The organism is Pseudomonas sp. 3B-A001-10F, assembly GCF_056313565.1.
This window is the reverse complement of record NZ_JBQYFW010000011.1, coordinates 1-183,877: the sequence shown is the minus strand read 5'-3', so window position 1 is coordinate 183,877 and position 183,877 is coordinate 1. Positions and strand designations below refer to the sequence as shown.

At 59.0% G+C, this 183,877-nt stretch carries 156 protein-coding genes, 1 tRNA gene and 3 pseudogenes; 79 read left to right on the top strand and 81 right to left on the bottom strand.

The features are described from left to right. The 4 genes and pseudogenes from AC0ZWN_RS13365 to AC0ZWN_RS13350 all read left to right on the top strand — a co-directional run. Positions 1-255: pseudogene (locus tag AC0ZWN_RS13365) on the top strand (hypothetical protein); the annotation flags it as partial. Between the two features lie 12 nt (positions 256-267). Next, complete coding sequence (locus AC0ZWN_RS13360) at positions 268-1,461, top strand: acetyl-CoA C-acyltransferase (RefSeq protein ID WP_476335353.1); 1,194 nt, start codon at positions 268-270, stop codon at positions 1,459-1,461. 143 nt (positions 1,462-1,604) lie between these two features. Then, the gene (locus AC0ZWN_RS13355; protein WP_476335352.1) at positions 1,605-2,732 is read left to right on the top strand and encodes an acyl-CoA dehydrogenase; all 1,128 of its coding nucleotides are present in this window, start codon (positions 1,605-1,607) and stop codon (positions 2,730-2,732) included. A gap of 16 nt (positions 2,733-2,748) precedes the next feature. Continuing rightward, positions 2,749-3,522 (top strand): enoyl-CoA hydratase, encoded by a 774-nt coding sequence (locus AC0ZWN_RS13350; protein ID WP_093432724.1) that lies wholly within the window; start codon positions 2,749-2,751, stop codon positions 3,520-3,522. A gap of 211 nt (positions 3,523-3,733) precedes the next feature. On the opposite strand, the gene AC0ZWN_RS13345 is transcribed toward AC0ZWN_RS13350, so the two are convergent. From AC0ZWN_RS13345 to arnB, 14 genes are all read right to left on the bottom strand, one after another. Next, positions 3,734-4,885, bottom strand: a complete 1,152-nt coding sequence (locus AC0ZWN_RS13345) for an acyl-CoA dehydrogenase family protein (RefSeq protein ID WP_476335351.1) — start codon at positions 4,883-4,885, stop codon at positions 3,734-3,736. Between the two features lie 3 nt (positions 4,886-4,888). Beyond that, on the bottom strand, positions 4,889-5,995 hold the full coding sequence (locus AC0ZWN_RS13340; protein WP_476335350.1) for an enoyl-CoA hydratase/isomerase family protein: 1,107 nt from the start codon (positions 5,993-5,995) through the stop codon (positions 4,889-4,891). A 180-nt stretch (positions 5,996-6,175) separates the two neighbouring features. Then, entirely contained in the window at positions 6,176-6,862 is a 687-nt protein-coding gene (locus AC0ZWN_RS13335) for an HPP family protein (protein ID WP_476335348.1), read from the bottom strand. Between the two features lie 157 nt (positions 6,863-7,019). Further along, positions 7,020-8,198, bottom strand: a complete 1,179-nt coding sequence (locus tag AC0ZWN_RS13330) for an MFS transporter (RefSeq protein ID WP_476335347.1) — start codon at positions 8,196-8,198, stop codon at positions 7,020-7,022. Positions 8,199-8,309: 111 nt separating this feature from the next. Further along, positions 8,310-8,828, bottom strand: a complete 519-nt coding sequence (locus AC0ZWN_RS13325) for a GNAT family N-acetyltransferase (protein WP_476335346.1) — start codon at positions 8,826-8,828, stop codon at positions 8,310-8,312. A 36-nt stretch (positions 8,829-8,864) separates the two neighbouring features. Then, a complete protein-coding gene (locus AC0ZWN_RS13320; RefSeq protein ID WP_476335344.1) occupies positions 8,865-10,484 on the bottom strand; it encodes an ArnT family glycosyltransferase in 1,620 nt (539 codons plus the stop codon). Then, complete coding sequence (locus AC0ZWN_RS13315) at positions 10,457-11,836, bottom strand: UDP-glucose dehydrogenase family protein (protein ID WP_077572796.1); 1,380 nt, start codon at positions 11,834-11,836, stop codon at positions 10,457-10,459. Before AC0ZWN_RS13315 ends, AC0ZWN_RS13320 begins: the two co-directional genes overlap by 28 nt. Further along, positions 11,833-12,237, bottom strand: coding sequence for a 4-amino-4-deoxy-L-arabinose-phosphoundecaprenol flippase subunit ArnF (gene arnF, locus AC0ZWN_RS13310; protein ID WP_016986767.1), 405 nt, complete (start codon positions 12,235-12,237; stop codon positions 11,833-11,835). The genes AC0ZWN_RS13315 and arnF overlap by 4 nt, the downstream gene beginning before the upstream one ends. Then, on the bottom strand, positions 12,234-12,578 hold the full coding sequence (gene arnE / locus AC0ZWN_RS13305; RefSeq protein ID WP_476335343.1) for a 4-amino-4-deoxy-L-arabinose-phosphoundecaprenol flippase subunit ArnE: 345 nt from the start codon (positions 12,576-12,578) through the stop codon (positions 12,234-12,236). Before arnE ends, arnF begins: the two co-directional genes overlap by 4 nt. Next, the gene (arnT, locus tag AC0ZWN_RS13300; protein WP_476335342.1) at positions 12,575-14,227 is read right to left on the bottom strand and encodes a lipid IV(A) 4-amino-4-deoxy-L-arabinosyltransferase; all 1,653 of its coding nucleotides are present in this window, start codon (positions 14,225-14,227) and stop codon (positions 12,575-12,577) included. Before arnT ends, arnE begins: the two co-directional genes overlap by 4 nt. Further along, the gene (gene arnD, locus AC0ZWN_RS13295) at positions 14,224-15,108 is read right to left on the bottom strand and encodes a 4-deoxy-4-formamido-L-arabinose-phosphoundecaprenol deformylase (protein ID WP_476335340.1); all 885 of its coding nucleotides are present in this window, start codon (positions 15,106-15,108) and stop codon (positions 14,224-14,226) included. Before arnD ends, arnT begins: the two co-directional genes overlap by 4 nt. Then, positions 15,108-17,099, bottom strand: a complete 1,992-nt coding sequence (arnA, locus tag AC0ZWN_RS13290; protein ID WP_476335339.1) for a bifunctional UDP-4-amino-4-deoxy-L-arabinose formyltransferase/UDP-glucuronic acid oxidase ArnA — start codon at positions 17,097-17,099, stop codon at positions 15,108-15,110. Before arnA ends, arnD begins: the two co-directional genes overlap by 1 nt. Continuing rightward, positions 17,096-18,112, bottom strand: coding sequence for an undecaprenyl-phosphate 4-deoxy-4-formamido-L-arabinose transferase (arnC, locus tag AC0ZWN_RS13285; RefSeq protein WP_476335337.1), 1,017 nt, complete (start codon positions 18,110-18,112; stop codon positions 17,096-17,098). The genes arnA and arnC overlap by 4 nt, the downstream gene beginning before the upstream one ends. Further along, positions 18,109-19,257, bottom strand: a complete 1,149-nt coding sequence (gene arnB / locus AC0ZWN_RS13280) for a UDP-4-amino-4-deoxy-L-arabinose aminotransferase (protein WP_476335336.1) — start codon at positions 19,255-19,257, stop codon at positions 18,109-18,111. The genes arnC and arnB overlap by 4 nt, the downstream gene beginning before the upstream one ends. 447 nt (positions 19,258-19,704) lie before the next feature. Between arnB and AC0ZWN_RS13275 the strand changes: the two genes are divergently transcribed. Continuing rightward, complete coding sequence (locus tag AC0ZWN_RS13275; RefSeq protein ID WP_224793216.1) at positions 19,705-20,550, top strand: site-specific integrase; 846 nt, start codon at positions 19,705-19,707, stop codon at positions 20,548-20,550. Between the two features lie 5 nt (positions 20,551-20,555). Here AC0ZWN_RS13275 and AC0ZWN_RS13270 read toward each other — a convergent pair whose 3' ends face one another. The 5 genes from AC0ZWN_RS13270 to AC0ZWN_RS13250 all read right to left on the bottom strand — a co-directional run bounded on the left by AC0ZWN_RS13270 (position 20,556) and on the right by AC0ZWN_RS13250 (position 26,871). Further along, positions 20,556-21,110, bottom strand: a complete 555-nt coding sequence (locus AC0ZWN_RS13270) for a PqiC family protein (protein WP_095048916.1) — start codon at positions 21,108-21,110, stop codon at positions 20,556-20,558. Between the two features lie 17 nt (positions 21,111-21,127). Next, positions 21,128-22,783, bottom strand: a complete 1,656-nt coding sequence (locus AC0ZWN_RS13265) for a PqiB family protein (RefSeq protein ID WP_476335334.1) — start codon at positions 22,781-22,783, stop codon at positions 21,128-21,130. Positions 22,784-22,968: 185 nt separating this feature from the next. Next, positions 22,969-24,270 carry an NAD(P)/FAD-dependent oxidoreductase gene (locus AC0ZWN_RS13260; RefSeq protein WP_476335333.1) on the bottom strand — a complete coding sequence of 434 codons (1,302 nt, stop codon included), beginning with the start codon at positions 24,268-24,270 and terminating at the stop codon, positions 22,969-22,971. Beyond that, positions 24,267-25,355: a polyamine ABC transporter substrate-binding protein gene (locus AC0ZWN_RS13255; protein WP_460128711.1), complete on the bottom strand. Its 1,089-nt coding sequence runs from the start codon at positions 25,353-25,355 to the stop codon at positions 24,267-24,269. The genes AC0ZWN_RS13260 and AC0ZWN_RS13255 overlap by 4 nt, the downstream gene beginning before the upstream one ends. A gap of 157 nt (positions 25,356-25,512) precedes the next feature. Beyond that, positions 25,513-26,871, bottom strand: coding sequence for a glutamine synthetase family protein (locus tag AC0ZWN_RS13250; RefSeq protein WP_016984752.1), 1,359 nt, complete (start codon positions 26,869-26,871; stop codon positions 25,513-25,515). Between the two features lie 162 nt (positions 26,872-27,033). Here AC0ZWN_RS13250 and AC0ZWN_RS13245 point away from each other — a divergent pair, with 162 nt between their 5' ends. From AC0ZWN_RS13245 to AC0ZWN_RS13230, 4 genes are all read left to right on the top strand, one after another. Next, positions 27,034-27,933 carry a helix-turn-helix domain-containing protein gene (locus AC0ZWN_RS13245; protein ID WP_320414466.1) on the top strand — a complete coding sequence of 300 codons (900 nt, stop codon included), beginning with the start codon at positions 27,034-27,036 and terminating at the stop codon, positions 27,931-27,933. Positions 27,934-28,023: 90 nt separating this feature from the next. After that, positions 28,024-28,533 (top strand): sigma-70 family RNA polymerase sigma factor, encoded by a 510-nt coding sequence (locus AC0ZWN_RS13240; protein ID WP_476335332.1) that lies wholly within the window; start codon positions 28,024-28,026, stop codon positions 28,531-28,533. Next, positions 28,533-29,480 (top strand): FecR domain-containing protein, encoded by a 948-nt coding sequence (locus AC0ZWN_RS13235; RefSeq protein ID WP_476335331.1) that lies wholly within the window; start codon positions 28,533-28,535, stop codon positions 29,478-29,480. The genes AC0ZWN_RS13240 and AC0ZWN_RS13235 overlap by 1 nt, the downstream gene beginning before the upstream one ends. A gap of 67 nt (positions 29,481-29,547) precedes the next feature. After that, the gene (locus AC0ZWN_RS13230) at positions 29,548-31,947 is read left to right on the top strand and encodes a TonB-dependent siderophore receptor (RefSeq protein ID WP_476335329.1); all 2,400 of its coding nucleotides are present in this window, start codon (positions 29,548-29,550) and stop codon (positions 31,945-31,947) included. 47 nt (positions 31,948-31,994) lie between these two features. Here AC0ZWN_RS13230 and AC0ZWN_RS13225 read toward each other — a convergent pair whose 3' ends face one another. The 6 genes from AC0ZWN_RS13225 to AC0ZWN_RS13200 form a co-directional block, all read right to left on the bottom strand. Next, the gene (locus AC0ZWN_RS13225; protein ID WP_476335328.1) at positions 31,995-32,987 is read right to left on the bottom strand and encodes a LacI family DNA-binding transcriptional regulator; all 993 of its coding nucleotides are present in this window, start codon (positions 32,985-32,987) and stop codon (positions 31,995-31,997) included. Between the two features lie 75 nt (positions 32,988-33,062). Continuing rightward, positions 33,063-34,565, bottom strand: a complete 1,503-nt coding sequence (locus AC0ZWN_RS13220; protein ID WP_476335327.1) for a glycoside hydrolase family 32 protein — start codon at positions 34,563-34,565, stop codon at positions 33,063-33,065. Next, positions 34,562-35,707 (bottom strand): ABC transporter ATP-binding protein, encoded by a 1,146-nt coding sequence (locus AC0ZWN_RS13215; RefSeq protein ID WP_476335326.1) that lies wholly within the window; start codon positions 35,705-35,707, stop codon positions 34,562-34,564. The genes AC0ZWN_RS13220 and AC0ZWN_RS13215 overlap by 4 nt, the downstream gene beginning before the upstream one ends. A 27-nt stretch (positions 35,708-35,734) precedes the next feature. Then, entirely contained in the window at positions 35,735-36,577 is an 843-nt protein-coding gene (locus AC0ZWN_RS13210; RefSeq protein WP_007910217.1) for a carbohydrate ABC transporter permease, read from the bottom strand. Further along, positions 36,574-37,536: a carbohydrate ABC transporter permease gene (locus AC0ZWN_RS13205; RefSeq protein ID WP_093432644.1), complete on the bottom strand. Its 963-nt coding sequence runs from the start codon at positions 37,534-37,536 to the stop codon at positions 36,574-36,576. Before AC0ZWN_RS13205 ends, AC0ZWN_RS13210 begins: the two co-directional genes overlap by 4 nt. A gap of 21 nt (positions 37,537-37,557) precedes the next feature. After that, the gene (locus AC0ZWN_RS13200) at positions 37,558-38,832 is read right to left on the bottom strand and encodes an ABC transporter substrate-binding protein (protein ID WP_460128722.1); all 1,275 of its coding nucleotides are present in this window, start codon (positions 38,830-38,832) and stop codon (positions 37,558-37,560) included. Positions 38,833-39,000: 168 nt separating this feature from the next. Between AC0ZWN_RS13200 and AC0ZWN_RS13195 the strand changes: the two genes are divergently transcribed. The 8 genes from AC0ZWN_RS13195 to AC0ZWN_RS13160 all read left to right on the top strand — a co-directional run bounded on the left by AC0ZWN_RS13195 (position 39,001) and on the right by AC0ZWN_RS13160 (position 48,343). After that, complete coding sequence (locus AC0ZWN_RS13195) at positions 39,001-40,566, top strand: carbohydrate porin (RefSeq protein WP_460099654.1); 1,566 nt, start codon at positions 39,001-39,003, stop codon at positions 40,564-40,566. Positions 40,567-40,659: 93 nt separating this feature from the next. After that, on the top strand, positions 40,660-41,409 hold the full coding sequence (locus tag AC0ZWN_RS13190; protein ID WP_186623206.1) for a hydroxypyruvate isomerase family protein: 750 nt from the start codon (positions 40,660-40,662) through the stop codon (positions 41,407-41,409). 128 nt (positions 41,410-41,537) lie between these two features. Beyond that, entirely contained in the window at positions 41,538-41,942 is a 405-nt protein-coding gene (locus AC0ZWN_RS13185) for an acyl-CoA thioesterase (RefSeq protein ID WP_476335370.1), read from the top strand. A gap of 836 nt (positions 41,943-42,778) precedes the next feature. Next, positions 42,779-43,552, top strand: a complete 774-nt coding sequence (locus tag AC0ZWN_RS13180) for an SDR family oxidoreductase (RefSeq protein WP_476335325.1) — start codon at positions 42,779-42,781, stop codon at positions 43,550-43,552. 74 nt (positions 43,553-43,626) lie between these two features. Continuing rightward, positions 43,627-44,829: a low temperature requirement protein A gene (locus AC0ZWN_RS13175; protein WP_476335323.1), complete on the top strand. Its 1,203-nt coding sequence runs from the start codon at positions 43,627-43,629 to the stop codon at positions 44,827-44,829. A gap of 6 nt (positions 44,830-44,835) precedes the next feature. Beyond that, positions 44,836-45,744, top strand: a complete 909-nt coding sequence (locus AC0ZWN_RS13170; protein ID WP_257355115.1) for a LysR family transcriptional regulator — start codon at positions 44,836-44,838, stop codon at positions 45,742-45,744. 183 nt (positions 45,745-45,927) lie between these two features. Continuing rightward, complete coding sequence (locus AC0ZWN_RS13165; RefSeq protein ID WP_476335322.1) at positions 45,928-46,236, top strand: MarR family winged helix-turn-helix transcriptional regulator; 309 nt, start codon at positions 45,928-45,930, stop codon at positions 46,234-46,236. Between the two features lie 1,048 nt (positions 46,237-47,284). Next, the gene (locus AC0ZWN_RS13160; RefSeq protein ID WP_476335321.1) at positions 47,285-48,343 is read left to right on the top strand and encodes an ArsO family NAD(P)H-dependent flavin-containing monooxygenase; all 1,059 of its coding nucleotides are present in this window, start codon (positions 47,285-47,287) and stop codon (positions 48,341-48,343) included. A 55-nt stretch (positions 48,344-48,398) separates the two neighbouring features. On the opposite strand, the gene AC0ZWN_RS13155 is transcribed toward AC0ZWN_RS13160, so the two are convergent. Beyond that, on the bottom strand, positions 48,399-49,175 hold the full coding sequence (locus tag AC0ZWN_RS13155; protein ID WP_476335368.1) for an SDR family NAD(P)-dependent oxidoreductase: 777 nt from the start codon (positions 49,173-49,175) through the stop codon (positions 48,399-48,401). A 43-nt stretch (positions 49,176-49,218) separates the two neighbouring features. Continuing rightward, on the bottom strand, positions 49,219-50,157 hold the full coding sequence (locus AC0ZWN_RS13150) for a LysR family transcriptional regulator (RefSeq protein WP_258709897.1): 939 nt from the start codon (positions 50,155-50,157) through the stop codon (positions 49,219-49,221). Between the two features lie 121 nt (positions 50,158-50,278). On the opposite strand from AC0ZWN_RS13150, the gene AC0ZWN_RS13145 reads away from it, so the two are divergent. The 4 genes and pseudogenes from AC0ZWN_RS13145 (at position 50,279) to AC0ZWN_RS13130 (ending at position 54,822) form a co-directional block, all read left to right on the top strand. After that, positions 50,279-51,205, top strand: a complete 927-nt coding sequence (locus AC0ZWN_RS13145; RefSeq protein WP_476335320.1) for an alpha/beta hydrolase — start codon at positions 50,279-50,281, stop codon at positions 51,203-51,205. 226 nt (positions 51,206-51,431) lie between these two features. After that, positions 51,432-51,689 (top strand): annotated as a pseudogene (locus tag AC0ZWN_RS13140) (alpha/beta hydrolase); the annotation flags it as partial. A gap of 220 nt (positions 51,690-51,909) precedes the next feature. Next, on the top strand, positions 51,910-53,364 hold the full coding sequence (locus AC0ZWN_RS13135; protein WP_476335319.1) for a TrkH family potassium uptake protein: 1,455 nt from the start codon (positions 51,910-51,912) through the stop codon (positions 53,362-53,364). A gap of 135 nt (positions 53,365-53,499) precedes the next feature. Next, complete coding sequence (locus AC0ZWN_RS13130; protein ID WP_186622309.1) at positions 53,500-54,822, top strand: chloride channel protein; 1,323 nt, start codon at positions 53,500-53,502, stop codon at positions 54,820-54,822. Positions 54,823-55,070: 248 nt separating this feature from the next. Here AC0ZWN_RS13130 and AC0ZWN_RS13125 read toward each other — a convergent pair whose 3' ends face one another. Together AC0ZWN_RS13125 and AC0ZWN_RS13120 are read right to left on the bottom strand one after the other, a co-directional pair. After that, entirely contained in the window at positions 55,071-55,715 is a 645-nt protein-coding gene (locus AC0ZWN_RS13125; RefSeq protein WP_476335318.1) for a dTMP kinase, read from the bottom strand. A 57-nt stretch (positions 55,716-55,772) separates the two neighbouring features. Beyond that, complete coding sequence (locus tag AC0ZWN_RS13120; protein ID WP_093431655.1) at positions 55,773-56,954, bottom strand: XylR family transcriptional regulator; 1,182 nt, start codon at positions 56,952-56,954, stop codon at positions 55,773-55,775. A 175-nt stretch (positions 56,955-57,129) separates the two neighbouring features. On the opposite strand from AC0ZWN_RS13120, the gene xylA reads away from it, so the two are divergent. From xylA to AC0ZWN_RS13100, 4 genes are all read left to right on the top strand, one after another. Further along, entirely contained in the window at positions 57,130-58,446 is a 1,317-nt protein-coding gene (gene xylA / locus AC0ZWN_RS13115) for a xylose isomerase (protein ID WP_460090921.1), read from the top strand. Positions 58,447-58,594: 148 nt separating this feature from the next. After that, positions 58,595-59,596 carry a D-xylose ABC transporter substrate-binding protein gene (gene xylF, locus AC0ZWN_RS13110; protein WP_016986083.1) on the top strand — a complete coding sequence of 334 codons (1,002 nt, stop codon included), beginning with the start codon at positions 58,595-58,597 and terminating at the stop codon, positions 59,594-59,596. Between the two features lie 164 nt (positions 59,597-59,760). Further along, entirely contained in the window at positions 59,761-61,317 is a 1,557-nt protein-coding gene (xylG, locus tag AC0ZWN_RS13105; RefSeq protein ID WP_476335317.1) for a D-xylose ABC transporter ATP-binding protein, read from the top strand. Then, positions 61,318-62,454, top strand: a complete 1,137-nt coding sequence (locus tag AC0ZWN_RS13100; protein WP_194935063.1) for a sugar ABC transporter permease — start codon at positions 61,318-61,320, stop codon at positions 62,452-62,454. 10 nt (positions 62,455-62,464) lie between these two features. Here AC0ZWN_RS13100 and AC0ZWN_RS13095 read toward each other — a convergent pair whose 3' ends face one another. Next, positions 62,465-63,388, bottom strand: a complete 924-nt coding sequence (locus tag AC0ZWN_RS13095; protein WP_476335316.1) for a LysR family transcriptional regulator — start codon at positions 63,386-63,388, stop codon at positions 62,465-62,467. Positions 63,389-63,482: 94 nt separating this feature from the next. Beyond that, on the bottom strand, positions 63,483-64,682 hold the full coding sequence (locus AC0ZWN_RS13090) for an MFS transporter (protein ID WP_476335315.1): 1,200 nt from the start codon (positions 64,680-64,682) through the stop codon (positions 63,483-63,485). Between the two features lie 310 nt (positions 64,683-64,992). Here AC0ZWN_RS13090 and AC0ZWN_RS13085 point away from each other — a divergent pair, with 310 nt between their 5' ends. The 5 genes from AC0ZWN_RS13085 to AC0ZWN_RS13065 all read left to right on the top strand — a co-directional run bounded on the left by AC0ZWN_RS13085 (position 64,993) and on the right by AC0ZWN_RS13065 (position 71,458). Then, complete coding sequence (locus AC0ZWN_RS13085; RefSeq protein ID WP_476335366.1) at positions 64,993-66,258, top strand: c-type cytochrome; 1,266 nt, start codon at positions 64,993-64,995, stop codon at positions 66,256-66,258. Beyond that, positions 66,255-66,728 carry a (2Fe-2S)-binding protein gene (locus tag AC0ZWN_RS13080; RefSeq protein WP_476335314.1) on the top strand — a complete coding sequence of 158 codons (474 nt, stop codon included), beginning with the start codon at positions 66,255-66,257 and terminating at the stop codon, positions 66,726-66,728. Before AC0ZWN_RS13085 ends, AC0ZWN_RS13080 begins: the two co-directional genes overlap by 4 nt. Beyond that, a complete protein-coding gene (locus AC0ZWN_RS13075) occupies positions 66,725-68,959 on the top strand; it encodes a xanthine dehydrogenase family protein molybdopterin-binding subunit (protein ID WP_476335313.1) in 2,235 nt (744 codons plus the stop codon). Before AC0ZWN_RS13080 ends, AC0ZWN_RS13075 begins: the two co-directional genes overlap by 4 nt. Before the next feature lie 170 nt (positions 68,960-69,129). Then, complete coding sequence (locus AC0ZWN_RS13070; protein WP_476335312.1) at positions 69,130-70,242, top strand: alkene reductase; 1,113 nt, start codon at positions 69,130-69,132, stop codon at positions 70,240-70,242. Between the two features lie 256 nt (positions 70,243-70,498). Next, complete coding sequence (locus tag AC0ZWN_RS13065) at positions 70,499-71,458, top strand: EamA family transporter (RefSeq protein WP_476335311.1); 960 nt, start codon at positions 70,499-70,501, stop codon at positions 71,456-71,458. Positions 71,459-71,478: 20 nt separating this feature from the next. On the opposite strand, the gene AC0ZWN_RS13060 is transcribed toward AC0ZWN_RS13065, so the two are convergent. Then, entirely contained in the window at positions 71,479-72,393 is a 915-nt protein-coding gene (locus AC0ZWN_RS13060) for a phospholipase C/P1 nuclease family protein (RefSeq protein ID WP_476335310.1), read from the bottom strand. Between the two features lie 295 nt (positions 72,394-72,688). On the opposite strand from AC0ZWN_RS13060, the gene AC0ZWN_RS13055 reads away from it, so the two are divergent. Further along, the gene (locus tag AC0ZWN_RS13055; protein WP_476335309.1) at positions 72,689-73,987 is read left to right on the top strand and encodes an MFS transporter; all 1,299 of its coding nucleotides are present in this window, start codon (positions 72,689-72,691) and stop codon (positions 73,985-73,987) included. Positions 73,988-74,029: 42 nt separating this feature from the next. Here the strand turns inward: AC0ZWN_RS13055 and AC0ZWN_RS13050 are convergent, their stop codons facing one another. Then, positions 74,030-75,145 (bottom strand): aromatic ring-hydroxylating dioxygenase subunit alpha, encoded by a 1,116-nt coding sequence (locus AC0ZWN_RS13050; RefSeq protein WP_476335308.1) that lies wholly within the window; start codon positions 75,143-75,145, stop codon positions 74,030-74,032. 171 nt (positions 75,146-75,316) lie between these two features. Here AC0ZWN_RS13050 and AC0ZWN_RS13045 point away from each other — a divergent pair, with 171 nt between their 5' ends. Beyond that, entirely contained in the window at positions 75,317-76,444 is a 1,128-nt protein-coding gene (locus AC0ZWN_RS13045; protein WP_476335306.1) for a pyridoxal-phosphate-dependent aminotransferase family protein, read from the top strand. A gap of 40 nt (positions 76,445-76,484) precedes the next feature. Here AC0ZWN_RS13045 and ppk2 read toward each other — a convergent pair whose 3' ends face one another. Continuing rightward, a complete protein-coding gene (gene ppk2 / locus AC0ZWN_RS13040) occupies positions 76,485-77,402 on the bottom strand; it encodes a polyphosphate kinase 2 (RefSeq protein WP_414926008.1) in 918 nt (305 codons plus the stop codon). 240 nt (positions 77,403-77,642) lie between these two features. On the opposite strand from ppk2, the gene AC0ZWN_RS13035 reads away from it, so the two are divergent. Next, entirely contained in the window at positions 77,643-78,740 is a 1,098-nt protein-coding gene (locus AC0ZWN_RS13035) for a carboxynorspermidine decarboxylase (protein ID WP_095048979.1), read from the top strand. A gap of 29 nt (positions 78,741-78,769) precedes the next feature. Continuing rightward, complete coding sequence (locus AC0ZWN_RS13030) at positions 78,770-80,014, top strand: saccharopine dehydrogenase family protein (protein WP_476335304.1); 1,245 nt, start codon at positions 78,770-78,772, stop codon at positions 80,012-80,014. Between the two features lie 81 nt (positions 80,015-80,095). On the opposite strand, the gene AC0ZWN_RS13025 is transcribed toward AC0ZWN_RS13030, so the two are convergent. The 6 genes from AC0ZWN_RS13025 to pstS form a co-directional block, all read right to left on the bottom strand. After that, positions 80,096-80,668: a hypothetical protein gene (locus tag AC0ZWN_RS13025; protein ID WP_476335365.1), complete on the bottom strand. Its 573-nt coding sequence runs from the start codon at positions 80,666-80,668 to the stop codon at positions 80,096-80,098. Positions 80,669-80,727: 59 nt separating this feature from the next. After that, a complete protein-coding gene (locus AC0ZWN_RS13020) occupies positions 80,728-81,426 on the bottom strand; it encodes a hypothetical protein (RefSeq protein ID WP_095048981.1) in 699 nt (232 codons plus the stop codon). Positions 81,427-81,526: 100 nt separating this feature from the next. Continuing rightward, positions 81,527-82,288, bottom strand: a complete 762-nt coding sequence (pstB, locus tag AC0ZWN_RS13015) for a phosphate ABC transporter ATP-binding protein PstB (protein ID WP_217827632.1) — start codon at positions 82,286-82,288, stop codon at positions 81,527-81,529. A gap of 75 nt (positions 82,289-82,363) precedes the next feature. Beyond that, complete coding sequence (pstA, locus tag AC0ZWN_RS13010; RefSeq protein WP_476335302.1) at positions 82,364-83,257, bottom strand: phosphate ABC transporter permease PstA; 894 nt, start codon at positions 83,255-83,257, stop codon at positions 82,364-82,366. Beyond that, complete coding sequence (gene pstC, locus AC0ZWN_RS13005; protein ID WP_186622269.1) at positions 83,257-84,222, bottom strand: phosphate ABC transporter permease subunit PstC; 966 nt, start codon at positions 84,220-84,222, stop codon at positions 83,257-83,259. Before pstC ends, pstA begins: the two co-directional genes overlap by 1 nt. 71 nt (positions 84,223-84,293) lie before the next feature. Beyond that, the gene (gene pstS / locus AC0ZWN_RS13000) at positions 84,294-85,325 is read right to left on the bottom strand and encodes a phosphate ABC transporter substrate-binding protein PstS (protein ID WP_093431591.1); all 1,032 of its coding nucleotides are present in this window, start codon (positions 85,323-85,325) and stop codon (positions 84,294-84,296) included. 531 nt (positions 85,326-85,856) lie between these two features. Here pstS and AC0ZWN_RS12995 point away from each other — a divergent pair. Both AC0ZWN_RS12995 and AC0ZWN_RS12990 read left to right on the top strand, forming a co-directional pair. Continuing rightward, complete coding sequence (locus AC0ZWN_RS12995) at positions 85,857-87,296, top strand: ATPase domain-containing protein (protein ID WP_476335301.1); 1,440 nt, start codon at positions 85,857-85,859, stop codon at positions 87,294-87,296. A 23-nt stretch (positions 87,297-87,319) separates the two neighbouring features. Beyond that, positions 87,320-87,682, top strand: a complete 363-nt coding sequence (locus tag AC0ZWN_RS12990; RefSeq protein WP_095048986.1) for a response regulator — start codon at positions 87,320-87,322, stop codon at positions 87,680-87,682. On the opposite strand, the gene AC0ZWN_RS12985 is transcribed toward AC0ZWN_RS12990, so the two are convergent. Continuing rightward, complete coding sequence (locus AC0ZWN_RS12985) at positions 87,677-88,540, bottom strand: fimbrial protein (RefSeq protein ID WP_476335363.1); 864 nt, start codon at positions 88,538-88,540, stop codon at positions 87,677-87,679. The two genes, AC0ZWN_RS12990 and AC0ZWN_RS12985, sit on opposite strands and share 6 nt — an antisense overlap. A 419-nt stretch (positions 88,541-88,959) precedes the next feature. Between AC0ZWN_RS12985 and AC0ZWN_RS12980 the strand changes: the two genes are divergently transcribed. After that, positions 88,960-89,499 carry a hypothetical protein gene (locus AC0ZWN_RS12980; RefSeq protein ID WP_093431579.1) on the top strand — a complete coding sequence of 180 codons (540 nt, stop codon included), beginning with the start codon at positions 88,960-88,962 and terminating at the stop codon, positions 89,497-89,499. Between the two features lie 75 nt (positions 89,500-89,574). On the opposite strand, the gene AC0ZWN_RS12975 is transcribed toward AC0ZWN_RS12980, so the two are convergent. The 6 genes from AC0ZWN_RS12975 to AC0ZWN_RS12950 all read right to left on the bottom strand — a co-directional run bounded on the left by AC0ZWN_RS12975 (position 89,575) and on the right by AC0ZWN_RS12950 (position 98,320). After that, positions 89,575-91,203 (bottom strand): methyl-accepting chemotaxis protein, encoded by a 1,629-nt coding sequence (locus tag AC0ZWN_RS12975; protein ID WP_258708223.1) that lies wholly within the window; start codon positions 91,201-91,203, stop codon positions 89,575-89,577. A 115-nt stretch (positions 91,204-91,318) separates the two neighbouring features. After that, positions 91,319-91,780: a hypothetical protein gene (locus AC0ZWN_RS12970; protein WP_093431574.1), complete on the bottom strand. Its 462-nt coding sequence runs from the start codon at positions 91,778-91,780 to the stop codon at positions 91,319-91,321. A gap of 309 nt (positions 91,781-92,089) precedes the next feature. Continuing rightward, positions 92,090-92,473 carry a hypothetical protein gene (locus tag AC0ZWN_RS12965; RefSeq protein ID WP_093431571.1) on the bottom strand — a complete coding sequence of 128 codons (384 nt, stop codon included), beginning with the start codon at positions 92,471-92,473 and terminating at the stop codon, positions 92,090-92,092. Positions 92,474-92,577: 104 nt separating this feature from the next. Next, on the bottom strand, positions 92,578-96,210 hold the full coding sequence (locus AC0ZWN_RS12960) for a transporter substrate-binding domain-containing protein (RefSeq protein WP_476335300.1): 3,633 nt from the start codon (positions 96,208-96,210) through the stop codon (positions 92,578-92,580). A 7-nt stretch (positions 96,211-96,217) separates the two neighbouring features. Continuing rightward, positions 96,218-96,925: a response regulator transcription factor gene (locus AC0ZWN_RS12955; protein WP_093431564.1), complete on the bottom strand. Its 708-nt coding sequence runs from the start codon at positions 96,923-96,925 to the stop codon at positions 96,218-96,220. Between the two features lie 174 nt (positions 96,926-97,099). Next, complete coding sequence (locus tag AC0ZWN_RS12950; protein WP_116256129.1) at positions 97,100-98,320, bottom strand: EAL domain-containing response regulator; 1,221 nt, start codon at positions 98,318-98,320, stop codon at positions 97,100-97,102. Positions 98,321-98,644: 324 nt separating this feature from the next. On the opposite strand from AC0ZWN_RS12950, the gene AC0ZWN_RS12945 reads away from it, so the two are divergent. The 3 genes from AC0ZWN_RS12945 (at position 98,645) to AC0ZWN_RS12935 (ending at position 102,731) form a co-directional block, all read left to right on the top strand. Further along, positions 98,645-99,247, top strand: a complete 603-nt coding sequence (locus AC0ZWN_RS12945) for a fimbrial protein (RefSeq protein ID WP_016986831.1) — start codon at positions 98,645-98,647, stop codon at positions 99,245-99,247. Between the two features lie 68 nt (positions 99,248-99,315). Further along, positions 99,316-100,065, top strand: a complete 750-nt coding sequence (locus tag AC0ZWN_RS12940; RefSeq protein ID WP_476335361.1) for a fimbrial biogenesis chaperone — start codon at positions 99,316-99,318, stop codon at positions 100,063-100,065. Between the two features lie 197 nt (positions 100,066-100,262). Further along, on the top strand, positions 100,263-102,731 hold the full coding sequence (locus tag AC0ZWN_RS12935; protein ID WP_476335359.1) for a fimbria/pilus outer membrane usher protein: 2,469 nt from the start codon (positions 100,263-100,265) through the stop codon (positions 102,729-102,731). A 73-nt stretch (positions 102,732-102,804) separates the two neighbouring features. On the opposite strand, the gene AC0ZWN_RS12930 is transcribed toward AC0ZWN_RS12935, so the two are convergent. Together AC0ZWN_RS12930 and AC0ZWN_RS12925 are read right to left on the bottom strand one after the other, a co-directional pair. After that, complete coding sequence (locus AC0ZWN_RS12930; RefSeq protein WP_427120155.1) at positions 102,805-103,314, bottom strand: nucleoside deaminase; 510 nt, start codon at positions 103,312-103,314, stop codon at positions 102,805-102,807. A gap of 31 nt (positions 103,315-103,345) precedes the next feature. After that, complete coding sequence (locus tag AC0ZWN_RS12925; protein WP_476335298.1) at positions 103,346-104,677, bottom strand: nucleobase:cation symporter-2 family protein; 1,332 nt, start codon at positions 104,675-104,677, stop codon at positions 103,346-103,348. Positions 104,678-104,891: 214 nt separating this feature from the next. Here AC0ZWN_RS12925 and AC0ZWN_RS12920 point away from each other — a divergent pair, with 214 nt between their 5' ends. After that, positions 104,892-105,806 carry a LysR family transcriptional regulator gene (locus AC0ZWN_RS12920; RefSeq protein ID WP_093431546.1) on the top strand — a complete coding sequence of 305 codons (915 nt, stop codon included), beginning with the start codon at positions 104,892-104,894 and terminating at the stop codon, positions 105,804-105,806. A 52-nt stretch (positions 105,807-105,858) separates the two neighbouring features. Here AC0ZWN_RS12920 and AC0ZWN_RS12915 read toward each other — a convergent pair whose 3' ends face one another. From AC0ZWN_RS12915 to AC0ZWN_RS12900, 4 genes are all read right to left on the bottom strand, one after another. Beyond that, complete coding sequence (locus tag AC0ZWN_RS12915; RefSeq protein WP_476335297.1) at positions 105,859-108,948, bottom strand: efflux RND transporter permease subunit; 3,090 nt, start codon at positions 108,946-108,948, stop codon at positions 105,859-105,861. Continuing rightward, on the bottom strand, positions 108,945-110,054 hold the full coding sequence (locus tag AC0ZWN_RS12910; protein ID WP_476335296.1) for an efflux RND transporter periplasmic adaptor subunit: 1,110 nt from the start codon (positions 110,052-110,054) through the stop codon (positions 108,945-108,947). Before AC0ZWN_RS12910 ends, AC0ZWN_RS12915 begins: the two co-directional genes overlap by 4 nt. Positions 110,055-110,381: 327 nt before the next feature. Further along, the gene (locus tag AC0ZWN_RS12905; RefSeq protein ID WP_095125998.1) at positions 110,382-111,008 is read right to left on the bottom strand and encodes a TetR/AcrR family transcriptional regulator; all 627 of its coding nucleotides are present in this window, start codon (positions 111,006-111,008) and stop codon (positions 110,382-110,384) included. Between the two features lie 58 nt (positions 111,009-111,066). Beyond that, the gene (locus tag AC0ZWN_RS12900; protein WP_258708233.1) at positions 111,067-112,233 is read right to left on the bottom strand and encodes an MFS transporter; all 1,167 of its coding nucleotides are present in this window, start codon (positions 112,231-112,233) and stop codon (positions 111,067-111,069) included. Between the two features lie 94 nt (positions 112,234-112,327). Here AC0ZWN_RS12900 and AC0ZWN_RS12895 point away from each other — a divergent pair, with 94 nt between their 5' ends. Next, a complete protein-coding gene (locus AC0ZWN_RS12895) occupies positions 112,328-113,233 on the top strand; it encodes a LysR family transcriptional regulator (protein ID WP_476335295.1) in 906 nt (301 codons plus the stop codon). 61 nt (positions 113,234-113,294) lie between these two features. Here the strand turns inward: AC0ZWN_RS12895 and AC0ZWN_RS12890 are convergent, their stop codons facing one another. From AC0ZWN_RS12890 to AC0ZWN_RS12880, 3 genes and pseudogenes are all read right to left on the bottom strand, one after another. Continuing rightward, a complete protein-coding gene (locus tag AC0ZWN_RS12890) occupies positions 113,295-113,624 on the bottom strand; it encodes a hypothetical protein (protein ID WP_099759171.1) in 330 nt (109 codons plus the stop codon). A gap of 44 nt (positions 113,625-113,668) precedes the next feature. Further along, a pseudogene (locus tag AC0ZWN_RS12885) lies at positions 113,669-113,913 on the bottom strand (hypothetical protein). A 142-nt stretch (positions 113,914-114,055) separates the two neighbouring features. Further along, positions 114,056-115,486: an aldehyde dehydrogenase family protein gene (locus AC0ZWN_RS12880; protein WP_116256120.1), complete on the bottom strand. Its 1,431-nt coding sequence runs from the start codon at positions 115,484-115,486 to the stop codon at positions 114,056-114,058. Positions 115,487-115,609: 123 nt separating this feature from the next. On the opposite strand from AC0ZWN_RS12880, the gene AC0ZWN_RS12875 reads away from it, so the two are divergent. Continuing rightward, complete coding sequence (locus AC0ZWN_RS12875) at positions 115,610-116,512, top strand: LysR family transcriptional regulator (RefSeq protein WP_175559576.1); 903 nt, start codon at positions 115,610-115,612, stop codon at positions 116,510-116,512. A 93-nt stretch (positions 116,513-116,605) separates the two neighbouring features. On the opposite strand, the gene AC0ZWN_RS12870 is transcribed toward AC0ZWN_RS12875, so the two are convergent. Both AC0ZWN_RS12870 and AC0ZWN_RS12865 read right to left on the bottom strand, forming a co-directional pair. Further along, positions 116,606-117,199, bottom strand: coding sequence for an NADPH-dependent FMN reductase (locus AC0ZWN_RS12870; protein ID WP_093431523.1), 594 nt, complete (start codon positions 117,197-117,199; stop codon positions 116,606-116,608). Then, the gene (locus AC0ZWN_RS12865) at positions 117,196-118,053 is read right to left on the bottom strand and encodes a sterol desaturase family protein (protein ID WP_476335293.1); all 858 of its coding nucleotides are present in this window, start codon (positions 118,051-118,053) and stop codon (positions 117,196-117,198) included. Before AC0ZWN_RS12865 ends, AC0ZWN_RS12870 begins: the two co-directional genes overlap by 4 nt. A 67-nt stretch (positions 118,054-118,120) precedes the next feature. Here AC0ZWN_RS12865 and AC0ZWN_RS12860 point away from each other — a divergent pair, with 67 nt between their 5' ends. After that, positions 118,121-119,083 (top strand): AraC family transcriptional regulator ligand-binding domain-containing protein, encoded by a 963-nt coding sequence (locus tag AC0ZWN_RS12860; protein WP_320336756.1) that lies wholly within the window; start codon positions 118,121-118,123, stop codon positions 119,081-119,083. Positions 119,084-119,249: 166 nt separating this feature from the next. Here the strand turns inward: AC0ZWN_RS12860 and AC0ZWN_RS12855 are convergent, their stop codons facing one another. Next, on the bottom strand, positions 119,250-120,260 hold the full coding sequence (locus tag AC0ZWN_RS12855; protein WP_476335358.1) for a zinc-dependent alcohol dehydrogenase family protein: 1,011 nt from the start codon (positions 120,258-120,260) through the stop codon (positions 119,250-119,252). Between the two features lie 170 nt (positions 120,261-120,430). Here AC0ZWN_RS12855 and AC0ZWN_RS12850 point away from each other — a divergent pair, with 170 nt between their 5' ends. After that, positions 120,431-121,345 (top strand): LysR family transcriptional regulator, encoded by a 915-nt coding sequence (locus tag AC0ZWN_RS12850; RefSeq protein ID WP_476335291.1) that lies wholly within the window; start codon positions 120,431-120,433, stop codon positions 121,343-121,345. Positions 121,346-121,515: 170 nt separating this feature from the next. Beyond that, complete coding sequence (locus AC0ZWN_RS12845) at positions 121,516-121,977, top strand: hypothetical protein (RefSeq protein ID WP_476335289.1); 462 nt, start codon at positions 121,516-121,518, stop codon at positions 121,975-121,977. 16 nt (positions 121,978-121,993) lie between these two features. On the opposite strand, the gene AC0ZWN_RS12840 is transcribed toward AC0ZWN_RS12845, so the two are convergent. Next, positions 121,994-123,238: an MFS transporter gene (locus AC0ZWN_RS12840; RefSeq protein WP_476335288.1), complete on the bottom strand. Its 1,245-nt coding sequence runs from the start codon at positions 123,236-123,238 to the stop codon at positions 121,994-121,996. 230 nt (positions 123,239-123,468) lie between these two features. Here AC0ZWN_RS12840 and AC0ZWN_RS12835 point away from each other — a divergent pair, with 230 nt between their 5' ends. The 5 genes from AC0ZWN_RS12835 (at position 123,469) to AC0ZWN_RS12815 (ending at position 129,573) form a co-directional block, all read left to right on the top strand. Beyond that, complete coding sequence (locus AC0ZWN_RS12835; RefSeq protein ID WP_476335287.1) at positions 123,469-124,401, top strand: AraC family transcriptional regulator; 933 nt, start codon at positions 123,469-123,471, stop codon at positions 124,399-124,401. A 77-nt stretch (positions 124,402-124,478) separates the two neighbouring features. Next, positions 124,479-124,934 (top strand): (2Fe-2S)-binding protein, encoded by a 456-nt coding sequence (locus AC0ZWN_RS12830; protein ID WP_007955170.1) that lies wholly within the window; start codon positions 124,479-124,481, stop codon positions 124,932-124,934. Further along, positions 124,934-127,186: a xanthine dehydrogenase family protein molybdopterin-binding subunit gene (locus tag AC0ZWN_RS12825; protein ID WP_476335286.1), complete on the top strand. Its 2,253-nt coding sequence runs from the start codon at positions 124,934-124,936 to the stop codon at positions 127,184-127,186. Before AC0ZWN_RS12830 ends, AC0ZWN_RS12825 begins: the two co-directional genes overlap by 1 nt. Positions 127,187-127,203: 17 nt before the next feature. After that, positions 127,204-128,556 carry a c-type cytochrome gene (locus AC0ZWN_RS12820; RefSeq protein ID WP_476335284.1) on the top strand — a complete coding sequence of 451 codons (1,353 nt, stop codon included), beginning with the start codon at positions 127,204-127,206 and terminating at the stop codon, positions 128,554-128,556. 12 nt (positions 128,557-128,568) lie between these two features. Then, positions 128,569-129,573, top strand: a complete 1,005-nt coding sequence (locus AC0ZWN_RS12815; protein ID WP_476335282.1) for an XdhC family protein — start codon at positions 128,569-128,571, stop codon at positions 129,571-129,573. A gap of 9 nt (positions 129,574-129,582) precedes the next feature. Here the strand turns inward: AC0ZWN_RS12815 and AC0ZWN_RS12810 are convergent, their stop codons facing one another. Further along, positions 129,583-130,170: a TetR/AcrR family transcriptional regulator gene (locus tag AC0ZWN_RS12810; RefSeq protein WP_476335281.1), complete on the bottom strand. Its 588-nt coding sequence runs from the start codon at positions 130,168-130,170 to the stop codon at positions 129,583-129,585. 223 nt (positions 130,171-130,393) lie between these two features. Between AC0ZWN_RS12810 and AC0ZWN_RS12805 the strand changes: the two genes are divergently transcribed. From AC0ZWN_RS12805 to AC0ZWN_RS12760, 10 genes are all read left to right on the top strand, one after another. Then, complete coding sequence (locus AC0ZWN_RS12805; protein WP_476335280.1) at positions 130,394-131,182, top strand: SDR family NAD(P)-dependent oxidoreductase; 789 nt, start codon at positions 130,394-130,396, stop codon at positions 131,180-131,182. A 107-nt stretch (positions 131,183-131,289) separates the two neighbouring features. Next, complete coding sequence (locus tag AC0ZWN_RS12800) at positions 131,290-132,288, top strand: NADP-dependent oxidoreductase (RefSeq protein WP_476335356.1); 999 nt, start codon at positions 131,290-131,292, stop codon at positions 132,286-132,288. Positions 132,289-132,406: 118 nt separating this feature from the next. Next, positions 132,407-133,219 carry a DUF1206 domain-containing protein gene (locus AC0ZWN_RS12795; RefSeq protein ID WP_476335279.1) on the top strand — a complete coding sequence of 271 codons (813 nt, stop codon included), beginning with the start codon at positions 132,407-132,409 and terminating at the stop codon, positions 133,217-133,219. 116 nt (positions 133,220-133,335) lie between these two features. Then, positions 133,336-134,238, top strand: coding sequence for a bestrophin family protein (locus tag AC0ZWN_RS12790; protein WP_476335278.1), 903 nt, complete (start codon positions 133,336-133,338; stop codon positions 134,236-134,238). Between the two features lie 313 nt (positions 134,239-134,551). Next, the gene (gene folE, locus AC0ZWN_RS12785; protein ID WP_476335276.1) at positions 134,552-135,109 is read left to right on the top strand and encodes a GTP cyclohydrolase I FolE; all 558 of its coding nucleotides are present in this window, start codon (positions 134,552-134,554) and stop codon (positions 135,107-135,109) included. An 81-nt stretch (positions 135,110-135,190) separates the two neighbouring features. After that, entirely contained in the window at positions 135,191-135,733 is a 543-nt protein-coding gene (locus tag AC0ZWN_RS12780; RefSeq protein ID WP_476335275.1) for a DUF3833 domain-containing protein, read from the top strand. Then, the gene (locus AC0ZWN_RS12775; protein ID WP_476335274.1) at positions 135,730-136,440 is read left to right on the top strand and encodes an SDR family NAD(P)-dependent oxidoreductase; all 711 of its coding nucleotides are present in this window, start codon (positions 135,730-135,732) and stop codon (positions 136,438-136,440) included. The genes AC0ZWN_RS12780 and AC0ZWN_RS12775 overlap by 4 nt, the downstream gene beginning before the upstream one ends. Positions 136,441-136,454: 14 nt before the next feature. Then, positions 136,455-136,760, top strand: coding sequence for a DUF6482 family protein (locus AC0ZWN_RS12770; RefSeq protein ID WP_034154117.1), 306 nt, complete (start codon positions 136,455-136,457; stop codon positions 136,758-136,760). Positions 136,761-137,085: 325 nt separating this feature from the next. Next, complete coding sequence (locus AC0ZWN_RS12765) at positions 137,086-139,491, top strand: glucose/quinate/shikimate family membrane-bound PQQ-dependent dehydrogenase (RefSeq protein WP_476335273.1); 2,406 nt, start codon at positions 137,086-137,088, stop codon at positions 139,489-139,491. A gap of 85 nt (positions 139,492-139,576) precedes the next feature. Next, entirely contained in the window at positions 139,577-140,875 is a 1,299-nt protein-coding gene (locus AC0ZWN_RS12760) for a carbohydrate porin (protein ID WP_476335272.1), read from the top strand. Between the two features lie 63 nt (positions 140,876-140,938). Here AC0ZWN_RS12760 and AC0ZWN_RS12755 read toward each other — a convergent pair whose 3' ends face one another. Together AC0ZWN_RS12755 and AC0ZWN_RS12750 are read right to left on the bottom strand one after the other, a co-directional pair. Then, a complete protein-coding gene (locus tag AC0ZWN_RS12755) occupies positions 140,939-141,202 on the bottom strand; it encodes a hypothetical protein (RefSeq protein WP_476335271.1) in 264 nt (87 codons plus the stop codon). Positions 141,203-141,368: 166 nt separating this feature from the next. Then, on the bottom strand, positions 141,369-142,016 hold the full coding sequence (locus AC0ZWN_RS12750; protein WP_476335270.1) for a hydrolase: 648 nt from the start codon (positions 142,014-142,016) through the stop codon (positions 141,369-141,371). 178 nt (positions 142,017-142,194) lie between these two features. On the opposite strand from AC0ZWN_RS12750, the gene AC0ZWN_RS12745 reads away from it, so the two are divergent. From AC0ZWN_RS12745 to AC0ZWN_RS12735, 3 genes are all read left to right on the top strand, one after another. Further along, on the top strand, positions 142,195-143,118 hold the full coding sequence (locus AC0ZWN_RS12745) for a LysR family transcriptional regulator (protein WP_476335269.1): 924 nt from the start codon (positions 142,195-142,197) through the stop codon (positions 143,116-143,118). A 38-nt stretch (positions 143,119-143,156) separates the two neighbouring features. Further along, positions 143,157-143,618, top strand: a complete 462-nt coding sequence (alaE, locus tag AC0ZWN_RS12740) for an L-alanine exporter AlaE (RefSeq protein WP_460090960.1) — start codon at positions 143,157-143,159, stop codon at positions 143,616-143,618. A gap of 192 nt (positions 143,619-143,810) precedes the next feature. After that, positions 143,811-144,752: a hypothetical protein gene (locus AC0ZWN_RS12735; RefSeq protein ID WP_476335268.1), complete on the top strand. Its 942-nt coding sequence runs from the start codon at positions 143,811-143,813 to the stop codon at positions 144,750-144,752. A gap of 191 nt (positions 144,753-144,943) precedes the next feature. Here AC0ZWN_RS12735 and AC0ZWN_RS12730 read toward each other — a convergent pair whose 3' ends face one another. From AC0ZWN_RS12730 to AC0ZWN_RS12705, 6 genes are all read right to left on the bottom strand, one after another. Continuing rightward, positions 144,944-146,332 (bottom strand): hypothetical protein, encoded by a 1,389-nt coding sequence (locus tag AC0ZWN_RS12730; protein ID WP_476335266.1) that lies wholly within the window; start codon positions 146,330-146,332, stop codon positions 144,944-144,946. Positions 146,333-146,654: 322 nt separating this feature from the next. After that, entirely contained in the window at positions 146,655-148,001 is a 1,347-nt protein-coding gene (locus AC0ZWN_RS12725) for a glutamine synthetase family protein (protein WP_476335265.1), read from the bottom strand. Positions 148,002-148,022: 21 nt separating this feature from the next. Further along, a complete protein-coding gene (locus AC0ZWN_RS12720) occupies positions 148,023-148,580 on the bottom strand; it encodes a helix-turn-helix domain-containing protein (protein ID WP_093431445.1) in 558 nt (185 codons plus the stop codon). A gap of 13 nt (positions 148,581-148,593) precedes the next feature. Beyond that, complete coding sequence (locus AC0ZWN_RS12715; protein WP_476335264.1) at positions 148,594-149,883, bottom strand: NAD(P)/FAD-dependent oxidoreductase; 1,290 nt, start codon at positions 149,881-149,883, stop codon at positions 148,594-148,596. A gap of 56 nt (positions 149,884-149,939) precedes the next feature. After that, positions 149,940-151,268, bottom strand: coding sequence for an ATP-binding protein (locus AC0ZWN_RS12710; protein WP_476335263.1), 1,329 nt, complete (start codon positions 151,266-151,268; stop codon positions 149,940-149,942). Beyond that, positions 151,265-152,014, bottom strand: a complete 750-nt coding sequence (locus tag AC0ZWN_RS12705; RefSeq protein WP_093431436.1) for a response regulator — start codon at positions 152,012-152,014, stop codon at positions 151,265-151,267. Before AC0ZWN_RS12705 ends, AC0ZWN_RS12710 begins: the two co-directional genes overlap by 4 nt. A 119-nt stretch (positions 152,015-152,133) precedes the next feature. Here AC0ZWN_RS12705 and AC0ZWN_RS12700 point away from each other — a divergent pair, with 119 nt between their 5' ends. The 3 genes from AC0ZWN_RS12700 (at position 152,134) to proP (ending at position 154,860) form a co-directional block, all read left to right on the top strand. Then, the gene (locus AC0ZWN_RS12700) at positions 152,134-152,451 is read left to right on the top strand and encodes a hypothetical protein (RefSeq protein WP_093431433.1); all 318 of its coding nucleotides are present in this window, start codon (positions 152,134-152,136) and stop codon (positions 152,449-152,451) included. Further along, the gene (locus tag AC0ZWN_RS12695; protein ID WP_476335262.1) at positions 152,451-153,110 is read left to right on the top strand and encodes a DUF3313 domain-containing protein; all 660 of its coding nucleotides are present in this window, start codon (positions 152,451-152,453) and stop codon (positions 153,108-153,110) included. The genes AC0ZWN_RS12700 and AC0ZWN_RS12695 overlap by 1 nt, the downstream gene beginning before the upstream one ends. Positions 153,111-153,357: 247 nt before the next feature. Then, complete coding sequence (gene proP / locus AC0ZWN_RS12690) at positions 153,358-154,860, top strand: glycine betaine/L-proline transporter ProP (RefSeq protein ID WP_093431427.1); 1,503 nt, start codon at positions 153,358-153,360, stop codon at positions 154,858-154,860. Between the two features lie 31 nt (positions 154,861-154,891). Here the strand turns inward: proP and AC0ZWN_RS12685 are convergent, their stop codons facing one another. Continuing rightward, positions 154,892-155,779: a LysR family transcriptional regulator gene (locus AC0ZWN_RS12685; RefSeq protein ID WP_099759200.1), complete on the bottom strand. Its 888-nt coding sequence runs from the start codon at positions 155,777-155,779 to the stop codon at positions 154,892-154,894. A gap of 99 nt (positions 155,780-155,878) precedes the next feature. Here AC0ZWN_RS12685 and AC0ZWN_RS12680 point away from each other — a divergent pair, with 99 nt between their 5' ends. Together AC0ZWN_RS12680 and AC0ZWN_RS12675 are read left to right on the top strand one after the other, a co-directional pair. After that, complete coding sequence (locus AC0ZWN_RS12680; protein WP_116256095.1) at positions 155,879-156,541, top strand: NADPH-dependent F420 reductase; 663 nt, start codon at positions 155,879-155,881, stop codon at positions 156,539-156,541. Positions 156,542-156,609: 68 nt separating this feature from the next. Continuing rightward, positions 156,610-157,203: a DUF502 domain-containing protein gene (locus AC0ZWN_RS12675; RefSeq protein WP_476335261.1), complete on the top strand. Its 594-nt coding sequence runs from the start codon at positions 156,610-156,612 to the stop codon at positions 157,201-157,203. Here the strand turns inward: AC0ZWN_RS12675 and AC0ZWN_RS12670 are convergent, their stop codons facing one another. The 4 genes from AC0ZWN_RS12670 to AC0ZWN_RS12655 all read right to left on the bottom strand — a co-directional run bounded on the left by AC0ZWN_RS12670 (position 157,204) and on the right by AC0ZWN_RS12655 (position 160,481). After that, positions 157,204-157,788, bottom strand: coding sequence for a hypothetical protein (locus tag AC0ZWN_RS12670; protein ID WP_460090969.1), 585 nt, complete (start codon positions 157,786-157,788; stop codon positions 157,204-157,206). 1 nt (position 157,789) lies between these two features. Further along, positions 157,790-158,578, bottom strand: a complete 789-nt coding sequence (locus AC0ZWN_RS12665; protein WP_320336733.1) for a DUF2092 domain-containing protein — start codon at positions 158,576-158,578, stop codon at positions 157,790-157,792. A gap of 108 nt (positions 158,579-158,686) precedes the next feature. Then, a complete protein-coding gene (locus AC0ZWN_RS12660; RefSeq protein ID WP_476335260.1) occupies positions 158,687-159,802 on the bottom strand; it encodes an AI-2E family transporter in 1,116 nt (371 codons plus the stop codon). 73 nt (positions 159,803-159,875) lie between these two features. Continuing rightward, the gene (locus AC0ZWN_RS12655) at positions 159,876-160,481 is read right to left on the bottom strand and encodes a TetR/AcrR family transcriptional regulator (protein WP_257355168.1); all 606 of its coding nucleotides are present in this window, start codon (positions 160,479-160,481) and stop codon (positions 159,876-159,878) included. A gap of 157 nt (positions 160,482-160,638) precedes the next feature. Between AC0ZWN_RS12655 and AC0ZWN_RS12650 the strand changes: the two genes are divergently transcribed. From AC0ZWN_RS12650 to AC0ZWN_RS12625, 6 genes are all read left to right on the top strand, one after another. Next, entirely contained in the window at positions 160,639-162,021 is a 1,383-nt protein-coding gene (locus AC0ZWN_RS12650; RefSeq protein WP_476335259.1) for an aspartate aminotransferase family protein, read from the top strand. Between the two features lie 305 nt (positions 162,022-162,326). Further along, complete coding sequence (locus AC0ZWN_RS12645) at positions 162,327-164,030, top strand: amidase (RefSeq protein ID WP_476335258.1); 1,704 nt, start codon at positions 162,327-162,329, stop codon at positions 164,028-164,030. Between the two features lie 294 nt (positions 164,031-164,324). Next, complete coding sequence (locus AC0ZWN_RS12640) at positions 164,325-165,620, top strand: OprD family porin (RefSeq protein WP_476335257.1); 1,296 nt, start codon at positions 164,325-164,327, stop codon at positions 165,618-165,620. 548 nt (positions 165,621-166,168) lie between these two features. Continuing rightward, complete coding sequence (locus AC0ZWN_RS12635; RefSeq protein ID WP_476335255.1) at positions 166,169-166,528, top strand: DUF6124 family protein; 360 nt, start codon at positions 166,169-166,171, stop codon at positions 166,526-166,528. A gap of 388 nt (positions 166,529-166,916) precedes the next feature. Further along, positions 166,917-169,229: a hypothetical protein gene (locus AC0ZWN_RS12630; RefSeq protein ID WP_476335254.1), complete on the top strand. Its 2,313-nt coding sequence runs from the start codon at positions 166,917-166,919 to the stop codon at positions 169,227-169,229. A gap of 351 nt (positions 169,230-169,580) precedes the next feature. Continuing rightward, a complete protein-coding gene (locus tag AC0ZWN_RS12625; protein WP_476335252.1) occupies positions 169,581-169,940 on the top strand; it encodes a DUF6124 family protein in 360 nt (119 codons plus the stop codon). A 157-nt stretch (positions 169,941-170,097) separates the two neighbouring features. Here AC0ZWN_RS12625 and AC0ZWN_RS12620 read toward each other — a convergent pair. From AC0ZWN_RS12620 to fdnG, 7 genes are all read right to left on the bottom strand, one after another. Beyond that, positions 170,098-170,193, bottom strand: a tRNA-Sec gene (locus AC0ZWN_RS12620). Between the two features lie 6 nt (positions 170,194-170,199). Then, complete coding sequence (selB, locus tag AC0ZWN_RS12615) at positions 170,200-172,116, bottom strand: selenocysteine-specific translation elongation factor (RefSeq protein WP_476335355.1); 1,917 nt, start codon at positions 172,114-172,116, stop codon at positions 170,200-170,202. After that, the gene (gene selA / locus AC0ZWN_RS12610; protein ID WP_476335354.1) at positions 172,113-173,516 is read right to left on the bottom strand and encodes an L-seryl-tRNA(Sec) selenium transferase; all 1,404 of its coding nucleotides are present in this window, start codon (positions 173,514-173,516) and stop codon (positions 172,113-172,115) included. The genes selB and selA overlap by 4 nt, the downstream gene beginning before the upstream one ends. A 45-nt stretch (positions 173,517-173,561) precedes the next feature. Then, positions 173,562-174,488, bottom strand: coding sequence for a formate dehydrogenase accessory protein FdhE (gene fdhE / locus AC0ZWN_RS12605; RefSeq protein WP_476335251.1), 927 nt, complete (start codon positions 174,486-174,488; stop codon positions 173,562-173,564). Between the two features lie 3 nt (positions 174,489-174,491). Beyond that, positions 174,492-175,157, bottom strand: a complete 666-nt coding sequence (locus AC0ZWN_RS12600; protein WP_476335249.1) for a formate dehydrogenase subunit gamma — start codon at positions 175,155-175,157, stop codon at positions 174,492-174,494. Beyond that, positions 175,154-176,089: a formate dehydrogenase subunit beta gene (gene fdxH / locus AC0ZWN_RS12595; RefSeq protein WP_093431371.1), complete on the bottom strand. Its 936-nt coding sequence runs from the start codon at positions 176,087-176,089 to the stop codon at positions 175,154-175,156. The genes AC0ZWN_RS12600 and fdxH overlap by 4 nt, the downstream gene beginning before the upstream one ends. After that, the gene (fdnG, locus tag AC0ZWN_RS12590) at positions 176,090-179,155 is read right to left on the bottom strand and encodes a formate dehydrogenase-N subunit alpha (RefSeq protein ID WP_139213394.1); all 3,066 of its coding nucleotides are present in this window, start codon (positions 179,153-179,155) and stop codon (positions 176,090-176,092) included. 309 nt (positions 179,156-179,464) lie between these two features. Here fdnG and AC0ZWN_RS12585 point away from each other — a divergent pair, with 309 nt between their 5' ends. From AC0ZWN_RS12585 to AC0ZWN_RS12570, 4 genes are all read left to right on the top strand, one after another. Then, positions 179,465-180,619 carry a MalY/PatB family protein gene (locus AC0ZWN_RS12585; RefSeq protein WP_476335247.1) on the top strand — a complete coding sequence of 385 codons (1,155 nt, stop codon included), beginning with the start codon at positions 179,465-179,467 and terminating at the stop codon, positions 180,617-180,619. Positions 180,620-180,830: 211 nt separating this feature from the next. Then, the gene (locus tag AC0ZWN_RS12580) at positions 180,831-181,688 is read left to right on the top strand and encodes a glucose 1-dehydrogenase (RefSeq protein WP_427120738.1); all 858 of its coding nucleotides are present in this window, start codon (positions 180,831-180,833) and stop codon (positions 181,686-181,688) included. Positions 181,689-181,778: 90 nt separating this feature from the next. After that, positions 181,779-183,122: a cation:proton antiporter domain-containing protein gene (locus AC0ZWN_RS12575; RefSeq protein WP_116255482.1), complete on the top strand. Its 1,344-nt coding sequence runs from the start codon at positions 181,779-181,781 to the stop codon at positions 183,120-183,122. A gap of 188 nt (positions 183,123-183,310) precedes the next feature. Beyond that, positions 183,311-183,607, top strand: coding sequence for a hypothetical protein (locus AC0ZWN_RS12570; RefSeq protein ID WP_141125586.1), 297 nt, complete (start codon positions 183,311-183,313; stop codon positions 183,605-183,607). The last annotated feature ends 270 nt before the right edge of the window (positions 183,608-183,877 follow it).

The window sequence follows — 183,877 nt, the reverse complement described above, 5'->3', positions numbered from 1 at the left end:
GTGATCAATAAGTACGGCATCACCAACCTCACCGGTTCGCCCACCGCTTATCGCTTGCTGATCGCCGGTGGCGACGAATTCGCCAAGTCGATCAAGGGCAAGTTGCGCATCGTCAGCAGCGCCGGCGTACCGTTCCCGCCGCGTCTGGGCAAGCCTGCCGAGTACGCCGCGCTGGTTCGGCACATCATCGAAAACAGCATGCTCAACGGCGAGGTGATCCGTCTCGACGGTGCCTTGCGCATGGCCGCCAAGTAAGGAGGATTTGTCATGACTATTTCCCACGATCCGATTGTCATCGTCAGCGCCGTGCGCACGCCGATGGGCGGCTTTCAGGGCGAACTGAAAAGCCTCACCGCGCCGCAACTCGGTGCTGCTGCGATCAAGGCTGCGGTTGAACGTGCCGGTGTTGCCAGCGACGCGGTCGATGAAGTGCTGTTCGGTTGCGTACTGCCTGCGGGCCTCGGTCAGGCGCCTGCACGTCAAGCGGCGTTGGGCGCCGGGCTGGATAAATCGACCCGCTGCACCACGGTCAACAAGATGTGCGGCTCGGGCATGGAAACCACCATTCTCGCTCACGACATGCTGTTGGCTGGCAGTGCCGATGTGGTGATCGCCGGTGGCATGGAAAGCATGTCCAACTCGCCGTATCTGCTGGATCGTGCCCGCGCCGGTTATCGCATGGGCCATGGCCGCGTGCTCGACTCGATGTTCCTCGACGGCCTCGAAGACGCCTACGACAAGGGCCGCTTGATGGGCACCTTCGCCGAAGACTGCGCCGAGACCAACCACTTCAGCCGTGAAGCGCAGGACGCATTTGCCATCGCCTCGACCACCCGCGCGCAGCAGGCGATCAAGGACGGCAGCTTCAAAGACGAAATCGTTCCGCTGACCGTGACCGTCGGCAAAGAACAGGTGCTGATCAGCAATGACGAACAGCCGCCAAAAGCCAAACTGGACAAGATTGCCTCGCTGAAACCGGCGTTCCGCGAAGGCGGCACGGTGACGGCGGCGAACTCCAGTTCGATCTCTGACGGCGCGGCGGCATTGGTGCTGATGCGGCAGTCGCAGGCGCAGAAGCTCGGGCTGAAACCGTTGGCGGTGATCCATGGCCACGCTGCGTTCGCCGACACCCCGGGCCTGTTCCCGGTGGCGCCGATTGGCGCGATCAAGAAGTTGATCAAGAAAACCGGTTGGTCGCTGGGTGATGTCGATCTGTTCGAGGTCAACGAAGCGTTTGCCGTGGTTGGCATGGCGGCGATGACACAACTGGAAATCCCCCATGACAAGTTGAATGTGCATGGTGGCGCCTGTGCGCTGGGTCATCCGATCGGTGCTTCGGGTGCGCGGATTCTGGTGACGTTGCTCTCGGCGCTACGCCAGAGAAAGCAGAAACGCGGCATCGCGGCGATCTGCATCGGCGGCGGCGAAGCCACGGCCATGGCTGTGGAATGCGTGTATTGATCGCTAAAATAGCCCATGTGGGAGCGAGCTTGCTCGCGAAGGCGTCCTGTCAGCCAGCATTGGAGTTGAATGACACACCGCATTCGCGAGCAAGCTCGCTCCCACAGGGGTTCTGTGTGGTAACCCGGATTTAAGGATTCACCATGATTCCCAACGAAGACCAAACCCAGATCCGCGACATGGCCCGGCAGTTTGCCGAGGAACGCTTGAAGCCGTTCGCCGCCGAGTGGGATCGCGAGCACCGTTTCCCCAAGGAAGCCATCGGCCAGATGGCTGAGCTGGGCTTCTTCGGCATGCTCGTGCCGGAGCAGTGGGGCGGCTGCGACACTGGTTATCTGGCCTACGCCATGGCCCTGGAAGAAATCGCCGCCGGCGACGGCGCCTGCTCGACGATCATGAGCGTGCACAACTCGGTCGGCTGCGTGCCGATCCTCAAGTTCGGCAACGACGATCAGCGTGAACGCTTTCTCAAACCGCTGGCCAGCGGCTCCATGCTCGGCGCTTTTGCATTGACCGAACCGCAGGCCGGTTCCGATGCCAGCAGCCTGAAAACCCGCGCACGGCTGGAAGGCGATCACTACGTGCTGAACGGCTGCAAACAGTTCATCACCTCCGGGCAAAACGCCGGGATCGTGATTGTGTTTGCGGTGACCGATCCGAGTGCCGGCAAACGCGGTATCAGCGCGTTTATCGTGCCGACCGATTCACCGGGCTATAAAGTCGCTCGCGTCGAAGACAAGCTCGGCCAACACGCCTCCGACACCTGCCAGATCCTCTTTGAAGATGTGCAAGTGCCGGTGGCCAACCGCCTGGGTGAAGAGGGCGAGGGCTACAAGATTGCTCTGGCCAACCTTGAAGGCGGTCGCGTCGGCATCGCTTCGCAGTCGGTGGGCATGGCTCGCGCGGCGTTTGAAGCGGCGCGTGATTACGCCCGTGAACGCGACACCTTCGGCAAGCCGATCATCGAACATCAGGCTGTAGCTTTCCGCCTCGCCGACATGGCCACGCAAATCGCCGTCGCCCGGCAGATGGTGCATTACGCTGCAGCCCTGCGTGACAGTGGGCAACCGGCACTGGTCGAGGCGTCGATGGCCAAACTGTTCGCCTCGGAGATGGCCGAAAAGGTCTGCTCAATGGCGTTGCAAACACTCGGCGGTTACGGTTACCTCAACGACTTCCCGCTGGAGCGCATCTACCGCGACGTGCGCGTGTGCCAGATCTACGAAGGCACCAGCGATATTCAGCGCATGGTCATTTCGCGCAATCTTTAAGAAGGAATTTTGATTCATGACGTACGAAACCATTCTGCTGGAAACCCATGGCCGCGTTGGCCTGATCACCCTCAACCGTCCGCAGGCGCTGAATGCGCTGAACGCGCAACTGGTCAGCGAAGTGAACCAGGCCCTGGATGCGCTGGAAGCGGATGCGAACATTGGCTGCATCGTTCTCACCGGTTCGAAAAAGGCCTTTGCCGCCGGTGCCGACATCAAGGAAATGGCCGAGCTGACCTACCCGCAGATCTACATGGACGATCTGTTCAGCGACAGCGATCGTGTGGCCAACCGGCGCAAGCCGATCATTGCCGCCGTCAACGGTTTTGCCCTTGGCGGTGGTTGTGAACTGGCGTTGATGTGCGACTTCATTCTGGCCGGCGACAACGCCAGATTCGGTCAACCGGAAATCAACCTCGGCGTACTGCCGGGCATGGGCGGCACCCAGCGCCTGACCCGCGCCGTCGGCAAGGCGAAAGCCATGGAAATGTGCCTGAGCGGACGCATGATCGATGCGGTGGAGGCCGAGCGTTGCGGCATCGTTGCGCGGATTGTGCCGAGTGATGAGTTGTTGGATGAAGCGTTGAAGGTTGCTGCGGTGATTGCCAGCAAGTCGTTGCCGATTGCGATGATGGTCAAGGAAAGTGTCAACCGAGCCTTTGAGGTCAATCTGACTGAGGGCGTGCGCTTTGAGCGCCGGGTGTTCCATGCCGCGTTCGCGACGCAGGATCAGAAGGAAGGGATGGCGGCGTTTATTGCCAAGCGTGAGGCTGAGTTCAAGGGCAAGTAATGCGTCTAAAGCGAAAAGCCCCTCACCCTAACCCTCTCCCGGAGGGAGAGGGAACTGATTGGGGGATATTTCAGATTTACGCCGACCTGGAAGTGCTTTATTGAATCCATAATCGACTCGGTCTTTCAGGTCGATGTATGACGCCAGACACCTCGGTCGGCTCCCTCTCCCTCCGGGAGAGGGCTGGGGTGAGGGAAAGGGGCCAACACCGTTACAACTGATAGTTCTTCAACTCCCGCGCAATCACCATCCGCTGAATCTCGCTCGACCCTTCATAGATCTGGGTAATCCGCGCATCGCGGTAATACTTCTCGACCGGATAATCCTCCAGATACCCATACCCGCCATGAATCTGAATCGCTGACGAACAGACCTTCTCGGCCATTTCCGAGGCGAACAGTTTGGCCTGTGACGCCTGCGACAAACACGGTTTGCCCGCCGTGCGCAGTCGCGCCGCATGCAGGATCATCAGGCGCGCCGCGTTGATTTGCATGTGCATGTCGGCCAACAGGTTGGCGATGCTCTGGTGCTCGTTGATCGGTTTGCCGAACTGGATGCGATCGCGCGAATACACCAGCGCCGCTTCAAACGCGGCACGGGCGATGCCCAATGCTTGCGCAGCGATGCCGATGCGACCGCCTTCAAGGTTGGACAGGGCAATCGCCAGACCTTTACCGCGCTCGCCCAGCAGATTGGCCTCGGGAATACTGCAGTTGTTCAGTGTCACGGCACAGGTGTCGGAGGCGCGAATGCCCATCTTGTGCTCGGTGCGATCAACGATGAATCCTGGCGTATCGGTCGGTACCAGAAACGCCGAAATCCCTTTCTTGCCCAGATCCGGGTCGGTCACCGCAAACACGATCGCCAGTTTCGCCCGTTTGCCGTTGCTGACAAATTGCTTGGCGCCGTTGATCACCCACTGGCCGTCACGCAATTCGGCTCGGGTGCGCAGGTTGTGCGCTTCGGAACCGGCCTGCGGTTCGGTCAGGCAGAAGCAGCCGATGGTTTGCCCGCTGGCCAGATCCGCCAGCCAGGTCTGTTTCTGCGCTTCGCTGCCGTAATTGAGCACCGGCCCGCAGCCCACTGAGTTGTGGATGCTCATGAACGCGCCGGTCGCGCCGTCACCGGCGGAAATCTCTTCCACGGCCAGTGCATAAGCGACGTAATCGACGTAGGTGCCGCCCCATTCCTCAGGCACTACCATGCCAAGCAAACCGAGCTCACCCATTTTCGCGACGAGCGCGTCGTCGATCCACCCAGCCTTTTCCCACGCCTGCGCATGGGGCGCGATTTCGCCACGGGCGAAGTCCCGGGCCATGTCGCGGATCATCACTTGTTCTTCAGTCAGTTCGAGATCGTGCATGGCTCAGCTTCCGCTCTCAGCAAACCCGTGGAAGAAACTCGTGACATGCTCTGCGTCGAGCGCAGCGAGGGTCGGCGGGTTCCAGCGAGGTGTCTTGTCTTTATCGATCAGCAGGGCGCGGACGCCTTCGATCAGGTCGCCGCGGGCGAACCACTGGCGATCCAGATGCAGTTCCAGCGCGAAGCACTGTTCCAGGCTCAAGTGGCGGCCGCGACGCAGCATCTCCAGGGTCACCGCCATGGCCAACGGCGAGCGGGTTTCCAGCAGGTCAGCCGTGGTGGTCGCCCATTCGTGGCTGTTGGCAACCGTCACTGCGCGTAACTGCTCGACCATGCTCGGTACGTCCGGCAGGGCGAAGAAATGGTCGATGGCCGGGCGCAAAGCCTCAAGTGGCGCATCGGGCAAGGTTTGCACCGCGTGTTTGGCGAGCAGGTTTTGCAGGGCCTTGAGCGGTGTGTCCTGCCATTCCATCTGATCGAGTCTTTCGTCGAGCAGCGCCAGTTTGCTGTTGTCCAGATACCAGTCGGCCAAGCCGCAATACAGCGCGTCGGCGGCACGGATCTGCACGCCGCTGACCCCCAGATAAATCCCCAGCTCACCGGGAATGCGCGGCAGGAAATAACTGCCACCGACATCGGGGAAATAACCGATGGCCACTTCTGGCATGGCCAGACGGCTCTTCTCGGTGACCACGCGCAGATCGGCGCCTTGCACCAGGCCCATGCCGCCGCCGAGAACGAAACCGTCCATCAGCGCCAATATCGGTTTGCGGTAGTGATGAATCGTCAGGTCGAGGGCGTATTCCTCGACGAAGAAATCTTCGTGCAGCGTGTCGCCGTTTTTGAAACTGTCGTACAGGGACCGAATGTCGCCACCGGCACAGAAGGCTTTTTCACCGGCGCCGCGCAGGACCACGGCGTGAACATCGGCGTCAGTCGCCCAGGCGTCGAGCTGCTGTTGCAGCAAGCGCACCATGTCGAGGGTAATGGCATTGAGACCGGCGGGGCGGTTGAGGGTCAGGTGACCGATATGATTGCGAACCTCGGCCAGCACTTCGTTTTGCGTGGCATCCATGGACGGGGTCCGCGGGGATGAAGCCTGAGCTGTCATCAGTAACTCCCTGCTTTTATTGTCTTTATTCGAGAAGCTCGCGCGCGAGCGTTAGCTGATCGTAACAGTGCAAATTTGCCCTGTACAACCGGGATATTCGCAGGGGGAGTTTGCGTTTTTACATCACCCGAATCGCCGCGTTCGTGTGTAGGAGCAGCCTGCGGCAGCGCCTACCCGGGGTCAGCGGAATGTTTCGGTAATGCTGCGCCGTTTGGCGTGCAGTTCGCTGGCGTGGATCAGTTGTTCGAGGTCTTCGGGGGTGACGTCGATAAACGCTTCCATCTCGGCCAAGGCAAGTTTCAGGTCTTCGGCGGTGATCGCCTGACTGTCGACCGGCCCAAGCACCGCCGCCGGTTCTCCCGGGCGTTTCGGGTAACGGATCCGTGTCAGGTTGTTATAGGCAAGCGCGCTGAGCAGCATGCACACCGCGCCGAGCATCACCGGTTCCATGGCTTTCCAGTCCATGGCGATGGTCGCCGGATCGGCCAGCACCAGCGTCAGGGCCAACGCGCCAGCGGGCGGATGCAGGCAACGCAGCCAGCACATCAGGATCAGCGCCACACCCGCCGCCAGACAGGCGCTGCCTAGTGTTCGGCCAAGCACATGCGCCACCAGCAACGCGACCACGCCGGCACATAAATAGCCACCGAGAATCGACCACGGCTGGGCGAGAGCGCCGGAGGACACGGCGAACAGCAACACCGCCGATGCGCCCAGCGGGCCGATCAGGTGATAGGCGACCTCATGGCCGAACACCTGCGCGCACAACCACACACTGAACAACGTGCCCAACGCCATGCCGATGGCGGCGCGGCTCCATTCGGTGGGACGGGTGTTGATGGCGGCGGGCAACCAGTGAGCGAGCATGTGAATCCGATCCTTGCAGCAAATTCGAGGCAAAAAAAAGGACTTGTCCGGCATATCCGGAAAGCCCTCGAAGTGTTCCAACATTGGGGGAGGAACGCGCACAGTGTGCCGGGCAAACTCGATGCTGACAAATTCATATTAATGCAGATTTAGTGCATTAATTTTGAATTGAAGCGGCGCGACGGCCACTAACGAAACACAAATAACCGCCCACAGCCGCCAGTGCGCTCAAGGCATAGAACATGCTCGGTGCCGGCGTGTGCATCAGCAGAAACCCGCACATGACCGGACTGAACGCACCACCAAGCGCGGCCAGGTTCTGCGCGCCGTAATAGCTACCGCGCAATTCTTCCGGGGCGAGGGTGTCGACAAAGAGAAAGTCGGCCGGGTAAATGATCATCTCGCCCAAGGTGAAGATGAACATCGCCACGCACCAGCCGACCAGGCTGTCAGCCAGACTGAAGCCGATCAGCCCGACGATGAACAACGCGGTGCCGCCGGCAATCCAGTGGCGCAGGTGCTCGCGGGTGAGTAATCGGCCGATCTGGTACTGCAACACAATCACTGTGATCGCGTTGCAGGCAAGGAGGGCGGCCATGGTATCCAGCGTCTGTTGCTGGGTGTGGGTGACCAGCAGATATTGCGACAGGTACAGGGTGAAACGCCCGTGCACCAGCGTGCTGAGCAGACAGCCCAAGGTAAACAGGATCATCGTGCGGTCGTTCTTCAGGATGATCAGGGTTTTCAGAAAGCTGGGTGGCGCAGCGATTGCCGAGACCGGGTTCACTTCACGCGTGGCACCGAGCAGCAGAAAGATGCTCCCGATGGCAATTGCGCCCGCGACGATAAACGGCGCTGACGGCTGAACGCCGGCAATCACCACGCCGATCATCGGGCCGACGGCGTAACCGATGTTGGTCAGCGTGTAGTTCAGGGAAAACGCCTTGACTCGCTGGCCCACTGGCAGGTTTACACTGAGGATGGCTTTGGAGCAGATCAGGAACAGCGCCGACGCGGTTTCGCTGATGATCAGCACCAGGGTGACCAGGTACAGATTCTGCGCGAAGGTCAGCAGGATCAGACCGATACCGCTGGAAAGCATGGTCAGGATCAGCAACTGGCGCTTGTCCAGCCGATCAATGATGTAGCCGCCGTAGAGCGACAACAACGTGGCGCTGAACACCGCGATCCCCAGCAGCAGGCCGACGTCTTGCGGGTTGAGGTCGAGCTTGTTGCTGAGGAACAGCGTCAGTAGCGGGCTGATCAGCGCGCGGCTGATGACGACGGTCAGCGAACTGATCATCAACCGGCGGATGAGGCGCGAGTAGGTAGCCACGAAGGGTCAATGTCCTTATTTCAAATGCCTGGCGGGCGTACGTTATCCTCACCGGGCAATCATCACCGGTCAAGCCGCTATAACACCATCCCACAAGGACCTTCATTGCTTTCAAATCAGGTGCAGGCGCATCGCGCAGCGGCGCTCTGCGGGAAAGCCGAATAGAACTTCGGCTTGCAGCGCATCGCGCAAATGGCGGTCGCTGTGTGCATGCGCCAACTCGACAAATCCCATCCGTTGATAAAACGGTGCATTCCACGGCAGATCGCGGAAGGTGGTCAGCGTCACTGAGTTCAACTGCATCACGCGCGCTTGTTCAATGACTGCCGCAACCAGTGCGCGACCCATGCCTTGTCCTTGAAAAGCCTGACTGACGGATAGCTCCTCAATGTGCATGTGCTGATCAATGTCTACAGCACGAACAAATCCAGTCAGTTGCCCATCGCTATTTTCAGCAACCCACACGTACGCCTGTTCGATGGCCTGCAGATGTTGGCCAGCATCGGGTACCTCGGCATTTGCCAGCCACGCCAACGGCGGTTCAAGACGAAACAATTGCGCGGCCGAACGCTCGATCGCGGGGAGTGCAACCGCGTCAGCAGGGCTGGCGCGGCGTACGTCGAAGGTCATGTTGAGGCGCATCCTGCCGATCAAGAGGCCGACAGGTTACGGTTTCAGCCACAGCAATACATAGTCGTTTTTATCGAAACGCCCGCTCAACACCGGCTGCGCGCTTTCCAGCGGCGTGCCCTTGAGGGAGGGCAGATCATTGCGATCCATCATCAACCACGCCGGACCTTTGAGCGCCTCCAGTTGCTGGATCGAGTCACTGAACTGCGGTTGCAGATCCTGCTCGATGTTGACCATGAACTTGATCGCCTTCGCATCCTTGCCCATGCCGTGCAGCACCAGCCGCGCCGGGGTTTGCTGAACCTGGGCGAACACCGCTTGGCTGAATGACTGGGTGTCGTACAAACGGCGCTCCACCGGTTCGAATACCGCCGCGTACACCGTCCACAACGCCAACACCGCAGACAACGCCAATACCTCGACACGCCAACGCGGGAGCAACAATCGCGACAACGCCAAGAGTTGCAGCACGGCCAGCGCGATCAACACCCCAGATACGTCACTCAATTGCTCGGCAAAGCGCCGTCGAGCGACCAGTAACACCACCAGCAACAATCCGGGTGTAACCAGCCACAAGCCCAGCATCAAGCCGCGAAACCAACGAAACACACGACCATGCGCCACCTGAAATGGATACGCCGCGATGATCGCCGCCATCGGCAACATCGGCAGCAGATACCGGGCCTTTTTCGCCTGCGGAATCGACAAACCGACCATCACAATCAGTCCCGCCGCCGCGCAGTACTGCACCAGACGCAGCGCCGGGCCACGTTGCTGCGGCTTGCTCAGCCAGGTCGCCGCCAGTACCAGCAATGCCAGCGGATAGGCCAGCGCATAGTTGCCGAGCGAACTGGTGAAGTAATACAGCGAACCGCTGACGCCTTCGCTGCCGTCCATGCGCCCCATGAACTGCATGCGAATCACGTCCTGAAAGAAGACCGCACCACCGCTGAGTTTCGCCAGCCATAACAACAACCCGACACACGTGGCCAGCAACAGCGAAGCCAACACACCGAACACCAGCAACCGCGACCACTCACGGTTGAGCAGGTAATAACTGCAGAGCATGCCAGTCGGCACCACCAGACCAATCGGCCCGCGAATGCCGAAGCCGAGCAGCAGCAACGCGAAGATCAGCGGCCAGTGACGCCTGCCGGCAAAATGCTCATGGGCATAACCCAGATAGAACACCGCGAAGGCCACCGCCGCGAGCATCAAGTCCTGCGACACCGCGCGCACTTCAGTGACGAAACCGCTGGTGAGCATCAGCAACGCAATACTGATCAACGCCCAACGCCGCGAGTACGGCGCCAGCAGTCGATACATCAGCGTCACGATCAGCGCACCGGCGACGGCACTTGGCGCCCACGCAGTAAACGCATTCACCGCGCCGAACGGCAGCGACAGCAGCCAGATGAACAGCGTCGAAACCGCTGAATAATCCGCATACGGCTGACCATAGGTGGTCGGAAACACCGTCGGCCCATGGCGCAGCATTTCCTGCGCGAACAACACGAACCGCGAATCGAAACCGATCGGCGCCTGCCCGTAGACCCCGGCGATGAACACTAAAAACGCCAGCAGCCCTGCGATCAGGGACTGCCGGCGAATCTCAGGCGATAAGCTGATCAAGCGACGTCGGACGCGTGTGGCCATTGTTGCAGCGGGATCGGCAATTTGCGCGATTCACCACGGCCCATCGGGAAGTACTGGAAACCATTGCGCGCCAGTCGCTCGGCGTCGTACAGGTTGCGGCCGTCGAAAATCACCGGGGTGTTGAGGCGCTGTTTGATCAGATCGAAATCCGGCGCCTTGAACTGCTGCCATTCTGTGCAGATGATCAGTGCGTCGGCGCCGGGCAGTACCGATTCCGGCGTGCCCATCAGCATCAGCTTCGACTCGTCCGGGTAAAGGTTCTGGGTTTCCTGCATGGCTTCCGGGTCGAAGGCGCGCACGCTGGCACCGGCGGCCCACAGCTCCTCCAGCAGGACACGGCTTGGCGCATCGCGCATGTCATCGGTGTTGGGTTTGAACGCCAGGCCCCACAGGGCGAAAGTCTTGCCGCGCAGGTCACCCTTGTAGAACGCGTTGATGCGCTCGAACAACTTGTGTTTCTGCCGCTGGTTGATCGCCTCGACCGCTTGCAGCAAATCGCTGGAGCAGTGCGCTTCTTCGGCGCTGTGAATCAATGCGCGCATGTCTTTGGGGAAGCACGAGCCGCCATAACCGCATCCCGGGTAGATGAAGTGGTAACCGATGCGCGTGTCGGCACCGATGCCCTGGCGTACCGATTCGATGTCGGCGCCCAGGTGCTCGGCGAGTTCGGCGATCTGGTTGATGAAACTGATCTTGGTCGCCAGCATGCAGTTGGCGGCGTACTTGGTCAGCTCGGCGCTGCGCAGGTCCATGAACATGATGCGGTCGTGGTTGCGGTTGAATGGCGAGTACAGATCGCGCATCACATCGCGCACTTCATCGCCTTCGCAGCCGATGACGATACGGTCCGGACGGCGGCAGTCAGCAACGGCCGAGCCTTCCTTGAGGAATTCCGGGTTGGAGACGATATCGAATTGCAGCAGGCGGCCCACCTTGATCAAGGCTTTTTCGATGTGCGTGCGCAGGGTGTCGCCCGTGCCCACCGGCACCGTGGATTTCTCGACGATGATCAACGGCTGCTCACGATGCCGGGCAATCGCATCGCCGACCGACAGCACGTAACGCAGATCCGCCGAGCCGTCCTCTCGCGACGGCGTACCCACGGCAATAAACGCCACCCGAGCGTGCTGCACAGCGAGCTTTTCATCGGTGGTGAATTGCAGGCGTTTCGAATCCAGACCTTCACGAACGAGGCTGGCCAGCCCCGGTTCGAAAATGCTCACGTGACCCTGGCGCAACAGGTCGACCTTCTTCTGGTCGACGTCCATGCACACGACATCATGGCCGACCTCGGCCAACACAGCCGCTTGCACCAGACCGACGTAACCGCTGCCAAATACTGTGATTTTCATGGAGCACTCCTGAATTCGGGCGCACGAGCCGGACGAGTGTTGATGGTGATGACCCCGAGCATGACCAGCGCCACGCCCAGTGATTTAGTGAAACTGAAGGATTCGTTAAACAGCGGCAGACTGGCCGCCAACAGATACACCAGCGCATAGCTGATGCTCAGCAGCGAGTAAGCCCGGCCCAGCGGCAGATCGCGCAGGGCGGCGAGCCAGCAAAGCATCGACAGGGCGTAGGCAAAAACCGCCGCAATGACCACGGCCAGCGCCCGCCAATCGAGGCTGTCGATGTGCAGCCATTGTTCCGGCACGGGCAGGCGGGTCATGCTCCAGCGCATGCCCAGTTGCGCAGCGCTGACGAGGAACACGCTGCCCAGCGCGAAGGTGATGCCGCGACGTTGATTCATGACTGTTGCCCCAGCAAAACCACGCCACCGATCACCAATGCCACGCCAAACCAATGCTGGCGGTCGATGGATTCACGGAAGACGAAGCGTGCGATCAGGGTGATCAGCACGAAGTTGAGGCTGAGCATCGGGTAGGCGATGCCGACTTCCAGACGTTGCAACACCAGCAGCCAGACCAACAGGCCCGAGCCGAGGGCGAGCAGGGCCAGCCACAACCACGGCGAGCGCAGTTTGTCGGCCCATGTCGACTCGACACCGCGCCAACTCTCCACCGCGTATTTCTGCGCAATCTGCCCGAGACAGGTCAGCAGGCACGCGGCCAACAGCAGCAACAGGCTCATGACGCCTCCTTGGGCAGGATCATGATCACCAGGTTGCCCTGTTCGTAACGGACGCCGTCCTTTGGCAATCTGTCGATTTCGTCCAGTTCGTCCTGCCCCTTGACGCGCATCACCACGCCGACCGAACCGCTGCGGCGCGCCTCACGCATCCACTGTTGTACGTGTTCGGGATCAACCCGCTGTTGAATGCCGTCAGGATAGGCAAGACCATATTTCAATTCGCCTATCGTGTTGTACAACGCCACTTGTGGGGTTTTCAGGCGCCAGGCCAGCGCCGAAGCAGCGCCGAGGTCGTTGCTCAGCAGATGCGTGGTTTGCGAAAGTTCGGTGACGTGATGCTTGATGAACTGATCCGGCATCTTGTTGGCGACCACCGATTTGGGCAGCGCCGCCGGCAACACCGCGATCAGCAACAGGCTGCCCAGCGCCGGAGCCGCCCAGCATTGCAGCGGCAGAAAGGCTTGCAGCAGGTTGGCGATGATCCAGCCGATCAGGGCAATGAACACCAGCACCAGGCTGTGCAGTTCGTGGTCGTAGACCGGTTTGGTCAGTTGCAGATAGACCAGCGCGATCAACGTGACGATGCCCAGCAACAGATTCAGCACACCGTTGATGCTCAGCGCCCGACCTTGCTCCAGACGCAAACGATCGGCCAGCGCATTGCCCAGCAGCAACGCCATCGGCAGCAGGCACGGCAGGATGTAGGTCGGCAATTTGCCGTTGCTCAGGCTGAAAAACAGCAGCGGCATCAGCAGCCACAGCAGCAAAAACACGACTTTGGGCTGAGCGCGGCTTTGCCAGGCTTGCTTGAACGCGGTCGGCAACAACCCGATCCACGGTAGACTGAACGCGACCAGCAGCGGCAAGTAAAACCACCACGGCGCATCGTGTTGTGCGTCATCGCCGGCAAAGCGACGAATGTGTTCGTGCCAGAAGAAAAACCGCCAGTAGTCCGGTTCCTGCGCATGCACTGAAAGCACCCACGGCAGGCTGACGAGGATCGCCACGGCAATCGCCACCGGGCCGAACATCAGCAGTTCACGCCAGCGTTTTTGCCAGAGCATCCACGGCAGGGCGATCAGCACCGGCAGCAACCAGGCGAGAAAGCCTTTGGTCATGAAACCCATGCCACACGCCAGCCCCAGCACAGCCCAGGCCGCTATGCGCTTGCCGTTGGTGTGGCTGTCGACGGCAAACCACAGCGCCACCAGACTCAGGTTGACCCAAAAGCTGAACTGCGGATCGAGGTTGGCGTAACCAGCCTGACCGGCGACGATAGTGAAACTCATGTAGAGCAGGGCGCAGACGAAGCTTTTGCGCGGCTCGTTCCACAAACGCCGGGCGAGCAGATAGCACAACAGCACGCTCAACCCGGTGCTTAGCGCCGACGCAAAGCGCACGCCGAACAGGTTCTGCCCGAACAACGCCTGACCCAGCGCGATCATCCAGTAACCGGCAATCGGCTTCTCGAAATAACGCAGGCTCATGAAGTGCGGCGACACCCAGTTGCCACTGAGCAGCATGTCCTGGCTGATCTGTGCGTAACGGGTCTCATCAGGAATCCACAAACCGTGCGTGCCTAGCGGCAGCAGATAGGCCAGCAAGCAAATACCCAACAACAGCAGTGGCAGCGTCCAGCGTTTAATCATGCGCCTTGCACTCCCAGCCAGCCTTCACGGCCGTCGAGGGCGCCGCGTTGCACGCGACCCACGGGCAAGGTGTTGAAGAACTCGGGCAGCAAGTCGCCCAGTGGTTTGAAGTCGATTTGGCGCTGACGCGCATCGGCGAGTAATTGACGAAAACCCTCAGCCATCAGAATCCCTTCTACTTCGGCGTGAATGGTGTAGACGTTGAGTTGTTGCGGGCGAAAGTGATCAAGGATGAAACCGTTGAAATCCCGTGCCGCGACGATGGGGCCGACGACTTCGTCGAAGGTCGGCAGGTCCACCGGAATCTGCGGCGTGCCCGGCGTACCGTCGGCCAGCAAAGGGCGAAACAGGTGTTGCCCACGGCAATCGCTGTTGTAGCGAAAGCCGAAGGCTTGCTTGGCCTCGATCACGCGCTCGTCGGCACGCCAACCGGCGGCGGCCGAGCACTGGATTTTCTCGCCGAGAATGTCGCTCAAGGTGTCGACGCCCTGACGAATCTGCTCGATCAGTTGCGCGTTGCTCCAGCGCCCGGCGTTGGCCTGCCAGCTATGGTGATCCCAGGCATGCAAACCCACTTCATGACCGGCATCACGGGCCTGACGCATCAGGTGCCCGAGATCGCGGCCAATCGGCTTGCCCGGCCACGCGGTGCCGGCGAGCAGAATGTCCCAGCCGTACAGGCCGGCGGCATTGGAACGGAGCATTTTCCAGAGGAACTGCGGGCGGATCAGGCGCCACAGATGCCGGCCCATGTTGTCCGGGCCGACACTGAAGAAGAACGTTGCCTTGATCTGCGCCTCGTCGAGCATTTCCAGCAAGCGCGGCACACCTTCACGGGTGCCGCGAAAGGTGTCGACGTCGATGCGTAGACCGGCCTGCATCAATGCTTGTCCGCGATTTCGAGCATGGCTTCGCGCAAGAAGAAATCGAGCGTATTGCCGATGGTCTCGCGCATTTCCACGGTCGGCGTCCAGTCGAGCAGACGCTTGGCATTGGCGATGCTGGGTTTACGGTGTTCGACGTCCTGGTAACCGGCACCGTAGAACGCCTTGCTCTCGACATCGCGGAAACCGGCGAACGGCGGGAAGTTGTCGCGCAGCGGATGCGCTTCGAACTGACGCAGCAGCTCTTCACCCAACTGACGAATGCTGGCTTCGTTATCCGGGTTGCCGATATTGATGATCTGGCCGTTGCAGACGTCGTTGTCGTTATCGATGATCCGTGCAAGTGCCTCGACGCCGTCAGCGATGTCGGTGAAGCAGCGTTTTTGCTCGCCACCGTCGAACAGGCGAATCGGCGTGCCTTCGACCAGGTTGAGGATCAACTGGGTGATGGCGCGGGAGCTGCCGATGCGTGCCGAGTCCAGGCGATCGAGACGCGGGCCCATCCAGTTGAACGGGCGGAACAGGGTGAAATTCAGACCCTTGGCGCCGTAAGCCCAGATCACCCGGTCCAGCAGTTGCTTGGACACGGAGTAGATCCAGCGCTGCTTGTTGATCGGGCCGACCACCAGGTTGGAAGTGTCTTCATCGAAGTGTTTGTCCTGGCACATGCCATAGACTTCCGAGGTCGACGGGAAGATCACGCGCTTGTTGTACTTGACGCAGTAGCGCACCAGTTTCAGGTTTTCTTCGAAGTCGAGTTCGAACACACGCAGCGGGTTGCGGGTGTATTCGATCGGCGTGGCGATGGCCACCAGCGGCAGGACCACGTCGCACTTCTTGATGTGGTACTCGATCCACTCGGAGTGAATGCTGATGTCGCCTTCGACGTAGTGGAAGTGCGGATGGCTGCGCAGACGGTCGATCGCGTCGGAACCGATGTCCAGACCATAGACTTCGTAGCGGTCATCACGCAGCAGGCGCTCAGACAAGTGATTGCCGATAAAACCGTTGACGCCGAGGATCAGCACGCGAGTACGGCGTGGCGCACGGCCGGACTCGGCACCGCGCAACAGCGAACCGTCGACCAGACCCAGTTCACTGGCCAGTTGCGGGCCGCTGAGGAACAGACCGTTGTCGTTGCGCTGACCGGAGAGGATCACCAGCGAATCTTCGCCGCAGGCAATGCGCAGCGGATTGACGCTGATTACTCGGCCCGGTGCCTGGCCGTCGTTGCCCTTGGCAACTTCAGCGCTCCAGACGATCAGTTTGTGCTCGCCCACAGCGCAGAACGCGCCCGGGTAAGGTTGGGTCACGGCACGCACGAGATTGAACAGTTGCTCGGCCGGTTTCGCCCAGACCAGTTTGCCGTCCGCGGCGGTGCGACGACCGAACACCGTGGCTTTCGATTCGTCTTGTGGGGTTTCGCTGATCTTGCCTTGCAGCATGGCTGGCAAGGTGTCGCGCAGCAGATCCGTCGCGGCGATGCGCAATTTGCCGTGCAGGCTCAACGCGGTGTCGCTGCGTTCAATGGCGATACGCTGTTGGGCAACAATGGCGCCGGCATCGGCACGTTTGACCATACGGTGCAGGGTGACACCGGTTTCGGTCTCGCCGTTGACCAGCACCCAGTTGGCCGGGGCGCGGCCACGGTAGCTTGGCAGCAGCGAACCGTGCAGGTTGAACGCACCTTTTTTGGCCACGGCCAGCAACGACTCGCTCAGCAGGTTGCGGTAGTAGAACGAGAAAATGTACTCAGGGGCGAGCTTGGCAATCCGCTCGATCCACAACGGGTGGTTGACGTCTTCCGGCGCGTGCACCGGGATGCCTTTGTTGGCGCACAGTTGCGCAACCGATCCGTAGAACGCGTTCTCTTTCGGGTCATCGGCGTGAGTGAACACCGCCGCGATGTCATAGCCGCTGTCGAGCAGGGTTTGAATGCCGGCGCAGCCGATATCGTGATAAGCGAAGACAACCGTTTTTGCGCTCATGAGAGAACCTGATCATTGGAGGAGGAGAGACCGTCGACGGTGATGGCGCGCGGCGGCATGGCGGGTTGGCCGCGCAAGACTTTTTCAACGAAGAAACGCGGGCGGGCGCGCACGTCGCTGTACATGCGCCCGAGGTATTCGCCGAGCAGGCCCATGCCGATGAACTGGCCACCGGTGAACACGAACAGCACAGCGAACAGCACGAACATGCCGTCACCGGCCCAGCCGGAGCCGAACACCAGGCGCAGCACGATCAGTGCGGCGGCAAACAACACGCCGAGGCCAGCCATGGTGAAACCGACGATGCTCAGCAGGCGCAAAGGCGTGGTGGTCATGCAGGTGATCAGGTCGAACATCAGGTTGATCAGGCGCATTGGGCTGTACTTCGAATCGCCGTGCTCACGCTCGGCGTGGGCCACGACGATTTCGGTGGTGTGGCGGGCGAAGCTGTTGGCCAGAATCGGGATGAAGGTGCTGCGTTCACGGCAGGCGAGCATTGCGTCGATGATCGTCCGGCGGTAAGCGCGCAGCATGCAGCCGTAGTCGCTCATGGCGACGCCGGTGGAGCGTTGCACGGCGAGGTTGATCAGCTTCGACGGATAGCGGCGCAGGGCCGAATCCTGGCGGTTGCCGCGCACGGTGCCGACGACGTCGTAACCCTTTTCCGCTTCGGCAACCAGCCGGGGGATTTCTTCCGGCGGGTTCTGCAGGTCGGCGTCGAGGGTGATCACGACATCGCCTTTGCATTGTTCGAAACCGGCCATGATTGCCGCATGCTGGCCGTAGTTACGGTTGAGGATGACCGCCACGAACGGGCTGTCTTCACGGGTCGCGGCTTCTTCCAGAAGGTTGGCGGACTCGTCACGGCTGCCGTCGTCGACGAGGACGATTTCAAAGTCGTGACGCAGCATCTTGCAGGCGGCTTCAGTACGGCGCAGCAGTTCCGGCAGGCTGTCCTGTTCGTTGTAGACCGGGATGACGATCGACACACAGCGGATCGGATAGGTTTTCACGGGCGTTTGTCCATAAGGGTGGCGATGGCGCCGACCACGCGATCAAGGTCCTGATCGCTCATGTCGGGGAACAACGGAATCGAGCACAGCCGCGCCGAGTTCCATTCGGTGTTGGGCAGGTACAGATCGGGGGCACGCTGGCGATACCAGGTGTGCAGGTGGGTGGCGATGAAATGGATACCGGTGCCGATGCCCTGGTCCTGCAAGCCTTGCATGAAGGTTTCGCGGTCCATGCCGCAGCGCTCGCTGTCGATGCGCAGGATGAACAGGTGCCAGGCGTGGGTTTGTGCGTAGGCGGGCACGGCCAGCGGTTGCACCGGCAGGCCTTCGAGTTTTTGCCGGTAGGCGGCGGCCAATTCAGCGCGACGGGCGTTGATCGCGTCCAGACGCTCCAGTTGCACCAGGGCAATCGCGGCATTGATGTCGGCGAGGTTGTATTTGAACCCCGGTTCCATCACCTGGGCCTGCGGCTTGCGGCCACCCGTCAGGCGATCGTAGGCGTCAACGCCCAGACCATGGAACTTGAGCATGCGTACGCGGCTGGCCAGCGCTTCGTTGTCGGTGACGAACATCGCGCCTTCGGCACAGGTCATGTTCTTGATCGCGTGGAAGGAGAAAATCGCCGTGCCTTGCGAGCCGACGTGGCGGCCCTTGTAACGGGTGCCGGCAGCGTGGGCGGCGTCTTCGATGACCGCGATGCCGTGCTTGTCGGCCAGCGCATACAGCGGATCGAGATCGAACGCGGCGCCGGCGTAATGCACCGGGATGATCGCTTTGGTGCGTGGGGTGATGGCAGCTTCGATGCGCGCGGCATCGGTCATCAAGGTGTCGCGATCAACGTCGACGAACACCGGCGTGGCGCCGAGCAGGGAAATCATGTTGGCGGTCGAGACCCAGGTCTGCGACGGGGTGATGACCTCGTCACCCGGGCCAATGCCCAAGGCCAGCAAAGTGATGTGCATGCCGCCGGTGGCCGAGGAAAGTGCCACGGCGTGTTTGCAACCGACATAGTTGGCGAAGTGTTCTTCCAGTGCCTGGTTTTTAGGGCCGGTGGTAATCCACCCCGACCGCAATACTTGTTCAACGGCGGCTATTTCTTCATCGCCGATACTCGGACGGGAAAACGGCAGAAACGCTTGACTCATAAGAACCTCGAGGCGATAGCCATCCTTCAGCCGATTGTCTGAAAAACACGGAATTTCAAAGGGTTGAGATACCGGTCGGGGAATACCTGATTGACTTTCCAGTCCGCGGCCGGCAGGGTTGCAGGCCTTTCGGGGCAACCTGTTGTAACTAAGGTTATGCGCGTTTTTGTGAAAGGAACATGAAAAAACGGTCGGCGATTCGTCTATCTGTAAGCCATACAGCCACCGTTCAGACTTCTTCCGTTTATCGGCTGTTTTAGTAGAAAAGTCTTACGGAAGAGTCGCTCTTTATATAAGTTTCTTTGCACTTTTAAGTTGTTTTGTTGAACTGTTTTCTATTCAAGGCCGTTTCGTTTGATTGACTTGTCGAGTACTGAATCCACCCCGTCCAACACTAATCCGCTGACGCTTTATCTGGCCCGCCTGGCGCCGTCAAGCCAACTGACCATGCGTTATGTCTTGCAGGACGCCGCTGACCGTCTCGGTTTTGAAGACGTGGACATCGAGGAAATCCCCTGGCACGGGCTGCAACCGGAAGACGTCGTGGCGCTGGTCGCCGCGTTGCGCGCCGACGGTTATGCGCCGAATACCTCGTCGCTGTACGTGAATGCCGTGCGCGGGGTGATGAATGAAGCCTGGCGCATGAGCCTGATCAGCCAGGATCATCTGCTGAAAATGCGTTCGGTCAAAGGCATCGCCGGCACGCGGTTATCTCAGGGGCGCAACTTGAAGCGTACCTTGATCCACGAATTGATGGAGGTGTGCGCCGCCGATCCACGCCCGCAAGGCCTGCGCGATGCGGCGGTGATTGCGTTGTTGTACGGCACCGGCATGCGTAAATCAGAGTCGGTGGACCTGGACTTGAATCAGGTCGACTTCACTGAGCGCAGCCTGACCGTCACCGGCAAAGGCAATAAGCAACTGATCAAGTACGCACCGGCCTGGGCGTTCGCCAAACTCGATGCATGGCTGGAGCTGCGACGTTCAGAGCTGAAGGAGGGCGAGAGTGACGATGCCTTTCTGTTCAACCGCATCCGTCGCGGCAGCCATATCACTCGCGAGCGCATCACCAAACACGCGATCTATTACATCGCCCGCCAGCGTGGCACGCAGGTCGGGGTGAAGATCATGCCGCACGATTTCCGCCGTTCGTTTATTACGCGGGTGATCGAGGAGCATGATTTGTCGATTGCGCAGAAACTGGCGCACCACAGCAACATCCAGACCACCGCCAACTACGATGTGCGTGATGACAACGAGCGGCGGCGTGCGGTGGATCGCTTCGATCTGTAGGTCCGTCAGGACGGGGAAGGGCAGGTGCGCGCGTTGCCGGTTGCCGCCCGACTGATCTGCTCGGCCAGCCGTTTGACGTTGTGCTGCTGGGCCCCCACCAGATCATCGATGGTCGGGCCGGACGGTGTTTGCAGGGTCGAACGGCAGGTCAGCGAGCCATTGTCAGTGGCGCCGACGGGACGCAAGCGCCATTTGGCGTCGATCAGGCCGTACTGACCGGGGATCGAGTCGAAGCGTTGCACTTCGATGCGCACCGAAACGTTGCCTTGCCCACCGGTATTGCTCAACTGATCGGCCAACGCACCGCGCAACTCATCCGCCAGTGTCGCGCCCCACCAATCAGTTTCCAGAATCGCCAGGCCGCTGTTGCCCTGGCGGATAACGATTTGCGCACGGTCGACCTGCGGCGGCACGCTCAGCGCTTCAATCGGAATCTGCGCGCCGGTCCGTGTGTTGGCGATCTGCACCGGCGTCAGGGTGTGAAAGCTGATCGGGTCGCTGCGACAGGCGCTCAGCAGCATGAACGCAGCGAGCACGGTGATCTTTAGCGGTAAAGCCATTGTGTTAGCTCCTGTGCTCAATTGCGTGGCGGTCCTTTCAGATCGATAGGTGCTGCGTTATCGGGGCGACCACGAATCAGCGACTCCGGATGACGACCGAGGTAATCCGACAGCTCACGCAGCGAACGCGACATGCGCCCGAGTTCGTCGAGGGTTTCCGTGAGTTTCTCGCGTTGTGGCGAATCTTCGGCCAAGGTCGAACTGGCGGACTGCAAGGTCTTGCTGACGTCGGCGAGGGTGCTTTGCACACCGGGCAGGGTCTTGGCGTTGAACTGAGTCAGACCTTTGCGCAGTTCGATCAGATTGCTGTCGAGGTTGTTGGCGATGCGATCCACTGGCAACTTGTTGAGCTTGTCGACCACGGCTTCGAGTTTTTCCTGCAACTGTTCGAGGCTGCCCGGAACGGTCGGTAGAACGACCGGACGAGCGCTCGGGTCGAACGCGACTTTCTCCGCTTTCGGAAAGAAGTCCAGTGCCACGTACAACTGGCCCGTCAGCAGGTTGCCACTGCGCGCCTGGGCACGCAGGCCATTATCGACGAAGGTGCCCAGCAGGCGGATGCCAGCGGCTTCGTCGTTGGGGTCGTGCTTGAATTCGGTGAGCATCTTTTTGTAGGCCTGACCGAGACGCTGCGGGTAAATGACGATGCCGACGTTAAGCGGGAAGGTGCGTTTTTTCGCATCGAAATCCAGGTTGATGCCCACGACCCGGCCGATTTCCATACCGAGGAACTCGACCGGCGCATCGACCTTGAGTCCGCGCAGTGACTGTTCGAAACGCAGCACCATGTATTGCGCCTTGCCGTTCGGCGGGGCGAGGGCACTCTGCTGGTCGGCGAACAGTTCGAAATCCTTGTCGTCAGCGGCGGCCACATCGTTGGGACTGTAATCCGGAGCACGGAATGCAATACCGCCCACCAGCATCGTCGACAGCGATTCGGTCTTCACGGCAAAGCCGTTGGCACCGACATTGATGTCGATGCCGCTGGCATTCCAGAAACGGGTGTTTTCAGTGACGAACGCGTCGTTCGGCGCGTGAATGAACACCTCGATATCCACCCCTTTGCCTTCGGGGTTGAGGGCGTAGGTGACGACCTGGCCGACCGGAATCTTGCGGTAATAAACCGGAGAACCGATGTCCAGTGAACCGAGGTCCGGCGCATGCAGCATGAAGCGCTTGCCGGGTTCGCCGTAGGTGATCGGCGGCGGATTTTCCAGGCCTTTGAAGTGTTTGGCGCGGTTGTCGGCCTGACCGATGTCGGCACCGATGTAGTCACCGGAAAGCAGGGTGTCGATACCCGAAACGCCACCGGCGCCAATGCGCGGGCGCACCACCCAGAACTGTGAGTCTTCGCGCGTGAAGGTTTCCGCCTGTTTGGACAGTTTAATGGTGGCGTCGACGCTTTTCTGGTCGCCACTCAACTCGACGTCCGTCACCTGACCGATGACCACGTTGCGGTATTTGACCTCGGTCTTGTTCGCCGTCAGGCCGCTGCCGGTCTTGAAGTTGACGATGATCGTCGGCCCTTCCTGCATCACGTTGTGCACCACCAGCGAGATACCCACGAGCACCGCCACAATCGGCACGATCCAGACGAGTGAAATGCTGAAACGGCGGGTTTTGACTGGGGCTTGGCCTGGTGCTCGCGGCTCGTCGGTGGCTGACGACTTCATCCATGTCCTCCTCGATTGATTGGGCACTGAGCGTCAGGAACGCCAAAGCACCTCATCAATATAGAAGTGCTTGGCGATAGAGCAAATGTGAATAGCTCACCTGCCGCGACCTGATCGTTCCCACGCAGAGCGTGGGAACGATCAAAGCCGGGAACGATTAGAGCGTGTCAGCGCGGTTTGTGCTGTCAGCCGAGCATTTCCCGCAGGCGATACCAGAACATCCCCAGTGCCAGCAGCGGCGAGCGCAGGGCCGGGCCGCCGGGGAAGGTCATGTGCGGCACGCCGCTGAACACGTCCATGCCTTGGCTGTGACCGGCATGAATCGCCTCGCCGAGCAGTTTCGCGCACCAGTGCGTGACGTTCAGGCCATGGCCGGAATAACCCTGCGCGTAGAACACGTTCGGGTGCTGCTTGAGCCGGCCGACCTGCGGAAAGCGGTTGGCGGTGATGCCAATCTTGCCGCCCCACTGGTAATCGATGCGCACGTCGGCCAGTTGCGGGAAGACCTTGAGCATCTTCGGGCGCATGTAAGCGGCGATGTCCGCCGGATCGCGCCCGGAATAGTGGCAGGCACCGCCGAACAGCAGGCGCCGGTCCGCCGAGAGCCGGTAGTAATCGAGGCCGACTTTCTGGTCGCACACCGCCAGATTATGCGGGATCAACTGCGCGCCGCGTTCCTCGGACAACGGTTCAGTGGCGATGATGTAACTGCCGGCGGGCAGGACTTTGCCACTGAGTTGTTGTTCGAGGTCGTCCAGATGCGCGTTGCAGCCGAGCACCAGACTGCCGGCGCGCACTGAGCCCTTGGCGCAACGCACCTGAACGGTCGGACCGTGGATGATTTCCAGCACTTCACTCTGCTCGAAAATTCGCACGCCGAGTGACGCCGCCAGTCGTGCCTCGCCTTGCACCAGATCCAACGGGTGAAGGTGCCCGGACCCCATGTCGACCAGTCCGCCGGCATAGATGTCGGAATTCACCACTTGCTGGCGGATCTGCTCCGGGCCGATCAGACGGGTTTCGTGGGCGTAACCGAGTTCGGCGAGGGCGACCAACTCATCCTTGAAGGCCGCGAACTGCGCCGGGGTATTGGCCAGATCACAGAAGCCCCAGCGCAGATCACACTCGATGCCGTTGTCGCCGATGCGCTGACGCACCAGTTCCACCGAATCGATGCCGGCGCGCTGCAAATAACGCACGCCTTCCTGGCCGACATATTTGGCGAAGCCTGCAACTTCATGACCGATCCCGCGAATCAACTGACCGCCGTTGCGCCCGCTGGCGCCCCAGCCGACACGCCGGGCTTCGATCAACACCACCGACAATCCGCGCTGAGCCAGCTCGATGGCGGTGTTGACCCCGGTGAACCCGCCGCCGATCACGCAGACATCGGCGGTCAGGTCATCGTCCAAAAGCGGATAAGGTGTGCTCGCCCGGGCCGAAGCGGCGTAATAAGAGCGGGCGTGTTCCTGGGTGTACTGATTCATTTGTTCGACTTCACTTTGCTCCAGGAGCGGGTCATCAGACGCATGATCGCCTGGGGCGGGGTGGTAGAAATGTAGAGTTTATCGAGCACGGCTTGAGGTGGGTAAACCTCTGGGTTGTTGACCAGTTCCGGATCCATGAACTGCTTGGCGGCCGGGTTCGGGTTGGCGTAACCCACCGAAGCGCTGACTTTGGCGATCACTTGTGGATCGAGCAGGTAATTGATGAAGGCGTGGGCTTCTTTGGTGTTGCTCGCATCGGCGGGGATGGCCAACAGATCAAACCAGAGGTTGGCGCCTTCCTTCGGAATGGCGTAAGCGATGTTCACGCCGTTCTTGGCTTCCTTGGCCCGGTTGGCGGCCTGGAACACGTCGCCGGAGTAACCGAAGGCCACACAGATGTCACCGTTGGCCAGATCCGACACGTATTTCGAGGAATGGAAATAGGTGATGTACGGACGGATGCTGAGCAGTTTCGCTTCAGCCTTTTTATAGTCTTCCGGGTTTTCGCTGCGCGGGTCCAGGCCCATGTAATTGAGCATCGCCGGGAAGACTTCGTCGGCGGAGTCCATCATCGACACGCCGCACTGGGTGAGTTTCTTCAGGTTCTCGGGTTCGAACAGCACGGCCCAGGAATCGATGTGGTCGATGCCCAGCACTTGCTTGACCTTGTCGACGTTGTAGCCGATGCCATTGGTGCCCCACAGGTACGGCACCGAATGCTGGTTGCCCGGGTCGTTTTTCTCCAACAGCTCGAGCAGTTTCGGGTCGAGGTTTTTCCAGTTCGGCAGTTGCGAACGGTCGAGTTTGAGGAACGCGCCAGCCTTCACCTGACGCGCGAGGAAATGGTTGGACGGCACTACTACGTCATAGCCGGTGCGACCGGCGAGCAGTTTGCCTTCGAGGGTTTCGTTGGAGTCGAAAACGTCGTAGATCACCTTGATCCCGGATTTGCTCTGGAAGTCGGCGAGGGTGGTTTCGCCGATGTAGTCGGTCCAGTTGTAGATGCTGACCGTCGGCTGGGCGTGAGCTACAGCGCTAAACAGCACGCTCAGGGCAACCGGGAGTACGGATTTCAACAGACGCATTTCGACACCTCTTTTTCGAATGATCGTTCCCACGCTCTGCGTGGGAATGCCTCAACGGACGCTCCGCGTTCGGCTTTGGATGGGACGCGGAGCGTCCCGGGCTGCATTCCCACGCAGAGCGTGGGAACGATCGACACAGGGGATCTTTTGGCTTTGCTCAGACGCTCAGCATCAGGAACTCACGCTCCCACGAACTGATCACGCGTTTGAAGTTTTCATGCTCGGCACGCTTCACCGCGACGTAGCCACGGACAAACTTGTCGCCCAGGTACTGCGCAACGGCCTCGCACTCTTCCATTTGCGTCAGCGCTTCCTCGATGGTGATCGGCAGGCGCAGGTTGCGGCGCTCGTAAGCACGGCCATGGACCGCAGCGCTCGGTTCGATGCCTTCAACCATGCCGATGTAACCACAGAGCAGGCTCGCGGCGATTGCCAGGTACGGGTTGGCATCGGCGCCCGGCAGACGGTTTTCCACACGCATGGCTTCCGGGCTGGACGTTGGCACACGCAGGCCGACGGTGCGGTTTTCTTCGCCCCATTCGACGTTGACCGGCGCCGAGGTGTCCGGCAGGAAGCGGCGGAACGAGTTGACGTTTGGGGCGAACATCGGCAGCACTTTCGGGATGTACTTCTGCAAACCACCGATGTAATGCAGGAACAGTTCGCTCATCTGCCCGTCAGCGTTAGCAAAGATCGGTTTGCCCGTGGCGATGTCCACCACGCTCTGGTGAATGTGCATGGCGCTGCCCGGCTCGTCGCCGATCGGCTTGGCCATGAAGGTCGCCGCAACGTTGTGCTTGAGCGCGGCCTCACGCATGGTGCGCTTGAACACAGTGATCTGGTCCGCCAGATCGAGGGCGTCGCCGTGACGGAAGTTGATTTCCATCTGCGCCGGGCCGTCTTCGTGGATCAGCGTGTCGAGGTCCAGGCCTTGCAGTTCGCACCAGTCGTAGACGTCTTCGAATAACGGATCGAATTCGTTGGCGGCGTCGATGGAGAACGACTGACGACCGCTCTCAGCACGGCCCGAGCGGCCGAGTGGTGCCTTCAGCGGCAAGTCCGGGTCTTCGCAGCGTTGGGTCAGGTAGAACTCCATTTCCGGCGCCACAATCGGCTTCCAGCCTTTGTCGGTGTAAAGCTGCAAGACTTTCTTCAACACGTTGCGCGGCGACAGTTCGATCGGGTTGCCAAACTTGTCGAAGGTGTCGTGGATGACGATGGCGGTCGGCTCGATCGCCCACGGAATCACGTAGACCGCGTCAGCCACGGGCTTGCAGACCATGTCGATATCGGCAGGATCGAGCAGGTCGTAGTAGATGTCGTCGTCGACAAAATCCCCGGTTACCGTTTGCAGCAGGACACTTTCCGGCAGGCGCATGCCTCGCTCATGCAGGAACTTGTTGGTCGGTGCGATCTTGCCGCGGGCAATGCCGGTCAGGTCGCTGACCACACATTCGACTTCGGTAATCTTGTGATCTTTCAGCCACGTGAACAGCTGATCGAAAGGGGCATTCATAAAGACCTCGTTATTGGTTTTATAGACGCCGGGGAGGGCGGGTTTCATCTTCCGCCCCTTCCCCTGTGGCGCGTTGACGACTATCTTGGGCGAGCCTTGCAGTTCCATCTATCCACTTTAAGCAGCACCAAAGCGCACCAAAAGAGTGCGCAAGGTCACCCCATGACAACGTGCAATTCGCTCCAGGTTCAAGCGTTCAACACCGCCGATGTGGCCGAACAAGTCCGCGCCACACCGGGCTGGGTCCAGCATTACCAACAGATGTCGCCGGGCCATTTCGCCGGGCAGATCCGCTATCTGGATCTGCAGGGCGTCGAGGTCTACGAAGAGCAGATGAACACCCGCGTCGAGCAGAACTTCAGCGCGCCGTCGGGTGCTTTGGCGTTCTGTTTCGATCGCAGCGACAACGCGCTGTATCTGCTCAATGAAGAGAGCCGCAACATCTGGATCACCCCGGAGAATTACCAGGAAATCGCCGTGGTGTTCGGTCCGGAGTTTGTCCGTCAGCACGGTCTGAATGTGGCGAAACTCGAAGGGTTGTTCATGACCCAACTCAACTGCGGGCAGAACGCCTTGTTCAGTCGCTGGTTAAGCTCAACTCTCACGAAGTTGTCACAAGCTGTTGATCTGCTTGATAAAGATGCGCTGACAAAGCAACTGCTCGAAGACTGTCTGTTCATTCTCGACAACGCTCATACCAGTCTCGATCGCGGCGGACTACAGCGGCGCACCGAAGAACGGATGATCATGAAACGGGTTGGCGAGTGGGCGGCCGATTCGCCGGAAGACACGGTCAATCTGCTGGAGCTTTCGCAAGTGGCCGGGGTGCCGTTGCGCCAATTGCAGCAGGCGTTCAAGGCCTACACCGGGATGACCCCGAGTCACTGGCTGCGCCTGCGCCGGTTGAACAGCGCACACCGTGAATTGCTCAAGCGCCGGCCAACGGAGACCACCGTGGCCGAGGTGGCGATGCACTGGTCGTTCTGGCATTTGGGAAGGTTTTCCAGCAGTTACCGGGCATTGTTCAAGGAGTTGCCGAGCGAGACCTTGAAGCGCTCATGAATGCCGTCGCGGTTAAAAAGGCTTTGTCTCGACGCTGAAGTTAAATAGAATCACTCTCATTTGAAACTGACTTCGCGCAGGACTCTTGAGATGACTGAAGCAGCGACGCCATCGCCGCAGCACCTGCACGAACTGTATCGCGACCATCGAGGCTGGCTGGAAACCTGGCTGCGGCGGCGCATGGGCAACGCGTGGGATGCGGCGGACCTGAGCCAGGATACCTTCTTGCGCGTGCTGTGCAGCGCTCAGCCGATTGCAGATATGCGCGAGCCGCGCGCGTATCTGCTGACCGTGGGCAAACGCCTGCTGAGCAATTTCTACACCCGCCGCAGCCTGGAAAAGGCCTATCTCGAAGCCCTCGCGCAGTTGCCCGAAGAATGCGTGCCGTCGCCCGAGCAACGTTGGCTGCTGCTGGAAACCCTGCAAGCGCTGGATGAACTGCTCGATGGTTTGCCCCGAGCTGTGCGCCGGGCGTTTCTGTGGAGTCAGTTCGAAGGTGTGGGTTATCGCGAAATTGCCGAGCGCCTACAGGTCTCCGAACGCAGCATAAAACGTTATATGGCACAGGCTTACGAGCATTGCTTGATGTTGGATCTATGATGCGTGTCGCGCCCAGCAACGAAGCGCGCGAAGTCGCCCGTGCCGCCGCACAGTGGTTGGCATTGCTCGAATCCGGCGAGGCCAGTGAAGCCGATCACGTGCGACTGAAGCACTGGCGCGACAGCGATAACCGCCATGAAAACGCCTGGCAGAAGCTTCAATCGTTGCGTCAGCGCTTTTCCAGTCTGCCAGCAGAATTGGCCATGGCCACACTCGATCGCCCGGATCTGGCGCGGCGGGCAGCTCTGAAAAGGGCGCTGGGTCTGGCGGCGCTGGTGCCGACGGCGTGGTTGATCGGTCGCCAGTTGCCGCTCGACGTCTGGCGCGCGGATTTGCAAACTTCCACCGGCGAACACACGCGAACACGGCTGGCCGACGGCAGCACCTTGCAACTGAACACCGCCAGTGCGGTGAACGTCGATCTGGCCAGCCGTCAGTTGACGTTGGTGCGCGGCGAAATGGCGCTCAACGTTCCGGGTAGCACGGCGTTGACGGTCAACGCGCCGTACGGTCGGATCGTTGTCAGCCGCAGCGAAATCTGCGTGCGCCTCAACCAGCGTGACTGCAACGTGTCGGTGGTCAGCGGCTCGGCGCAATTGCAGCCGTTGCGCGGGCCGGCACTTTGGTTGAGCGCCGGGCAACAGGTCAATCTGCACGCTTCCGGCGCCGGGCCGGTCGCGCTGTTCGACGCAAAAATGCCGGGCTGGCGTGACGGTGTGTTGATGGCGCAAAACCAGCCGTTGGGGGACTTTCTTCGCGAGTTGAGCCGTTATCGCTCAGGGCTTCTGCGCTGGGAGCCGGCACTTGAACGTCTGCGTGTCACCGGCAGTTTCCGCCTCGACGACACCGAAAAAGTGCTGACGCTGTTGGCGGCGAGCCTGCCGTTGGAGGTGCATTCGCGCACGCGTTTCTGGGTAACGCTGGCGCCGCGAAAAAATTTCGTCTGAAGCCTGTCCCTTTTTTTCGCCTCACCGGTCATTGCAGGTAAGTGAACAAAATCGAGAGCTTCTTCCAATGCCCGCAGTATTCCCAAGTCGTTTGCGTCCGTTGTTGCAGTTGAGCCTCCTGCTGAGCCTGAGTGCCAGCCCTGTGTTGATCCAGACCAGTTGGGCCGAAGACGCCCGGCGCAGTTATCAGGTACCGGCTGGCAGCCTGAGTGCCGCGCTGACGCGGTTTGCCGGGTTGGCCGGGGTCAATCTGTCGGTGGATCCGGCGCTGGTCAGCGGGCGCAACAGTAATGGTTTGTCCGGCGAATTTGGCGTGGAGGAGGGGTTCACCCGGTTGTTGCTCGGTTCTGGTTTGCAACTGCAACCGCTGGGTGAGTACGCTTACACCCTGGTGCCCGCAGCGGAGGCCGGCAGCCTGCAACTGGCGCCGACTTCGATCCTCGGTGCGAGCGATTCGACAGGCGCTGATGTCTTTGCAGGCGGCCAAGTCGCGCGGCGCGGTTCGCAGGGTTTGCTGGGGTCGAAAGATTTCATGGAAACCCCGTTCAGCATGACCACCTACACCAGCGAGACGGTGAAAAACCAACAGGCGCGCACGCTGGGCGATCTGATCGCCAGCGACCCGTCGGTGCGCGCGACCAACCCGGCCGGTGGTCGTTACGAGCAATTCACCATCCGTGGTTTCAGCCTGTTCAACAGCGACGTGGCGTACAACGGGCTCTATGGCGTGCTGCCGACGTACACCATTGACATGGAAATGGCCGATCGCGTCGACATTCTCAAAGGCCCGAGTCAGCTCATCAACGGCATCTCGCCACGGGGTAGCGTGGGCGGGGGCATCAACGTGGTGCCCAAACGTGCCACAGACAAACCGATCACCTCTCTTACGGCCAACTATGCGTCGAACAATCAGGTTGGCGGCGCGGTGGATGTCGGCCGGCGGTTCGGTGAGGACAATCAGTTCGGCTTGCGTTTCAACGGCGTCAAGCAGTCCGGTGATACCGAGTGGGATCATCAAAGTGTGGACCGCGATATGGCCGTGCTCGGCCTGGACTTTCGCGGTGAGCGGCTAAGGCTTTCGACCGACATCGGCCACACCGAGCGCGATACCGATGCACCGCAAGAGCGCGTGCAAGTCGCTGCCAATGCCAAGGTGCCCAACGCCAAGGATGTGCGCGATAACTACGCGCAACCGTGGACTCAGGCGAAAACCGAGGACACCTTCGGCACGCTCAACGCTGAGTTCGACGTCAATGATTCGGTGATGCTGTACGGCGGCGTCGGCGCGCGCAAAAGTAATCATGACTTCTTGCGCCACGCCGTTTCCGTCACCAACGATGCCGGTGATTTCAGCGTTCAACCGCGTGATTTCACCCGCGACGAGAATGTCCGTACCGCAACGGCCGGCGTGCGCAACTGGTTCCATACCGGGCCGGTGAGCCATGAGGTCAATCTGGCCGCCAGCTACTTCTACATGGATTTCGAGAACGGCGGCGCGCGTTACGCGGCCGGGCGCAGCAACCTGTATGACCCGGTGCAAACCGCGAAACCCGGCACGCCGACGCGCTACGACGCCAAGGTCTACACGGAAAACCGCTTCAGCGGCGTGGCGTTATCCGACACCCTGGGCTTTTTCGACGATCGATTGCTGCTGACCCTCGGTGCGCGCTGGCAACGGGTGAAAGTCGATGACTGGAGCGATGACGTCAAAGGCGACACGGCGTATGACGAAGAAAAGGTCTCGCCCTCGGGCGGGATTCTGTTCAAGGCTACGGACAAATTGTCGCTGTACGCCAACTACACGGAAGGCTTGAGTCAGGGCAAGGTCGCGCCGTCGACGTCAGTCAACGAAGACGAAATCTTCCCGCCGTTTATCAGCCGTCAGGTCGAGATCGGAGCGAAGTACGACGCCGGTTCGTATGCGTTAACGGCAGCAGTATTCAGGATCAAGCAACCCGCCTATGAAACCAACGCTACGACCCGGGTCTTCGGCCCGAACGGCAAACGACAGAACAACGGCGTGGAGCTGAGCATGTTTGGCGAACCGCTCAAAGGCCTTCGGTTGCTCGGCGGCGTGATGTACATCGACAGCGAGCTGACCCACACCACCAACGGCACGTTCGACGGCAATCGCGCGCCGGCCACGCCGAAATACAACGTCAATCTCGGCGCCGAGTGGGACGTGCCGACGGTGCAGGGCTTGACGTTGACCGGGCGGGGCATTTATTCCAGTTCGCAGTATCTGGATCAGTCGAACAACAAGGAAATCGACTCCTGGGAGCGCTTTGACGTGGGTACGCGGTACGCCTTCAAGGTTGATGAGAAAACCATCACCCTGCGCGCCAACGTCGAGAACGTGCTGGATAAACGCTACTGGAGTTCAGCAGGCGCTTCGGATGACAGTGAACCGGGGCTGACGTTGTCGACACCGAGAACTTATCTGCTTTCAGCGACGGTGGATTTCTGATTCCACTCGGAAAATCAAAAGCGTGCTCTCAGCGAGCTGACCCACTCTTATAGTGATGTCCTGACCACCAATGGACAGTCAACTCGCTGGGTTCCCGAAAGCTCCAGGGTCTCGATCAGATGCCGTGCAGCCTGGCGCCCAATTTCGTAGTACGGCAGTTGCACGGTGGTCAGCGGCGGGATGAACAACTCGGCAATGCCGATCATGTTGTCGTAGCCGAGCACGGCGACATCGTCGGGAATTTTCAGGCCACGCCCCAACAACAACTGATAGGCACAAAAGGCAATGCGGTCGTTGCCACAGATCAAAATATCAAATTGGGGACGACCATCAATGACATGCCGGTCGAGGATAGCGGCTGTTTCACCATAGGCATCATGATCGGAAAGGTCATATTGCAGGAGCGTGTCCGGCGCCAGTCCGAATGCCTGACAGGCACGCTGCAGGCCTTTCTGCCGCAGCCCCCATGCCAGACTCTGTTTCGGCAGATTGATACACAGCGGACGCTTGTAGCCGAGGCTCAACGCGTGGTGTACGGCGCGATACTGGCCCATTTCGTCGTCGGGTACATAGCTGACGAGGCTGCTGTCATCTGCCAGACAATTGGCGAGCACCAGAGGCTTGCTCTTCAAGCGCTCGGGAATGCTGACCTGGCGAAACCCCATGGCGCTGAAGATCAAGCCGTCCGGACGGTGCGACAGCATCAGGTCGATGTTCTGGTCGGTGGGCGGGTTGCTTAGCAGGTTGAGGATAAAGACATTCCAGCCGGCCTCCTGCGCGGTCTGCTCAATGGACAGCAGCAGCTCGACCGCAAAGGGTGTGGTCGCAGTGTCCAGCGCGAACACACCGATGGTTCGTGACTGCAGGTTGTCACCGCGCATCTTGCGCGCTGACAGGCTGGGTACGAATTGCAGTTCATCAATGGCACGACGCACCCGTAGAAGGGTTTCGGGGCTCAGTTTTTCCGGACTATTGAGCGCTCGAGACACCGTCATCAGGGACACGCCGGCCAGTTGTGCAACGTCTTTCACTGAAGTCATGCGAAGTGCGGCCGGTCAGGTTGACGCAGAATCATGACACAGGGCCCGGGCTTCTCGCGACCCGAATGACGCCGCTCATGACCATCCCGAACCCAGAGGCCATGCCTTGGCAATCGAGACGCGCCCGCCACCCCCGCTTGCCACCAGCTTCACGCCCAGACTGTCGGAACGCGGATAGAGGCGACTGCTGAGGCTGAAGCGGCCGTTTTCGTCGAATACCTCGATGGATGAGCGATCAAGAAACACGCGCAGTTCCAAGCGCTCTTGCGTCGGGTCTATCGCCACGCTGCGCTGGCCTGTGACTTGCGCACCCGAGCGGCTGCGATCAAGCACCAGACGCTGCAGTGATGCATCGTAATAGAGCAGGGTTTCTTCACGGCCATCGTCGCTGCACCGCAAGGCGACTCCCAAGTGGCCGTCAGTGCAGCCGAGCAGATCGAGATGCACATGGATTTCGAGCATGTCGCCGTTTACCTCCGGCACCCAGCGGGCTCCCGATGCTTCCCACCAAGGCGTACCCGGCAATGGCGCCATTCGCAGCGCGCTGAGCTCGCGTGCCGGATACACGCGAAGGCGATCGGCGCGCAGTTCAAGTTCGCGGGGCAATCCGAGCATGCCGCACCAGTGATGGGCCTGGCTCGGCATCGGGCTTTCCCACATGTCCAGCCATGCCCATACGAGGCGCCGACCATCGGCGGCCAACAGCGTTTGCGCTGCATAGAAATCGTGGCCGTTATCCAGCTCGATAAAAGGCCCGCCGGTGAAGTGCCACTGGTTGTCGAGCTGGCCCACTCGATAACCGGTCTGGTATTTGTTGAGCCGATCGTAACCGTCGGCTTGCATGCCTTGCGGAGAGTACAGCAGCACATCGCGTCCATTCAGGCGAAACAGGTCCGGGCATTCCCACATATAGCCATCGCCCTCGCTGCCGGCGGACACATAGTCGAGGAATTCCCAGACGTGCAGATCCGTGGAGCGGTACAGCGGCAGTAGCGGTGTGTCGCCCAGACGTGCGCCGGCAATCAGGTACCAATAGCCATCTTCCTGCCAGACCTTGGGGTCGCGGAAATGCATGATGGCGTCTTGCGGCGCGCTGTTGATCACTGCGCCGTGTTTGACGAAGCGGATGCCGTCGTTGCTGGTTGCCAGGCACTGAACCTGTCGAATCAAGCGCTCGTCACCCACTTCGCCCAGCCAGGTGTGCCCGGTGTAGATCAGGGCTAGGGTATCGCCACAGACCACCGCGCTACCGGAGAAACAGCCGTCGCGGTCGCACTCATCGCCGGGTGCCAGCGCAATGGGCAGGTGCTGCCAATGAACCAGATCGGCACTCTTGGCGTGGCCCCAATACATCGGCCCCCATTTCGCGTCGAAGGGATGATGCTGATAGAACACGTGGTACTCGCCACGGAAGTACACAACCCCGTTCGGGTCGTTCATCCAGCCTGCCGGCGGGGCAATATGGTAACCGGGTCGATAATCCTCAATGACGCGGGACTGGTTGTCAGCCAGTGCGCGCTGCGCAAGGTCAAGGGGCGAAGACATGAGATCGCTCGGGGTATTCAAAGACAAGGTCATAGGGCGTGTGCTCGGATTGAGCGTAGAGAGAGGTCATCAGCCATGGATTCAATGACTTTCGGGTGGCGCTTCAATGCCAAGCCGTCGGCGTCGAACAGGTGGATCTTGTCGATGTCCGGCTGCAGTTCGACCCGATCGCCTGTTTGCCAACCGGCGTTGACTTCACAACGACAGATCAATGGCTCGTCCTGCCCGGTATCCAGGTGCACATAGGTTTCACTGCCCAGGTATTCGACCCCGGTCACGACGACGCCAGCGCTTCCCGGCGCAGCTTTGAGTGATAGGTGTTCCGGGCGAACGCCCAGGCTCAGCGAGGCATCTGCCGCTAGGTTCGAGCTGTCGAAGGGCAGGGTGGTCATCCCCAAAACCGGAGTATCAACCAGGCTGGTTTCGCCCGGCGCATGCAAGCGTGCCGGCAGGAAATTCATTCTCGGCGAACCGAGAAAACCGGCGACAAAGCGGCTGGCCGGGCGCTCATAGAGTTCGCGCGGTGAGCCGACCTGCTCGACGTGACCGCCATTGAGCACAACAATTTTGTCGGCCAGGGTCATCGCTTCGACCTGATCGTGGGTGACGTAGATCATGGTTGAGCGCAGTCGGGCATGCAGCCGGGCGATTTCGTTGCGCATCTGCACCCGCAAGGACGCATCCAGGTTGGACAGCGGCTCATCGAACAACAGAATGTCCGGCTCCCGTGCCATGGCCCGGCCCATGGCCACACGCTGACGTTGCCCTCCAGACAGTTCTTTTGGTTTGCGTTGCAGCAGTTTGTCCAATTGCAGGATTTGCGCAGTTTTCAGTACCCGCTCGCGCAAGCTGCTCTTTTCAGTTTTGGCCAGTTTGAGACCAAAACTGATGTTGTCGTAGACGCTCATGTGTGGGTACAGCGCATAGGACTGAAACACCATGCCGACGCCACGTTCGCGCGGTTCGAGGTCGTTGACCCGGCTCCCGTCGATCAGCAGGTCGCCGGCGCAGATCGAATCCAGTCCGGCGCTCAGCCGCAGCAGCGTCGACTTTCCGCAGCCCGAAGGACCGACGAACACCACGAATTCACCCGCAGCGATCTCCAGGTTGATGTCGCGAAGAATCCGCGCGCCGCCCAATTGTTTGTTGACGTTGTCCAGTTTCAATTTCATCACGATGCGGTTCCTTGTCTTTATTGGGCATCAACCCTTTAACGCGCCGGCAGTGAGACCGGAAACGATTCGGCGCTGGAAGATCAGCACCAGAATCACCAATGGGACGGTGACCAACACCGAGGCGGCCATCAACAAGCCCCAAGGCAACTCATGGGGGCTGCCGCCGGAAATCAAGGCAATGGCCACCGGCACCGTGCGTTGGCTGTCGGTGAGGGTGAACGTCAGGGCAAACAGAAACTCGTTCCACGCGGCGATGAAGGCCAACAAGCCAGTGGTGACCAGGGCGGGCCAGAGCAGCGGCAACAGCACGCGGGTCAGCGTCACCCACGGGGACGCACCATCCATGATTGCCGCTTCCTCCAGTTCATGGGGGAGTTGGCCCATAAAGGTGGTCAGCACCCAGACGGTGAAGGGCAGGGTGAAAATCGTGTAACTCAGGATCAACGCCCACGACGTGTTGTACAGGCCCAAGGCGCGGATCACTTCGAACAGTCCCGACAGCACCGCGACCTGGGGAAACATCGACACGCCAAGCACCATCATCAACACCGTGCCACGCCCACGGAATTTCACCCGGCCCAAGGCATAAGCAGCGGTCAGGCTGAGGAACAGCGCCAGGGTGACCACGCACAGCGCAACCACCAGCGAATTACCGATTGCTCGCAGGAATGAGGCCTGGTGGAGGACCGCCGCGTAATTGGAGAAGTCAGGATTTTCGATCCAGTAGCTCACCTCGAACAAGGCGCTGGAGGGCTTCAGCGAGGTCACGATGGCGTAGTAGAACGGGAAAACCGCATACAGCAGCAACACCCCGATCAGGCACCAGAATCCGAGGCGCAACAGCGCTTTTTTCAGCAGGCGCGGGCTCATGCGCGGACCTCCAGTTGACGGCGTCCGAGGTAGAGGTAAAGCATGGCGATCACTGCGACCACGAGAAACAACAGCGTCGACGCCGCGCTGCCGTAACCGACGTCCTGAAACTCCACCAGGTGCTGGCGGGCATACACCGACATGCTCATGGTGCTCGACGAGTTCGAGGTCAGCACATAGATGACGTCGAATACCCGCAGCGAATCAAGAATGCGGAAGATCGCCGCCACCAGCAGTGCAGGCATCAACAGTGGCAGGGTGACGCGCCAGAACACTTTCAGCGGATGAATGCCATCGACCCTGGCCGCTTCGTAGCAATCGCTCGGCAACATCTGCAAGGCCGCCAGCATCAGCAGCGTGACGAAAGGCACGGTCTTCCAGACATCAACGATGATCACCGCCCACATCGACAGGTCGGCATCTGCCGTCCAGGCCAGGGGAGCATCAATCAGGCCGAGACTGAGCATCAGGTGATTGATGATGCCGAACTGGTCGTTGAGCATCCATGACCAGATCTTCGCCGAGACAATCGTCGGAATCGCCCACGGAATCAGAATCAACGCCCGCACCAGAGAACGGCCGGTGAATTTGATGTTCAGCAGCAACGCTACCAATAGCCCCAGCACGACCTCCAGTCCCACCGAGACCACCGTGAAATACAACGTGTTACGCACCGCATTCCACCACTGCGGATCGACGAGGATGCCCGACCAGCCGGAATCGCTGAACAACAGATAATTGCTCAAGCCTATGAAGGTTGCGCCACCGGTGTCTGCCAGGCTGGCGTCAGTCAGGCTGAACCAGAATGTGCGCAGCAGCGGCCACGCGGCCACGAGGGCCAGGCAGACCAGCATTGGCGTCAGAAACAGCCAGGCAGCGCGCACCCGGCGCCGTTGTACAGGCGTTTCCCTCGTGAGCAGAAGCTCGTCAAAGGGGGCATGGGTCGTAGAGACAGACATGGTGATTTCCTTCCTTGTGGCTTACCAGTTCCGGCGTTTGATACGCGTGAGTTCACTTTCCAGTTCGGCCAGTGCCTGATCCACGGGCAACTCGCCCGCCAGCACGCCATGCACCCGATCGAAGAAGGCATTGGAGACCCGTGGATAACGATCGGCGGTGATGGCGGCGGGGCGCATGACCCCAGCGTTGAGAATGCTGTGCAGCTGAGCGTAATAAGGCATGGCCGCGAGCAACTCGGGATCTTGATACAGCGACTCGATCACCGGGTTATAGCCACCTGTCAGAGCGCGATGTTTTTGCTCTTGGGCACTGGTCAGGTAGCTCACCAGTTCTGCGGCAAGTTTGGGATGAGCGCTGTAACGCGATACCGCCAGGCCCCAGCCACCAAGGGTGGAGGCATGCTCGCCGGTTTCGCCGCCGCGGGGCAGGGGAGCGACGCCGACCTTGTCTTTTACGGCACTGTCCTGGCTTTGCACCAGGGCCCAGACATAAGGCCAGTTACGCATGAATAGCGCATTGCCCGACTGGAATACACCACGTCCTTCTTCCTCGGTGTAATTGAGCACGCCACGCGGGGAGATGTCTCCGACCCAACTTTTCGCCAGCGTTAACGCCGCTCTTGAGGCCTGACTGTTGACCACGATGTCGCCGCGTTGATTGATCAGGCCGCCTTGCGGCTGGCTGCTGATCCACTCCAGCGCATTGCACGTCAGCCCCTCGTAGGCACGTCCCTGAAAGATGTAACCCCAGGCATTGGCGTTCCCGGCGTTGCGTTCAGCCTGTTGCACATCCCTGGCGGTAGCGGTCATTTCCTCCCACGTTTGAGGAACCTGTTTGTTGTATTTCTCAAGCAAGTCCTTGCGGTAATACAGCAGCCCCGAGTCGGTGAACCACGGCATCGTCACCAGCCGACCGTTGACCGTGGCGTTATCGACCTGGGCCTGGAAGTAGCCGTGGGTCGCGTTGGCGGGAAGCACCTCCCGCAGATCCAGCAGGTGTTTTGCCAGCATCCCCGGCCACACCATGTCGATTTGAATGATGTCGATGTCGGTGGACTGCGCACTGAGGATCTGCTGGTAGAACGACAACCTCTCGGTTGCCGAGTTAGGCGTGGAGACCACCTCGACGTTGTTGCCGGTCTGTTTCGACCATGTCTCGACGGCCTCTTTGCACAGTTGCAACTCCGCACCCACGGCACCGCAAGAGATCGTCAGATCGGTTGCGTTCGACACGGATGGCAGTGCGGCAGACAGGGTGATCAATGCAACGGGCAGGAGCGATTTCAGGTGTTTCATCGAGCGTCCTTTATTTTTGTTTTTAGAAAAGTTAACGTTAACATCGCCAAATGTAGCAGCGTATTTGCGATGAGGCATCCTTTTTTTCGTCGATTGCGACAACTCGCAACGCACGTAAAAAACGGCCGTTTGCGTCAACCAACAATAAAAACAAAACAGGGATTTCATATGCACAAAGCAACAGGCTGGCTACTGGCAGGTGTGCTCGGCACATCCGCAGCGACCGCTCAGGCCGCGACACTGGAAGAGCGCATGGCCGCACTTGAGGCGCGTGCCAGCGCAGCGGAAAAGCGTGCAGCCACGGCCGAACAGCAGACCCAGGCACTTGCCCGGGAATTGCAGCAGGTCAAACGCGCGGCGCCGCCCTTGCAACCCGTCGCCTCTAACGCAACAGCCATTTCGGCACCTGCTCTGGACACCCGACTGGCAAAACTCGAAGCCCGTCAGCAAAGCCTGGAAAAGGAGGGCAGTACTGGGAACCTCACCGATGGGTTCAGCTTCAACGGCTATGCGCGCTCCGGATTGCTGGTCGACGAGGGGCTGGGTGGCGGGCGTGGCGGCCCTTATACAACGCCGGCCGGTTCGGTGGGCGGGGCAGTCGGGCGACTCGGTAACGAGGACGACACCTACATGCGTATCGACCTGTCGAAAGAGGTCTATGCGCAAAACGGTACCCGTTCCAAATTCACCGTCTCCATCGCCGACGGTGTGGAAAGCTCCAATGACTGGACGGCCGACGAAAGCAAACTCAACGTACGCCAGGTGTTCGCCACGCTCGACCATGTCGCTGCATTCAAAGGCAATTCAGTCTTCGAGAACGCTACGCTGTGGGCAGGCAAGCGCTTCGATAGAGATAATTTCGATATCCACTGGCTGGACTCCGACGTCGTTTACCTCGCCGGCACCGGCGGTGGAATTTACGATGTGCAGATGAACAAGCATTGGCGCTCGAATTACTCGTTGATTGGGCGTAGCTACGGGGATTTCAGTCAGGGCGGTATCAATGCCGATGTGGAAAGCTACATCCTGACCTCCAACCAGTTCTTCGAGGATGGCCAGTGGCAGTGGATGTACAACGCCATCGGCGCCAAGAAAAACGATTTCGGCACCCACACCAACAAGGCCGGTTTGACGCCTGCGGATAGCGGTTTGCACAGCATGCTGGCCAATCACCAGAAAACCTTTTTCGGCAGAGAAGGGTTCTTCAAAACGGCGCTGCTCTATGGACAAGGCCTGGGGGCAGAGGTCAAGAACGTTGGCTCGGACGGTGAACTGATCGACGACGCCCGCGCGCTGCGTCTGGCGCTTTACGGTGAGACGCCGCTGACCTCTGACTGGCGCATCGGGCCCAGCTTGCTGGCCGAACAGAGCAAGGATAGATACGTTAAAGGTGACGACTACCGCTGGCTGACCCTCAACGTGCGATTGGCCAACAAAATCAACAGCAACTTCGAAATGGCCTACGAAATGAGCTGGCAAACCATGAACCTCGACCCCAAGGGCTATCTACAACGTAATGCGGTCGATGGTAACTTCTGGAAGTTCACGGTCGCCCCGACATTCAAACTCGACGTCGGCGATCTACTCACGCGTCCGGAGTTGCGAGTGTTCGCCAGCTACATGAACTGGTCTTCGGATCTGGACCGGTTCAGTACTAACGACTCCTTTGGCATGTCCGACTTCCAGGCGGGTGGGGTGTGGCAATACGGCATCCAGATGGAAACCTGGTTTTAATCGTTGAACGCACTTGCGATAGTGCAGTGCTGGAGCGGCAAAGGATGCTCCAGGCTAATGATGTCGTTTCTTCCCAGGATGGATGATTACCCAATGCTCAAGTTCAATGCTCATCTCGGTTTCCAATTCAATGAATTGCCTTTTCTGCAGCGCATCGAAGCCGCCGCAGCCGCCGGTTTCCGGGCAGTTGAGTTCCCGTCACCGTATGAATTCGACGCCAGTCTGCTTGCCGACCATCTAGCCCAATACAGTTTGCCGTTGATTCAGTTCGCCGCCCCGGCTGGCGTGACCAAAGGCATCGCCGCGTTACAGGGCAGGGGAGAGGAATTTCGTGACGGGTTGCTCCAGGCCGCCCGCTACGCAAAGACCTTGGCGTGTGCGGATGTCCACATCATGTCGGGCGTTACCACGCAGAATGACGCTGAGCGAACCTACGCGGGCAACCTGGAATATGCGGTGAAGTACTTGGAAGATCAGGGGCTGCGGCCGCTGATCGAAGTGATCAGCGCGCAGGCGATGCCGGGCTATTACATGTCCGACTTCAGCAAGGCGCAACAGGTATTGGAGACCTTCCCGAGTGTCGGGCTGATTCTTGATCTTTACCATGCCCAGCTTTTGACCGGAGACGCAGCCGACGTGCTGGCGCGGTTCTATGACAGAACCGTGCATGTGCAAATTGCCGATTGCCCGGGGCGTCACGAGCCGGGAACGGGGAATATCGACTTTGCTGCCTTGTTCGCGGCGCTGGAGCAGCGCGGCTACGCCGGATGGATTGGCTGTGAGTACCGTCCTTCTGGCTCTACCGTTGCGAGTCTTGACTGGATCAAGCAGCTGAGTGCTTAGGTTCCAGACAAAAATCTTTGAGTCGCTGATATGGGGACAATCGCCGCCATCAAAGGCAGAAGCCCTTGATGGCCGAGCGAGAAGAACTCATCGACATCGGCCTGACGCTGGCGGGTAGGGGGGATTTAATGCCTGATGCGGTTTTTGTAAGTCGAACTATTTTGTTCGGAGATTGTGATCCGGCAGGGGTGGTTTACACCCCGCGATTCTCATATTTTGCTGTAGAGGCCATTGGTGTAGCACTCGACAGATGGGTAGGGGGCCCGGGGCTTAGGGCTGTGATGAGTTTTAATATATTGCCGCCGGTGCGTGCGATGTCGATCGAGTTGCTGGCTCCGCTGACGTGGGATGACGAAATGATTATTAAAGTTGGCGTGGCCAGGTTGGGCGAGCATTCTTTTACTTTTTTGGTTGAGGGGTTTATCGGCGAAGGCGTGCTGGCATTTACCGCGAATGTCACACACGTTTGTGTCTCACCGGAAAGTAAAGAAGTTGTACCCATTCCAGCTCCGTTGCGAGCGCTTCTTTCATAGACGATCGGACGGACTCAACAAACGTTTGGGGGGCTGTCGAGTGTCCGGTTGTGGTCAAAATCTACCGTTCCTCACCGGGAGCTATGGGCGATTGCGGCCTTGGTGACCGGCAGCAATCGGCCAAGAGCGGACGTTTGCGCGCTCCGAAACAAGCCGTCGTTCACTCCTGTGAGTAAGGCGCGTTATCTGCCGACTGATGCCAAATAGATCCATGGGCTCGGCAGAGCTCAACGGAATATCTGTCGCACAACATTTCGATGGCGGCTTTATTAAGTGCCTGATCTGAAGAGGAGATTGACCCACCACAGGTCAGGTACAAGTACAACGCAACCAGGGCCTCCAGCCTCGACGAGTCGGACTGCACGGTAAACCTTGAGACATCTACCTCGCTCGCATTGATTTCGATGTAAGGGTCATCGCTCTCTCTGTCCTTCACATACAGGTATGTCCAAGAGCGGCTGTTCACAGGGTATGAATCACCATCCGTGTCTACGTTTCGCCCAGGGCCATAGAGCAAATCCAGAAAACATCTGAAGTCGGGCCGTTCGCTAACGACGGTCACTGTGTACATAGGTTCTCCGTATTGTCCGCTTTGGGTCGAAAACAGCTTTTTGTGACTGGCATCTTCTGACCGGAAGTTGACGGTCAGGAGCGGCAGCTAACGGCCATATGCGGTCATTTACCTGACTCGATAACAGCGGACGTTTAGAGTCGGGAAAGTAACTTTACGCTGATTGGCTGAAAAAACTGAACAGTGCATCCAGCATCAGTGTGCTTATCTTTGCCCGCGGCCGCTCTAGACTGGGTCGTACCTTTCCCAGCCCAGGAGCGTTGTCATGTCCAAATATTCAATCAACGGCAAGGTCGTACTGATCGCCGGCGGTGTGAAAAATCTCGGCGGCTTGCTCGCTCGCGATCTCGCCCAGCACGGTGCTAAGGCCGTAGTGGTGCATTACAACAGCGCCTCCAGCCAGGGCGATGCCAACGCCACCGTGGCGGCTCTCGAAGCGTTGGGAGCCAAGGCAGTGGCGTTGCAGGCAGACCTGACCACCGCCGGTGCCGTGGAAAAGCTGTTCAGCGATGCCGTGGCCGCAGTCGGGCGCCCGGATATTGCGATCAACACCGTGGGCAAGGTGTTGAAAAAGCCTATGGCCGAGATCACCGAAGCTGAGTACGACGAGATGATGGCGGTTAACTCCAAAACCGCGTTTTTCTTTCTTAAGGAAGCCGGTAAGCACCTCAACGACAACGGCAAGATCTGCACCATCGTCACCTCGTTGCTCGGCGCGTTCACGCCGTTCTACGCGGCGTATGCCGGCAGCAAAGCGCCGGTGGAGCAGTTCACCAGAGCGGCTGCGAAAGAACTTGGCGCGCGTGGTATTTCAGTGACGGCAGTGGGCCCTGGCCCGATGGATACTCCGTTTTTCTATCCGGCCGAAGGTCAGGATGCGGTGAACTATCATAAGACCGCCGCTGCGCTTTCGCCGTTCTCGCGCACGGGCCTGACTGATATCGAGGATGTTGTGCCGTTTATTCGCAACCTTGTGAGTGATGGCTGGTGGGTGACGGGCCAGACGATTTTGATCAACGGCGGTTACACCACCAAATAACGGGCGAAAAAACGATTGCAACCCCGCAATGTCGCGTTAACACTTTTCCCGACAAACCAGGCCATGGGGTTGCTATGAGCGCCGATCAGTCTGCACATCACCCGTTACTTCGCCACCGTGATGGTCACCATGCGCGGGTGACGTTCGAAGAGCTGTTGTTCGATCTCGTCTATGTCTTCGCCGTGACCCAACTCAGCCATGGCCTGCTCCATCACCTGACCCTGGTCGGCGTGATGGAGACCCTTATTCTGTGGTTCGCGGTATGGCTTGGCTGGCAATACACCTGCTGGGTCACCAACTGGTTTAACCCGGAAACCCCGAGGGTGCGCGGCCTGATCTTTGCCCTGATGTTTCCCGCCTTGCTGATGGCGGCGAGCATTCCTGAAGCCTTTGGCGAGCGGGGCTTAGTGTTTGCGCTGGCTTATGTGGCGATTCAGGTAGGCCGTACCGCCTTTATCGTGCTGCATTTGCCCGGTGAACACGCGCTGGCACCGAACTTCAAGCGCATGCTCGGCTGGGTAGTGATTGCCGCGGCGTTCTGGTTGGCGGGCGCGTTTATGGAAGGGCCGTGGCGTATCGGCCTATGGCTAATCGCGGTGCTGTGTGAGTACGTGTCGCCCATGTTCGGCTTTGCGCTGCCGGGGCTGGGACGCTCGCGCACCAGTGACTGGACCATCGAGGGCGCGCATCTAGCCGAGCGTTGCCAGCTGTTTGTGATTGTCGCACTGGGCGAAACGCTGCTGGCCAGCGGCGCGGTGCTCGCCGAAACCGAGCACTGGGATATTCCCGTGTTGGTGGGGTTATTGGTGACCTTACTGGGCACCCTGGCTATGTGGTGGTTGTACTTCGGCACGGCGAGCAAAGACGCCATTCATTGCGTTACCCACTCCAAGGACCCTGGGCGCACCGGCGCCTACTTTCATTACATTCACGCAGTGCTGGTGGCCGGCATCATTGCCACGGCCGTCGGCAATGATCTGGTCATGGCCCACCCCGACAAGCACATGAACACGGCCTACGTCGTGACCCTGCTGCTGGGGCCCATGATCTTTCTATTCGCCAGCCTGTTGTACAAACGCGAGGTGTATCAGGTGGTCGCCAAATCGCACCTGGCCGGCATCGTGCTCTTGCTGGCGCTGGCGCCGATTGCGGTTTTGACCGACCTGCTGATGGTGGGCACGTTGACCACTATGGTGTTGTTGATCGTCAGTTTCGTGGAATGGCGGGTGGTGCGCCGGTTTCGAGCGAAACAGACTAACGCCGTCGTCGAGCACTGATAACCCATGGACCGCATCGAGCAGTACCGCGTTTTCGTTCAGGTGGCTGAGCTCGGCAGTTTCATCCAGGCCGCACGACTGCTGAAACTGCCGCGTGCCACAGTATCGGCGGCCATTCAACAATTGGAAGCCAATGCCGGAACGCGCTTGTTGCACCGCACCACGCGTAAGGTGTCATTGACCACCGACGGCACCCAGTTACTGCAGCGAGCGCGCCAAGTGTTGGTCGAGATCGATGAGATCGACCAACTGTTCCACACCCATCAAGAGCAGGTGATGGGGCGCCTGGAAGTCGATGTGCCCAGCCGTATCGCCCGGCGCCTACTCATTCCCGCGCTTCCCGAGTTTTTCCAGCGTTATCCGCGCCTGCAACTGGGCCTGGGTTCCACCGACCGGGCGATAGACCTGGTGCAGGAGGGCGTCGATTGTGTGATTCGTTTCGGCACGCCGCAGAGCAGCAGCCTAGTAGTGAAACCGTTGGGGCAGGTGTTGCTGATCAACTGCGCCAGCCCCGCCTACCTGGCCGAATTTGGCGTGCCCACCGAGCTTGCCGAGTTGCAGGAGCGGCACGTATGCGTCGGCTATGTGGCGGGGTCGGGCGGGCAAGAGGCTCAGTGGGAATATTGTCTCGACGGCGTCCGCCAGTCGTTTCCACTGCCCAGTCAACTCGTGGTCAATAATGCGGAAAGCTACATCGCCGCGTGTTGCGCAGGGCTCGGTTTGATTCAGGTGCCGTTGTTCGATGTGCAGCATTTACTGGATAGCGGCGAGCTGGTGGAGGTGCTGGCCGCTTACCGGCCGCCGTCGATGAGCGTGTCTTTGCTGTATCCGGATCGTCGCCAACGCTCCCGGCGCCTCGGTGCATTTATCGAGTGGTTTGCCGGCTTGATGGCGCCGTATCTGCAGAGTAAGTAACGCCGTTTCGATTGGCGTAAAGCCTGGACGCCGCATCCAGCGCCCTAGGCTTATCTTTGCGTGAGGCGGATCTTGACTGGGTAGGTCTTGTAACCGTCGGGAGCACTATCGCCAAGTTTGGCCGCCCGGGACGCATGTTTTCAAAGGCATAGAGGCAGATTCCCCCCCTGTAAACGTCCGCTATTGACCGATTATCGAATCTGCCAGGCGATCGGTCTCGACAAGAGCGCGGTCAGCCGTTCATTGCAAACATTGGAAGCGGCGGGGCGGATCACCACTCAGCTGGATCCCAAGGATGCACGGCGTTACACCGTGCGATTGACGGCCAGCGGCAAAGAACTGCATGACCGCGTGCTCAAAGTTGCACTTGAGCGTGAGTCGCGTCTGCTCAGCGGATTGACCCCGGCTGAGGTCGATACGTTGGTTGACTTGCTTGGGCGTTTGCATATGCAAGTGCCCAATGTGAACAGTTATGACCCGAGTGAGGAGTGAATCAGCGGAAGATCGAAATCTGTCTGGAAAGTTCGTCATTCGTCTTCGATATGCGCTTAACTACACTAAATGGTCGTTTAGTGTAATTAACCTTGGTTCCGATTTCGCGAACATCAGACGGATGGTATCGAGGAGGAGATAGGCATCAATGCCGTACTATTTTTCATTACTTAGGAATCACAACGCTCGGATAGGAAAGTGCTGACCACGCCGGGCGTACCCGAACTTCATCATTACATCGTACATATATTATCGATTTATCTATTAAGTTTTACACGGTATTGCAATCACTTGATTGCTGAATAGACGACTATCGGCTCTCGAACCATTTACGCCCGCTGATGAATACCAATTCCGAGGATTCATCATTTTTTTCACTTTTTTCCGGCGAGTTAAAAATCTTGCGCAACCCAAGGATTACGGGCGCATCAGAATTTTTATTGGTAAAAAATGAGGCTTATTTCCGATAATTTAGAGGTTTTTTTTCTTTTTTCCGGTGATTAAAAAATGCGTTTCTGGCTTTAAAATCGGGTCGACGAGCACCTTACCTTGCCTAAATACTGCCTCTGCGCCTCCGACAATCCCCACGTAATCCCTTTTTCACGCTTCAAGGGCAAATATTCCGGCGATTTAACATTCTTTTTCCACCACGTTTTTTTTCCGGTGATTTAGCATTTTTTCTGTATCGCTCTGGGCTCCAACCGCTCTAGCATCGCGATCAGAGCCACAGGAGCACCTGGAGCCGCCCCATATTTTATGCGTAGGGGGTCATTTGCAATTTCTAGATGTAGGTTGAGGCTAGATCCACAGGTATATGATTTCTAGAGGATTCCGGTGAATCAATAATTATTGTCCGGTGAATCGCTGATCGCGACAGCAGGAGAATGAAATCTCGCGGGGAACGTGGCCAATCTCGAAACATCTTGTTACGTGTAATGTATATTATGTTAAATCATATCCATTACAACGCCGCCGATTGAGCAACATCAACAAACGTCCACTTCAAATGGATTAACTTAACCTGAACCTCGCTGACTCAAGGATTCCCATGCCTGCCGAAGTGGATGTTGCGATTATTGGCGGTGGCCAGTCTGCACTCGCCGTCGCTTACTTCCTGCGCCGTACCGGGCGTTCCTTTGTGATTATCGATGCCGAATCGGCACCGGGTGGCGCCTGGCGGCATGGCTGGGATTCCCTGCGACTGTTTTCACCGTCGACCTGGAGTTCCATCGCCGGCTGGATGATGCCTCCGGTCACTGACGGTTACCCCAGTCGCGACAACGTAGTCGATTACCTGCGCCAGTATGAGCAACGCTACCAGTTTCCTGTCGCACGGCCCTACTGGGTCAACGCTATTGAACGTCGGGGCAATCACCTCAACGTAAAAGCCCAGGGTCGCAATTGGCTGGCCCGTACCGTGGTCAGTGCGACCGGCACTTGGCGCCATCCCTACCTGCCGCATTACCCAGGCAGCGAAACCTTTACGGGTCAGCAATTGCATTCGGCCCACTACGTTAACGCCAAGCCGTTTGCGGGAAAAAAAGTCCTGGTGGTGGGCGGTGGCAACTCCGGTGCGCAGATCCTCGCTGAAGTCTCGCAAGTGGCCGATGCCACTTGGGTTACTCCGCAGCCGCCAGAGTTTCTTGCCGATGACGTTGATGGACGCGTGCTCTTCGAACGCGCCACCGAGCGCTGGAAAGCGCAACTGGCCGGCATCGTCATTGAACAGCCGGTTGGCGGCTTGGGCGATATCGTGATGGTACCGCCAGTCGTTGAGGCACGGGAGCGCGGCGTGTTGCACGCGGTTCGGCCGTTCCTGCGCTTCACCGAGACCGGCGTGACTTGGGCTGATGGCTCGCAAACGCCGGTCGACGCGGTGATCTGGTGCACCGGCTTCCGCCCTGCCCTCGGCTATCTGGAATCACTGGGCGTGTGTTCCGCCGACGGGCGCGTGGCCGTCAAAGGTACGCATTCGAATCAGGAACCGCGTTTGTGGTTGGTGGGTTATGGCGACTGGACTGGTGCCGCTTCCGCGACACTGATCGGCGTGACCCGAACGGCGCGCAGTACCGTTGAGGAAATTGAGCGGTTTTTGCTGGAACAGTGAGTCGGCGCAGCGCAGCTCAGGCAACGTTGAGGTCCCTCTCAGGAATTAAAATGTCTTAACCCGCTTTGTTCTCAACCAGGCAATTGCCTCCATCCACCACGAGCAATTCCCCTGTGATGTAACTCGCTTCAGGTGAAGCCAGGAATACAACGGCTGCGGCCACTTCGTCTGGTCGCCCCGCTCTCCCGAGAGGCGTAGAACATGCGGCTTTGACTTCATCAGGCGTGCTCGACCCTGTAGCTATCCAGCCAGGGGCAACTGAATTCACCGTGATACCTTGATGAGCCACCTCAAGGGCTAGACTCATGTTCATTCCTACCATTCCCGCCTTTGCAGCACTGTAAGCAGCCTCCCCTGGATTACTGGCCCGCGTGCCGGTAGTTGAGCTGATGTTCACTATGCGGCCATAGCCTCTCGCTCGCATCCCAGGCAACACCCCTTGGGTTAACAGAAACGCAGTTGTCAGATTTCTCGCGATGGAAAGATTCCAGCTTTCGAGGCTCGTACTCGTGAACTCGGGGAACTGTTCTGGACTCCCTTGCATCGCCATACCGGCATTATTTACAAGAATATCGATGCGGCCCCAGACGGCTTCAGCCCAAGCGACGAATTCACTCACCTGAGTTTCCTGAGTCAAGTCGACCGGTCGACCCACTGCTTCGAAGCCGGCGCCACGTAACTCCGCAACCCGCTCATTGATGCGTGCGCTGCTTGCCGTGACGATCAACTTGGCCCCTTGAGCCCCAAGACGATGGGCAATGGCCATACCGATTCCAAGCTCACTGCCCGCTCCACTCACAAGTGCCACTTGATCTGCCCAGGTTGAATTCATCATCGTTGCCTCTGTAATTGCAATTACGCACCTCGCTCACTGATCAACCTGAGTGAGTGCCTTCCCCTAGGTGATGCTCCCATGGTGGGCATGGTGACCAAGCCTCCACGAGCTTATCGATGAAGAGTCGAATTTTTGGAGACAGGTGCCGCTTGCTAGGGTAGATCACCCGAATAGGCTCTGCGGCCTCTGCATACCCAGCGAGCAATTGAACAAGCTTGCCGCTCCTCAAATCGTCGTTTACCACGTAGGAAGGAAGAGTCGCGATGCCCAGGCCAGCGACAGCTGACTGGTGTAATGACTCAGCACTGTCCATCTGTAGCCTTCCACCATGAGTAACGGACACAGAGCTACCATTCACGCGAAAATTCCAAGGAAGCAATCTCCCACCGCTAACGAAATGCAGGCACTGGTGCTCGGATAAATCCTCCGGCGTTTTAGGCTCGGCATGCTCAGCCAAATATTTGGGGGAAGCGCAGGTAATCATTTGTTGGTAAGCCACAGTGCGCGTTAACAACCGAGAATCTTCCTTCGGTGGCCCGATGCGCATGGCCAAATCAAATCCCTCATCGATCAGATCGACCAGCCTGTCAGAAAAGGTAATATCCACGCTCAGGGAGGGCCAATCCTTAAGGCAGCACTCAATGTGCTGAAGGACATGAAGTCTGCCCAGCGCAACCGGCAGACTCATCCGCAGTCGCCCACTGGGTGTCGAACGACGAAACGCAAGGGCATCCTCCACGTCGTCCAGATCCTGAAGAACGCCCACGCAGCGCTCATACAGAACCTGGCCGTCATCCGTCATGCTTAAACTGCGCGTAGTGCGATTCAGTAAACGTACCTGTAAACGAGCCTCGAGCCTGACTATCGACTTCCCCACTGCAGAGCGCGTAAGGCCAAGCTGTTTTGCCGCCGCAGTGAAGCTTCCAGCGTTTACCGAGCTCACAAACGCGGCGATATCATTCAGGTTATGGAGTTCCATACGGCCTCGGTAGTCTCAACGTTCGGGCGGCTTAGCACCTGTTATGGGGAACCCTATTCCCCAATACTAAGCATAGCATCTCAATTAGCTAATCCACTCCCAACGATCAATTGAGGTCATTATGAACACTAAAGTCCAAGCAGCCGTCCAAACCTGGGCCAATAGCCTTAGCGATCTGGTACCCGTTCTCAAGGGAATCGATACCACCACAAAAATGAGCGACATCCGCGACTCTTACGCAAAAATGCTCGCGCAAAATCCAGCGCCAGCTGGCGTCAAATTCGAAGCAGTCGACATGGGTGGCGTACCCGGCACACTGGTTACTCCGGACGAGATCAAAACCGACGCGGTCGTGATGTACATCCACGGCGGCGCCTACATTGTAGGTCGCCCAGACGGCTACCACGGCATCGGCGGCAACTACGCGAAGATGCTCGGTGCTCGTGTGTACATGCCGGACTATCGCCTTGCCCCTGAGCACAAGTTCCCTGCCTCTATTGACGACACACTGCGCGCCTACGAGTGGCTGCTTGAGCAGAAAATCCCGGCTAACAAAATTGCGTTCTCTGGCGAGTCGGCTGGCGGCGCGATGGTTGTCAGCGTCATGGTCGCGGCTAAATCGAAAGGGCTTGCATTGCCTGCGGTTGGCTCCTCCATCTCGCCATGGGCGAACCTAGAACACACCGGTGCCTCCATGAGCAATCGTGAAGGTCTGGATCCTTTGAACTCCAAGCCTGTCTTGGACATCCTCGCCAGAGCATTCCTGGGCGACACATTGGCCAATCATCCTCTGGCCTCACCTGTGTTCGCGGACGTCACCGGTCTTCCACCAATCTTGGTGCAGATCGGCGAGAACGAGCTGATGTTGAGTGATGCAATGCGCCTTGCAACTCACTTGGCTGATAACCGAGTTCGCGTGAACCTGGAAGTTTGGCCAGCAATGTTCCACGCCTGGCACTTCTACGCCACTATGCTGCCAGAAGGTCAGCAGGCGATGGAGAGCTCCGTGCGCTTCATTGAGGCTGGCTTGGCCGACGCTAACCGCTAAAACGCAGAACAACCGCGATAGCTGTGTGGCTGTCGCGGTTCTGCTCTTCCTGTTTCTATAAAAGCTTCATCAGGCTATTCAAAAAACCTGAGCAAGCTAGTTCCCCCCCAAAATGAGGTGCCATCTCTAATGGGTTGAGGGAAAAATTTTACGCAAAATTTACGGGGCTGAATGGTTCGTCGTCCAATACTGCACGGCGCTAAATCAGTAGGTTCCTTTCATGTCACTTGCCTCACCTGTGTTCGCGGACGTCACCGGTCTTCCACCAATCTTGGTGCAGATCGGCGAGAACGAGCTGATGTTGAGTGATGCAATGCGCCTTGCAACTCACTTGGCTGATAACCGAGTTCGCGTGAACCTGGAAGTTTGGCCAGCAATGTTCCACGCCTGGCACTTCTACGCCACTATGCTGCCAGAAGGTCAGCAGGCGATGGAGAGCTCCGTGCGCTTCATTGAGGCTGGCTTGGCCGACGCTAACCGCTAAAACGCAGAACAACCGCGATAGCTGTGTGGCTGTCGCGGTTCTGCTCTTCCTGTTTCTATAAAAGCTTCATCAGGCTATTCAAAAAACCTGAGCAAGCTAGTTCCCCCCCAAAATGAGGTGCCATCTCTAATGGGTTGAGGGAAAAATTTTACGCAAAATTTACGGGGCTGAATGGTTCGTCGTCCAATACTGCACGGCGCTAAATCAGTAGGTTCCTTTCATGTCACTTGCAGCACTACGGCTCATCGGTTTCATTCTGGGTATTTTTCTAATAACGCTGGCTGTGAGCATGGCTATTCCCATGATCACACTGATTGCCTATGAGCGCAGCGATGACCTGTCGGCCTTCCTCTGGTCGAGCTTGATTACCTTCATCAGTGGCCTGCTGTTGATAGCGCGAGGTCGCCCAGACAATGCCCAGCTTCGTCCGAGAGATATGTATCTACTGACGACTTGCAGTTGGGTGGTGGTGTGTACCTTCGCGGCGCTGCCGATGGTGTTCATCAGCAACATCAGTTACACCGACGCTTTTTTTGAAACGATGTCCGGCATTACAACCACGGGTTCAACTGTCTTGAGTGGTTTGGATACCGCTTCACCTGGATTGTTGATCTGGCGCTCGATGCTGCACTGGCTAGGTGGTATCGGCTTCATCGGCATGGCAGTGGCGATCCTTCCACTGCTGCGAGTGGGGGGTATGCGTCTTTTCCAGACAGAGTCCTCAGACTGGTCGGAGAAAGTAACACCTCGCTCTCATGTGGCAGCCAAGTCCATTCTCTTTCTCTATTTTGGGCTCACTGGCGCCGGGGCAGCAGCACTCTGGATCGCCGGCATGACGCCGTTTGAAGCGGTCAACCATGCCATGTCGTTGATCTCGACTGGCGGATTCTCTACTTCGGACGCCTCGCTTGGGCATTGGACGCAGCCAGCGATTCACTGGATCGCGGTGGTCATCATGATTCTGGGTAGCCTGCCGTTTACCCTCTATGTCGCGACATTGCGCGGCAATCGGCGTGCGCTGCTCAAGGATCACCAGGTACGCGGGTTTATTGGTTTCCTGATTGTGACTTGGCTAGCGGTGGGGACATGGCTGTGTTTCCACAGCGACTACGGATGGTGGGATGCGTTTCGTATCGTGGCGGTCAATGTGACCTCGGTTGTCACGACCACCGGAATTGCTGTAGGTGATTACACCTTGTGGGGCAGCTTCGCAGTCTTGCTTTTTTTCTATCTGACCTTCGTCGGCGGGTGTTCAGGCTCAACAGCTGGTGGCCTTAAAATTTTCCGCTTCCAGGTTGCTGGTGCTCTATTAGTGAGTAGCCTGAAGCAGTTGATCCATCCTCGTGCGGTGATTCAAAAAAAGTACAACGGTCATCCGATTGACGAAGAGATCTTGCGTTCGCTTTTGACCTTCTCATTTTTCTTCACCATCACCATTGCAGTGATCGCTCTGGGACTCGCCCTGATCGGGCTGGATTGGACGACAGCGTTGAGCGGAGCTGCTACGGCGGTGTGCAACGTGGGACCAGGCTTGGGCACAATCATCGGGCCCGCTGGTAACTTCTCTTCATTACCTGACGCAGCAAAATGGTTGCTGACCATTGGCATGCTGCTGGGACGGCTGGAGATACTCACCGTGCTGGTACTCGTTACACCGGTTTTTTGGAGGTATTAGTCCTATCACTGGATAGATGAATACCTGTAAGCGCCAAAAGAGCCTGTCTTGTGGCGCTGCCAAAGCTGTTTGGAACAAGCTGCTTATTTGGTTAGTCTTGCGGTCAATATGGCGACTTCAAGGGGAGCCCTTCGGGTGATCAAACCGATAATGCTGTTACGCCGAGGCTTCGCCTCCATGCGCTGGCGTACTAGAGTCACACTATGGATTGCGGCAACCATAGCCGGCTTGCTGGTGGTGGCGTTTGCAAGGCTCGCGGACATAGCCCTGGCGCAGTTTGCTCAACAGACCGCAGAGCGAGCGTGGCTTCCTCTTGTTTACACCCCACTGATCGGCATGCTCGTAGTCTGGCTGACAACACGCTTCTTCGTGGGCGCCCAAGGCAGCGGAATTCCGCAGGTAATTGCAGCAACACGACTTGCGCGTCAAGGTAAGCCCATTAACAGACTGGTTTCATTGCGCATTGCTTTCGCCAAGATAAGCCTCGGAACTCTGGCGCTGACCGGCGGCTTTTCGGCGGGACGCGAAGGCCCATCAGTCCAGGTTGCCGCATCCATCATGCACTTCTTTCACCGCTTCCTGCCCAATGCGCGAATCGTGCGCAGCGAGGATCTCATTCTGGCGGGAGGTGCTGCGGGTATTGCGGCTGCATTTAATACGCCCTTGGCCGGGATCGCATTTGCGGTAGAAGAACTGGGACGCAAGTTGGAAACCCGTACCAGCGGTGTTCTGCTCAGCACCATCATCCTGTCTGGGATGGTTGCCATTGCCTTGCAGGGAAACTACAACTATTTCGGTCATTTCGGCATTCAGGACATCAACCTCGACATAGTCGTCCCGGCATTAGTCATAGGGATTGGATGCGGGCTATTGGGTGGTTTATTTAGTCGAATGTTGTTATGGCCACAGCGGCATCCGCAGTTCATCATCTGGCAATGGCGGCGCCTACACCCAGTATGGTTTGCCGGCATCTGTGGATTGGTCGTCGCTCTATTGGGTTGGCTGAGTGGCGGAATGTCGTTTGGTAGTGGATACGGCATTACCTCTCAGGTCATCGCATCTGATGTAGTCCTGCCATGGCACGCTCCCATTACTCGCTTCCTGGCGACCGTAGTGACCTACTTCTCTGGTATTCCCGGAGGCATTTTCGCTCCCTCGCTCGCTGTAGGGGCCGCAGTAGGCGCCAATACCGCAGAGCTATTCCATCTGGCCGCGCAGCCCACTATTGCACTCTGCATGGTTGGTTTTCTGGCGGCCGTTACTCAGTCGCCAATCACCTCCGCAATCATTGTGATGGAGATGATTGATAGCCACAGTATGGTGATCAGTCTCATGGCGGTAGCCCTGATTGCCAAGGCTGTCAGTTCAAGAATGGGCCCTGAGTTGTACCAGCAATTGGCGCGAGGCTTTCTCGAGAATGCAGAAGCTGCCACTAAACCGAAGAATCCAACTCAATAAGCCTACCGTGTGATTCTGCTAGCCAGTGAGGTCAGTTGATCCTTTTCATGTTGCAGCGTTAACGAGCGATCATGTGCAATCCTTCAATGACTACGTCAATTGAGCACCGGGCGGCGCAGAAGTTTATTCGTAATGCCGAGAGTAGTTTGCGACCAAGCTATCAACTACAGCCTCTGGCCTTGCGATGAATCGCACGTGGCGGTTGCCAGCGATACGGCGAAAAAACTGTTCTAGGTCTATGCGATACCCTAAGCGCCAAGCCTGGCATCCACTTCGACGTTCAACCCAAGCACCTCATAGATCCGAGAAACCACCAGCATCGTCGCCTCCTCAACCGTTCCTTCATTACGGCACAACATCCAGCCGTGATCCTTGACCGCTTGCTCGAACATTTCCGTACACGCCACATGCTCTGCGTGCTTCTGGATCACCGTGCCGCCCAGTCCCCGCGAGCGTGTCGCCGCCCTCGCCCACGAAATATCCGGATCGGTGACGACGCCGACATGCAGATCTGGCACCCGCACGTCTCGCTCCATATTCAATTGAAGAATCTCGGCAAACGGGATGGTTTGGCGAAACGCGGCATCCGAGGGATACCAGCGATCGATCAAGATGATGCTGTCCAGCGGCTGCTTCGTCAGAACGTTCTGGGAAATCCAGCGACGGCTATCCGCAAGGCGCTGACACACAGCCCACTCCAGATCCCGGCAAGGATTTCTCGCCAGCGTGTTGACCAAGGCCATGGTTTCACCCCTGAACGGATCGCTTTTTCTCTCGCAAAGCCGGATGACTTTCTGGTTGCCCGCCCTCAGTACTTGCGTAACGGCCTCCAACAGTGTGGTTTTGCCGGTACCTTTGGGCCCATCCAGAGAAACGAACAGCGGACGATTCATTGTTCACGCAACAATCAAGACATTGATGCCCACTCTAACCTCATTTCCGCCATTCCATCAGCGCATCCCTGCTCCTTGCTGATACTCACGCGGCGTACAGCCAAACTCCCGGCGAAACACCGTGTGCAGATACTGCGCAGATTTAAACCCGCAACTGCGCGCCACGTCGGCAATCACCGAGTCAGTATTTTTCAATCCGCTGGTGGCCGCTGCCAGTTTGAAACGCAGGATCTCGTCATGCACGCTGCAGCCTCGTTCGGCGCGGAAATGCGCTTCGAGTGACGAACGCGACACACCGACATACGCCGCCACCTGCGCCGTTTTGATGCCTTGGCAAGCGTATTGGCGGATGAACAGCAGCGCCTGCATGACGTAGGGATTGCCCAAAGGCTGGTGCAAGCTCGACACCTGCACGTTGACCGCATCGGGAGGAATCAGGATTTGTGTACCGGTGGACGGCATGCCATGGAGCATCTGATGGAGTAATTGCGCGGCGGTACGGCCCATGGTTTCTGTGCCCTGAATGACCGAGCTCAGCGGCACGCGGGTCAGGCTGCGGGTCAGCGGGTCGTTGTCGATGCCGATCAATGCCACTTGCTCCGGTACGGCGATGCCGGCGGTCAGGCAGGCTTGCAGCAACTGGCGCGCGCGGGCGTCGCTGACGGCGATGATGCCGATGGGTTTGGGCAGGCTTTGCAACCAGGCGATCAGTTGTTCGACGGCGCTGTCCCACAGCGGTGCGCTGGTGCCCATGCCGCGATAGATTTCGCCGTGCAGACCATCGCGCTTCATCAATTTGCGAAAGGCTTTTTCGCGCTCTTGCGCCCAGCGATTGGCCTGCGCTTCAGGCAGGCTGAAACAGGCGAAACGCTGCAGTCCCGCCTCGATCAAGTGCGTGTAGGCCAGCGTTATCAGTGCGTTGTTATCGGTGGCGACGTAGGGAATCGCTTTCGGATAGGCGCGCTTATCCTCGTACGAGCCCCCTACTGCTACCACCGGCAACTGAATGTCGGCCAACGCCTCGCCAATCAGCGGATCGTCGAAGTCGGCGATGATCCCGTCACCCTGCCAGCGCTCAATGCCTTTCAAACGACAGAGAAAATCCTCTTCCAGAAACAGGTCCCAGGAGGCCCGAGTGCTGCTCAGGTAGTTGCCGATGCCGCTGATGATGCCACGGTCGTAGATCTTGCTGCCGTTGAACAACAGAGCGATGCGGTGAACAGGCGGTACGGTTTTCATTGTTTTTATGCTTGTCCCGAGCCCCTTGTCACAGAGGCGATTGACACAGACTAGGCGCCTGGTCGAAGAAGCTCAATACGCAAAATCGCACTCCGTGTTGATGTTTTTCATAATCAGCAGGGCCGGGGCCGTTGCTAGTATCGAGACACCGCCAAGAACAACAAGGACAAGGTCCATGCAGTATTTCCCTGATGTCGAGCCGATTCGCTACGAAGGCCCAAACAGCGATTCCCCCCTCTCCTTCCGTCACTACGACGCCGACAAACTCATCCTCGGCAAACCCATGCGCGAACACCTGCGCATGGCCGCCTGTTACTGGCACACGTTCGTCTGGCCGGGTTCCGATGTGTTCGGTGCGGGGACGTTCAAGCGCCCTTGGCAACATGCCGGCGATCCCATGGAATTGGCGATCGGCAAAGCAGCCGCGGCCTTCGAATTCTTCTCCAAACTGGGTATCGACTATTACTGCTTCCATGACACGGACGTCGCCCCGGAAGGCCAGTCCCTGAAGGAGTACCGCAACCATTTCGCACAGATGGTTGATCACCTCGAGCGACATCAGGAACAAAGCGGGATCAAGCTGTTGTGGGGCACCGCCAATTGCTTCAGCAACCCGCGCTTCGCCGCAGGTGCCGCGAGCAACCCCGATCCGGAAGTGTTCGCCTGCGCCGCTGCCCAGGTGTTCAGCGCCATGAACGCGACCCATCGCCTGAAAGGCGCCAACTACGTGTTATGGGGCGGTCGCGAAGGCTATGAAACCTTGCTCAACACGGACTTGAAGCGTGAACGCGAACAGCTGGGCCGCTTTATGCGCATGGTGGTCGAGCACAAGCACAAGATCGGTTTCACCGGCGACCTGCTGATCGAACCCAAGCCGCAGGAGCCGACCAAGCACCAATACGATTACGACAGCGCCACCGTGTTCGGCTTTCTTCAGCAGTTCGGGCTGGAACACGAAATCAAGGTCAACATCGAAGCCAACCACGCGACCCTGGCCGGGCATAGCTTCCATCACGAAATTGCGACGGCCGTTTCCTTGGGGATTTTCGGCAGCATCGACGCCAACCGTGGCGATCCGCAAAACGGCTGGGACACCGACCAATTCCCCAACAGCGTCGAAGAGATGACCCTGGCCACCTATGAAATTCTCAAGGCCGGCGGCTTCAAGAATGGCGGTTTCAACTTCGACTCCAAGGTTCGCCGCCAGAGCCTCGATCAGATCGATCTGTTCCATGGCCACGTCGGCGCGATGGATGTGCTCGCCCTGTCTCTGGAGCGCGCAGCGGCCATGGTGCAGAACGACGAACTGCAACGGCTCAAGGACCAACGCTACGCCGGTTGGCAGCAGCCGTTCGGGCAGGCGGTGTTGACGGGTGACTTCAACCTTGAGTCGTTGGCCGAGCTCGCGTTCACCAACGAGTTGAACCCGCAAGCCGTCAGCGGCCGCCAGGAAATGCTCGAGAACATCGTCAACCGCTACCTCTATCGCTGATTGCTACGGGAATCTGCCGGCGCTTCGACGCTGTGACAATTGCACGACAATTCTGTGCCTGCGGCGTCTGCGGATTCTCTACAGTTTTACCAGCCCGATACTCATCGTCAGGCCGTGTCTTTCCAACAACAATAAAAGGACGCCCCATATGAAGAACGTAAAACGCACGTTATTGGCCACTGCTCTGGCCTTGCTGTCGCTGCCGGTGCTGGCTGACGCAGCCCACCCGAAAATCGGTTTCTCCATTGATGATCTGCGCCTGGAACGCTGGTCGCGTGACCGTGACTACTTCGTCGCGGCGGCCGAAAAAATGGACGCCAAGGTCTTCGTGCAATCGGCCGATGCCAACGAGCAGAAGCAGATCTCCCAGATCGAAAACCTGATTTCCCGGGGCGTCGATGTCATCGTCATCGTGCCGTTCAACGCCACGGTGCTGACCAATGCGGTGGCCGAAGCGAAGAAGGCCGGGATCAAGGTCGTGTCCTATGATCGCCTGATCCTCAACGCCGATGTCGACGCCTATATTTCCTTCGATAACGAAAAGGTCGGCGAGATGCAGGCCAGCGGCGTGCTGAAAGCGGCGCCCAAGGGCAATTACTTTTTGCTCGGTGGTGCGCCCACCGATAACAACGCCAAGATCCTCCGTGAAGGCCAGATGAAAGTGCTGCAACCGGCCATCGACAAGGGTGATATCAAGATCGTCGGCCAGCAGTGGGTGAAGGAATGGAACCCGACCGAAGCGCTGAGCATTGTTGAAAACGCCCTGACCCGCAACGACAACAAAATCGACGGCATCGTCGCTTCCAACGACGCCACGGCGGGCGGCGCCATTCAGGCACTGGCGGCGCAGCAACTGGCCGGCAAGGTGCCGATTTCCGGGCAGGACGCCGACCTTGCTGCTGTCAAACGTGTGATCGCCGGCACGCAAACCATGACCGTGTACAAGCCATTGAAACTGATCGCCTCCGAAGCGGCCAAGCTCTCGGTACAACTGGCGCGCAACGAAAAACCCGCCTTCAGCTCGCAGTACGACAACGGCAGCAAAAAAGTCGACACCATCCTGCTCACGCCAACCCCGCTGACCAAGGACAACATCGACCTGCTCGAACAGGACGGCTTCTACACCAAGGCGCAGATTGCCGGGAAGTGACCCCATCACAAATCCCCGGTTATACGAAAACCCTTGTGGGAGCGAGCCTGCTCGCGAATGCGGTGTGTCAGTCAACGAAGCATTGTCTGAACTGACGCTTTCGCGAGCAGGCTCGCTCCCACAGGTTTCGTGGTGTGTGAGTCTTTGATATACGAGCCCTCTCCATGTCCGACTATCTGCTGCAAATGAACGGCATCGTCAAAACCTTCGGCGGTGTCAAAGCGCTGAACGGCATCGACATCAAGGTCAGGCCCGGGGAATGCGTTGGCCTGTGCGGCGAGAATGGCGCCGGCAAGTCGACGCTGATGAAGATCCTTTCGGCGGTCTACCCGCACGGCACCTGGGACGGTGAAATCCTCTGGGACGGGCAACCACTCAGAGCGCAATCGATCAGTGAAACGGAAGCTGCCGGCATCGTGATCATTCACCAGGAACTGACGCTGGTGCCCGACCTGTCGGTGGCCGAAAACATTTTCATGGGCCACGAGCTGACACTGCCCGGCGGACGCATGAATTACCCGGCGATGATTCACCGCGCCGAAGCCCTGATGCGCGAACTGAAAGTCCCCGGCATGAACGTATCGCTGCCGGTTTCGCAGTACGGCGGCGGCTATCAGCAATTGGTGGAAATCGCCAAGGCCCTGAACAAGAAGGCCCGCCTGCTGATCCTCGACGAGCCTTCATCAGCCTTGAGCCGTTCGGAAATCGAGGTGTTGCTGGACATCATTCGCGACCTCAAAGCCAAAGGCGTGGCCTGCGTCTACATCTCGCACAAGCTCGATGAAGTCGCCGCCGTGTGCGACACCATTTCGGTGATCCGCGACGGCAAACACATCGCCACCACTGCCATGGCCGACATGGACATTGCGCAGATCATCACCCAGATGGTCGGGCGGGAAATGAGCAACCTCTATCCCAGCGAGCCACACGACATTGGCGAGGTGATTTTCGAGGCCCGGCATATCACCTGCTACGACATCGACAACCCCAAGCGCAAACGGGTCGACGATGTTTCCTTCGTGCTCAAACGCGGCGAGATCCTTGGTATCGCCGGGCTGGTCGGCGCAGGCCGCACCGAACTGGTGACCGCGCTGTTCGGCGCTTACCCCGGGCGCCACGAGGGCGAAGTCTGGCTGGACGGGCAAGCCATCGACACACGCACGCCGCTCAAGTCCATCCGTGCCGGCCTGTGCCTGGTGCCGGAGGACCGCAAGCGCCAAGGCATTATTCCTGACCTGGGCGTTGGCCAGAACATCACCCTCGCCGTGCTGGACAACTACTCAAAACTGACCCGCATCGATGCCGAAGCCGAACTGGGCTGCATTGATCGGGAAATCTCGCGCCTGCACCTCAAGACCGCCAGCCCGTTCCTGCCGATCACCAGCCTCTCGGGGGGCAATCAACAAAAAGCCGTGCTGGCGAAGATGCTGCTGGCCAAACCCCGGGTGCTGATTCTCGATGAGCCGACCCGAGGTGTTGACGTCGGCGCCAAATACGAAATCTACAAGTTGATGGGCGCACTGGCCGCTGCCGGCGTGTCGATCATCATGGTCTCGTCGGAACTGGCCGAAGTGCTGGGTGTTTCCGACCGCGTGCTGGTGATCGGCGAAGGCCAGTTGCGTGGTGACTTCATCAACCATGAACTCACCCAGGAACAGGTGCTTGCCGCCGCCCTCAGCCAGCCTGGCAGCCATAACAATAATGATCGGAAAACCGCGTAAATGAATCAGGTCAAACAACTGTTCACCCGCTACAAAATGCTCGCGCTGGTATTTGCCGTGGTGCTGATCTGGCTGTTCTTCAGCTGGCAGACCGAGGGCGGATTCCTGACCCCGCGCAACCTTTCCAATCTGCTGCGGCAGATGTCGATTACCGGCATTCTCGCCTGCGGCATGGTGCTGGTAATCATCAGCGGCGAGATCGATTTGTCGGTCGGCTCGTTGCTCGGTCTGCTCGGGGGTCTCGCGGCGATTCTCGATGTGGTCTATCACATTCCGCTGCTGGCGAACCTGAGTCTGGTTGCCCTCTGCGGGCTGATGATTGGCCTCGCCAACGGTTACATGGCGGCTTATCTGCGCATCCCCTCGTTTATCGTCGGTCTGGGCGGCATGCTGGCGTTTCGCGGGATTCTGCTGGGGATCACCGGCGGCACGACCATTGCGCCGGTGTCGCCGGAGCTGGTCTACATTGGCCAGGGCTACCTGCCCCACGCAATCGGCACGGGCCTGGGCATTCTGTTGTTCGCGCTGACGGTGTTCCTGACCTGGAAACAGCGGCGCAATCGCGCCCTGCACGGCCTCGCGGCGCATTCGTTGGTGCGTGATGTCGTCCGCGTGTTGGTGATCGGCGCCGTGCTCGCCGGTTTCGTGCAGACGCTGAACAGCTATGACGGCATTCCCGTGCCAGTCCTGCTGTTGCTGATTCTGCTGGGCGTGTTCAGCTACGTGACCAGTCAGACCGTGTTCGGGCGGCGCGTCTATGCCGTGGGCAGCAATATGGAAGCGACGCGCCTGTCCGGGATCAATGTGCAGGCGGTGAAGCTGTGGATCTTCGGAATCATGGGCGTGATGTGCGCCCTCGCCGGCGTGGTCAATACCGCGCGCCTCGCCGCCGGTTCGCCCTCGGCCGGGAGCATGGGCGAACTTGACGCCATCGCCGCGTGTTTTATCGGCGGCACCTCCATGCGCGGCGGTTCCGGCACGGTGTACGGCGCCCTCCTCGGCGCGCTGGTCATTACCAGTCTGGACAACGGCATGTCGATGCTCGACGTCGACAGCTATTGGCAGATGATCGTCAAGGGCAGCATTTTGGTGTTGGCGGTTTGGGTGGATGTGAGTACTCGGACCGGGCGCCGTTGAGCCGCAGGGATCACGCGGCGGGCGTAGTTGCGGCCACCGGGCTGAGAATTTCCATGAGGAAATCGATAAACACATTGATCCGGCTGGACCCTCGGTGGTTGGGTAAATACAACGCGTTGATGCACGTGCTGGCGCTGCCGGGATTGACCTCGTACTGTTCAAGCAAGCGGGTCAGCCGGCCGGCTGCGACGTCGTCGCGCACCAGCCAATCGGCCAGCAGCGTCACCCCGCCGCCGCCGATGGCGGCTTCGCGCAGGATGTCGGCATTATTGCTTTGCAGGCGCCCGTGGACGTTGAGCTGAATGGGCGCGTCTTCATTCTGAAAAGTCCAATGCTGGTGGGTGCCGCCGTAATCGAAACGCAGGCATTGATGCTCGAGCAAATCCCGTGGGTGACAGAGCACTGCGCTACGCGCCAGATACGCCGGACTCGCTACCACCCAGCGTTCGAACTGCCCCACGCGTTTGCTGACGATGTCTTCACTGACCACCGACGATCCGAGCCGCACGGAAACATCGATCTGCTCGCTGAGCAGGTCGCTGACCTGATCGCTCAGCGACAGACTGATCTCCAGACCGGGATGCCGTTCAAGCAAACGGCTCAGGTGCGGCGCAATCAGGCGCCGCCCGAACTCCACCGGCACGCTGATACGCAGACGGCCCTGCGCTTCGGCGCCACGATCGGCAACGACGGCATCGGCCTCGTCAATCGCGTCGAGAATCGCCACGGCTTTTTCGAAATAGGTCTGGCCGGCAACGGTCACGCTGGTGTTGCGCGTGGTGCGATTGAGCAGGCTCGCGCCCAGCTCGTGTTCCAGCCCCGCGACTTGCCGGGTCACTGACGACGTTGATATCCCGAGTTTGCGCGCTGCCGAGGAATAGCCCCCGCAGCGCACGGTTTCCACAAACATCTTCAGTGCCAGCAACTTGTCCATAAGCGGAGTCCGGTCGAAAGGGAACGCGGATGATTGTGCATCACTGTTCCCCCGTCGTCTTGTACCACCGTGCTTGCCCGCGCTCGCCGGTTGTTCAGACATCGGCCTGGCGACCCAGGAACAAGCCGAGCGCCAGCGCTGGCAACAGCGCCACCGCGACAGCGGACAGGTTCCAGCCGAAATGCTCGTACAACGGGCTTGCAACCAGCGACCCCAGCGCGCCGCCGACGAAAATACTGGTCATGTACACGGCGTTCAGGCGCGCACGGCTGTGGGGATCGAGGGCGTACACCTCACGCTGGCCGAGCACCATGTTCAATTGCACGGCGAAATCCAGCAGCACCGCGCACACCACCAGCCAGACATAGCCGCTGCCCGGGAGCGCAGCGATCAGCAGCGAAACCGGCGCCAGCAGCAATGCGACCAGCGTGCCGCGACGACCATGCCCGGCATCGGCCAGACGTCCGGCAATCGGCGCGGCAATGGCACCCACCGCACCGACCAGCGCGAAGATCGCGACTTGTGCCTGAGTGAAGCCGTGGTGACGCATCAGTTCAATCGGCGCGAGGGTCCAGAACAGGCTGAAACTGGCAAACAGCAGCCCTTGATACAGCGAACGCTGACGCAACAGCGGATAGCGCCGGGCCAAGGCAAACACCGAACCGATCAACGCAGCATACGAAGCTTTATGCGTCGGCAGCCGACGCGGCAGCGCCACCGCAGTGACCAGCGCGATGACCGCCATCAGGGCCGCCGCGCTGTAAAACACCCCGCGCCAGCCGAACACTTCAACCAACAGGCTCGACAGTGGCCGCGACAACAGAATCCCCAACAGCAGACCGCTCATGATATTGCCGACGACGCGGCCACGACTGGCCTCGGGCGCCAGGTGTGCCGCCAACGGCACAAGGATCTGCACGGCCACCGAGGTCAGACCGATCAGCAAAGACAACAGCAGGAACATCGACGGTGAATGGGTCAGCCCGGCGCACAGCAATGTGACGCTCGCCGCCAGGGTGAAGCCGACCACCAGCCGGCGGTTTTCCATCAGGTCGGCCAGCGGCACCAGCAGTAACAGGCCCAGCGCGTAGCCAAATTGCGTCAGCGAAACGATCAGGCTGGCATTAGCGCTGGACAGACCGATCTGCGGTGCAATCAGCTCGACGATCGGCTGCGCGTAGTAAAGATTGGCCACGACCGCGCCACAGCAAAATGCCAGGAACGCGACCATCAGGCCGGACAGTGAAGTTGGCTGTTCGGCATTTGCCGCAACGGCCGGGTTACCCGTGAGCATGATGACACCTCATTGAGTTCAGGAAAGTGCTGCCAAGGCTACGGCCCTGTGACGACGCGCAGAATCCACGCGGCGAGCAACGCAGTGATGCGTCCGGTGCAACGGCGCAAGCGTTGCTTCTCGCGCAACGCGCTGTTGCGTGCGCGGGTGATTCTCCCGTGAGGACGGTTTCTCTACGCTTTGGCCCTTGGCGCCGTCGTTCCCAGGGGCGCCCTTCCCCGGCTGTTACAAGGAGCGTTGTCATGATCCGTATCCCATCCGTTCTGCCATTGCCTGCCGCGTTGTTCTTTGTCCCATGAACCGCCACTTGCTGAAGTCCAGAACGTTATGGATCAGCGTGGCAGTCGTCGCTGTGCTCGGCCTGATCGGCGCCGTTTGGCTGATGTGGCGCCCGGCAATTGCGCCGATCGAGCGCCCGACGATGTTCGATACTGCGCAGTTGCAACGCGGCGCGCGGGTGGTCGAGGCCGGCGATTGTGCGGTCTGCCATACCCGCCCCGGCGGTGAATATCTGGCCGGTGGGCTGCCGCTGGTGACGCCATTCGGCACGCTGTACAGCACCAACATCACCCCGGACGCTGAGACCGGTATCGGCCAATGGTCACTGCCGGCCTTCGAGCGGGCGATGCGTCAGGGCATTGCTCGCGATGGTCACTTCCTCTATCCGGCGTTCCCCTACGTGCACTACCGGCGCATGAGCGCAGCAGACATCGCCGACGCCTATGCCTACTTGATGAGCGGCCCCGCCGTGCACGCGCCGGCCGCGCAGAACCAGATGAATTTCCCGATGAATATTCGTCCGTTGGTGGCGTTCTGGAACCTGCTGTTCCTGCACGGTGAGCCACTGACGCCTCTGGCGGGACGTAGCGAGGCGTGGAATCGCGGGCGTTATCTGGTCGACGGCCCGGGCCATTGCGCCGGCTGCCATTCGCCGCTGAACCTGATCGGCGCGGAAAAGTCCTCGGAATACCTACAGGGCGGCAGCGTTGACGGCTGGCACGCGCCGGCGCTGGTCGGCATGGGCCAGCGCAGCAACCCGTGGAGTCGTGAGCAACTGGTCGGCTATCTGCGCGCTGAGATCGTTGATGGCCACGGCACACCCGCCGGGCCGATGCGTCCGGTCAGCTTGAGTCTGGCCCGCTTGCCCGCCAGTGAGGCCGAGGCGATTGCCGAATACCTGCTCAGTTTGGAAAACCCGCACCCACTGACGCAACCGCTGCCAAAGACGCCTGCCTGTGAAGCGGCAGACCACTCGACCGGCGCCCTGCTCTTCAGCAGCGCCTGCGCCGGTTGCCATGGCCCAGCGGCGCCGATGCGCACCATCGATGGTCGCCCGGGGTTGCAAAACACCTCGGCGCTGCAAGCGGCCAGCTCGCGCAATTTCCTCAAAACCGTGCTTGAAGGCTTGCCCGCCACACCCGGATCGCCCGGCCCGCTGATGCCTGCATTCGCCGCCAGCCTCGACAACGCGCAACTCGGCGCACTGGCCGCGTATCTGCGTCAGCAAGCCAGCCCCGATCAACCGTGGGCCGACCTCTCTTCCACTATTGAAGCGTTACGTCAGGAGACGAAATGAGCCAGATCACTCTCAACGTCAACGGAGCCGCGCAAGCGCTTGAGCTGGAGCCGGACATGCCGCTGCTGTATGCGCTGCGCAATCACTTGAACCTCAACGGCGCCAAATACGGCTGCGGTCTCGGTCAGTGCGGCGCCTGCACGGTGATCGTCGATGATCAACCGGTGTTCGCCTGCCTGACGCCCTGCGCCGGCCTCGAAGGCAAAAAAATCTGCACCGTGGAAAGCCTCGGTAGCGCAGAAGATCCTGGCCCCCTGCAAGCGGCGTTCATTGAGAAACAGGCCGCGCAATGCGGTTATTGCATTGCCGGCATGCTGATGCGCGCGCAGGCGTTGCTTGAGCGTAATCGCCACCCGGATGAGGCGACCATTCGCGAGCACATGGCCGGCAACCTGTGCCGCTGCGGTACGCACTTGCGCATCATCGAGGCGATCAAACAGGTGGCCGGGCACAATGGGAGCCTGACATGAGTGAGTCGAATGGTTTGCAGCCGAGCCGACGCGCCTTTCTGCGCGGTGGTGCGTTGCTGATGGCGTTCACCCTGCTGCCGGTCGCGCGGCGTGTGTTAGCGGATACGGAAGTCGATACGCTCGGCACCGTGGTCCTCGCCCCCGACCTGCCCGGAAGCCTGCGCACCAATCCGTTTCTCGACGCTTGGATCCGCATCGGCGCCGACGGCATTACCGTCTACACCGGCAAGGTCGAATTGGGCACCGGGGTGAAAACCGCGCTGCTGCAAATCGCCGCCGAACGTTTGCAGGTGCCGGCGTCCGCGATCAACCTACTCACCGCCGACACCGCGCTGACACCCAACGAAGGCTACACCGCCGGCAGCCACAGTATTTTCGACAGCGGTACCGCGTTGTATAACGCCGCCGCACAGGTACGCGAAATGCTCGTCGATGCCGCCGCGCGCAGTTGGCAGGTTGATGCAGCACTGCTGAGCACCCGCGACGCTGTGATCGTAGGCCCGGCCGGCCAGCAGATGAGTTACGCCGACGCGGTCAAGCATGTCGATGTGCATCAATATGCCAAGGCTCAGTCACCGGCGATGGCCGCCGCTGATTTCAAACTGATCGGCCATTCGTTGCCGCGCCTCGACATTCCGGCGAAGGTCAGCGGTGGTGCAGCCTTCGTCCAGGACATGCGCCTGCCGGGCATGCTGCATGCGCGGGTGATCCGCCCGCCCCGTCCGGGCTGCACGTTGCAAGCATTCGATGCGGCGTCCATCGAAGCGCTGGCTGGCGTGGTCAAGGTGATCCGCGACGGCAACTATCTGGCGGTGGTCGCCGGTGATGAGTGGCAAGCGATCAAAGCCATGCGCCGTGCCAGCGAAGTCGCGCAGTGGAGCAGCGGCGAGGCGATTCCTGATGCGGCGCAGATTCATGACCTGCTCAAACGCCTGCCCTCACGGCGCTATCCGATCAGCCACAGCGGCACGCCGAGCGGCGCGGCCGACACGCGTTTTCAGGCGCGGGTCACCAAGCAATATCTGATGCACGGCTCGATCGGCCCGTCTTGCGCAGTGGCCTGGTTCAAGGACGGCACGCTTACCGTCTGGACCCACACCCAAGGTGTTTACCCGCTGCGCGCCGGGATTGCCGAAATGCTCGGTCTGCCGTCTGAGCGGGTGCGCTGTATTCATACCGAAGGCTCAGGGTGTTACGGGCATAACGGCGCCGATGATGCCGCCGCCGATGCAGCATTGATTGCCCTGCGCGTGCCCGGGACGCCGGTGCGCGTGCAATGGATGCGCGAGCAGGAAAATCTTTGGGAGCCGTATAGCTCGGCGATGGTCTCCGAAGTCGACGCCGGCCTCAGCCACGGTCGACTGCAGGACTGGGCCTACGAACTCTGGACCACGCCGCATAACGAACGCATCGTCAACGCCGGGCGTCTGCTGCCGGCACGCTTGCTCGCGCGGCCCTTCGCCTCGGCGCCATCCGTGCCGATCGCCCAGCCCGAAGGCGATGGTGATCGCAACGCGGTACCGCTGTATGCGTTGAACTCGACGCGCATCAACATGACCTTCGTCACCCAGATGCCCTTTCGCACCTCGGCCATGCGTTCACTGGGCGCGCACATCAACATTTTTGCCATCGAGGCGAGTATCGACGAACTGGCGATCAGGGCCGGCATCGACGCGGTCGCCTTGCGTCTGGCCCATCTCAGCGACCCGCGTGCTCGCGCGGTGGTAGAACGTGTGCGTGATGAGATCGGTTGGCCGCAAAAAAGCAGCGAGCCCGGCGCCGGTATCGGTTTCGCCTTTGCCCGCTACAAAAACATCATGGGTTACTGCGCCATCGCGGTGAAACTTCGCGTGCATCCGCAGACTGGCGAGATCCGCATCGATCACGTGGTGACGGCGGTGGATGTCGGCCAGATCGTCAGCCCCGATGGCCTGCGCAATCAGGTCGAGGGCGGCATCGTGCAGTCCGCGAGCTGGACCCTGTACGAAAAAGTCGCCTACGACGCGGGGGGCATTCGCAGCTACGACTGGAGCGGTTATCCGATTCTGCGCTTCACGCAACTGCCGAAAAAAGTCGATGTGCATTTGCTCGACCAACCGGGAGAACCCTTCCTCGGTGCCGCTGAAATCGTTCAAGGGCCGATGGCCGCCGCCCTTGGCAACGCCGTCGCCAACGCCACTGGCCGGCGCTGGCTGAACCTACCGCTCACGCGCTCAAACCAATCCGACTGAGCCACGCCCGTGTTCATCGCTGATGAGCACGGGCGCCGTTGCGTTGCGCGCAAAACAGCGTAGCGCCGGTCGCCGATTATCAGCCCCGCTGAGCGCGGTTAAGTTAGCGGCACTGGTTCGCGGCCCCGCTGCCGCGCTTGAATTTCCTTTATTGAAATCTGGAGCCACCCATGACCCGTCGTCTGTTCCAACCCCTCGCACTCGGTCCTTACACCCTCGCCCATCGCGTGGCGATGGCCCCCTTGACGCGCTCACGCGCCGGCCAACCGGGCGATGTACCGACGCAGATGAACGCCGAGTACTACCGCCAGCGGGCCAGCGCCGCGCTGATCATCACCGAGGCCACACAAATCTCCCGGCAGGCTCAGGGTTACGCCTGGACGCCGGGCATCTACAGTCCTGAGCAAGTTGAGGCGTGGCGCGACGTCAGCGCGGCGGTGCATGAGGCCGGCGGCCTGATCTTCATGCAACTGTGGCACGTCGGCCGGGTGTCCCACCCCAGTTTTCAACCCGATGCTGGCCTGCCGGTTGCGCCCAGCGCGCTGCCAGTGCCTGGCAAGACGTTTATCGTCGACGAAAACGGTAACGGCGTCTGGGGTGATGTGCCGGTGCCGCGCGCGCTGGAAACCGCGGAAATCGCCGGCATCGTCGAGGACTACCGCATGGCCGCGCGCAACGCATTGCTGGCGGGCATGGACGGTGTAGAGATTCATGCCGGCAACGGTTACCTGCTCGACCAGTTTCTTAACAGCAACAGCAACCAGCGTGACGATGCCTATGGCGGCAGTGTGGAGAATCGCGCGCGGTTTCTGCTGGAAGTGGTCGCGGCCGTGGCTGAAGAAGTCGGTGCCGAGCGGGTCGGCGTACGCCTGACGCCGATGGGGCGCTTCATGGGCATGGGTGATGACACTCCGGAGGCAACCTTCGGCCACCTCGTCGAAGCGCTCAACCAATGGAATCTGGCCTACCTGCACCTGGTCGAGCCGGCGATGGTCGGCACAGTCAAAGACGAGAACTTCGACCCGCGCTGGGACGCGATCATTGCCCAGTTGCGCAAAACGTGGAACGGCGTGCTGATCCTTGCCGGCGGCTACGATGCGCAATCTGCCGAGCAGGCGCTGATCGCTGATCGTGCCGACATCATCGCTTTTGGCCGGCCGTTCCTGGCCAACCCGGACTTGCCGCGTCGGCTGCACGATGGCCTGGCGCTCAACGTGCCGGATCCGAGCAGCTTTTTCGGTGGGGATCAGCGGGGCTACATCGATTATCCATTTCATGCCTGAACAAATGCAGGCCACCCGCCTCTCATGAATGTGTAAATCCCTGGAAGCAGGGGCCGATGCGCCCCTGCTCGATCAAGTCATACGATCTCTACGTTTAGTCGCAGATGTGAAAAATCCACCGTAACGCCGATCACAGTGCAGCTGTGAGCTTTCAGGTCTATTGCCCGACGTCGCCGAATGCGATAAAACGAGCTAGTTGTACGACAACCTAATAAAAACCAAGTCGTTCGAACGGCTAACAATCCTGAGATCTGCCATGCCTCGCCCTACCGCTACGCAAACCGTGCCGCCACCCTACCCCCGTTATCTGGCGGTGATCATTCTGTTGTGCATGGGCTGTGCGTTTGCCGGCAATCATGTGGCGGCGCGAGTCGCATTTGATGATGGTGCGGGAGTGTTGCTGGCGATTTTGATGCGTTCCGGCGGGACCTTGCTGGTGCTCGCCATGCTGGTGCTGTGGCAAAGACAAAGCCCGCGTTTGCCGGCGGGCGCATGGCGCTGGCAACTGCTGCTGGGGTTGCTGATCACTGCGCAGAGTCTGTGTCTGTATTCCGCTGTCGCACGGGTGCCGGTGGCGCTGGCCCTGCTGGTGGCGAACGTATTCCCTATTCTGCTGGCATTGCTCACCTGGGCGTTGGGTGGTCCGCGACCGAGCGCCCGCACCGCGACGTTAATGGGGTTGATTCTATTGGGTCTGGTGTTTGTGCTGGACGTGCCCGGGCGCCTCTCGACCACGACAGACGTCAGTGCGCAATGGCTGACCGGCGTCGCGCTCGCGTTCTGCGCCGCCAGCGTGTTCGCCTGCGCGCTGTGGATCACCGACCACAAACTGTCTCAGGTACGCGGCTCGGTGCGCAGTCTGCTGACCATTTTCATCGTGTTCAGCAGCGTCAACCTCGCAGGGCTGACGGGCGCTCTTCCCGGCGGATTGAACCTGCCCGCCACCTCGACCGGATGGCTGGCCCTCGCCACTCTGGTGGTGCTGTACGGCACAGGTTTTATCGTCTTGTTCATTTCCGTACCTCGACTCGACATGCCGCGCAATGCGCCGGTGATGAACATCGAACCATTGGCAACGCTGCTGATGGGCTGGATTGTGCTGGATCAGATGCTCAGCAACGGACAGATTCTCGGCGGGGTAATTGTGGTCACGGGCATCGTTTTGCTGACATATCGTAAATCAGTGGTCAAGGCTGAGGTTAAAGTCAGTGCGTGAGGGGTTCTCGCCAGCGGTTCTCACGGTCGAGTTTGGCCTGCTTCGGCCAGCTTCTTTTGCACATAAAAAAGCATCAACACCGAATTTGTCTGAGCCTGTCGAGATTGCTGCTCAAACAACGCCACAAGCTCTTCTTCACGCTTGCACTCAGCGTTGATATCGCCCCTTGCAAATTCGCAGCTACCGTATTGGCCCCAGCCTTTGCGGGCCTCATCGGTATCTCGGGCGGGATACACCCAATACGCTTGCCATGCACCGTCGACGACAGGTTTGCCGGCCGCGTCTATCTGCTCAATCGCCTGCAAGGTTGCTGTCGCAGCGGCGTCCAGAAAACCTTGAGGGGTGGCGTCGGCTTTACTCGCCTCATCACGAAGCGCCTGACACTGCGCGTCAGACAAGTCGAACACTGGCAGCGCTTCAATGCTCTCGAACTCATCAAACGGATCGGCATGATTGCCCGGCAACTTGGCGTGGTAAGCCGGCACGACATGGCCGGGGACGCTCATGTCCTGTATGTAATGCAAGACCCTTCCCGCTTGCTCGTATACCGCAACGGGATCGGCACCGGGTTCCACCAGCAGCGCGTTCAGCTTTTCAATACGTTTGGAAAAAATCACGTCCAGGCTACGGTTGGCGAACCAGAATGGCTCAAGTTTTTTGTTGCGGTTATAGAAGTGCCAATTGGTAGCGCGCTGAGGGAGCGTTAGCAGGTTTGAATCCTCAGCGTCAGTGCCTGCCGCCAAAGCCTCCGCCAACTGTTCGGGCAACTTCACCCCCGGGCAGCGTTGATACGCCTGAGCTGCTTTCAGTGCATAGGCCGAATGCAAGTCGGGGTTGAAGGCGAAGGCTGGGGTTGACGGGTTGAACAGCAGCGATAGGCCAAATACTGCGAGGTAACGTGTTGCGGCTCTTCGGCCTATCCGGGTGGCTTCCATGCTGTTGATCTCCAGAAACTTGCGTGATTGCGGAACACTTATCGTACGCGCGGCAATTTAGCACTTAGGTGGTGGCAAAAAAGCTGTTTTTTGCTCAGCCACTCAGGACAAGCATAAAGGGCAACCCCTGCGTCCTAACGTCGCAGCAAACAGCTATTGGCAAATCCTGCACAAGCCTTAGAATCCCGCGCTCTCTTGCAGCCCCCTCGGTGTCTGCCTGCACCACAACACACTTCGGCTTGGCAATCGCATGCGCAGCGGCGCACGTTGCGCTGTTCGTCCTCTAGAGGTTTTTATGTCTCCGCGTTTGCTGGCCATGGCGCTGGCGCCCCTGCTCGGGCTGTTCATTGTTGCGCTGGGCAACGGTTTCATGTCGTCGCTGACCACCCTTCGACTGGACGCTGCCGGTGCCTCGACCACGATGATCGGTATCGTTTCATCGGCCTACTTCATCGGCCTGACCCTGGGTGCGGTGTTCAATGACCGTTTGATTCTGCGCATCGGCCATATCCGCGCCTACGGCAGCTTCGCCTCGCTGATCGCCGTGACCATCCTGCTGCAGGGCTTGTTCTATGACACCTGGGGCTGGTTCGCCCTGCGCCTGATCAACGGCTGGGCCACGGTCGGCGTGTTTCTGGTGATCGAAAGCTGGCTGCTGCTGGCGGGCGACGCGAAGATTCGTGGGCGCTTGCTCGCGTTGTACATGATCGTCTTGTACGGCGCCGGTGTGTTGGGTCAGGCAACGCTAGGGAAAATCACCGGGTTGAGCGACAGCGCACCGTTCATGGTCGCCGGCATGCTCGCCTCGTTGTCGGTGCTGCCGATCGTGATCCTGCCGCGCGTGTCGCCGCTGCTCGATCAGGTGGAACCGCTCAAGCCACGACAACTGTTGGGCGTGACGCCGACCGGGCTGGTCGGCTGTTTCGGCTCGGGTGTGACCATCGCGGCGATTTACACCTTGCTGCCGCTGTACCTGCAACGCAGCGGTCTGAATGTCGGTGAAGTCGGCAGCATGATGGCCTGGACGATCCTCGGTGCGATGCTTTTGCAATACCCGGTCGGACGTTGGTCTGACCGCAAGGATCGTTTGCAGGTGCTGACGATTCTGACAGTGGCGTGCACCGTGTTGTCGCTGGTGATCGTCCTGGTGCCGTTGTCCTCGACCATGCTCGCGGTGATGTTGTTTATGCTCGGCGGCGGCGTGTTTGCGCTGTACCCGGTTGCCGTCAGCCATGCTGCCGACCGTGCGCCTGCCGAAGCGCTGGTGCCGATGATTCAGGGCTTGCTGCTGATCAACTCACTGGGCTCGGCAATCAGCCCGATGATGATTTCGCCGGTGATGAACTCGTTCGGTGCCAATGGTTTGTTCTGGGTCTTTGCGTTGGTCAATCTGTGCATGGTCAGCTTCTTCCTGTGGCGCCGTGGCAAACGCCCGGTTCCGGCCAATCCCGCGCCGTTTGCAGCGGCAGCAACCTTCTCGCCGACAGGTGCGGAACTGCGGGTGACCGAAGATCTGCGTCAGGCAGTGCAGGAACATCCGCCAATGGTTGATGCGTTGAGCGGCGAACCTTCGCCGCAGTGTGAGACGCGCTGAGGGTTGCGCCAGTCTGTGCCAAGCGCAGACTGGCTCGCACCGCTATTCAGATTCGTGGGTGATATCCACGAGCGGAATCGGCTCAATCGCCCAAGCGCGAATTTGACGACGTTCGGGGCTGGGTATCGCACAAGCCTTGCGTCCGGTGAACGTTCGCGCAAGACGCTCTTCATCGATGCGCCAGCCGCGCTGCTCCAGCGCCTGCATGTCTTTGCGAAAGGCAATCTGTAGCGCGTCGGACTTCAACGAAACCTCCTGCTGAAAGGAGTCCGGCACACGTTCGGGCCGGACGTTTTTCAGCACCGCGTGATCTTGTTCGAAGATTCGGATATTGCTGGCAATGAACCTGCGATCCAGCAGCCGTGAGCGCAGGAACGTTCTGCCCATCATCCACCATGTGCGCGTGCGATTGGCGTCAATCGGCACATGCGCCGAGACGATGTAGATCCGCCAGCCGTTGGGCAACTCAAGCTCAAGCGTTGTGCAAGGACCGGACAAATGAAAACCCGGAACGGTGGCCACACTGACAAACTCGGTAGAGGATTTGCGCCGCAGCAGCCCTTTGCGTGCCGGCCTGCGCATGAGCATTTGCGCGCTGCCACTCCACGCATCACTGTCGACCTCGAATGATTCAATCTCGGGATGATCCGGATCGCCGAAGGTTGAACCATGGACAAACGGTGCGTGGGCGAAGTCCAGACCGTTTTCGATAATCCGGTCCCAACTGGCCTGCCAGTCAAAGTGACCCGAGACCACACGGATGGCGGGATCGTCGAGCCAGTCGAGCGTGGGCAACGGTGGACGCTCAGATTCTGGCAGATCACCTAAAAACGCCCAGATCCAACCGTATCGCTCCAGCGTCGGGTACGCATCGACGCGGGCCTTGGCGGGAATCCGCAGGTCGGGCTGCGCGGGTATCTGCGTGCACACACCATCAGCGCCAAACCGCCAGCCGTGATAGGGACACTGCACGCTGTTGCCGACCTTGCTGCCGGCCGACAGTGAGCCGCCGCGATGCACGCAGATATCCGACAGCACGTGCGCGACGCCAGCGTCATCGCGGAACGCTACGAAAGGTTGTCCGAGCAATCGAACCGGCATCAGTCCATCAGTCAACTGTGACGATGGGAGAACGACATACCACAGGTTTGTAAGCATGGGGGGCGTGCGATCCCTCAGTACGGTGAGTTCAAGTCAGAAAAACCCTGGAATGCAAAACTAAACCAGAGGGCTCCACTTGGCCAACGTGAATTGCCAGTGCCCTTGCCCTGCCCTTTGCCTACACTTGCTTGCCAATGATGTTTACCTCTCTGCCGAAGGAGCACGCCCATGTCAAAGCTATATCCCAGTATCGATCCTGAGGGGCTGGTCGAGTACTCGGTTGTCTACACTGACCGCTCGCTCAACCACATGTCGCAGTCCTTTCAAGGCGTGATGAAGAACATTTCCAAGACCCTGAAACAGGTCTACCACGCCGAGGCGGTGGCGGTGGTTCCGGGCAGCGGCACATTCGGCATGGAAGCGGTGGCGCGGCAGTTCGCCACCGGCCAGCAGTGCCTGGTGATCCGCAACGGCTGGTTCAGTTATCGCTGGAGCCAGATCCTTGAGATGGGCAATATCCCGGCGGCGACCACGGTGCTTAAGGCACGGCCGGTAGAGCCGGGTCGCCAGGCAGCCTACGCCCCGCCGCCGCTGGACGAAGTGCTGGCCGCCATCGCGGCGCAGAAACCGCAGGTGGTCTTCGCGCCCCACGTTGAAACCTCATCCGGAATCCTCCTGCCAGACGAGTACCTGCGGGCAGTCGGTGACGCCGTGCATGCGGTGGGCGGTTTGTTCGTGCTGGACTGCATCGCCTCGGGCACGATTTGGGTGGATATGCACAAATGCTCAGTCGACCTGCTGATCAGCGCTCCGCAGAAAGGCTGGAGCGCCTCCCCGTGCTGCGCTCTGGTGATGTTCAGTGCTTTGGCGCTTGAGCGCATCGAACAGACACAAAGCAGCAGCTTCGCCTGCGACCTGAAAAAGTGGCTGCAGATCATGCAGGCCTACGAACAGGGCGGACATGCCTATCACGCGACGATGCCCAGCGATTCCCTCGCGCGGTTCAATGACGTGATGAAAGAGACGCAAGCGTATGGGTTCGACAAGGTTCGCGATGAACAACAGGCGCTGGGTGATCGAGTGCGTGCGCTGTTGACCGGCAAAGGCATCAAAAGCGTCGCCGCAGAAGGCTTTCAGGCCCCCGGCGTCGTGGTGAGCTACACCGATGATGCCGATATCAAGAACGGCAAGAAATTTGCCCAGCACGGCCTGCAGATCGCTGCCGGCGTGCCGCTGCAATGCGACGAGCCGGCCGACTTCCAGACCTTCCGCCTCGGTCTGTTCGGACTCGAAAAACTTCAAAATATCGAGCGCACCATCAGCCTGCTGGAGCAGGCATTGGATGAGGTTATTTAGACACCCGGCAACCAGTCTTCGGGCCGCCTGGTTCGGCCATTTAATAGACTTGAGGCACCATGAGTTCCGGTGGCGTAGGACTGCGTGAGTAGTCCTCCTCGCGCACGCGCTGCGGCAGTTCGATCTGCGGTAACTCGACTTCTTCGTAAGGCATTTGGCCGAGTAGATGATTGATGCAGTTAAGTCGGGCTTTTTTCTTGTCGTCGGCTTGCACCACCCACCAGGGTGCTTCGGCAATGTGGGTGCGTTCGAGCATGATTTCCTTGGCCTTGGTATAGGCCTCCCAACGCCGACGTGACTCCAGATCCATCGGGCTGAGTTTCCACTGCTTGAGCGGGTCGTGAATGCGACTAAGGAAGCGCAGGTGTTGTTCTTGGTCGGAAATGGAAAACCAGTACTTGATCAACTGAATGCCGGAACGGGCGAGCATCCGTTCAAACTCTGGCACGGTCCGGAAAAACTCTTCGTACTGATACTCGTTGCAAAATCCCATGACCTTTTCAACGCCGGCGCGGTTGTACCAACTGCGGTCAAATAGCACGATCTCACCTGCTGCCGGCAGGTGCGAGACATATCGTTGGAAGTACCATTGGGTTCGTTCACGGTCGTTGGGCGCGGGCAAGGCAGCGACACGGCATACCCGGGGGTTGAGCCGCTGGGTTATGCGCTTGATTACCCCTCCCTTGCCAGCGGCATCGCGCCCTTCGAACAAGATCACTACCTTGTGTCCGGTCTTGACCACCCAGCTTTGCAACTTCACCAGTTCACCCTGCAGGCGAAACAACTCGCTGAAATAAAGCCGTCGGTCGTCCTTCTCAATACCGTTCGGAACGTGGTCATCGAACAGCGTGTTCAGGTCATGCCCGTCTTCGGACAACTCCAGCTCCAGCTCCTCGTCACTGTGGTCGAGCAGCTCGCGCTGAATGCGATGTATCAACTGATCTTGAGCTGAGGGCATGGTGAAGACCTCGGGGACGGGATGGTACTGCCATACTGACGGCGATTTATGACTGAGCAGTTACCGGGTTCTCGGGATTGCTGATTGCTTGAAGCAGACGTTGTATCCCGGCCGGACGTCCCGAGCGTTCAACCTTTTGGGGGATTTGCTGAACCAGTCGTACGCTCTGCTCTTTCGATATGTGGTCAGTCCGGGCACAATGCGCATCCTTTTTTGGCTGGCCTTGCCGGAGGCCTCGAAATGATCAAGACACCGTACTACCTCATCGACAAACAGAAACTGCTGACCAACATGCAGAAGATCGCCTATGTGCGCGAGCAGTCCGGGGCCAAAGCCCTGCTCGCGCTCAAGTGCTTCGCGACCTGGTCGGTGTTCGACTTGATGCAGCAATACATGGACGGCACCACGTCGTCGTCGCTGTACGAACTCAAGCTCGGCCGCCAGAAATTCGAAGGCGAAACCCACGCCTACAGCGTGGCCTGGGCCGACGATGAGATCGAGGAGATGCTCGACAATTGCGACAAGATCATCTTCAACTCCATCAGCCAGCTGCAACGCTTTGCCGAGCGCTCTGAGGGCAAAGTCCGTGGCCTGCGCGTTAACCCGCAAGTCAGCAGCTCCGATTATCTGCTGGCCGACCCGGCGCGTCCGTTCAGCCGTCTAGGCGAATGGGACCCGGTGAAGATCGAAGGCGTTATCAGCCAGATCTCCGGCTTCATGTTCCACAATAACTGTGAGAACGGCGACTTCGGCCTGTTCGACCAAATGCTCTGCACCATCGAAGAGCGCTTCGGTGAGCTGCTGCACAAGGTCAGCTGGGTCAGCCTCGGCGGCGGCATTCACTTCACCGGTGAAGGCTACGCACTGGACGCGTTCTGCGCTCGTCTCAAGGCGTTCTCGCAAAAGTACGGCGTGCAGGTCTATCTGGAGCCTGGCGAAGCGGCGATCACTAACAGCGCTTCGCTGGAAGTCACCGTGCTCGACACTCTCTACAACGGTAAGCACCTGGCCGTCGTGGACAGCTCCATTGAAGCCCACTTGCTCGACCTGTTGATCTATCGCCTGAACGCCAAGCTGGCGCCGAGCGAGGGTGAACACACCTACATGGTGTGCGGCAAATCGTGCCTGGCCGGAGACATCTTCGGCGAGTACCAGTTTGACCGTCCACTGGCCATTGGCGATCGACTGTCATTCATCGATACCGCCGGCTACACCATGGTCAAGAAGAACTGGTTCAACGGCCTGAAAATGCCATCCATCGTGGTGAAACAACTCGATGGTACCGTCGAAGTGGTTCGCCAATTCGGTTACGAAGACTACCTGTCCAGCCTTTCTTGAAACGGACAGATAAAGGAGAGAAAAAGCAATTGAAAAAGAACGTTCTTATCATTGGTGCAGGAGGTGTCGCTAAGGTGGTGGCCCACAAGTGCGCGCAGCATAACGATGAACTCGGTCGTATCGCTATCGCGTCGCGCAACATCTCCAAATGCCAGGCCATCATCGACAGCGTCAAGGCCAAGGGTAGCCTCAAACAACCCGCCGATATCAAAGCCTTCTCGCTCAATGCGCTGGATGTCGAGGCGACCAAAGCGCTGATCCGCGAAACCGGATCCGAGATCGTCATCAACGTCGGCTCCGCGTTCCTCAACATGTCGGTGTTGCGTGCCTGCATCGATACCGGCGTCGCTTATCTCGACACCGCCATTCACGAAGAGCCGGGCAAGATCTGCGAAACCCCGCCTTGGTATGGCAACTATGAGTGGAAGCACCTCGCCGAGTGCCAAGAGAAGAACATCACCGCCATTCTCGGCGTGGGCTTCGACCCGGGTGTGGTCAACGCCTATGCAGCTCTGGCACAACAACAGTATTTCGACCGCATTGATTCGATCGACATTCTTGACGTCAATGCCGGTTCCCACGGCAAATATTTCGCCACCAATTTCGATCCGGAAATCAATTTCCGTGAATTCACCGGGCAGGTGTGGAGCTGGCAGAACAGCCAGTGGACCAGCAACACCATGTTCGAAGTCAAACGCACCGACGACCTGCCGGTCGTGGGCTCGCAGAACCTGTACCTGACCGGTCACGATGAAGTGCACTCGCTGTCGAAGAATCTGGGCGTACCCAACGTACGTTTCTGGATGAGTTTCGGCGAGCACTACATCAACGTGTTCACGGTCCTCAGGAACCTCGGCCTGCTGTCCGAACAACCGGTCAAGACCGCCGAAGGCCTGGAAGTCGTGCCGCTGAAAGTGGTCAAGGCTGTGCTGCCTGATCCGAGTTCGCTGGCGCCCGGCTACACCGGCAAGACCTGCATCGGTGACCTGGTCAAGGGCACCAAGGATGGCCAGTCGCGCGAAGTGTTCATCTACAACGTGGCCGACCACGAGGAAGCCTTTGCCGAAACCGACAGCCAGGGCATTTCCTACACGGCCGGCGTACCACCTGTTGCCGCTGCCCTGCTGGTCGCCCGTGGCGAGTGGGATGTGCAGCACATGGCCAACGTCGAGGAACTGCCGGCTGAGCCGTTCCTCAAGGCGCTGGACGTCATGGGACTGCCGACCCGCATCAAGGATGAACACGGAGATCGTCCCTGGAACGGCGTAGCCTGAGGCTCGCAATAACCCGCGACGCGTCACTGCCCGCTACAAAAAACGCCGCTCATTGAGCGGCGTTTTTGTCTGCACTGAAAATCAGGACACGGCTTCCGGACATTGTTGCGCCGGATTCCTGCTCCTGCCCTGTTGTTGCCGGGCGAGCAGTGCCTGTACGTCAGCGACGGCATCCAGAACCCGCTGCGCCCAATGCTCATCCTCCGGGTGCACGACAACAACGCGAAAACCGTGATCATGGCCTTCCGAGCGCACCCCTTCGGAGTCATCGACATGCAAGTCGATATCGAAGGCCGGGGGGAATTTCGACGGACCGTTTGACAGTCCGTTTGTCACCAATGCCTGGTTATGCACCACACTGTTGACCACCCCGTCGACGCGGATGCCATACAACAACAGCCAGCGCCTGATATAGGCCGGGGTCCGACCGGAGGACGTGTAAACCCAGATACTGCAGCCCTGACGCCGCAACTCGCGGGTCAATGAGCGCGTACCGCATCGCAGTGGCTCACCGAACCAACGATGCAAGCAGGCCGGCAACCAGCTCTGCTCGACGGCACAGTGATGCAGCTGGCAGGCCAGCGTGTCATCGATATCGAACGAAACCCGTATGCGCTGGCGAGCGAATACGCTCATGGGGATAGCACCGAGCATGGCTTGCCAAACGCGGCTGACGGAAGCCTGGTACCTGGCGGAAATGGGTTGCCCGCTCATCAATCTCCCCCTTGCAAGACGGGCGAGGTCTTGTCTTTGAGTAAAAAATTCATCGACTCAGGCGCCTGACCTTCGAGGAAGGCCGCATACTTTTTCTTGATTTTGGGCAATTCATACAACGCCTTTACCCCATGTTTGGCGGAGTTGCGGATGACCGAGGACGGATTGAAGTACCCCCCGGCATTTTCCAGCGTCAGCACGAATGGAGGTAATCCCGCGCGCATGAGCAAATAGCTGACGATGAGTGAGCCACTGCGGTTATTACCCTCGATAAACAACTGCGGTTTGCTGAGGATTCGAACATAAACGCCAGCCGCTCGCTTCCAGACTGACTCGCTGCGATACGCGCAATACCAGTTGAACAGGTCCTTTATCCCCCCCTCAACGTTGTTGAAGAAGTGCTCTTCGGTCGCCGCCAGGTGTTGAGCGTACTCCAGCCGGCGAACCGGGTCCCGGCCACAGAGGACGGTAGCGTTGATCTCCAGCATCAGGTTCAGTTGCTGAAGGTCGAACAGGTCGACACCGCGAGCGACATAGTCGTCAATCAGCGCATAGCCTTCAAGCACATTGTGCAGCACTTCGTCAGTGAAGGGATCGCGAGGCTCGGTAAAGTGCCTGCTGAGTTCGGAGAAACGGCCCTGAACCTCTCGCAATACCCGTTCAATCGCGGGCAAATCAAGACGACGCGTTGCAGACATTGGCAATCCTGAGAACGGTAGATAAAAGGGTCAAACGGCCGGATGCCAGTACCGCACCCTTGTCCATGGCCGCTTGCCGTCTTGACTGGATAATTGCTGCTTAGCTGAACTTGCCGCTGATGTAGTCTTCGGTCATTTGTTCACGCGGTTTATCGAATATCTGGGTTGTCGGCCCCATCTCGACCAGATAGCCGGTGCGCGTCCCCTGGGAAATATCAACCGAGAAAAAAGCGGTCGTGTCAGCGACGCGGATGGCCTGCTGCATATTGTGAGTCACCAGGGCGATGGTGTAATCCTTCTTCAACTCGATCATCAACTCCTCGACCCGCCGGGTCGCGATCGGGTCGAGTGCCGAGCACGGCTCGTCCAGCAACAGCACTTCCGGTTCGGTCGCAATGGCACGGGCGATGCAAAGCCGTTGCTGCTGGCCACCGGAGAGGGACAGGCCGCTGACCTTGAGCTTGTCCTTGACCTCATCCCACAGCGCGGCCCCCTGCAAGGCATGTTTCACGCGGTCGCCCAGATCGCCCTTGTAGCGATTGAGGCGCAGGCCGAATGCAACGTTGTCGAAAATGCTCATCGAGAACGGATTCGGCTGCTGAAACACCATGCCGATATAACGACGCACGACCACTGGATCGACGCCCTTTCCATAAACGTCTTGTCCGAGGAAATGCACGTGCCCTTCAAAGCGAAATCCCTTCACCAGATCGTTCATCCGGTTGAGGCTGCGCAGCACGGTGCTCTTGCCGCAACCCGATGGACCGATGAAACCGGTGATCTTGTTTTTTTCGATCGGAACATGGCTGTCACGCACGGCCAGGAAGTTACCGTAGAAAATCTTGTCCAGCTTGCAGTCCATGACCACTGGCGCCTGAGTGACAAACGGAGCCGCGACTTGCAGATTTGATGCGTTCAAGGTTCAGATGCTCCGTTCTCAGTACTTGGGCTTGCCGAAAATACGGCTGACAATATTGACGACCAGTACGATCATCACCAGCACCAGCGAGGCCGCCCATGCCAGTTCGAGTTGGTTGTCGAAGGGCATGCCGGAAAAGTTGTAAATCAGCACGGCGAGCGAGGCCGTCGGATTCATGACCGCCAGGCTGCCATCGTGGTAGATCCAGTAGTTGCTGAACAACGCCGTGAACAACAAAGGTGCGGTTTCGCCCGCAGCGCGAGCCACGGCCAGCATGACCCCGGTGAGGATCGCCGGCATGCCGGTCGGCAAGACGATTTTCCAGATGACCTGTGAACGGGTGCAGCCCATGCCGTAGGCGGCATCTTTCATGATCTTGGGCACCATCCGCATCGACTCTTCAGCCGTCAGCACGACGATCGGCAACATCAGCACGGCCAGTGCCACGCCACCGGCCGGCGCCGAGTAAGTACCAGTGGTCATCACGACAAGCGCGTAGGCGAACACCCCGGCCAGAATGGAGGGCAGCCCCGTGAGCATCTTGGCGGCAAAGCGCGCGGTGTTTGCCAGCTTGCTGTCAGGGCCCAGTTCCGCCAGAAAGATGGCAGCCATGATGCCTACCGGCACCGCGATCGCCGCTGCGATACCGACCATGACGAAAGTGCCGGCCATCGCGTTGCCGAAGCCACCACCCGTCTCGAAACCGGTGGGCGGAAGTTCGGTGAAGACCTCCAGATTCAGACGTGCCCCGCCGCGAGTGATCAGCATGTAGAGCACGGAGATCAATGGCACGCTGGCCAATAGCGCACCGCCCCAGACCAGCATGGTCAACACCAGGCTGCGCAGCGCGCGACCTTCAAACTTGCGCTGCAGACTAGGAAATGCAGCCTCAGAGGACGTGATGTCAGTCATTATTTAGTACCACGCTGGGCATAGACCATGATCATGGAACCGATGATGTTCACCAGTAGCGTGATGAACATCAGGACCAATGCGGCGTACATCAACACTTCAATCTCATTCGGCCCTGCCTCGGGGAAATTCAACGCCAGCAAGGCCGCCAGCGTATTGGCCGGGGCAAAGAGAGAAAGGGAGATGTTGTTTGCGTTGCCTACCAGCATGGCCAGCGCCATGGTTTCACCTAACGCGCGGCCCAGCCCCAAGACGAGGGAACCAAAGATGCCGGTGGCGGCAGATGGCACCATCACCTTGAGAATGGCTTCCCAGTGGGTGGTGCCCATGCCGTAGGCAGCCTGCTTGGTTTTCATCGGTACGCCGGTGAGGGCGTCCTGCGACACGGCAGCAATGGTCGGCAGAATCATGATTGCCAGCACCAGCGCCGCCGGCAGCAGTCCAGGTCCGCTCAACGACGTGCCAAAAAAAGGTATCCAGCTGAGTTCGCTGTTCAGCCACTCCGCCAGCGGCCGAATTGCCGGAATCACCACGTAGATCCCCCAGAGACCATAAACGACGCTGGGGATGGCTGCCAGCAACTCGACGATGGTACGGAAGACGGCAGCGAGCTTGGCGGGCAGGAAATCCTGGGTCAGAAAAATCGCCATGCTGACACCGAAAAAACCGGCGATCAGCAGCGCAATGAAAGCACTGTAGAGCGTCCCCCAAATGGCCGGCAGAATGCCGTATTTGCCCTGATTGACATCCCAGACGGACCCCAAAAGCACATCCAGGCCGTGCTTCTCAATGCCGGGAATGGCCTTGCGCCCTACTTCGAATATCAGCGCAAAGACCAGCGTCAGAATCAGCACCACGCCTATTTGCGCTAGCGCACGGAAGACGCGGTCGACCAGAAAGTCCTTTGCGGACGGTGGTTGGCACGCAGAAGCCGGATTAACCGGTACGACAAAAGGTGTGTTCATTGGCTAATTCCGGAATGAAGGGAAACTCTCCCGGCGCTGCAAGCAGGCGCCGAGAGAGGCCTCACGAGCGCTTACTGGATGTTGGCAGACGCTTTGCGAACCTGATCGACGACCGACTGTGGCAAAGGTATATAACCCATCGAGTCGGCGATTTTCTGCCCTTCGGTCAAGCTGTACTCGACCATCTCGCGCATGGCTTTGGCCTTGGCCGGGTTACCGTTGTCCTTGCGAAAGATCATCCAGGTGTAGGAAGTGATCGGGTAAGACTTGGCGCCGTCCGGATCTGGCAGCCAGGCCACCAGGCTCTCGGGCATTTTTACCGCAGCGAGTGCCTCGGCGCCGCTTTCCGCGTTCGGGACCACGTACTGACCGGCCTTGTTCTGCAACTGCGCGAAGTCAACCTTGGCAAGTTTGGCAAAGCCGTATTCGATGTAACCGATGGCACCCGGCGTCTGGCGTACGGTGGCTGTCACACCGTCATTCTTGGGCGACTTGATGAATTTGTCGCTGGCCGGCCAGTTGACGGTGTTGCCCTCCCCCAGCGCCTGCTTGAACTCCGGATTGATGGCCGCCAGGTGCTTGGTGAACACCGCAGTGGTACCGCTGGAGTCTGCTCGCACAACAACCGTGATCGGTGTATCGGCCAGTTTCAATTCAGGGTTGGCTGCGGCGATCTGCGGGTCGTTCCAGCGCGTGATCTTGCCCAGGAAAATGTTGGAGTAGACGTCGCGTGGCAATTTGAGCCCTTTAGGATTGCCCGGCAGGTTATAAGCCAGCACGATTTCACCCGCTGTCATTGGCAGCAACTGCACGCCCTCGCCCACCTTGGCAATGTCTTCGTCTTTCATCGCAGAATCACTGGCGGCGAAATCAACGGTTTTATTCAAAAAGTCCTGTACACCCGCACCGCTGCCCTTGGATTGATAATCCACAGTGACACCCGCCGACTTTTTGCTGAAATCCTTGAACCAGGTGAGGTAGATCGGTGCCGGAAAACTGGCTCCGGAGCCTGTCAACCGGACGTTTTCCGCCGCGAAGGACATTGAGGTAGCCAACAGAGATGCAGTCACAACGAACGCAGCAGACTTGATCAATCGTTTCATCAAGGAAACTCCTTATAGGGGCTCCTTAACTCTGCAGCAATCTCGTTAAGTTTTTATGAACGTTGGATGGCAGGACCCCGCCTCAATCGTTTTGACCCCTTGCTACCCTTACTCATCGTACCCCCTCCTCGCACATACCTATTGCGCAGTAGTACCGACGCACATGACTTTCCAGGACTCTCAAGGCAATGGGTGTCCATCCAGGCGACAGTGGATCTGAATTTTTACTCGCCCGCTGCGGCGGCAGGCGCGTGAGAATTCGCTGGCCGTCGCCATGAGTCCGAATCCCATCGCCTGCGTTATCTCAGTCAGGCAAAGCCCTGCCTGTTCCGCCTTTGTCGTTCGCGGGATTTGGCAATCGAATCTTCTTGCGCGCGGGTTGTCCTTATTCCCGGATTGCGTGCCGCCATTCGCCAAGCGCCACTTTCCAACGCTACTTTGCCTCCACCGCCATGGCTCCAAAATGGAAATGGCGTTAGCATTTCAACCATCCGGCTTAACAAGCCTGTTTTTTCAGATCAGGGTCGCATAGTGGAAAAGCTAAAACGCCTTCAAAGCGGAATCGAAGGGCTCGACGCGCTGCTTCAGGGTGGCCTGGTCGCGGGTGCTTCGTACATCGTTCAGGGCCGCCCCGGTTCCGGCAAGACCATCCTCGCCAATCAGCTCGGCTTCAATCATGCCCGCAATGGCGGTCGCGTTCTGGTCGCCACCTTGCTGGCCGAGTCTCACGACCGACTGTTTCAGTTTCTGTCGACCATGAGTTTTTTCGACGCCTCGCGAGTGGGCGCTGAAATACAGTTTGTCAGCGCTTTCGATACGCTGGAAAACGAAGGCCTCGATGAAGTGGTGAAACTGCTGCGGCGCGAAATCAGCCGGCAGAAAGCGACGGTCATGGTCGTCGACGGTTTGCTCAACGCGCGCTCCAAGGCCGACTCACCGATCGACACGAAAAAATTCATCTCCGAACTGCAAGGCCATGCGGCATTCGCCGGTTGCACCGTGCTGTTTCTCACCAGCTCGCGCCTGGACGACGGCAGCCCGGAACACACGATGGTCGACGGCGTCATCGAAATGGGCGAAGAGCTGTTCGGCACGCGATCGGTGCGCCGCATTCACCTGCGCAAGACCCGCGGCAGCGGCGCTTTGACCGGTGTTCACGAGTGTGAAATCACCGAAAAAGGCCTGGTGGTCTATCCGCGCCTGGAAAGTCTGTACAAACGCCCTTCCGCCCCCGACAGCGCAGACATGACACGCATTCCCAGCGGCATCGTTTCGCTGGATGACATCCTCGGTGGCGGCTTGCACAGCTCCAGCGTCACGCTCGTCATGGGACCTTCCGGGATCGGCAAAACCACGCTGGGGCTGAAGTTTCTCGCGCAGTCGACGGCCGAAGCGCCGGGCCTGCATTTCGGCTTCTATGAGAGCCCGCAACGGCTGCGACTCAAAGGCCGTTCGCTGGGCATCAATATTGAAGAAATGGAACACAGCGGTGCACTGAGCATTGCCTGGCAGCCGACCACCGAGGGCTTGCTCGACGCCCTCGGTGCGCGCCTGCTGAGCCTGGTCGATGAAAAAGGTATCAAGCGCCTGTTCATCGACAGCCTCAGCGGCATGACTCGGGTTTCAACCACACCGGAACGCATCACCGATTTTTTCAGTGCTCTGATGAACGAGCTGCGATCCCGAGGCGTCACGGTCTTCGCCTCGTGGGAAATGCGCGATCTGTTTGGCTCCGAGGTCAGCGCACCGAATTCCGACCTGTCCAGTATTGCCGACAACCTGATTCTCATGCGTTTCTTTGAAAATCACGCTGAACTTCGCAGGACGCTTTCCATTCTCAAGATACGTGATAGCTCCTATAACCCTTCGCGGTTCGAGGTAGTCATCCGTGATCAAGATGTGTTCCTGGAAAAGGCTTTGAGAAATGAACCTTCCGTCTCATCTGAGTCATTGCCTGGTTCAATATCGTAAGTCTTCGAGCGGGTTGAAATAACATGACCACCATCCTGGTAGTCGACGACGAGTATCTGATTGCTGACATTCTTGGCTTTGCGCTGGAGGATGAAGGCTTCATGACGGTGACGGCCAGCAATGGCAAGAAAGCCCTCGAAGTGCTGGAGAGAGAACGGCCAGCACTGATCATCACGGACTTCATGATGCCGGTCATGGACGGCCTCGAATTCGCCGAAGCCGTGCGTGCTCAGCCTTCCGTCAAACACCTGCCGATCATTCTCATGAGTGGAGCGCAGGCGCACATCGGCATGCAGCGCTCGGATCTGTTTGACGTGGTGCTGCCCAAGCCTTTCGACATTGAAGTGATTGTGGCTGAGGTGAAGAAGCTGTTGGCTTCCTCATAGATACTCAACGACAAAGGCAATTTCGGCATTGGCATTGCCCGCTCTCATTTGTGAATTCGCGGGCTCAATGCGCACGAAGCGCGCTTGCAAGTCTACAGATGCGTTCCCGCCTTCCGATGTAGGCGCTTTCATTATGTAGTTCTGATTCAGCTTGAGTGGCTTCCCGTCTCTGAAGCGCATCTGCAATGCCAAACCTTTGGCAGTGGAACTACTGTTCAGATTTACCATGCCAGTATTAGCGTCCCACAGAGGGCTGCCCGCAGTGGGCGAAAAGGAGTAGCGGAAGTTGTTTATTCCGGCAGGACAGTTTTTCATACTGAGAAAAAAGTATTGCTCCTTGGCATAGGCACCGTTCTTCGGGAAATCGCTCAAGTTATAGCTACCCATATCAACTTTTACATCGGGTGTTTCGCAAGACTGTGAGACCACCCGCGTGCCACTTGTATTCAATGCCAGAGGCTCGATTTCAGCAGCGACAAATTTCCCCAATTGGCCTGAGGGTATCGTCGCACTACCGGAAATCTCACCCGTCTTTACAAGACGCAAGATGTGCTGAGTGCCATTCCACCCCCAACCGCCAGCAACGTCGGTGTCTCCCGGAAAGCCTTTCCATGCTTTGCCCGATGGAGGTCGAATCCATTGCCAGCCGATCCCGGTATTTCCAACAGGAAAAATCTGCGCGCCTGATTGGGTGACGCCCACAGAATTGCGAACACCTTCATTGTGTACCGCAGAGCACCTGAACGAACTGGGAATGGCTCCCAGGGTCACGATTGGGCTTTCATAGATAACCGTGCCGTTCGGCGTGTCCCGCGGCACCGAGATCGTGGCCGGAAGGACAACTCGGAGGTCGCCCATGGAATTATCGGGATAAAATTCGCATACCGCCGCCATTGTATTTGACGACAGCATATACAAGAGTCCGACAATTGATATACGGGATAACTTCATAGCACTCTCTCTGACTCTGCATTGCATGCAAACAACTGAATGACTGACGATGGCGCGAATATTTAATCGGCAGCAAAACCACCACAATCGGAACGAGAAGATAATAAATAAACAGCACTTGCGCAAAAAGTTTATTTATTCAACAAACAGACAATTCTCATAGATTTATAGCTAACTAGCCAAATCGGAAAAACCTATAAAAGGACACGTTATTGAACACCATCCTTTACCAGCGCAGATAACCAACAGACAATTTAAGACTCGTCTTAAAGGCGCAACGGAAATCGGTCATTACACTGTCCACTCTTGAAAGGAGAAACGATTCCGTGAGAGCCCTCGATACCCTCAATAGCCCAAAACCCCAGAGCAACGCCGCCATCTATTGCCTGACGATTCTGGCACTGGCGCTGATCGCCATGACTGTCGCCGCCGGTTATGAGCTCAACAATCTGTTTCCACTGAAGGCCGTGGTGCAAAAGCAGGAGATCCAGCTCACACAGCGAGCCGATGCCATCCAGTCAATGAGCGCAGAACTCAAGCGTCTGGCAGAACAAAAGCAGGCACTGGAGACTGACCTGCTTACCGCGAAGGAACAGGCGAAGGCCGCCGAGACGGCAAAGACGGAGCTCGAAAACACTCAACGCGCGGCGCAAACCAGCGCCGCGTTAGAGGATGAAGATTCACTGTGCGCGATCATCGAGCAAAATATCCGCCTCGTAGCGGACCAGCTCAGTCGCGATGACTTCTTTCGCTTGCGTGATGAGCGCGAAGCTGAAGCCGAAGCGGTGCTTGAAAGCTATGAAAAACAACTCGCCACCTGCATTGAACAACTGACGGCACAAACCGAGCAGCCAACACAGAAATGAGGTAGCGGCCGCTGCACAACAGGATTGACCGCGGATCAAACAAAGCCCTGGTGATCAGGGCTTCCTGCTCACTCTTTACAGCTTGAATTCCTTGGTCAACTTATTCAGCGATGCCGCTAATTGCGAAAGCTCCGCCGACGCAACGGCGGTCTGTTTCGAGCCTTCTGCAGTTTCGCAAGACAGGTCGCGAATGCTGATCAGGCTGCGATCCACTTCGCGCGCAACCTGAGCCTGCTCTTCGGCAGCGGTCGCCATCAGCAGGTTTCGTTCATTGATAAGATTCAGAGACCCAGTGATGTCAGTCAGCACTTCGCCGGCGATATTGGCCATCTCGAGTGTTCTTTCAGCTTGAGAGCGGGTGTGGCTCATGGACGTAACTGCCCTGCTGGTGCCCGACTGAATGGAGCTGACCATGGACTCGATGTCCTCGGTCGATTTCTGCGTACGCTGCGCCAGCCCTCTCACCTCATCTGCAACCACGGCAAAGCCGCGGCCCGCCTCCCCCGCCCGCGCCGCCTCGATGGCCGCGTTCAACGCGAGCAGATTGGTTTGTTCGGCGACTTCTCGGATCACGTCCAGCACGCTGCTGATATCGCTCGCCATCGTAGAAAGCGCCTGCACTTCTGCCGAGGTGCCATGCACGCTGGAAACCATCAGATTGATTGCCGCGACCGTTTCGCTGACCTGGGCTTTACCGGCAATGGCTGCGGCGCTTGATTCCGACGTCAGTTGCGAGGTCGATGCGGCGTTGTCCGCGACCTGCTCCACCGCCGCACTCATTTGCGTCACGGCGGTGGCGGCCATTTCGATTTCATGACTCTGACGCTGAGTGATACGCGAAATATCTTCGGTGACGCCGTGCATGACTTCCGAGGTTTCGGCCAACTGCGTGGACGAGTCACGGATCATGATCAGCGCATCACGCAAACTGGCTTGCATCGCGGCCAACGACGACAGCATCTGCGCTGCCTCATCGGAACCATCCAGCGCGATGGTTTCGCTCAGATCGTTGGCGGCGATGCACTCCGCTACCCTTAGTGAGCCTGCAATCGGCACCGTCAGACTGCGCGTGTACAACACCGCCAGGGCCAAGGAAGCACCGATGGCAATGATAATGAACACACTGACGATCCACAGCGTGTGTTCGTAGACATTGTCGGCCTGCTTGCCCGCTTCATAAGCTTCGATCTCATTGAGAGCAATCAGCTTCTTGAGCGCGACCTGCACGCCGTCCGAGGCGGCACGCATCTGATTCTTTGACAGCGCAATGGCCGCTTCAAGCTGCCCGTTCGCCACGGTTTCAAGGTATTGGTCCTGCGCCTGATCATTGACCTGTTGTGCTTTGGCGAACGCCTCGAAGGCCTCACGTCCGGCGTCAGTTGCCAGCAGATCAATGAGTGCGCGCTGATGATTTTTGATGAGCTGACGCGATTGCTGAATGTCCATCAGGGCCTGAGCCTTGCGCTCAGGGGTTTCAATAGGGTTGCGCAGGCGGGCGTTATTGCCCTTGATTTCGATGAGTTCACGATCCAGTTGTCCGAGCAGCTTGATACTCGGCACGATGGTCGTCTCGACATAGGTCTCCGCCTTATTGAGCAAGTCGACTTGCTGCAAGGCGATCAATCCGATCGCGATAATCATGAGACAGAACAAGCCAAAACACAGCGCCGAACGCGGCGCGAGATTGAGTTTACGAAGCAGCATGATGCCTTACCTTAGAGTGTATTCAAGACAATGGGGCAAACGAGCGGGCAGCACAGCAGGCGCTGAGCAATAGCACCTCAAAGCACAAGCGGATTACCGCGCGAAGGCGCAACAGCTAGCGGTTTGCGCCCGAAGAAAGCGTGGAGTCGGATGAGGCCGGCTCCGCCAGCTCCTTGAGCGTCGGGTCGGCCAGCATCAGAAAATCCGCCAATCGCGGCAGATCGATTTTCGAGACCAGACGCATCCAGCGTTGCGGATGCGGGTTGAAGACGGTCTTCGACCACTGATGATCATCACTGGGGTTGAAAATCAGCAGGTGACGAATCAGCGGGTTTTCCCCAAAAAAATCGAGCGGATCCATCGCCATCTCGTTGAGCAACTCAGCATTGACGACGACCAGGCTGAGCCGTTGGGGGCAGTAATACGTCAGTACTCTCAGGTCACGATAAGTACAGACGTTCACTACGCTGAGACAGCCCAGCTTGTTGAACTGTTGTTCAATCGACAGACCTCTACGCACGTCGTTATCGGCGATCAGGATCCGCAAGGATCGACTTCGGTTATTTTCAAGAAACATCGGACACCTTTGGCAGCTCCATTCTTCCTTTCAAGAAAATAACCAAGGGGCCAACCTGGCCGATATGAGACTTGTCTCAAAATGACCACAGGGATCGCTGAGCGAAAACCACACCTTGATGACAAGCCCGCGCTAGCGAGGCCCGGCCTGGTTCAAAGTCTTTGGAGGGAGGGATTTTGCAACGGTGGCGAGCGGCGCAATGCCAGAAGCGCGGGACGGTCGTATACGAACCAGACAATTCTCATTATTAACGCCCCTTGTTGTCAGTAACCTTGAAACAAGGGGCGCAAACTCATTCTTCTCAGTCCATCAAGGCAGCGTCAGCGTCACGACGTAATTGCCAGTCGTTATCTGATGGCCCTTGTTGTCCGTGAGCAGCAAACGCTGGTCGTAATATTTTTCCTGCTCGTGGGTATCGGCAATCATCTTCACGAACACTTGCTGGCGCGGCTCACCCCGCCCTGCCGCACTAACGTTGGTCACCGAGAACATCTGACCAGTGCTCGCCTGCGGACAATCAAGCAGCTCGACAGAAGCAGAAGCACGGCTGGCGCCACTCGCCATGCAACTTGTCTCGACGATCTGTCCGCTGAAGCGAATCACTCCGCTGACAGGCGCAGACTGGGCCGCGCTGACGGTGTCAAAACTCAGCAGGCAGAGACAGGCAATCAATAAAGGACGTCGAATGATCATCGCGAAACTCCATGGTTATTAACCAAGGTATCGCCCGTTGCAAAATGATCTTTAACGTCCCCCTTCAATGCAAGGCCAGTCAGCAGAGCCCTGCGCCAATACGGTTACAGCTCGACCCGTTTGATTTTCTTGATCAGATCAGCCTGTGCATGCTCCAGCTTCAACGCGCTGCGATTGATATCCAGTGGATCGATGACCGGCGCTTCGCACTCGGCCTCAAGGTCGTTACACGCCTCGATGACCTGATGCTCGGCGACAATGCGCGCCGCGCCCTTGATCCGATGTGCCAGGTCAGCCAGCAACCCGGGATCGCTTTCGGGTATCAGCGAATGCAGCTCCTCCAGATCCTTCTCACAACTCGACAGCGCCTCGCGCAGCAGTTCTTTCATCATGTCGAGATCGCCTCCGGTGAGCTCGGTCAGACGCTCGCGAATCGACCCCAGCTCCTTGATACCCGCCGCAGGCGGGCTTTCAACTGGCTCGGTTTCGACGTCCTTTTCCCAGCCGGCAAGCAGGGTCGACAAGGTGCTGAGGCTGATCGGTTTGAACAGACAGTCGTCCATCCCCGCCTCTCGGCATTTCACTTTTTCTTCCGGCTGCGCGTTGGCTGTGAAGCCCAGCACGATACACCGCGCTCCACCACTGTCGCGTTCGTCCTGGCGAATAGTGCGGGCCAGTTCGTAGCCGTTCATGACCGGCATGTTGCAGTCCGTGATCACAATGTCGAACGGCTCCGAACGCCACAATGCCAATGCCTGCGCTCCATCGGCAGCATCACGCACCGCCTGGCCAAGAAAGCTGAGCTGCTGCGTCAGCAGCAGACGGTTGGCGCTCTGGTCATCCACTACCAGAATCCGCAGCGTCGGCACTGGCTTGTCCTGGACAACCGAAACAGGCAGCACCTTGCCGCCGAGCGGACTGAGGATATTGAAGAACAGCGATACTTCCAGGCAGGTGCCTTTGCCCAGCGTACTGGTGATGTTCAGTCGCCCGCCCATCAACTCGCACAACGAACGTGAAATCGCCAATCCCAGACCGGTGCCGCCCCGGTTCGAGGGGCCGTGATTGGCTTGCGAAAACGGCTGGAACAGGTTCTGCAGATCAGCGCTGGAAATGCCGATGCCGGTATCCTCGACTTTGAGATCGACCTGCAAACGTTCGTCAGCAAGGCGTTGGCCGCGAATCGAGACGCTGACATGCCCGGTATCGGTAAACTTGATGGCATTGCCGACCAGATTCGAGAGCACCTGCTGGAAGCGCATCGGATCAACCAGTACGTCACAGCCGACTGTGGCGTCGATATCGAGCTTCAATACCAGACTCTTCTGCCTGGCCAAGCCGTCGAACACCCGCGCCACGGACTCCACAAGTTCGCGCAGGTTGGCACGTTTGGGCGAAAGACTGACATGCCCAGACTCGATGCGAACCACATCGAGGATATCGCCGATCAGCTCCAGCAGGCCTTTCGCCGAGTCGTAGGCGACTTCAATCGCCGGTCGATCAAAGTGGCCCTGCTCGGCGCGCTTGAGGGTGAGTTCGAGCATGCCGATCACGGCACTCATAGGCGTACGGATCTCGTGGCTCATGGTCGCGAGGAACGTGGTTTTGGCGCGGCTTGACTCATCGGCCAGCTCTTTCGCCGAACGCAACTCCTCGATCAGTTCGCGGCGTTCGCTGATGTCGATCCAGCCGCAGATCACGCCTCTGACTTCCCCCGTCGTGTCGTGATAAGGCTGGATCCAGTGATAAATGATCAGCCGCGTTTCACCAACATGCAGCGTGCGATCCACCTCGTAAGGTTCGTCCCGCTCGATGACGCGCAGATAGTCATCGTGAAATTGCAACGCTTCCTGGCGATTGCGCTTGCCGCTTTCGAGCACGGTCTTGCCGATCACGTCTTTTTCCAACAGGCCAAACGTCTGCAGATAATTGTTATTGCAGGTGACAAGCCGACCTTCCCGATCGCGTACGTAAATGGGATGCGGCGTGCCGTTGATCAGCGCCCCCATGAACTTCAGTTGATCGCCGAGCAAGCGCTCTGCCCGACTGCGTTCGCGGATCTGCCGGCGAATATAGAAATTCCACGCCAGCGATCCGAGGATAATCAAGAAGGCACCAGCGCTGATTTGATAGATCAACACCTTGTAATCGCGCCACGACAGTCCCGAGAACGCGGCAATGGGACGCCAACGGTTGAGGATCACGTCCAGCTCGTCGGGTGGAATGCTCAGCAGAGCCTTGTTCAGAATGCTGACCAGTTCGGTATCGGCGCGTCGGGCGGCGAAGGCGAGGAAACCTTTGTTCATGCCGACGATGTTGGAGATGCGCAAACTGTCGCTGTAGATGTGAGCGATGTAATAGCGCGCACTGTGCAGCGTGGTAATCATCGCGTCTGCTCGCCCATCCTTCACGTCAGCCAGCGCCCCCAGCACTGTCTCGTTGTCGACAATTTCAATGTCGGGATAATCCTTGAGCAGCTCACGCTCCGCCGAGCTCTCGGGGACGGCGACGCGCTTGCCGCGTAGCTCCTGCAGGCTTGAAGGCGCGCCAGCGTCCTTGGCGGTGACGATCACAAAAGGACTGGCGAGGAACGGGTGGGTGAAACGCATACCGACTTCACGGGAGACGGTTGGCGTCAGCAACGAGATATCGGCGCTGCCATCCAGCAGGCGTGTGCTCAAGCTGGAAAAGCTGTCGGTGCGCTTCACATCGATCTGCAAACCAGTGCGCCGCTGAATCAGTTCCAGCAGATCGGCGCCGATTCCGCCAAAGTTGCCATCGCCATCAAAGAACGCAAATGGCGCCTGATCGTCATTGATCACGAACCGCGCGACCGGGTGCAGCTCAAGCCAGCGTGCTTCGCCGGGTGTCAGGTCAATACGTTTGGGGGTCAGTGCCCCGCCGCCACCGGACCAGCGTTTGGTGATTTCGGCTATCTTGCCCTCTCCCATCGACTCGATGACCGAGTCGATCAGACGCAGCAATTGATCATTACCTCGGCGCAGGGCAAAGCTGAAACCGTTGGTTTGCGTTTTGACGAAAGAGTGCAGGCGCACATAGTTGAAGTAGTTGAGGTTGATCAGATAGTTGCTGGACACCGTGTCGCCCAGAAACAGATCGACTTTGCCAAAGGCCAGCGCAGCCAGTGCCAACTCGTTCGATGGGAAAAGTACGAACTCGGCGTTGGGATACAAGCCATGCAGCTGACTGGATGGCAGGTAATCGTCGGCAACCGCAATACGCAAACCGGCCAGATTGGCCGGCATCGGTCGCCGATCATCGCCGCGCATGAACATTGCCGGCACGTCTTCGACATAAGGCTTGCTGAGCGTAACGAGGCCGTCGATCAACTCGAAACTGTTGGAGCTGCCCAACATGTCGATGTCGCCACGTTCAAGCGCCGCCATGGCATCGCGACGGTCGGGATATGCCTTGACGGTAACTTCGACATGCAGGGCCTGACCGATAATGCAGGCGATGTCGGCGGCAATCCCCTCATAACGCGTACCGCTGGCGGTCATGACATAGGGCGGGAAATCCGGAAGCGCCGATCCCAATACGAGGCTGCGTTTCTGCCGGAGCCAACTCCAGTCTTCATTGCTCAGATCGACCTGCACCTCCTTGCAGTCTGATCGACCGAACACCTGCAGAGTGCGCGGCTCTGCTGCCCACAACGACCCGCTACCGAATACGAAAAGCACACTGACGAGCAAAACACCGCGCAACAGTTGAAACATAAGCGTGTTATCCCTGGTTGTCGGCTGTCAGGCTGTGCTGCAACTTGAACAGCTCTGCATCACCACGAATGCCAAGCTTTTTGAAAGCGGCCTGTTTTTGCCCACTGATGGTTTTGCGACTGCGCGAGAACTTCAAAGCAATCTGCGTCACCCCCATACCCTCGAGGCAGCAACGCAAGACTTCTTTCTCTTTCGGCGACAGCAAAGGATTGCTCAGGAAATCGTCGCTGTGCGCCGCGCCGTCATCATTGGCACCAGCAGGTTCATCGACCGACGCAGGCAGCACATCAAGCTCGAAGGCCATTGCCGGCGACAGGTACAACTGGCCGGACGCTGCGCAACGGATGCCCGTGATCAGGTCATCGACTGGCTGGGACTTGCCGAAGAATCCGCTGACGCCCGCTCCGATCGCCATGTTCACCACCGCCGGGCGCTCTTCAGAGGATGAGACGAGGATGCGCATGTCTGGATATTGCTTGCGCAGCAGGCGAATCAGATTAAGCCCGTCCAGCTCGCCATCGTGCAGCTTGTAGTCGAGTATCAGCAGGTCGATTTCGACCTCGCGCAATCCAGCGAGCAACTGCGCGCTGCTCCCGTACACGCCCACGACACTGAACTCGGCTTCGCGCGTCAGCCGCGATTTCATCGCCAGACGTATGAGCGAGTGATCATCAAGGATGGCAACGCGTAACGGATTCACGACTGACCAATGCATGAGCAACTCCATGATGAGGAGGGTTGAAGGATCATCAGCACTTGGCAACCGCAGCAGATCCCGGGCATCACCGAAGCTTTCAGGTGCATCTGATTGATTTCTCGGCACATGATGATTGTTTTGAAGACACGACGAAATAGGGCTTTGTCCCAAAAGTCAGACCGCGAGCGCGCATCAAAGGTCGGACGTACCTATTGCGCGGCGCCAGGACGACTTTTGACCCTCGAAGCGCCAATCGACCAGATGCGCCCAATTCATGGGGCGAGCGTAGAAGAAGCCCTGCCCCCACTGGCAACCGAGTCGAGCCAGGTGATGAACCTGGTCTGCGGTTTCAATACCTTCTGCCACCACACGCATGTCCAGCTCGCGCGCCAAGGCCAAGGCACCGTGGATGACCGCACTGTAGCGAGCCTGCTGGAAATTCTGCACGAAGCCGGCGTCGAGTTTGATTTCGTTGAACGGCATCTGACACAGTCGCTCCAGCGAAGAATAGCCGACACCGAAATCATCGATTGCCAGGCTGAAGCCGAGCATGCGCAGACGCACCATGTTTTCCATGCTGATCTCGGGCATCTGCAGCAGACCGGTTTCCGTCAGCTCGAATATGAGCCCGGCTGGCGAGGCGCCGTGAATGCGCAACAGTGCCTTGATCCGGTCGACAAGATTCGGGTTGGCCATCTGCGTCACGTCGAGATTGAATGCCAGTTTGAACGGCTTGCCGTGGGACTGCACGAAACGCTGCAGACTCAATCCTTGCGTGAGCAGGCTGAAAAACATTTCGTCGAGCAGCCCGCAACGCTCGATCGTGGGCAAGAACATGCCCGGTGAAAGTAACCCGCGACTGGGGCTTTGCCAGCGCACCAGCACCTCGGCGCCATCCACTTCACCACTGCGCAGATGAAACTTGGGCTGGAAGTACGCGCGAAATTCCTGCCGACGTATCGCTTCAAGCACTTCGTTCTCCGAAGGCTGATCGAGATGACTTTCCGCCACTTTGACATCGACCTGGCTGTGCGGCCGATAGCGCGCCAGCAATGGCGCCAGCACATCGACCATCAACGGCTTTGCAACACTGCCAAGCAATTCCAGGCCCTGCAACGTGACAATTCGATCAACCGTGCGCAACAAGTCTTCAGGCAATGAACTGCAGATGATCACTGCGCGAATCAATCCGGCCTCTCTCGCCAGGCGCAAAAAGGTCAAACCATCCATCCCGGCCATGCTCAAGTCACACAACGCAACGTCCACGCCCCCTGCCTGGGAGATCACAGCCAGCGCATCCTTGCCGTCAGCCGCCTGAAAGATATTTTTGTAACCCAGACTATTAAGCGCGCTGACCGCAGCCGTGCGCTGGAAGGCGTGATCTTCCAATACCAATATACGAAGCGTGTTCACAAACCGGGAACCTCTTTCTATCAGCCATTAATAGCAAAAACGTCTGGATTATCTTTCAAGCAGAAAGACCGTTCACAAACTTTGCATTGACTGAGAATTTCTGCATCCGCGCATACTAACCAGACAGAGCCCGTGCGACTTTGAGAATTGTCTCATTTAGTCCGCCATACAATTGAATGAAATTATAAACATGCACTTCCGATATTGCTGAATAACTCGCACTTGCCACGCTTTAAGACAAATCTCAAAGACCCATCGCTATCACCGACCTAAGATGACCAGGCATTTCAAATGCAGCACTTCACAATAACTTCGGATATAAACATGAAAAAGTTCGCTTTCGCAGTACTCACTCTTTCCGTACTGGCTGCCTCCACTGGTGCACTGGCTGAAGAAGCCGCTAAAGCCGTCAAGGGCGGCAGCGGTCAGATCAGCTTCACCGGCGTCATCAACAACGATGCGTGCTCGGTAGATGGCGCTTCGGGTAACGACAAGATGATCGCCGTGGACATGGGCAGCGTATCGATCAAAGACATGGGCACCGATTCTGCCCCGGGTGCTGGTCGCGTGGCTGCCAACGATTTCAACCTGAAAGTGAACTGCAACGCCGGCACCAAGGTGTCGATGCTGTTCAAACCAACCGTCAACGGCGGTTCGGGCCTGGTTGATGGCAAGAAAGTTCTCAAGCTGCAGGGTACTGATGCGGCCAAAGGCGTAGGTATCGCGTTGCTGGACAGCAACGGCCAGTTGATCGACCTGAGCTCCGAAGCCACTGCCAAAGTACAGACCAGCCTGACTGGCGACGGCACCACTGGCGGCGACGGCACCCTGTCCTTCGCAGCCGCTTACGTCACCACCGGCGACAAGACCACCGCTACTGCAGGTACCGGTAACGCCACTCTGCCGTTCGTTCTCGAATACGAATAAGCAGCGCGTAATACCTGGACGGGGCCGCTGTGCCTCGTCCTTCCCGACCAGATCAATCGGTGAAAACTATGTTAAGTCGCTATTTTCCGCTCTGCCTGGGGCTTGCCGGGTTGTTGATGACGCACTCGGCATTCGCCAGCATCTCCTTGAGTTCCACCCGGATCATTTTCGATGGCGCGCACAAAGAGGCAAACGTCACCGTGCGCAACGGCGGGCAAACCATCCTCGCGCAATCGTGGCTGGATGCCGGCGACACCGCTGGCAGCGCGCCGCCATTTGCGGTGACTCCACCGCTGGCCCGACTCGAACCCAATCAACAGCAACTGTTGAGGATTCTCTATGAGGGCCGGGGCATGCCTGCAGACAAAGAGTCGGTGGTGTGGCTGAACGTGCAGGAAATCCCTCAGGCCAGTGCTGCCGATGTCAACACCCTGCAACTGGCGGTGCGTCAGCGCATCAAGGTTTTTTTCCGCCCGAACGGACTGACCGGTGACGCCGCGCAAGCGCCGGTGCAACTTGTATGGCAATTGGTCACGCAAGCTGGCAAGTCGGTACTGAAAGTAAAAAACCAGAGTAATTACCATGTGTCGCTGGCCGACCTGAAAGTCGCTGCAGGAAAAAAAGCAGAGTTGGTGATTGATTCGACAATGATCGTTCCGGGCGAAGTTCGTTCATTCAACTTGAAAGAGTTGCCACCTGGATCTCCGCGTCTGACGTTTTCAGCCATTAATGATTACGGCGCACAACAACGATTCGATGCACCACTCAGCGCTACCGAAAGTCATGCCGAGCGCGTGAAAGATGCATCCGCCCAGTAACTTCCCCGCCCCACCCCGCCAATTCACAAGCTATTTACGAGTTCCGGACTCCGGTTGAAGCAACACGGACTGATAAGGCAAATTGCATGTTTTCCTCCCAACACCACACATCTGCAAGTTGTGTAAAGCATCACGTTGCGCGCCATAAAAACAAAACGGCGTTGGGCTGCCTGCATCCATTGTGCTTTGCCATCAATATGGCCATTTGTGGATTCGCCATGGGTGCCGATGCCCCCGCCGCGGTAGCGGGTGAAGCTTTCAATACCTTGTTTCTTGAAGGTTCATCGGCGGTCGATCTGCAACCCTTGTTGAATGCCAACAGCGTTCTGCCGGGCCGATATCGCGTTGACGTGTTCAGCAACGGCACGCTGGTCGGTCGTCGCGACGTTGATTTCGCGGCCAACCCGCTCAACGGCAAAGTCGAGCCACGTATCACCCTGGAATTGTTACAGCAGCTGGGCGTAGACATGCGCAAACTGCGTGAGCAAGGCCTGGTTGACGAGCAACGGCCGGCCGATCACTACGATCTTGCGTCGATGATCGAGCAAGCCAGTATCAGTTTTGACGCCAACCGCCTGCGCCTCAATATCAGCGTGCCGCAGGTCGCGATGGCACGTGGCATGCGCGGCTATGTGGACCCAGAGCTTTGGGACGATGGCGTGGCCGCCGGGTTCATCAACTATCAGTTGAGCAGCACCCGCAGCAAAACCGATTACTCGACGCAAATCTCCAATAATCTGGGGCTGCGCAACGGCATCAACTTCGGTGCCTGGCGTTTGCGCAACGAGTCCAATCTGAGCAGTGCCACCGGCCGGCCCAATCGGTTTGTCAGCAACCGCACGTTCATCCAGCGCGACCTCACGGCGATCAAGGGGCAACTGAGTGCGGGGGAAATATTCTCCGATTCGGATCTGTTCGACAGCGTGCGCTATCAAGGCGTCAAGGTGGCCTCTGATGAAGGCATGCGCGCAGACAGTGAGCGCGGCTATGCGCCGATCATTCGTGGCGTGGCTGAAACCAATGCGAAGATCGAGGTCCGCCAGGATAACTACATTCTTTACACCACCAACGTGCCGCCGGGGCCGTTCGAGATCAGTGATATCTATCCATCGGGTTCCAATGGCGATCTGGAGATCACCATTGTCGAGGCGGATGGTCGGCGCAAGGTCACCCGGCAGGCGTTCTCCGCCCTGCCGACGATGGTGCGTGAGGGTCAATTGAAGTACAGCCTGTCGAGCGGCAAATTCAACAACAACAGCGAGGGCTACGACAAGCCGGCCTTCCTGGGCGGTACTTTCGCCTACGGTTTGACCAGCAACCTGACAGGCATTGCCGGCATTCAGGCCAGCAACGGTTTCAAAGCGCTTTCAGTCGGTGCGGCGAAGAACACGTCGATTGGCGCGATGTCACTGGACCTCACGCAATCGTCCAGCAAGGCATTCGGTAAAACGACCCAGGGCAGCAGCGTACGCGCGCTCTATGCAAAGACCTTCACCGGCACCGATACCAGCTTCACCCTCGCCGCCTATCGTTATTCGACCGAGGGTTATCGCACGCTGACCGACCACGTTCAGGACACCAGCACCGGCGCTACGCGGCGCGCAGGTAACGCCAAAACCCGTACCGACCTCACGGTCAACCAGACCCTGGGCGAAGCGCGCCAGTACGGGTCGCTGTACTTGAATGCCAGTGATCAGCGCTATTGGGATCGCGGTGGCTCGCGCAGCTTTTCTGCCGGTTACAACAATAATTGGCGCGACCTGAACTACAACATCAGTTTGAGTAAAACCGAAGAGTTCGGCGCACGCGGTGACACCACTCACGACACCCAATTGAGCGTTTCGATTTCATTCCCACTCGGATCGACACCTCGCGCACCTCGCGCCTATATTTCCAGCAATCATCAGAATACCGGCACCAGTACACAAGCCGGGATCAATGGTTATCTGACTGAAGACAGTGACACCTACTATTCCGTACAGACCGGGCGCAGTGTGCAAGGTGATCGCTCTGGCTCACTGAGCCTGAGTACCCGTACAGCGATGGGTGATCTTGGATTGGGCTATAGCCGAGGCAGCGGTTATGAATCACAGAACCTGAGCGCGGCCGGATCAATCGTGGCCCACGCGGGGGGCATCAACATGGGCCAGACCGTCGGCGAAACATTCGCACTGGTCGCGGTGCCTGGCATGTCAGGGGTAGAAGTCAGCAGCTACTCCGGCGTAAAAACCGGCCTCAACGGCTATGCCGTCGTTCCAAATGCACAGCCCTATCGCGTGAACTGGGTGACGTTGGATACACGCAATCTCGGCGGTGAAATCGAGTTGGACAACGCCACTCAACAACTCGTACCGAGACGAGGTTCAGTCGTGCTCGCGCGCTTCGAGGGCAGCAAAGGTCGACGGATCCAGTTCGAACTCTACGATGCCGAGGGCAAACCCCTCCCATTCGGAGCCGTACTGATGGACGCCGATGGTAAACAACTGGCGCTTTCCGACCCCACCGGCAAGGCGTTAGCGCTTGTTACCAAAGATCAAGGCATCATCACAATCAAGTGGCAGGGCAAGAGTTGCCCCGCCCCTTACAAGCTGCCAGAAAGGCTAAAGGATTTGAACTATGAGCATTACAGGCTTTCTTGCTCAACCAGCGTAGACACATCGAAATAACACGTTCAATTCGTCAGTCTTAAACGACAAGGCTCTGATTTATTCAGAGCCTTGTCGTTTCTGGAGCTCCCTGTTACGACCAAAAACCCTTGTGCGGCTCAGCCGCCTCGCCCTCCAGCATCGGACCCAACACACTGACCTTGCGCTGCCCCTTGGCGAACACCTCGCGGCATGGCAGCGAGAACGTCGGGTTCTCCGGATGGTCACCGGTCAATCCCAGCAACGCATGCTCCGACAAGGCGTAAACCACCCGCCCGATGCCCGTCCAATACACAGCGCCGGCACACATGCAGCAAGGTTCGGCGCTGGTGTACAGCGTGCACAGTTCCAGCTCTTGCGGTGACAGCAGTTTTGCCGCTGCTGCGGCCGCCACCAACTCGGCATGCTGAGTCGGATCGCCTTCCGGTGTCATCGAATTGTTCCCGGCTTCAACAATCACCTTGCCGTTGCGATCGGCCACCAATGCCGCGAACGGATGGCGACCGCGTTGTTTCGATGCCTCAGACAAGGCGATGGTCTGGCGCAGCAAGGTCAGATCAAGCTCGCTGACGCCGGCCGGGATGAGCTGAGTGAATTGATTCATGGGTAACTCCTGGGCAGTGGAAAACAAACTGTCAGTCGGCCAGTTCAGCGCCGATGCTTTCAGTGGATTTTTTATCGTTGTTGAGCAGGATGTTGAGGACGATGGCGGTGATCGCACCGAGGAAAATCCCGCTGTCGAGCACCAGTTTCAGGGTCGGGCCGGCGTGCTCGAACAGCGCCGGAAAGGACATTGGCAGCACGCCGACGCTCACCGATACGGCGACGATGATGCCGTTGCGAGTGCCCTCGAATTGCACCCGTGACAGTTCCTGAATCCCCGCCACCGTGGTCATGCCGAACATCACGATCGCGCAGCCACCGAGCACTGGCGTCGGCACTGCGGCGATCAACGCGCCGAGTTTCGGGAACAAGCCCATCAGCACCATGATTGCCCCGGCCGCGGCCACGACGAAGCGGCTTTTCACGTTCGAAAGCGCGATCAAACCGGTGTTTTGAGTGAAAGCGTTGTAGGGAAAACTGTTGAACAAACCACCCAGCATGGTCGATAGGCCATCGGCGCGGAACGCGTTGCCGAGGGTCTGTTGCGTGGTGGCTTTGCCGGTCAGTTTGCCGATCGCCAGACAGTTGCCGGTGGTCTCGGCCATGATCACCAGCATCGCCAGGGTCATGATCAGAATCGGCACCGGCGCGAATTCCGGGGCGCCGAAGGCCATCGGCGCACTCAGCTCAAACCACGCCGCTTCGCTGACCCGACCGAAGTGAGTCATGCCGCAAGCCGCTGCGATCAGGCTGCCGACGAACAGACCAATCAGCACGCTGAGGTTGCCAATGAAACCCTTGAATTTGGCGTAGATCAGCAACGTCACGCTGACTGTGGCCAGGCCCAGCAACAAGTTCGCGGGATTGCCGAAGTCCGCCGAGTCGGGATTGCCCCCGCCCAGCCAGATCGCCGCTGCCGGCATCAGCGAGATGCCGATAATGGTGATCAGACTGCCAATCACCACCGGCGGAAAAAACCGCAGCAAGCGGCTGAACACCGGTGCCAGAGCAATGGTGATAAAGCCTGCCGCGATCACCGCACCGAAAATCTGACTGAGGCCGAATTCCTTGCCGATCATGATCATCGGCGCCAGGGCTATGAACGAGCAGCCCTGAATCAGCGGCAGCCGCGCGCCGAACTTCCAGAAGCCAAGGGTTTGAATCAACGTCGCCACACCCGAGGTCAACAGGTTGGCGTTAATCAGTAAAACGATCTGCGCCGAGGTCAGCCCCATGGCATTGCCGAGAATCAGCGGCACTGCCACCGCTCCCGCGTACATCACCAGCACATGCTGCAAGCCAAACGTGAACAACTGTCGCAGTGGCAAAACCTCGTCCACCGGATGAATGCGTTGTGTAGTCATTTCACACGCTCCTGAAGGTGCGGCATCTGTTGAGATCGCGGGCATGCTCAGGGGCGCTTGAAAGTCAGATCCGCCCCGGAGATCGTTTGACGCGGGGCCATAGTTGAACGTTTATTACGATGAAACAAATTAGCAACCATCGTTTTTTTCGATGGCACAATCAGGCATTCGTTAGCCACTCCAAACCTTTATTTTCGACCCGGGAGTTCACCGCTTGCGCTTCTCACTCGATCAACTGTTGATGTTCGTCCAAGTGGTCAAAAGCGGATCGTTTTCCGCCGCCGGGCGCCAACTGGGCAAGACCCAATCGACCATCAGCGCGGCGATTGCCAACCTCGAAACCGACCTTGGCGTCGACCTGTTCGACCGCAGCAACCGCAGCCCTGCCCTCACCGCCAGCGGCCACAAATTGCTGGTGCAGGCCGAAGCCGTGCTCGAACGCTGCATGACCTTCGAAGCCCACGCCGATTGCCTGTCTGACAACGTCGAAACCAGCCTGACGCTCGCCATTGAAACGCCGTACGGCCCGATCATGCCGGTGCTCAAAGCCTTCGAAGCCGCGTTCCCCTTTGTCGACCTGATCATCCGCCATCCGGTGTATGGCGACGTCAGCGAACTTGTCAGCAGCGGCGAAGCGGTACTCGGTGTGGCGTTTTCGCAGCCCGGCTACCCCAAGGAACTGGCGTTCCAGCAACTGGGCAAACTGATCATGCTGCACGTCTGCCACCCCGAGCATCCACTGGCGCAACTCGACAACGTCACCTTCGACGACCTGCACGTCCATCGCCGCCTGGCCTTCAGCGCCCACGCAAGCAAACTGCCAAGCAGCGAATACCTGCGCTCGACCCAGTTGTGGCAAGCGGAGAGCTATCTGGCGTTATTGGAAATGGTCCGCGCCGGGCTAGGTTGGGCCACCCTGCCCCGCCAGCTCGTTCAGCGTGAACTGGCCAAGGGTGAGCTGGTGGAACTGCAGCTCTCGGCGTATCCGCATACGGACTGGCAGATCGGTGTGGATTTGTTGTGGGCGCGGCAGCGACCGCTGGGCAAGGCCGAGCGGTGGCTGAAGGAGAAATTGCAGGGCAACAAGGTGTATGAGCTGGACCGCAACGGACAGATCACCACACTTTGACGGGGGGGACAAAGAGGCCCGCGAAAGCGGGCCTCGATTGCAGGCGTTGTTACTACGCCAGTCTGACTGTTCCAGTCTGAGCCTGGTGCTCAGGGCGGATCTTGAACCAGATGGAGTACATCGCCGGCAGGAACACCAGCGTCATGATGGTGCCGACGAATGTGCCGCCGATCAGGGTGTAGGCCAGCGTCCCCCAGAACACCGAGTGTGTCAGGGGGATAAAGGCCAGGATGGCCGCCATTGCCGTCAGCAGTACCGGACGTGCACGTTGCACCGTGGCCTCGACAACGGCGTGGAACGGGTCCAGCCCTTCCAGCGTGTTGTGATGGATCTGCCCGATCAGAATCAGCGTATTGCGCATCAGGATCCCCGACAGCGCAATCAGACCGACCAGCGCATTGATGCCAAACGGCTGATTGAAGATCAGCAGCGTCGGCACCACGCCAATCAAGCCTAGCGGTGATGTGAGAAAAACCATGATCATCGCCGCGATCGAACGCACCTGCACGATGATGATCAGCAACGTCATGGCGATCATGATCGGCAGCAAGGGCAAGATCGCCTTGCCCGCCTTGCCGGACTCTTCGATAGCCCCCGCCTGCTCGATCCGGTAACCGGAGGGCAGTGTCTCGATGATCGGCTGCAACTGCTTGAGGATCACGCTCGAAACATCCGGTGGCTGCAAACCTTCGGCAATGTCGCCACGCACAGTGATCGTGGGTGTGCGATCACGGCGGCGCAGAATCGGGTCCTCCATGCGCACATCGACCTCGCCAATCTGCGATAACGGGATGCGTTGTCCCGACGCGCCGACCAAAGTGAAACCCTTGATCTGCGCCGGGTCGAGCCTGATATTGCCCGCCGCACGCCCGACGACCTGCACAGAACGAATATCCTCGCGCACCGCCGTGATCGGCACTCCGCTCAGCAGAAACTGCAGTTGCTGGGCGACCGCATTGGAGGTCAGCCCCACTGCCTGCAGACGGTCCTGATCGAGACTGAAATGCAAGGTCGGGGTCAGCGGCCCCCAATCAGTGTTCACCGTTCTCATCATCGGGCTGTCTTGCAGCACGCTCCGGACCTGCTCGGCGATATCGCGCAGCTTCGCCGGATCTGGCCCCATCACCCGATAGGCAACCGGAAACGGCGAATAAGGCCCAAAGACAATTTGCGTGGCCCTGACACGGGCTTCCGGCGCGAGCCCCTCGGCAACCGCTTCGCGCAGCCGGAACTTGAGGGTTTCGCGTGCTTCCTGACTGTCCGTCAGCACCACGATTTTCGCAAACGAAGGATCGGGTAATTCTGGCGCCATCGCCAGGAAGAAACGCGGCGCACCCTGGCCGATATAGGCCGTGACGATTTTGGCCTCATCCTGCTTTTGCAACCAGGCTTCGACCTTGGCGGCCGTGGCGCTGGTCTGCTCGATCGAGGTGCCGTAGGGCATTTGCACCTCGATCATCACCTCGGGGCGGTCAGAGGTCGGGAAGAACTGTTTCTTCACCAGCCCCATGCCTGGCACGGCGACGAAAAACAGCGTGACCACCGCGCCTGCTACTAACCATTTGCGGGCGATCACCGCAGTCAGCAGCCGGCGGAAGCGGTTGTAATTCGGCGTGTTATAGATCGCCGCGTGGCCACCTTCGACCTTCTTGATGTCCGGCAACAATTTCACGCCCAGATACGGGGTGAACGCCACCGCGACGACCCAGGAAGCGATCAATGCGATGCCGACGATCCAGAACATGTTGCTGGTGTACTCGCCGGCAGTGGACTGGGCAAAACCGTTCGGCAAAAAGCCGATTGCCGTCACCAGCGTACCGGACAGCATCGGCGCTGCCGTATGGCTCCAGGCATAGGCGGATGCCTTGATGCGGTCGTAGCCCTCCTCCATTTTCACCACCATCATTTCAATGGCGATGATCGCGTCATCGACCAACAGCCCGAGCGCAAGGATCAATGAGCCGAGGGTGATGCGATCGAAATTCTTGCCGGTGGCGGCCATCACCACGAACACGATCGCCAGGGTCAACGGCACAGCCGCGGCGACCACCACCCCTACTCGCCAGCCCATACTCAGAAAACAAACGAGCATGACCACCAGCAGCGCGACAAAAAACTTCACCATGAACTCGCCGACCGCCGAGTCGATATTGACTGCCTGGTCGGTGACTTTGGCGAGTGTCATGCCCAATGGCATTTCCGCATTGATCCGCGCGGTCTCCGCATCCAGCGCCTTGCCCAGATCCAGACCGTTCCAGCCCTCGCGCATCACCACGCCCAGCAGCAGCGCGTCTTCACCGTTATTGCGTACAACAAAGGTCGCCGGATCTTCGTAACCGCGTTCAACCGTCGCCACATCAGAGAGCTTGAGTGTGCGCCCCTGCACGAAGACCGGTGTGTCGCGAATTTTCTGCACCTTGTCGAAGGCACCGTCGAGACGCAGAAAAACCTGCGGCCCATTGGTTTCGATGGAGCCGGCGGGCGTCAGCACGTTCTGACTGTTCAGCGCGGCGAAGATGTCCTGCGGCGACAAGCCGAGAGTCGCCAAGCGGTCATGGGAAAACGAAACGTAGATGCGCTCGGCTTGCTCACCGATGATATTGACCTTCTTCACCCCCGGCACATGCAGCAGACGCTGGCGCATGGCTTCGGCATCACGCACCAGCAAGCGCTGTGGCTCGCCTTTGGCTTTCAAGGCGAACAGCGCGAAGGTCACGTCGGAAAACTCATCGTTGACCATCGGCCCGATCACACCGGCCGGCAACCTGATGGCTTCATCGTCGAGTTTCTTGCGCGCTTGATAGAACTCTTCCTGCACTTGCGACGGCGGCGTGCTATCGAGCAACGACACCATCGTGAATGCCAGTCCAGGGCGAGTGTAGGTTTCCGAGCGGTCGTACCACTTGAGTTCTTGCAGGCGTTTCTCAAGAGGTTCGGCGACCTGATCCTGCATCTCCTGCGCCGTCGCGCCCGGCCACGCGGTGATGACGGTCAACTGTTTGACCGTAAACGGTGGATCTTCCGCACGTCCCAACTTAAAGAACGACAACGTCCCCGCAACGGCAATCAGAAAAATCAGGAACACCGTGATCGCCCGCTCGCGCACGGCGATGGCCGAAAGGTTGAATCGCCCCTGGCTCATGGACGGCTCCCGGCAACGCTGGCTGCGCTCTGCTGCGGCAATCGCACCTCTTCGCCATCGCGCAGCAGATGGGCGCCCAACGCTACAACCTTGTCACCGGCAGTAAGGTCGCCAGCGATGCGCGCCGAATCATCGCTCAACCCCAGCACCTGAACCGCTCGCCAGGTCACCTTTGCCGGCGTTCCGGCGATCAGCCACACACCGGGTCCTTTGCCTGGGTCGTAAACGGCGGCGATGGGGACTTGTAACGCTTGAGTCTGGGTGGCGCCCTCGGCAATGCTGAGGGTCACGGTCGCACCGATTGGCGCATTGGCCAGCGGCCCCTCAAGCACATAGCGCGCTTCGAACGTGCGCGTTGTACGGTCTGCCGAGTCCGAAAGCAGCCGCAGTTTTGCCGTGACAGCCGCTGAATTCATGCCGTAGAGGCTGGCTTGCGCGGTGGAGCCGGCGGCCGGACGCAGGGTTTCGGGCAGATGCACGATGGCTTCGCGCTGACCTGCACGGGCCAGTCGAACCACCGGTTGTCCCGGACTGACGACTTGTCCGGGTTCGGCAAGGGTTTCCACCACCACGCCGTCCGCATCAGCGACCAGCAACGCATAACCTGAAGCATTGCGCGCTACGTCCGCTTGCGCTTGCGCGGCGTTGAGCTGCGCCTTTGCCGTCTCCGCGGCGGCTCTGAACTGATCGTAGGCTGATGCCGATATGGCGCCAACGCCGACCAGTTTGCGATAGCGAGCCTCATCGTCGGCTGTCTGTTTGGCACGGGCACGAGCCGCTATCACCTCCGCCTGCTGCGCCCGCGCTTGCAGCCCGAGATCGATCGGGTCGAGACGCATCAGCGGCTGCCCTTGCTTCACGGCCTGTCCTGTATCAACCAGGCGTTCGAGCACCTTGCCCGATACGCGAAAACCCAGGTCGCCCTGAACGCGCGCCGCGACCACTCCGGTGAAAGAGCGAGCGACATCGGGTGACGCCTGAACAGCAGCGGATCTGACCAGCGGCGCCTGTGTGCGAGGATCCGCAACGCTGGAAGACTCGCCACAGGCGCTCAGGGCAAGAGGCAACAAGCATGCGGCAATGGGGAAAGGTCGGAGCCGGCGCATAGGTTCCCTTACTGAGGAATAGGATGATCATCATATTCTCAGTCTTGTGACTAATATCGTCAATGGTCACTTATCAGGAAACGACTGCATCCTGACCAGCAGCAATATAGGACTGTCCATCGACTGACTGGCCTGACTCGCTATTGCTATGGTTACCTGGCAGCTAGACTTGCATATAGCCATACCATTTATATGACCAACTCCGACAATGGTCACTTCCAGCTAAATGTATAGCTCGCCCGCCACTCATGTACCGGGAACAGGAAACTTGATAAGGGGGGATGTCGCCTTGACTCGAATCGCCTGAAAACTTTGCTCAGCGATGGGTCAAGGCATGAGGCTGCGCAGGATGAGGTTGGTGGTCAGCGTGGGCGCTTGTTCGATCAGATCCAGATTGTGTTGCAACAGCAGCGGGTTGACGAAAGGTCGCAGCGCCAGATTGATCGCCTCGACGGTCTCGTCCAGCGGGGTCTTGCGCTCGAACTCCCCCGCTTCTCGACCTTGACGCACGATGTCGAGGATAAAGCCCTTGATCTGCGCTTCGTACACCTGGGCGCTGTTCCAGCGCTCTGATGCGGAAAACGCCGCGATGTCGTAGAGCTTGCGATCGTTGAAGAACAGATCCACACCCGTGGCGATCACGGTTTTGACCAGTCTGCGCAAACGCTCGGTGGCTGAAAGCGCTTCTGCGTTAACCGCTTGTTCGACGGCTGCAGCGATTTGGCCCAGGCAGTTGCCGCAAATGGCCTCGCCAATCGCTTGCTTGGAATCAAAGAATTTATAGATGTAGGCCTTGGAAAAACCGATGGCCTTGGCCAGGTCGGAAACCGTGGTTTTACCGTAGCCGTATTGGCTGAAGTGCTCGTTGGCCGCGGCGACAATCTGGTCGCGAATGTCGTGTTCGGCGGGGCCGCGAGTGCTCGGCGAGGAGGCAGATAGGGATGGCTGATTCATGGGGGCAGCTTACTCACCCTATGAATGACTGACAACTCGCCGAGCATTGTTGAACGTGTTACACCACGGCGGCTTCAATCGTCCTGGAACGCCACGCAAATCCCAACACCATCAGCAGCCCCAGGCCCGCCATTGCCGCGCCGGCCAGGGAGATCGCCGGATAACCCAGCCCGCTGCTGATCACCGCGCCACCCAGCGCCGCGCCAATCGCGTTGCCGAAGTTGAAGGCGCCGATGTTCACCGCCGAGGCCAGATTGGGTGCGTCCTTGGCCGCTTCCATTACACGCATTTGTAACGGCGGCACCAGAGCGAAGCTGGCGATACCCCAGATCAGGATGGCCACGGCGGCTGGCAGCGGCCAGCGCATCAGTACGGTGAATGCCAACAAGACCAGAATCAGCACGCTCAGCGAGACGATCAGGGTGCGATCGATCGAGCGGTCAGCGGCCTTGCCGCCCCACATGTTGCCCAGCGTCAACCCGACACCGTAAAGCATCAGCATGGCGGTGATGTAGGCAGTGGATGCATGGGTCTCGCTGCTGAGGATTGGCGCGATGTAGGTGAAGACAGTGAACATGGCACTCGAGCCGACGACGGTCAGGGCCAGTGCGGCCAGCACCGGGCCGCGCCCCAATACCCGGATTTCCGCCATGACACCGACGCTTTGCGGCGCCCGCACGTTGGGCAAGGCGAACCACAACGCAGCCATGGTCAGCACGCCCAGGCCGGTAATGCCCCAGAAAGCCGTGCGCCAACCGAACAGTTCGCCAAACCAGGCGGCCAGCGGCACACCGCCGATGGTCGCCAGGGTCAGGCCCATGAACATTGCCGCAACTGCTCCGGCACGTTTCTCCGGGGCGACCAGGGTGGCGGCGACGACGGAGCCGACGCCAAAAAATGCACCGTGGTTCAGTGAGGTGACCACCCTGGCGACCATGAGGCTGTAGTAATCGGTGGCCAGGGCCGACATCAGATTACCCAGGGTGAAAATCGCCATAAGCCCGATCAGCAGATAGCGTCGGGGAATCCTGCCTGTGGTCAGGGTCATCAGCGGTGCGCCGAGCAATACGCCCAGCGCATAAGCACTGACCAGCAAACCGGCAGCGGGAATGGAAACGCCCAGATCCGCAGCGATACCCGGCAACATGCCCATGGGGGCGAATTCTGTGACGCCGATGCCGAAGGCACCGATGGCGAGTGCAACAAGTGGTGGATTGATACGCATGGAAAGCTCCTTATCTATGCCGCCAATGCTACGATCCCGTCTTTTCAGGCGGTAGATAGCATTTTTGGCAATCACCTTTGCGTAGGAGGCACAAGTGGATTTCAACGGCAGATCAGGTGAAATGAGCGTATTCACCACCGTTGCGCAGGAAGGCAGCCTGTCGGCCGCCGCGCGTGCACTGGGCCTGACACCCTCGGCAGTCAGTCGGATCATCGCGCGCACCGAGCAACGGCTTGGCACCCGCCTGCTGTTGCGCACCACCCGAGCGATCACCTTCACCGCCGAGGGCGAAGCGTTCCTGCGCGGCGCCCGACGAATCCTCGCCGACATGGATGAAGTCGAAGAAGCCATCGCCGATCAAGGCGTGCCCAAGGGGCGACTGCGGGTCAGTGCCGCTCTTGGCCACGGCCGTCTGGCAATCGTTCCCTTGGTCGCAGCCTTCAGCGCCCGTTACCCGAACATCGTCGTCGACCTCAACCTCGGCGACGAAGTGGTCGACATTCTTGGCGGGCAAGCCGACGTCGCGGTGCGCTTCGGCCATCTGCCCGACAGCCCGCTGACCGCACGCAGGATCGGCACCACCGGCCAGGTCGTGGTGGCATCGCCGGAGTATCTGCAACGCTACGGCATCCCTCAGGAACCGGAAGACCTGCTACAGCACAACTGCCTGCGCTTCAATTTCAAGCGTGCCGAACCCAACTGGCCATTCATTCGCGATGGCAAAGCGTTTGCCCTGAAGGTCAGCGGCAACATCGAATGCAGCAGTGGTGAAGCGCTGGCGCAATTCGCGCGAATGGGCGCCGGCATTGCCCGTATCGGGGAGTTCAGCGTGAGTGAGGATCTGCAGCGCGGCGAGCTGATTGCGCTGCTGGAAGCGTGGAACCCGGGGGACCAGGAACCGATTCATGCGGTGTTCGTCGGTGGCGCGGCAATGCCGGCGCGGGTGCGGTTGTTCGTCGACTTCTTGGTGGAACATCATCGGATGTCAGCCGAGACGTAAGCTGATATTTGCGGATATTCGTGATGTTGAATTCAACATATGTCGGCCTGGAGAGCGTGGATCAACTTAAATACCCTATCGCTCCCAGAGACTCAATCAAACGCACCAATGCCGGCTTGTCGGCTGGTTTTTCGCCGATGCAACACACACCCGGGTCGCTGAGAGAGCACCAAACCGACACCGGATCGCCTACCTTCAGCCCGTATGAGGCTTTACGCAGAGTTGCAGTTGACCAAGCGTCAATGGTTTCGTTGAGAGACTTGTGAAACCGCTTCCCATTGGCGCTATAACTGAAGCTCATGAACTGCGCTCCAATCCAAGCCCCCTCACTCCCCACAAACGTTACGTAGCCTTGTACCACTTGCCCCACAGGTACATCGCCAGCGCTCATCAATTATCTCCTGAGAATGTGCCCGACATGCCGGGACGACGCGATCATCCATGTTCCGCTGCCAACATTGACCTGAACTGAGCAATGCTCTCTGAAGATAGCCCGGCACCTTCAAACACTGCGCAGGTGAAGCTGACGGGGCGGTGCCTGGAGCAGTACAGCCAATCCACCCTGCGAACGAAACTGCCCCATAGCAGGAGCAAAAAACCTGACGTCGATCCCGTAAAACGGGGAAAGCATATTCTCAGTCCGCAAAACCGGGTTTCAGTATCAAACCCACGCGAGCCATCAGCCAGGATCCTCCATGAATGCCCGTAACATATGACGACAACAAACAGACATCAAGGGCCGCTTCGGGCCGTTTTCAGTCGCTCAGTGAACGCTAAATTGCCATTCCCCCTCCAGTGCCCCCAGACAGGAACCTGACCCAGTCATTTCAATGGGGCAGAGCTGATCAACGCCTTCGGCTCCAAATACGCACTCATCCCCCACCTGCCCATTTCGCGCCCAAGGCCTGAATGCTTGAATCCACCGAAGGGCGCACGTGATTCGTGGGCCAGGGTGTTGATGAGCACGCGCCCCGCATCGATCTGACGAGCGACGTTCATACAACGTTCCGAGCTTTTTCCCAGCACCAGGGCGCTCAGCCCATAGTCCGTATCGTTGGCAATGCTGATCGCATCGGCATCACCCTCGTAGGGAATGATTGTCAGCACGGGGCCGAAGATTTCCTCACGCGCGATGCGCATCCGGTTGTTGGCATCAGTGAAGATCGTGGGCTTCACGAACCATCCGGCATGCAAGCCTTGCGGGCGACCTTCGCCACCCGCCAGCAACCTCGCGCCTTCTTCCTGGCCGGTACGGATGTAGCGCTGCACCCGTTCCCATTGTTTCTGGCTCACCATCGGACCGATGTCGGTGTCGGTGTTACGCGGATCGCCCGATCGGATCTGTGAGACGCCCTCCTTCGCAATGCGCTCGAACTCTGCCAGCCGGCGGCGCGGCACGAGGATGCGAGTGCCTGCGATGCAAGCCTGGCCGCTGTTGAGAAATCCGGCTTGCAGCACCAGCGGCATGACTGCCTGGAAATCCGCATCGTCAAGTACGACGGTGGGCGACTTGCCGCCGAGTTCAAGCGTCACGCGCTTCATGGTGTCAGCACCGGTTTTTACCAGGTGTCGCCCGATAGCGGACGAGCCCGTGAACGAGATCTTGGCGACATCGGGATGTCGCGCGATTTCCTCACCGACCACATCGCCTCGCCCGTTGACGATGTTGAATACACCCGGTGGCAGCCCCGCTTCGTGCAACGCCCTGACCACGACCTGCGTCTGCAATGCGCTCATCTCGCTAGGCTTGATGACGGCGGTGCAGCCTGCTGCCAGCGCGGTGGCCAGCTTGTTGCAGATGAAGCCTGCATTGCTGTTCCAGGGCGTGATCAGACCGGTCACGCCCACCGGCGTCAGAATGACCCTGGCCATGCCGACCTGTTCCTCGAAATCGAATGCCTCCAGTGCATCGATTGCCTGCGCGATCACCTCGGCCGGATAAGTCGCCATCCAGCGCCCGCGAACCGCAGGTGCGCCGTACTCCACGAGGATGGCTTCCAGCAGCTCCTCCTCCCTTGCCGCCATGGCCCGGTGCATGCGGTGCAGTGCCGCAATGCGCTCCTCCCGGCTGGTACGGGCCCACGCCGGGAACGCAACCTTGGCGGCTGCGATCGCACGCTGTGCGTCCAGTGCGTCGCCCAGCCGAACCTGGCCGATGACTTCCTCGGTACTCGGGTTATGAAGATCAAACCATTCCTGACCGTGTGGAAGGACGAACTCGCCGTTGATGTAGATATGTTCAATGCGTTGCATGGCGACTCCTCGCTCAAAAACGGCTCGCCTGAATCGAGCCTCTGTGAAGGAGTCTAAGAAGGGTTCATTATTCCGATAAGCCATCCTTTGGCTGATGAAGCATCCTTATATTCAGGACAATCCATGCACAGAACAGCAATGACCGAGCTGGAAGTGGTACTGGCCGTGGCGCGCCGCAGCAGTTTTCGCGGCGCAGCACAGGAGTTGGGCATGTCCACCACCGCCGTGAGCAGCGCGGTGGCCGGCCTGGAAGCTCGCCTGAAAGTGCGCCTGTTCAATCGCTCCACGCGCAGCGTTGCCCTCACCGACATCGGCCAACGCTATGTGGCACGCATCGCACCTGCGTTGGCACAGATCAAAAGTGCCGGCGAGGAAGCCAGCGCCGGCCCCGATGAACCCAGCGGCACATTGCGCATCAATGCACCGCATGGCGCGGCCTACCTGCTGTTGGATCCGCTATTGAAGCAGTACGCTCAGCGCTATCCCGATGTGCGCATCGACATCGTCAGCGAATCAAGCATGGTCGACATCATCGCCGGTGGCTTCGACGCCGGGATTCGTCTGGCAGAGTCTGTGCCGCAAGACATGATTGCCGTGGCACTCTCAGGTGACATCCGCATGCTTGTGGTGGCCACGCCCGAGTACCTCGAACGCCAAGGCGTGCCCGAGCATCCGCGAGATCTGCTCACCCACCGGAGCATCGGCATGCGCATGGCCCATGGTGGCCTCTACCAGTGGGAATTGGAGTGCGATGGCCAAAAACTGCAGATGGATCTGCCGGTGTGCTTCGCGTCCAACGAGTTGCTGGCCATCAAACAGGCCGTAGTGTCGGGCCTCGGCATTGGGTTCATTTCCGAGTGGTTCATCCAGGAAGAACTGGCGAGCGGCGCCCTGGTGCCGGTGTTGCTGCCGTGGTGCCCGTCGTTTGGCGGGTTGAGGCTCTACTACTCGGGCCATCGCTTCGTGCCGGCGCGATTGCGCGCACTGATTGAACTGGCGCAGGAGTTACGGCCCACTGTGGTTTGATCTGGGCTGAGTTGGAAATAGTTGACCTTTACCGGCAGCCACTAATGTTTAGCTTTAACAGTTGCACTTTAAACTTATTGAGGTGCGACAATCTCACATCCCCGTAGAGAACTCAGGTGGATGTTTGATTGCAGTTCGTATCGTACGCAAGGCGTCATTGTATTGGCAAAGAACATGCAAAACCCAATCGGCACGTGCGCGGATGCGCATATCATTTTCATCTGAAGGGCACTCACTGTTAAACATTGATTCAACGTTTCTTATAATCAGTTGCTCAGGCAAATACAGGATCCGGCTATTTTTATAGCTTGAAGCACGTAATTCGGTAATTGGGTAGGCTCCCCCAAGTCCAGCCGAAACGCCAACTAGAAGCGCGGGCTTATGTCCTAGTTCGCTGAACCCTGCGTACAAAAAGAAGTTCTTCAGGGCCGGGCAAGCCATGCCATTCCACTCTGGGCTAATCACGATCAATGCTGTTGCTTTTTTGAGGGTGGATTGCTGGGCACTCCAGGCTTTCTGAGTGTCTTCTTCTGGCCACAGCGGTAGCGGACTCGACGCCAGATCTATCAGTTCGCTTGAGTCACAAAGCTCAAGTGCTTCTAACCGCTCGCGCAGATAATGCGCAACTTTGATTGATTGACTGTTGAATCTATTCGATCCAGACAGCAGAACGATATGGCGACTCATTGTGCGACCTTCTGTTTAGCTTCACTTACCTTGGGTGCCGTGCGATGGGAGCGAACGATTGGCCAGAACAATTCTTCTTTCCAGGTTATCGGTGACAAGTGTTCGATACCGTATGCTGGCGGACGCCTACGGGTAATTTTGGCTGTTCCGAACAACACATCCCATAAAAATAACAGGTTACCGAAATTACCTTTGTAGTGAGTCACGCCATCCTCTGCAGTCAAACCGTGATGCGCAGAATGAGTGGATGGAGTGGAAATGGTTCGCTCAAGAACCCAGATGATCGGCCGTAAAGCGCGAATGCGATAAAGTTTGTCGTCCCACGCAACATTGCTGTGTGCGGCGAAGATCACAGTCATTTTTATAATCAAATAAACATAATAAACGGGTGCGAGCCCCAGATAAATCAACACGCCAGATAGCCAGATGCCCGGCATCAAGAGATAGTAGAAACTATTGTTGCGGTAGACGATGCGAATGCTCATATAGGGCGCGGAATGATGTGCGCGATGCAATGCATAAAGAGCAGGAATACGATGCGTCAGGCGATGCCACCAATATTGGGTCATGTCATCCAGCAGTAGAAACAACGCAAATCCTGCGACCCATGGAATAGAGGTCAGTGCGCCCTTCATTTCCGGGATGGCGTGATTTAATATCAGACCACTTAGCCACATGACTAAAGGAAATGTGACCATCACTAATATACCGGAGCCGACGACTTCAATGAGTACGTCACGTTTACTACCTGACGACTGACGAAGCGAGGAACAGGCAAGTTCCAGTAAAATGAAGGAGAGGAAAATCCCGGCTACTATCACTGCGGGGTTATTGACGAGCATTGTTGTATTCATGGCACTCTCGATTTAGGCCCTTCCGGGCAATGCCCTTTCATTAGAAACCTGCGAGCAAGTCCTCCCAATGCGCGAAATGGACAAAATTGAGCTAGAACCGGCCAACCGCGCCCCCCAACGCTTTCATCGCGGCAGGCTGGGCCAGGTATTGGAGCGCTTCCTTGATAGCCAGGTTGCCCGGAAGAGTACGGATTACAACCTGATCGAACTGGATCAACTGTGGCGCGAAGCGGCACGTATCGATCCGGCGATCGGATTAAAATTGTTCGCGCTATTCACCCCCCAGGACTGGCATGTCTTGGCTTATCTTTGCTTGTACAGTCCAGATATTTTGTCAGCCATGCACCTTTGGGCCCGTTACGCACCTCTTGCCTCGGACACAGACAATGTCAGGTTGGTTAATGACGAAAATGGCGTCGGAGTCGAATTGAACGTTGATGCGCCAGGAGAGTTGGCGCGGTATGTCGTCGAACACTACGGGGTGATGTCCATAGCGCAGTTACGACGAGGTACAGGACACAATGTGCAGCCGATTTTGGCAAAGTTCACTCATTCGCGTCCGTCGTATTACAAGCAATACACCGAATGGTTTGGTGATCGAGTCGAGTTTGATTGCTCGATCAACTGCTTCTATTTTCATGCTCGAAGCTTGAGCCTGCCAATGCAAACCCGTCATCACGGGATGTTGGAATTATTAACGCAGGAGCTGGATCGACGGATTGCCGCGCATCGGAATTTCAGCGGTTGGTCAGCCAAGGTTGCTGAAGGAGCGCGACGATCTCTAGCGAGACGTGAAACTCCCAATCTGGACAATCTGGCGAAGTCGCTGCACCAGACGCCAAGGACCTTGCGCAGACGGCTGGAAGAACAAGGTACAACCTTCAGACAATTGCTCGATCAGATTCGCGCAGAATTGGAAATGCATCTTGAATTGCAAGGAGAGTCATTAACGGAGATTGCAGCTCAACTAGGTTATAGCGATTTGACGGCGTATCTCCACGCCCGAAGCCGATGGCGTGACATGAAATAAGGTGGCAGCCAGAAAGTTGATGGCAAGTGGATTGTGATTAGCAAGTTTTTTCAAACTCACGTAGCGCCTTCGGAATGGGGCGTCCGACGGCCTCTGCTTATGCGTTGACATCAGAATCTGCTGCGATGGGCGAGAAAAAAGGCGCCAGATTGGCGCCTTTACGTTATCAGGCGACTTTGATCACAACCTTCCCAAATGCTCCCCTCGCGAGATGCTCGTAAGCTTCTCGTGCTTTCTCGAACGGATAGACCTGATCGATCACGGGACGGATATTGTGCTCGTTGAGGAAAGTATTCATCCGGTCGAATGATGAGCGCGGCGCCACGGCGATTCCGCGAATGGTCGTCTGACGGAAAATGAGTGGCATCAGATTGAGCTCAACGGTTTGTCCTGTCAGAAAGCCGATCTGCGCAATGCGCCCCGATGCTTTGGTTGCTGCGACCGATTGATTGATGCCGCTGCCACCGGCCACATCGAGTAGCAGATCCACGCCCTTGCCTTCGGTCAGCTTCAGCACTTCGTCCGCCCATTCCGGAGTCGTTCTGTAGTTGATGCCAGCCACGGCTCCCAGTCCCGTCACAGTTTGCAGATTCTGGTCGCTGCTCGACGTTGCAATGACCTTCGCACCAAGTGCAGTAGCAATCTGGACGGCAAATATCGATACACCTCCAGTGCCCTGAACCAATACGGTTTGGCCCGGCTGGATTTGTCCAAAGTCCACCAGCGAATACCAGGCTGTGAGCGCAGCAATGGGCAGTGTTGCCGCCTCTTCGTCGCTCATGTTGTCGGGTGCACCGACGGCACTGTCTTCATGGATGATCATGTATTCGGCCAGACCGCCGGGCAACGGCGAGCCGAAGCAGTAATCGGGTTCGTTCGGCCCTGGCTCGCCATCCAGCCAGCGTGAATAAAGGTGGGAGTTGACGCGATCACCGACTTTAAAACGCGTGACGTTGTCACCAATCGCAACCACAGTGCCGGCTGCATCACTTACGGGAATCAGAGGTTTGGGCACCATGTGCGGTTCATAAATGCCGTCGACGATAGCCTTGTCGCGAAAGTTGAGCGAGACAGCGCCGACCTTCACCAGTAACTCGCCAGCCTTCGGTTGCGGGGTCGCAAGCTCTCCCAATTGCAGGTTGTCGAGTCCGAAATCTTTCAATAACCAAGCTTTCATTGCCAGTCTCCGATTACACATCAATGGCCTCGAACCAAAGCCGGTTCCGCCTTGGGTGCATTTTTCGCTGTTGAAGGTGCGCAATAAATGCGTGGAAAAAGACATGATTGTTCTATTATTGGATAACAATCATGTTCAACCGTTGATGTCCGGGCTCATAGGAAAGCGTCATGGAATTGCTTCAATCGATGCGACTGTTCGCCAGGCTTGCCGAACTTGGCAGCTTTACCAAAGCTGCCGAATCGCTGGACATCGGGCGACCGCAGGTCACTCGGTATATCCAGGAGCTGGAAACGTCACTGGGCGTGCGCTTGTTCCAGCGCACCACGAGAAAGGTCGCACTCACCGCCGAGGGCGAGAGGTTCTATGAGCGGGTACAGGAAATTCTGGCGGGTATTTCTGCTGCGACCTCAATGTTCGATCGATCAGGAGCAACGCTCACAGGCCGGCTGCGCGTCGATATCCCAAGCGCCTTCGCGCAGATGAAATTCATCAATAGCCTTAAAGAATTCACCGTCTGCTACCCCAGTATCAACATGATTCTGGGCGTGACTGATCGGGCCGTCGACTTGATCGGCGAAGGCGTCGACTGTGCATTGCGCATCGGCGATCTACCGGATTCGAGCTTGATCGCTCGCCCTATCGCGATGGCGACGATGGTGACGTGTGCCGCGCCCGGGTATTTGAAAGAGCATGGCGAACCCAAGACACTCGACGATCTGGCCTCCCATCGAGGCGTTAACTTCTTGTCCGGTCAGAGCAACAGAACATTGCCCTGGCATTTTTCGGTGAAAGGTCAAAATCGGTCCTTTGTGCCTGACGCTGGCATCACCGTCACCGAGTCGAATGCGTACGTTCAGTGTGGCGTGTCGGGCTTCGGAATAATTCAGGCACCCGGGATCGCCGTGGCCAAGCATTTGGAAAGTCGCGGTTTGGTGGAAATTCTAAAGCCTTATCGGCCAGCCCCTCGCCCGGTGTCGTTGCTATACCCGAGCCGGACTCATCTGGCGCCCCAGGTTCAAGCTTTTATTGAGTGGCTGCAAGAGCGATTTCCGCAGCTTCATTCTGACTGGCTGGAACTCTAGCGATCGAGCTGTGTAAACGGTGGTTAAGGGGCGGAACCGGTCCTTCGCGAACGTCGGTTCTTACCCAATTCACATAACACCCTTATGTAACCCGAAAACACGCCGATACCATGCTGCAGCACGGAAGCACCGCAGCAGCACTTACTTCATGGACGGCAGGAGCCCAAACAATGTTGGAACACCTCTGGCGCAACATCCATTCCCCGGACTACTTGCCCAACGTACTGGACTGGATGATCCATATTCTCCTCAGCCCGTTCATGGTGATCATGTGCCTGATGGTCGGGGCGCTGGCCGGCAAATGGTGGAGAGCACTGCCCTACGGCAGTCTGACTTGTTATGTGGTCTTTCTGAGCCGGTCTTCTTTCTATCGCTGGGAAAGCATTTTCCCCCTAGCCGGCCTGCCTGCGCTGGCGATAGATGGCGCACTGCTTGCGCTGCTCGGCTTCTATTTGAAAGGCCTACTCAGAGCCCGCGCAGACGCAAAACCCGAAGGCTATTGGCTGCGCAGGCTTTATCAAGGCCTTAAGGTCGTCATGCTGACAGTCATGGTGTTGTTCTGGGGACTCGTCGTGCTGTTTGTCGTGGTCTTCACTGTCTCGGTCGCGACCCAACCGTCATTGGTGCACTGAGCAGCTTCCTGCGTGATCAGACAAATCGGGACTCAGGAGCGCCGGAAACAGCGCTCGAATGAGCTGTCGGTTCGACAAGATGCACTTCCGTGGCATTGCGCCCCGCCAGCCAGGCCAGCACTGAGGCGACAACCAAGACAGCGGCGCTAAGCTCGAATGTGGCTTTGTAACCACTCAGATCGAAGGCCAGACCTCCAATGATTGCGCCTCCTGCGATCGCCAGTTGAACAATCGCCACGAGCAAGCCACCTCCAGCCTCCGCATCATCCGGCAGCGTTTGCGCCAGCCATGTCCACCAGCCGACCGGCGCGGCGGTAGCCACCAGTCCCCAGAGTCCGAGCAACATGGCGGTCAGCACCGGTGATTTGCCGAAGCTGACCAACGCCAGCGCGATGACCGCCATGATCAGCGGGATGATGGTCAACGTGCGGTAGAGGCCACGCCCCATAAACCTTTCAATCAGAAAGGTGCCGATAAAACCGGCCAGTCCCAACCCCAGCAGCATCAAGGACAAGGTTGAGACACTGACGCCCGTCACGCCTTCAAGAAAGGGACGCAGATAGGTGAACAGCATGAACTGGCCCATGAAAAAGACGCTGACGGCGACCATGCCCAAGGCCACTGGCAATTGCTTCATCAGCCGCAGGACGTTGCCGCTACCGGCCTGGCGCTCGGCCTTGAACGACGGAAGGCTGATCAGCAGCCAGACGGCGGCCAGCACTGCGACCGGAACCACACAGAAGAATGCCCCACGCCAGCCGATCAGCGAACCGAGAAAGCTCCCCGCCGGAGCGGCTATCACCGTGGCCAAGGCGTTACCGCCATTGACGATGGCCAGCGCTCGCGAAACCTGTTCAGGCTTCACCAGACGCATCGCAGTCGCCGCCGACAGAGACCAGAAACCACCAATCGCGATCCCGATCAACGCACGTCCGAACATGAATGACGGGTAACCCGGTGCGACCGCGACGACCGTACCGGAGACGATCATCAGCAAGGTCAGGCCCAGCAGCAGCTTCTTGCGTTCGACGCGAGCGGCGACCGAGGCAATCAGCAGGCTGGTGATCAAGGCAAATGCACCGGACACGGAAATCCCCTGCCCGGCCTGGCCTTCAGTGATGTGCAGATCAGCCGCAATCGGTGTCAGCAGGCTGACGGGCATGAACTCCGAAGCGACCAAAGCGAATGCGGCCAGCGACATGGCCAGCACGGCGCTCCAGCCGCCTGTTCTTTTAGAAGGATCTGTAGAAGGAAACGTCATGGGAACTACCTGTGGTGCAAAAAAACGTGTGGATGTGATGCGCAGGGGCAAGCAGTTAATCGCCCTTGCGGGCACCGCCCCTGTAACAGATAGACACATTCTCCCGGTCAATCCGGCCCTTCCCTAGCGCATTCCTCTTGAATGCTTGCCTGATCCTCTGGCGATGCAGGGTGATGGATAGGAAACGTCTCGCGCGCGGATTAGAGTTCGGTCAACAGGAGTGACCCGACATGATCCCTACCCCTCTTCCCCAGGAATCGCCATTGGCGTTGAACATTGACCCGCGCGTGAGCGCGCCGGGTGACTTCGCCACAGTCATACCCGGGCTGTCGCTGTTTCGTCGCGATCAGCCGGCGCCGCCCGTGGTGTGCATGATTGAACCCAGCCTGATTCTTGTCGGTCGCGGCGAAAAGCGCTTGTGGGTCGGTGGTGAGGGCTACAGCTATGATCCTTCACGGTTTCTGGTGACGTCGCTGGACCTGCCCGCCAACTCCGAAGTGATGCTCGCCAGTCCCCAACAGCCTTGTGTCGGCCTGGTGCTGAAACTGGATGTGAGCATGCTCGCCGAAGTCATCACCAAGAGCGGCTTGCCGGCCAAGCGGCAGCCAGCAACGGGCACGGGCGCCGCGATTGGCAGCCTGTCGCCCGCGCTGGAGGGCGCACTTGATCGCCTGCTGGCATTGCTCGATGAACCCGAGGCGATCCCGGTGCTGGCGCCGCTGATTCTGCGCGAAATCCACTATCGCTTGCTGCACACCGACCAAGGTGCGCGGCTGCGGCAGATCACGGCCGTCGATGGTCAGGGTTATCGCATCGCCAAAGCGATTGACTGGCTCAAGCTCAACTACGCAGATGCCCTGCGCATCGACGATCTGGCCGCGCGGGTGCAGATGAGTGCGCCGACCTTTCACCATCATTTCCGCCAGCTCACCGGCATGAGTCCGCTGCAGTACCAGAAATGGCTGCGGCTCAACGAGGCCCGCCGTCTGATGCTGGTAGAACGCCTGGACGTTTCGCGAGCGGCGTTTGCGGTCGGCTATGAAAGTCCTTCGCAGTTCAGCCGCGAATATGCCCGGCTGTTCGGCACCGCGCCGAGTCGTGACATCGCCCTTTTGCGCGGGCAGCCATTCGAGGCAGAAGCGCTCGGCACAGTCGCGAATTGAACGAACACCGGTGATGCGCCTCGCCGCGCGTCTCCGCTCATAACAATGCACGTCAACCGATGATCAGCGGGTGAATCATGGAACTACGAATCAACCAGAAGACCTATCAGGTCGATGCCGACGCCGATACGCCCTTGCTCTGGGTGATCCGCGATGATCTGGGCATGACCGGGACCAAGTACGGCTGCGGACTGGCGCAATGTGGCGCCTGCTCGGTGCTGGTGGATGGCAACGTCGTGCGCTCGTGCGTCACGCCGGTGGCGGGTGTCGTCGGCCGCGAGGTCACCACGATTGAGGCGATCGAAAGCGATGACGTGGGCAAACGGGTGGTCTCGACCTGGGTCGATCTGCAGGTCGCGCAGTGCGGCTACTGCCAGTCCGGGCAGGTGATGGCCGCCACTGCGCTGCTCAAACAAAACCCTAAACCGAGTGATGCGCAGATCGAGGCAGCGATGGTCAATCTGTGCCGCTGCGGTACTTACAACGCGATTCATGCCGCCGTGCATGAGCTGGCCGGCAAGGGAGAAGCGTGATGAACGTTCGTATCGACCCTTCACAGCAAGCCTCGGTACTGGATCTGCACGAACCGATCAATGTTTCGCGCAGACGTTTTCTCACCGGTACCGCCGTCGGCGCACTGGTCCTCGGCTTCGGCCTGCCGCTGGGTGCGACGCGCGTGCAAGCTGCCGTGGCAACGGCGACGGCTGAGCGCGGCACGCAGGTACCGGCGTTTCTCGAAATCCGCCCGGACAACCGCGTGCGTCTGCTCTGCCCGTTCATGGAGGGCGGGCAAGGTACGTTCACCGCAATGGCGCAGATTGTCGGTGAAGAACTGGATGCCGATCCGTCGACCTTTCTGGTCGAGGCCGCCCCGCCCGGCGAAGCCTATGTGGTGTTGGAAAACGGCATGCGCATCACTGGCGGCAGCATGTCGGTGCGCATGAGTTACCCGGTGATGCGCCGCCTCGGCGCCCTCGCCCGCGCCATGTTATTGCAGGCGGGTGCGCAGCAACTTGGCGTACCAGTGAGCGAGTTGAGCACCGAGCCAGGCAAAGTCGTGCACGCCAAGTCGGGCCGCTCGCTGGCTTACGGTGAACTGGCCGAGCGCGCGATGGATCTGCCGGTTCCCGATCCGGCCTCCGTGAAGCTGCGTGATCCGAGCCAGTTCCGCTGGATCGGCAAACCGGTGAAGCGCCTCGATGCTTACGACAAGTCCACCGGCAAGGCGCTGTACAGCATCGATCTGAAGGTCGACGACATGCTCCATGCCGCCGTGCAACATGCCCCGCGTCTGGGCATGACCGTGGGCAACCTGCGCAACGAAGAGCAGGTCAAGGCGATGAAAGGCGTGCATTCCGTGCATCGTCTGCCGGGTGCCGTGGCGGTAGTCGCCGAGCGCTGGTGGCACGCCAAACGTGCCGTCGAGGCGATTCAGGTCGACTGGCAAGAGCCAACGGCCGACAGCAAAGTGCGGCCGATGCCCGCTGACTTTTCCAGCGATGCCTGGTTCAAGCGTCTCGCTGAAGATAAAGGCCCGGCCAAAGATGATGAACATGAAGGCGACGTGGCTTCGATCCTCAAGGATTCCAAGACCCGGATTGACGCCACTTACCACAACCAATACTTGAACCACGGCCAGTTGGAGCCGCCTTCAGCACTGGCCCGATTCAACCCGGACGGTTCGCTGGAAGTCTGGTTGCCGAATCAGGCGCCGGACATGTTCCGCGCCGACATCGCTAAACGCACTGGCCTTGATCCGTCGCGCATCACCTTGCATTCGCCGCTGCTGGGTGGCTTCTTCGGTCGGCATTTTCTCTACGACTCGGCCAGTCCCTATCCGCAGGCGATTGCGCTGTCCAAGGCAGTTGGCCGTCCGGTCAAACTGATCTGGAGTCGCGAAGAAGAGTTCCTGCGTGACGTGCTCCGTCCCGTTGCCGCGGTGAATTTCCGCGCCGCGCTGGACAGCGACGGCTGGCCGCTGGCAATCGAAGCGATCAGTGCCACCGAAGGCCCGACCGAAGCCCTCGCCGGCAAACAAGGAGAAAAACTCGACCCGACGGCGCTTGAAGGCTTGTCCGGCAAGTCCTACGCGATCCCTAACAAGCGCATCGCGCAGATCTACGTCAAAGGCCCGGCCATGCTCGGTTACTGGCGTTCGGTGGGCAATTCCCTCAATGACTTCTTCTATGAATCGTTCCTCGACGAACTGGCCGACAAGGGCAGCAAAGACCCGTTCGATTTGCGACTGCATCTGTTACGCGACAACAAGCGCTTGACCACTCTGCTGCAAGCGGTGGGTGAGCTATCCGGAGGCTGGAAGCGCGGCCCGTTTACCGCCGAGGATGGCAGCAAACGTGCGCGCGGCGTGGCCATGGCTTCGCCGTTCGGTACCGAGACGGCGGTGATCGCCGAGGTGTCCATCGAGAACGGCCAAGTCAAGGTGCACGATATCTGGCAAGCGATTGACCCGGGCAGCATCGTCAACCCGGCGATTGTCGAAGCGCAGGTCAATGGCGCTGTGGCGCTGGGGCTGTCGCAAACCCTGGTGGAAGAAGCCGTGTGGATTGATGGCAAACCCCGGGCGCGCAATTACGACTTGTACCCGATCCTGCCGCCTGCGCGGATGGCTCGGGTCCATGTGCGTGTGGTCGAGAGCGGGGAAAAAATGGGTGGCATCGGTGAACCGCCGTTGCCTGCGGTCGCGCCCGCCGTCGCTAACGCGGTGGCAAGGCTAACCGGTCAGCGGGTGCGCAGCCTGCCCATGAGCCGACACACCTTCACTTGATCAGCGCCGGAGCGTCCATGAATAACAGCCGATTCGCAAGAACCGCTGGCTGGCTGGCAGTGCCGTGCCTGGTCGCGGCAGGCCTGCTGGCCTGGTATGTCACCCGCGAGCCTGTCTCGCGCCTGGAAACCCATCAGATCGCCGTGGCCGACATCGACCCGGCGCTGGTCGCCCGTGGCGAATACGTCGCCCGACTCAGCGATTGCGTGGCCTGCCACAGCGTGCCAGGGGGCGCGCCATTCGCTGGCGGTCTGGAAATGGCCACGCCGCTGGGCTCAATCCATGCGACCAATATCACCCCGGACACGGAAACCGGCATCGGCCACTACAGCTTGGCGGACTTCGACCGAGCGGTGCGCCACGGCGTGGCGCCCGACAGTCGCCGTCTGTACCCGGCGATGCCCTACCCGTCCTACGCCAAGCTCAGTGATGACGATGTGCGTGCGCTGTATGCGTTCTTCATGAAAGGCGTGGCGCCGGTGAAACAGGCGAACATCCCCAGTGCGATTCCGTTTCCGCTGAACCTGCGCTGGCCGATTGCGCTGTGGAATGGCGTGTTTGTCGACGCCGAACCCTACGTAGCCAAACCGTCGCAGGATGAACAGTGGAACCGTGGCGCTTATCTCGTCCAGGGCGCCGGGCATTGCGGCAGTTGCCACACGCCGCGCGGTTTGGCGTTCAACGAGAAGGCACTGGATGAGGCCGGTAAGCCGTACCTCGCTGGCGCTTTGCTCGATGGCTGGTACGCACCGAGCCTGCGTGATGATCACAACACCGGGCTGGGCCGCTGGAGCGAACCGGAGATCGTGCAGTTCCTCAAGACCGGTCGCAACCAACACGCGGTGGTCTACGGCTCGATGACTGAGGCGTTCAACAACTCCACGCAGTTCATGAGCGATGACGATCTGACCGCGATTGCCCACTACCTGAAGTCGCTTCCCGGGGATCGCGAACGAGATGGCGCGCCGTGGCAGTATCAAGCGGTTTCGGCGGCGGAGCGTCTGGACTCGCCCGGTGCTCATACCTACGTGACGCGCTGTGCTTCCTGCCATGGTCTGGACGGCAAGGGCCAGTCCGAATGGATGCCGCCGCTGGCCGGCGCGACTTCTGCACTGGCCAAGGAAAGCGCCTCGGCGATCAACATCACCCTGAACGGTTCGCAACGCGTGGTGGCGGCCGGCGTGCCGGATGCCTATCGCATGCCGGCCTTCCGTGAACAGCTGTCGGATCAGCAGATCGCCGAAGTGCTGACCTTCATGCGCAGCACCTGGGGCAATCAAAGCACTGCGGTTGATGCGCAGACGGTGGGCAAGCTGCGTGAACACACCGATCCGGCCAGCAGCAGCCCGATCATTCTGCAGATGCGCTAAGAGGAGACACTGATGGAAAGCATCGACTTGCTGGTCCTGCGCACAGCGCGGGACTGGCTTGCCGCTGGCGAGCGTGTGTTGCTCGCCACGGTGGCGCGCACCTGGGGTTCGTCACCGCGTCCGACCGGTTCGATGATGGTTTTGCGTGACGATGGTCGCGTGGTGGGCAGTGTGTCCGGCGGCTGCATCGAGGATGATCTGATCCATCGCTATACCACGGCCCATGGCGGCAGCGCTTTCAGTGGCAGCACGCCAGAAGTGGTGCGTTATGGCGTCAGCGCCGATGAGGCGCATCGCTTTGGCTTGCCGTGCGGTGGCACGCTTGAACTGATCCTTGAGTTCAACCCGGCGTGGCAGTCGCTCGATGAACTGCTGACGCAACTGGACGCCGGGCAACTGGTTCGCCGTCGTCTGGCGTTGGAGTCCGGTGAGGTCATGCTTGAACCGACTGCGACGCCGGAACAGTTCAGCTTCGATGGCGTGCAGATGCTCAACACCTTGGGGCCGGGCTATCGAATGCTGATGATCGGTGCCGGCGCGCTGGCCGAATATCTAGCCACCATGGCTTTGTTCAACGGTTTCAAGGTGGCAGTGTGCGATCCGCGTCCCGAGTACATCGAGACTTGGGCGGTAGACGGTGTGGAGCGCATTGTCGGCATGCCGGACGACGTGGTCCGCGACTTCGCGGTCGATCTGCGCACCTGCATCGTCGCCTTGAGTCATGACCCCAAACTCGACGATCTGGCCTTGCTCGAAGCGCTCCACGGCCCGGCGTTCTACATCGGTGCGATCGGCTCGCGGCGCAACAGCCAGTTGCGCCGCGAACGCCTGATTGAACATTTTGGTGAAACCGAGACGTCGCTTGAACGCCTGCACGGGCCGATCGGCCTGTACATTGGCAGCAAGACACCTGCGGAAATCGCCGTCAGCGTGATGGCCGAGATTCTTGCGGCGAAGAATGGCGCCCAGCTGCCGCAGGCGTTTTCCATCGTCAGGGCCAAAGCGCTCGCTGAATGAGCCGCGCGGCTACTCTGCGACGGCGTTTTCGGTCGGCAACGAAGCGAGCATTTCTGCGCGGCATACCTCAAGAATCTCGTCTGCCAGCGCGGAATCATCCGGGCAGGAACGCGACAGGATAATCGCGCCGACGGCCCGCGACAGCAGGTCAATCATCTTCTTGCGCCCCTCACCCGCCTCGGCATCCGGCCCGCTCGGGTATTTCTCGCCCAAGGTTTGCAGGGTGCGCTCAATGCCCTCGGCAAACGTCGCTTTCACCTCATCCGACTGGCGCGCCGCGTCGCCGCCCAACGCGGCCATGGTGCAACCGTCGCCGCGTCCGTCGCGATGTTCTCTGTTCACATAAACGTTGATGAAGCCCGGAACATCCAGTGCTTGGGCGGCTGTCAGCGATTTGGCCAGACTACACGCCGAGGCTTCGGCCATCAGGTCGGCCTTCGACCCGAAATGTTTGTAGAAACCACCATGGGTAAAACCGGCAGCCGCCATGAGGTCCGCCACGCCGACGCCGTCAAAACCGCGCTCACGGAACAGCTCTGAAGCGGTTTCAACGATGTGCTCTCGATTGGCCTGCGCCTGGGCCTTGGTCACTCTCACGTGCAATACCTCGTGTTTCCGGGGAAATCCTGCGTCCGATGATACATAGATGTTGGCCATAATCAAAACCGTTGACAGTTTAGATTTAGATCATCATCCTAATTGCTCGCAACAACGATCTTCATCAACGGGCACGGAACAACATCAATCGCCGCTGGCTGAATCAAGCATCAGCGCAAGCTAAGCGCGTTCTGTTTCTCACACCCTCAAAGAGAGATAAACCATGAGCACTCGCCCTACTGTTCTGATCACTGGCGCCTCCACCGGCATCGGCGCGGTCTACGCCGAACGCTTTGCGCAACGCGGCCACGACCTGGTACTGGTCGCCCGCGATCAGGCGCGCTTGGATGCACTGGCCGCGCGCTTGCGCAGCGAACACGACGTCGCCGTCGATGTGATCCCGGCGGACCTGACCCAACCGGGCGATCTGAACACCGTTGAAAACCGCCTGCGCGACGATGCCCGCATCGGCGTCCTCGTCAATAACGCCGGTGCGGCGCTGTCTGGCCATTTCGTCGAGCAAAGCACCGACAAAGTGGCGCAACTGGTCGCCCTCAACACCACCGCACTGGTGCGGCTTGCCAGCGCCATCGCTCCACGCCTGGCGAAGGCCGGTGACGGTGCGATCATCAACATCGGTTCGGTGGTGGGCCTCGCACCGGAGTTCGGCATGACGGTCTACGGCGCGACCAAGGCTTTTGTGCTGTTCCTGTCTCAGGGTCTGAGCCTGGAACTGTCGCCTCAGGGCGTCTACGTGCAAGCCGTCCTGCCCGCCGCCACGCGCACGGAAATCTGGGATCGTTCCGGCGTCGACATCAACACTTTGAGCGAAATCATGGAGGTGGGTGATCTGGTGGATGCTGCGCTCGTCGGCTTCGATCGTCGCGAACCAGTGACCATTCCGCCGCTGCACGAAGCAGAGCGCTGGGATGCCCTGCAGGGCGCACGGCTGGGCCTGATCGGGCAAATCCGCCAATCTGAGGTTGCCCAGCGCTACCAGACGCCAGAGTGATCTTCAGCTAGCGAGCATGCTCGGCGGATTCGATGCAGTCAGAAGGCGCTGCATCGAATCCGCAACGCACCGACTACCATCCGTACACCGACAAGAGCCGCACCTCGATGAAAGCATTTTTGATTGATCGCTATGGCAAGCACCCCGGGCGCATCGGCGAAGCGCCTGCCCCCGCAGTGGGTCCTCACGACGTCTTGATCGAGGTCCATGCCAGCAGCGTCAACGTGCTGGATTCGAAGATCAGCACCGGCGAATTCAAGCTGATCCTGCCCTACGCGTTTCCATTGATTCTGGGCAACGATCTGGCAGGCGTGGTGACTGAAGTCGGCACGCAAGTGACACGCTTCAAACCTGGAGACGAGGTGTATGCCCGCCCGCCGGAAACACGAATCGGCACCTTCGCCGAGTTGATCGCCGTGAACGAAAACGCGATTGCCCTGAAACCGGCCAATACCAGCATGGCACAGGCGGCTTCCCTGCCCCTGGTGGCACTGACTGCCTGGCAAGTGCTGGTCGACACCGCCCAGCTGAAAAAAGGCCAGAAAGTGCTGATTCACGCCGGTTCCGGCGGCGTCGGCACCGTCGCCATTCAGCTTGCCAAACACCTCGGTGCCTTTGTCGCCACAACCACCAGCACCGCGAATGTCGAATGGGTCAAGGCGCTAGGGGCTGACGTGGTCATCGACTACAAACAGCAGAACTTCGACAGTGTCCTGCACGACTACGACGTGGTGTTGAACAGCCTCGGCGCCGATGTCCTGGAGAAATCACTCAAGGTGCTCAAGCCCGGTGGTCAGCTGATTTCCATCTCTGGGCCACCCACCGCGCAATTCGCACAGGAGCAAGGTTTGTCCTGGCCCTTGCAGCAGGTCATTCGCTTGCTGAGCTTCGCTATTCGGCGCAAGGCAGGCAAGCGTGACGTCAATTACGCGTTCGTGTTCATGCGCGCCAACGGCGCCCAACTGCAACAAATCAGCTCGCTGGTTGAGGCAGGCATCATCAACCCGGTGATTGATCGAGCGTTCCCCTTTGAATCAACGGCCGAGGCGTTGAATTACGTCGAGCAGGGACGCGCGAAGGGCAAGGTCGTTGTTTTGATCAAGTGAAGATTCCGGCTATTGCTGAATTATCCGTAGAAACCAGCTCACTGCGTTCTTCGACAGGTCATAGAACCCCTCCCGGCAAGAAGGGTCTGCTCTCTTATAACCTCTCAGGAATACCCCCATGTCCGCGCAACGCAACCTCGTCCTCCTCGCTCGGGGAGGCTATGCCGCCCGAGGAATGCTTTATCTGATCATCGGTATCTTTGCGTTGCTGGCAGCCCAGGATTCGACTAAACCGAAGGACAGCCACAAGAGTCTGGAAGCCTTGCTGGCTCAGCCATTCGGCTATTTTCTGGTTGGACTTGTCGTGGCGGGACTGCTCGCCTTTGCCGCCTGGCGTGTCCTGCAGGCGACGCGAGATGTCGATCATCACGGCACAAAACTCAAAGGTCTGGTGATTCGCACAGGGCTGTTTGTGGGCGGTCTGGTCAACGGTGCTCTGGCGTTCTTTGCATTGGGCCTGCTCATCAGCGGGATTAAAAGCTCGGGCGATTCTGCAGGACAAACCCAAGACTGGCTGGCGCATCTTCTGTCCTGGGAACATTCGAACTGGCTGGTGTACCTGATCGCCCTCGTTCCGCTCGGTGTAGGCATTGCTCACATCATCAAGGGCTGGAAAGCGTCGTTCGAGAAATATTTCGAGGCCGACGAAGAGGTCATGCGCTACGTCCGCCCGGTCTCGCGGTTTGGTCTGATCGCGCGCGGCGTCGTGTTTATCGAGATCGCATTGCTCCTGGCAATCAGCGGCTCTACCTATCAGGCCATGGATCCCCCGGGTATGAAGGAAGCGCTCGATGCGCTGCAGAATCTACCCGCTGGCTGGCTGATCTTGATGGTAATAGCCTTGGGGCTGATGGCGTTCTCGGTCTACAGTCTGTCGGAAGCTTGCTGGCGCAAGATCAATATGGATGTGCCAGGCGTATCGAGCACATAGCGTCTAACGTCTTTGGCGATGATCACCCGGGCGCTGCATCGGTGAGCGAACCTTTCCCCCGAAAACAACGTCCGAGCTAAAGCGTTAACGCTTACCGCTCGCCACGAGGTTTCCGTTTGAAAGCTGCCATCGTCAGAAAATACCGATTGATCATCAAAACGCTGGGCTACGTCGGCTGGGCCTTGTTCTGGCTGTTGCTCTGGGACATCGCTGTCACTGTCGACTTCATGTTGTTTCTCAACACCAAGCTGAATTTACCCCTCATGCCCCTGACTCTATTGGGTTCGGCGTTGATTGTGTTGATCAGTTTCCGCAACAGCAGCGCCTACAACCGCTGGTGGGAAGCACGGACGCTGTGGGGGGCGATGATCAACAACTCGCGCAGTTTCGCCCGGCAGGTGCTGACGTTGCTGGATGACGCTGACAACGAGGTCAATCCGGTCAAGTCGACTCTACTACGCCGCCACGTCGCCTATGTGAATTGCCTCGCAGCGCATCTGCAAGGCCAGCCTTGCCCTGAGGAAGTCCGCGCGTTTATTCCCGCCGAGGAGTTCGCCCGCAGCGGCACCACCAATAACTTTGCCAACGATATCCTCACCGGCTCGGCGACTTTGCTGGCTCGGGAATACAAGGCCGGGCGCCTCGACAGCATTCGCCTGGCGCGGCTGGAATCGACGCTGGTGGACTTGTCCAACAGCCAGGGTGGCATGGAGCGGATTGCCAATACGCCGCTGCCCTACCCTTATGTGTATTTTCCGCGGCTGTTTATTTCGCTGTTCTGCCTGATCGTACCGATCGGACTAGTGGAATCCCTGGGCTGGTTCACGCCGCTGGCGTCGACCGTGGTGGGCTTTATGCTGCTGGCCATCGAGCGCATCGGCACCGATCTGCAAAGCCCGTTTCGCCACAGCGAGCATCAGATTCAGATGGAAGCGCTGTGCGAAACCATCGAGAAGAACCTGCAGTCGATGCAGCGTGACTCCCTGGGTGACGTGCGCAGGCTTGCAGAGAACGCTTGAGGTGCAGCAATCGGGAACCGTCAGGATGTCTGACGGTTTCCAAATCAATCAGAACGCCGCACAACATCGCTTGTTATCGCGCCGCGCTCCTGCTTCTGCCGTAGCGCTCACTGTCATCCCCCCTTCCCGCTCCTCGCGCCACCTCACATTTTGCGATGTGAGGTTTTCGCATCTGCATAAAAAAGATTGCCGATTCATTGTCAGGTGATTTTTTTCAGCCTATCTTCAATAAAACCTATACAAAGCACTTCATTGCGTACAACTCTTTCGCTATGGATTGGCCCCACGCACAGCACTGCCGCGAGCACCTTGAATGAACCCACTATTAGCCAGCCATTACCGTGAAATTCTTGTCGGCGTCGGTGAAAACCCCGAGCGCGAAGGACTGTTGGACACACCTCAGCGCGCCGCCAAAGCGATGCAGTACCTGTGCAATGGCTACACGATGAGCCTGGAAGACGTCACCAACGGTGCTCTGTTCGAGTCGCAGAGCGATGAAATGGTGATCGTCAGCGACATCGAGCTGTATTCCTTGTGCGAGCACCACATGCTGCCCTTTATCGGCAAGGCACATGTCGCGTACATCCCCACCGGCCGGGTACTGGGGCTGTCGAAGGTCGCGCGGGTGGTAGACATGTTCGCGCGGCGCCTGCAGATCCAGGAAAACCTCACGCGGCAGATTGCCGACGCCATTCAGCAAATCACCGATGCCGCCGGTGTCGCGGTGGTCATTGAAGCCCGGCACATGTGCATGATGATGCGCGGCGTTGAGAAGCAGAATTCGGTCATGACCTCCTCCGTGATGCTGGGTGCTTTCCGGGACAGTTCGACGACACGGCAGGAATTCCTGCAACTGATCAGGCGGCAATAAAGCTATACAGAGGACAGTCACTGTACAAGCCGACAGTTCGAATCTCATTCTCTTCACTCGTGCGTTTCAGGGAGTTAGGCAATGACCCGATTTCTGTTGTTACTGACACTGGCACTCAGCGTCGCAAGCTGCGGCAGCGTGGATGTTGCCCGTTATGCCGACCAACAACCGGCCTTGGACCTGCAGCGTTTTTTCAGCCAGCCCGTCAAAGCCTGGGGAATGTTTCAGAAGCGCAGCGGTGAAGTGGCCAAGCGTTTTGAGGTCAACATCGTCAGCCGGCGTGAGGGTAACAACCTGATTCTCGACGAGCGCTTCCTGTACAGCGACGGCACCCGCCAACGTCGCGTCTGGACTCTCACGCCCGAAGGCCAGGGGCGTTGGAGCGGTCGCGCGGCTGACGTAGTGGGTGTCGCCGAGGGCCAGGTCGCGGGCAATACGCTGCACTGGCGTTATCGCCTGAACCTGCCGGTCGATGACTCGACTTACGAAATGAGCATGGACGACTGGATGTACTTGATGGACGAGGACACGTTGATCAACCGCACCAGCATGTCCAAGTTCGGTGTAGAGGTCGGCCAAGTGACACTGTTCTTCCGTCGCCAAGGCGCGGGAGTCAGCGAGTGAACCGCGCATTGACCCTGGCCTCGTTCGGCGATGGTTACCGCGCGCTGGTGATCGGCGCCAGTGGCGCCCTCGGTACAGCCTTTTGCCAACTGCTGAAACAGGATCCGCGCTGTGCCGACGTTCGCGCGCTGGGGCGCCGTACCCTCCCCGCGCTCGACCTTGAACGACCTGAAACGATTGCCAGCGCCGCCGCCGAACTGGCAGGCGAAGCGCCGTATCAACTGATCATCCACGCGGCCGGTCTGCTCCATCGCGACGGGATCAAGCCGGAAAAAAGCTTCAGCGCGATCGAGCCGGAGGCGCTGCAAACCGTGTTTCAAGTGAACACGCTGGGTCCGGCATTGGTGTTGCGTCATTTCCTGCCACTGCTCGATCCTCGGGGAGCAATGGCGATGCTTTCGGCCAAGGTCGGAAGCATTGGCGACAACCGATTGGGCGGCTGGTACGCCTACCGCGCTTCCAAGGCTGCGCTGAACATGCTGATCAAGACCGCCGCCATCGAACTGGCACGCACGCGCCCGCAGAGTCGCTTGCTCAGTCTGCACCCGGGCACGGTGGTGTCGGGGTTGTCGCAACCTTTTCGCGGCGCCTCCAGCGCCCGCCCGGCAGACGTTGCCGCTGAACAGTTACTGACCTTGATAGACCAGTTGACGCCGGCCGACAGCGGCCATTTCTTTGCCTACGATGGAGAACGCCTACCCTGGTAGGCAAGGAGTGAAGCATGAACCTGCAAGCCCTCACCGAACGTGCGGCCAACAGTGAAATACGTGAACTGGAGCTGCTGTCGCTCGAAGGTGGTTTTTATCTGGCGCGGATCCGCCTGGATCACGGCCAGTTCACCCTGCTGGATGACGCGGCCAAGCCGATGCACCTGCGCTCGATCACCCACCTGCGGGACTTGCTACAGACCGTGCCGGCCTTTCCCTGCGTACTGGTGCAGCAATGCGTGCACGACGAAATGTGCGGGCGCGATTCAGGGCCTGTCGAAGAGCTGCGCATTCCGTTTTCGCTGACTACGCCCGTATGAGTCGAACCACGCACATCAACGGGTAATGAGCGGGGCCGCCCCATTTGTCGCGTACCCGCTAAGCTGGTTTTACGGCCGTGCGTCAGTTGAACGTTGTTGGCTGACTGAAAACAGCAAAATATAAATGCTGTCATAACCATGATTTTTTCTGACAAAACGGCGTCTTTTGCAGGTTTTCAAAAGCTCTGCTGAAGCCTGTTAGAGCGCCATTTGCGGCCCAAGCGGGTTATCAAAAATCCAACAACGCTTTATTACTGAATTAGTGATTTAACTAGGTAGTTACCTAACTATATAATGCCCTCCTCATTTCAACGGGACATTCAACGTGAAGCAGAGTCAACGCCTCTCGGGCATATCAAAATTCATTCTGGTCGGGCTGGGCGTCGTCATCGCCCTGCTCGGCTTGGCGCTGGCTGCGGGCGGCGTGAAGTTGGTCAGCCTGGGAGGCTCGTGGTACTTCCTGGTGGGTGGCTTGGTCATGACCGTCTCCGGTCTGCTGATCGCGCGCTACAAGCCAGCCGGTGCGTGGTTGTTTGCCGCGTTCCTGGTCGGAACAGCGATCTGGGCGGTGAGCGATGCCGGGCTGGTGTTCTGGCCGGTGTTCTCGCGCCTGTTCATGTTCAGTGTGATCGGCCTGGTCGTGGCGCTGGTCTATCCGCTGCTCAAACGTGCCAACGGTGGCGTTGCGGGTCGCGGCGCTTACGCTGTGGCTGCGGTGCTGGCGGTCGGCGTGGTTGTGGCGGCTGGCAACATGTTCGTCGCGCACCCGACCGTTGCCGCCACCGGCACTGGCCCGGGCCTGACCCCGGTCGAGCCGGACAAGGCGCAAAAGGACTGGGCGCACTACGGTAATACCGAAGGTGGCAGCCGCTTCGCCGCGCTGGACCAGATCAACCGCAACAACGTCGACAAGCTGAAAGTCGCGTGGACCTACCACACCGGTGACGTCGCCGAGAGCGATGGCAATGGCGCTGAAGACCAACTCACCCCGCTGCAGGTTGGCAACAAGGTGTTCATCTGCACCCCGCACAACAACCTGATCGCCCTTGATGCCGACACCGGTAAAGAGCTGTGGAAGAACGCGATCAACGCCCAGTCGAAAGTCTGGCAGCGTTGCCGTGGCATGGCCTATTTCGACGCCAGCGCTGCCATTGCTCAGCCAGCCAATTCGAAAATCATCGAAGCCAAACCGGCGCCGGCCGCCAACTGCCAGCGCCGTCTGCTGACCAACACCATTGATGCCCGTCTGATCGCGGTCGATGCGGACACCGGCGAGTTCTGCCAGGGTTTCGGCAACAACGGTCAGGTCGATCTGAAGGCCGGTTTGGGTAACGTGCCGGACAGCTACTATCAGTTGTCCTCCGCGCCGCTGATGGCCGGCACCACCGTGGTGGTTGGCGGTCGCGTGGCTGACAACGTGCAGACCGACATGCCCGGCGGCGTGATCCGTGGTTTTGATGTGATGACTGGTGCCATGCGCTGGGCCTTCGACCCGGGCAACCCGCAGGATAAAAAAGCGCCGGCAGACGGCAGCACCTATGTGCGCAGCACGCCGAACAGCTGGGCACCGATGTCCTACGACCCGGCGACCAACACCGTGTTCCTGCCAATGGGCAGTTCGTCCACCGACATCTATGGTGTCGAGCGCAGCAAGCTCGATCACACCTACGGCGCTTCGATCCTGGCGCTGGACGCCACCAGCGGTGAAGAGCGCTGGGTGTTCCAGACCGTGCACAACGATCTGTGGGACTTCGACCTGCCGATGCAGCCGAGCCTGATCGACTTCACCAAGGACGGCAAAACCGTACCGGCCGTGGTCATCGGCACCAAGGCCGGGCAGATCTACGTGCTCGACCGCGCCACCGGCAAACCGCTGACCGACGTTAAAGAAGTACCGGTGAAAGCGGCGAACATCCCGAACGAACCGTACTCGCCAACCCAGCCGAAATCGCTGGGCATGCCGCAGATCGGCGCACAGCACCTGACTGAATCGGACATGTGGGGCGCGACCCCTTACGACCAGTTGCTCTGCCGCATCGACTTCAAAGGCATGCGTTACGACGGCCTGTACACCGCGCCGGGCACCGATAAATCGCTGAGTTTCCCGGGTTCGCTGGGCGGCATGAACTGGGGCAGCATCTCTACTGACCCGGTACACGGTTTCATCTTCGTCAACGACATGCGTCTGGGCCTGTGGATCCAGATGATCCCGTCGCAGAACCAGGGCAAGGCCGCTGGCGGTGGCGAAGCGCTGAACACCGGCATGGGCGCCGTGCCGCTGAAAGGCACACCGTACGCCGTGAACAAAAACCGCTTCCTGTCGGTAGCCGGCATTCCGTGCCAGGCACCACCGTTCGGCACGCTGACTGCGATCGACATGAAAACCCAGAAAGTCGCCTGGCAGGTTCCGGTCGGTACCGTTGAAGACACCGGTCCACTGGGCATCCGCATGCACCTGCCGATCAAGATTGGTCTGCCTACGCTCGGCGGCACCCTGTCGACCCAGGGTGGCCTGATCTTTATCGCCGGCACCCAGGACTTCTACCTGCGCGCGTTCAACAGCGGCAACGGTGAAGAAGTCTGGAAAGCACGTCTGCCAGTCGGCAGCCAAGGTGGCCCGATGACCTATGTTTCGCCGAAAACCGGCAAGCAATACATCGTCATCACCGCCGGTGGCGCGCGTCAGTCGACCGATCGCGGCGACTACGTGATGGCTTACGCCCTGCCGTAAACCACGGTGTTCACGTAAAGCGCGGCACCTTCGGGTGCCGCGCTGCTTTCCCCCTATTGCTCATGTTTTTTGCAGGAAGATTTACATGCTATCGGCTGTTGGTTTTTCCCGTTCCGACCTGTTCAAAGGCCTGTTGCTGGGCCTGACGTGCACCACCGCTCTCCCCGCGCTGGCCGACATCGATTCCGATTTGTTGACCCGCAGTACCCTCACTGGTGACTGGGGTGGCTTGCGTCACCAGATGGATGAACAGGGCATCAAGTTCACTGGCGACTACAGCGGCGAAATGGCTTACAACGCCGATGGTGGTTTGCATCGCTCGGCGCGTTACTCGCAGAACATCAAGCTCGGCGTGCAGTTCGACCTGAGCAAACTGTACGGCGTCGACAATGCCGGCAAGGTCCAGCTGACCATCAACGACCGCCGCGGCAACAGTGCCTCGGAAGACCTCGTCGGCAACCGTCTGCCGATTCAGGAAAACTACGGTGGCCTGTATACGCGACTGACCGAACTGAGTTACGAGCGCAGCCTGTTTACCCCGGCGCTCAACGTGAAGCTCGGTTACATGGCCATGGGTAATGACCTCGGCGGCCTCGACAGCGGCATTCTGTGCAACTTCATGAACGCCGGTTTCTGCGGTCATCCGCTGAACATGTCTGGCGGTAGCGGCTGGACCAACTACCCCAATGCGCGCCTCGGTGTGCGGGTGAAATACGACTTGTCGTCTTCCTGGCAACTGCGCGTGGCCGCGTTCAACGTCGACCCCGAGAGCAACGGCAACTCCAGCCGCGCCTGGCACCTTGATCCGAAACACACCACCGGCACCGTGGTACCGATCGAACTGGTTTACAAACACGCGGGCGCCCTGCCCGGCGAATACAAGCTCGGCTACTACTACGACAGCTCCGACGTAAAACGCATCGGCAGCGACAAAGAAGTGTCCGGTCGCGGCGGTCATTATCTGCTGATCGACCAGGCCGTCTGGAGTTCGTCGACGTCCGAAGGCCGCAGCTTGCACGCGTTCGGCCAATACTCGGCGGCCAGCGAAGCGGCGTCACCGTTCAGCAAGTGGTACGGCACCGGCGTGGTGCTGTACAAACCGTTCGAAGGTCGCCCGCGAGACACCGTCGCGCTGGGTTATGGTCGCGCCGTGCCGAACCCGCGTAGCCGTGACGTCCTGCAAGACGCCGCATTGAACAACGGCACGGCGTTGCCGAACCTGGACAGCGCCGAGCAACTGATCGAACTCGGCTACGGCTATCAGGCCACGCCCTGGCTGACGCTGCGTCCAAATATGCAGTACATCATTGAGCCGGGCGCGTTTTCCGGACAGGACATCGACAATGCGCTGGTGATTGGCTTGCAGGTCAAAGCGGCGCTCTGATCTCCAAATAGCAGACAATAAAAAACCCGGCTCGAATTGCCGGGTTTTTTATTGCCTTCAAGATCACTTTTTCTTTTTGGCCGGCTTATCAGCCTTCTTTGAATCCTTGGCCTTCTCAGGCTTGCTGTCGGCTTTTTTCGCCGACTTCTTCGGCTCGGCGTCTTTTTTCTTGTCTTTCTTGTCCCTGTCGGAGGACTTCGAAAGCGCCGAGGCTGCCGCTGATTTCTTCTCGGGTGATGACTTTTTGTCTTTCAAGTCCTTGCTGGCTTTCGAAGCGTCACCTTTTTTGTCTTTGCTTTTCTTTTCGTCTTTAGCCACGTTGACCACCTCTCGGAGTGTGCCGTTATTGACACATCGCCTGTGCGATTGACCACAAGCTAATCATTAGGCGAGCAGGTTCCGAGGCCGTTCAGATTATTTTCAGGCGTTGAAACAGGCCAAATGAAGGCAGCGCCGAATGCCGCCAGCGCCACCTTCAACAACCGCCGGTTGATCAGGCCTTGTTGCCCGCCTCCTGGAGCGCCTTTTCAGCATTGAAACCGTCGAAGTTTTCGAACACGCCCATAAAGCCTGGCACGGTCACCTCGCGCGCCCAGTCGCGCTGCAGTTCGCAGTACATCTGCACCCGGCTGATGAGCTTCGCCCCCGCCTGTTCCATTCGGCGCAACGCCGCCTCGTGTGCGGCGAGCGATGTGCCGCCCACCGCATCGATCGGCACATAAACCTCATAGCCTTCCTGGATCGCGTCGAGCACCGGGAAGGTCAGGCAGGCTTCGGTCCACAGCGCAGTCATGATCAGTTTCTTGCGCCCCAGCGCTTTGACCGCCTGCTTGAATTCAGTGTCCTCCCAGCTGTTGATCGACGTGCGGTCATAGGTCGGCAGATGGCCGAGCACCGCTTGCAACTCTTGAATCGGCGGCTTGTTGCGGCCGGTCGCGACATTGACGGTCGAGTGGATGATCGGCAGGTCGTAGTTGACCGCCGCCTTCGCAACGCTGGTGATATTGAAGACCAGTTCATCCCGTGACATCGAGCGGATCGAAGACACCTGAACCGGTTGATAGTCGATGATGATCAACGCTGAATTGTCGGGCGTCAGGAGTTGATCGGTGTGCGGGTTACGGATGGGTTCGCTTGCCATTTGCAGGTCCTTTTGTATGGGTAACGCACGTCGGTAAAACGGCCGGAGCCCGTGCGGCTAATGGTTCCAGAATGCACGCGAGTGACGCCGTGCCTGGAAAACCCATTGTGCTGTTCCCCTATTCGCAGCAGTAGTAGCATCCCGAGGCGAACTGTGTCGCGCCAAGGGGAACGCGAAAATGGATATCGAAGAACTGCAAACCTTCGTCGAAGTGGCCGATGCCGGGGGCATTTCACAGGCAGCGCTGCGGCTCGGGGTTTCGAAATCAATCGTCAGCCGCCGTCTGGCGCGGCTTGAAGCGGAACTCGGCGTGCAATTGCTGGCACGCTCCACGCGCGGGGCTTCACTCACCGAAGCCGGCGCGACATTTCGCGATTACGCCGCCCGAGTGTGCAGCGAAATTGACATCGCCAAGGAAACCATCCTGCCCGCCGGCGCCCTGCGCGGTCGTTTGCGCGTGGCGGTGCCGTTGTCGTTCGGGCCAACGCACTTCGCCCCGGTGCTGGCGGAAATGGCTCGCCGTCATCCTCAATTGCACATGCAGACCTGCTACAGCGATCGCTTCGTTGACCTGATTACCGAGGGCTATGATTGCGCCATTCGCGTGGGTTACCTGCAGGACTCCAACTTGATCGCGAGGCGTATCGGCCCGGTCTACACCAAGCTCGTCGCAAGCCCCGAATACATCAAAGCGCACGGCGCCCCGGAAACCCCGGACGAACTGCACGCCCATCAGGCGCTCATGCAAGGCACCGAAGCCTGGCAATTCATGGCGGCTGACAAGGTCATCACGGTTCGCCCGCAAGGACGCTTCAAGGCTGACAACGGCACGGCCCTCGCTGCAGCCGCGGCTGCCGGCCTCGGCGTCGCCTACCTGCCCGATTGTCTCACCCACGAACACATTGCCTCGGGTGCACTCGTGCCGATCATGACCAACCATCCACCGCCCCCGGCCGGTGCCTACCTCCTCCGCGCGCCGGGCCCGCATCCCGCGCGCAAGATACGCGTGCTCACGGATCTGCTGATCGAGTACTTCGGCGAATCTCCGCACCTCGCCGTGCAGCCGCTGTCACAGCCCGATGAAATGTCGGCGTCCAGCTGAGGAAAGTTCGGTCCTGAAGCCATGAAAGGAGAAGTGAGGTGCCGCAACGCCTGCAACAGTCAACGCGTCGGACTGCATTTATCGCAGACACCACAGCGCTGATCCTGTTTTTCACCATCACCGGCATCCTCAATGAACGTTTCATTGCCGGCATGACGTGGGATCAGGTTCTGCACGCGCGCCTGCTGGGCGCGGTGCTGATGATTCCGGTCGCGCGACCTTACGGTATCTGGCGCGATTGGGTGATGACGCGTGCCAGTCAGGGTCGGGTGTCGAGGTTGTTATGGGACAGCATCGCCCTGGTCAGTTTTCAGGTGCCGATCTATGCCGCGATCATTGGCTTCAGTGGTGCATCGGGCGAAGGTCTGGTGCGCGGCACACTGGGTGCGGCCGTGATGATGCTGGCTCTGGGGCGACCCTATGGGGCGTTTCTTAATCGGGTGCGGAAGCTGTTTGGTTTGCCGCCGGGTGGGGACAAGCCGATGTCGTTGAAGGGTTGACTCAGTATTATCGGCTAATAAAGCAGTCACAACCCTCCTGAATCCAGAGGTGAATTTGCTGGCCTAATGCCGCGCCAAAGTGTTAGGTTCGGGCCATCCTATCTTGCACTCAGCAGGAATGAAGCGGTTAGGTTGATTAACAACGCTGCTAGGGAGCAACTAACCAGATCACGAGAAAATCAGAGGCTTCAAATGTCGATGTTAGAAATGGATAGCGGACTTGCGCCAGATGAAGACTTGGCTCATATAGTTTTTTTATTGCGCAACATCAGCAGCAAAGATCTTAAAAAAAGAATCGAAAAATTTAATGATGACTATAAACATTTAGCGCCCGAAGAAATCTACGGCCGAATTAAAGATGTCATTATGATTTCAATTGGATCTACGAGGGCAGGTACATTCGCTGCCCAAGAGAAACAATACTTTCCCGGTGGTATTTTTTATCGCGCACGGATCTGGGACGCCGAATTTAAAGATCTTCCGAAGTCAGAGTTTTGGGCAGCCCCCGACAACTGCGTTAAATACCATGGTCGCGTCAATCGACCATCTCAAGGATTGCTCTATACTTCAGAAGGGCAAATACCTACAACCTTTGCAGAGATTAGAGTCAAACCGGAGTCCAAAGTGCTCTTGATGGCCTATCAAGCGAAAGAAATGCTGACTGTAGCTACGGTAGGCAATAAGTTCTATACCAACCTGCCGTCGGACACCAAGAAAAAACTTTCCATCATTCGGAAGTTCATCAACCAAAACCTGCTGGCTGCAGGAGAAGGTGCGTACCTGTTCAGCAGCGAGTTTACCAATTCAATATTAAATTTTAGTCCTGATGGTTGGGCATACCCATCTACGCTTTATCAAGGCGGTGAGAACGTATGCTTCCGTCCCGAGTCCCAACACAAGCTTGAGTTGCTCGAAATTTTTGCTTTCGACGGTAAAGAACGCGGATTAAAGATGCCGATAGGGTATTTCCTACTGCAAGAAGATGGCACATATAAATATAACGCAGACGTTGAGACAGCCGTTACACGACTCGCTAACTTTATGAAAAAGCATCGACGAGTTCATATGTCGAATGACCGTTCTACCGTGGAGCAAAAGACTTCCATAAACACAACAACTAGGTTAATCCCCTAACCCTCCCAACTTTATGAATTGTACACCCTATAAACATTTTTCGCCTGCAGGCGGCTAATCATTTAACTTAATGCAGTTTTATCTAAAAGCCAGCGTTAACGGGAGTGTAGTCTCCAGCGCGAAAGGATTTTTGGGGGTTCAGAGGACAGACCACATCTAGAAAACGTGGCCTGTCCCTTATTCTCTACAATTTAGACGTATTTCCAATGATCTTTCCAAACGCCCGCGGCACGTAAGTATGATACTTCCTGTTCCTTTTCCTCGAGTGTCAGTGGAGAATCAAACTGCATAAATGTAAAGTCTTGAGTCAGGGTGACTGAGTCCATTTGCTCGGATGCAATACCAATAACTTCGCTGATCCCGTTTAATCTAAGCCGAGTAGCTCTGCAATAGCATATCAACGACGCTCTTCGCACAGCGCGATACTCTTCATAGTCTTGCCCCTTCGTCCTTTTCACTGCCATCAATACATAAGCGCGATTAGGTCTATTGGGTACGCCCACCGTTTTGGTCAGTCTATCGCCCGGGTCAACTTTAGTAAGTATATCTTTATGAGCTTTGGCGAGAACCTGCCTGACGCTTCGTCTTTCTTCCGCCATCGCTCTCAATACAAGCTCGTGAATCTGGATATCATTCAGAGTTTCCGAATAACTGTTAAATATACCTGCGGTTTGACGGTGTATATGTGACGTTTGATGCTCGATGAGTTTATCCCAATCATAGCTGATCGCTTTATCTTTTTTCCACAATTTATATGTATTGCTTGTAGATATTTTTTTCCACACCCCTTCCTCGTACGTGATTAATTTTTCGTCAGAAGGAATCGGAGAAAACGTAAAACCTCGATAATCTTCCAGTGGGTGCATGAAGTAATCTGCAAACAAATCTTCTTCGCCGGGAATTATGAATTCCCGCCCTCCAGAAGTAATTAACTGTTCTTTTTTTGTTAAATACTCAATAAAATCAGGTGCAGTATCTAATTCATCCAAAAGAACATCGAGAGACAACTCATCTAAAACATGAACAAATCGTCGTTTTTTTATTGGCCAACCTACCATAAATGGGTGATTTTCGTGCTCTCGATCTTTGATGGTTGTGTTGATAATCAAGCTGCTGGAACTACCGTTACCCCAGTATTTTGCTGAAGCCTCCGCGGAACCTCGGGTCACTGCGACTAGATGTATTTTGCGCTTGCTAGCAGGTGGCAGGGGAATCGGCAAGGGATGCTTGCACTCTGCATCTAAATAAATCCTTTCAGGGTACCGTTCGATAAAGGACAACGCCCCTGCCAACTGTCTCGACGATTTATTAATGGCGCTTTTGTACCATCTGCGCCATGAGGTCTCGTGATTTCCATTTTCGGGATATTTACAGTGTTTATCTGAAAAGATAACAACGTCATTCCCAAATACAACGAGAAAGTCACAAAGTTCTTTGCCTCCTCCCTCATCCGTATAAGGGTTTGAATAGCTCCAAAAGCTTAAAAAGGCTCTTCGCGCCAATTTTGACAAGTAGCGCTCTGACTCAGTGGCACCCTCGGATGACATCCGTTGCCAACCATTGCTATTTATTTTTTCCATATATTATTGAGAGCCAAATTTGCATTTTGAGGGACAGTATCGATTTTAGGGTGAATCGCAAGCCATGCTAGCATTGTGACACCCATTGCACCCATATTGCGGCGCGCAGAGCTTTTCATAGGCACAAACCTTCAGGGCTTAACACGTCTAGACGATCGACTGGGCTGGAATTCAGATAGACGATGAATTGTAATTTACGACATCGGCCTGAAAACGCTTTCGAGGGAAGATCAGTTTTCCGTAAAAGAGCTGCAAAAGGGTCTAAAACAACCGCTCCCCACGGCAGGCTTTGGACCAATAACCGCCTTCCCCCTAACCCTCATCACAAATACCAGCGATACTCCCGCGCACTGATCTCCTGCATAAACGCCAAATGATCCTGGCGTTTATTCTCGCAATACACATCGACAAACTCCGCACCCAGCCCGTCGCGCAACTGCGGCTGATGCTGCATCGCACGCACGGCCTCGAACATCTCCTTGGGAAAATCAATCCCGCTGCTGCGGTCTTCATTGAGCGGCGCAATGGGCTCCTTGCCCGATTCCAGCCCGTGCTCCAGCCCCACCAGTATCGCCGCCAGCACCAAATACGGATTGGCATCCGCGCCCGCCAAGCGATATTCAACCCGCAAATTCTTCGCGTCCGACTCGGGAATCCGCAGACACGCATCACGATCCTCAAAACCCCAACTGGCTTTGGTCGCGGTGTTCACCGTGCCGCCCAATCGGCGCATCGAGTTCTGGTTCGGCGCGAAGATCGGCATGCTGTGCGGGAGCAATTCCAGGCACCCCGCGACTGCATGGCGTAGCGGCTGCTGCTCATTGGCCGCCAACAGATTATTGCCGGCTGCGTCGTACAAACTGACATGCACATGCATACCGCTGCCCGGATGCTGCAAGTACGGCTTGGCCATGAAACTGGCGCGATAACCATGCTTGAGCGCCACACCGCGCGTGCTGCGGCAGAACAACGCCGCCCAATCCGCCGCACGCAAACCGTCGTCGAGATGGCCGAAGTTGATTTCAAACTGTCCGGGGCCGAGTTCAGCGGTAATCACCGTGGCGTCGATGCCCTGCGCCCGCGTCGCTTCGACCATTTCATCCAGCACCGGCGCGAAGCGTGAAAGCCGCTCGATGTGCAGGTTCGGTTGATCATCGGCGTCGTCAGTCAGGTCGTCGCGGGGGAATTGCGGCAGACCGTCGCGCAGCTTTTTATCGAACAGGTAGAACTCCAGCTCAAAGGCCACCACCGGGTGAATGCCTTTGCGCGCCAGGCGCTTAAGCACCTGTGCGAGCACTTCACGGGGTTCGAATTCGATCGGCTTTTCAGTGCCGTCGGAAGTGATCAGCATCTGCCCCAGCGGCTGCGCTTCCCATGTCACCGGTTTCAGTGTGCCCGGCACCAGACGGCGCACGGCATCCGGGTCGCCGTCGTTGAAGCAGTAATCGCCGATCGGGAACAAGCCACCCTGCACGCCCAGCAATACGCAGTTCTGCGGCAGCTTCAGTACGCTGCCGGCGGCGACTTTTTCGAGCATGTCGATTGGATAACGCTTGCCATAGAAGTGCCCGGGAATGTCCAGGCAAATCAGGTCGACATAACGCACCTCGGGGTAGCGTTGGCGAAACGCCCGTACTTCGGCGAGCAGGTCAGCGCAGACAGCGTCCATCGTGTTCATCCTTTATGGTTATCAGGTGTAGACCCAGAGCACGCGGGTCAGCTGCTCGGTGAGGTTGCCGTAGCGGCAGCGGGTATGGCTGTCGAACTGAAAGCTGTCGCCGGCCTTCAACGTAGCCGGCTCTTCATCGTCGCCCAGCCACAACGTCAGCTCGCCTTCAAGGACGTAACCGCCCTGCTCCGAGCTGTCGGTCAGATGGCGATCACCGCTGCTCGCGCCGGCTTCCAGATGGCTTTCGAGCATGGAGAACGAAGCGCGCATCTGCGGCGACACCAGGATGTCAGTGATGCCGTTGGCGTAATACAGCGTGCGACGCTCGTCCGGGCGCGTCACCCACGGCAATTCCTTGGGCTTGGGCAGGCTGTAGAAATACGTGGTCGGCACGCCGAAGGTTTCGCTGATCGCAGTCAGGTCCGCCACGGTAGGCCGCGACAAACCGCGCTCGACCTGCGACAGGAAGCCGACCGAACGGCCGATCTTGTCGGCCAGTTCCTTGAGGGTCCATTTCTTGTGCTTGCGCAGGTCGTGGATGAGGATCGCCAGCGCGGCGATTTCTTCTTGCTTGTTCATGGTCAAAGTCTCATCAAATGCTGTCGCGCAGTCGATACCAGGCCTTGCCGATGGCTTCCAGCGGTGCCGCGAAATGTTTGCCACCGGGAAAACGGCCATTGCTCAGGCCCTGGTACAACGCCAATTCATCGCTATCGCCGAGGATCGCATTGGACACCGCACGTGCGGCAGCCAATGTCGGCAGGACGCCGTGCCCCGAGTAGCCTTGCAGCCAATAACGGTTACCCTCGCCGCCCACGTCCGGCGTGCGGTTGATCGTCAGGTCGATATGCCCGCCCCAGGCAAACTCGATGCCGACACCCTGGAGCTGCGGGAATACTCGCTCAAGAAATGGCCGCGTTGCCGCCGCGATGTCCTTGGGCATACCGCCCAGGTAAGTGCAGCCGCCGCCGAACAACAAGCGGTTGTCCGGTGTGCGGCGGAAGTAATCGAGGACGAACTGGTTGTCGGTCACGCAAACGTTGCGCGGCAACAGCGCGCTGGCCTGCTCAGCGGTGAGCGGTGCGGTGGCGACCTGATAAGTGCCCACCGGCAGAATGCAACTGGACAGTTGCGGGTCGAGTTCATCGAGGTAGGCATTGCAGGCCAACACCAGCACATCGGCGCGCACCAAACCGCGCTCGGTGTTGACCCGAAAGCCGTCGCCCTGCTCCTGATAACTCAGCGCCTTGCTTTGTTCATGAATACGCCCGCCGGCCCGCTCGATGGCGGCCGCCAGGCCCAAGGCCAGTTTCAGAGGATTGAGGTGTGCGCCCTCAGGATCGTAAAGCCCGGCCTGATAGCGATCGGTGGCCACCCATTCCGGCAATTGTTCACGAGGGATGAACTGCAACCCATCATGGCCCCACTTATGGCTGGCCTCATGTTGCCATTCGCTGAGCAAGCTGACCCGGCGTGGCATCACCGATGTCCACAAATGCCCGGGCCGATAGTCGCAATCGAAACCATGGCGGCCGGGCAATTCGCGCAATTCGTCGGCAGCCCAGCGCATGCCATCCCAAAGCCGTCTGGCCCGCTCATAACCGAGCGCGGCTTCCAGCGGCGGCATATCGCACGACCAGCCAAGAATCGCCTGCCCGCCGTTACGCCCCGAGGCCGCCCACGCCACGCGGCTGGCCTCCAGCACGATCACGCGTTTACCCGCCAAGGCCAGACGCAGCGCCGTGTGCAGACCACTGAAACCGGCGCCGATGATCACCACGTCGGCGTCATGTTCGCCTTCCAGCACCACTCGATCACGCAGAATATCGGCGCAGCTGTGGGCGTAATAGCTGTCGACGTGCTGGCTGGATTGCTGAAACATTCACGAGCCCATGAAATTTGTTTCTTGTAATTTCATGAAAATCTACAGAAGAAATTTCACACAGGCAACTCGACCTTCGCGATCAACCCTCCGCTCTTGCGATTGCTCAGCGTCAATTCACCGCCCTGCTCACGGACGATGGCTCGCGCTGCGGAAAGACCCAGACCCACACCGCCGGTGTCACGATTGCGTGAAGTCTCCAGCCGAAAGAACGGATCGAACACCTGCTCCAACGCCACCTCGGGAATGCCGGGGCCTTCGTCGCTGACCTCGATGCGAATCGAATACTCGTCACGCTTCAATGCAATGCCCGGGTGCTGCGCATACTTCAACGCATTCTCCAGCAGATTGACGACCACCCGTTTGATCCCCAGTGGCCGGCCTTCATACACCAAATGCGCCGGGCCGCCGAAGTCGACATTGATCTGCTGATCACGGTAATCGTCGACGATGGTTTGCAGCAGCTCCGACAGATCAAATGCTGTGGTTTGCTCGCGGTGGGTGTCTTCGCGGAAGAACGCGAGCGCGGCGTTGATCATCGACTGCATCTCCTCGACGTCGCGAATCAGTTTGCCCTGATGATCGACGTCTTCCATGAACTCACTGCGCAAACGCATGCGTGTCAGCGGCGCACGTAAATCGTGGGAGATCGACGCCAGCATGTGCGTACGCTCGGCAATGAAATGCTGGATCTGCGCCTGCATGGTGTTGAAAGCGATGATCGCTTGACGGATTTCGTCGGGGCCTTCGAGCTTGATCGGCGGTGCGCGCAGATCGGTGCCAAATCGTCTGGCGGCACGCGTGAAGCGCTGCAACGGATTGGCCAGTTGCCGGGTGGCGACCCAGGCGACGAGCAATGTGGCAATCAGTCCCAACGCGATGACGATCACGATACGCACGCCAAACTCCAGACCCCAACTGCGCTCCGGCGGGATAAATGACAACCAACTGCCATCGACCAATTGCACGACGGCGGCGTAATGCGCCTGGGCACTGCCTTTCGGCCAGTCGCCCGGGCTGAACACCTCGATTTTTCGATCATTGCCCAGCAGTTGCTGCAGCACCGGCACCCTGCTCGCTGGCAGGCGAAGGCCGTCATTGGGCAGATCGAAGTCGGCGCGCTGTGCTTTCCACGCCACTTGCAGCATGGCGCTGCTCGCCGCTGCGGCCAGTTGCGGGCGCAGGTTGGCCGGGGCGGCTTCGATCACCCGCGAGGTCGCGGCAATCTGCTCGAGCAGGCCGGTGCGTTCAATCGGCGGCCGTGCCCAGATCCCGGCGACTTGCACGAACAGGGCATTCAACGCCAGCGACGCGACCATCGCCGCAATGATCGTCAGGGCGATGCGCCGGCGCAGGGTGTCGCCACGCCACAGTCGGCGAATCACGAGCGGCTGACCTTGGCGGTGAACAGATATCCGCCGTTGCGCACGGTACGGATCAGGTCCGGGCGCTTGCTGTCCGGCTCGATCTTGCGCCGCAGGCGACTGACTTGCACATCGATGCTGCGGTCGAAAGCGTCATGGCCATGGCCGTGAGTCAGGTCGATCAACTGTTCGCGGGTCAGAATGCGTTGCGGATGATCGAGGAACACCACGAGTAAATCGAACTCGCCGCCGGATAACGGAATCATCACGTTTTCCGGCGAGCGCAATTCGCGGCAGGTGATGTCCAGATGCCAACCGGCGAAGCCGATCACCGGGCGCGAAGGCTCGACCGGATGCCGCTGTTCACTGGCACGACGCTGCAAGGCGCGCACCCGCGCGAGCAGTTCCTGCGGGGCGAACGGTTTGGTCAGATAGTCGTCCGCGCCCAGTTCCAGCCCGACAATGCGATCACTCAGTTCGGCCATGGCAGTGAGCATGATGATCGGTATGCCCAGTTGCGTATGCACCTTCTGGCACAGGCTCAAACCGCTTTCGCCGGGCATCATCAGATCAAGAATGATTGTGTCCGGACGGTTCTGCGCGATCGCCGCCCACATGGCCTCGCCGTGCGGCGCCACGTCGACTTCATAGGCGTGCTGCACGAAGAACTTCTTCAGCAGCGCGAGAATTTCCACGTCGTCGTCGACGAACAGCAGTCTGCTCACAGTTACAGATCCATGCGGCGAAAAACGCCAATCTAAAGCCATTTCGCCGCCCGGGTCATTTATTTCAATCGAGCAACATTTCTACGCGCCAGACATCAAGCGGACATTCTCTGGCAAAACCGCGCGGGCATTCTGCGGCCATTCCAATCCAGGGGGTTCGCATGAAGCTATTGAACGACAACCATTGCGCCGAGGGGCACAACAGCAATCGTCCCTTGATCCTCAGCCAGCGCACTGCCGCGCTCGGCCCTGATACGCCGATTGTGTTTCAGGAGTCGTGCCTGAGCGTTTCCAGCGATCAGAGCCGCATCGTCCTGCGCCGCTACTTCGAGCAGTTCAGCCCGACCAATGCGCACTGGGTCGAATACGTCCACAGCATCGCTGCCGCCGACCTGATCCAATGGATCATGAGCCACGGCCAGTTGCACATCGAATGCTCGGACAGCATCGCCACGCAACCTCACAAGGAAACCCGTTAATGACCCGCACGCATTCGCTGTCGCTGGCCCTCGCCACCACCCTGAGCCTGTCGGCCTGCAGCAGTAACAAGGTCGAGCACAGCGGCTTTCTGCATGACTACAGCGTCTTGGCCGAGCGCCAGTCGCCGTCCGGTCAGCCGGTGCTGGCGTGGGTCAGCCCGGCACTCGCCCGGGGCCGATATACCCAGGTTTACCTGGCACCAAGCCAGTTTTACCCAAGTGCCGAGCCGACGTCGCGGATTCCGCTGAGCACGCTGTCCGGGGTCACTGACTACTACGATGCGGCGCTGCGGCTGGAAATGGGCAAGGTGATGCATCTGGTCAACCAACCGGGGCCGAACACGTTGGTGGTGCGCCCCGCCATCACCCAAGTGGCGACCAGCACTCAGGGTTTGCGCTTTTATGAGTGGCTGCCCGTCACCCTCGTCGCTGCCGGTGTGAGCACGGCGACCGGCATCCGCGATCAGGACAGTCAGGTCGCCACCGAGGTTTCGTTCGAGGACGGTTCGACCGGCGAAGTGATTGCCGAAGTTATACGCAAAGGCACCGGCGTGCCCTTGGAGAACGACAAGCAGGTGTTGACCGCCGACGACATCAAAGTGGTGCTGGATGGCTGGGCTAGCGACCTGCGGCAATCGTATACGGCCATCCGCCGGTAAACACATATCCCCTGTAGCTGCCGAAGGCTGCGATCTTGTTGGGACGCGGAGCGTCCCCGGCTGCATTCCCACGCAGAGCGTGGGAACGATCAATCGCAGCCTTCGGCAACTCCTACACAGGTGTGCCAGGAAAAAAAGCGCCGGGCAGTGAATTATTTCGTGTCCTCATGTATCTGAGCCAAAGAGTACGCGCCATCAAAAAGATGGCATCTACGCGGCACGATGGATCAGCAAAGAGAAGACCCGGATGAAATCACGCAAGAAAACCGTCAAGCCGATCGGCCTGAACGACATCACCATTGTCGACGACGCCAAGATGCGCAAAGCGATTACCGCTGCCGCCCTGGGCAATGCCATGGAATGGTTCGACTTTGGTGTCTACGGCTTCGTCGCCTATGTACTCGGCAAAGTGTTCTTCCCCGGTGCCGACCCCGGCACACAGATGATCGCCGCGCTGGCGACGTTCTCGGTGCCCTTCCTGATTCGGCCGCTGGGCGGCTTGTTCTTCGGCGCCTTGGGCGACAAGTACGGGCGACAGAAAGTCCTCGCCGCGACCATCGTGATCATGTCGCTCAGCACCTTTGCCATCGGCCTGATTCCGTCCTATGCCTCGATTGGCATCTGGGCGCCGATCCTGCTGTTGCTGGCGAAAATGGCCCAAGGCTTCTCGGTGGGCGGTGAATACACCGGAGCGTCGATCTTCGTCGCCGAATACGCGCCGGACCGCAAGCGTGGCTTCCTCGGCAGTTGGCTGGATTTCGGCTCGATTGCCGGCTTCGTTCTCGGTGCCGGTGTGGTGGTGTTGATCTCCACCACGCTGGGCGAAGCCAAGTTCGAAGAATGGGGCTGGCGTCTGCCGTTCTTCCTCGCCTTGCCGCTGGGCATGATCGGCCTCTATTTGCGTCACGCCCTGGAAGAAACCCCGGCGTTCCAGCAACACGTCGAAAAGCTTGAGCAAGGCGATCGTGAAGGCCTCGCCGGTGGCCCGAAAGTCTCGTTCAAAGAGGTCGCGACCAAACACTGGCGCAGCCTGATGACCTGCATTGGCGTGGTGGCGGTGACCAACGTCACCTACTACATGCTGCTTACCTATATGCCGAGTTACCTCTCGCACAATCTGCACTACAGCGAAAACCGTGGTGTGCTGATCATCATCGCGATCATGGTCGGCATGCTCTTCGTACAACCGGCGATTGGCTTCATCAGCGACAAGATCGGCCGCAAGCCTTTCATCGTGGTTGGCAGCATCGGTTTGTTCATTCTGGCGATCCCGGCGTTCATGCTGATCAACAGCGGCAAGATCGGTTTGATCTTCGCCGGTCTGCTGATGCTGGCCGTGCTGCTGAACTTCTTTATCGGCGTCATGGCCTCGACCCTGCCGGCGATGTTTCCCACGCACATTCGCTACAGCGCGCTGGCGGCTGCTTTCAACGTCTCGGTATTGATTGCCGGCCTGACTCCGACCGTGGTCGCGTGGCTGGTCGAGAGCACCAATAATCTGTACATGCCGGCGTATTACCTGATGGTCATCGCCGTGATCGGTCTGGCCACCGGGGTGACCATGAAGGAAACCGCGAACAAGCCGTTGCGCGGTGCCGCGCCGGCAGCCTCGGACCTCGAGGAAGCCAAGGAACTGCTGCAAGAGCACCACGACAACATCGAGCAGAAGATCGAAGACATCGACGCCGAAATCGCCGCGCTGGAAGCCAAGCGCAAGGAACTGGTGCAGCAGCATCCGCGAATTAACTGAGTCGCTTTATTCACTCATCCAAATCGCCCGGTCAGCCAAATCGGCTGACCGCGGCATCGATGAACTGGCGCACTTTCGCGGTCTTCTGCCGATGCGCCGTGTACAGCAGATGCATCGCTCTGCTCGGCGCCTCAAACCCCTCCAACAACCTCACCAACTCGCCTCTGCGCAATGCCGGTTCAAGAAAGTCGGCAGGCCCCAGCACAATCCCGAAACCATCCACCGCCGCTGACAACAACGCCTTGCTCTCGTTGACGTGCAAGCGACTGCTCACCGGCACGCGCTCGACCTGCGCACCGTTGAAAAACGACCACTCGTGATCGGCAGGCCGTGACCAATAGGCATAACCCAGGCACTCATGTTGTTGCAGATCGGTGGGCACTTGCGGTGTGCCGTGTTCCGCCAGATAGCGTGGCGCCGCGCAGACAATCAAGCGATACGCGGCCAAGGGCCTGGCGGTGAGGCTAGCCGTGGCCAACGGGCCGATCCGGAAAGCCACCTCAAACCCCTCCTCCACCAGATCCACCGCACGGTCGGTCAGGTGCAGATCAATTTCCACTTCAGGGAATTCGCGCAAGAACGCGGTCATGAACGGCATCAAGCTGTACGAACCGAAGGTTACCGGCGCGCTGATCCTGAGCTTGCCGCGCGGCGTGTCATTCATGATCTGCGCCAGCGAATCAGCGGCCTCTGCCTCAGTGACGATGTGCTTGCAGCGCTCGTAGTAGGCCTGGCCCAGTTCGGTCAGGCTCTGCCGGCGCGTGGTGCGATTGAGCAACCGCGCACCCAGCCGCTGTTCAAGGGCGGCCACGTGTTTGGCGACCATTTGCGCCGACATGTCGAGGCGTTGCGCAGCGCTGGCGTACGAGCCCGCTTCAGCCGCCATCACGAAAGCCGCCATGCTGGTCAGCCGATCCATTCGAAACTCCTGTTAGCGAAAGTAAGTAACAGAGTGCAATTTATCTGCATCTGGGCAGGAATCATCATAGTGGCTCCCCACCTGACAGAGGAACACACCATGCGCATTGGAATCGTTGGAGCCGGATTCATCGGGCGCGCCGTCGCGCAAATCGTCCTCGCCGCCGGGCACGAAGTAATGCTCAGTAACTCACGCGGCCCGAAGACCATGAGCAGCGTGCTCGCCGGCATCACCGGCTGCCAGATCGGCACGGCCGAACAGGCCACACAGTTTGCCGACGTGGTGTTGCTGGCCATCCCCTACGAACACATCCCGAGCCTGCCGCCAGCCTGGTTCGAAGGGAAAACCGTGCTCGACGCCAACAACTATTACCCTGATCGCGACGGCCACATCGCCGTACTCGACACGTTCCAGAGCACCACCAGCCGCTTGCTCGCAGAGCATTTGCGCGGAGCCACGGTGGTCAAGGTGTTCAATGCCATTCTCGCAGCGGACTTGCTCACCGATGCCCGCCCGCATGATTCCAGCGAGCGGCGCGCCCTGCCCGTCGCCGCAGATGACGCTGACGCCAAGGCATTGGTCGTGGGTTTGCTGGACGAACTCGGCTTCGATGCGGTCGACGCCGGAGGCCTCGATGAGAGCTGGCGATTCGAGCGGGCGAAACCGGCTTACTGCGCGCCGCTGGACAAGTCCGGGCTGGAGAAAGCGCTGGCTGCTGCCGAGCGCGAGGTCGAGTTACCTTTGGGCAGTTGGCGGCGCTGAAGCCTTCCGGCAGCTGGACGGAGATCAGCTAGCCTTGAATCCGATCGCACGTCATTCAAGGAGCCGTCATGTTCAAGTTCATCAAGACCACCGTGGTCGGCGGTCTGCTGTTCATTCTGCCGTTGGTGTTGATCGTCGTGCTGATCGAAAAAGCCATCCACCTGCTGCGCGGGCCGGTAGAAAAGTTATTGCCGATGTTCAAAGGCTATGACGTCGCGGGCGTGACGCTGGTGAGTGTGGCGACGTTGTTGGGGTTGATCGTGCTGTGTTTTCTCGCCGGGCTGCTCGCGCGCACTTCGGCGGCAGCGCGGGCCATGGAAGCCACGGAAAACAAGCTGCTGAGCAACCTGCCCGGTTACCAGTTGTTCAAGGACACCACGGCGCGGTTTGCCGGGCTGGAAAACGAGGACGGTTCCAAGGTCGGCCTGATTGCCGAGGGCGAAGGCTTTCGCCTGTGCCTGATCGTCGAAAGCGTGGATGACTGGCTGACGATTTTCATGCCGGACGGTGGCCCGGCGGGCAGCACTGCCGGTGAAGTGCGACTGGTGCCGGCCGCACAGGTCATCGTTACTGAGCTGCCGTGGCGGACCCTGGCCACCGGGTTACGCCGAGGCGGCCGTGGCATGTTGGCGCAGATGCAAGCGTGGGTGCCGAAAGCCTGATCAAGGTGCATTGACCACCACATACGTCACATCACTGCCCTGATACTGCGGCTGGTACCAGGTCGAGCCGCATTGCATGTAGGCGACGTTGTACTGAATCACCTGCACACAACTGCTGGGCATTTGCGCCGGGGTAAAGATCGCCCCTACCACCGCTGCAGTGGCCGCGACGGTTGCCGTTACCGCCACTGCGGCCGCCACCGGATGGTAGTGATCGTCGTAGCCATAACGGCCATGGCCGTCGACATCAATATCGACATCGCGGCTGTTGTCGATGTTGACGTTTCGGTTGCCGTTGTTGACGTTCGTGCGGTTACCAACGTTGTTGCCGGCATTGACCCGGTTACCCGAATTGACCCGATTGCCCGAATTGACCCGATTACCGGCACTGACATTGTTGGTGCGCTGCGGCGCATTGATCCGCTGCGCCCGTTGCGCGTTCGGTGCTGGCGCGCGATTGACGTTGGCGCGCGCATGGCCCTGGGCGCGTTGCCCCCGGGCATCGGCTTCGGCGACATAACCGGCGGTCAGCAGCGTGGCGGCGGCCAGCGACAACAACAGACTCCACGTCATCGACTTGTTCATGTCACTGCCCTCCCTGATCGCTGGCCTGTTTAAACGCAATCGCCACATCGCCTTTGCCCGGTTTGAAGGTGAACTGCGTGTCCGGAATGGTCGGCTTGAGGTTCCACTGATACACCGCGCTGTACTCGGGGAAGCTCTTATCGTCGGTGGTGGTGATCACCAGCTTGCACGGCAAGGGTTTGTCGGAGCGGGTCAGCCACAATTGCCAGTCGATGCCCTCCTGGCGAAACGCCAAATGGTCGCAGAGCTGACCCTTGATGACCGACGGGCCCACGTACAACGCGGCTTTCAAGGCATCGATCTGCGACTGATCACTGCCGAACAGAAACAGATCCTCCATCGGCACCTGCACACCGTAGAAGTTTTCGACCTTGTGCAGGGTTTCCGCCACTGTGGCCGGGGCGTCGACGGTGGTGTAGTACTTCAGGTATGGCGAATACTGGGTGAGTTTTTTGCCGTTATAGAAAAACTCGCGGGTGCGCACATCGCCTTCGCTTTTCGCATACAGGCGATCATGGCCGACCACTTTCAGGGTGTTGGCGGACTCGGTCTTGATCTTCTGCCCGGATTCCAGAACCGTGTCGCGCGAGACTTGGGCGTCGACCTGGAATTTCGGCAGGCTGCGCAGGTAATCACCCATATCGATGAGCTTGTCGACCACTTGCGGGTTGATCAACGGCGCATCATCGGTGGCCGCGTGAGGGGGCGTCGCCGGCGGGTCTTCGGCGCGGACTCCCGGCGCGAGAACCAGTGTGAACATCAGGCAGACAATACTGGCTGGGGCTTTCATCGGTTCCGCTCCTGTCCCTGCGTGGGCGTTGCGCCCGAGGGGCGACTGACTGACCAGCCTAGACGTCCGCTAAGGTGTACGCCAATGCGTCAGCGAGAGGGATGAGTGTCACGGCAGACTTTCTTTGCGCTGGCTCTCCAGAAGCTCGGTGATATCGGCCGGTTGATACACCCAGCCGATGAACAATTCATAGCCAACCGCCAGAATCACCGGCCCGGTGAACAAACCAATAATGCCGCTGGTGACCATGCCCCCGAGCGCGCCGATCAGTACTACTGGCATCGGCACCGCGACGCCGCGTCCCAGCAGCATCGGTTTGAGCACGTTGTCGGCAAGCCCGGCAATCGCCATCCACACCGCAAAGATAATCGTGCTGGCGCTGACCCCGTCCACGGCGAAGACATAAATCACGATGGGCAGCGTGATCAGCAACACCGGCAATTGGGTGATGCCCAGCAGCAACACCATCAAGGCAAGAATGCCGGCCGCCGGTACGCCCATGACCACCAGTGCCACGCCAACCAGCAGCATCTGAATAAAGGCGATACCAACCACGCCCTGCGCCACGGCGCGGATGGTTGCCGTACACAGTTCGGCGATCTGCGGGCCGCGCACCGGCCCGGAAATGCGTGTGGTGACAGCCACCGCTGTGCGGTGGCCGCGCTCGCCTTGGTGCATGATCAACCCGGCAACGATCAAGGCAATCACAAACACCACGATGCCTGCGCCGACGCCGGCGGCTTGATGCAACACCACTTTGCTCCAGTCCTTGAGGTGTGGCGCCAGCTCCTGAAACACCCAGCTCAGATCCTGTGACGCATGCATCCAGATGCCGTAAAGCGGCGCGCCAATCAACGGCCAGCCTTCAACACTGGCCGGTGGCGGCGGTATCTCGAACTGCCCCGCTTCGAACGTGTGCATGCTGCCCTTGATCGAATCGGCGATCGAAGCGCCCAGCAGGCTCAACGGCAGCATCAGAATCACCAGGCCCAGCAGCACCAGAATGATTGCCGCCCAACCGTAGCGATTACCGAGTTTCGTGCCCAGAGCCTGATTCAACGGATACAGCGTGACGGCCAGGATCAGCGCCCACAGCATGACATTGAGAAACGGATGGAAAATGTCGTAGCAGAACAGCACCAGAACGGTGATCAGACCCGCGCGAATGAGCACGTCGAGCAATGCTCTGGAACTCTGAAACGTTATCAGCGGTTTGTCTTCCATGTCGGCTCTCCTGATTGGGCCAGCGTTGAACCGCTGTGAGCCTAGTCCACTTCCAGCTCATCGTCTTTTAGCCTTAGCGCTCCAGCATGCCGTGACACAACAGATTCAAAACCCCGCGCATGTGCAAGGCGTGCGCGGCCCGATCCGGGACTTCCTGCGTGGCGAGGCGAATGAACGCCATGTTTGCGTATTGGTTGAACAGCGTCGCCACCACATCGAGATCGATCGATTCGCGCACTTTTCCCGCTTGCTGGAAATGCAAAAGCAGCGCTTTGGTCTCTTCGATCACGGCGGCATTCCACGGGCTCATCGCCTCAGCCAACTCACCGGTCAGCAGGAACGGCGCCAATTCTCGCCACAACGAAGCCGGCATCGCTTGTAGCTGGTAATCGGTCATCAGCCCTTCGAACTCGCACAGCGCTTCCAGCGGATCACTGGCATCGTCGAGATTCGCCCGCGCCTCGCGCATGGCTTGCTCGTCTGGTTGCTTGAGCAAGGCCAGCAGAATCTCCTGCTTGCCGCCGAAATAGTTGACCACGGTGGGGGCGGAAACCCCCGCCTGCACGGCGATCTGGTCCAGCGTGGTAGCCGCAAAACCGTTGCGTTTGAACAACTCGAGCGCCGCCTCGGCAATCACCTGCCGGCGCTGTTCCTTCTGCCGTTCTCTGAGTCCGCTCATGTTGCCTCTGTTGATCCTTGCCAATGGCCGTCAGCCTACGGTTATCTTTTTTCACCGACAAATATTTTCTTTACAAAAATATTTTTAGATGACAAAACTTTCTCCGTGCAGCGCTGCAACCAGCTCACTCACTTGCCCTTTGCTCTGGAGATCCGCCATGTCCGCCGAACTCGATTCGACCCGCAGTACCCGCGATTACCAAGCCTCTGACGCCGCTCACCACATCCACGCGTTCGTTGATCAGAAGGCCCTCAACGAGGAAGGTCCGCGGGTGATGGTCAGCGGTAATCGCTTGGCATTGTGGGACAACGACGGCAAGCGTTATCTGGATGGCATGTCCGGCCTGTGGTGCACCAACCTCGGCTACGGGCGCAAGGATCTCGCCGCCGCCGCGACCGCACAGCTGGAACAACTGCCTTACTACAACATGTTCTTCCACACCACTCACCCGGCAGTGATCGAGCTGTCCGAACTGCTCTTCAGCCTGTTGCCCAAGCACTACAGCCACGCGATCTACACCAACTCCGGCTCCGAAGCCAACGAAGTGCTGATCCGCACCGTGCGCAAGTTCTGGCAGGTGATGGGCAAGCCCGAGAAGAAAATCATGATCGGCCGCTGGAACGGCTACCACGGCTCGACCCTGGCCGCGACGGCGTTGGGCGGGATGAAATTCATGCACGAGATGGGCGGGACCATTCCCGATGTCGCGCACATTGATGAGCCGTACTGGTTCGCCCATGAAGGTAATCTCAGCCCGGAAGAATTCGGCTTGCAAGCGGCGCGGCAACTGGAAGACAAGATTCTTGAGCTAGGCGCCGACAAGGTCGCCGCGTTCGTCGCCGAACCGTTTCAGGGTGCGGGGGGGATGATCATTCCGCCGGCGACGTACTGGCCGGAAATCCAGCGTATCTGCCGTCAATACGATGTGTTGTTGTGTGCGGATGAGGTGATTGGCGGTTTTGGTCGCACCGGTGAATGGTTCGCCCATCAGGCATTTGGTTTTGAACCCGACACATTATCGATCGCCAAGGGCCTGACCTCGGGTTACATCCCTATGGGTGGCTTGATTCTGTCGCGGCGCATGGCTGAAGCATTGGTCGAGAAAGGTGGCGTATTTGCCCACGGCCTGACCTATTCCGGGCACCCGGTCGCGGCTGCCGTGGCGATTGCCAACCTCAAGGCCTTGCGCGATGAAGGCGTGGTCACCCGGGTGAAAACCGATACCGGGCCGTACCTGCAAAATTGCCTGCGCGAAGTGTTTGGCAATCACCCGCTGGTAGGTGAGATTCAGGGCGTCGGGCTGGTGGCGGCGTTGCAGTTTGCTGAGGACAAAGCGACGCGCAAGCGTTTTGCCAATGAAAACGATATCGCCTGGCGTTGCCGCACGATTGGCTTTGAGGAAGGCTTGATCATTCGCTCGACACTGGGGCGGATGATCATGGCCCCGGCGCTGGTGGCCACGCGCGCGGAGCTGGATGAGCTGGTCGACAAGACGCGGATTGCGGTGGATCGGACGGCGCGGGAGTACGGGGTGCTGTGATCGGCTGAAGTGATAGGTTGGCCGGGCTGACGCCTTCGCGAGCAAGCTCGCTCCCACATTTGGAATGCATTCCACTTGGCTCTTTGGCTGCAAATTTGAAATGCATTCCCTGTGGGAGCGAGCTTGCTCGCGAAGGGGCCGGCCGGAGAGAAAATCGGTGGCAGATTGATCCCGCCGATTACTCCGCACGCCGCTTGGTGTTAAATAGGCGCCAGTCTTAACCTTGTCGCTTATAGCTGTGCAACGAGAACCGATATGAACACCAACTCCAGGAAAAACACTCAAATTCAAACAGCGGTGAGCGCATGATCGAAGTCACCGAAGTTTCCATTGCCCAACTGCGCGCCGCGCTCGAGTCCGGCCAGACCACCGCAGTCGAACTGGTGCAGGCATATTTCGCACGTATCGATGCCTACGATGGCGCCGACACCCCAACGGCGCTGAACGCCGTGGTCGTGCGCAACCCTGAAGCGTTGAACGAAGCCCGGGCGTCCGATGCCCGTCGTGCCGAAGGCAAAACCCTCGGCCCGCTCGACGGCATCCCCTACACCGCCAAAGACAGCTATCTGGTCAAAGGCCTCACTGCAGCGTCCGGCAGCCCGGCCTTCGCCGATCTGGTCGCTTATCGCGACGCCTTCACCATTGAACGTCTGCGCGCGGCCGGGGCGATTTGCCTGGGCAAAACCAACATGCCGCCGATGGCCAATGGCGGCATGCAACGTGGCGTCTACGGTCGCGCCGAAAGTCCTTACAACGCCAATTACCTCACCGCGCCATTTGCCTCCGGTTCGTCGAACGGTGCCGGTACCGCCACAGCCGCGAGTTTTGCCGCGTTTGGTCTGGCTGAAGAAACCTGGTCGAGCGGGCGTGGCCCGGCGTCGAACAACGGCTTGTGCGCCTACACCCCGTCGCGCGGGGTGATCTCGGTACGCGGCAACTGGCCATTGACCCCGACCATGGACGTCGTCGTGCCTTATGCGCGGACCATGGCCGATCTGCTCGAAGTCCTCGACATCGTCGTCGCCGAAGACCCGGACACCCGTGGCGACCTCTGGCGTCTGCAACCGTGGGTGCCGATCCCGAGCGTCAACGAGGTGCGCCCCGCCGCTTACGCCGATCTGGCTGCCGACGCCAAAGCGCTGGCCGGCAAGCGTTTCGCCGTCCCGCGTATGTTCATCAATGCCGACCCTGAAGCCGGCACCAGCGAAGCCCCGGGCATCGGTGGCCCGACCGGCCAGCGCATCAACACCCGCGCCTCGGTGATCGACTTGTGGAAGCAAGCGCGCCAAGCCCTCGAAGCGGCCGGTGCCGAAGTCATCGAAACCGACTTTCCGCTGGTCTCCAACTGCGAAGGCGATCGCCCCGGCGCGCCAACCGTGTTCACTCGGGGGCTGGTCTCCAAAGAGTTCCTGCACCATGAGCTGTGGGACCTGACCGCATGGGCGTTCGACGACTTCCTGCAAGCCAACGGCGATCCGAAACTCAATCGTCTGGTCGACGTCGACGGGCCGAAAATCTTCCCGCACGACCCGGGCACCCTGCCCAACCGTGAAGGCGATCTGGCTGCCGGCATGGATGAGTACGTGCGCATGGCCGAGCGCGGCATCACCCCGTGGAATGAAATCGGCACCGTGCCTGACGGCCTGCGCGGCCTGGAGCAAACCCGACGCATCGACCTCGAAGACTGGATGGACACGCTGGGCCTCGATGCCGTGCTGTTCCCGACTGTTGCCGACGTCGGCCCGGCAGACGCGGACGTCAACCCGGCGTCGGCCGACATCGCCTGGAGCAACGGCATCTGGGTGGCCAACGGCAACCTGGCGATCCGTCACCTCGGCGTGCCGACCGTCACCGTGCCGATGGGCGTGATGGCCGACATCGGCATGCCGGTGGGCCTGACCTTCGCTGGCCGCGCTTACGACGACTCGAACCTGCTGCGTTTCGCCGCCGCGTTTGAATCGACCGGCAGCAAACGCCAGGTCCCGCCGCGCACGCCGCCATTGTCGTAACGCGATCAAAAGGTGTGTCAGGCAACAAAAATGTTGCCCGACACACCGCCATCGCTGACGCAGATTTTTGCTCCCGCCACAAAACCCTCATTCAGCCCAGAACCCTGTGGGAGCGAGCTTGCTCGCGAAAGCGGTTTATCAGCCGGCAAAAATGTTGACTGATGTACCGCCTTCGCGAGCAAGCTCGCTCCCACAGGTTTTGTGTAGCCCCGCAAATTCAGCACATCCGCTCAATCCCCTGCCCTACATTCCCGCGATCATCCCAGCCACCTTAATTGCCGCTGGCCACCGACCATGATCGACCGCGCCCCTTCGCGTCTCACCCTCCTCGCGCTGCTCTGCGGTCTGACCACCAGCGCCCACGCCAGCGGTTTCTTCGACGATGCCAAAAGCGAAATCCTCAGCCGCAACTTCTACCTGAGCAACGACTACCGCTCGCCCTCACCCTCCGGCAAAAACTACAAACAGGAGTGGGCTCAAGGTTTTATCGGCACTTTCTCATCTGGTTTCACCGCCGGAACGGTCGGTTTTGGCATCGATGCCCACGCCTTCGCCGGGCTCAAACTCGACGGCGGCAAAGGCCATTCCGGCACCGGTCTGCTGCCGGTCGACAGCGATGGCCGCAGCGAAAACGATTACTCCAGCGCAGGCGGCGCACTCAAGCTGAAAGCCTCGCGCACCACCCTCGCCTTCGGTGAAATGACCGTGGAAACCCCGGTATTCGACACCTCCGACAAACGCCTGCAACCGGAGTACGCCACCGGTTTTCTGCTCAACAGCGCCGAGTTCGACCACATCAATCTGGTGGCCGGGCATTTCACCGCGTTCAAGAATCAGGACAGCTCATCCGGCAAAGGCGATTTCTATGGCTACGGCGCCAATACCGAGGCCGGTGGGATCAGTTTTCTCGGCGCCGATCTGTTCACCGACAGCCCAGTGGGCGGCGCGCTGTATGCCTCCGACCTGAGCGACACCTGGCATCAGTACTACGGCAATCTGCACTTCAAACAGTCCGGCGTGCTACTCGACGCCAACCTCTACCACACCCGCGACACCGGCCGGGCGCTGGCTGGCGCCATCGACAACACCGCGTTCAGCCTCTCCGGCAAATACGCCTTCGGCCCGCACGCGGTGATGCTCGGCTGGCAAAAGATCAATGGCGACACACCGTTCGATTTCGTCGGCGGCGACTCGATCTACCTCGCCAACTCGATCAAATACGCCGATTTCAACGGCGCCAACGAACGCTCCTGGCAAGCGCGCTACGACCTCGACCTCGGCGCCTTCGGCATCCCCGGCCTGAAGTTCATGACCCGCTACGTCAGCGGTAGCCACATCGACGGCACCCACGCGCCCAAGGGTGGCGCGTACAACCCGTTCGATCCTGACAGCGGCAGTTATCAGCCACAGCAAGGCGATGGTGGCAAGCACTGGGAGCGCGATATCGATTTGAAATACGTCGTGCAATCGGGCGCGGCGAAGGATCTGTCGGTGCAGGTGTCGCATGTTTCACATCGAGCCAATGAAGCGCAGGCCGGCGATGACATTGACCGTATCTACGTGGTCATCCAGTACCCACTTGGTTTCTAACCCACTACCCCATCCCGATTTGAAACGCTATCCCCTGTAGGAGTGAGCCTGCTCGCGATAGCGTCTTTTCAGCAACATTCATGCTGACTGATACGCCGTTATCGCGAGCAGGCTCATTCCTAGAGGTTTCTGCGTCGATCATCAGGCTGTGTTTACACCGCCGAACCTGTGGGAGCGAGCCTGCTCGCGAAGGGGCCAGTGAAATCAGCGCAAATCGCCTTTTAAACTCTGGTGTTTAAAAGACACCTCCAGACACGCCTTCAAGGCTACAAATTCTTGCGCCATTGCCTACAGCTACGCCAGAATCCGCCGGCTTGTGCGCCTTGGGGGCGGGTTCTATTGTGGTGCGGTCGCTGATTATCAGTGATCGGGTTTAGCAGCCCGGGTTTTTCTCTAGACGCACAAAGTTCATTGCCGTTATGGCGGCTTTGCGTGGGGCACTTCGGTGCGCCGGGTTCTAGAGTCCTGGTCTGCTAACCCGCGTACAGCCGCCACCTCCTTCGTTAGCAGCGAACGGTGGCAGCTTCATTACTCTAGAGGCTTTACCGATGATCAAACCAACGCCCAACCCACCCGAAACCGAACTCGCGTCCCCCTACGAATCCCTCGATTCAAAAAAGCTCAACGACGCCGCCGAACGCGCCCTCGATCACTACCTCTGCCCACCCGGCTCCACCCCGCCGCCCCGTAAAACCCGCCGGATGTACGCCGTCACCGCAGACTTCAAAAACGAGGAACTGCTGGCCGATGCCAGCGAAACCCTCGCCTCAGCCAGAACCATCGCCCATGATTTCGCCCACCTCATACCCGCGTCGCAGCGACGGACGCTGTTGGGCATCGCGCAACTGATCATGCTGGGGGAGCTGGCGGTGAATCGGGTGATGGATAATCTGGAGTTGCCGCAGTAGCACGGTTCTGTACCAAGCCTTGAATAAGTCGGTGCAGCGACTGACGTCTTCGCGGGCAAGCCCGCTCCCACAGTGATCGGGATCGATCACAAACCTGTGTTCACCCCGGCGAACCTGTGGGAGCGAGCCTGCTCGCAAAGGCAATCTCACAGCCAACACAAACGGCTAAACGGGGCACGACGAAGCTTTCCCGCTTTTTAGTTCAAAAGATCGCAGCCTTCGGCAGCTCCATAGATCGGTGTAGGAGCTGCCGAAGGCTGCGATCTTTTGCTTTTGACGCTCGCGCCGATGACCACTCGTCGCCACCTGTCAGATCTGACAGGTGCGCAATTCTCAATTAAGCGCTCTGATAACCCCTGCCCGTTCCCAACACGCAGGAGCCTCATCCATGACCACCTCAACCCCGCCGGACAACACCGTCCTCGTCCTGTACCCGCCAAAGGTCAACGGCCAGACCACGCCCGTGGTAGGTGCACACATCGGCGTGCCCCTGGTGGCCTCTGATCTGGTCGCCGACGGTAAAGGTGCCGTTGTTATCGTCGATCCGCCGCTGTCGGGCACCATGGACCCCGGCGATGTCATGGAGCTTTGGCTTGAGGGTGAATCGGCGACACTGGATAGCGAGACCATTACAAATCCGAACGCGAAAACCCAGTTACGGACTAAGGGGCGCCTGCATCCGGACAAGGTCAACAAGATGTACTACACCGTCAGGCGTGGCAGCGACAACATCGGCACTTCCACACCATCGCTGGAAATTCTCTATAACCGCGTCCGCCCCGGCCTGAAGGATCGCTTTCCCCAAATCGACGGCCACTCCGAACTCGACCTGGACTTGTCCGACCTCATTAAACAAGGCGTCGGCAAAGACTTCGTCAGCGCGCCCGTCTGCTTCAGTTATCCCTACTGCCGCGCTTACGACACCATCAGCCTGAAGTGCAACGGCGAAATAGAGACCTTCCCGGTCAGCAAGGATCAGGCCCCCGAACCACCGAACCCGGGCACCGAAGTGCCAACGACCGTCTGCTTCACGGTGGAGCGTGAGTTTCTCGACAAAGCGAAACGCCAGAACAAGGTCCTCAACTTTTCCTACACCGTGACCGATCAACTGCGCAATGGAGCGGATCCCGATGCGGTATGGTCCGCTGCGGTGGCGGTGAATGAGGATCTGGATGGTTCGTTGTTGGACAAGCCGATCCTGCTGGAACGCAAAGAAGACTATCCCGGTGACGACGCGGAAACCATCGACCTGGAGAAACTGGCGGATGGGCCGCTGCTACTGGTCGTTCTGACGGACGATAAGCGTTTTGTCGTGGGCTACGACGTCATCGCGACCTATACCGCAACTAACACAGGGCAACCCGCCGCTGTGGTGGTGACCATTAGCAGCAAAGTCGAAGCAGATCGGTTCGGAGTGAAACAAACCCTGTTCCTTGAGGTACCCAATGACAAGGTTTTCGCTGGCAGTAGCGTCACGGCAACCTACGAACTGCGCAAGCCGGATGGCGATCTGGTGGGGAGTTCCAATACAGCTACCGCGACTGTGACCGACGCGCCTCCGATTAAGTTGTTACCACTGTTTCTGGTGGACGCCGTTGAGCCGATTGATGTGCTGGCCTATCCAAATGGGGTAAAGATCCGCATCGAGTATCGCGATGCACGGAAAGCAGATCGCGCACGTCAGGTAGAAGTCAATCCACCAGCAGGCTCGCCGCAGTTTCCGTTGGTGGAGTTCAACAGCGAAAAACAGGTGGATACCGTGTTGAGCACGCCGTTTATGGCGGCGCGACATGGAGAGAATATTGGATTTCGCTGGAATTTGAATCGCAATAACGCACAGGCCGGGAAATCGCCAGTGGCGACGTTCAGTATATTGAAGATTGCCGATGGAGATTCGCGGTTGCCAACACCATGTATTGCTGGTGAAACGAGTAATTCTCTGGATGTGACAAAGTTACTGAGTCGCGACCTACTACAATCCGTTAAATGGTTACATCAAACACACGGGCAAACGGTGTGGGGCGTGTATGAAGGGATTAGCGATAAAGGCGAAGCCATTACGTGCACCGAACCCAATGGGGAACCGATTAAGCTAATTGGCGATTTCGAATGGCCAATCCCCGTTAAATGGTTGAAAACCCTGCAACACGGCAGCGATCTTCGCGTCAAACTCATGATCAACTCTAATGGAACATCAGACCGTTCAGAAGCCGTGAGCACTCCGACACGCGTGTACAGGGTCCAGAGACTAATCCTCCAATTAACAGAAAGCTTTAACTCATTTCCTCCCTTCGTTAGTACTGAGGAGGGAGAGTTCATAACACCCAACATTACAATCACAACCAGGAAAACCTCGTCAGCCGCTATCGCTTGGGCAATTGAAACGACTGAAGGCGAGAACTACTTTCCAGCAAAAATAGACGGCAGGCACTTCGCGATAAACGCAGCAAAAACCGAGTTTAATTTTGGCAGAACGTGTTCGCGGGTCAGTTTTTGGTACACACACGTTGACTTTGGTAATCACAGAGTCGAAGTTCGCGATGACACCGGATTTTTATTGGACTCAAGAATCTTGCAACTCAATAGAGGAGTAAGAGCAGATCAACTCGTATTCAATCACGACAACATATATAGCATCATCGTCATCCCCGACTCCTCTGAAGCGCTGGTATTTGACAACTTTGAACTCACCACACAATAAGCCCCCCCGACTTTTCGCCTTTTAAACTGGAGTGTTTAAAAGAAATCTCAAGACACGCCTTTCAGGCTACAAATTCTTGCGCCATTGCCTACAGCTACGCCAGAATCCGCCGGCTTGTGCGCCTTGGGGGCGGGTTCTATTGTGGTGCCGTCGCTGACGAATCAGCGATCGGGTTTAGCAGCTCGGCAAATTTCAAGGCACGCGAGTATCGCCATTACGTTATGGCGGCTTTGCGTGGGGCACTTCGGTGCGCCGGGATCCTTGAGCCTGGTCTGCTAACCCGCGTACAGCCGCCACCCTATCCGTTTAGCAGCGATGGAATGACGGCTCCACATCTCAAGGAGCTTCACCATGATAAAACCAACACCCAACCCACCCGAAACCGACCTCGCTTCCCCCTACGAATCCCTCGATTCAAAAAAGCTCAACGACGCCGCCGAACGCGCGCTCGATCACTACCTCTGCCCACCCGGATCCACCCCGCCGCCCCGTAAAACCCGCCGAATGTACGCCGTTACCGCAGACTTCAAAAACGAGGAACTACTGGCTGATGCCAGCGAAACACTCGCCTCCGCCAGAACCATCGCCCATGATTTTGCCCATCTCGTACCCGCGTCGCAGCGCAGGACGCTGTTGGGGATCGCGCAACTGATCATGCTCGGCGAACTGGCGGTGAATCGGGTGATGGATAATCTGGAATTACCGCAGTAGCGGGGATACAGATCGTTCCCACGCTCTGCGTGGGAATGCCTCAACGGACGCTCCACGTTCGGCTCTGGATGGGACGCAGAGCGTCCCGGGCTGCATTCCCACGCGGAGCGTGGGAACGATCAATCAACACTGGATCGGGGAGGTCCGGAGGAAAAACTGGCGGAAGGCAGCCGGAGTCGAACCTGCCCGGGAACGGATGCCGTCCCCAACCGGGTTTGAAGCCCGGCCGCGCCACCGGGCGCGATTGCCTTCCTTGAACTCATTGTGCGCAGGCGTTAGCCAGCGCGTTGTCGGGGCGGATCTGGCGGGATTCGCCGATGCGTCGGGTCAGGCCGACGCGGTCGAAATATTCGAGGTACTGAATACAGCGTTTGCGTCCCAAGCCTAGCGCATCGCGGAAGGTTGTCACCTGGATCTGCGGATTTTCGCTGGCGAGTTTGAGCAGCACGTCGGCCATTTGACGCAGTTGTACGTCACTCAAGAACAGGTCGCGCACGACTTGATGCATCAAACCCAAACGCGCCAGTTTACGCAGCAACAAGCGCACGACGGCGTCGTCCTGCCCCAGGACGTTGGCCACATCACGCACCCACGGCGGGTCGAAACCGGCCTGTTCAAACAACGGCTGCAGCCCTAGCCAGAGACTTTCATCCTCGGCATTCAGGCGCACCTGATGATCCGGCAGGTGCAGCCACGGCCCACTTGCCTGGATCGAGCCGGCCGCGAGCAATTCATCCAGCAAACTGACAAACGTCGCACGCTCCAGCGCCAATCCACTGAAACGCCGCAAGCGATCGCGATCCGGCCCCATCTGGTCGGGTTCCAGTTCATGGAACTGCGTCAGTTGCTCCAACAGGGTGAACTTCAGCTGTGCCCAGCGCTGCACGTTGAACAGCACCGGGCCTTGACGGGTGTCGATGAGGCGGACGTTTTCCGCTAATGCCCAAGTCGAGCGCGGGCGATTGAATTGGCGTTCCAGGCGCTGCGGGTCGAGGCCACCGGCGCCGTAATTGAGCAGCACGGGCAAGACCTGTTCGAACTCATCGCCCGAGACCAAAGCGCGCAATTGCTCCAGACGTTCAGGGCTGCGGCGTTGCCGTGCCGGGGCGAACGGGTCGAGGACCTGGCCGCCGCCCAAGGTGCGTTGCGCGCTCTGGTCGCGCAGGATCAGTCGATCGCCCTTCACCGCGTGCACCGGCGCATTGATCAGCAGTTGCGCGAACATGCGTTCGCCGGGAATCAAGCGCGGACCTTCGAGCAAGGCCACCCGGGCGATAACATCCTGCGTGCCGAGGTGCACGTGCACCGGGTGAAAGTGTTCGAAGGTGCGTTCGCCGGGCAGCAGTTGAAAGTCGATGTCGACCCGTTGCGTCGGCGCGTGCAGCCACTCGCTCAGCAGCCACTGGCCGCGATGGATCTGCGCCAGTTCGAGGCGCTCGCCGGTCAGGTTCAACGCCACCCGTTGCCCGGCGAAGGCCTGTTCGGCGGGTTGGTTCTGCGCATGTAGGCCGCGCACTCGTACCGATTTGCCCGAAGGCCCGAGGCTGAGCTTGTCGCCGACAACCACCGCCCCCGACAATGCCGTGCCGGTCACGACAATCCCCGCACCGGCGACGCTGAACGCGCGGTCGATGGCCAGGCGAAAACCACCTTCGCAACTGCGCTCCAGTACTTCACGTTGCGTCTGCAATAACGTCTCGCGCAAATCATCAACGCCCTGCCCGGTCACGCTCGACACAAGCACGATCGGCGCTTCGGCAAACGGCCCGGTCTCAAGCAGATCCAGCACCTGCCGCTGAACCGCTTCCACCCTGCCCGCCTCGACGCGGTCGCATTTGGTGATCGCCACCACGGCGCGCGGGATGCCAAGCAATTCGACAATTGCCAGATGCTCGCGGGTCTGCGGCATCACGCCGTCATCGGCAGCGACCACCAGCAACACCAAGTCGATGCCTTGCGCGCCGGCGAGCATGTTGTGGGTGAATTTCTCGTGGCCGGGGACGTCGATAAACCCGGTCAGCCCCGCGCCCGGTTCCAGTTCGGCGTAGAGATAACCGAGGTCGATGGTCATGCCGCGTGCACGTTCCTGCGGGCGGCGGTCGCCGGTTTGTCCGGTCAGCGCTTGTAGCAGCGACGTCTTGCCGTGGTCGATGTGCCCTGCCGTGCCGACGATCACGACTCGACCTGCAACTGTGACAATTGCGCGAGCCACGCCGGTTCATCGTCGAGCTGACGCAGATCCAGCCACAGTGCATCGTCGTCAATCCGCCCAAGCACGGGGATCGGCAACGCGCGCAACGCCGCTTCCAGATTCAGCAAGCAACGCCCGCGCAAACGCTTGGAGACTTGCGGGCGCATACACAATGCCGCACTCGGCAAACGCGCCACCGGTTGGCTGCCGCTGCCGATCATGCCCAAGGCCTCGACTGCGCTAACCTGCCAAACCGACCCCAAGATTTCAGCCAGCAAGGGCTGCAAGCGTGAGGCCTGAACAAAGATATCTGCCTGCGGCCGGGTGAGCAGACGCAAGCTCGGCAGACGCTCAGCGAGGCGATCAGGATCGCGATACAACCCGAGCACCGCCTCCAGTGCCGCCAAGGTCAACTTGTCCACCCGCAACGCGCGTTTCAACGGATTCTTCTTGATCTTCGCGATCAGTTCTTTGCGCCCGACAATCAACCCGGCCTGCGGGCCGCCGAGCAATTTGTCGCCGCTGAAGGTGACGATGTCCGCGCCGTCCAGCAGCGCCTGCCGCACCGTTGGTTCGGCCGGCAAACCCCAGCGGGTCAGATCCAACAGGCTGCCGCTGCCCAGATCTTCCAGCAACGGCAAGCCATGCCGATGGGCCAACTCGGCCAATTCCGCAGTCGGCACCCGCGCGGTAAACCCTTCGATGCTGTAATTGCTCGCGTGCACACGCATGATCAAACCGCTACGAGGGTTGATCGCCGCTTCGTAGTCGCGAGCATGGGTGCGATTGGTCGTGCCGACCTCATGCAGGCGCACGCCGGCGCGGGCCATGATGTCGGGGATGCGGAAGGCGCCGCCGATTTCGATCAGCTCGCCACGGGAAATGATGCCCTCCTTGCGCGCGCCCAGACTGTTGAGCGTCAGCAGCACGGCGGCGGCATTATTGTTGACCACGGTGACGGCTTCGGCGCCGGTCAGTTCGCGGATCAGCCCTTCGATCAAGTCATCGCGATCACCGCGCTTGCCGCTGGCCAGATCGAACTCCAGATTGAGCGGATAACGTGCGGCCATTTGCACCGCTTCGATGGCTTCGTCGGGCAACAAGGCCCGGCCGAGGTTGGTGTGCAGCACCGTGCCGGTGAGGTTGAAGACCCGGCGCACGTGGCTGCGCTGTTGCTGGACCAGACGTTCACTGACGCGGCCAGCGAGCACTTCAGGGCTGATTTCGACGGCTGACAATTGCCCGTTCAACACACCGGGGCGCAGTTCATCGAGCAACTGGCGCAAACCCGCCAGCAGTGATTCACGCCCGTGACGCTCAAGCAAAGGCACACAGGCCGGATGACGTAACACACCATCAATGGAAGGTAACCGCAGGGACATCAGCCACTCCTGAAGACAGTTCACTGCGCAAGAGTGTAGACGTTGTAGTCATTCGTCTCCGGGGGCCAGTAATAGATTAGGCGCCAGGCGCTGATAACCGTCCTGGGCCAGACGCATGTCCAGTAACAAACTGCTGAGATCCGCCGACAACCCCTCCGCATCGGCATCGTTTTCCAGATAAACCAGTTTCAGATAACTGTTACAACCCGGACAGACCTCCGCCCTTATCGGCGCCTGATTGGCCGCATGGCGATCGTCCTCAAGGCTGAAATAATCCAGCCCCTTACTTGACTCGCAGTACACGCACTTGACCCGCACCACATGCCATTCGCAGGCACACAGCGAACACACCAGATAACGCAGACCGTTGTGCTTGCCGCGATGGCGGATCACCCCGGCCATGGCCGGTGAACCACAGGCCGGGCATTGGCTGAGGCTGTCGCCGGGTTTCAGTTGCAGATTCGCCGCGCTGAGCAGCCAGTGACTCCACGCCACTTGCAGCGCCGCGCCAAGAAACGGCACCAGTTGCGCCGGCACCAGCGAATACTGGCCACTGACCAACGCCACAGCCCACGCGCGCAATTGGCCGGGACTGGCGGCGCGCAAAGTGTCCACCGCGTCGACGACAGCAGGCTGTTCAACCGGCGCATAGCGCTGCAACAAAGCATCGAGATAAGCCTGCCAACCCTCTTCACGCACTAACGTGTCCGCCGCAAACGGCGGCAAACCATGCTGCTGACAAGCCTCGATCCGCTGCTGATCGAACGGCGCCGTCAGCGGCGGATCATCAAACACCTGCTGCTGCACCCGGCACAATCCGGCAATCAGTCGCAGGTATTCAGCCAGCGCATGCCCCTCGGCCAGTTGTTCCAGCCGATCAGCCCGCAGCGCAAACAGGTTCGAAGGCGGCAGATGCAGAAACGGCGGCGAACTGGCCGCCGCTTCGATTTCCCCAGGTTCAAGAATGGTTGGCAAACGTCAGCCCTTTTTGGTGATCGGTCGTTCCGGCACGTCCGGTTGGCGTTCATCGCGGGTGATGTCGCGATACCAGAGTTCATGGTGTTTCTTCGCCCAGGCGCGGCTGACCCAGCCGTGCATCATCGCGTCCACCGAACCCTTGATCCACAGCCCGGCGTAGATGTGAATGATGATGCTCAGCACCAGAATGAACCCGGCCAGCGCATGCAGGAGCATTGCCCAGCGGATCACGGTGATGCCGAAATACGCACTGAACCAGGCGCGCCAGATCACCAGTCCGGTGAACAGCAAACCCAGCATGCACAGGAGTAAAGTCCAGAACAGCAGCTTCTGCCCGGCGTTGTATTTGCCCACTGGGGGCACGCTTTCTTCGTCATTGATCAGCACCCGATCAATGCGCCGCAGCCATTTACCGTCGTTGCTGATGAAAAAATTCGCCCGCCAGAAATTCAACACCAGACCGAGGAACAACACGAACATGAGCACGCCCATGTACGGATGCAGAATCCGCGTCCACGGCCCGCCGCCAAACAGGTTGCTCAGCCAGAACAACGACGGATGAAACAACGCCAGCCCGGACAGCCCGGCCATGAAAAACAGGATCGCCACCAGCCAGTGATTGGTGCGCTGGTTGGCGGTGTAACGCAGGATCGTCTTGTTGCTCATGGCCGGTCCTCCCCGCGTGGATCGAAGGTGTGCACCGCCGGATCGACGACATGCACCGAGGTGTCGGGCGGCGTCGGATGTTCATCCTCTTCGACGCGATTCGGGCCGATGCGCACGTAATGGAAGAACCCGGCCAGCACCGCCGCGCCCATGGCCAGCAGGCCCAAGGGTTTGCTGATGCCTTTCCACAGGCCCACCAACGGACTGATTGCCGGATCTTGCGGTAAACCAGCATAGATTTTCGGCGTGTCGGCGTGGTGCAGCACGTACATCACGTGCGTGCCGCCAACGCCTGCCGGGTCATACAGACCGGCGTTTTCAAAGCCACGGCTTTTCAGGTCGACGATGCGCTCGGCGGCGTGTTCCTTCATGTCTTCCTTGGTGCCGAAGACGATGGCGCCAGTCGGGCAGGTTTTCACACAGGCCGGTTCCAGCCCTACCGCCACGCGGTCCGAACACAAGGTGCACTTGTAGGCCTTGTGATCCTTTTGCGAAATGCGCGGAATGTTGAACGGGCAACCGGTGATGCAATAGCCGCAACCGATGCAGTGATCCTGATCGAAATCGACGATGCCGTTGGCGTGCTTGATGATCGCGCCGGGACTCGGGCACGCCGCCAGGCAACCGGGTTCGGCGCAGTGCATGCAGCCGTCCTTGCGGATCAGCCACTCAAGGTTGCCGGCGTCGGTTTCGTGTTCGGTGAAACGCATCAACGTCCAGGTTTCTGCGCTCAGATCCTGCGGGTTGTCGTAGGTGCCGTGGTTGTGGCCGACCTCGTCGCGCAGCTCGTTCCATTCCGAGCAGGCGACCTGACAGGCCTTGCAGCCGATGCATTTGGTGGTGTCGATCAGCTTCGCCACCGCTTCCTGATTCCTCACCGACGGCGGCACCGTGGTAGTGGCCGAGCGGGCAATGATGTCTTGGCTGGCCATTTACAGTTTCTCCACGTTGACCAGGAATGACTTGGATTCCGGGGTCTGGGTATTGCCATCGCCGAGGAACGGCACCAGGGTGTTGGTCAGGTAACCGTGACGCGTCAGGCCGGTGAACCCCCAATGCAGCGGGATGCCGATCTGATGCACGACCTGGCCGTTGACCTGCAGCGGCCGGATCCTTTTCGTCACCACCGCCACCGCTTCGATAAAGCCGCGCTTGCAACTGACGCGCACACGATCACCGGCAGCGATGCCCTTCTCTTTCGCCAGCACTTCACCGATTTCGACGAACTGCTCAGGCTGGGCAATCGCGTTCAACTTGCAGTGCTTGCTCCAGAAGTGGAAATGCTCGGTGAGCCGGTAACTGGTGCCGGCGTACGGGAAGTCCTTGGCCTCGCCAAGGGTTTCCCAGACCGAATCGAAGATCCGCGCCGCCGGGTTGCTGGTGGCTTTCTTGTTTTGCGGGTGCAACGGGTTGATGCCGATCGGTGTTTCGAACGGCTCGTAGTGCTCGGGAAATGGCCCTTCGTTCATCTTGTCGACGGCGAAGAACCGCGCCACGCCTTCGGGGTTCATGATGAACGGGTTCATCCCGGCTTCCGGCGGCACATCAGCCTTGTAGTCCGGCACATCGGTGCCGCCCCAGGCCTTGCCGTTCCACCACACCAAGCGTTTTTTCGGGTCCCACGGTTTGCCGGCGACGTCCGCCGAAGCGCGGTTGTAGAGAATCCGCCGGTTGGCCGGCCAGGCCCACGCCCAGCCGAGATGCTGATGCATGCCGTACGGATCGGCGTTGTCGCGGCGGGCCATCTGGTTACCGGCCTCGGTCCAGCTGCCGGCGAAGATCCAGCAACCGGACGCGGTGCTGCCGTCATCCTTGAGCAAGCCGAAACCTGCCAGTTGCGAGCCGGCCTTGACCGCGACGCCGGTGGCATCGGTGAAATCTGCCACGGCGCTGCCGTTGATTTCCTTGGCTAGCTCTTCCGGCGAAGGCTCGTCGGGGATCTTGTACGGCCACGTCAGTTTCAGCAGCGGATCAGGGAATTTGCCGCCCTCGGCCTGATAGCGCTTGCGCAGGCGCAGGAACAGCTCGCTCATGATGCGAATGTCGGTCTGCGCTTCGCCCGGGCCATCGGCGCCTTTCCAGTGCCATTGCAGCCAGCGACTGCTGTTGACCAGTGAGCCGTCCTCTTCGGCAAAACAGGTGGTGGGCAGGCGAATGACTTCGGTCTGGATCTCGGCACTTTTCACGTCGTTGTACGGCCCGACGTTGTGCCAGAACTCCGAGGTTTCGGTAGCGAGCGGGTCCATCACCACCAGCCATTTCAGCTTCGCCAAGGCGCCCATCACGCGGTTCTTGTCCGGCAACGCGGCGATCGGGTTGAAGCCCTGACAGAAGTAGCCGTTGACCTTGCCCTGACTCATCAGGTCGAACATTTTCAGCACGTCGTAGTTGGGGATGTCGAGCTTCGGCAAATGGTCGTAGCACCAATTGTTCTCGGCAGTGGCGTTGGCGCCGTACCACGACTTCATCAGACTGACGTGGAATTTGCTGTAGTTCTGCCAATAGGACAATTGCCCCGGCCGCAGCGGGACTTGCGTGCGTTTGTGGATGAACTGGGCGTAATCCTGCTCGGTGTCGCTGCCCAGTGTCAGGTAGCCCGGCAGCGCATTGGAGAGCAAGCCAAGGTCGGTCAGGCCCTGAATATTCGAGTGACCGCGCAAGGCGTTCACCCCACCGCCGGGCATGCCGACATTGCCTAGCAGCAATTGCACCATCGCCGCGCTGCGAATGATCTGCGCGCCGATCGAGTGCTGCGTCCAGCCGAGGGCGTAGAGAATCGTCATGGTCTTGCCCGGCGTCGAGCAGGTGGCGATCTCTTCCCAGATTTTCTGCATGGCATCGACCGGCATGCCGCAGATCTGGCTGGCGAGGTCGATGGTGTAGCGGCTGTAATGCTGCTTCATCAGTTGATAGACGCAGCGCGGGTCTTGCAGGGTCGGGTCGACTCTGACGAAACCGTCGTCGCCCATCTCGTAACCCCAGCCGGATTTGTCGGTGTAGCTGCGTTTCTCCGCGTCGTAGCCGCTGAAGATCCCGTCTTCGAAGCCGTAGCCTGCTCTGACGATGAACGACATGTCGGTGTAGTTGCGCACGTATTCGTGCTGGATCTTGTCCTCGGTCAGCAGGTAATTGATCAACCCGCCCATGAAGGCGATGTCGGTGCCGGTGCGGATCGGCGCGTAATAGTCGGCCACGGACGCGGTCCGGGTAAAACGCGGATCAACCACGATCAGCCGCGCAGCGTTGTGCGCCTTGGCCTCGGTCACCCATTTGAAGCCGCACGGATGCGCTTCTGCTGCGTTCCCGCCCATCACCAGGATCAGATTCGCGTTGGCGATATCGGTCCAAGTATTGGTCATGGCACCACGGCCGTACGTCGGGGCAAGACTTGCCACCGTCGGGCCGTGTCAGACACGCGCCTGGTTATCGAACCCCAGCATGCCAAGACTGCGAATCACCTTCTGGGTGATGTAGCCGGCTTCGTTGGACGCCGCCGATGCGGCGAGAAACCCTGTGCTCAGCCAGCGATTCACCGTTTGCCCGTTGGCATTCTTCTCGATGAAATTGGCATCGCGGTCGGCTTTCATCAGGTCGACGATGCGATCAAGCGCTTCGTCCCAACTGATTCGTGTCCATTCGCTGCTGCCGGGCTTGCGTGTTTGCGGGTAGAGCAAACGGCCGGGGCTGTGAATGAAATCGAGAAGGCCTGCGCCTTTCGGGCAGAGGGTGCCGCGGTTGACCGGGTGGTCGGCGTCGCCCTCAATGTGAATGATGCTTTGCGCGACATTCTTCGCGGCATCGCCCTGGCTGTACATGATCAACCCGCAACCGACCGAGCAATACGGGCAGGTGTTGCGGGTTTCATGGGTGTGGGCAAGCTTGAAGTGGCGCACCTGCTCGGCGAAGGCTGGCGTCGGGGCCATGCCCAACGCGCCCAGGCTAGAGCCTGCAAGGCCGATACCGGCGACCTTGAAGAACTGACGACGGCTGAGATCCATCGTGCACTCCTGATCAGGTGGAACCCGGTACTGGTGCCGGGTTTTATCTGGACAATCACGGTTGCGGCAAACGTCTGCCGACTTTTTCACTGTAGACAATGACCACACGATCTGTGTGAAAACCGACCGTCGGCCGTTTGTCGGCACTGCATTCACACCGCTCTTTGTAGGAGTGAGCCTGCTCGCGATCGCGGTGGGTCAGCCTGCTCAAATGCTGAATGTCAGACCACCATCGCGAGCAGGCTCGCTCCTACAGGGGTTGCGGCTTATCATGGCGCCCATGAACAACCCGCCTTCACGAGACCGCGCATGACTTTCGATTTTGATCAGGTATTCGACCGCCACAACACCGGCAGCACCAAGTGGAGCCGCTATTCGGCCGACGTGTTGCCGATGTGGGTCGCTGATATGGATTTCGCCGCGCCGCCGGTGGTGATCGAGGCGCTGCAACAACGCTTGCTGCATCCGCTGGTGGGCTACAGCGTGGCGCAGGACAACTTGCGTGACGCCATCGTCGCCGACCTCTGGAGCAAGTTTTCCTGGAAGGTCAAACCGCAAGAGCTGATCTTCCTGCCGGGCGTCGAGTCGGGCTTCAACATGGCTTTGAAAGCGCTGGTGCAGCCACAGCAGAACGTCGTGGTGCAAGTGCCCAACTACCCGCCACTGCGCCACGCGCCGGGGCATTGGGGCTTGAACAAGGTTGAACTGGAGTTCGTCGCGCAGGCTGACGGCACTTACCTGACGCCGCTGGACGTATTGCGTGAGTCGCTGAACGGCGGTGGCGCGCTGTTGCTGAGCAACCCGCACAACCCGATCGGCAAGGTGTTTGGCCGTGACGAGCTGCAAGCCGTGGCCGACATCTGTGCGGCGCAGGACGCCTGGATCATCTCCGACGAAATCCACGCCGAGCTGTGCTTCGACGGTCGCGTACATATTCCGACGGCGTCGCTGAGCGCGGAGATCGCCGAGCGCACCATCACGCTGATGTCGGCGAGCAAGGCCTACAACATCGCCGGCCTCAAGACCTCGTTCATGATCATCCAAAACGCCGCCCTGCGCGAACGCGTCAATCACGCCCGTTGCGGCATGGTCGACAGCGTCAACCCGCTGGGCATGGAAGCCACCCGCGTGGCTTACAGCGAAGGCGGGCCGTGGCTGGCCGAGCTGAAAACCTACCTGCAAGCCAATCGCGACTGGCTGGTAGAAGCGGTGCGCAACCGCTTGCCGGGCGTGACCATCAATGTGCCGCAGGGCACCTATCTGGCGTGGCTGGATTGCTCGGCGCTGGACCTGGACAACCCGCAGCAGTTCTTCCTTGAGCAGGGCAAGGTTGGCCTCAGCGCCGGTCTGGACTTCGGCGATCAACACCAGCAGTTCGTGCGTCTGAACTTCGGCTGCCCGCGTTCGCTGCTGGAAGAAGGTACCGCCCGCATGGAGCGCGCCCTGACACAGCGCATTATCTGAGAACACCACATCCCCCTGTAGGAGTGAGCCTGCTCGCGATAGCGGTATTTCAGTCAACAATGATGTTGAATGTCAGGATGCTATCGCCAGCAGCCACACTCCTACAGGGGATGTATGTTCACGCAAAATCATCGTTGGAAATCCGATCGAACTCACGGCAAACACCCCGGGTCAACCACCCATACCTGCCCTGAGACCTCGGAGACCCGCGATGACCGACTATCCAAAACCACCCTTCCCCGCACAAGCCCAAACCGTGCCCGGCGCCCAGGGCAAGATGCAGCCCTATCCCGATTGCGGCGAGCAGAGCTATGTCGGCTCCGGACGACTGGCCGGCAAGATCGCTCTGATTACTGGCGCCGACAGCGGTATCGGCCGCGCCGTGGCCATTGCTTTCGCCCGTGAAGGCGCCGACGTTGCGGTCGCCTATCTGAATGAACACGAAGACGCCCAGGAAACCGCGCGCTGGGTCGAGCAGGCCGGGCGCCAGTGCCTGCTATTACCCGGCGATATTGCGCAAAAGGCCCATTGCCAGGCCTTGGTCGACAAGACCGTGGAACGCTTCGGCCGCATTGATGTGCTGGTCAACAACGCCGCGTTCCAGATGACCCACGAAACCTTCGAAGAAATCCCCGACGACGAATGGGTGATGACCTTCGACGTCAACATCACCGCGATCTTCCGCTTGTGTCAGGCCGCGATAAAACACATGCGCGCCGGTTCGTCGATCATCAACACCAGCTCGATCAACTCGGACATGCCCAAACCCACCCTGCTCGCCTACGCCACGACCAAAGGCGCGATCGCCAACTTCACCGGCGGTCTGGCGCAGATGCTCGGGCCAAAGGAAATCCGCGTGAACTGCGTGGCACCTGGGCCAATCTGGACGCCGCTGATCGTCTCGACCATGCCCGATGAAGAAGTGCAGAACTTCGGCGGCAACACCCCGCTCGGCCGCCCCGGCCAACCGGTGGAAGTGGCGCCGATCTACGTGTTGCTGGCCTCGGACGAAGCCAGTTACATCACCGGCCAGCGCTATGGCGTGACCGGTGGCAAACCGATGTTGTGATGACGCCTTCGCCAACGCCTACAGTAAAACTGAAGGCCCATTGAACACGGTGCGATTGCCGTCACATCAAACATTTGAGGGCGGCAGATCATGAGTTTTATCGTGTGGGTCGCCGTACTCGGCGCCGTGCTGCTGACCCTGGCACTGACGTCGTCATACCTGCGCTGGATGCCGGTGACCACCTCGGCGGTTTGTTTGCTGTTGGGAATTGGCATTGGCCCCAGTGGCCTTGATCTGCTGAAACTATCCCTGGAAGACGCCTCGCTGTGGATGGAGCACCTGACAGAAGTCGCGGTGCTCTTCTCTCTGTTCGTCTGCGGCCTGAAATTGCGCCTGCCGCTGCGCGACAAGCGTTGGCGAATCGCCTTCGGCCTCGCCGGCCCCGTAATGGTGCTGACCATCGCCGGGGTGTGCCTGCTGCTGCATTTTGCTTTGCGCTTGCCGTGGGGGCCGGCGTTGTTGATCGGGGCGATGCTGGCGCCCACCGACCCGGTGCTGGCGGCGCTGGTGCAGGTCAATGATGCGCGGGATGTCGACAGCGTGCGTTTCGGCCTTTCGGGTGAGGCCGGGCTGAATGACGGGGTGGCGTTTCCGTTTGTGATTCTCGGCTTGTTGTTGATTCACGGTGATGGCTCTGCCGCCGAGTGGCAGGGCTGGGTCTTGCGCAGTTTGTTGTGGGCGGTGCCCGCAGGCTTGCTCACCGGTTACTGGATGGGCCGTGGTATCGGCCGCGTGACCCTGTCGTTGCGTATTCACAATGACGACAGCACGCTCAGCCCGAATGATTATCTGGCGTTGTCGTTGATTGCCCTGGCGTATGTCGTTGCCGAGGCGATTGGCGGCTACGGTTTTCTGTCGGTGTTCGCTGCCGGGTTGGGCCTGCGTCAGGTCGAAGTCAAATCCACCGGCGCCGGGCAACCGCCCGCCGAGCACCTGGTGCAGCCGGTGGTCGGTCATCAGAACGTCGAACCGCAGCACGCGGTGCACGGCGACACCGAACGGCTGGAAAGCAGCCAGGTCGCCGCCGGGATCATGATGGGCGACATGCTGTCGTTCGGCAGTCTGGTCGAGCGCGCGATGGAAGTATTTCTGGTGACCCTGCTCGGCGTGGTGCTGGTGGCGCACTGGGACTGGCGGGCGTTGCTGGTGGGCGGCGTGCTGTTCTGCCTGATCCGCCCAGCCTGCGTCGCGCTGATGCCTTGGGGCGCACTGCTCAAAGGAAGGCAACGGCTGTTGATCGGCTGGTTTGGCATTCGCGGTATCGGCAGCCTGTTCTATCTGTTTTATGCCTTGAACCACGGATTGACCGACACGGTGGCCAGCCTGTGTACCGATCTGACCTTGTCGGTGGTGGCGCTGAGCATCTTGCTCCACGGCATTAGCACGCAACCGATCCTCGCCCGTTACGAACAGCGCAAAAAACAAAAAAACTGATTTTTGATTTGCGGATTTATTCGGCGAATTGATCGAATTTTTTTCTATAAAAAAATGGATCCCTGATTAATGGCCGGCAGTCACAAGCATACCCCCTCGCCGGATATGTCCGGCGGGGCCCGGCAGGTTCGGTTCCCCTGCGGCGCTACGCCTATGAAACGGAATCCTTGAAGATTAAGGTCACGGTCATGAAAGAATGCTCGACTCCTGCGCAAATCAAGGCTTGCAGAGCACTGGCTCTGGAACGCAATCGTCAATTGTTCGATAACGCCCACACCCTCAACCGCGCAGCCAATGCGCTGCTCGACGTGGCCGATCTGGACATTGAACAGTTTGAGCGATACCGCGCGCTGCGCAAGAAAGCCGATTCGATGTTTGAAGATGCCATCGACCATTTGTGCGTCTTGAACGAGGATTTTCCGCCAATCCCGATGTCTTCGCAGAACTCGGTGGCGTTGCGTCGTGAGCTTGAGACGGTGGAGTGAGCCAGAACAGCCCCTCACCCTAGCCCTCTCCCAAAGGGAGAGGGAACTGACCGAGGTGAATGGTCGAGGTACGCCGACCTGAGATACCGAGTCGAACGCAGATTTTGATCGCGACAGAAATCCGCTCACACGGTGTGAACCCTGTGATCTGGTCAAACGATACTGGACACGGTTATAGGGTTTAGGTCATTTCTCATGCTGCCAAGGCTTCCATTGCTACCGGAGTCCGATATCCGTTGTGACTGTGCAGCCTGATCCGATTGTAATAAT

Coding starts and splice junctions, on each gene's coding strand:
- AC0ZWN_RS13075 (WP_476335313.1), top strand. CDS start 66,725: ATGAGTGAGTCGAATGGTTTGCAGCCGAGCCGACGCGCCTTTCTGCGC.
- AC0ZWN_RS12935 (WP_476335359.1), top strand. CDS start 100,263: ATGGCCATTTGTGGATTCGCCATGGGTGCCGATGCCCCCGCCGCGGTA.
- AC0ZWN_RS13195 (WP_460099654.1), top strand. CDS start 39,001: ATGCACAAAGCAACAGGCTGGCTACTGGCAGGTGTGCTCGGCACATCC.
- AC0ZWN_RS13270 (WP_095048916.1), bottom strand. CDS start 21,110: ATGGCTTTACCGCTAAAGATCACCGTGCTCGCTGCGTTCATGCTGCTG.
- AC0ZWN_RS12650 (WP_476335259.1), top strand. CDS start 160,639: ATGTCCGCCGAACTCGATTCGACCCGCAGTACCCGCGATTACCAAGCC.
- AC0ZWN_RS12800 (WP_476335356.1), top strand. CDS start 131,290: ATGAAAGCATTTTTGATTGATCGCTATGGCAAGCACCCCGGGCGCATC.
- AC0ZWN_RS12960 (WP_476335300.1), bottom strand. CDS start 96,210: ATGTTTCAACTGTTGCGCGGTGTTTTGCTCGTCAGTGTGCTTTTCGTA.
- AC0ZWN_RS12970 (WP_093431574.1), bottom strand. CDS start 91,780: ATGTTTCTTGAAAATAACCGAAGTCGATCCTTGCGGATCCTGATCGCC.
- AC0ZWN_RS13035 (WP_095048979.1), top strand. CDS start 77,643: ATGATCAAGACACCGTACTACCTCATCGACAAACAGAAACTGCTGACC.
- AC0ZWN_RS13325 (WP_476335346.1), bottom strand. CDS start 8,828: ATGACCTTCGACGTACGCCGCGCCAGCCCTGCTGACGCGGTTGCACTC.
- pstS (WP_093431591.1), bottom strand. CDS start 85,325: ATGAAACGATTGATCAAGTCTGCTGCGTTCGTTGTGACTGCATCTCTG.
- AC0ZWN_RS12760 (WP_476335272.1), top strand. CDS start 139,577: ATGCTATCGGCTGTTGGTTTTTCCCGTTCCGACCTGTTCAAAGGCCTG.
- AC0ZWN_RS13335 (WP_476335348.1), bottom strand. CDS start 6,862: ATGCTCGCTCACTGGTTGCCCGCCGCCATCAACACCCGTCCCACCGAA.
- AC0ZWN_RS12720 (WP_093431445.1), bottom strand. CDS start 148,580: ATGAACAAGCAAGAAGAAATCGCCGCGCTGGCGATCCTCATCCACGAC.
- AC0ZWN_RS12840 (WP_476335288.1), bottom strand. CDS start 123,238: ATGACGTTTCCTTCTACAGATCCTTCTAAAAGAACAGGCGGCTGGAGC.
- AC0ZWN_RS12870 (WP_093431523.1), bottom strand. CDS start 117,199: ATGAGTCGCCATATCGTTCTGCTGTCTGGATCGAATAGATTCAACAGT.
- xylF (WP_016986083.1), top strand. CDS start 58,595: ATGAAGAACGTAAAACGCACGTTATTGGCCACTGCTCTGGCCTTGCTG.
- AC0ZWN_RS13355 (WP_476335352.1), top strand. CDS start 1,605: ATGATTCCCAACGAAGACCAAACCCAGATCCGCGACATGGCCCGGCAG.
- AC0ZWN_RS13260 (WP_476335333.1), bottom strand. CDS start 24,270: ATGAATCAGTACACCCAGGAACACGCCCGCTCTTATTACGCCGCTTCG.
- AC0ZWN_RS13125 (WP_476335318.1), bottom strand. CDS start 55,715: ATGAATCGTCCGCTGTTCGTTTCTCTGGATGGGCCCAAAGGTACCGGC.
- AC0ZWN_RS12990 (WP_095048986.1), top strand. CDS start 87,320: ATGACCACCATCCTGGTAGTCGACGACGAGTATCTGATTGCTGACATT.
- AC0ZWN_RS12600 (WP_476335249.1), bottom strand. CDS start 175,157: ATGAGCAACAAGACGATCCTGCGTTACACCGCCAACCAGCGCACCAAT.
- fdxH (WP_093431371.1), bottom strand. CDS start 176,089: ATGGCCAGCCAAGACATCATTGCCCGCTCGGCCACTACCACGGTGCCG.
- AC0ZWN_RS12660 (WP_476335260.1), bottom strand. CDS start 159,802: ATGGAAGACAAACCGCTGATAACGTTTCAGAGTTCCAGAGCATTGCTC.
- AC0ZWN_RS13220 (WP_476335327.1), bottom strand. CDS start 34,565: ATGACCTTGTCTTTGAATACCCCGAGCGATCTCATGTCTTCGCCCCTT.
- folE (WP_476335276.1), top strand. CDS start 134,552: ATGAACCCACTATTAGCCAGCCATTACCGTGAAATTCTTGTCGGCGTC.
- AC0ZWN_RS13210 (WP_007910217.1), bottom strand. CDS start 36,577: ATGAGCCCGCGCCTGCTGAAAAAAGCGCTGTTGCGCCTCGGATTCTGG.
- pstC (WP_186622269.1), bottom strand. CDS start 84,222: ATGAACACACCTTTTGTCGTACCGGTTAATCCGGCTTCTGCGTGCCAA.
- AC0ZWN_RS12655 (WP_257355168.1), bottom strand. CDS start 160,481: ATGAGCGGACTCAGAGAACGGCAGAAGGAACAGCGCCGGCAGGTGATT.
- arnB (WP_476335336.1), bottom strand. CDS start 19,257: ATGAGTCAAGCGTTTCTGCCGTTTTCCCGTCCGAGTATCGGCGATGAA.
- pstB (WP_217827632.1), bottom strand. CDS start 82,288: ATGGACTGCAAGCTGGACAAGATTTTCTACGGTAACTTCCTGGCCGTG.
- AC0ZWN_RS12750 (WP_476335270.1), bottom strand. CDS start 142,016: ATGGCAAGCGAACCCATCCGTAACCCGCACACCGATCAACTCCTGACG.
- AC0ZWN_RS12890 (WP_099759171.1), bottom strand. CDS start 113,624: ATGAGCGCTGGCGATGTACCTGTGGGGCAAGTGGTACAAGGCTACGTA.
- AC0ZWN_RS13315 (WP_077572796.1), bottom strand. CDS start 11,836: ATGAAAATCACAGTATTTGGCAGCGGTTACGTCGGTCTGGTGCAAGCG.
- arnA (WP_476335339.1), bottom strand. CDS start 17,099: ATGAGCGCAAAAACGGTTGTCTTCGCTTATCACGATATCGGCTGCGCC.
- AC0ZWN_RS13175 (WP_476335323.1), top strand. CDS start 43,627: ATGAGCGCCGATCAGTCTGCACATCACCCGTTACTTCGCCACCGTGAT.
- AC0ZWN_RS13275 (WP_224793216.1), top strand. CDS start 19,705: ATGCGTTATGTCTTGCAGGACGCCGCTGACCGTCTCGGTTTTGAAGAC.
- AC0ZWN_RS13255 (WP_460128711.1), bottom strand. CDS start 25,355: ATGCGTCTGTTGAAATCCGTACTCCCGGTTGCCCTGAGCGTGCTGTTT.
- AC0ZWN_RS12845 (WP_476335289.1), top strand. CDS start 121,516: ATGTTGGAACACCTCTGGCGCAACATCCATTCCCCGGACTACTTGCCC.
- arnF (WP_016986767.1), bottom strand. CDS start 12,237: ATGAATCAACGTCGCGGCATCACCTTCGCGCTGGGCAGCGTGTTCCTC.
- AC0ZWN_RS13180 (WP_476335325.1), top strand. CDS start 42,779: ATGTCCAAATATTCAATCAACGGCAAGGTCGTACTGATCGCCGGCGGT.
- AC0ZWN_RS12805 (WP_476335280.1), top strand. CDS start 130,394: ATGAGCACTCGCCCTACTGTTCTGATCACTGGCGCCTCCACCGGCATC.
- AC0ZWN_RS13120 (WP_093431655.1), bottom strand. CDS start 56,954: ATGAAAACCGTACCGCCTGTTCACCGCATCGCTCTGTTGTTCAACGGC.
- AC0ZWN_RS12730 (WP_476335266.1), bottom strand. CDS start 146,332: ATGGAAAAAATAAATAGCAATGGTTGGCAACGGATGTCATCCGAGGGT.
- AC0ZWN_RS12910 (WP_476335296.1), bottom strand. CDS start 110,054: ATGCGCCGGCTCCGACCTTTCCCCATTGCCGCATGCTTGTTGCCTCTT.
- AC0ZWN_RS13265 (WP_476335334.1), bottom strand. CDS start 22,783: ATGAAGTCGTCAGCCACCGACGAGCCGCGAGCACCAGGCCAAGCCCCA.
- AC0ZWN_RS13170 (WP_257355115.1), top strand. CDS start 44,836: ATGGACCGCATCGAGCAGTACCGCGTTTTCGTTCAGGTGGCTGAGCTC.
- AC0ZWN_RS12675 (WP_476335261.1), top strand. CDS start 156,610: ATGTTCAAGTTCATCAAGACCACCGTGGTCGGCGGTCTGCTGTTCATT.
- AC0ZWN_RS12835 (WP_476335287.1), top strand. CDS start 123,469: ATGATCCCTACCCCTCTTCCCCAGGAATCGCCATTGGCGTTGAACATT.
- AC0ZWN_RS12735 (WP_476335268.1), top strand. CDS start 143,811: ATGTCGATGTTAGAAATGGATAGCGGACTTGCGCCAGATGAAGACTTG.
- AC0ZWN_RS12855 (WP_476335358.1), bottom strand. CDS start 120,260: ATGAAAGCTTGGTTATTGAAAGATTTCGGACTCGACAACCTGCAATTG.
- AC0ZWN_RS13225 (WP_476335328.1), bottom strand. CDS start 32,987: ATGACTTCAGTGAAAGACGTTGCACAACTGGCCGGCGTGTCCCTGATG.
- AC0ZWN_RS12985 (WP_476335363.1), bottom strand. CDS start 88,540: ATGGGCGACCTCCGAGTTGTCCTTCCGGCCACGATCTCGGTGCCGCGG.
- AC0ZWN_RS12725 (WP_476335265.1), bottom strand. CDS start 148,001: ATGGACGCTGTCTGCGCTGACCTGCTCGCCGAAGTACGGGCGTTTCGC.
- AC0ZWN_RS12825 (WP_476335286.1), top strand. CDS start 124,934: ATGAACGTTCGTATCGACCCTTCACAGCAAGCCTCGGTACTGGATCTG.
- AC0ZWN_RS13200 (WP_460128722.1), bottom strand. CDS start 38,832: ATGAAACACCTGAAATCGCTCCTGCCCGTTGCATTGATCACCCTGTCT.
- AC0ZWN_RS12815 (WP_476335282.1), top strand. CDS start 128,569: ATGGAAAGCATCGACTTGCTGGTCCTGCGCACAGCGCGGGACTGGCTT.
- AC0ZWN_RS13235 (WP_476335331.1), top strand. CDS start 28,533: ATGCGTGTCGCGCCCAGCAACGAAGCGCGCGAAGTCGCCCGTGCCGCC.
- AC0ZWN_RS12830 (WP_007955170.1), top strand. CDS start 124,479: ATGGAACTACGAATCAACCAGAAGACCTATCAGGTCGATGCCGACGCC.
- AC0ZWN_RS13095 (WP_476335316.1), bottom strand. CDS start 63,388: ATGGACAAGTTGCTGGCACTGAAGATGTTTGTGGAAACCGTGCGCTGC.
- AC0ZWN_RS12705 (WP_093431436.1), bottom strand. CDS start 152,014: ATGGCTTTAGATTGGCGTTTTTCGCCGCATGGATCTGTAACTGTGAGC.
- AC0ZWN_RS12570 (WP_141125586.1), top strand. CDS start 183,311: ATGAAAGAATGCTCGACTCCTGCGCAAATCAAGGCTTGCAGAGCACTG.
- AC0ZWN_RS13090 (WP_476335315.1), bottom strand. CDS start 64,682: ATGCTCACGGGTAACCCGGCCGTTGCGGCAAATGCCGAACAGCCAACT.
- AC0ZWN_RS12625 (WP_476335252.1), top strand. CDS start 169,581: ATGATAAAACCAACACCCAACCCACCCGAAACCGACCTCGCTTCCCCC.
- AC0ZWN_RS12905 (WP_095125998.1), bottom strand. CDS start 111,008: ATGAATCAGCCATCCCTATCTGCCTCCTCGCCGAGCACTCGCGGCCCC.
- AC0ZWN_RS12850 (WP_476335291.1), top strand. CDS start 120,431: ATGGAATTGCTTCAATCGATGCGACTGTTCGCCAGGCTTGCCGAACTT.
- AC0ZWN_RS12880 (WP_116256120.1), bottom strand. CDS start 115,486: ATGCAACGCATTGAACATATCTACATCAACGGCGAGTTCGTCCTTCCA.
- AC0ZWN_RS13065 (WP_476335311.1), top strand. CDS start 70,499: ATGCCTCGCCCTACCGCTACGCAAACCGTGCCGCCACCCTACCCCCGT.
- AC0ZWN_RS12915 (WP_476335297.1), bottom strand. CDS start 108,948: ATGAGCCAGGGGCGATTCAACCTTTCGGCCATCGCCGTGCGCGAGCGG.
- AC0ZWN_RS12635 (WP_476335255.1), top strand. CDS start 166,169: ATGATCAAACCAACGCCCAACCCACCCGAAACCGAACTCGCGTCCCCC.
- AC0ZWN_RS13320 (WP_476335344.1), bottom strand. CDS start 10,484: ATGGCCACACGCGTCCGACGTCGCTTGATCAGCTTATCGCCTGAGATT.
- AC0ZWN_RS13060 (WP_476335310.1), bottom strand. CDS start 72,393: ATGGAAGCCACCCGGATAGGCCGAAGAGCCGCAACACGTTACCTCGCA.
- AC0ZWN_RS13245 (WP_320414466.1), top strand. CDS start 27,034: ATGACAACGTGCAATTCGCTCCAGGTTCAAGCGTTCAACACCGCCGAT.
- AC0ZWN_RS12630 (WP_476335254.1), top strand. CDS start 166,917: ATGACCACCTCAACCCCGCCGGACAACACCGTCCTCGTCCTGTACCCG.
- AC0ZWN_RS12695 (WP_476335262.1), top strand. CDS start 152,451: ATGACCCGCACGCATTCGCTGTCGCTGGCCCTCGCCACCACCCTGAGC.
- AC0ZWN_RS12865 (WP_476335293.1), bottom strand. CDS start 118,053: ATGAATACAACAATGCTCGTCAATAACCCCGCAGTGATAGTAGCCGGG.
- AC0ZWN_RS12925 (WP_476335298.1), bottom strand. CDS start 104,677: ATGACTACACAACGCATTCATCCGGTGGACGAGGTTTTGCCACTGCGA.
- AC0ZWN_RS12770 (WP_034154117.1), top strand. CDS start 136,455: ATGAACCTGCAAGCCCTCACCGAACGTGCGGCCAACAGTGAAATACGT.
- AC0ZWN_RS13205 (WP_093432644.1), bottom strand. CDS start 37,536: ATGTCTGTCTCTACGACCCATGCCCCCTTTGACGAGCTTCTGCTCACG.
- AC0ZWN_RS12685 (WP_099759200.1), bottom strand. CDS start 155,779: ATGGATCGGCTGACCAGCATGGCGGCTTTCGTGATGGCGGCTGAAGCG.
- AC0ZWN_RS13100 (WP_194935063.1), top strand. CDS start 61,318: ATGAATCAGGTCAAACAACTGTTCACCCGCTACAAAATGCTCGCGCTG.
- AC0ZWN_RS12575 (WP_116255482.1), top strand. CDS start 181,779: ATGAGTTTTATCGTGTGGGTCGCCGTACTCGGCGCCGTGCTGCTGACC.
- AC0ZWN_RS13160 (WP_476335321.1), top strand. CDS start 47,285: ATGCCTGCCGAAGTGGATGTTGCGATTATTGGCGGTGGCCAGTCTGCA.
- AC0ZWN_RS12715 (WP_476335264.1), bottom strand. CDS start 149,883: ATGTTTCAGCAATCCAGCCAGCACGTCGACAGCTATTACGCCCACAGC.
- xylG (WP_476335317.1), top strand. CDS start 59,761: ATGTCCGACTATCTGCTGCAAATGAACGGCATCGTCAAAACCTTCGGC.
- AC0ZWN_RS12860 (WP_320336756.1), top strand. CDS start 118,121: ATGCGCGAAATGGACAAAATTGAGCTAGAACCGGCCAACCGCGCCCCC.
- AC0ZWN_RS13340 (WP_476335350.1), bottom strand. CDS start 5,995: ATGACAGCTCAGGCTTCATCCCCGCGGACCCCGTCCATGGATGCCACG.
- AC0ZWN_RS12665 (WP_320336733.1), bottom strand. CDS start 158,578: ATGAAAGCCCCAGCCAGTATTGTCTGCCTGATGTTCACACTGGTTCTC.
- AC0ZWN_RS13070 (WP_476335312.1), top strand. CDS start 69,130: ATGACCCGTCGTCTGTTCCAACCCCTCGCACTCGGTCCTTACACCCTC.
- AC0ZWN_RS12900 (WP_258708233.1), bottom strand. CDS start 112,233: ATGCGTATCAATCCACCACTTGTTGCACTCGCCATCGGTGCCTTCGGC.
- AC0ZWN_RS13135 (WP_476335319.1), top strand. CDS start 51,910: ATGTCACTTGCAGCACTACGGCTCATCGGTTTCATTCTGGGTATTTTT.
- xylA (WP_460090921.1), top strand. CDS start 57,130: ATGCAGTATTTCCCTGATGTCGAGCCGATTCGCTACGAAGGCCCAAAC.
- arnE (WP_476335343.1), bottom strand. CDS start 12,578: ATGAGCCTGTTGCTGCTGTTGGCCGCGTGCCTGCTGACCTGTCTCGGG.
- AC0ZWN_RS12940 (WP_476335361.1), top strand. CDS start 99,316: ATGTTAAGTCGCTATTTTCCGCTCTGCCTGGGGCTTGCCGGGTTGTTG.
- AC0ZWN_RS12945 (WP_016986831.1), top strand. CDS start 98,645: ATGAAAAAGTTCGCTTTCGCAGTACTCACTCTTTCCGTACTGGCTGCC.
- proP (WP_093431427.1), top strand. CDS start 153,358: ATGAAATCACGCAAGAAAACCGTCAAGCCGATCGGCCTGAACGACATC.
- AC0ZWN_RS12670 (WP_460090969.1), bottom strand. CDS start 157,788: ATGAACAAGTCGATGACGTGGAGTCTGTTGTTGTCGCTGGCCGCCGCC.
- AC0ZWN_RS13150 (WP_258709897.1), bottom strand. CDS start 50,157: ATGGAACTCCATAACCTGAATGATATCGCCGCGTTTGTGAGCTCGGTA.
- AC0ZWN_RS13055 (WP_476335309.1), top strand. CDS start 72,689: ATGTCTCCGCGTTTGCTGGCCATGGCGCTGGCGCCCCTGCTCGGGCTG.
- AC0ZWN_RS13350 (WP_093432724.1), top strand. CDS start 2,749: ATGACGTACGAAACCATTCTGCTGGAAACCCATGGCCGCGTTGGCCTG.
- AC0ZWN_RS12930 (WP_427120155.1), bottom strand. CDS start 103,314: ATGAATCAATTCACTCAGCTCATCCCGGCCGGCGTCAGCGAGCTTGAT.
- AC0ZWN_RS12875 (WP_175559576.1), top strand. CDS start 115,610: ATGCACAGAACAGCAATGACCGAGCTGGAAGTGGTACTGGCCGTGGCG.
- AC0ZWN_RS12680 (WP_116256095.1), top strand. CDS start 155,879: ATGCGCATTGGAATCGTTGGAGCCGGATTCATCGGGCGCGCCGTCGCG.
- AC0ZWN_RS13025 (WP_476335365.1), bottom strand. CDS start 80,668: ATGCTCGGTGCTATCCCCATGAGCGTATTCGCTCGCCAGCGCATACGG.
- AC0ZWN_RS13020 (WP_095048981.1), bottom strand. CDS start 81,426: ATGTCTGCAACGCGTCGTCTTGATTTGCCCGCGATTGAACGGGTATTG.
- AC0ZWN_RS13080 (WP_476335314.1), top strand. CDS start 66,255: ATGAGCCAGATCACTCTCAACGTCAACGGAGCCGCGCAAGCGCTTGAG.
- ppk2 (WP_414926008.1), bottom strand. CDS start 77,402: ATGCCCTCAGCTCAAGATCAGTTGATACATCGCATTCAGCGCGAGCTG.
- AC0ZWN_RS13240 (WP_476335332.1), top strand. CDS start 28,024: ATGACTGAAGCAGCGACGCCATCGCCGCAGCACCTGCACGAACTGTAT.
- AC0ZWN_RS12640 (WP_476335257.1), top strand. CDS start 164,325: ATGATCGACCGCGCCCCTTCGCGTCTCACCCTCCTCGCGCTGCTCTGC.
- AC0ZWN_RS12645 (WP_476335258.1), top strand. CDS start 162,327: ATGATCGAAGTCACCGAAGTTTCCATTGCCCAACTGCGCGCCGCGCTC.
- AC0ZWN_RS13155 (WP_476335368.1), bottom strand. CDS start 49,175: ATGAATTCAACCTGGGCAGATCAAGTGGCACTTGTGAGTGGAGCGGGC.
- AC0ZWN_RS12780 (WP_476335275.1), top strand. CDS start 135,191: ATGACCCGATTTCTGTTGTTACTGACACTGGCACTCAGCGTCGCAAGC.
- arnT (WP_476335342.1), bottom strand. CDS start 14,227: ATGATTAAACGCTGGACGCTGCCACTGCTGTTGTTGGGTATTTGCTTG.
- AC0ZWN_RS13045 (WP_476335306.1), top strand. CDS start 75,317: ATGTCAAAGCTATATCCCAGTATCGATCCTGAGGGGCTGGTCGAGTAC.
- AC0ZWN_RS12975 (WP_258708223.1), bottom strand. CDS start 91,203: ATGCTGCTTCGTAAACTCAATCTCGCGCCGCGTTCGGCGCTGTGTTTT.
- AC0ZWN_RS13360 (WP_476335353.1), top strand. CDS start 268: ATGACTATTTCCCACGATCCGATTGTCATCGTCAGCGCCGTGCGCACG.
- AC0ZWN_RS12745 (WP_476335269.1), top strand. CDS start 142,195: ATGGATATCGAAGAACTGCAAACCTTCGTCGAAGTGGCCGATGCCGGG.
- AC0ZWN_RS12955 (WP_093431564.1), bottom strand. CDS start 96,925: ATGCATTGGTCAGTCGTGAATCCGTTACGCGTTGCCATCCTTGATGAT.
- AC0ZWN_RS13050 (WP_476335308.1), bottom strand. CDS start 75,145: ATGCTTACAAACCTGTGGTATGTCGTTCTCCCATCGTCACAGTTGACT.
- AC0ZWN_RS12580 (WP_427120738.1), top strand. CDS start 180,831: ATGACCGACTATCCAAAACCACCCTTCCCCGCACAAGCCCAAACCGTG.
- AC0ZWN_RS12700 (WP_093431433.1), top strand. CDS start 152,134: ATGAAGCTATTGAACGACAACCATTGCGCCGAGGGGCACAACAGCAAT.
- AC0ZWN_RS13145 (WP_476335320.1), top strand. CDS start 50,279: ATGAACACTAAAGTCCAAGCAGCCGTCCAAACCTGGGCCAATAGCCTT.
- AC0ZWN_RS13190 (WP_186623206.1), top strand. CDS start 40,660: ATGCTCAAGTTCAATGCTCATCTCGGTTTCCAATTCAATGAATTGCCT.
- AC0ZWN_RS13250 (WP_016984752.1), bottom strand. CDS start 26,871: ATGAATGCCCCTTTCGATCAGCTGTTCACGTGGCTGAAAGATCACAAG.
- AC0ZWN_RS12820 (WP_476335284.1), top strand. CDS start 127,204: ATGAATAACAGCCGATTCGCAAGAACCGCTGGCTGGCTGGCAGTGCCG.
- AC0ZWN_RS13345 (WP_476335351.1), bottom strand. CDS start 4,885: ATGCACGATCTCGAACTGACTGAAGAACAAGTGATGATCCGCGACATG.
- AC0ZWN_RS12585 (WP_476335247.1), top strand. CDS start 179,465: ATGACTTTCGATTTTGATCAGGTATTCGACCGCCACAACACCGGCAGC.
- arnD (WP_476335340.1), bottom strand. CDS start 15,108: ATGCAGGCCGGTCTACGCATCGACGTCGACACCTTTCGCGGCACCCGT.
- pstA (WP_476335302.1), bottom strand. CDS start 83,257: ATGACTGACATCACGTCCTCTGAGGCTGCATTTCCTAGTCTGCAGCGC.
- AC0ZWN_RS12795 (WP_476335279.1), top strand. CDS start 132,407: ATGTCCGCGCAACGCAACCTCGTCCTCCTCGCTCGGGGAGGCTATGCC.
- AC0ZWN_RS13185 (WP_476335370.1), top strand. CDS start 41,538: ATGCCTGATGCGGTTTTTGTAAGTCGAACTATTTTGTTCGGAGATTGT.
- AC0ZWN_RS13230 (WP_476335329.1), top strand. CDS start 29,548: ATGCCCGCAGTATTCCCAAGTCGTTTGCGTCCGTTGTTGCAGTTGAGC.
- AC0ZWN_RS12965 (WP_093431571.1), bottom strand. CDS start 92,473: ATGATCATTCGACGTCCTTTATTGATTGCCTGTCTCTGCCTGCTGAGT.